The sequence below is a fragment of the Streptomyces sp. NBC_00390 genome (assembly GCF_036057275.1).
GTDB lineage: Bacteria > Actinomycetota > Actinomycetes > Streptomycetales > Streptomycetaceae > Streptomyces.
Genome location: NZ_CP107945.1, coordinates 285015 through 515700, shown reverse-complemented (window position 1 = coordinate 515700; position 230686 = coordinate 285015). Strand labels below are relative to the sequence as shown.

Annotated in this window: 169 protein-coding genes and 12 pseudogenes (1 of these 181 running past the window's edge); 94 read left to right on the top strand and 87 right to left on the bottom strand. The window is 70.6% G+C overall.

From position 1 onward, the window contains the following. The first annotated feature begins 259 nt into the window (after window positions 1-259). From OHS70_RS02100 to OHS70_RS02085, 4 genes are all read left to right on the top strand, one after another. Window positions 260-2911 (top strand): LuxR C-terminal-related transcriptional regulator, encoded by a 2652-nt coding sequence (locus OHS70_RS02100; protein ID WP_328392998.1) that lies wholly within the window; start codon window positions 260-262, stop codon window positions 2909-2911. Between the two features lie 83 nt (window positions 2912-2994). Continuing rightward, on the top strand, window positions 2995-3192 hold the full coding sequence (locus tag OHS70_RS02095; protein ID WP_328392996.1) for a hypothetical protein: 198 nt from the start codon (window positions 2995-2997) through the stop codon (window positions 3190-3192). Between the two features lie 103 nt (window positions 3193-3295). Then, window positions 3296-4627, top strand: coding sequence for a DUF2252 domain-containing protein (locus tag OHS70_RS02090; RefSeq protein ID WP_328405363.1), 1332 nt, complete (start codon window positions 3296-3298; stop codon window positions 4625-4627). 140 nt (window positions 4628-4767) lie between these two features. Next, window positions 4768-5175, top strand: a complete 408-nt coding sequence (locus OHS70_RS02085) for an SHOCT domain-containing protein (protein ID WP_328392994.1) — start codon at window positions 4768-4770, stop codon at window positions 5173-5175. A gap of 32 nt (window positions 5176-5207) precedes the next feature. On the opposite strand, the gene OHS70_RS02080 is transcribed toward OHS70_RS02085, so the two are convergent. Continuing rightward, entirely contained in the window at window positions 5208-5810 is a 603-nt protein-coding gene (locus tag OHS70_RS02080; protein WP_328392993.1) for a TetR/AcrR family transcriptional regulator, read from the bottom strand. A gap of 74 nt (window positions 5811-5884) precedes the next feature. Here OHS70_RS02080 and OHS70_RS02075 point away from each other — a divergent pair, with 74 nt between their 5' ends. Next, the gene (locus tag OHS70_RS02075; RefSeq protein ID WP_328392991.1) at window positions 5885-6319 is read left to right on the top strand and encodes a VOC family protein; all 435 of its coding nucleotides are present in this window, start codon (window positions 5885-5887) and stop codon (window positions 6317-6319) included. 103 nt (window positions 6320-6422) lie between these two features. On the opposite strand, the gene OHS70_RS02070 is transcribed toward OHS70_RS02075, so the two are convergent. Together OHS70_RS02070 and OHS70_RS02065 are read right to left on the bottom strand one after the other, a co-directional pair. After that, on the bottom strand, window positions 6423-7394 hold the full coding sequence (locus OHS70_RS02070) for an acetylxylan esterase (RefSeq protein ID WP_328392989.1): 972 nt from the start codon (window positions 7392-7394) through the stop codon (window positions 6423-6425). A 91-nt stretch (window positions 7395-7485) separates the two neighbouring features. Next, a complete protein-coding gene (locus OHS70_RS02065) occupies window positions 7486-7917 on the bottom strand; it encodes a protein-tyrosine phosphatase family protein (RefSeq protein WP_328392987.1) in 432 nt (143 codons plus the stop codon). 199 nt (window positions 7918-8116) lie between these two features. Between OHS70_RS02065 and OHS70_RS02060 the strand changes: the two genes are divergently transcribed. The 15 genes from OHS70_RS02060 (at window position 8117) to OHS70_RS01990 (ending at window position 27268) form a co-directional block, all read left to right on the top strand. Continuing rightward, a complete protein-coding gene (locus OHS70_RS02060) occupies window positions 8117-9595 on the top strand; it encodes a cellulase family glycosylhydrolase (protein ID WP_328392985.1) in 1479 nt (492 codons plus the stop codon). A gap of 94 nt (window positions 9596-9689) precedes the next feature. Next, complete coding sequence (locus OHS70_RS02055) at window positions 9690-10988, top strand: alpha/beta fold hydrolase (RefSeq protein WP_328392983.1); 1299 nt, start codon at window positions 9690-9692, stop codon at window positions 10986-10988. A 29-nt stretch (window positions 10989-11017) separates the two neighbouring features. Further along, on the top strand, window positions 11018-11776 hold the full coding sequence (locus OHS70_RS02050) for a PIG-L deacetylase family protein (protein ID WP_328392981.1): 759 nt from the start codon (window positions 11018-11020) through the stop codon (window positions 11774-11776). Between the two features lie 117 nt (window positions 11777-11893). Further along, window positions 11894-12784, top strand: a complete 891-nt coding sequence (locus OHS70_RS02045; RefSeq protein WP_328392979.1) for a DUF4231 domain-containing protein — start codon at window positions 11894-11896, stop codon at window positions 12782-12784. Between the two features lie 138 nt (window positions 12785-12922). Next, entirely contained in the window at window positions 12923-15655 is a 2733-nt protein-coding gene (locus tag OHS70_RS02040; RefSeq protein ID WP_328392977.1) for a TIR-like protein FxsC, read from the top strand. Between the two features lie 57 nt (window positions 15656-15712). Further along, window positions 15713-16612, top strand: a complete 900-nt coding sequence (locus OHS70_RS02035) for an AAA family ATPase (protein WP_328392975.1) — start codon at window positions 15713-15715, stop codon at window positions 16610-16612. Continuing rightward, entirely contained in the window at window positions 16609-17661 is a 1053-nt protein-coding gene (locus tag OHS70_RS02030; RefSeq protein WP_328392973.1) for a hypothetical protein, read from the top strand. Before OHS70_RS02035 ends, OHS70_RS02030 begins: the two co-directional genes overlap by 4 nt. Further along, window positions 17658-20585 (top strand): hypothetical protein, encoded by a 2928-nt coding sequence (locus tag OHS70_RS02025; protein ID WP_328392971.1) that lies wholly within the window; start codon window positions 17658-17660, stop codon window positions 20583-20585. The genes OHS70_RS02030 and OHS70_RS02025 overlap by 4 nt, the downstream gene beginning before the upstream one ends. Before the next feature lie 65 nt (window positions 20586-20650). Next, on the top strand, window positions 20651-21832 hold the full coding sequence (locus OHS70_RS02020) for a toll/interleukin-1 receptor domain-containing protein (protein ID WP_328392969.1): 1182 nt from the start codon (window positions 20651-20653) through the stop codon (window positions 21830-21832). 349 nt (window positions 21833-22181) lie between these two features. Then, window positions 22182-23150, top strand: coding sequence for an NADPH:quinone oxidoreductase family protein (locus tag OHS70_RS02015; protein ID WP_328392968.1), 969 nt, complete (start codon window positions 22182-22184; stop codon window positions 23148-23150). Then, window positions 23147-24328, top strand: coding sequence for an acyl-CoA dehydrogenase family protein (locus OHS70_RS02010; RefSeq protein ID WP_328392966.1), 1182 nt, complete (start codon window positions 23147-23149; stop codon window positions 24326-24328). The genes OHS70_RS02015 and OHS70_RS02010 overlap by 4 nt, the downstream gene beginning before the upstream one ends. After that, the gene (locus tag OHS70_RS02005; protein WP_328392964.1) at window positions 24325-25401 is read left to right on the top strand and encodes an acyl-CoA dehydrogenase family protein; all 1077 of its coding nucleotides are present in this window, start codon (window positions 24325-24327) and stop codon (window positions 25399-25401) included. The genes OHS70_RS02010 and OHS70_RS02005 overlap by 4 nt, the downstream gene beginning before the upstream one ends. 202 nt (window positions 25402-25603) lie before the next feature. After that, on the top strand, window positions 25604-26473 hold the full coding sequence (locus tag OHS70_RS02000) for a phosphatidylinositol-specific phospholipase C/glycerophosphodiester phosphodiesterase family protein (protein ID WP_328392962.1): 870 nt from the start codon (window positions 25604-25606) through the stop codon (window positions 26471-26473). A gap of 106 nt (window positions 26474-26579) precedes the next feature. After that, the gene (locus tag OHS70_RS01995) at window positions 26580-26774 is read left to right on the top strand and encodes a hypothetical protein (RefSeq protein ID WP_328392960.1); all 195 of its coding nucleotides are present in this window, start codon (window positions 26580-26582) and stop codon (window positions 26772-26774) included. Between the two features lie 47 nt (window positions 26775-26821). Then, window positions 26822-27268, top strand: coding sequence for a nitroreductase family deazaflavin-dependent oxidoreductase (locus OHS70_RS01990; RefSeq protein ID WP_328392958.1), 447 nt, complete (start codon window positions 26822-26824; stop codon window positions 27266-27268). Between the two features lie 271 nt (window positions 27269-27539). On the opposite strand, the gene OHS70_RS01985 is transcribed toward OHS70_RS01990, so the two are convergent. From OHS70_RS01985 to OHS70_RS01955, 7 genes are all read right to left on the bottom strand, one after another. After that, window positions 27540-28223 (bottom strand): formyltransferase family protein, encoded by a 684-nt coding sequence (locus OHS70_RS01985; protein ID WP_328392955.1) that lies wholly within the window; start codon window positions 28221-28223, stop codon window positions 27540-27542. Further along, window positions 28220-31408 carry a non-ribosomal peptide synthetase gene (locus tag OHS70_RS01980; RefSeq protein WP_328392953.1) on the bottom strand — a complete coding sequence of 1063 codons (3189 nt, stop codon included), beginning with the start codon at window positions 31406-31408 and terminating at the stop codon, window positions 28220-28222. The genes OHS70_RS01985 and OHS70_RS01980 overlap by 4 nt, the downstream gene beginning before the upstream one ends. A gap of 2 nt (window positions 31409-31410) precedes the next feature. Beyond that, the gene (locus OHS70_RS01975; RefSeq protein WP_328392951.1) at window positions 31411-32445 is read right to left on the bottom strand and encodes an NAD-dependent epimerase/dehydratase family protein; all 1035 of its coding nucleotides are present in this window, start codon (window positions 32443-32445) and stop codon (window positions 31411-31413) included. Beyond that, window positions 32442-34403, bottom strand: a complete 1962-nt coding sequence (locus tag OHS70_RS01970; RefSeq protein WP_328392949.1) for a fatty acid CoA ligase family protein — start codon at window positions 34401-34403, stop codon at window positions 32442-32444. The genes OHS70_RS01975 and OHS70_RS01970 overlap by 4 nt, the downstream gene beginning before the upstream one ends. Then, complete coding sequence (locus OHS70_RS01965; protein WP_328392947.1) at window positions 34403-35353, bottom strand: hypothetical protein; 951 nt, start codon at window positions 35351-35353, stop codon at window positions 34403-34405. The genes OHS70_RS01970 and OHS70_RS01965 overlap by 1 nt, the downstream gene beginning before the upstream one ends. Window position 35354: 1 nt before the next feature. Continuing rightward, window positions 35355-36353 carry a 3-oxoacyl-ACP synthase III family protein gene (locus OHS70_RS01960; protein WP_328392945.1) on the bottom strand — a complete coding sequence of 333 codons (999 nt, stop codon included), beginning with the start codon at window positions 36351-36353 and terminating at the stop codon, window positions 35355-35357. A gap of 370 nt (window positions 36354-36723) precedes the next feature. Next, window positions 36724-37116: a DUF2269 family protein gene (locus tag OHS70_RS01955; RefSeq protein WP_328392943.1), complete on the bottom strand. Its 393-nt coding sequence runs from the start codon at window positions 37114-37116 to the stop codon at window positions 36724-36726. A 28-nt stretch (window positions 37117-37144) separates the two neighbouring features. On the opposite strand from OHS70_RS01955, the pseudogene OHS70_RS01950 reads away from it, so the two are divergent. Further along, window positions 37145-37573, top strand: a pseudogene (locus tag OHS70_RS01950) (GlxA family transcriptional regulator); the annotation flags it as partial. A 141-nt stretch (window positions 37574-37714) separates the two neighbouring features. Here OHS70_RS01950 and OHS70_RS01945 read toward each other — a convergent pair. Together OHS70_RS01945 and OHS70_RS01940 are read right to left on the bottom strand one after the other, a co-directional pair. Further along, window positions 37715-38143 carry a TIGR03668 family PPOX class F420-dependent oxidoreductase gene (locus OHS70_RS01945; RefSeq protein ID WP_328392941.1) on the bottom strand — a complete coding sequence of 143 codons (429 nt, stop codon included), beginning with the start codon at window positions 38141-38143 and terminating at the stop codon, window positions 37715-37717. Between the two features lie 51 nt (window positions 38144-38194). Then, a complete protein-coding gene (locus tag OHS70_RS01940; protein ID WP_328392939.1) occupies window positions 38195-39019 on the bottom strand; it encodes an LLM class F420-dependent oxidoreductase in 825 nt (274 codons plus the stop codon). A 224-nt stretch (window positions 39020-39243) separates the two neighbouring features. On the opposite strand from OHS70_RS01940, the gene OHS70_RS01935 reads away from it, so the two are divergent. The 8 genes from OHS70_RS01935 to OHS70_RS01900 all read left to right on the top strand — a co-directional run bounded on the left by OHS70_RS01935 (window position 39244) and on the right by OHS70_RS01900 (window position 52811). Then, entirely contained in the window at window positions 39244-39477 is a 234-nt protein-coding gene (locus OHS70_RS01935; RefSeq protein ID WP_328392937.1) for a hypothetical protein, read from the top strand. Further along, window positions 39414-39995: an MmyB family transcriptional regulator gene (locus OHS70_RS01930; protein WP_328392935.1), complete on the top strand. Its 582-nt coding sequence runs from the start codon at window positions 39414-39416 to the stop codon at window positions 39993-39995. The genes OHS70_RS01935 and OHS70_RS01930 overlap by 64 nt, the downstream gene beginning before the upstream one ends. Window positions 39996-40080: 85 nt before the next feature. Beyond that, the gene (locus OHS70_RS01925) at window positions 40081-41388 is read left to right on the top strand and encodes an MFS transporter (protein WP_328392933.1); all 1308 of its coding nucleotides are present in this window, start codon (window positions 40081-40083) and stop codon (window positions 41386-41388) included. Between the two features lie 121 nt (window positions 41389-41509). Further along, complete coding sequence (locus tag OHS70_RS01920) at window positions 41510-42799, top strand: non-ribosomal peptide synthetase (protein WP_328392931.1); 1290 nt, start codon at window positions 41510-41512, stop codon at window positions 42797-42799. A 183-nt stretch (window positions 42800-42982) separates the two neighbouring features. After that, a complete protein-coding gene (locus tag OHS70_RS01915) occupies window positions 42983-46132 on the top strand; it encodes a non-ribosomal peptide synthetase (RefSeq protein WP_328392929.1) in 3150 nt (1049 codons plus the stop codon). After that, a complete protein-coding gene (locus OHS70_RS01910; RefSeq protein WP_328392927.1) occupies window positions 46132-48018 on the top strand; it encodes a non-ribosomal peptide synthetase in 1887 nt (628 codons plus the stop codon). Before OHS70_RS01915 ends, OHS70_RS01910 begins: the two co-directional genes overlap by 1 nt. A 1-nt stretch (window position 48019) precedes the next feature. After that, window positions 48020-49894, top strand: a complete 1875-nt coding sequence (locus OHS70_RS01905) for a non-ribosomal peptide synthetase (protein ID WP_328392925.1) — start codon at window positions 48020-48022, stop codon at window positions 49892-49894. Continuing rightward, window positions 49884-52811 (top strand): condensation domain-containing protein, encoded by a 2928-nt coding sequence (locus OHS70_RS01900; RefSeq protein ID WP_328392923.1) that lies wholly within the window; start codon window positions 49884-49886, stop codon window positions 52809-52811. The genes OHS70_RS01905 and OHS70_RS01900 overlap by 11 nt, the downstream gene beginning before the upstream one ends. Before the next feature lie 279 nt (window positions 52812-53090). Here the strand turns inward: OHS70_RS01900 and OHS70_RS01895 are convergent, their stop codons facing one another. Continuing rightward, entirely contained in the window at window positions 53091-54959 is a 1869-nt protein-coding gene (locus OHS70_RS01895; protein ID WP_328392921.1) for a protein kinase domain-containing protein, read from the bottom strand. A gap of 353 nt (window positions 54960-55312) precedes the next feature. On the opposite strand from OHS70_RS01895, the gene OHS70_RS01890 reads away from it, so the two are divergent. The 5 genes from OHS70_RS01890 (at window position 55313) to OHS70_RS01870 (ending at window position 60065) form a co-directional block, all read left to right on the top strand. Then, window positions 55313-56758 carry a glyceraldehyde-3-phosphate dehydrogenase gene (locus tag OHS70_RS01890; RefSeq protein WP_328392919.1) on the top strand — a complete coding sequence of 482 codons (1446 nt, stop codon included), beginning with the start codon at window positions 55313-55315 and terminating at the stop codon, window positions 56756-56758. Between the two features lie 456 nt (window positions 56759-57214). Further along, complete coding sequence (locus OHS70_RS01885; RefSeq protein ID WP_030224351.1) at window positions 57215-57418, top strand: cold-shock protein; 204 nt, start codon at window positions 57215-57217, stop codon at window positions 57416-57418. Window positions 57419-57784: 366 nt separating this feature from the next. Then, the gene (locus OHS70_RS01880) at window positions 57785-59281 is read left to right on the top strand and encodes a DEAD/DEAH box helicase (RefSeq protein ID WP_328392917.1); all 1497 of its coding nucleotides are present in this window, start codon (window positions 57785-57787) and stop codon (window positions 59279-59281) included. Between the two features lie 56 nt (window positions 59282-59337). Beyond that, window positions 59338-59733: a CBS domain-containing protein gene (locus OHS70_RS01875; protein WP_328392915.1), complete on the top strand. Its 396-nt coding sequence runs from the start codon at window positions 59338-59340 to the stop codon at window positions 59731-59733. A 50-nt stretch (window positions 59734-59783) separates the two neighbouring features. Continuing rightward, a complete protein-coding gene (locus OHS70_RS01870) occupies window positions 59784-60065 on the top strand; it encodes an SCO5918 family protein (protein ID WP_328392913.1) in 282 nt (93 codons plus the stop codon). A 176-nt stretch (window positions 60066-60241) separates the two neighbouring features. Here the strand turns inward: OHS70_RS01870 and OHS70_RS01865 are convergent, their stop codons facing one another. Further along, window positions 60242-60616 (bottom strand): hypothetical protein, encoded by a 375-nt coding sequence (locus tag OHS70_RS01865; RefSeq protein ID WP_328392911.1) that lies wholly within the window; start codon window positions 60614-60616, stop codon window positions 60242-60244. A gap of 565 nt (window positions 60617-61181) precedes the next feature. Between OHS70_RS01865 and OHS70_RS01860 the strand changes: the two genes are divergently transcribed. Together OHS70_RS01860 and OHS70_RS01855 are read left to right on the top strand one after the other, a co-directional pair. Continuing rightward, entirely contained in the window at window positions 61182-61520 is a 339-nt protein-coding gene (locus OHS70_RS01860; protein ID WP_328392909.1) for a MerR family transcriptional regulator, read from the top strand. Between the two features lie 294 nt (window positions 61521-61814). Further along, window positions 61815-62018: a cold-shock protein gene (locus OHS70_RS01855; RefSeq protein WP_328392907.1), complete on the top strand. Its 204-nt coding sequence runs from the start codon at window positions 61815-61817 to the stop codon at window positions 62016-62018. 288 nt (window positions 62019-62306) lie between these two features. On the opposite strand, the gene OHS70_RS01850 is transcribed toward OHS70_RS01855, so the two are convergent. From OHS70_RS01850 to aceA, 3 genes are all read right to left on the bottom strand, one after another. After that, window positions 62307-63176, bottom strand: a complete 870-nt coding sequence (locus tag OHS70_RS01850) for a 3-hydroxybutyryl-CoA dehydrogenase (protein ID WP_328392905.1) — start codon at window positions 63174-63176, stop codon at window positions 62307-62309. After that, window positions 63173-64765 carry a malate synthase A gene (gene aceB, locus OHS70_RS01845; RefSeq protein WP_328392903.1) on the bottom strand — a complete coding sequence of 531 codons (1593 nt, stop codon included), beginning with the start codon at window positions 64763-64765 and terminating at the stop codon, window positions 63173-63175. The genes OHS70_RS01850 and aceB overlap by 4 nt, the downstream gene beginning before the upstream one ends. Window positions 64766-64891: 126 nt before the next feature. Further along, complete coding sequence (gene aceA / locus OHS70_RS01840; protein ID WP_328392901.1) at window positions 64892-66181, bottom strand: isocitrate lyase; 1290 nt, start codon at window positions 66179-66181, stop codon at window positions 64892-64894. Window positions 66182-66621: 440 nt separating this feature from the next. Here aceA and OHS70_RS01835 point away from each other — a divergent pair, with 440 nt between their 5' ends. Beyond that, window positions 66622-68028, top strand: a complete 1407-nt coding sequence (locus tag OHS70_RS01835; protein ID WP_328392899.1) for a short-chain fatty acyl-CoA regulator family protein — start codon at window positions 66622-66624, stop codon at window positions 68026-68028. Between the two features lie 407 nt (window positions 68029-68435). Here the strand turns inward: OHS70_RS01835 and ddaH are convergent, their stop codons facing one another. Both ddaH and OHS70_RS01825 read right to left on the bottom strand, forming a co-directional pair. Next, entirely contained in the window at window positions 68436-69248 is an 813-nt protein-coding gene (gene ddaH / locus OHS70_RS01830; RefSeq protein ID WP_328392897.1) for a dimethylargininase, read from the bottom strand. 18 nt (window positions 69249-69266) lie between these two features. Next, window positions 69267-70214 carry a methionyl-tRNA formyltransferase gene (locus tag OHS70_RS01825; RefSeq protein ID WP_328392895.1) on the bottom strand — a complete coding sequence of 316 codons (948 nt, stop codon included), beginning with the start codon at window positions 70212-70214 and terminating at the stop codon, window positions 69267-69269. A gap of 248 nt (window positions 70215-70462) precedes the next feature. Here OHS70_RS01825 and OHS70_RS01820 point away from each other — a divergent pair, with 248 nt between their 5' ends. The 4 genes from OHS70_RS01820 to OHS70_RS01805 all read left to right on the top strand — a co-directional run bounded on the left by OHS70_RS01820 (window position 70463) and on the right by OHS70_RS01805 (window position 88915). After that, window positions 70463-71815 carry a lysine N(6)-hydroxylase/L-ornithine N(5)-oxygenase family protein gene (locus OHS70_RS01820; protein ID WP_328392893.1) on the top strand — a complete coding sequence of 451 codons (1353 nt, stop codon included), beginning with the start codon at window positions 70463-70465 and terminating at the stop codon, window positions 71813-71815. 122 nt (window positions 71816-71937) lie between these two features. Continuing rightward, window positions 71938-72978, top strand: coding sequence for an iron-siderophore ABC transporter substrate-binding protein (locus OHS70_RS01815; protein ID WP_328392891.1), 1041 nt, complete (start codon window positions 71938-71940; stop codon window positions 72976-72978). Window positions 72979-73157: 179 nt separating this feature from the next. Further along, window positions 73158-88709 (top strand): non-ribosomal peptide synthetase, encoded by a 15552-nt coding sequence (locus OHS70_RS01810; RefSeq protein ID WP_328392889.1) that lies wholly within the window; start codon window positions 73158-73160, stop codon window positions 88707-88709. Further along, the gene (locus OHS70_RS01805; RefSeq protein ID WP_328392887.1) at window positions 88706-88915 is read left to right on the top strand and encodes an MbtH family protein; all 210 of its coding nucleotides are present in this window, start codon (window positions 88706-88708) and stop codon (window positions 88913-88915) included. The genes OHS70_RS01810 and OHS70_RS01805 overlap by 4 nt, the downstream gene beginning before the upstream one ends. Here the strand turns inward: OHS70_RS01805 and OHS70_RS38955 are convergent. The 3 genes from OHS70_RS38955 to OHS70_RS01795 all read right to left on the bottom strand — a co-directional run bounded on the left by OHS70_RS38955 (window position 88855) and on the right by OHS70_RS01795 (window position 93431). Then, window positions 88855-89319 (bottom strand): sensor domain-containing protein, encoded by a 465-nt coding sequence (locus tag OHS70_RS38955; protein WP_443062719.1) that lies wholly within the window; start codon window positions 89317-89319, stop codon window positions 88855-88857. The two genes, OHS70_RS01805 and OHS70_RS38955, sit on opposite strands and share 61 nt — an antisense overlap. 495 nt (window positions 89320-89814) lie before the next feature. Further along, the gene (locus OHS70_RS01800) at window positions 89815-91587 is read right to left on the bottom strand and encodes an ABC transporter ATP-binding protein (protein ID WP_328392885.1); all 1773 of its coding nucleotides are present in this window, start codon (window positions 91585-91587) and stop codon (window positions 89815-89817) included. Window positions 91588-91733: 146 nt separating this feature from the next. Then, on the bottom strand, window positions 91734-93431 hold the full coding sequence (locus OHS70_RS01795) for an ABC transporter ATP-binding protein (protein ID WP_328392883.1): 1698 nt from the start codon (window positions 93429-93431) through the stop codon (window positions 91734-91736). A 235-nt stretch (window positions 93432-93666) separates the two neighbouring features. Between OHS70_RS01795 and OHS70_RS01790 the strand changes: the two genes are divergently transcribed. The 7 genes and pseudogenes from OHS70_RS01790 (at window position 93667) to OHS70_RS01760 (ending at window position 100028) form a co-directional block, all read left to right on the top strand. Beyond that, window positions 93667-94701: a FecCD family ABC transporter permease gene (locus OHS70_RS01790; protein WP_443062549.1), complete on the top strand. Its 1035-nt coding sequence runs from the start codon at window positions 93667-93669 to the stop codon at window positions 94699-94701. Continuing rightward, the gene (locus OHS70_RS01785) at window positions 94698-95804 is read left to right on the top strand and encodes a FecCD family ABC transporter permease (RefSeq protein WP_328392879.1); all 1107 of its coding nucleotides are present in this window, start codon (window positions 94698-94700) and stop codon (window positions 95802-95804) included. Before OHS70_RS01790 ends, OHS70_RS01785 begins: the two co-directional genes overlap by 4 nt. After that, the gene (locus tag OHS70_RS01780; RefSeq protein ID WP_328392877.1) at window positions 95801-96685 is read left to right on the top strand and encodes an ABC transporter ATP-binding protein; all 885 of its coding nucleotides are present in this window, start codon (window positions 95801-95803) and stop codon (window positions 96683-96685) included. The genes OHS70_RS01785 and OHS70_RS01780 overlap by 4 nt, the downstream gene beginning before the upstream one ends. Window positions 96686-96697: 12 nt before the next feature. Beyond that, window positions 96698-98278 (top strand): amidohydrolase, encoded by a 1581-nt coding sequence (locus OHS70_RS01775; protein WP_328392875.1) that lies wholly within the window; start codon window positions 96698-96700, stop codon window positions 98276-98278. Between the two features lie 95 nt (window positions 98279-98373). Beyond that, entirely contained in the window at window positions 98374-98502 is a 129-nt protein-coding gene (locus tag OHS70_RS01770) for a hypothetical protein (RefSeq protein ID WP_328392873.1), read from the top strand. A 638-nt stretch (window positions 98503-99140) separates the two neighbouring features. Continuing rightward, window positions 99141-99353 (top strand): annotated as a pseudogene (locus OHS70_RS01765) (ferritin-like domain-containing protein); the annotation flags it as partial. Window positions 99354-99518: 165 nt separating this feature from the next. After that, window positions 99519-100028, top strand: coding sequence for a GNAT family N-acetyltransferase (locus OHS70_RS01760; RefSeq protein ID WP_443062718.1), 510 nt, complete (start codon window positions 99519-99521; stop codon window positions 100026-100028). Window positions 100029-100112: 84 nt separating this feature from the next. Here OHS70_RS01760 and OHS70_RS01755 read toward each other — a convergent pair. From OHS70_RS01755 to OHS70_RS01735, 5 genes and pseudogenes are all read right to left on the bottom strand, one after another. Then, window positions 100113-101054: pseudogene (locus OHS70_RS01755) on the bottom strand (acetylornithine transaminase); the annotation flags it as partial. 194 nt (window positions 101055-101248) lie between these two features. After that, window positions 101249-102169: an acetylglutamate kinase gene (gene argB / locus OHS70_RS01750; RefSeq protein WP_328405361.1), complete on the bottom strand. Its 921-nt coding sequence runs from the start codon at window positions 102167-102169 to the stop codon at window positions 101249-101251. Between the two features lie 75 nt (window positions 102170-102244). Beyond that, window positions 102245-102421, bottom strand: a pseudogene (locus OHS70_RS01745) (bifunctional ornithine acetyltransferase/N-acetylglutamate synthase); the annotation flags it as partial. After that, the gene (argC, locus tag OHS70_RS01740) at window positions 102418-103458 is read right to left on the bottom strand and encodes an N-acetyl-gamma-glutamyl-phosphate reductase (RefSeq protein WP_328392869.1); all 1041 of its coding nucleotides are present in this window, start codon (window positions 103456-103458) and stop codon (window positions 102418-102420) included. The pseudogene OHS70_RS01745 and the gene argC, both read right to left, overlap by 4 nt. Window positions 103459-103503: 45 nt before the next feature. Next, complete coding sequence (locus tag OHS70_RS01735; RefSeq protein WP_328392867.1) at window positions 103504-104160, bottom strand: isochorismatase family protein; 657 nt, start codon at window positions 104158-104160, stop codon at window positions 103504-103506. 435 nt (window positions 104161-104595) lie between these two features. Here OHS70_RS01735 and OHS70_RS01730 point away from each other — a divergent pair, with 435 nt between their 5' ends. From OHS70_RS01730 to OHS70_RS01720, 3 genes are read left to right on the top strand one after another with little or no spacing between them, the layout of a single operon-like run. Further along, window positions 104596-105456 carry an ABC transporter ATP-binding protein gene (locus tag OHS70_RS01730; protein ID WP_328392865.1) on the top strand — a complete coding sequence of 287 codons (861 nt, stop codon included), beginning with the start codon at window positions 104596-104598 and terminating at the stop codon, window positions 105454-105456. Further along, a complete protein-coding gene (locus tag OHS70_RS01725; RefSeq protein WP_328392863.1) occupies window positions 105453-106430 on the top strand; it encodes an iron-siderophore ABC transporter substrate-binding protein in 978 nt (325 codons plus the stop codon). Before OHS70_RS01730 ends, OHS70_RS01725 begins: the two co-directional genes overlap by 4 nt. A 4-nt stretch (window positions 106431-106434) precedes the next feature. Next, entirely contained in the window at window positions 106435-108501 is a 2067-nt protein-coding gene (locus OHS70_RS01720) for an iron ABC transporter permease (protein ID WP_328392861.1), read from the top strand. A gap of 130 nt (window positions 108502-108631) precedes the next feature. On the opposite strand, the gene OHS70_RS01715 is transcribed toward OHS70_RS01720, so the two are convergent. Both OHS70_RS01715 and OHS70_RS01710 read right to left on the bottom strand, forming a co-directional pair. Further along, a complete protein-coding gene (locus OHS70_RS01715; RefSeq protein ID WP_328392859.1) occupies window positions 108632-109552 on the bottom strand; it encodes an LLM class flavin-dependent oxidoreductase in 921 nt (306 codons plus the stop codon). 303 nt (window positions 109553-109855) lie between these two features. Beyond that, on the bottom strand, window positions 109856-110476 hold the full coding sequence (locus tag OHS70_RS01710; protein WP_328392857.1) for an isochorismatase family protein: 621 nt from the start codon (window positions 110474-110476) through the stop codon (window positions 109856-109858). Between the two features lie 107 nt (window positions 110477-110583). Here OHS70_RS01710 and OHS70_RS01705 point away from each other — a divergent pair, with 107 nt between their 5' ends. Then, entirely contained in the window at window positions 110584-111576 is a 993-nt protein-coding gene (locus OHS70_RS01705; protein ID WP_328392855.1) for an ArsR/SmtB family transcription factor, read from the top strand. Window positions 111577-111669: 93 nt separating this feature from the next. Here OHS70_RS01705 and OHS70_RS01700 read toward each other — a convergent pair whose 3' ends face one another. The 5 genes from OHS70_RS01700 to tkt all read right to left on the bottom strand — a co-directional run bounded on the left by OHS70_RS01700 (window position 111670) and on the right by tkt (window position 119570). After that, the gene (locus tag OHS70_RS01700; protein WP_328392853.1) at window positions 111670-114060 is read right to left on the bottom strand and encodes a glycoside hydrolase family 65 protein; all 2391 of its coding nucleotides are present in this window, start codon (window positions 114058-114060) and stop codon (window positions 111670-111672) included. Continuing rightward, entirely contained in the window at window positions 114057-114800 is a 744-nt protein-coding gene (locus OHS70_RS01695; protein WP_328392851.1) for an HAD family hydrolase, read from the bottom strand. The genes OHS70_RS01700 and OHS70_RS01695 overlap by 4 nt, the downstream gene beginning before the upstream one ends. A gap of 156 nt (window positions 114801-114956) precedes the next feature. Next, complete coding sequence (gene zwf, locus OHS70_RS01690; RefSeq protein ID WP_328392849.1) at window positions 114957-116414, bottom strand: glucose-6-phosphate dehydrogenase; 1458 nt, start codon at window positions 116412-116414, stop codon at window positions 114957-114959. A 3-nt stretch (window positions 116415-116417) separates the two neighbouring features. Further along, complete coding sequence (gnd, locus tag OHS70_RS01685) at window positions 116418-117449, bottom strand: phosphogluconate dehydrogenase (NAD(+)-dependent, decarboxylating) (protein WP_443062548.1); 1032 nt, start codon at window positions 117447-117449, stop codon at window positions 116418-116420. Window positions 117450-117506: 57 nt separating this feature from the next. Next, window positions 117507-119570 (bottom strand): transketolase, encoded by a 2064-nt coding sequence (gene tkt, locus OHS70_RS01680; RefSeq protein ID WP_328392846.1) that lies wholly within the window; start codon window positions 119568-119570, stop codon window positions 117507-117509. A 1062-nt stretch (window positions 119571-120632) separates the two neighbouring features. Between tkt and OHS70_RS01675 the strand changes: the two genes are divergently transcribed. Next, window positions 120633-121646 (top strand): LPXTG cell wall anchor domain-containing protein, encoded by a 1014-nt coding sequence (locus tag OHS70_RS01675; RefSeq protein ID WP_328392845.1) that lies wholly within the window; start codon window positions 120633-120635, stop codon window positions 121644-121646. Between the two features lie 136 nt (window positions 121647-121782). On the opposite strand, the gene OHS70_RS01670 is transcribed toward OHS70_RS01675, so the two are convergent. Further along, complete coding sequence (locus OHS70_RS01670) at window positions 121783-122376, bottom strand: arsenate reductase/protein-tyrosine-phosphatase family protein (protein WP_328392843.1); 594 nt, start codon at window positions 122374-122376, stop codon at window positions 121783-121785. A gap of 268 nt (window positions 122377-122644) precedes the next feature. On the opposite strand from OHS70_RS01670, the gene OHS70_RS01665 reads away from it, so the two are divergent. Then, the gene (locus tag OHS70_RS01665) at window positions 122645-123481 is read left to right on the top strand and encodes a WecB/TagA/CpsF family glycosyltransferase (RefSeq protein ID WP_328392841.1); all 837 of its coding nucleotides are present in this window, start codon (window positions 122645-122647) and stop codon (window positions 123479-123481) included. Between the two features lie 94 nt (window positions 123482-123575). Next, the gene (wecC, locus tag OHS70_RS01660) at window positions 123576-124817 is read left to right on the top strand and encodes a UDP-N-acetyl-D-mannosamine dehydrogenase (RefSeq protein WP_328392839.1); all 1242 of its coding nucleotides are present in this window, start codon (window positions 123576-123578) and stop codon (window positions 124815-124817) included. Window positions 124818-124896: 79 nt separating this feature from the next. Here wecC and OHS70_RS01655 read toward each other — a convergent pair whose 3' ends face one another. The 3 genes from OHS70_RS01655 to wecB form a co-directional block, all read right to left on the bottom strand. Continuing rightward, on the bottom strand, window positions 124897-125508 hold the full coding sequence (locus OHS70_RS01655; protein ID WP_328392837.1) for a class I SAM-dependent methyltransferase: 612 nt from the start codon (window positions 125506-125508) through the stop codon (window positions 124897-124899). A gap of 12 nt (window positions 125509-125520) precedes the next feature. Next, on the bottom strand, window positions 125521-125658 hold the full coding sequence (locus OHS70_RS01650) for a hypothetical protein (RefSeq protein WP_328392835.1): 138 nt from the start codon (window positions 125656-125658) through the stop codon (window positions 125521-125523). 147 nt (window positions 125659-125805) lie between these two features. Further along, complete coding sequence (wecB, locus tag OHS70_RS01645; RefSeq protein WP_328392834.1) at window positions 125806-127041, bottom strand: non-hydrolyzing UDP-N-acetylglucosamine 2-epimerase; 1236 nt, start codon at window positions 127039-127041, stop codon at window positions 125806-125808. 288 nt (window positions 127042-127329) lie between these two features. Here wecB and OHS70_RS01640 point away from each other — a divergent pair, with 288 nt between their 5' ends. The 6 genes from OHS70_RS01640 (at window position 127330) to asnB (OHS70_RS01615) (ending at window position 138259) form a co-directional block, all read left to right on the top strand. After that, the gene (locus OHS70_RS01640) at window positions 127330-128928 is read left to right on the top strand and encodes a glycosyltransferase family 4 protein (protein ID WP_328392832.1); all 1599 of its coding nucleotides are present in this window, start codon (window positions 127330-127332) and stop codon (window positions 128926-128928) included. After that, a complete protein-coding gene (asnB, locus tag OHS70_RS01635; RefSeq protein ID WP_328392830.1) occupies window positions 128853-130850 on the top strand; it encodes an asparagine synthase (glutamine-hydrolyzing) in 1998 nt (665 codons plus the stop codon). Before OHS70_RS01640 ends, asnB (OHS70_RS01635) begins: the two co-directional genes overlap by 76 nt. Next, window positions 130837-132819, top strand: coding sequence for an alginate lyase family protein (locus OHS70_RS01630; RefSeq protein ID WP_328392828.1), 1983 nt, complete (start codon window positions 130837-130839; stop codon window positions 132817-132819). Before asnB (OHS70_RS01635) ends, OHS70_RS01630 begins: the two co-directional genes overlap by 14 nt. A gap of 8 nt (window positions 132820-132827) precedes the next feature. Continuing rightward, window positions 132828-134021, top strand: coding sequence for a glycosyltransferase family 4 protein (locus tag OHS70_RS01625; RefSeq protein WP_328392826.1), 1194 nt, complete (start codon window positions 132828-132830; stop codon window positions 134019-134021). Between the two features lies 1 nt (window position 134022). Beyond that, on the top strand, window positions 134023-136305 hold the full coding sequence (locus tag OHS70_RS01620) for a bi-domain-containing oxidoreductase (protein ID WP_328392824.1): 2283 nt from the start codon (window positions 134023-134025) through the stop codon (window positions 136303-136305). A 61-nt stretch (window positions 136306-136366) separates the two neighbouring features. After that, complete coding sequence (gene asnB, locus OHS70_RS01615) at window positions 136367-138259, top strand: asparagine synthase (glutamine-hydrolyzing) (RefSeq protein ID WP_328392822.1); 1893 nt, start codon at window positions 136367-136369, stop codon at window positions 138257-138259. Here asnB (OHS70_RS01615) and OHS70_RS01610 read toward each other — a convergent pair. Genes OHS70_RS01610 through OHS70_RS01600 form a run of 3 tightly spaced genes read right to left on the bottom strand, consistent with a single transcriptional unit; the run spans window position 138235 to window position 142209 of the window. Beyond that, entirely contained in the window at window positions 138235-139560 is a 1326-nt protein-coding gene (locus tag OHS70_RS01610) for a lipopolysaccharide biosynthesis protein (protein WP_328405357.1), read from the bottom strand. The two genes, asnB (OHS70_RS01615) and OHS70_RS01610, sit on opposite strands and share 25 nt — an antisense overlap. A 35-nt stretch (window positions 139561-139595) precedes the next feature. Then, window positions 139596-140993: an O-antigen ligase family protein gene (locus OHS70_RS01605; RefSeq protein ID WP_328392820.1), complete on the bottom strand. Its 1398-nt coding sequence runs from the start codon at window positions 140991-140993 to the stop codon at window positions 139596-139598. 13 nt (window positions 140994-141006) lie between these two features. Continuing rightward, complete coding sequence (locus tag OHS70_RS01600) at window positions 141007-142209, bottom strand: hypothetical protein (protein WP_328392818.1); 1203 nt, start codon at window positions 142207-142209, stop codon at window positions 141007-141009. A gap of 304 nt (window positions 142210-142513) precedes the next feature. Between OHS70_RS01600 and OHS70_RS01595 the strand changes: the two genes are divergently transcribed. Then, complete coding sequence (locus OHS70_RS01595; protein ID WP_328392816.1) at window positions 142514-143419, top strand: class I SAM-dependent methyltransferase; 906 nt, start codon at window positions 142514-142516, stop codon at window positions 143417-143419. Here the strand turns inward: OHS70_RS01595 and OHS70_RS01590 are convergent. Beyond that, window positions 143413-144879, bottom strand: coding sequence for a sugar transferase (locus OHS70_RS01590; protein WP_328392814.1), 1467 nt, complete (start codon window positions 144877-144879; stop codon window positions 143413-143415). The genes OHS70_RS01595 and OHS70_RS01590 overlap by 7 nt on opposite strands. A gap of 503 nt (window positions 144880-145382) precedes the next feature. Next, window positions 145383-147083 carry a DUF4012 domain-containing protein gene (locus tag OHS70_RS01585; RefSeq protein ID WP_328392812.1) on the bottom strand — a complete coding sequence of 567 codons (1701 nt, stop codon included), beginning with the start codon at window positions 147081-147083 and terminating at the stop codon, window positions 145383-145385. Window positions 147084-147486: 403 nt separating this feature from the next. Here OHS70_RS01585 and OHS70_RS01580 point away from each other — a divergent pair, with 403 nt between their 5' ends. The 5 genes and pseudogenes from OHS70_RS01580 (at window position 147487) to OHS70_RS01570 (ending at window position 151938) form a co-directional block, all read left to right on the top strand. Continuing rightward, entirely contained in the window at window positions 147487-149004 is a 1518-nt protein-coding gene (locus tag OHS70_RS01580; protein ID WP_328392810.1) for a polysaccharide biosynthesis tyrosine autokinase, read from the top strand. Window positions 149005-149160: 156 nt separating this feature from the next. Continuing rightward, window positions 149161-149994, top strand: coding sequence for a glutaminyl-peptide cyclotransferase (locus OHS70_RS01575; protein WP_328392808.1), 834 nt, complete (start codon window positions 149161-149163; stop codon window positions 149992-149994). 391 nt (window positions 149995-150385) lie between these two features. Next, a pseudogene (locus tag OHS70_RS38950) lies at window positions 150386-150505 on the top strand (hypothetical protein); the annotation flags it as partial. A 20-nt stretch (window positions 150506-150525) separates the two neighbouring features. Continuing rightward, a pseudogene (locus OHS70_RS38945) lies at window positions 150526-150666 on the top strand (hypothetical protein); the annotation flags it as partial. A gap of 624 nt (window positions 150667-151290) precedes the next feature. Then, a complete protein-coding gene (locus tag OHS70_RS01570) occupies window positions 151291-151938 on the top strand; it encodes a TetR/AcrR family transcriptional regulator (protein ID WP_328392806.1) in 648 nt (215 codons plus the stop codon). Between the two features lie 53 nt (window positions 151939-151991). Here OHS70_RS01570 and OHS70_RS01565 read toward each other — a convergent pair whose 3' ends face one another. The 7 genes from OHS70_RS01565 to OHS70_RS01535 form a co-directional block, all read right to left on the bottom strand. Then, the gene (locus OHS70_RS01565) at window positions 151992-153629 is read right to left on the bottom strand and encodes a carboxylesterase/lipase family protein (RefSeq protein WP_328392804.1); all 1638 of its coding nucleotides are present in this window, start codon (window positions 153627-153629) and stop codon (window positions 151992-151994) included. Window positions 153630-153905: 276 nt separating this feature from the next. After that, entirely contained in the window at window positions 153906-154304 is a 399-nt protein-coding gene (locus OHS70_RS01560) for a hypothetical protein (protein ID WP_328392802.1), read from the bottom strand. Window positions 154305-154585: 281 nt separating this feature from the next. Beyond that, window positions 154586-155992: a cytochrome P450 gene (locus OHS70_RS01555; protein WP_328392800.1), complete on the bottom strand. Its 1407-nt coding sequence runs from the start codon at window positions 155990-155992 to the stop codon at window positions 154586-154588. Further along, entirely contained in the window at window positions 155989-156588 is a 600-nt protein-coding gene (locus OHS70_RS01550) for a GTP-binding protein (RefSeq protein ID WP_328392798.1), read from the bottom strand. Before OHS70_RS01550 ends, OHS70_RS01555 begins: the two co-directional genes overlap by 4 nt. Beyond that, entirely contained in the window at window positions 156566-156928 is a 363-nt protein-coding gene (locus tag OHS70_RS01545; protein ID WP_328392796.1) for a DUF742 domain-containing protein, read from the bottom strand. Before OHS70_RS01545 ends, OHS70_RS01550 begins: the two co-directional genes overlap by 23 nt. After that, entirely contained in the window at window positions 156925-157359 is a 435-nt protein-coding gene (locus OHS70_RS01540; protein ID WP_328392794.1) for a roadblock/LC7 domain-containing protein, read from the bottom strand. Before OHS70_RS01540 ends, OHS70_RS01545 begins: the two co-directional genes overlap by 4 nt. Beyond that, entirely contained in the window at window positions 157356-158744 is a 1389-nt protein-coding gene (locus OHS70_RS01535) for an ATP-binding protein (protein ID WP_328392792.1), read from the bottom strand. The genes OHS70_RS01540 and OHS70_RS01535 overlap by 4 nt, the downstream gene beginning before the upstream one ends. 744 nt (window positions 158745-159488) lie before the next feature. Here OHS70_RS01535 and OHS70_RS01530 point away from each other — a divergent pair. The 6 genes from OHS70_RS01530 to OHS70_RS01505 all read left to right on the top strand — a co-directional run bounded on the left by OHS70_RS01530 (window position 159489) and on the right by OHS70_RS01505 (window position 167160). After that, the gene (locus OHS70_RS01530) at window positions 159489-160745 is read left to right on the top strand and encodes a cytochrome P450 family protein (protein WP_328392790.1); all 1257 of its coding nucleotides are present in this window, start codon (window positions 159489-159491) and stop codon (window positions 160743-160745) included. A gap of 116 nt (window positions 160746-160861) precedes the next feature. Then, window positions 160862-162103, top strand: a complete 1242-nt coding sequence (locus OHS70_RS01525; protein ID WP_328392788.1) for a choice-of-anchor Q domain-containing protein — start codon at window positions 160862-160864, stop codon at window positions 162101-162103. 464 nt (window positions 162104-162567) lie between these two features. Continuing rightward, on the top strand, window positions 162568-162693 hold the full coding sequence (locus OHS70_RS01520) for a hypothetical protein (protein ID WP_328392786.1): 126 nt from the start codon (window positions 162568-162570) through the stop codon (window positions 162691-162693). 720 nt (window positions 162694-163413) lie between these two features. After that, complete coding sequence (locus tag OHS70_RS01515) at window positions 163414-164826, top strand: family 2B encapsulin nanocompartment shell protein (protein ID WP_328392785.1); 1413 nt, start codon at window positions 163414-163416, stop codon at window positions 164824-164826. An 87-nt stretch (window positions 164827-164913) separates the two neighbouring features. Further along, window positions 164914-166260 carry a family 2 encapsulin nanocompartment cargo protein terpene cyclase gene (locus OHS70_RS01510; RefSeq protein WP_328392783.1) on the top strand — a complete coding sequence of 449 codons (1347 nt, stop codon included), beginning with the start codon at window positions 164914-164916 and terminating at the stop codon, window positions 166258-166260. A gap of 15 nt (window positions 166261-166275) precedes the next feature. Next, a complete protein-coding gene (locus OHS70_RS01505; RefSeq protein ID WP_328392781.1) occupies window positions 166276-167160 on the top strand; it encodes a geranyl diphosphate 2-C-methyltransferase in 885 nt (294 codons plus the stop codon). A gap of 141 nt (window positions 167161-167301) precedes the next feature. On the opposite strand, the gene OHS70_RS01500 is transcribed toward OHS70_RS01505, so the two are convergent. From OHS70_RS01500 to OHS70_RS01490, 3 genes and pseudogenes are all read right to left on the bottom strand, one after another. Beyond that, on the bottom strand, window positions 167302-169206 hold the full coding sequence (locus OHS70_RS01500; RefSeq protein ID WP_328405355.1) for a propionyl-CoA synthetase: 1905 nt from the start codon (window positions 169204-169206) through the stop codon (window positions 167302-167304). 500 nt (window positions 169207-169706) lie between these two features. Further along, window positions 169707-170357 carry a hypothetical protein gene (locus OHS70_RS01495; RefSeq protein ID WP_328392779.1) on the bottom strand — a complete coding sequence of 217 codons (651 nt, stop codon included), beginning with the start codon at window positions 170355-170357 and terminating at the stop codon, window positions 169707-169709. A gap of 344 nt (window positions 170358-170701) precedes the next feature. Continuing rightward, window positions 170702-170953: pseudogene (locus OHS70_RS01490) on the bottom strand (helix-turn-helix domain-containing protein); the annotation flags it as partial. A gap of 152 nt (window positions 170954-171105) precedes the next feature. Here OHS70_RS01490 and OHS70_RS01485 point away from each other — a divergent pair. Then, window positions 171106-174027 (top strand): ATP-binding protein, encoded by a 2922-nt coding sequence (locus OHS70_RS01485; RefSeq protein ID WP_328392777.1) that lies wholly within the window; start codon window positions 171106-171108, stop codon window positions 174025-174027. A gap of 45 nt (window positions 174028-174072) precedes the next feature. Here the strand turns inward: OHS70_RS01485 and OHS70_RS01480 are convergent, their stop codons facing one another. Genes OHS70_RS01480 through OHS70_RS01470 form a run of 3 tightly spaced genes read right to left on the bottom strand, consistent with a single transcriptional unit; the run spans window position 174073 to window position 179349 of the window. Continuing rightward, on the bottom strand, window positions 174073-176244 hold the full coding sequence (locus OHS70_RS01480) for a bifunctional serine/threonine-protein kinase/ABC transporter substrate-binding protein (RefSeq protein ID WP_328392775.1): 2172 nt from the start codon (window positions 176242-176244) through the stop codon (window positions 174073-174075). A 10-nt stretch (window positions 176245-176254) separates the two neighbouring features. Then, window positions 176255-178531 carry a bifunctional serine/threonine-protein kinase/ABC transporter substrate-binding protein gene (locus OHS70_RS01475; RefSeq protein ID WP_328392773.1) on the bottom strand — a complete coding sequence of 759 codons (2277 nt, stop codon included), beginning with the start codon at window positions 178529-178531 and terminating at the stop codon, window positions 176255-176257. Further along, window positions 178531-179349, bottom strand: coding sequence for a hypothetical protein (locus OHS70_RS01470; protein WP_328392771.1), 819 nt, complete (start codon window positions 179347-179349; stop codon window positions 178531-178533). The genes OHS70_RS01475 and OHS70_RS01470 overlap by 1 nt, the downstream gene beginning before the upstream one ends. A gap of 609 nt (window positions 179350-179958) precedes the next feature. On the opposite strand from OHS70_RS01470, the gene OHS70_RS01465 reads away from it, so the two are divergent. Both OHS70_RS01465 and OHS70_RS01460 read left to right on the top strand, forming a co-directional pair. Next, window positions 179959-180162, top strand: a complete 204-nt coding sequence (locus tag OHS70_RS01465; protein WP_328392769.1) for a hypothetical protein — start codon at window positions 179959-179961, stop codon at window positions 180160-180162. After that, window positions 180162-180809 (top strand): hypothetical protein, encoded by a 648-nt coding sequence (locus OHS70_RS01460; RefSeq protein ID WP_328392767.1) that lies wholly within the window; start codon window positions 180162-180164, stop codon window positions 180807-180809. Before OHS70_RS01465 ends, OHS70_RS01460 begins: the two co-directional genes overlap by 1 nt. Window positions 180810-181235: 426 nt before the next feature. On the opposite strand, the gene OHS70_RS01455 is transcribed toward OHS70_RS01460, so the two are convergent. The 7 genes and pseudogenes from OHS70_RS01455 to OHS70_RS01425 all read right to left on the bottom strand — a co-directional run bounded on the left by OHS70_RS01455 (window position 181236) and on the right by OHS70_RS01425 (window position 187212). Continuing rightward, a complete protein-coding gene (locus tag OHS70_RS01455; protein ID WP_328392765.1) occupies window positions 181236-181802 on the bottom strand; it encodes a hypothetical protein in 567 nt (188 codons plus the stop codon). 804 nt (window positions 181803-182606) lie between these two features. After that, complete coding sequence (locus OHS70_RS01450) at window positions 182607-183596, bottom strand: glycine betaine ABC transporter substrate-binding protein (protein ID WP_328392763.1); 990 nt, start codon at window positions 183594-183596, stop codon at window positions 182607-182609. Then, window positions 183596-184363, bottom strand: coding sequence for an ABC transporter permease (locus tag OHS70_RS01445; protein WP_328405353.1), 768 nt, complete (start codon window positions 184361-184363; stop codon window positions 183596-183598). Before OHS70_RS01445 ends, OHS70_RS01450 begins: the two co-directional genes overlap by 1 nt. A gap of 98 nt (window positions 184364-184461) precedes the next feature. Beyond that, a complete protein-coding gene (locus OHS70_RS01440; protein ID WP_443062547.1) occupies window positions 184462-185757 on the bottom strand; it encodes a betaine/proline/choline family ABC transporter ATP-binding protein in 1296 nt (431 codons plus the stop codon). Further along, window positions 185750-186397 (bottom strand): ABC transporter permease, encoded by a 648-nt coding sequence (locus tag OHS70_RS01435; RefSeq protein WP_328392761.1) that lies wholly within the window; start codon window positions 186395-186397, stop codon window positions 185750-185752. Before OHS70_RS01435 ends, OHS70_RS01440 begins: the two co-directional genes overlap by 8 nt. A gap of 58 nt (window positions 186398-186455) precedes the next feature. After that, window positions 186456-186617: pseudogene (locus tag OHS70_RS01430) on the bottom strand (Lrp/AsnC family transcriptional regulator); the annotation flags it as partial. A 154-nt stretch (window positions 186618-186771) separates the two neighbouring features. Then, window positions 186772-187212, bottom strand: a complete 441-nt coding sequence (locus OHS70_RS01425) for a DDE-type integrase/transposase/recombinase (RefSeq protein ID WP_328392759.1) — start codon at window positions 187210-187212, stop codon at window positions 186772-186774. Window positions 187213-187462: 250 nt separating this feature from the next. Between OHS70_RS01425 and OHS70_RS01420 the strand changes: the two genes are divergently transcribed. Then, a complete protein-coding gene (locus OHS70_RS01420; RefSeq protein WP_328392757.1) occupies window positions 187463-188296 on the top strand; it encodes an NAD(P)H-binding protein in 834 nt (277 codons plus the stop codon). A gap of 77 nt (window positions 188297-188373) precedes the next feature. Here OHS70_RS01420 and OHS70_RS01415 read toward each other — a convergent pair. The 3 genes and pseudogenes from OHS70_RS01415 to OHS70_RS01405 form a co-directional block, all read right to left on the bottom strand. Further along, a pseudogene (locus OHS70_RS01415) lies at window positions 188374-188547 on the bottom strand (ATP-binding protein); the annotation flags it as partial. A gap of 116 nt (window positions 188548-188663) precedes the next feature. After that, window positions 188664-189806 carry an NAD(P)/FAD-dependent oxidoreductase gene (locus OHS70_RS01410; RefSeq protein ID WP_328392755.1) on the bottom strand — a complete coding sequence of 381 codons (1143 nt, stop codon included), beginning with the start codon at window positions 189804-189806 and terminating at the stop codon, window positions 188664-188666. 67 nt (window positions 189807-189873) lie between these two features. Continuing rightward, window positions 189874-190245: a MauE/DoxX family redox-associated membrane protein gene (locus OHS70_RS01405; protein WP_328392753.1), complete on the bottom strand. Its 372-nt coding sequence runs from the start codon at window positions 190243-190245 to the stop codon at window positions 189874-189876. Here OHS70_RS01405 and OHS70_RS01400 point away from each other — a divergent pair. Continuing rightward, complete coding sequence (locus OHS70_RS01400; protein ID WP_328392751.1) at window positions 190186-191001, top strand: helix-turn-helix domain-containing protein; 816 nt, start codon at window positions 190186-190188, stop codon at window positions 190999-191001. The genes OHS70_RS01405 and OHS70_RS01400 overlap by 60 nt on opposite strands. A 138-nt stretch (window positions 191002-191139) precedes the next feature. Here the strand turns inward: OHS70_RS01400 and OHS70_RS01395 are convergent. Next, window positions 191140-191379: pseudogene (locus OHS70_RS01395) on the bottom strand (ATP-binding protein); the annotation flags it as partial. Window positions 191380-191432: 53 nt separating this feature from the next. On the opposite strand from OHS70_RS01395, the gene OHS70_RS01390 reads away from it, so the two are divergent. Both OHS70_RS01390 and OHS70_RS01385 read left to right on the top strand, forming a co-directional pair. Continuing rightward, window positions 191433-191729, top strand: coding sequence for a hypothetical protein (locus tag OHS70_RS01390; RefSeq protein WP_328392749.1), 297 nt, complete (start codon window positions 191433-191435; stop codon window positions 191727-191729). A 316-nt stretch (window positions 191730-192045) separates the two neighbouring features. Further along, window positions 192046-192987 (top strand): IS5 family transposase, encoded by a 942-nt coding sequence (locus OHS70_RS01385; RefSeq protein ID WP_328392747.1) that lies wholly within the window; start codon window positions 192046-192048, stop codon window positions 192985-192987. Here OHS70_RS01385 and ltrA read toward each other — a convergent pair. From ltrA to OHS70_RS01330, 11 genes and pseudogenes are all read right to left on the bottom strand, one after another. Next, entirely contained in the window at window positions 192977-194377 is a 1401-nt protein-coding gene (gene ltrA / locus OHS70_RS01380; RefSeq protein WP_328392745.1) for a group II intron reverse transcriptase/maturase, read from the bottom strand. The two genes, OHS70_RS01385 and ltrA, sit on opposite strands and share 11 nt — an antisense overlap. A 722-nt stretch (window positions 194378-195099) precedes the next feature. Next, the gene (locus tag OHS70_RS01375) at window positions 195100-195585 is read right to left on the bottom strand and encodes a DUF1877 family protein (RefSeq protein WP_328392742.1); all 486 of its coding nucleotides are present in this window, start codon (window positions 195583-195585) and stop codon (window positions 195100-195102) included. Window positions 195586-195875: 290 nt separating this feature from the next. Beyond that, window positions 195876-197399 carry an acetaldehyde dehydrogenase ExaC gene (gene exaC, locus OHS70_RS01370; RefSeq protein ID WP_328392740.1) on the bottom strand — a complete coding sequence of 508 codons (1524 nt, stop codon included), beginning with the start codon at window positions 197397-197399 and terminating at the stop codon, window positions 195876-195878. 112 nt (window positions 197400-197511) lie between these two features. Next, a complete protein-coding gene (locus tag OHS70_RS01365; protein WP_328392738.1) occupies window positions 197512-199074 on the bottom strand; it encodes a GMC family oxidoreductase in 1563 nt (520 codons plus the stop codon). Between the two features lie 41 nt (window positions 199075-199115). After that, a complete protein-coding gene (locus OHS70_RS01360) occupies window positions 199116-200678 on the bottom strand; it encodes an APC family permease (protein WP_328392736.1) in 1563 nt (520 codons plus the stop codon). Further along, window positions 200675-202144 carry an aldehyde dehydrogenase family protein gene (locus OHS70_RS01355; protein WP_328392734.1) on the bottom strand — a complete coding sequence of 490 codons (1470 nt, stop codon included), beginning with the start codon at window positions 202142-202144 and terminating at the stop codon, window positions 200675-200677. The genes OHS70_RS01360 and OHS70_RS01355 overlap by 4 nt, the downstream gene beginning before the upstream one ends. 160 nt (window positions 202145-202304) lie before the next feature. Further along, window positions 202305-203558 carry a GAF domain-containing protein gene (locus tag OHS70_RS01350; protein WP_328392732.1) on the bottom strand — a complete coding sequence of 418 codons (1254 nt, stop codon included), beginning with the start codon at window positions 203556-203558 and terminating at the stop codon, window positions 202305-202307. A 58-nt stretch (window positions 203559-203616) separates the two neighbouring features. After that, window positions 203617-204210 carry an N-acetylmuramoyl-L-alanine amidase gene (locus OHS70_RS01345; protein ID WP_328392730.1) on the bottom strand — a complete coding sequence of 198 codons (594 nt, stop codon included), beginning with the start codon at window positions 204208-204210 and terminating at the stop codon, window positions 203617-203619. A 204-nt stretch (window positions 204211-204414) separates the two neighbouring features. After that, a pseudogene (locus OHS70_RS01340) lies at window positions 204415-204615 on the bottom strand (esterase-like activity of phytase family protein); the annotation flags it as partial. A gap of 109 nt (window positions 204616-204724) precedes the next feature. Beyond that, window positions 204725-205993 carry an SWIM zinc finger family protein gene (locus tag OHS70_RS01335; protein ID WP_328392728.1) on the bottom strand — a complete coding sequence of 423 codons (1269 nt, stop codon included), beginning with the start codon at window positions 205991-205993 and terminating at the stop codon, window positions 204725-204727. Further along, complete coding sequence (locus OHS70_RS01330; RefSeq protein WP_328392726.1) at window positions 205990-208893, bottom strand: DEAD/DEAH box helicase; 2904 nt, start codon at window positions 208891-208893, stop codon at window positions 205990-205992. Before OHS70_RS01330 ends, OHS70_RS01335 begins: the two co-directional genes overlap by 4 nt. A gap of 301 nt (window positions 208894-209194) precedes the next feature. Here OHS70_RS01330 and OHS70_RS01325 point away from each other — a divergent pair, with 301 nt between their 5' ends. Both OHS70_RS01325 and OHS70_RS01320 read left to right on the top strand, forming a co-directional pair. Next, window positions 209195-209377, top strand: coding sequence for a hypothetical protein (locus tag OHS70_RS01325; RefSeq protein WP_328392724.1), 183 nt, complete (start codon window positions 209195-209197; stop codon window positions 209375-209377). Window positions 209378-209455: 78 nt separating this feature from the next. Then, complete coding sequence (locus tag OHS70_RS01320) at window positions 209456-209998, top strand: MOSC domain-containing protein (RefSeq protein WP_328392722.1); 543 nt, start codon at window positions 209456-209458, stop codon at window positions 209996-209998. 294 nt (window positions 209999-210292) lie between these two features. Here the strand turns inward: OHS70_RS01320 and OHS70_RS01315 are convergent, their stop codons facing one another. From OHS70_RS01315 to OHS70_RS01305, 3 genes are all read right to left on the bottom strand, one after another. After that, window positions 210293-211096, bottom strand: a complete 804-nt coding sequence (locus OHS70_RS01315) for a hypothetical protein (RefSeq protein ID WP_328392720.1) — start codon at window positions 211094-211096, stop codon at window positions 210293-210295. A 73-nt stretch (window positions 211097-211169) separates the two neighbouring features. Then, entirely contained in the window at window positions 211170-211439 is a 270-nt protein-coding gene (locus tag OHS70_RS01310; RefSeq protein ID WP_328405349.1) for a hypothetical protein, read from the bottom strand. 189 nt (window positions 211440-211628) lie between these two features. Continuing rightward, window positions 211629-212270: a class I SAM-dependent methyltransferase gene (locus OHS70_RS01305; protein ID WP_328405347.1), complete on the bottom strand. Its 642-nt coding sequence runs from the start codon at window positions 212268-212270 to the stop codon at window positions 211629-211631. 161 nt (window positions 212271-212431) lie between these two features. Between OHS70_RS01305 and OHS70_RS01300 the strand changes: the two genes are divergently transcribed. Genes OHS70_RS01300 through OHS70_RS01285 form a run of 4 tightly spaced genes read left to right on the top strand, consistent with a single transcriptional unit; the run spans window position 212432 to window position 216730 of the window. Further along, entirely contained in the window at window positions 212432-213256 is an 825-nt protein-coding gene (locus OHS70_RS01300; protein ID WP_328392718.1) for an MHYT domain-containing protein, read from the top strand. A gap of 56 nt (window positions 213257-213312) precedes the next feature. Continuing rightward, complete coding sequence (locus OHS70_RS01295) at window positions 213313-215916, top strand: sensor histidine kinase (RefSeq protein WP_328392716.1); 2604 nt, start codon at window positions 213313-213315, stop codon at window positions 215914-215916. Continuing rightward, the gene (locus tag OHS70_RS01290) at window positions 215913-216332 is read left to right on the top strand and encodes a roadblock/LC7 domain-containing protein (protein WP_328392714.1); all 420 of its coding nucleotides are present in this window, start codon (window positions 215913-215915) and stop codon (window positions 216330-216332) included. Before OHS70_RS01295 ends, OHS70_RS01290 begins: the two co-directional genes overlap by 4 nt. Next, entirely contained in the window at window positions 216329-216730 is a 402-nt protein-coding gene (locus OHS70_RS01285; RefSeq protein WP_328392712.1) for a DUF742 domain-containing protein, read from the top strand. The genes OHS70_RS01290 and OHS70_RS01285 overlap by 4 nt, the downstream gene beginning before the upstream one ends. Before the next feature lie 131 nt (window positions 216731-216861). Here OHS70_RS01285 and OHS70_RS01280 read toward each other — a convergent pair whose 3' ends face one another. Further along, window positions 216862-217434 carry a GNAT family N-acetyltransferase gene (locus OHS70_RS01280; protein WP_328392710.1) on the bottom strand — a complete coding sequence of 191 codons (573 nt, stop codon included), beginning with the start codon at window positions 217432-217434 and terminating at the stop codon, window positions 216862-216864. A gap of 243 nt (window positions 217435-217677) precedes the next feature. Here OHS70_RS01280 and OHS70_RS01275 point away from each other — a divergent pair, with 243 nt between their 5' ends. From OHS70_RS01275 to OHS70_RS01250, 6 genes are all read left to right on the top strand, one after another. After that, entirely contained in the window at window positions 217678-218283 is a 606-nt protein-coding gene (locus tag OHS70_RS01275) for a GTP-binding protein (RefSeq protein WP_328392708.1), read from the top strand. A 122-nt stretch (window positions 218284-218405) separates the two neighbouring features. Next, on the top strand, window positions 218406-218810 hold the full coding sequence (locus OHS70_RS01270) for a roadblock/LC7 domain-containing protein (protein ID WP_328392706.1): 405 nt from the start codon (window positions 218406-218408) through the stop codon (window positions 218808-218810). Window positions 218811-218947: 137 nt separating this feature from the next. Next, on the top strand, window positions 218948-219967 hold the full coding sequence (locus OHS70_RS01265) for a DUF6397 family protein (protein ID WP_328392704.1): 1020 nt from the start codon (window positions 218948-218950) through the stop codon (window positions 219965-219967). Window positions 219968-220148: 181 nt separating this feature from the next. Beyond that, window positions 220149-221177, top strand: a complete 1029-nt coding sequence (tdh, locus tag OHS70_RS01260; RefSeq protein WP_328392702.1) for an L-threonine 3-dehydrogenase — start codon at window positions 220149-220151, stop codon at window positions 221175-221177. A gap of 39 nt (window positions 221178-221216) precedes the next feature. Further along, entirely contained in the window at window positions 221217-222410 is a 1194-nt protein-coding gene (locus OHS70_RS01255; protein WP_328392700.1) for a glycine C-acetyltransferase, read from the top strand. Beyond that, window positions 222407-223321, top strand: coding sequence for a LysR family transcriptional regulator (locus OHS70_RS01250; RefSeq protein ID WP_328392698.1), 915 nt, complete (start codon window positions 222407-222409; stop codon window positions 223319-223321). The genes OHS70_RS01255 and OHS70_RS01250 overlap by 4 nt, the downstream gene beginning before the upstream one ends. A gap of 10 nt (window positions 223322-223331) precedes the next feature. Here OHS70_RS01250 and OHS70_RS01245 read toward each other — a convergent pair whose 3' ends face one another. The 3 genes and pseudogenes from OHS70_RS01245 to OHS70_RS01235 form a co-directional block, all read right to left on the bottom strand. After that, window positions 223332-223841 (bottom strand): SRPBCC family protein, encoded by a 510-nt coding sequence (locus OHS70_RS01245; protein WP_328392694.1) that lies wholly within the window; start codon window positions 223839-223841, stop codon window positions 223332-223334. Between the two features lie 274 nt (window positions 223842-224115). Next, window positions 224116-224241 (bottom strand): annotated as a pseudogene (locus OHS70_RS01240) (transposase); the annotation flags it as partial. Between the two features lie 19 nt (window positions 224242-224260). Further along, window positions 224261-225538: a ricin-type beta-trefoil lectin domain protein gene (locus tag OHS70_RS01235; RefSeq protein WP_328392692.1), complete on the bottom strand. Its 1278-nt coding sequence runs from the start codon at window positions 225536-225538 to the stop codon at window positions 224261-224263. 286 nt (window positions 225539-225824) lie between these two features. Here OHS70_RS01235 and OHS70_RS01230 point away from each other — a divergent pair, with 286 nt between their 5' ends. Further along, a complete protein-coding gene (locus OHS70_RS01230; RefSeq protein WP_328392690.1) occupies window positions 225825-227039 on the top strand; it encodes an MFS transporter in 1215 nt (404 codons plus the stop codon). A 99-nt stretch (window positions 227040-227138) separates the two neighbouring features. Here the strand turns inward: OHS70_RS01230 and secD are convergent, their stop codons facing one another. Next, window positions 227139-229436: a protein translocase subunit SecD gene (secD, locus tag OHS70_RS01225; RefSeq protein ID WP_328392688.1), complete on the bottom strand. Its 2298-nt coding sequence runs from the start codon at window positions 229434-229436 to the stop codon at window positions 227139-227141. A gap of 131 nt (window positions 229437-229567) precedes the next feature. Continuing rightward, entirely contained in the window at window positions 229568-229993 is a 426-nt protein-coding gene (locus tag OHS70_RS01220; protein ID WP_328392686.1) for a hypothetical protein, read from the bottom strand. 304 nt (window positions 229994-230297) lie between these two features. Here OHS70_RS01220 and OHS70_RS01215 point away from each other — a divergent pair, with 304 nt between their 5' ends. Then, window positions 230298-230686: the 5' portion of an ABC transporter substrate-binding protein gene (locus tag OHS70_RS01215; protein WP_328405345.1), read on the top strand. Its footprint extends 379 nt past the window's final position; the window shows 389 of its 768 coding nt (coding positions 1-389); the start codon lies at window positions 230298-230300; its stop codon lies off the right edge, out of view.

The following is a 230686-nucleotide window of genomic DNA, read 5'->3' as shown; positions in this document are numbered from 1 at the left end:
GGGTGAGCAGGCCGGGCGCGCCACCCGGTCCGGGCGTCGTGAGGCGCGGCTGCGCCCCGCGTGCGATCACCACGCCCCTCTGTGATCATTGGAGCGTTGGCACGTCCATGACCTGGCCAGATCCACCCGGGGTCGGCCGACCGGCAAGCGCTCGGCAGCAGCGAACCAGGCAAAGGACGGCCCGACGTGAGACGCCATGCCACACACGGTCGCCCCAGCAACAGGCGGTGGAGAGCCACCTCCCCATCGCCGGATTCGTGTGCGCGCAGGGAATCCGGCGCAGGCCCGATCCGGTGGTGTCGAGCGGCTGACGCCGACGGGAGACCCCCTGCTGGCGGCGAAGTTCGCGATCCCCGCCGTACCGCGCACGCATGTGGGCAGGAACCGGCTGCTCGACCGCCTGACCGAAGGGACGAAGGGGCCGCTGACCGTGGTCACCGGACCGGCGGGGGCCGGGAAGACCACCCTCGCTGCCGCCTGGGCGGCCACATGCCCGAGCCCCGGTCCGGTCGTCTGGCTCACCGCCGAGAACGACGACAGTGCGCCCGGAGTGTTCTGGACGTATGTCCTCGGCGCCTTCCACTGTCACCAGGTACCGCTGCCCGACTCGGTCGGCATCCCCTCGCACACCGGCGACGTCGACCACTCCCTCCTGGTTCGGCTCGCCGCCGAGCTGGCGCGCCTGCCCCAGCCGGTGGTCCTGGTGCTCGACGGGCTCGAGCGGGTTCCCGGCCGAGGAGTGGCCTCCGGTCTGGAGTTCGTCCTCGACCATGCGGGACCCCAGCTGAGACTGGTTCTGATCAGCCGGGTGGACCCGCCGCTGCGGCTGCATCGCTACCGCGCCGAGGACCAGATCTGCGAGATCCGCGGGGCCGAGCTGGCCTTCACCCGGCACGAGACCTCGCTCCTGCTGCGCAGGCACGGACTTTCCCCCTCACCGGAGAGCGTGGGCGCGCTCACCAGCCGCACCGAGGGCTGGGCCGCCGGACTGCGGCTGTGCGCCCTGGCGATGCAGCAGGCCGACGACGCGGAGCAGTTCGCGCGGTCCTTCGCCGCGTCCCAGAACGCCGTCGCCGACTACCTCATCGCCGAGGTGCTCGAGGCACAGCCCGCCGCGACCCGTGACCTGCTGGTGCGTACCAGCATCCTGGATCACATTCACCCGCAGCTCGCCAACGCCCTGACCGCACGCGAGGACGCGGAGTGGATCCTGGCACGGCTCGTCCACGCCAACGCCTTCGTCGAACCGATCGGCGACACACCCTGGCGCAGATGTCACCCGCTGTTCGCCGAGGTGCTCCGCGCCCACCTGCACAGCCGGCGCCCCGGTCTCGTACCGCAGTTGCACCACCAGGCCGCTCGCTGGTTCGCCGGCCACGACCGGCCGTCCGAGGCGCTGAAACATGCCGCTGCCGCCGGCGACTGGGGGTACGCGGCGGCCCTGCTGGTCGATCACCTCGCCGTCGGCAACTGCCTGACCGGACCCGACACGCACCGGCTGGAGCAGCTCTTCTCCGCCATGCCCGAGGACCTCCCGGGTGTCGCACCGGCACTTGTCCTGGCGGCATGCGCCCTCGCCCGTGGCGAGGCGACGTCCGGCGGTGCGTACCTCGACCGGGCCGAGCAACTGCTCGGCAGCACAGGGGCACCCGAGGAGCGCCTGACCTGCGCGCTGCTGCGCCTCCTCGTCCTGGGCGGAGGCGGAGGCGGCGGCGACACCGACGGCACGGCAGCCGAGGCTCTCGCCGCCCGGACCCGTGACCTCATGGAGCAGGTCGCGGCGCCGCAGCTCCAGCGGCATCCGGAAATCGAGGCCCTGCGCCGCTACGGGCGGGCCTGCGCGCTTCAGCTGGCCGGGCGCCTCGGCGACGCCCGCGCCGCCTTCACCGAGGCGCTGGACGTCTGCCCGGCCGAGTCGGCTCCCGAGGTCCGCTGCCACTGCCTGGGCCGTCTTGCCCTGGCCGAGGCTCTTGGCGGGTCCCTGCGGGCGGCCGGGAGACACGCGTCGGAAGGACTGGACACGGCGAAGGCGTACGGCGTCACCCCCTCCCGGTGCCCCGGCAGCTGCCATCTCGCCCTGGCCGTCGTCGCCGCCGACCAGGGAGACCTCCAGGGCGCACGACGCCATCTGGGCCTCGCCGTCGATGCCGGCGAGGCTCACGATCCGGTGGTCGCCGTCGAGACCGCGGTCCTGCACGCCCGGCTGGAGCTGGCGTACGGCCAGGCCGGATCCGCCCTCGACATCCTCGACGCCGTCCAGGGGATCCACGCCGGGGAGCCCGCGCAGCGGATGGCCGTTGCCCGCTCCGCCGTTCATCTCGCCCGCGGGGACGCCGCGGCCGCGATCGCCGCACTGCAGGCTTGCGGCCCCGGGGGGCCCGCCCACACTGTCGCCCTCTCGGCCGCCCACCTGGCCGCGGGGGAGTGCGACGAGGCGGTGCGGCTCCTCGCATCGATCGACGGGCAACAGGACATGAGCGTCGCCGACCAGGTACGCGTGCGGCTGCTCGAAGCCCAGGCGGCGACACTGGACAAGGACGCCTCCGCAGCGGTGGGGCTGCTGGGACGCGCCATCAACACGGCTCGGCCGGAACGGCTGAGAGCCCCCTTCACGGACGCCGGCCTGTGGCTGCGGCATCTGCTGACGTCGACTCCGGAGACGGCCGATCTCCAGTCATGGCTCACCGGCCGTCCAGGCGACGCGGAGCCGCTCGTCGTCGAACACATCAGCCCCCGCGAACACGATGTGCTCCTCTGTGCCGCACAGATGATGTCGACCCAGGAGATCGCCGAAGACCTGCATCTGTCCGTCAACACGGTCAAGACACATCTGAACAGCATCTACCGCAAGCTGTCGGTCTCCCGGCGCAGTCAGGCCGTCCGGCGTGCCAGGGAAGTGGGCATTCTTTGAGATCACCTCGTGCGGGTGATGCGACCCGGGCGGGGTCCGGCCCAGCATGGCAGCCAAGACCCTCACACACGGGGAGCGCTGGCATGCGATACGAATTCCGCATCACCGGCCGCCTTTCCGCGGTCGTCGGCGATGCCTTCCCCGAGTTGGAGAAGGAGTCCGTCCCCGAGCAGACACTGCTCTTCGGCAACGTCACCGACGACGCACATCTGTACGGGTTGCTCGTGCGCTTCCAGGACCTGGGCCTGCCCGTTCTCGAAATGCGCCGGCTGCCGGAGTGACGAGCCGCGCCCGACGAGGGGAGAGGCCTTGCCCGAGTCGACCCCGAGCGTCCGCCTGACGCCGCAGGAGCGGGCCGCCCGCGGCAAGGCGGCCCGCGCCCGCATGGCTCGCTCGGGGCACGCGGGATTCGATCCCTCGGCGCACCGGCCCGACCCGGTGGAGGTGCTCGAGCGCCAGTCCGCCATGCGCGTCCCGGAGCTCGTGCCGATCCGGTACGGCCGCATGCTGCAGTCGGAGTTCCACTTCTACCGCGGGGCGGCCGCCGTGATGGCGGCCGACCTCGGCGCCGAGCCGGACACCCGGCTCACGGCACAGCTCTGCGGGGACGCGCACCCGTTGAACTTCGGGCTGTTCGCCTCCCCTGAGCGGAATCTGCTGTTCGACATCAACGATTTCGACGAGACCCTGCCCGGGCCGTGGGAATGGGACGTCAAGCGGCTCGCGGCCGGCTTCGCGATCGCCGGGCGAGGCAACGGGTTCACGGTGAAGCAGCGCACAGCCGTCGTACGGGCCACCGCGCAGGGCTACCGGGAGGCGATGCGCCGTTTCGCCGGGATGCGCAACCTCGATGTCTGGTACGCCCGCACCGAGGTCGACCAGCTCGGTGAGCTGATGTCCGGCCGGATGGGCGAGCGCGCGCGCCGGCGACTGGACCGCACCACGGCCAAGGCACGCACCAGGGACAGCCTGCAGGCCTTCGAGAAGCTCACCGAGATCGTGAACGGGGTCCGCAGGATCACGCCTGACGCGCCGTTCGTCGTGCCGCTGGCCGATCTGCTTCCCGCCGTCGAGCGCGACGAGCTGAAGCACCGCCTCGGCGCACTGGTCGAGCGCTACGGCAGGACGCTCAGCTCGGACCGGCGCCACCTCCTCGGCCAGTTCGATCTGGTCGACGTCGCCCGCAAGGTGGTCGGCGTCGGGAGCGTCGGCACCCGCTGCTGGATCCTGCTGATGCTCGGCAGGGACGACCAGGATCCGCTGCTGCTGCAGGTCAAGGAGGCGGGCGAATCCGTACTGGCCCCGTACGCCGGGGCGAGCGCCTACGAGAACCAGGGACAACGGGTCGTCGCCGGGCAGCGGCTGATACAGGCGGCCGGCGACATCTTCCTGGGCTGGGAGCAGCTCGAGGGCATCGACGGCAGGCCGCGGGACTTCCATGTGCGCCAGCTGCGCGACTGGAAGGGCAGCCCCCGGCCGGACGTCATGACTCCGGGCGAGATGCGGCTCCTGGGCGAGCTGTGCGGCACCACTCTGGCCCGCGGCCACGCCCGCTCCGGCGACCGGATAGCCATCGCGTCCTACCTGGGCGGGGCCGACACCTTCGACCGCGCGATGGGGGAGTTCGCCGAGGCCTACGCCGACCAGAACGAGCGCGACCACCAGGCGCTCGCCGCGGCTGCGGGCACCGGACGGATCACTGTGCGGACCGGCTGAGGCGACGCGGCGGCATGCGGTGTCTGGGAGGCGCCTGCCCCCGCGCTCACCCCTGACGGGTGAGGAAGCCGACGACGGGAGCGGGGACGCTGATAAGGAGCCGACTTCTCGTGTCGGCCAGGCATGGCAGGAGGAATGCGATGGACGGCCACGTCTTGCTGGCGTACGACTATCCGGTTCTCGGCGCGTTCTGGACCGTGATGTGGATCTTTCTCTGGGTCCTGTGGCTCATGCTGCTGTTCCGGATCATCATCGACATCTTCCGTGACCACGACATGAGCGGATGGGTCAAGGCCGCGTGGCTGCTGTTCGTGGTGATCGTGCCCTTCCTGGGCGTGCTCGTGTACGTGATAGCCCGCGGCAAGGGCATGGGCCAGCGTGAGTTCAAGGCAGCGCAGGATCAGCGGCAAGCCATGGACACCTACATCCGTGAAACCGCCGGCGGTGGCGGCAATGCACAGGAGCTTGCCAAGCTGTCGGAGCTGAAGGCCAAGGGCGACCTGACGGAAGAAGAGTTCCAGCAGGCCAAGGCGAAACTCCTGCAGTGATCCGCGCGCAGGCAGGCGCGCCCGTCGCCGGTTCACCCCGGCGACGGGCCTGCCCGCAGTGCCTCCAGCATCCGTGACAGGGCGGCCCTGGTGTCGTCCAGGTCCGTCGGGCCTGCGGACGCGGCCAGCCACAGAGCCGCCTCGTTCATGGCGCCGGAGAGCAGATGGGTCAGCGGGGTGACCGGCTGGCGCGGGATGACACCCTGTTCGACCAGGGCGGCGAGCGCCTCGGCCAGGTGGCGGGCCGAGGCGGCCTCGTCCAGGGTGCGCCACTCGGTCCACCCGAGCACGGATGGACCGTCGACCAGCATGATCCTCTGGATGTCGGGATCGGTGGCGGCGGTGAGGAACTCCTGGCAGCCGGCGGTCAGCTGGGTCCAGGGGTCGGCCTGCGCCTCCGCAGCCGCGGCGACCCGCCGGCCCACCTCCTGCTGCACCTGCTCCAGCACGGCGCGGAACAGCGCGGCCTTGCTGTCGAAGTGGTGGTAGAGCGCGCCCTTGGTGACCCCGGCGGCGCCGACGATCTCCGGGAGACCGACCCCGCCGTAACCCACCGCCGCGAACAGACGCCTTGCCTCGCGCAGCAGGGAATGTCTGGTCTGCTCACGCTGCTGCGCCCTGGTGGTGCCCTGCATGCCGCTCTCCCTCCGTTGACATACCGGTGGTACGCCAATAGCCTTATTCGCATACCGATGGTACGCGAAAGGGAATGAGCTCCGTGCTGACCAGCTTCTATCCCGTCATCTGCACCTCCCGCCTCCAGGAGTCCCGCGCCTTCTACACCGGGCTCATGGGCTTCGAGACGACCTTCGAAGCCGACTGGTACGTCAGCCTGAAGCACCCGGGGCCCGTGCCGTACGAGCTCGCGCTGCTCGACCACACCCACCCGACCCTGCCCGAGGGCTACCGTGTCCCGGTGCGGGGCATGCTGCTCAACTTCGAAGTGGCGGACGTGGACGCGGAGTGGGAGCGCCTGGTCGTCCTCGCGGGGCTGAAGCCCGAGCTGGAGATTCGCAGCGAGGACTTCGGGCAGCGGCACTTCATCATCGCCGACCCCGACGGGGTGCTGATCGACGTCATCACGCCGATCGCACCTTCCGGGGAGTTCGCCGAGCAGTACGTCTCTTCTCGAGCCGGCCGGTAGCTCCCACCGGCCGTCCGTACACCGGCCGGCGATGCGGGGCCGTTCCGGGCCGTTCCTCCGGGCCGCCTTCGAGCGGGACGGCCGCGGCACGAGCGGGCAGCTGTCAGGCGGTCAGCCGGCCGGGCAGCCATCGCAGCTGGGCCGCTTCCTGGAACGGGCCTCCGCCCTCGTGGTCGTTGAAGTCGTAGACCTCGATGTGCTTGTCCTCATGGGCGTACGCGTTGAACGCGGCGAACACGGTCGACGGCGGGCAGGTCTGGTCCTCGAGCGCCGCCGAGAAGAGCGCGGGCGCCCGGCCGCGCGCCGCGAAGTGCACCCCGTCGAAGTACGCCAGCGTGCGCGCGGCCTGTTCGGTCCGGCCCCGGTGTGTCCTGAGGTATTCGCCCACCTCCCGGTACGGGTGACGGTCGGTGAGTGTCGTGGCGCGCGGAAAGTCGCACAGGAACGGCACGTCGGGCGCAATCGCCGCGAGATCGGGCACCAGCCCGCCGACCGCGAGCGTGATGCCGCCGCCCTGGCTGCTCCCCACGGCCGCGGTCCGCGAGGCGTCGGTCAGCGGATGCGCCCGGGCCGCCTCGACGGCGCGGACCGCGTCCGTGAACAGCCTGCGGTAGTAGAACTCGTGCGGGTCCTCGATGCCACGGGTCAGAAAGCCGGGGAGGGCGGGGGCGCTGCCCACCGGGTCGGGCGTGTCGCCCGTCGTCCAGCTGCTGCCCTGGCCGCGGGTGTCCATCACGAAGTGGCCGAACCCGGCCGACGCCCACAGCAGATGGGTGTGGGGGAGGCCACGGCCCCCTCCGTAGCTGAGGAACTCCACCACCACCGGCACCGGTTCGCGCGTGCCGGCGGGCAGCACGAGCCAGCCCTTGACGGGGTGGCCCCCGAACCCCGCGAAGGTCACGTCGTGCACGTCCACGGAGGAGAGCCGGCAGTCCACCTGCTCGAAGCGGGCGCCGAGGTCGTGCGCGCGGGCGGCGTCGAGTGTCTTCGTCCAGAACGCGTCGAAGTCCTGGGGCTCCGTGGAGCGGCTGCGGTAGGTGCGGAGCGCTTCGATGGGCAGGTCGAACAGGGCCATGGGTAACCGCCTTTGAGCATTGGATCGCACGGGACGGGTGAGCAGGTCAACACGGTCGGCCACCGCGGCGAGCTCGGCGCGCCGGTGGCGCTCAGCCGGGGAAGCGGCGTACGTACCGCCGCTGCCAGGGGGTTTCCACGGCCCGGCGGTCGTAGTGCCGGCGCACGTACGCCACGGCGTCCTCGGCGGGTACCCCGTCGAGGACGGCGAGACACGCGAGGGCGGTTCCTGTCCGTCCCCGGCCGCCGCCACAGGCGATCTCCACCCGCTCGGAGCCGGCGCGCTCCCACGCCTCGCCGAGAACCTCACGGGCCTCGGCGCGGTCGCCGGGCAGCCAGAAGTCCGGCCAGCGCAGCCAGCGTGAATCCCAGGAGACCGCCGGCGGCCGGCGCCCCAGCAGATGCACGGCGAATGCGGGCGCCGCCCCGGAGGGCAACGGCCGCCGCAACGCCCGCCCGCGCACCGCCCGTCCCGAGGGCAGCCGCAACACGCCGATGTCGTCAGGTCCCCATGACTCGCTCACACGCCCACGGTACGCGGCGTCCGGGGCGGCACGCGCGGGCCGCGAGGGCCCGTGCCGCGAGCGTGAGGGCTTTGTGCCCCGGCCCTTGCCGAGGGGCTCGGACGCTGCTATTCCATTCGGTTAGGAAACTTTACTTCCAATCGAAGGGCCGATCCCTCGGCACAGCCCGGCCCCGTCCGCCCAGCCAACGGAGACCCCCATGAGACCGGCACGGTTACGGCTACGCCCCCTCGGCAGCGTCGGCGCCCTCACCGCCGTCCTGCTCCTCGGCCTCACCGCCGCCCCCACGTCCCCCACGTCCGCCGCGCCCGCACCCGTGGCCGCCGTCACCTACGAGGCCGAGGACGCGACGGTCACCCAAGGACTCGTCGAGTCCGATCACGCCGGCTACACCGGCAGAGGGTTCGTCAACTACCACAACACCAGCGGCAGTCACGTCCAGTGGACGGTCAACGCCGCCCAGGCGGGCACCGCCACGCTGACCTTCCGCTACGCGAACGGCGCCACCGCCGACCGCCCGATGGACATCGCCGTCAACGGCGTACTCACCGCCGACGACAGGGCTTTCACCGCCACCGGCGCCTGGACGTCCTGGTCCACGGCGAAGGTCACCGCCACCCTCAAGGCCGGCTCCAACACCGTCCGGGCCACCGCCACCACTGCGAACGGCGGTCCGAACGTGGACAATCTCGCCGTGGACATCTCCCCTGCCCCCGGCGGCCGTACCCCCGTCGAGGCCAACGGACAGCTCAGGGTCTGCGGCACCAAGCTCTGCAACCAGCGAGGCAACCCCGTCCAGCTGCGCGGCATGAGCACCCACGGACTGCAGTGGTACAGCCAGTGCGTGACCAGCGGCTCGCTGGACGCACTGGCCACCGACTGGAACGCGGATGTGCTGCGCATCTCCATGTACATCCAGGAGGGCGGCTACGAGAGTGATCCGCGCAGATTCACGGACCTCGTGCACTCGATCATCGAACAGGCCACCGCGCGCGGTATGTACGCCCTCGTCGACTGGCACATGCTCACCCCGGGCGACCCGCACCACAACCTCGCCCGCGCCAAGACCTTCTTCACGGAGATCGCGCAGCGCCACGGCGGCAGGAACAACCTGTTGTACGAGATCGCCAATGAGCCCAGCGGCGTGAGCTGGTCGCGGATCAAGAGCTACGCCGAGCAGCTCATCCCGGTCATCCGGCAGAGCGACCCGGACACCCCGATCCTCGTCGGCACGCGCGCCTGGTCCTCACTCGGTGTTTCGGAGGGCGCGGACGAGACCGAGATCGTCAACAATCCCGTCAACGCGGCCAACATCATGTACACCTTCCACTTCTACGCCGCCTCGCACGGCTCCGAGTATCTGAACACCCTGTCCCGTGCCGCCGACAGACTCCCCGTGTTCGTCACGGAGTTCGGCACCCAGACCGCATCGGGGGACGGCGGCAACAACTTCACGCAGGCCCAGAAGTACCTCGATCTGATGGCGAGCAAGAAGATCAGCTGGGTCAACTGGAACTACTCCGACGACTCCCGCTCCGGAGCCGTCTTCAAGAGCGGCACCTGTGACGGCAACGGACCCTGGACCGGTACCGGACCGCTGAAGCCCGCCGGTGTGTGGGTGCGCGACCGGATCCGTACGCCGGACCGGTTCCTGACGGCTGACGCCCCGCTCGGCTGAGCGCCGATCCGCCCGCCGGCCCTGCTGCGCCCCCGCCCCCGACTGTGATCCACTGGGCGGGCGGGGGCGTACAGGAACAGCAGCAGGAGCAGCATTGACCAGCTACCGCCAGCCCGGAGTCGTTCTCACCGACCGCCGCTTCACCGTCCCGCTCGACCACCGGGACCCGGCCGGGGAACAGATCGAGCTGTACGGCCGCGAGGTCGTCGCCGCCACCCGCACGGGTGCCGACCTGCCGTGGCTGGTCTACCTGGAGGGCGGTCCCGGCCATGGCGCCCGGCGTTTCGTCGGCAAACAGGCCTGGCTCGGGAGGGCCGTACAGGACCACCGCGTACTGCTGCTGGACCAGCGGGGCACCGGCCGCTCCACCCCGCTCAACCGTCAGACGCTCCCTCAGCGGGGCGGGCCGCAGGCGCAGGCCGACCATCTCGCCCTCTTCCGCGCCGACAGCATCGTGCGCGACTGCGAGGCGGTCCGGCCCCGGCTCACGGGCGGAGCGCCCTGGACCGTACTGGGCCAGAGCTTCGGCGGTTTCTGTGCGACCCACTACCTGGGAGCCGCCCCCGAAGGGCTGCGCACCGTACTGATCACCGGCGGCCTGCCGTCCCTCGACGCCCACGCCGACGACATCTACCGGGCGGCCTACCCGCGCATCCAGCGCAAGGTCGAGGCCCACTACGACCGTTACCCGCAGGACGTGGAGCGTGTCCGGCGCGTCGCCGTCCATCTCGCCGAGCGCAAGACCGTACTGCCCGGCGGTTATGTGCTCACGCACGAGGCGTTCCAGTCCCTCGGGATCCTGCTCGGGAGCGAGGACGGCACCCACCGGCTGCACTATCTCCTCGAGGACGCCTTCGTGCGCACAGGTTCCGGCCATGAACTCTCCGACACCTTCCAGGAGGCCGTGCACGCCGTCCTCTCGTTCGCCGGGCATCCGCTGTACGCCGCGCTCCACGAGGCCATCTACGCCCAGGGCGGCACAGCGACCGCCTGGGCGGCCGAGCGCGTACGGGCCGAGTTCCCGCAGTTCGACGCGGGGGCGGCGCTGTCCGGCGACGGCCCGCTGCTGTTCACCGGCGAGTCGATCCACCCCTGGCACTTCGAGGTCGATCCCGCGCTGCGCCCGCTCCACGAGTGCGCCGAACTGCTGGCCGCCCGCACCGACTGGGAGCCGCTGTACGACCCTGCACGGCTCGCCGTGAACCAGGTGCCGGTCGCCGCGGCGGTCTACCACGACGACATGTACGTCGACACGGCCCACTCGCTGCAAACCGCACGCGCCGTGCGCGGACTGCGCACCTGGGTCACCGACGAGTACGAGCACGACGGGGTGCGCGCCGGCGGGCAGCGCGTACTCGACCGGCTGCTGTCCCTCGCCCGCGGCGAACTCTGACGGCCGGTCAGGGAACGTATCCTGCGCGCATGACCGAGCACACGAGCGATCGCGGAATCCCGCAGCTCGAAGAGATGCCCGCCGACTGGCAGCGTGCGCTGGCCGTCGTCGCGCACCCGGACGACCTCGAGTACGGCTGCTCCGCCGCGGTCGCGCAGTGGACCGACGGCGGGCGGGAGGTCGTGTACCTTCTGGCCACCCGGGGCGAGGCGGGCATCGACACCATGGACCCGGCCGCATGCGCGCCGCTGCGCGAGCGCGAGCAGCTGGCGAGCGCCGCGGTCGTGGGCGTATCCACCGTGGAGTTCCTGGACCACGAGGACGGCGTGATCGAGTACGGGGCCCGGCTGCGCCGGGACATCGCTGCTGCCGTCCGCCGGCACCGCCCGGAGCTGGTGATCACCCTCAATCACCGTGACACCTGGGGCGGTACGGCCTGGAACACGCCCGACCACCGGGCCGTCGGCCGGGCGGCCCTGGATGCGGCCTCCGACGCCGGAAACCGGTGGATCTTCCCCGAGCTCATCTCCGAACAGGGCCTCGAGCCGTGGAACGGAGTGCGGTGGGTGGCGGTCGCCGCATCGAGCACCCCCACACACGCCGTCGACGCGGGCCCGGGCCTCGACCGCGCCGTGCGCTCCCTGCTGGAGCACCGTACCTATCTCGAGGTGCTGACGGACCAGGACCCGGAGAAGTACTGCCGTACGTTCCTCGGCGGCGCCACCCGGGCCGCGGCGGCGCGCTTCGGCGGCAGGCCGGCCGTCACGTTCGAGCTGTTCGGGCGCTGAGCGCGAGCGGGTGGACCGGGCGAACACGGGCGGCTCGGCCAACTCACCTGTGACAGTTGTGAACTGACGGAGCGCCGACCCTTTGCGCGGCACTGCGTCACGGTCCAGAATCGCACCGTGACAGCGATCCAGGAGCACTCGGCGACAGCCAAGGTGTGGGACCAGCAGAGCGTCTGGTCGCGCAGCGCTGACCAGCTCAAGAAGTCGGTCGAGGGCGCTCGCACGGCATCCCTCGCTCTCGGCATCGCGGCGGCCGTGCTGGGCACGGCGGCGGCCCAGACCATGGGCTGGAGTCCCACCGTGGGCACGGTCCTTGCCTTCGCCGCCGCATGCGCCGCCGGCGCCGTGCCGGTCGTCGCCCAGCGGGGCGGCCCCGGCCGCCTCAACGACTGGACCCGGCTGCGAGCGGTCTCCGAGGCACTCAAGGCCGAGGTCTACACCTGCCTCGCGGGCGTCGGTCCCTACCGGGCGACGGCGGATACCGGTGCACTCCTCGCGGAACGGTCCCGCGCGTACCGGGGCGACGGCGGCGACCTGGTGCGCTATACGGCCGAGGTCACCGCCAAGGTCAGGCCGTTGCCGCCGGTGACGGACATCGACTCCTATGTCGAGCACCGGCTGCGCCGGCAGATCGACTCCTACTACCGGCCCAAGGCCCGGTGGATGACCCGAAGGCTGCGTGTGGTCGGGTGGATCGAAGCCGTCCTCGGCGGAGTCGGCGCGGTGCTGGCGGCCGCCGCCGGTGCCTTCTCCATCGGCTGGCTCGCCGGCTGGGTCGCGGTCGCCGCCTCGGTCTCCGTGGCCGTGATCGCCCATGCCGTCGCACAGCGATACGCCTACCAGCAGCTGGAGTTCATGCGCACCGCGGAGGAACTGGAGCGCCTGCTGGAACGCTGGGAGGCCGATGACGTCCGCACCCCCGAGCGCGCGGAGGCTCTGGTGGCGGAGTGCGAGCACGTCATCTCCATCCAGAACGAGGCATGGATGATCCGCTGGACCGTGGGCTGAGGCCCCGTCCAGGGAGCGCGCTCGTACGGCGCCGGCCGTGGTGGCGGCCGAAGATGTGGCTCCGGATGGTCCGTTTCCCGGTGTCTGGGGTCTGTCCGAGTGGGGTACGACCTAGGATGCGTCGGCACGGGGGGTGCCTTGGACTACCCATATTTCTTTCTCAGTTACGCCAGGTCGGACGACCGCACGGCCTACGTCCGGCGGTTCTACGAGGACCTTCTGGGCGTGCTGGAGCTGCCCGGCACCGGTTCGCGCCGGCAGCCCGCCTTCCGGGACTCGGAGCGTCTGCACGTGGGGGCGGACTGGCTGCGGGGGCTGAGCCGGGCCATCGGTTCCTGCAGGACGCTCGTCGCCCTGTACTCACCTGCCTACTTCCGCAGCGAATACTGCGGCAAGGAGTGGAGCGCCTTCGCCGGAAGGGTCGCCCGCTATCGGGAAGAGACCGATATGTGGCCGCATGCTCTCGTACCGGTGATCTGGGAGCCGGTGCCGGCACGGATGCTGCCGCAGGAGGTGCAGGCGATCCAGTACGCGGACCTGAGCATGGGCCGCACCTATCTCGAGCACGGTCTTCTCCACCTGATGCGGTCGGACCCGGAGAGCGCCGAGTACCGGCATGTGGTGCGGTCCATCGCCGAGCGCGTCCAGTCCGCGGCGGACCACTTCGCCCTCCCCTCGATGCCCGACAGTTTCGACATCTCGGCGGTCAAGGCATTCTTTCCGGTCGAGCTCGCCGACGACGACGGTTTCGAACGCAGCTACCTGGCCGCTGTCGCCGCCCGTCACGGCAGGGTCCACATCTTCGGCGCCGACGTGGGACAGGCCGCTGGGATGCCTCTGTCCTCGGTCTACACAGGACTGACAGCCATCGGTGCGGGGGAGGACGGAGCGCGGGTTCGCGCGGAACAGCTCTTCGAGTCAGGCCGCCGTCGTGTGATGCTGCGCGGCGTCCCGGGCTCAGGCAAGACGACCTTGCTGCAATGGTTGGCGGTCCACGCGCACGGGCCATACGTGCCCTTCCCGCTCCCTGTGCGGACGCTCGTGCGTGATGGCGGCCGACTTCCCGATCCCGCGCGGTTCCTCGACGCCGTCGGCTCGGGTGCCGCTGCCGAACCGCCCTCGGGATGGGCCGAACGGGTGCTGGCGGCAGGCCGGGGCATGCTGTTGGTCGACGGAGTCGACGAGGTGGACCGGGCGGAGCGGGACGGCGTCCGGCTATGGCTCGCGGACCTTCTCGCAGCGTATCCGGACACCCTGTGCGTCGTGACGTCCCGCCCGTCCGCGGTCCAGGAAGCGTGGCTGGCGGACATGGACTTCACCGAGTTCGCACTGGCTCCACTGCCCCTGGACGATGCCCGGCTGCTGATCAGCCGGTGGCACGATGCCACATCCGAGGGCGCGCAGCGAGCACCTCTGGAGCCTCTCCTCGACGCTGTCACGAGCAAGGCGGAACTGCGCAGCCTGGTCACGAGCCCCCTGATGTGCGCTCTGATCTGCGCACTCCACCACGAGCGCGCCGGCTTGCTGCCGCCGGACCGCGCGGATCTTTACGAGGCAGCCCTGTCGATGCTGCTCGAACGACGGGACCGGGAGCGGGAGGTCCTTCGCCCGGACGGACTGGAACTCGACAAGGAATCGCACCAGGTGCTGCTGCAGAGCCTCGCGATCTGGCTGCAGCGCAACGGCCGGAGCGAACTCGACCGGCGTCAGGCCGTCGATCTCGTCCAGCGAACCCTCCCCGCTCTCGCGCGCGTCGGCGCTCAGGGGGATGCCGAACAGGTCCTGCGGCATCTGCTGAACCGCAGCGGTGTCCTGCGTGAATCCGCCGCGGACGGGATCGGCTTCCTGCACCGCTCGTTCCAGGACTATCTGGCCGCGCGGGAAGCCGTCCACACCGGCGCGCTCTCGGAACTGGTGGCCCGTGCCGACGACGACCAGTGGCACAACGTCGTCCGCCTGGCGCTCGGCCACGCCACGCGGCGTGACCGCTCCTCGATGTTCCGGGCGATCCTGAACCGCGGCGACCAGGAACCGGAGAACAGAGCCCGTCTGTTCGTCCTGGCGGCAGTGTCACTGGCGGACATGGTGGAACTGGAACCGGCCGTACGCGGCGCGGTCGAGGAGCGGATCGGACAGCTCATTCCGCCCCGCACGGAGGACGAAGCGGCCGCGCTGGCCGAAGTGGGCCCCATGGTCCTGGAGTTGCTGCCGGGCCCCGAAGATCTCGAGTCGGATCATCCCGCGCTGCCTCGGCTCATCCGCACGGCCGAGCTGATCGGCGGCAACGAGGCACAGGTGTACATCAGCCGGCTCGCGTCGCTCATGCCCTCATCGGTCCCCGACGACGGGCAGATCGGTCCCCTTTCCGCTCGGCCGTTCGCCGCGTCCGTCCTGGTGGATTCGTGGTCGGTCGAGACGGACGCGCCGGCCCCCGCCGTGCGAACGCTGGAGCTGACCGGCACGCAGGAGCGGGGTGAGATCGCCCGCCTGGGGAGCAGCGTGCAACGTGTGGTGTGCCGGGGCGACTTCACCGACTTCTCCGCATTCCGGCTGATGCCGCTCGTGCACACGCTGGTGATCTCCGGCAACCCGGCCCTGTCCCATCTCGGCAGCCTCACCGGCCTGCCGAGGCTGCGCACGCTCAGCGTGTCCGACTGCCCCCTCGCAGACCTGACGGCGCTGGCCGGCTCAGGGGTGATGTTCCTCGAGATCTCCCCGGTCCCCGAAACGTCCGTTCTCGCCGGACTGGCGTCCGCACCCCGGCTGCGACTGCTCTGTCTCCCGTCGGCAGGCGGCCGCTTCGACCGGGCGGTATGGAGGGGCAGGCTGCCGGGCGTGACCGTTCTGACGGGTGTCCAAATCACCCGGTGAGGGCAGTTGGGGCAGGGCAGAATGAGGGACCGGGATCTCGCCGCCAGGGAGGGTCGTGTGCTGCAGTACGACAAGGAGTTCGACCCCGGCGCCGACGGCCGGGAGGCCGGGGGCGTGGAGGGTCCGGCCGACGGCGCCGCACGGTACGCGGCGGACGACGAGGTGTACGTCTTCGACGACGACGAGGTCGTACTGGCGGTGAACATCGCGCTCAAGACGGGCCGTCCGCTGCTCCTGTTCGGGCCCCCGGGCTCGGGCAAGTCGTCGCTGGCTCCCAACGTCGCGCGGATCCTCGGCTGGGACTACCACGCGCATGTCGTGACCGCGAGGACCGAGCCCGAGGACCTTCTGTGGCGATTCGACGCGCTCAAGCGCCTCAATGACGCCCAGGCCAAGATGCTGGCTCCGAGCATCGATCACTACTACACGCAGGGCCCTCTCTGGAGGGCGTTCGCCGCCGGTGAGACCAAGCGCTCCGTCGTGCTGATCGACGAGATCGACAAGGCCGACCCCGACCTGCCCAACAGCCTTCTGGGGCCGCTCGGTTCCCTCTCGTTCCCCCTCCCCTGGGACGAGGAGCGCGCCGTGTCGATCAGACCCGAGCGGGCCCCGCTCGTCGTCATCACCACCAACGACGAGCGCGAACTGCCCCGGCCCTTTCTGCGGCGCTGCATCGTCTTCGAGCTCGGTGCGCCGAGTACCGATCATCTGCTGAGGGTGGCCAGGTCGCATCTGGGAGAGCTGTACGAGGAGGAGCTCGCCGAGCAGGTCGCCGGTCACATCCTCTCGGTCCGTGCCCGGCTGGAGGACTCCGCGGCCGGTCCCAGCACCGCCGAGTTCCTCGACGCGCTCAAGGCCAGCCAGCAACTGGGCGTCGTACCGGGCACACCGGAGTGGGAGACGCTGGAAGCGGTCACCCTGCGCAAGCGACGCGAGGGGCTGGAGCCCGCCAAATGAGCGCACGGGGAGAGGTGTGCCTCGGCGACCTCGTCCGTGCTCTGGCCGAACTGCGGCCGCGTGACCCGGCCACTGCGCTGCGCATGGCCGAACTGCTCGGCCAGCGGAGCAGGGAAACGGTCAACCCGCCGCAGGGCCAGGGGAGTTCATCGGCCGATCACCCGGCCGTCCGGCCGACCGGCCCGTCGTCGGCCGGTGCGGACGACCCTGTGACGACGTTCCCCGAAGCGGTCGTACTTCCGTCCAGAGCTGTGCCCAAAGCGTTGCCCGGGGAGGCGGTCAGCCTCACCGAGCGGTCGGTCGGCTTCTCCGTCACGTCTCTCGGCGGGCTGCGGGGGGCGTCGGCTTCGCCGCCGGAGGGTCATCGACCCGGCGCGGGCGCGGACCTCCTGCGACGCACGCGGGTGGCCGCCGAGCCGGCGCATGAGCCGCCGTGGAAGCCGGACTGGGCGCGAGGCATCATGTTCGCCACGGTCTCCACGTCCGTCGAGAGCCGCGAGCTCGACCAGTCGGCCCTCCTGCGAAAGGTCGCGCGAAGGGAGGCGCTGCGTGCCGTACCGCGCCGGCAGCGGCTCAGTACGCGCCGCGGCGCCCAGCTTCTGCTGGACCATGGTGCGGGCATGGCCCCGTTCCAGGACGACCGCACGTGGGTGCACGACCTGGTGGGAAGCATCGCCGGCCGGGACCGCGTCGAGGTGCTGCGTTTCCGGGGGACGCCTGGCAGGGGCGTCGTACGACGCGGCCCACTGGTGCGGGAGCGCTACCGGCCCCCGTTGCCGGGCACCCCGGTGGTCCTGTTCTCGGACCTCGGCCGTATGCGTCCGCCGTTCGCGGGCGGCTCCACCGCCGGTCCCGAGGAATGGCGGGCATTCATCGACGTGGTGCTCCACTCGGGGTGCCCGGTCGTGTGTCTGACGCCGTACGATCCCGCCGACTACACCGCGGCGCTGCGCAGGAGAGTGGCGTTCATCCCGTTCGACCGGAGTATCTCGCTGCGACACGCCCGGCAGGCGACATCGGGCGTACGGCGATGGCTGGAGCGGCTGTGACCGCCGAGGGGGTCATGCCGAGCAGGGGCATGGAGGAGTACATCGCCGATCTCGGCAAGGTCCGGCCCGAACTCGTCGAACTCGCCGAGTGCCTCTCCCTGGCAGCCGGGGTGGAACGTGCCTTCCTGCGGCGGGCGAGGCTCCGCTTCCTGCCGCGCTCCACCGCGGGCCTCGAGGCGGAACTGTGGTTCTCGCCCCTGGTGGAGGCGGCCGGCGAGAAGACGCTGCTCCTGGACCCCGAAGCGGCGGCGGTGCTGCGGCGGATGCTTGCCCGCCGACCGTCCCGGCACGTCGAGGACGTCAGGGATTTCACGGCGGAAGCGCACCGGGACGCACCGCCGATGACCCGCTGGTTCGAGGAACTCCTGTGGGCGGATCTCTTCCCGTCGCCTGCCACGCGCCGAGAGGTGATGCGCCATCTCGAGCGGGCGCTGGACGCGGTGACATCGACCGGTGATGCCGCCGACGACCTCGGACGCTGGGCGCTGCACTACCTGCCGAGGCTGCCTGCCGGGGTGCAGCGGCACGACGCCGCCTGGCGGATCCAGGTGGCTTCCTCGGAACGGCTCGGCCTGGAGCCGCCTCATGACCCCTTCGGCCGGCCGGCGACGTCCACGGCGGAGGCCAGAGGACTGGTGCAGCGCGATGTGCCGGTCGGAGTGTCGGCCCGGTCCGACGGCCTCGTGCTCAGCTTTCCGCCCGCCGACGGGTCCCGGGCCGTTCGCGCGGTCGGTGTGCGCAAGGTGCGGCTCGCTGCGGCCAGCGCCCTCACACCGGTGCCGACGGCGCCGCCCGTACGGCTTGAGCTGCACCGGAACCAACAGATTCATCTGCCCTTCACGGTGGTGCAGAGCCTCGGTGACGACGGTGTGCCGACGCTGTCCATCTCGCACGCCGGGGCGGCCGTGGTGGCTGTCGCGGCCGGCGTACCCGCGGTGGCCGACGGCAGGCGGACGCGCTACGGGATGCTGCTGGAGGACGGGACGATCGTGCTGCATGCCGTGGACGGCACGGAGGTGCTGCGCATTCCCGCCGCGCCCGACGGCGCGGCGCGCAGCTCCCTGACGCTGTCGGCCGACGGTGCCCATGTCGCCTGGGTGGAGCAGGGCAAGGTGGGACAGTACCGGTTGACCCCCGGCGAGACGTCGGGAATCAGCCGTCCGGAAGGAACCGAGGCCTGCCGTGTGCACTTCCCCGTCGAGGCGGGAGCGGGACTGGTGCAGGCCTACGCCTCAGGCTCGGCCCTCCTGGTACGGCGGTCCGGCACGAGCCGCTCGGAGGGCGGGACCTTCACGAACGAGCAGGCCACGACGGCGCGTGCGCTGTGGTGGACACCCGGCGGACGCCACCTCGCGCTCCTCGACGGATCGGGGGACCTGTGGCTTCACGGCGGGGCTCCTCTCGAAGATCACGGGGAATCGGGACAGCTCCTTGCACGCGACGTCACCGCGGTGACCGGCTCGCCGGACGGCCGGCTGCTCGTCTGGGCGTTGGCCGACGGCAGTGTGCAGTACGCGTCGGCCACCGCGGCCGGCGTCGTGGCGCCGGTCGGCAGTGCTCCGTGGCAGGTGACCGGGCTGGCCGTGAGCGGGGACGGCCGGCAGGTCGCGGCGGCCGGAGGGGACGCGCGACTGCTGCTGTGGCCCATCGGCCCTGCCGCACATCCCCAGCGGGAGGTGCGGCTCGCGTTCCCCGCCTACGGGGTCTTCGCACTGGGCACCGGAGAGTGGGCGGTCTCCGGCACCGGCGGTCCGGTGGAGTTGAGCACCGAGGACGGCAGACGCTATGTCATCACCCCGGACGTCGAGGCGCCGGCCGCCACCGACGGTGCGCCCGAGTGGATCCGTGGATGTGTCATGGCGCTTGCTCCTCAGCCGACGACCGGGACGGGGCTGCGCGAGCTGGCGGCGGGGATGGAGGCCACGGCCCGGTCCGGGGTGCGATGCCTTGTCGTGGGGCCTTTCCGTCCGTCGGCCGACGGGGGGACGCTCGAGGCGGTCGTGCCTGATTCGGGTGAGGCCACCGCGGCGCTCGCCGACCTGATCGGCGTGGCGCACCGGTACGGCGTGCACATCGTCATGGAACTGAACATGGACCGGGACCCGGACGTGACGGCCGCCAGGGTGCTGGACTCCGTACGCCGGTGGCTCGACCGGGATCTCGACGGAGTGCGTGTCGCGGCACGCTCCGTGGAACAGGGAGTCCTCGACGACCTGCGCCACCTCCTGGACGGCTACGGTGACCGAGTCCTGGTGGGGAGATCTGCGGCGCTCGCACCGCTCGCCGCCACCCGGGCGTTCGGCGACCCGGACGAAGCCGAAGCGGCCTGCCACGTGGTCCTGACATCGCTGGACGAGACCCTCGGGCGCGGCATCCGCAACCGGAACCTGGGGGCGTACGACCCCACGTCGTTCGGTCCGGACCTGACCAGAGCCCTGTCCTCCCTGCGCACGGCGCGTCCCGGTTCCCAGTGGGGATACGCGCCGGCGGCGGGCCTCGAAGGGGCGCAGCGGCAGCTCGCCGCCGCTGTGCTGCTCAGTCTGCCGGGTTGCCCCGTGCTCCCGCTGTCCCTGGTCGAGGAGCCGGCCCTGGCCGTGCTGCTGCAACTGCGCCGCAACCACCTCGCGCTGTCCCGAGGCAGCGGACATGTCCTGCACTTCGTCGGACAGCCGATGGTTCTCGGTGTGCGGCGCACCCACGGCGACGAGACGATCGTGTGTCTCGTGAACGCGGGGTCGGAGACCGAGACGGTGACCATGAGCCTGAGCGATCTCGGCCGCAGAGGGGAGACCGGACGCTTGCTCGATCTGCTCGACGGCACCGCGATCGACTGTTCCACGGACATGTCGGTGACGATTCCCACCGCCGGTGTCCGCCTGCTCCGGCTGCTGCCCGCCGCTCGTGCCCTCGGCCGTGAGGAGTAGCGGCGATGGTACGTCCCAGGCTCTTCCTGAGTCACAGCTCCCCGTGCGCGCCCCGGCAGGGATGCATGTGCCGGGACTATCTCGACGCGCTGGAGGCGCATGTCACGGAACTGGGCTGCGATCCCGTGGTCGACAGGCGGGTGCTGAGCGGCGGGAACGACTGGAACAGCAAGCTCCTGAAGGAGATCAAGCACTGCCACGGGATGATCATCCTGCTGTCGCCGCACGCCCTGGCCTCCTACCACGTGATGGAGGAGGCGATCGTCGCCGCCGCGGAGCGCGCCGGCAGTGACGAAGCCTTCCTGATCCTGCCGGTCACACTGCCGGGCGTGCGACGCCGCGAACTTCCCGACAGCATGCTCGGCAAGCAGAACCTCGGCCGGTTCGACATGATCGACTGGAAGACCGGGCCGGGAGTCCCGTCGGCGAGGATCGCCCAGACTCTCCGCCCTCTCGTGGAACGACTCGGCGGGCTGCCGTATCCCCAGGTGACGGACTTCATCGCCGGCCGTATCTCCGAGGTCTCCGACGCCGCGCTGGAACGCACCGCCGAGATCCTGGGCGTTGCCACGCTGGCCTATGCGCGTGACCATTCACGCTACGTCGTCGCGCAGGGTCTGCTGACGGAGCGACCGGTGCACAGGCTCGGCGAGAGCTGCGTCATGAGGCTGGCGCTGAAGCACTTCCTGCCGCAGGTGAGGATCAAGGAGCACCGCGAGGAGATAGTCGATCTTGTCGTCCCCTTCGCCCGTGTCCCGAAGCAGGCGGCGGATCAACTGCGCCGTCTGGGATGTGCCCCGGGCGAGCGGGTGGCCCTTCTGCAGTCGGCGCTCAACGAAACCCCGGACATGTACGTACGCAGGGCGAGTGAGGTGCCCGAACCCTGGGTGCTGCGCAAGCCGGTGCCGCGGCAGGACGGGTCCGGGTTCATCGACGGACTGATCGCCGAGATCCGGGACGTCCTGGCGTCGGAGGTCGCGATGGGCTTCGGATACGACAAGGAGGAGATGCGCGGGCTGCTGTTGCAGCACGAGGAAGAATCCGGTCCCTTCACGATCGTGCTGCACCAGGCGCCGGACCCCGAGCTGATACACCGTCTGCTCAGCGAGTTCCCCCGGCTTCTGTTCCTCTTCGCGCACCCGCAGGCGGGGGACGGCCGGCGGTCCGGCCGGGCGATGTTCCTGGAGACGCTGACGCCGAGCCAGGAGAAGGACATGGTGATGACGCACCGGAAGTACCGGCGGTAGACGAAGTGTCCGCTGCCGGGGTGATCCGCAAGGCGCGCCGGTCGGATCGCATGCGGCGGCCCGCGGCCGTGCTCCCTTGCGTGGCAGCCGGGCACCCTGCGGGCACCCTGCGGGTGGCAGGGGTGGCAGGGGTGGCAGGGGTGGCAGGGGTGGCAGGGGTGGCAGGGGTGGCAGGGGTGGCAGGGGTGGCAGGGGTGGCAGGGGTGGCAGGGGTGGCAGGGGTGGCAGGGGTGGCAGGGACTGCTGTCGACCTCCGTGACGTGGGGCCGGGCCGGGGGTTCCGAATGGGCAAGCGACCGCTTAGTATGCGATCCAGTGAGTACCGCCTACGGTTTGTGGAGGCTCCGAAATGCAGGCATGGCGAGTGCACCGGAACGGCGAGCCGGGCGAGGTGATGGCGCTCGAAGAGGCGGACCGGCCCACGCCCGGCGAGGGGCAGACGCTGCTCAAGGTCCGGGCCGCGAACATCAACTTCCCCGACGCGCTGCTGTGCCGCGGGCACTACCAGATCCGGCCGCCGCTGCCCTTCACCCCCGGGGTGGAGATCTGTGGCGAGACCGAGGACGGCCGGCGCGTCATCGCCAACCCGGCCCTGCCGCACGGTGGACTCGCCGAGTACGTCGTCGCCGACCGGGCCGCGCTGCTGCCCGCACCCGAAGCCCTCGACGACGCCGAGGCGGCAGCGCTGCACATCGGCTACCAGACCGGATGGTTCGGACTGCACCGCCGCGCCGGCCTCAAGGAGGGCGAGACGCTTCTCGTCCACGCGGCCGCCGGCGGTGTCGGCAGCGCAGCCGTACAGCTCGGCAAGGCCGCCGGAGCCACCGTGATCGGAGTCGTCGGCGGAGCGGAGAAGGCGGCCGTGGCCCGCGAGCTCGGCTGCGACGTCGTCATCGACCGGCGCAGCGAGGACATCGTCGCCGCCGTGAAGGAGGCGACCGGAGGCCGCGGTGCCGACGTGGTCTACGACCCGGTGGGCGGCGACGCGTATGCAAAGTCGGCCAAGTGCGTGGCCTTCGAGGGCCGGATCGTGATCGTCGGCTTCGCCAGCGGTGACATCCCCGCGCCCGCGCTCAACCACGCCCTGGTCAAGAACTACTCGATCGTCGGACTGCACTGGGGCCTGTATGCGGTCAAGGACCCGGCCTCGATCGTGCACTGCCACGAGACGCTGACCGAGTACGCGGCCAAGGGCCTGATCAAGCCTTTCATCAGCGAGCGCGTCGCCTTCACGGACGCCGCGAACGCCGTCCAGCGAGTGGCCGACGGCACGACCACCGGCCGCCTCGTCGTACTTCCCCCGGAGGTGACCCGATGACGGACGCAGCGGAACTGCGCACCCGCGCCCAGGAGTTGCTTGCCGCCCACCCGCCCGCCGAGACGGACCGGAGCGATTTCCTCAGGGCCCGCTTCGACGCCGGACTGGCCTGGGTGCACTATCCGCAGGGCCTCGGCGGCCTCGGCGCACCGCGCGCCCTCCAGGCCGTCGTGGACGCCGAGCTGACCGCCGCGGGCGCGCCCGACAACGACCCGCGCCGGATCGGCATCGGGCTCGGCATGGCCGCCCCCACCATCCTCACGTACGGCTCCGAGGAGGTGAAGCAGCGCTTCCTGAGGCCCCTGTGGATCGGCGAGGAGGTCTGGTGCCAGCTGTTCAGCGAGCCCGGCGCCGGCTCCGACCTCGCGGCCCTCGGTACCCGGGCGGTACGCGACGGCGACGAGTGGGTCGTCAACGGGCAGAAGGTCTGGACCTCCAGCGCCCATGTCGCGCGCTGGGCGATCCTCATCGCCCGCACCGACCCCGACCTGCCCAAGCACCAGGGCATCACATACTTCATCTGCGACATGACCGACCCCGGTGTCGAGGTGCGCCCGCTGCGCCAGCTCACCGGCGAGGCGGAGTTCAACGAGGTCTTCCTCACTGATGTGCGCATTCCCGACGCGCACCGGCTCGGTGAGGTCGGCGAGGGCTGGAAGGTCGCCCAGACCACCCTGATGAACGAACGCGTCTCCATCGGCGGCATGCGCCTGCCGCGCGAGGGCGGCATGATCGGCCCGGTCGCGCAGACCTGGCGCGAGCGTCCCGAACTGCGCACCCATGACCTGCACCAGCGACTTCTGACGCTGTGGGTCGAGGCGGAGGTCTCCCGGCTCGCCGGTGAGCGGCTGCGCCAGCAGCTCGTCGCCGGCCAGCCGGGCCCCGAGGGCAGCGGAATGAAGCTCGCCTTCGCCCGTCTCAACCAGGAGATCAGCGGTCTGGAGGTCGAACTCCTCGGCGAGGAGGGGCTGTTGTACGACGACTGGACCATGCGCCGGCCCGAACTCGTCGACTTCACCGGGCGTGAGGCCGGCTACCGCTATCTGCGCTCCAAGGGCAATTCCATCGAGGGCGGCACCAGCGAGGTGCTGCTGAACATCGTCGCGGAGCGCGTCCTCGGCCTGCCCGCCGAGCCACGCAGCGACAAGGACATCGCCTGGAAGGACCTCGCGCGATGACTGATCTGCTCTACTCCGAGGCGGAGACCGATCTGCGGGCCGCCGTACGCTCCCTGCTCACCGCACGTGCCGACCCGGCCGCCCTGGTCGCGGGCCGGGCCGAGAGCGGCACGCCGTACGACACGGAGCTGTGGAAGGCCCTGGCCGCCGAGGTCGGCGCGGCCGGCCTCCTGGTGCCCGAGAAGCTGGGCGGCCAGGGAGCGAGCCACCGCGAGGTCGCCGTCGTGCTGGAGGAACTGGGCCGCAGCGTCGTCCCGGCGCCCTTTCTGACCAGCTCCGTGATCGCGACCGAGACGCTGCTCGCGCTCGACACCGAGACGGCCGAGGTCGCCGAGCTGCTCGGCGCGCTGGCCACGGGTCGCCGCACCGCCGTGCTGGCCGTGCCGCTCGCCGCCTCCTCGGAAGGCCCGCTGTCGTGGGACGCCGAGCGGACCAGCGGTGTCGCGGACGCGGTGAACGCCGATGTGTTCCTGGTGCTCAGGCCCGACGGCCTGTACGCGGTGGAGAGTTCACAGGTCACCGTGGAGCCGCAGATCGCGCTCGACCTGACCCGTCCGCTCGCGGCCGTCACCGCCGGCGCCGGCGGCAGCCGCCTTGCGGACGCGGCGACCGGCGAGACCGCAGTACGCCGCGGTCTGCTCGCCGGAGCCGGACTGCTCGCCTCCGAGCAACTGGGTGTCGCCGAATGGTGCCTGGAGAAGACCGTCCGCCACACCCGTGAACGCCACCAGTTCAACCGGCCCATCGGCTCCTTCCAGGCGCTCAAGCACCGGATGGCGCAGCTGTGGCTCGAGGTCGTCTCGGCGCGGGCAGCCGCCCGGGCCGCCGCCGACGCGCTCGCCACCGGCAGCGCGGAGGCCGCGCTGCTGGTGTCCGTGGCGCAGGCGTACTGCTCCCGGGTCGCGGTGCACGCGGCCGAGGAGTGCGTGCAACTGCACGCCGGTATCGGAATGACCTGGGAGCACCCCGCGCATCTGTACCTCAAGCGCGCCAAGTCCGCCGAGATCGCCCTGGGCACGCCCGGCCGGCACAAGGAGACACTGGCCGAACTCGTCGGTCTCCAGGCCCCGTAACGGCGCCGCACCGCGCCTTCATCACAGGGAAGGCCGCCGCACCGCCCGACGGTGCGGCGGCCTTCGTGCGTCTTTGGGCGCTGTGAGTTCACCGCCACATGACAGATGGCCGAACTCTGCACGCCCCCCCTGCCGGTTGACGGCCGTCCCGGCGGATACTCGCCGATGTCCCTCCCGACCCGCAGAGCCAGGAGGCATCACCGTGCTGACCAGCCGCCGCAGAGCCGTCACCACTCTCACCGCCGCACTCGCAGGCGCCGTCGCCCTGCGTGCCCAGGCCGGAGCCGCGGAGCGAAGCGACCCCACCCCCCGCCCCAAGCCGCTGCGCCGGGCCCACGCCCACAACGACTATCTGCACCAAAGGCCCCTGCACGACGCCCTGTCGCACGCCTTCACCAGTGTCGAGGCCGACATCTTCCTGGTGAACGGGGACCTGCTCGTCGCCCACGAGCCGGCCCAGCTCGACCCCACCCGCACTCTGCGCTCGCTGTACCTCGACCCGCTGCTCGCCCGCGTGCGCGCCAACCACGGTTGCGTGCACCGGGGTTACCGCCGTCCCGTCCAGCTGCTGATCGACATCAAGACCGACGGTGTCAACGCCTACCTGGAACTCGACCGCCAACTGCGCTCCTACCGGCAGATGCTGAGCCGGTACGCCCACGGGCACGTCCGCATGGGCGCCGTCACCCCCGTCGTCTCCGGCGACCGCGCGGCCAGGGTCCCCATGGAGGCCCAGTCCGTGCGGTACGCGTTCTACGACGGACGCCTCGATGATCTGGCCGCCGGAGAGCCGGCCCCCGCCTCCTTCATACCGCTGATCTCCAGCAACTGGACGCAGAGCTTCAGCTGGCTCGGCACCGGCCCCTTTCCGGCCGCGGAGCGGGACAGGCTGCACGAGCTGGTCCGCACCGCCCACCACGGTGGCCGACGCGTCCGCTTCTGGGCCACCCCCGATGTGCCGGGGCCCGCGCGTGACGCGCTGTGGCGGGAGCTGCTGGCCGCCGGCGTCGACCATCTGAACACGGACGACCTCGCCGGTCTGGAAAGCTTCCTGCGCGTCCACGACCGCTGAGCACAGTCACCCGTTCGGCGGACATGCCAGTCGGCCGTACGGGCCCTCGCCTACGCCACACTGGCCGCCGAATGCCGCATTCCCGGCGCGGCAAAGGAGGTTGGCGATGGCCATTTCGATCTCATTGGTGCTGTTCCTGCTGGTGCTCGCGGTGATCTTTCTGCGAAACGGCGGGCTGAAGATGACTCATGCGGTGGTCTGCGCCCTGCTCGGCTTCTTCCTCGCCGGCACCAGCATGGCGCCGAGCATCCAGGAAGGCATCGCCGCCACCGCCAGCGTCGTCGGCAGCCTCAAGCCCTGACCCGACGTACGCAGGATTTCCGATTCGATCGACGGCTGGAGCAGAACATGCCTCTCAAGGGTGAGTACGAGCCGAGTCCGGAGCAGTGGGTGCGTGACCAGGTCGAGCTGTACGAGAGCTCCGGCGGCACCGAGGGCACCACGATGCGGGGCATGCCCGTCATCGTGCTGACCACCCGCGGCGCCAAGAGCGGCAAGATCCGCAAGACCCCGCTCATGCGGGTGGAGCACGACGGGCGTTACGCGGTCGTCGCCTCGCTCGGTGGGGCGCCGAAGCACCCCGTCTGGTACCACAACGTCGTCGCTGACCCGCATGTCGAACTTCAGGACGGCCCGGTGCGCCGGGACATGACCGCCCGCGAGGTGAGCGGGGACGAGAAGGCGCTGTGGTGGGAGCGCGCGGTTGCCGCGTTCCCCGACTACGCCGCCTATCAGGAGAAGACGGACCGTGAGATCCCCGTGTTCGTCCTGGAGCAGGCGTCGTCGTCGGCCTAGCGACGGCCCGGTTGCGCCACGCGTTCGTTGCGGGTCCACCGAAGCGTCCCCGGCCCCGACAGGCCGGGGACGCCCGGACGCTGGGTGAGCCGGCTCTTTCGTGCCGCCGCCGGTGATCGGTGCGCCTCGGCTCAGCCCTCGCCCGGGCCTCGTCGCAGCCGCACCGTGACCGTCTCGGGCCGCTGGTACTCCTCCGGTGCCGGCGCGCTCAGGCCCGTGCCGTGCCCCGACGGTCCCCGCCCCGCCCGTGCGGGAGTCGGGACCGCCCGCATCATCGCAGTGCTGTGGAGAGCTCCGGGAGGTAGCCGGCCAGGAAGCCCAGGTCCGTGGCGCGGCTGAAGTGGGGGTTGTCGCGGTGCTGGTGAAGGCGCGCCAGTGCCTTGCGGCCGAAGTAGCCGCCGCGCTCGTCGCCGGTGGGCCGGGTGGGCTCGCCGGCCCAGGCCGGGTCGGCGGCCACGAGGGGAACACAGCGCTCGAAGAGCTGGTGACAGGTCTGCAGTCCGCGGCGCAGCACCACGTGGTACGGCTCGTCCGGGCCGATCGGATAGGAGTCGGCGGCCAGGGTGGGGCCGGTGTCGATGCCCTCGTCCACCTGGTGGAGTGTCGCGGCGAACTCCCGCTCGCCGTGCAGCATCGCGTACACCAGAGCCACTTCGGGCAGTCCCCGATAGCCGGGCAGCGGGCCGTGGTGGATGTTCAGGACGCGTAGCCCGGTGGACAGCACCGGCGCGCGGAAGATCATCCGGTTGTTGATCGACCACACCACTGCGTCCGTGCAGGCAGCGACCAGTTCGCCGGCGACGGAGTTGATGTCGGCAACGGCCCGAAAGCGGACGCCGGGCAGGGCCGCGGGTGCGCAGGAGGCGGGGCCGCAGACCAGGTCCACGGGGAGGTTGCTGTCGAGCGTGTGCTGCACGGCGCGCCAGAGCAGCGCGCCTTCTCCGACGAAGATCACGATGTGCTCCGCAGCGCCTCGACGGTCCCGACGACCCGGCCCAGCGTCAGATGCTCGCTCAGGGACCCGAGCCGGTCCACGAACTGCCGCTCGGCGGCCTGCCCCAGTAGCTCTTCGCCGAGTGCGGCCAGCATCTCCAGGACGGCGAGCGAGTCGCCGCCCAGCGCATGGAAGTCGGACGAGGCATCGAGGTCCGTGGCATCGCAGCGCAGGATGCGGGCCCAGATGTCCGCTGTCACCGCTGCGATGCCGGGTCCCGGACCGTCCCCGCGCGAAGGAGCATCCGGTCCCGCGGCGGAGGCTGCCGGGACGGTCGGCTGCTCCTGCTCCTGCTCCTGCCCCTGCTCCTGCTCCTGCTCTGCGACGGCGTCGCCGAACGGATTCGGCAGCGCGTTGCGGTCCGTCTTGCCGCTGGCCGTCTCCGGCAACCGGGGGACCGCACGCACCACCGAGGGCACGAGATGGGAGGGCAACGACTGCTCCAGGTCCGCCCGTACGGCCGCCTCGTCGAAGCGGGCACCCTCGGCGGGAACCACGAAGGCGCACAGCGCCTGCCCGCCGGTGTCGTGTCTGCTGCGGGCCACCACCGCGGCCTGCGCGACGGCCGGCAGAGCGGTGAGCGCCGCCTCGGCCTCGCCCGGCTCGACCCGGTGACCGCGGATCTTGACCTGGGAGTCGATCCGGCCCGCGTACTCCAACTGCCCGTCGGGCAGGCGGAGCACCAGGTCACCGGTGCGGTAGGCACGCCGGCCGTCCGGGAGACGGATGAACCGGTCGGCCGTCAGTTCGGGGCGGCCGAGGTAGCCGCGGGCCAGTTGGACGCCGGTCACATGGAGCTCGCCCAGCTCGCCGTCCGGGACCTCGTTCCCCCGCTCGTCCAGTACGTTCACGCAGGTGCGGTGCACCGGCACTCCGATCGGCGCGGACGGGCGGTCGGCGATGCCGCCGATGACGGCGACCGTGCAGGCCACCGTCGCTTCCGTCGGACCGTAGATGTTGACGAACAGGCAGTCGGGTCCGAAGGACTCGTACGCCCGGCGGGCGGCTGCCGCGGTGAGGTTCTCACCGCCGACCTGCAGGGCCCGGACACCCGAAGGCCGGATGCCAAGGCGTGCCGCCAGGTCGAGGTGGGTCGGGGTCATCCCGAGGGTGTTGGCCAGACCCCCGGAGAACATCTGACGCAGCTTGAGGTGGTCGAGTTCGCCGGGCACGGGTACGACCGCCCCACCGTGCACCAGCGGCGGGAAGATCTGCATGATCGAGAGGTCGAAGCCGGGGGAGAAGGAGTACGCGGCCCGGGTCTCTTCGTCGCACCGCATGAACGGGGATATCCAGCCGACGACATTGACCAGGCTTCGGTGCTCGATCTGCACGCCCTTGGGCTTCCCGGTGGAACCCGAGGTGTAGATGACGTACGCCAGATCGTCCGGCCCGGGAGCGGCAGCCGTCAGGGCCGCCCGGTGGCGCTCGTCGACGGCCGCGTCGTCGCCTGCGACGTCCGCCAGGAGCACTGCCGTGCAGTCGCTGCTCTGCGCCGCCGCGCGGAAGTCCGCGTCCGTGAGACAGAAGCGTGCCTGCGCGTCGTGCAGCAACTCCTGGACGCGCCGCGGGGGATTGCGTATGTCGACGGGCAGGAAGGCCGCGCCCGCTTTCAGGACGCCCCAGACTCCGGCAAGGCCCGTTGCCGAGCGGTCCGCGAGGACACCGACGATCTCGCCGCGCCCCACTCCGCGGGCGAGCAGTGCGGTCGCGACGGCGTCGGAGCGGCGGTCCAGGTCCGCGTACGACCATCGCAGCTGGTCGCAGAGCACAGCCGGTGCGTCCGGACGGCGGGCGGCCTGCGCCCGGAACAACTGCACCACGGTGGTGTGCAGGGAAGGCAGGCCGCCGGGGCCGGGTTCGAGCAGCAGGCCGGCCGCGCTCGGCTCCCGCGGCGGTGCCAGGGGCCGCGTGTACGGGGACGGGGCGGCCGGGCCCGGCGCGGACAGCGCGGACCCGACACGGTCCAGCAGCGCCTCGCAGCGCTCGCCGACGTCCGCCGGCCCGCGGGCGGAGACCACCAGTTCGGTGTGCTCGGGCAGTTCCAGCAGCGCGACGCTGACCGGAATCAGGGGCGCGTGCACCGGCAGGGCGTACGCGGTCGTCGCGGTGAACTCCGCTGTGCTGAAGTCCTCGAGCGCCAGCCGGCCCGAGTTCGACACGATGGCCGATGCCAGATAGCGGTGCCGTGCCGAGGTGGCGGCGCGCGAGGCACCGACCAGCGCCGCGGCTGCGGGCAGGGGCAGGCGGGCCAGTGCCGCCTCCGCCCCGGCGGCCAGCTCCTGCTGGGAGGCCAGTGCGTCGAGCAACCGCCGGTGGACCGCATCCGGTTCCTGGCCGCCCGGGATGTCGAGGAACACCGGCAGGGCCAGGTTGGCCGTCGACGACACGCCGGGAGCGTGCCGCCGCAGATCCACCGGGATCATGATCCGGGCCGCGGGGCCCTGGACCGCGCCGGCCATCGTGGCCGCCACCTTCGCCGCCAGTGCCGCGTGCCGGCCCGCGACCGTACGCCGCCGCCATACGGTGCCGTTTCCCGGGCGGCCGCCCAGCGGCGAGCGCTGGTCGAGCCCGAGGCGCGGCCGCCGCCCGGGCCGCCCCACCCTGTCCAGCAGCGCGTAGTCGGCCAGCACGTCGGCGGCGCCGTGCAGCGGTTCACCGCGCAGAGCGCGGAACACCTCGCCGGCCCACATGGCCGTGCCCTTGAGGTCCATCACGGCGTGCGAGGCGCGGAAGACGACCGTGCCCGGTTCGCCGGTGAGCAGCAGCACTTCGCAGCCCGGGCGGCCCTCCGACTCCGCCAGCGGCCCGGAGAGTTCCGGCAGGCCCGTGAGCGTCGTGCGGTCGAATCCGCTTCCGTCGGCGACCACGACGCGGGCCGCGCGCCCGCTGTCGACCCACATCCTGCCGCGGCGGACCAGCCGTGAGCCCGGGCAGGACACCGATGCCTCTGCCACAGCCCGGCTCAGGGCCAGGGCGTCGATCCGCCCCGAGCCCTCGACCACCAGCTGGAGCACCAGCAGCTCACCGAGCCGGGCGGCAGCCAGATAGGACCACTCGGTCGCCGAGACGGGACGGCGGAAGGCGGCCCGGCCGCGGGGAGCGCTCCTGGCACCGCTGCCCGTACCGACGTGCTGCGCGGTCATGACTACTTCACCTTCCTGATGAACTCGTTGACGCCGCCGATGCTGTCGATCCAGGTCTCCAGCCGGCCCATCCCCGTGTCGTGGTCCACCAGCGGCGCGGTCAGATCCCGCCGCGCCGCCGACGTGTCGTACGTCGCCGAACGGGTCAGCAGGGCCAGCGAGTACCGGGAGAGCGGCGGCGAGGAGTGCTTGGCCAGGGGCGGCAGTTTCCAGACCATGTCGGCCGTGAAGGCGAGCGCGCGCAGCACGCCGTGCGAGACCTGCCTGGTGGGGGGCTTGCCGCCGAACCGTTCCGCGAGGAGGGCGAGCATGCTCCAGATCTCCACCGGTTTCTCGTCGGCGATGAAGTACGCCCGGCCGCCGACGCCGCCGGCCCGCGCCGCCCGCACACAGGCATCGGCGGCGTTCTCGCAGTAGCACAGCGAGGCGTACACCTGCCTGCCACCGGAGAGATCGGGCAGGCTGCCCGTCATCATCTTCGCGATCAGGCGCGGCATGAAGCCGGAGTGGTCACGCGGGCCCCACACGGCGCGCGGGCGCAGCGCGACGGTGGTGAAGTCCGTATGGTCCGCGGCCAGGACAAGGCGCTCCGCGGCGGCCTTGGTCTCCGAGTAGAGATTCAAGTGGCGTGCGGGGAACGGCTCGCTCTCGTCGATGTCGAGCCGGTCACCCCCGCGGACACCCATCAGCGCACTGGGACTGCTGATGAACACGAAACGCCGTGCGCCGGCTGCCCGGGCCGCCGACACGAGGCGCTGTGTACCCGCGACATTCTCGTCCCAGAACTGTGCCCGGGTGCCCCGGTCCGTGACCCGGGCCGCGCTGTGGTGCACGACATCGACGCCCTCCATCGCGCGTCGCACCGAGGCGGCGTCGCGCAGATCCCCGTACGCGAACTCGACGCCGGGAACGGTGCGCAGATGGCTCAGATCGCTCTCTTGGCGCACCAGGACCCGCACGTCGTCGCCGGCGCGTACGCAGGCGTCGACAATGTGGCTGCCCAGGAACCCGGACGCACCCGTCACCAGTACCTTCACGCGGCGGCACCCTTCGTCCGGCGGCTGCGTCGGCGCCACCATGTCGCTCCGAACACCATCGTGAGTGCGGCCGTCGCCCATGGCCGTCGCCCGGTGGCCAGTTCCTGCTCCGCGCGCAGCGCGGACGGAATCTGGGCCGCATGGACGACGACGCTCAGGAAGGCGTCGACCCACCACAGGGCGGTCAGTGCCGCATGCTCCCAGGGCAGCAGCGGCCAGAGGGCCAGGTAGGCCCAGCCGAGCAGCGGCACGGTGCTCACCGCCCGGTCGACGGCGGTCGGTCGGCGGCTTCCGGTGAGCCGGTCCTCGGCCCAGCCGGCGAGCAGCTCCCGGCGGATCTTGGCGTTGTGACGGACGTCCACGGGAAACGCGGGGTGCGGCAGGAAGTCCGAGATCGACTTGGTCACCGGGTTGCTCGCACCCAGTGCGCGCAACTCGCTCTCGATCCTGGGCCAGTGTTGCCGCCCCGTGCCCGGCACGAGCTCCACACACAGCACCGGCCACTGCGCGCCGTGCGGGCCGAAGCCCACCAGCGCTGCCCGCCTGACCTGCGGATGGGCGGCAAACACGCCTTCGCAGCGCACCGTGTGCAGGTCGCCGCCCGCTGCGCGGACGCGGTGGCTCTTGCGTCCGCAGAACCAGATGCGCCCCTGGCCGTCGATCCATCCGACGTCACCGGTGCGGTGCCAACGACGCTCGCCCTCCTGGATCTTGTGCTCGGCGTCGGCCTGGGGCGACTGGAAGTAGCGCGGGCTGACCGCCTGGCCGCTGACGACGATCTCGCCTATCTCACCGTCCACCACTGGCAGTTCGGGCGTCCAGCCGGGGACCGGCCCGTCGCTGACCTCGATGGTGCGGACCGATGTGCCGGGCGCGGGCCTGCCCACACAGACACCCAGGCCGTCGGCCGGGCCGTCGGCCGGGCCGGACAGCGCCTCCCGGCTCTCGATCAGTGCCATCGGCAGCGCCTCGGTCGCCCCGTAGGTACTGAACACACGTGCCTCGTCCGGCAGTACGGCACGCAGGGCGCCCATCAGCTCGGGGCTCACCGGAGCACCGCCGGAGACGATCAGACGCAGCGACGGCACCCGGGTGCCCGCGGTGGCCAGATGGCCGGAGAGCGGGCCCAGCAGGGCGGGAGAGGCGAACATGGCGTTCACGTCGAAGCGTTGGATCGCGTCGGTCAGCAGTGCGGGGTCGGCGGCGCCGACGCGGCCCATGTTCATCTTCGGCACGACCACCGTGCGGCCCGCCGCGAGGTCGAACACACCCATCAGCGGCAGGGTGAGCAGGGTGGTGGTCATGTCGGCGGTGAAGTGGCCGCTCTCGACGCCGTATGCCATTCCCCGCAGCATGCCGACGGTGATCTCGACCGGCTTGGCCGGGCCGGTACTGCCGGTGGTGTAGCCGATCAGCGCGAGGTCCTCCGGCCCGGACTTCAGCGGAGGCAGCTGCGGCAGACCTGCACCGAGGGCGGTCAGCTCCTCGAGACCGCTGCCGCTCCCACCCACCTTGATCACGCTCTGCACGCCGGCGAAGGCACGCGGGCGCAGGCGCCGGAGGACGTGCGCCGACGGTACGCCGATGAACGCGTGGACACCCACCCGGTGGATGCAGTCCAGCATGCGGCCGAGCCCCATACCGGGATCGACCACCACCGGAACCGCGCCGATGTGCATCAAGGCGAACACCAGGGTGAGCAGGTCGGCGCCAGGAGTCACCAGCAAGGCGGTACGGGTCCCGCGCCCGATGCCGTGTTCCTTGAGACCGGCGGCGCTCGCGGTGACCCCGGCGGCGAACTCGGCATAGCCGACCGTGGTGTAGGCGGGCCGGCCCGCTGACTCCCGCCGCTCGTCCGGATGGATGACGGCCGGCTGGTCCGGAGTCCGGAAGGCGTGCCGGGCAAGCAGTTCGGGCAGGAACGCGCTGTGGCGCAGGCCGGTTGTGGTGCCGGGCATCAGAGCGCGGCTCCCCCGGTGTCGCGGGTCAGGTGGTAGAGCGAGGCTGCCGAACTCAGCCCCGCGCCGACGGCGAGGAAGAGGAGCCGGTCATGGCCCGCGAATCTGCCCGCGTCCTGAGCCTGCCGGAAGGCGTAGGTGAGTGCCGAGCTGTGCGGGTCGCCCTGGAGGCCTTCGACTGTGACGGCCGCATCGGACGCCAGCCCCAGGCGTTTGGCGAGGCCGGCGGCGAAGCCGGGCGACGGCTGGGAGGTGATCAGCAGGGTGCGGTCCAGGGCCGCCGCCGGAGCCTCGGCGGCGTCCGCTCCGTACTCGGCCGCCAGAGTGCCCCGTACCGAGTCGACCGCAAGATCGAGCATGCGCTCCACTACGTCGGTGTCGCGGTCGACAGTGACGTTACTGCGGCCCCCGGAGCCGACCTCGTACAGGGGCAGATACCCGTTCACGCCGTGCGCGCCCGGCAGCGACCGGTGGTGCACCCGGCCGAAGCCGCGGGCGTCGTCACTGCGTTCCAGCAGCAGTGCCGCACCTGAGGCGGCGTACGGGAACTCGGGTGTGCCTGCCCTTGCCGGGTCCGTCGAGGGGTGGGTGTCGGCCGAGACGACCAGCACCCGGCGGGCGCTGCCGGCTGCCAGCAGCGCACCGCCGGCCTGGACGGCGTTCAGGACACCGCAGGCCCCGTTCATCAGGTCGAACGAGAACGCGGCCCGCCTGTCGGTGGCGTGCAGGTAGTCCAGGTTGATGCCGATGCGCTTCTGGATGAGCGCGGCGACGGACGGCTCGCAGATGTTGGAGTCGCGGTAGACGCCGACGTTGATCAGCACATCGACGTCCGCGGGCGTGAGCCCCGCCTCTTGGAGGCAGGCACTGCCGGCGGCCGCCGCGTATCCGATCGCGCTGCCGGCGTCACCGGCCGGGCTGACTGCGGCGGAAGTGATGACGGTGGCCATGTCATACCTCCAGCGAGGAGACGGTCGCGGACAGGAAACCGGTCACCACGCCCGAGGCGGCGGGCACGAGGAGGATCTTGGACCCCTTGGGTATCCGGCGTTCGGCGAGTGCCTGGTGCAGCACCAGGTAATGGGAGGTGGTCGCGGTGTTGGCGAACTTCTCGAGGATCGACAGCGACTGCGGCATCGGCGATTCGAAGATGTTCTCGCCCACATGGTTCATGAAATCGACGAACCGGCTGCCGACCTGGTGCTGGACGACGAAGTCGTACCCCTCGTCGGCGAATCGGCGGCCGTCTTCGGCCAGCTTGTCGCGGTGAAAGGCCGGCCACAACGAGAGGCGGTCCTCCGCGTGCATCATCTTGTTGTTGGTGTACATGGCCAGATCGCCGGTGTCGTCGCTGGGCATGCCCAGGCACAGGTGCGAGTACTCCGAGCAGGTCATCAATTCAATGTCGTGGATGACGTCGGCGTCGTCGCCGGCGCGGTCGACGACCACGGCGACGGCCGAATCTCCGACGGACAGAGACGCGAACTGAGGGTCCCTGCTGTCCTCCATCTCGCGCGCGGCGGTGAAGGCGATCGGGGTGATGTGCTCGCCACTGAGCACCAGACCGCTGCGAACCTCACCGGACCGGATCATCCGGTCCAGCAGATAGACCCCCGTCATCATGCCCGCGCAGGCATTGGAGACGTCGAAGTGAATGGCACGGCTCGCGCCGAGCTCCTGGGCGATGCGATGGGCGAACGACGGCTCGAACTGCTGGCGCCGGCCGTCCGTCGTGCGGCTGATGGAGCAGGAGATCACGATGTCGATCTCGTCGGCCGTGTAGCGCGAGCGGTCCAGGCAGTCGCGAGCTGCCGAGACTGCCATCGTCAGGCAGTCCTCCGGGAGTTCGGCGGTGTCGTCCGCGACGCGGCGCTCTGCCATTCCCGTGATTTTGAAGAGGTCGACTTCCGGAACCTTCTCCATGCGTGCGAGGAGTTCCGGAGTACTCATGACCACCGAGGGGAGATACGCCCCGATGGACTCTAAGCGACTGCTGTGCACAAACCTCTCCCGAATATTCCTTGTTCACGCGGCGCGCCGACCCCGGTGAAGGTGAACAGGTGTCAGGCAACTTCTATCTGCGCCGTGTTCTTGGGCGGTGAAGGCCTCAATACATTCTGGTTTCACCGCTTCGCGCCGGCCTGGTCCCGCTTCGGGGAAACCCGGATTTCGGGTGGGCGCTGCTGCTCGATGACGTTAGCGCACCCGCCAGTTGGGTCTCGCACTGCGAGGCTGTGATGATCACCACTCGTCGCTCACCAAGGGTCGCTGTGTGTGAGGAAAGGACCCTGGCATGCGCGGCTGCCGGGGCCTTTCACGGTCAGGCTCCCGTCGTCGAGCCGGGGCGGATGATCATCAGGACGGTCACCACCGCCCACAACAGGTTGAACATGCCCGTGAACATGGCCAGCCGTACCGTGTGGCTTCGCTCAGCCGGGACGGCTGCCTCGTCGAGCTGTTCCAGCAGGGCTTTCTGACGGGGCAGGACCAGCAGGCCCAGCACACCCGCCGCGCCTGCGGTCAGCACGATGGAGACGATCAGCCACGCGTCGCCGAGGACACCAAGGCCGGCGGCGGTGGCGAACCCGGACACCGGCACGGCCAGACCGATGCCGGCGTAGACGCGGCAGATGCGGTGCAGAAGCCGGACCGTTCCCAGCGACGCGGCATCGTGCCCGGCAGTCTGGGCCCGGCGGGCGGCCGGCGGAAACATGCTGGCGGCAACCGTCACCGGCCCGACGGCGATGCCCTTGCAACGCGAAGGCGGACAGGCGCAGTTCTTCGTCCACGAACAGCCGCCCGTGCCGCAGGGCTCGGGCCTGCAGCCCGTGCTGGACTGGATCGAGGACAACCTCGCCACGGACCTCACGCTGGACGTCATGGCCGAGCGTTCCGGAATGAGCGGGCGCACGTTCAGCCGCCCCTTCCGTGAACAGCTGGGCACCACACCCCTGCAATGGCTGCTGCGGACCCGCGTGCGGCGGGCCCAGTATCTGCTGGAGAACACCGACCACCCCGTCGAACGCATCGCCCAGCAGGCGGGATTCGGATCACCGACAGCCTTCAGGGAACGCTTCCGGCGGGTCGTGGGCACCACCCCGCAGGCGTACCGCTCCGCCTTCCACGGACGCCGGTCCACGCAGTCGCTCGGTGCCGTGTCGAGCGCGTGATCGCACCGGACCCCCGTTCCGGACCCTGCACCGCCACGCCGTCACCGCGAAGTGGCAGTCCATGTCCGGGCCCGCAATCGACACCATGCCGCCGCCCTGGCCGCCGGCGGGGTCGTCGACCGTGAACGAGGGACGGGCGAGTCACGATGCGCGCCAGCCGCTCCAGCGCAGGACCGAGACCTCGACCACCGGTCCTTCGGGTGGCCGCCCGGCGTACTGCCGGTACTTCGCCGTGAGCAGGTCGATGCAGCGGGCTGCTTCGGGGGAGTGGTCCGGTGACGGAAGCACTCGGGCTGCGCCGTCGGCCCGGGCCCACCACAGGCGGTCCCAGTCCTCCTCGTAGTGGTCGGCGAGCAGGCAGACCGACGGGTTGGCGGCGATGTTGGCCAGGCGTTTCAGCCGTGTGGTCCGCTTCGGTTTGTGGTCCACGGCCAGCATCACCGTGTCGCCGTCCACGGCGAACACCACCGGTACCAGGTGCGGGTGGGCTGCCGTGCCGGCCGTTGCGAGGTGGGCGATGCGTGCCGCTGCGAACCGCTTCCGTGCCTCAGCGCTTGTCAGAGCGGGCATCGCACCCCTTCCCGGCAGTCGCGCCGGTCACGGCGGTCAGGGCTCCTGGGCTCACCGGTACCGGGCAGCGAGTTCGGCCAGCCGGTCGAGGTGCTCCAGGGTCTCCCGTTCGGGCAGGGTCGGTACGTAGAACAGCAGCCGCTCGACGCCGAGACGGCCGTACCCCTCGACCTGCTCGGGATCGTCGGGAACCGCGTACACCGTCACCGGCACCTCTCGGTCGGCAAGGGCGCGCAGCCGCTCGATCTGCGGTCCGAGCTCCTGCGGCGGCGCGCTGCCGGCCAGCCATGCGTCCCCGAACTCCGCCACCCGCCGGAACGCGCCCTCGCCGCCGCCCACGTAGATCGGCGGATGAGGGCGCTGCACGGGCTTGGGCCAGGAGAAGACCGGATCGAAGTTCACGAACTCGCCGTGGAACTCGGCCCTCTCCGAGGTCCACAGCTCCCGCATGGCGCGCAGCCGTTCGTCGGTGAGCCGGCCGCGGGTGGAGGGGTCGGTGCCGTGGTTCCTCATCTCCTCGCGGTTCCAGCCCACGCCGACGCCGAAGATCACGCGGCCGCCGGAGACCAGGTCGAGCGAGGCCACCTCCTTCGCCGTGGTGATCGGGTCGCGCTGCGGGACCAGCGCGATGCCGGTGCCCAGAAGCAGCCGTTCGGTCACCACACCGATCGCGGTCAGCGCGACGAAGGGGTCGAGGGTGCGGTAGTAGATCTCCGGCAGCTCACCACCCATCGGGTAGGGCGTCCGGCGGTCCGCCGGGATATGGGTGTGCTCAGCGATGAACAACGAGTCGAACGCACGCTCTTCGAGTGCGGGGCCGAGCGCGGTCGGGCTGATGCCCTGGTCGGTGATGAAGGTCGAGACTCCGAATTTCACGACGGCTCCGTCGAGGGTCGGGTGCGGGAAGGCAAAGGAGGCACAGATCTGCTGACTACCCGCCCCGGGCGGTGCCGCTTCCATGACCACCCGGGTGAACCAGCGCGCAGCGGGTCCCGGGAGAACGGGGACTGAGCGCTTCGGCAAGCAGGACCTCCCGCGGGGCGCACATCCCACCGGGGGTCCGGCGGCTGCTCGACCAGCTGGACCGTGCACCGCTGAGCGTGCACGACGCCGCGTGGAACCTGATCCTGTGGAGCCCGTGGTGGGCCGCCCTGTTCGGAGACGCGTCCGCGCTGCGCGGACGCGAACGCAACATCGCTGGCGGCACTTCGCCGGCCTGCCCGTCCGGGTCGGCCACACTCCCGGGCAGACGGCCCGTTTCGAGGCGGCCGTGGTCGCCGACCTCAGAGCGGCGACCGCCCGGTACCCGGCCGACACCGACCTGCGCTCCCTGATCAAGGACTTGCGGGGCGTCAGTGCCGGCTTCGCACACCTGTGGGACTCCGGAATCGTCGGCGTCCATGAGTCCGACACCAAGACCGTCCACCACCCCGGCGTCGGAACGCTCACCCTCGACTGCGACGTGCTCATGGCTCCGGGCAGTGATCTGCGCGTCGTCGCCTACACGGCCGTCCCCGGCAGCGACGCCGCGGACAAGCTCGGACTCCTGCGCGTCATCGGCACCCAAGCCATGACCGGGGACAGCTCCCCGGCATGGCAGCCGGCGGTGCCCGCCCGACGGTCCAGGTCCGCCGTTCTCGTCGTGGACCGTCTTCACATAGCGGCTGGAACGAGCGATTCCGACAACAAGCGAACAGGGCTGGCATTTTTCGGCCATTACGGGACCAGTGATGTCGTGTGCGTAATCAGTAGCTGTCGCTGCGTGTCCGCGGCGGGAGATTGCTGTCCCGAGATGGGTCGCGCATGCGTCATTCATCCGGACGTAGCCCCCATCTGGCGAAATATTTCCTGACCTGACGCCAAAACGGTGAAGGAAATGACCGAAAGTGATCATCCGCTTTTGACTGCCGATCGGCCGTACGGTGAGTGTCGTTCACATGCCCGTAACACCCCGAGCCGCCGACGGCGGCCCGCTGCGTATGCGTGACTTCCGTCTGCTGCTCGCCGGAGCGGCCGCCGGACAGCTCGGAGCCCACGTCACCCTCGTGGCCCTGCCCCTCGTGGCCGTGCTCGAACTCGAGGCGTCCGCCTTCCAGGTGGGTCTGCTGACGGCCGCCGAGACCGCAGCGTTCCTGCTCATCGGCCTGCCCGCCGGCGCCTGGACCGACCGTATGCGCAAGCGGCCGCTGATGATCCGGGCCGACGCGGTACGCGCCGCGGCGATGGCCAGCATCCCCGTCGCCGCGCTCGCCGACGTCCTGACGATGGCCCAGCTGTATGCCGTCGCCCTGATCACCGGCGTGGCGACCGTCTTCTTCGACGTGGCTCACCAGAGCTTCCTGCCCCAGCTGCTGCCCAGGGAACAGCTCGTCACGGGCAACGGGGCACTGGAGACGGTCCGTTCATCGGCGCAGGTGACGGGCCCAGGGCTCGGCGGCGGACTCGTCCAGTTGCTCGGAGCCCACCTGGCCATCGTGGCCGACGCCGTCGGCTATGCCCTGTCCGCTCTGTTCCTCCTCGGCATCAAGCAGCCGGAGAGCCGTCCCGAGCCGGTACCGGGCGCCTCCCTGCGCAAGGACATCGGCGAGGGCGTGCGCTTCGTCACCGGCCACCCGCTGCTGCGCGTCATCGCCCTCACGACCGGCCTCGCCAACTTCTTCACCGCGGTCCTCATGGCCACCCAGACCGTCTTCCTGGTCCGGGTGCTCGGGCTGGAGCCGGGTGCGGTCGGCCTCGTGCTGTCCGCCTCGGCGGTCGGCGGGCTCGCCGGTGCGTTCTGCGCGGGCACGCTCGCCTCCCGGCTCGGCCAGGCCCGGATCATCTGGCTGTCCGCGCTCGCCACCGGCCCGTTCGCACTTCTGTGGCCGCTGTCGGGGAACGGGGCGAGCGGCGCGGTCCTGTTCGCCGCCGGCTCCGGTGTCGTCTCCTTCGGAGCCGTCGTCTACAACGTCGCCCAGGTGAGCTTCCGCCAGGCCCTGTGCCCGCCCCGGCTGCTGGGCCGGATGAACGCCACGCTGCGGTTCCTCATGTGGGGCACCCTCCCGCTCGGTGCCCTGCTGGGCGGGGCCCTGGCCGACAGCTTCGGCCCGCGCACCGCGCTGGCCTGGTGCGCGGCGGGATTCCTCGCCGTACCCCTGCCGCTGCTCCTGTCCCCGCTCGGCCGGATGCGCGACCTGCCGGTGGCCGAGGACGCGCAGGACGCGACCGCTCACGACGCCGAGGACCGGACCGCGTCCGTCAACTGACCCGCCCTTGCCCTGTCCAGAACCCGCCTTCGCCTTTCGGACGGCGCCCGGGACCTGCCCTTGCCTCACACATGGCCGCCGCGCCCTGCCCGGTCGGCCCGGCCACGACAGAGAGGATCACGTGCTCAGCATCACCGGCCAGTACCTCGCCCGCTACCGGCAACTCGGTACCGGCAGCGGGGCCGAAGCCCTGCTTCCCGTCACCGGAGCCCAGCGCCGCTTCGTACTGGTGCGTTCCCTCGACCCCGCCGGGCGACCGGACCTGGTGCCGATGTTCTTCGCATTCCCGCACGGCACCGTCGACGTCGAGCGTCTCACTGCGGCCGGGAACCGCCTGGCGGCCCGGCACGCGGTCCTGCGCGCCCGGCCGGTCGTCGTCCGCGGTACGCCCGTGCTCCGACCGGAGCAGCCGGACGTTCCCGTGACCCGGGTGCCTTGCGGCCCGGGGGAGACCGCGGCAGCGGCGCTGCGCCGTGCCCTCGGTGACTGGACCCCGCAGGGCTCGCCGCTGCGGATGTTCCTGACGCAGGACGACGCACACACCGGCGACGAGACGCTCGCCGTCGTCCTGGACCACAGCGCCTGCGACGGCCGGTCGCCGGCCCGCATCGTGGAGGAACTCGGCGCCGCCTACGCCGAGGGCACCGACGCCGAAGGACCGTCCCCCGCCGAGACCGCCGCCGAACTGGCCGCCTACCGGGAAGCGGTCCTGCTCCAGCTGGACGCCGAGGACCGTGCCACATCGGCCTCCGCGATGGCCTACTGGGGCGAGCGGCTCCGCGCCGTATGCGATCAGGCCCCCGCGCGGCCGGAGCGCCCGGCCGCCGGGACCCTGCCGAGCGGCTCGGCCGAACTGCAACTTCCGTCCTCCGCCGGCTCGGTGCCGTTCCCCGATCTGCTCGACGCCTGCCGGGCGGCCGCGCGGGTGCTGTACGGACCGGGCCATGCGGTGCCGCTCGGCTACCCGTGGGGCGGTCGCCCGTCCGGCGCCGCTCCGGTGCTCGGCTGCTTCCTCAACACCGTCGTCTTCCCGGCCGCGACTGGGCACAGCCCCGCCGCGGAGGTGACGGCCGACGCCTGGTGGGACGATCTGGACCGGGCCGACACCCCCTTCGACGCGGTGGTGCACGCCGCCCGGGCCGCCGGCTCCGCCTGGACCGGCCGGCTCGACGGCCTGCTGACCGTGGACGACGCCCGCCGGCGCCCGCCGCTCCGCCTGGGGGGTGTGGCAGGCCGCGAGATCCAGGTCGACGGCAGAGCGGTACGCGGCCCCTTCGCCGTGTCCGTCACCCAGGGCTCCGCACTGCGGCTGCGCATGGTGTGGGACCGCGCGGTCCTCGACGACCACACCGCCGAGCACGCCTTCGCCGCGCTGGCCGACTCGGTCAGGGCGTCATGCGCGGCAACCTGACGCGCCGGCCCCGGTGACCGGGCCCGGCAGCCCGCGGCCCGTGCACCTCTCGACCGCTCCGTCCGCTTCAGAGCCGAACAACCGGGCCATGCCACGCGATCCGCGGACGGCCCGTGCGAACACCGCCGGACACGACCGTGCCCGGCCGACAGAAGACCGACCCGACAACCTCAGGGATCGCCCATGCTTCCCCTCTCCTCCTCGCAGGAGATCGTCTGGCTGCACGAACAGGTGCAACCGGGCAGCCGCGCCTACAACTTCACCGCAGCGCTCGACCTGTGGGGCACCCTCGACACCGATGCCCTGCGTCACGGGCTCACCGCTGCTCTCGGCCGGCACGCCGGGCTGCGGCTCGAACTGGTCGCCGTCGAAGGGGCGATGCCCGGGCAGCAGGTCGCCCAGACCTGCGCGCCGCGGCTCCGCACGGTCGACTTCCGCGATGAGGAAGACCCGGAAACGGCGTTCCGGGAACTGCTGCGCACCGAGGCGGAGACGCCGCTCGACACCTTCCAGGCGCCGCTGCTGCGCTGGACCCTGGTCCGGCTCGCGGACGACCTGCACCGGCTCATCCATGTCGAGCACCATCTCATCCACGACGGCCACTCGTTCGCGATCCTGCTCAGGGACGTCTTCAGCGTCTACCGGGGCCATGTTCTGGGCGAGCCGGTCGCGCTGCCGCCCGCTTCCTCGTACGCCGACCACGTCCGTGCGCAGGCAGAGTCCCCGTTCCCGCCGGAGAGCCTGGACCACTGGACGGCCGAACTGCGCGATGTCGCCCATGACATGCCGCTGCCGGGGCTGACCCGGCCCGGCGCGCGGCGACGGCACCACGGCGGACAGCTGCGCCAGTCGATCGGCGCGGACCTGGCCGAGCGGCTGCGCGAGCACGCCCGCTCGCGCGGACTGACCCCGTTCGCCACCCTCCTCGGACTCTTCGCCGAGCTCCTGCGCCGGTACAGCGGCCGCTCGCAGATGGTCGTCGGCACCGCCGTCGGCAACCGCCCGCGCGGCTTCGAGGACGCCGTCGGCATGTTCGTCAACACCATCCCGCTCCCACTCCGACTGGATCCCGCAGCCCCGGCCGAGGACACCATGGACGAGGTGACCGACACCCTCATACGGGCCCTTCCGCATCAGGAGGTGCCGGTCCAGGAGCTGACCCGCGCGCTCGGCATGCACACCTCGGGCGCCGACAACCCCCTCTTCAGCGTCATGTTCAGCGCGCACGACGCCGAGCTCCCGGAGATCGAGGTGCCCGGCCTGGACATCACGCTCTTCGAGGGGTTCAACACCGGCACCACCCGATTCGACCTCGACGTGGTGCTGCTGCCGGACGACCGGCGCGGGGTCACTCCCCGTCACGGCGCCGCAGGCATGACGCTCGTCTGGGACTACGACGCCGACCTGTTCGGTGAGGACGTCGCGAAGCTGCTCGCCGGACGGTTCCTGGACCTGCTGCGGTCCTACCTCGACGCCCCCGGCACGGCCTTGGCCGACCTGGCGCCCCTGCGCCCCGAGGCCCCCGAGGACACCCCGCCGCCCGCCACAGCGCAGGCTCGGCAGGAAGGCGACCCGCTCGACCCGGCCGCCGCCCACGACCCGGCCCTGCCCGCCCTGCTGATCGGTGCCCGCCGCATCACCTACGGCGACCTGGACATCCAGGTCGACTCGCTCGCCCGGCGGCTGCGCGACGCCGGAGTGACGGCCGGTCAGCCCGTGGCAGCCGTACTGCCGCGAGGCGCCGACTCGGTCGTCACCCTGCTGGCCTGCCTGAGGACCGGCGCCGTGTACTGCCCGCTCTCGCCGTCCGATCCGCAGGCCCGCCTCGAACTGCTGCTGAACAGGCTGGCTCCGGCGCTGGTCCTGACCTCCTCCGACAGCTCCGTGACGATCCCGGACGGCCTGCCCGCGGCCACGGTCGGCACTCCGGTGCTGCCCCGGGCGCGCGCGGCCGAAGTGGTGCCCGGCACCTCGTACATCATCCACACCTCCGGCTCCACGGGCCTTCCCAAGCCTGTCGCCGTCGGCCGAGCGGCACTGGAGCACCATCTGACCGCGGCCGCCGACCGCTTCGGCCTTGGCCCCGGCGACCGGGTCCTGCTGTTCGCCCAGCCGTCGTTCGACGTGGCGCTCGAAGAGGTGCTGCCGTCGCTGCACGCCGGGGCCTGCCTCGTCGTCCCCGAGCACGAGGTGCCCACCGGAGCCGAGCTCACCGGCCTGCTGGCCGCCTCCCGCGTCAGTGTCGCCAACCTGCCCACGAGCTACTTCCTCGCCACCCGCGAGGAGATGCGGCCCGCGTTGCGCGACGGCAGCTGGACGCCGCGACTGCTCGTGCTCGGCGGCGAACGCCTTCCCGCCGATGCGATGCGGGACTTCCTGGCCGACACCGACGCCACTGTGCTCAACGTGTACGGCGTCACGGAGGCGGCCATCAGCTCCACCGTCCACGAGATCACCCGCGACGCCCTCACCGACGGCGCGGAGATACCCCTGGGCACCGAACTGCCCGGCGAGCGGGTGCACGTCCTGGACGCCCACCACCGGCCGCTGCCGTCCGGGGCGGTCGGCGAACTGGCCGTGGCGGGACCGGGACTCGCAGAGGGATACGTCGGTAACCAGCAGGCCACGGCCGCCCGTTTCGTCTCCGTCGACGCGCTCGGCGGAGAGCGGGTCTACCTCACCGGAGACCTCGGCTACCGGGGCCTCGACGGGCTGCTGTACTTCCTGGGGCGCCGCGACAACCAGATCAAGCTGCGCGGCCACCGCATCGAGCTGGAAGAGGTGGAGGCCTCGGCGTCCGCGGCGCTCGGCGGCCGGTCCTGCGCCGTCGTGCTCGACCGGGAAGCTCCCGGCGGACCCCGGCTCGTCGGCTTCCTGGAGAGCGCCGACGCGCACGAGTCGTGGGACGAGCAGGCGCTCCACGCCGAGCTGAGCCGGCGGCTGCCCGGCGCCCTCGTGCCGGCCCGCTGGGCAAAGCTGGACACCATGCCGACCCTGGCCGGAGGCAAGCCCGACCGGGTGGCGCTGTCCCGCCTGGCCGCCGCGCTCGAGGCCGCGCCCGGGGAACCGGCCTTCCGTGAGCCGGCCGAGCCTGCCGACCCGATGACCGCGCTGCTCGCCGAGGGCTGGCGCGAAGTGCTGGGCCACAGCCGCTTCGACGAGTCCTCCCACTTCTTCCGGACCGGCGGCCACTCCCTGCTCGCCGCCCAGCTCGCCGCCTGGCTGGAACCGCGGCTCGGGCAGCGCCCGCCGCTGCGGCTGCTCTTCCGGAACCCCGTGCTCGCCGACCAGGCCGGTGCCCTCGCCGCCGCCACCACCTCGACGGAGTCGTGATGACCCAGTCCCTGACCGCCCCGACCACCACCGTCACCGCCGCGCCGCTCAGCATCGCCCACGGCGCCGCCGCTGCGGGCACCGGAGTGCTCACCCGCTTCGAGGAGTGGGTGAGCCGAACCCCGCAGGCGCCCGCGGTGATCGAGGGCACCCACACCTGGACCTACCAGGATCTCGACACCGCGGCCACTCGGGTCGCCGCCGCACTGGGCGACCGCGTACGCCCCGGGGACCTGGTGGGCGTCTGCCTCGACCGCTCCGCCGCTCTCGTGGTGACCGCCGTCGCCCTCGCCCGGATCGGCGCCGTCTACCTGCCGCTGGGCCCCCGGCCCGGGCAGCGCCGCACGGACGCCGTCACCGAGGACCTGAACGTCGTCTGCCTCATCGGTGCCCCGGAGGTCCTGCCGCCCCGGCACCGGGCCGCCGACCAGGTGCCCCTGGCGCTGCCCGGCGAGGGCATCAACGCAGCCGCCACGGCCGTCGCCGCTTTCGCCGCGCCCGGCCCCGACGCCCGCCGCGCGCCCGCCGGAACGTTCTACGCCGTACTGACGTCCGGCTCCACCGGCCGCCCCAAGGCGGTCGCCGTCGCCGAACCCTCACTCGGCGCGCTGCTCGACTGGTACCGCGCCGAGACCGGCCTCGCCCCCGGAGACCGGCAGTCCCTGCTCATCGGTGTCGCGTTCGACCCGCACCTGCTGGAGCTGTGGGCCGGGCTCACCTCCGGCGCCGCGCTCGTCCCCGCCCCCGACGACGTCCGCTGGGACCCCGCCGTGCTCGCCGACTGGTGGCGCGACGCCGCCGTGACGGTCTCCGTCGGGGCCACCCCGATGATCGAGCCGCTGCTGGACCGTCCCTGGCCCCAGGACCTGACACTGCGTCATCTGATCGTCGGCGGCGACCGGATGCGGCGCCGTCCGGGCAGCGACGTCACGGCCACCGTCCACAACGCGTACGGACCGGCCGAAGCCACCGTCGTCACCACCACGTACGCGATGCGCGGCACCGAGCCGCTCGCCGGTGAGCAGTCGCCGCCGCCCATCGGACGTCCCGTACCGGGCGTGACCGTTGTCGTCACCTCGGACGACGGCCGGCCCGTCGCACGCGGCGAGGACGGCGAACTCCGCATCGGGGGAACCTGCCTGGCGATCGGCTACCTCGACCCCGAACTCACCGCCCGCCGCTTCACCGCCCCGCCCGAGGGACTGGACCTGCCCGGTGCCGGCCGGCTCTACCGCACCGGTGACCGCGTACGGATGACGGCCGAGGGACAGCTGGAATTCCTCGGTCGCCTCGACGACCAGGTGAAGATCAGCGGCGTCCGTGTCGAACCGGCCGAAGTGGAAGCCGCGTTCGAACAGGACCCGGCAGTGCACAGCGCCGTCGTCACCGCGCCCCGCACCCCCGAGGGCCACACCCGCCTCGTCGCGTACGTGCGCCCTGCCACCGGCGCCGCTCCGGACACCGACACCCTTGTGGCGGCGGTAAGGGCCTGGCTCCCCGAGCAGGCCGTGCCCTCCGCCGTCCGGATCGTTGACGCCTACCCACTGGACGCCAACGGCAAGGTGGACCGGGCCGAGCTGACCCGCCGGGCAGCCGCCCACGACGACACGCCCGGCGCCGACGACCTGCCCGGCGGCGCTACGCCCACCGAGCTGCTCGTGCTGCGTGCCGTACGCGACCTCCTCGGCCGCCCCGGGACCGCTCTCACCGACAACTTCACCGACGCCGGAGGCACGTCGCTCGTCGCCGCCCGGCTGCTGACGGCCATCGAGCAGGAGACCGGCGTGCGGCTGCGCGCCCCCGAACTGCTGCGTCAGCCGGACCTGCGAGCCGTGGCCGTCCTCGTCGACAAGCGCCGCGCCGGTGCGCGGCAGACGGGAGCCTGACATGACCCTCCTCGACCTGCCCACCCACGACATCCGGAAGGACGGCTCCATGCCTGCCGGCCGCATCCAGAGCGCCCCGGCGGGGGCGCCGCCCGCGCCCCGTGCAGCGCTGCCCGCCCTCGTGGCCCGGCATGCCGAACGCACCCCGGACGCGCTCGCCGTCGCCGACGGCGACACCACGCTCACCTACGCACAGCTCGTCGCCCGTGCCCGCGCGCTCGCCGCCCATCTGCGCGACAACGGGGTGCGTCGCGGCGACCGGGTGGCGCTGCTGATGCCCCGCTCGGCCGGCACGGTCGTCGCCCAGCTCGCACTGTGGTCGGCGGGCGCCGTATGTGTGCCCCTCGACCCGGCACACCCGCGCCCGCGCACCGAGGCCATGACCGCCGACGCGGGCGTCACCCTGACCGTCGGCGAGCGCAAGCTGCTCGAATCGGCTGCGCTCACCGGCCCCACGCTGCCGCTGCCCGGCGAGGCGCTGCTCACCGGTGCCACCGTGGCGGAACCGGACCCGGACGCCACGGCGTTCATCATGTTCACCTCGGGATCCACCGGCCGCCCCAAGGGCGTCGCCGTCCCGCACGACGCCATCGCCGAACTGGTCCGTGACCCGTCCTATGTGACCATCACGCCCCGGGACCGCGTCCTCTTCCACTCACCGATGACGTTCGACGCGTCGACGTTCGAAGTGTGGGGAGCGCTCGCCGCCGGCGCCGCCGTGGTCGTGTGCACCGTGGAACGGCCTTCGTTCGAGGACCTGGCCCGGCACGTGGAACGCCACGGTGCCACCGTCGCCTTCTTCACCACCGCGCTCTTCCATCAGCTGGCCGCCCGCCGCTCCCGCGTGTTCTCCCTCCTGCGCACCGTCGTCGTGGGCGGCGAAGCCCTTGCCGCCACCCATGCCCGCCAGGTCCTGCGCGCCTTCCCCTGGCTGGAACTCGTCAACGGCTACGGCCCGACCGAGACGACCACGTTCGCCACGGCCCACCGCGTCACCGACGCCGACTGCGACGGACAGATCCCGATCGGCCGGCCGATCGCCGGCGCGAGCGCACACATCCTGGACGACCACGGCCGCCCGGCGGGAGAGGGGCAGCGCGGCGAGCTGTGGATCGGCGGCAGCCGGCTGGCCCACGGCTACGCGGGACAGCCGGAGCTCACCGCCGAACGCTTCACCCACCACCCCGGACTGGGCCGCCTCTACCGCACCGGCGACGTGGTCTCCCGCCGGCCGGACGGGGTACTGGACTTCCACGGCCGCACCGACGACCAGGTGAAGGTCCGCGGCTTCCGCATCGAACCGGGCGAGGTCGAGCACGCCCTGCGGGACCAGCCCGACGTCGACGACGCGGCCGTCACCGTCCACCGGCCCACCGAGGACGACGCCCGGCTGGTCGCCTTCGTGGTGGCCGCACCCGGGCCCGTGCCCCGTGGGGAGGCCCTGCGCGACCGGCTCACCGCCGTACTGCCCGCCCACCTGGTCCCGGACAGCATCACCGCCGTCGAGCGGCTGCCGCTCACCGCCACCGGCAAGGTCGACCGCCGCGCGCTCGCGAGTCTCGCCGGCTCGGCTGGAACCGGCGCGCCCGCCGAGCCGATGACACCGCTGGAGCAGGCCGTGGCCGACATCTGGAGCCGGGCGCTGGGCACCGACGTCACCCGGCCGGACGCCGACTTCATCGCCCTCGGCGGACACTCCCTGCTCGCCCTCGTCGTCACCGACGACCTCCGCGAGGAACTGGGCGTGGAACTGGCACTCGCCGACTTCTTCGGCGCCCCCACGGTGGCCGGACAGGCCGCCCTCGTCGAACGCGAACTGCTCGCCGCGCACAGCGACCTGCACCCCGAAGCCCTGGAGTACGCCGATGCCCACTGACGTACCCGCGGCTGTCGCCCGCCAGGAGGAACTGCTGCGCCGGGCACGTGCCCGCGCATCCGGACGCGGCGCGTCCGCTTCTGGCGCGCCTCAGGCCGCCTCCGAATCGGCCCGCCGGGGACCCGCCCCGCTCTCGCACGCCCAGCGCCGCATGTGGCTGATGGACCGGCTCGGCCACGGCAGCGCCTCCTACAGCGTGCCCTTCGCCACCCGGCTGCGCGGCCCGCTCGACTTGGCCGCGCTCACCACCGCGGTGACCTCGCTCGTGCAGCGTCACGAGATCCTGCGCACCCGGTACGGACAGCGGGACGGCGAGCCGTACCAGGAGACGCTGTCGGCACCCGAAGCCGTGCCCGTGCCCGTCGTGGACACGGACGAGGACGGCGCCCACGCCGTGCTGGCCGAGGAGGCGCGCCGCCCCTTCGACCTGTCCACCGGCCCCGTGATGCGCGCCCTGGTGCTGCGTCACGGGGAGCAGGACCACACGGTGCTGCTGACCTTCCATCACATCGCCATCGACGGCGGATCCCTGGAGACGGTCGCCCGGGAACTGGCGGAGCTGTACGGGTCCGCCGTTGACGGAACCGGGCCGCGGCCGCAGGCAGCGCCACCGCAGTACGCCGACTTCGCACGGAACGAACTCGTTGCGGCCGGCCGTCTCGACGAGGGGCTGCGCCACTGGACCGGCCGTCTCGCGGATGCCACGCCCCCTCGCCTGCCGCGCCCCGCGCAGGCGCCGTCCGACGCCGTCACCCGGCCGGCCGCCACCAGTACCGTCCCGCTCGCAGAACAGGTGCCGCAGGCGCTGCGCGCCCTGGGCAGCGAACACCGCGCCACCCTGTTCACGGTGGCCCTCGCAGCGGCGTTCGCCGCCCTGCAGCGCCTCACCGGCAAGGACGACCTGGTCATCGGGGTCGCGAGCACCCACCGCCAGGGCGCTGCCCTGCGCGAGCTCGTCGGTCTGTGCGTCAACACCCTTCCGGTACGCGTGGACACCTCCGGCGACCCGGCCTTCACGGCGCTCGTCGAGCGGGTACGGGACGCGCTGCTGGAAGCCCAGCAGTACCGGCATGTTCCGTTCGACCTCGTCCTGGAGCGGCTCGGCGCCGCCGCGCGCGACACGGACGGCACGGCACTGGTCCGGGTGACCGCCGATGTCCTCGGCGAGCCGACGGCGCTCCATCTGCCGGGCACGGCAGGGGAGTACGTGGAAGTGGGCGTCGACGAGGCCAAGTTCGACCTCTCCTTCGGCCTGGTCGACACCGAGGCGCCCGCGGCTCTGGTGCAGTACCGCAGGACCGCGCTGGACGGCGACGAGGCGACCGGCCTCGGCACGCACTACGCGGCCCTGCTCGAAGCGGTGGCGGCCGATCCGCACCTGCGGCTGTCCCAGCTCGGGGGAACGGCGCCCGCGCACCAGGAGAGCGAGGGCAGCCGCGACCCGCAGGGCACAGGGGACACCCCGGGCGGGCATCCGGCCGAGGCGGCGCTGCGGGCCCACCCCCGGATCGCCGAGGCCACCGTGGCCCGGCCGGACGGCGGGCCGCTGCTGGCGTACGCCGTTCTGCGCGAGAGTGTCGGCCCGACACCCCATGAGCTGCGCTCCCACCTGCGGGCGGCTCTGGCACCGGAGTCGGTACCGGCGGCTGTCACCCTGCTGGACTCCCTGCCGCGTACCGCCGACGGCGGGGTCGACCAGGCGCGCCTGCCCGGGATGCCCGCACCCGCCGTGCCGACGGGCCCTCGTGCCGACGCCGTCACCGAGGGCTTCACCGCGCTGCTGGGACGAGTGCCGGGGCCGGACGACGACTTCTTCGCCCTCGGCGGGCACTCTCTGGTCGCCGTCCGGCTCGCCGAGCGGTTGCGGGAGGCGCTGAAACTGCCGCTGACCGGGCTCGACATCCTCCAGGCGCGTACCCCCCGGGCGGTCACCGCCCTGCTGGACGCCCGCGAGATCGAACGGGCCGCCGCCAAGGCCGCCCCGGTGTCCGTCCGTCCGCGGCGCACCCGCCCGGGCACGGTCCTGGTCACCGGGGCAACCGGAGGGGTCGGCGCGTTCATCGTGCGTGAACTGGCCGCCCAGGGACGCCCGGTGCTGGCCCTGGCCCGCCCCGAGTCCGCTCACCTGGTCGTCGCGGAAGGCGTCGATGTCGTCGAGGGCGACCTCGCCGACCTCGCCGGACTGCGCCAGGCCGTCGACGGCGCGGACGCGGTCGTCCACGCCGCCTGTACCTTCACCCGGCCCGAGGTCGACGTGGCGGCCATGGAGGCCATGACCGCTGCTTGGCGGCGCGGCCCGTTCGTCTTCGTCAGCAGCGTCGACGCCTACGGGCACCCCGCCGAGGACCGGGTCGCCGAGGAGTCGGCCTCCCGGGATCCGCTCAGTCCCTATGGACGGGCCAAGCTCGACTGTGAGGCCCTGCTGCTGCGCGCGGCCGGAACCGAAGGCCGGGGCGGAGCCAGCGCCGTGCGCTCACCGATCGTGTGGGGCCCGCACGACCGGCTGCGCGACCAGCTGCGCTGGGGAGCGACGGGCCTGCTCTACCAGGCCGCTCAGGAGGGCCGGCCCATCGCCCTGCCACGGCCGGGCACCGGCGGACACGCCTGGTACGGCGCGGCCTGGGTGCACGCGGCCGCCTTGGCCCGGTCCGTGACCGCCTGTCTGGACACGCCGGTGCACGGAGTCGCCAACGCACTCAGCGGTCATGTCTCGTGGCGGGATCTCGCCACCGACCTGACCGAACTGCTCGGCAGCACCAGTCCGATCCACGAGACGGACCAGGTCCACCAGGACCTCGACCACCGCTGGCACTACGACTGCGCCCGCCTGGCCGCGCCGCTGCGTCCCCGGCCGGGAGAGGACCGTCGCCCGGTCCTGGCCGCAATGGTCAACGGCGGTTCCGGGCACGCCCTTTGACGTGAACCCGAGCGGATACGGGGGAGAGTGAGCGCGTGCGTCTCCCCACCGCGTGGGTGAGCGCACCGAACGGCGCCTGCCGGGCTTCGGCCCAGGGCAGGCGCCTTTCGCATGGACGACTGCGGCCTTTTTCAGGAGCCCGGATCATGATCACGGGGCCCGTCATGAGGACAGTGGCCCGGCCGACTCACGCCGGGCTGCGACGAGGTCAAGGGCGACGGCGCGTCCGACACCAAGGCGGCTGCCCCACCCACGTCGTCAGGGTGAACGGGATGCTCGTCAAGGGCTCGGACTGGATTCCCCCGACGAGATCCAGACCTTGACCGTGCTGCCCGGGAGCACGTACTCCGACGACCCCGGCTCCTGTTTCGCCACCTCTCCGGCGGGCGTGAGGGGGTCCGGTACGGTGCCGGCCTTCACCACCTTCAGACCGGCGATGTCCGCGCACACGCGGGCGTCGGCCTCGCTCATGCCTGTGAGCCAGGGGTTGGAGAGCCTGCCATGGCTCTCCTCGATGTCGCAGGAGGCCAGATTGCCCGTGGCCCGGGGGTCACCACCGGTCGACACCCAGATGGTGACCGTGCTGCCCGACGTGACCTTCTGGGAGTCGGTCGGCGACTGCCGGATCACCGTGTGCACGTCGGACGACGTCCCACGCTCCGACTTCTGCACCAGCTTCAGCCCGGCGATGTCGGCACAGGTCTTCGCCTCCTCGGGGGACATCCCCGTGAGGTCGGGTGGCTCGCTTTCGCTCCCCAGGCCGGACGTGTAGTCGCACAGGACCAGTACGCCGGTGGCGCGGGGGTCCGGGGTGTAGGAGTCGTCCGAGGCGTCCGAGAGGCCTGACAGGCCCGAGATCAGCATCTGTCCGAAGAAGATGACGGTGAACACGATGACCGCGACGACAACAGCCGCGACCGAGGTGGCGGTTTTCACGCGGCGCTGAGTGATGGAGGCGCTGTTTCCGCGGATGTCGACTCGGAATGCCTGGTTGTGCTGGTTCGCCGTACCGAAGGGGAAGGTTCCGGCGGGGAACGGGTTGGCCCCGGCGGGACCCGCCGTGCCGGGTCCAGGTGTGCCGGGGACCGTCGTTCCGGCACGGGCCCTGGCGGGACGCGTCGTTCCGGTACCTGCCATGCCTGGACCTGGCGCGGTGGAGCCTCCCGCCGCCGTGCCGGCCGTGACGGTGCGCGGGTCCTGCGGCGGCACCTGCCAGGTCGGCGGAGCCTGCGGGTCCTGCGGCGGCAACTGCCGTGACGGTGCGCCGCCTTGGGCGATCCGGCGTATGTCGTCCGCCATGTCCCGCGCACTCGGATGCCGCTGCTCCGGGTCCTTGCTCAGCGCCCGCGCGACCACCGCGTCCACCGCCGCGGACACCGCAGGGTTGACGGTGGACGGCGCGGGCGCGGGCTCCTGGACATGCTGGTAGAGCACGCTCATCACGGACCCGCCGTCGAACGGCAGGGTGCCCGTCAGCATCTGGAAGAGCATGCAGCCGACCGCGTACAGGTCGGACCGCACATCGGCGCTGCTGCCCAGCACCTGTTCCGGCGAGAGGTACTGCGGCGTCCCGATCACCGCGCCCGTCCGCGTCATCGCCGTGGCGTCCGACTCCAGGGCCCGCGCGATGCCGAAGTCCATCACCTTGACCGTGCCGTCGTCCGTGACCATCACGTTCGCAGGCTTGATGTCCCGGTGGACGAGGCCCTGTCGATGGCTGCACTCGAGCGCGTCCAGCACGGCCGCGGTCAGGGCCAGCGTCCGGTCCAGCGGAATCGTTTCGCCCGCCTGGGCGGCCTCCTGGATCAGCCGGCTCAGCGGGCGGCCCCGCACGTACTCCATGACGATGTACTGCACGACCCCGGCGTCATCGCTGTCCTCACCGCTGTCGTGGACCGCCACGATGTTGGTGTGACTGAGCGCGGCGACTGCCCGGGCCTCACGGCGGAACCGCTCACGGAACGACGGGTCACGGGCCAGATCGGCATGCAGGGTCTTGACCGCGACCGTGCGGCCCAGTACTGAATCCCGCGCCCGATGGACGGAGGCCATGCCGCCCTCGCCCAGCGGCGCCTCCAGCACATACCGGCCGCCCCCGACCGCCCGTGCCGGCGCGCCGGTGTATCCCTGCTGGTCGTCCCCCACCATTGCCCCTGGTTCATCGCCCGGCGCGCACCCCCTGCGCTGCCTGAGCGGCCTGTCAACGACGGACAGGGCGCGATGATCGTACTGCACGCGGACCGAACAGTGCTGGCTCTTGTCGCGCCGAAGCCGTCGTCCGCCGAGCTCTGAGCCGAGGGCATCCAGGTGGTGACCGCCTTCAGCGACAGGCTGGTCGCCCGACGGTCCCGTTGAGGGCCGTTGAGGGCCGTCGAGGAGGTCTGCCGAGCCGGTCGGCGGCCCTCGTCGACGCCGGGCATCCCGCTCAGGTGGCACCGCTTGAATGATCGAAGTGGGGGCGGGTTAGCATATGAGCACCGCCTAGCTCGAAAGATAAGCCTGTGACTGTCAATGACGACTCGTTCACCAACTGGAAGAACCGCGAGGAGATCGCGGAGTCGATGATCCCCATCATCGGGAAGCTGCACCGGGAGCGGGACGTCACAGTCCTTCTCCACAGCCGCTCCTTGGTGAACAAGTCGGTGGTCAGCATCCTGAAGACCCACCGGTTCGCCCGGCAGATCGCCGGTGAGGAACTCACGGTCACCGAGACGCTGCCGTTCCTGCAGGCTCTCACCACGCTTGATCTCGGCCCTTCCCAGATCGACATCGGCATGCTCGCCGCGACGTACAGGAGCGACGACCGCGGTCTCTCGGTGGAGGAGTTCACCGCCGGGGCCGTTGCCGGCGCCGCGGGTCCGAACAAGATCGAGCGCCGCGAGCCGCGCGACGTCGTCCTCTACGGGTTCGGCCGCATCGGCCGCCTCGTCGCCCGCCTGCTCATCGAGAAGGCCGGCTCCGGCAACGGACTGCGGCTGCGTGCCATCGTCGTCCGCCAGGGTGGTGACCAGGACATCGTCAAGCGTGCCTCGCTGCTGCGCCGCGACTCCATCCACGGTCAGTTCCAGGGCACGATCACCGTGGACGAGGCGAACAGCACGATCATCGCCAACGGCAACGAGATCAAGGTGATCTACGCCGGCGACCCGTCGGAGGTCGACTACACGGCGTACGGCATCAAGGACGCCATCCTCATCGACAACACCGGCAAGTGGCGCGACCGCGAGGGACTGTCGAAGCACCTGCGCCCCGGCATCGACAAGGTCGTCCTGACCGCGCCGGGCAAGGGTGACGTCCCCAACATCGTGCACGGTGTCAACCACGACATGATCAAGCCGGACGAGCAGATCCTGTCCTGCGCGTCCTGCACCACCAATGCGATCGTCCCGCCGCTGAAGGCGATGGCGGACGAGTACGGCGTCCTTCGCGGCCACGTGGAGACCGTCCACTCGTTCACCAACGACCAGAACCTGCTGGACAACTACCACAGCTCCGACCGCCGCGGCCGCTCGGCGCCGCTCAACATGGTCATCACCGAGACCGGTGCCGCCTCCGCCGTCGCCAAGGCGCTGCCCGATCTCAAGGCCCCGATCACCGGCAGCTCGATCCGCGTCCCGGTGCCGGACGTCTCGATCGCGATCCTCAGCCTGCGTCTCGGCCGCGAGACCAACCGCGAGGAAGTCCTCGACTACCTCCGCAACGTCTCACTGACCTCCCCGCTGAAGCGCCAGATCGACTTCATCAGTGCCCCCGATGCGGTCTCCAGCGACTTCATCGGCTCGCGCCACGCCTCGATCGTCGACGCGGGTGCCACCAAGGTCGACGGCGACAACGCGATCCTCTACCTCTGGTACGACAACGAGTTCGGCTACTCCTGCCAGGTCATCCGCGTCGTCCAGCACGTCTCCGGGGTGGAGTACCCGACCTTCCCGGCCCCGGTGGTCTGATCTCGGCGGACTGTCCCGTCCGGTGTCGCGGCATGCGGGGCGGCGGTGGGGCGGCAACCGATCCCGATTCGGCATCCGGTTGCTCTTCCACCGCCCCCGCCGACCGTCGCCGACAGCCGGTTCGCACGGTTCAGGACGGGGCCGCGCCCGGAGAAACGCCCGTCCCGGTGCACATCAATACCTGTGCTCGCCAATAGAGAAATGGGCGCACCGCGCGGTAAGAGTTTCTCGCCCGACAGGTGGAGCGAAATTACTTCCCGTGTCCGGCCGGTCGTGCCGTGCTACTGTTGATTTCAGTTGCAGTTGTGGTTCCCAAAACTTCAAGCGCCCTCACCGGGTTCTCCCCGTGTGAGAGTGCTTTTGTACTTCCGGTGTTTTCCGGGCGGGGCAATCATCGCGGCGACTCGAGGTTCGCACAGTGCGGACCTCTGGGCACTGCCCCGAAGGAGATATGACATGGCTACTGGCACCGTGAAGTGGTTCAACGCCGAAAAGGGATTCGGCTTCATCGAGCAGGACGGTGGCGGCGCTGACGTGTTCGCCCACTACTCGAACATCGCCGCCCAGGGCTTCCGTGAGCTGCAGGAAGGCCAGAAGGTGAGCTTCGACATCGCGCAGGGCCAGAAGGGCCCGACCGCCGAGAACATCGTTCCGGCCTGAAGCTGACGCGTATGTCGTAGCCGGGGCCCGCACCTTGGGGTGCGGGCCCCGGCTACGTGCTTTCTCAGGGCGCAGCCCTCGCCCGCATCCTGCCGTGACCCTTTCGCCGGTGGGGCGATCCGTGGGCCTCGTTTCACCGTACGGCCGGCTGCGCTGCCCAGGGCTCCGTGTCCAAGTCCGTCGGAGCTCTCCCGCTCGGCGCGCCGGATTTCTGCCCGGTCCGGGCCACCCATTTCTTCTGCTCGGCCACGGTGCTTCCCGCCGGCCGGCTTCGCATTCGTATGTACTCGGCTCGTTCTTGCAATTCCGCACGCTGCTCAATGCTGCGAGAATTCCTTGATGCGTGCCGTATCGAGGAAGGTTTGTATGAACCGAACGACACGCACAAATAACCGCTACTCCCGCACCGGCGGCTCCGGCTCCGGTGGGGGCCGCCGCTCAGGCGCGCCGGCCCGGTCCGCAGGCTACGGCCGCCGTCCGGCCGCGCCTCAAGGTGAGTTCGCCCTGCCGGTGACCATGACCCCCGCTCTTCCCGCGGCCGCGACCTTCGAGGAGCTGAACCTGCCGGTCGAGGTCCTGAGGGTGCTCACCCGTCTCGGTGTGAAGGAGCCGTTCCCGATTCAGGGAGCCACGCTGCCGAACACCCTGGCCGGAAGGGACGTCCTGGGCCGAGGCCGTACCGGATCGGGCAAGACCCTCGCATTCGGGCTGGCGCTCCTGGCCCGGACCGCCGGACAGCGCGCCGAGCCCCGTCGGCCGCTGGCTCTGGTCCTCGTTCCCACGCGTGAGCTGGCCCAGCAGGTCACCGACGCCCTCACCCCCTACGCCCAGTCGCTCGGACTGCGGCTGACGACTGTGGTCGGCGGCATGTCGATCGGCCGCCAGGCCGGCGCCCTGCGCGCCGGCGCCGAGGTCGTCGTCGCGACCCCGGGGCGTCTGCAGGACCTCATCGAGCGCGGCGACTGCCACCTGGACCGGGTGAGCGTCACGGTCCTGGACGAGGCCGACCAGATGGCCGACATGGGCTTCATGCCCCAGGTCACCCAGCTCCTCGACCAGGTACGCCCCGGCGGCCAGCGGATGCTGTTCTCCGCCACCCTGGACCGCAACGTCGATCTGCTGGTGCGTCGCTACCTGCACGATCCGGTGGTCCACTCGGTCGATCCCTCCGCCGGTGCGGTCACCACGATGGAGCACCACGTCCTCCACGTCCACGGCACCGACAAGCACGCGACCACGACGGAGATCGCGGCCCGCGACGGCCGCGTGATCATGTTCCTGGACACCAAGCACGCCGTCGATCAGCTCACCAAGCACCTGCTGAACAGCGGTGTACGGGCAGCGGCGCTGCACGGCGGCAAGTCCCAGCCGCAGCGCACCCGTACGCTGGCGCATTTCAAGACCGGCCATGTCACCGTGCTGGTCGCCACCAACGTCGCGGCGCGCGGCATCCACGTCGACAACCTCGACCTGGTCGTCAACGTGGATCCGCCGACTGACCACAAGGACTACCTGCACCGAGGTGGACGTACCGCCCGCGCCGGTGAATCCGGCAGCGTCGTCACCCTGGTCACGCCCAACCAGCGCCGGGGGATGAGCCGCCTGATGAGAGATGCCGGCATCACGCCGCAGATCGCCCAGGTCCGCTCGGGGGAGGCCGAGTTGAGCCGGATCACCGGCGCCCAGGCCCCCTCCGGAGTACCCGTCGTCATCACTGCGCCGGTGGCCGAGCGCCCCAGGCGCAGCGACTCCGGCCCGCGCGGCCGGCGCAGCCGCCCCGCCCAGGGGCGACGCACGACCAGCAGGACGGGCACGGTACCGGGCGGGTCCCGGCGGCAGTCCGCCCGTGCCGGGGCTGCCTAGTCCACCGTGGCACGGCTCTGGCTCGACCCGGCAGCCCACCCATCCAGGAGGTACCTGTGACGCTGGTTCGGACGCACCCCCGCGAGGCGGAAGTCCTTGTCACGGCGGCCGATGCCATGAGGCCGTTCGGACCGCAGGTCCACGACGACATGACGGTCGAGGTCGCCCTGTCCGTCCTTGTCAGTTCCCGCGCCGGGCACCTGCTCCTGTGCGACGAGGACGGCCGGTGCGCCGGAATGGTGACCAAGGACCAGCTCATGGCTGCGCGGAGCCGCTCCTCGTACACCGATCGCACCCGCCTGCGGGCGATCGCCTACGACCACGGACCGTTCACCTCGTCCGTGACGCCCGTGCGTGTTGCCGAGCGTGCGATGCGGGACCGGCAGCTCGGAGCTTCCCCGGTCGTGGACACCGACGGCTACGCCCTGGGCGTCCTCGCCCTCTTGCCTTGATCCCGCCCCGTCAGGACCGCGGAATCGTTCCCTTCTGCCTGTGAGGCTCTATGCGCTGCATCATCGCCCGCTTCCCGTTCGAGCTGACCAAGAGCGGGGTGATGGCCTCGATGAAGGGCATCACGCCCGAACCCGTCACGGGCGACTCCGTGATCATCGGCCGTCGCCACTACCCCGTCAAACAAGTAGGCGCCGTCATCACCCGTCAGGACCGGCGTGACTTCTCCGCCGGCGAGGTGACCAGGGCGCTGAGCGCGCTGGGCTTCACCTGTCGTGCGGCCCCCAAGGCCGAGCCGGCCGCCTGGGCCCTCGCTCCGTTCGAGATCGCATGAACACGGTCCGGCACCTGGCAGCCGCGTAACCGGGCGGCGCATCGGGAAGCCGGGAGCAGACAGCGTTGAGGGCCCGCCGACACGAGTCGGCGGGCCCTCAACGCTTTTCACGTCCGGCCGGCGATACGAGAGCCGTACGGTCGGCCGGAGCAGGACAACCGGTGCGGATGAGCTGCTCAGTGATCGGAGTAGCTGAAGTCCCCTACGGTCCAGGCGCTCACGTCCTTGATCGCGACGCGATACATGCCGCCGGTTTCGGGAATCCCGGTGCTGCCCTGAAGAATCCTGGCGACGTGGAAGTGCAGATGCGTGGGAGGCTCGTGCTCATCGGGCCGGCGTCCGGGCTCGGTGGCCCTGAAGATGCCGGAGAAGGGGCCGAGACGGGCCGAGTCCGTCAGGACCTCGGCCACGCGCTGCCTCCACACCGCCTCAGGGGCCAGCCGCCCAGTGATGACAGCGCCACCGGCAACCACGGTCAGGGACATCTGATTTGACTGCTCGGACTCCACTTTGGTGGCAACGGCAACGAGCAGTGCATCAGGGTTCGACATGAATACGCATTCTACCCAAGCGGTCGTGCCCGACCTGTGGCGGGGCGGAGGATACGCACCTTGTGGCCGCGTGCAGCCGGCGGACGGGGCGGCACACTCTCCCTCACCGCGGCGGTGCTGCCAGGGAGGATCACCTGCTGTTGCGGACACAGATCCTCCGCCTCGACATCATGAAACCTGCGTTCGCCAGAGTAGACTTTGCCCTGCTTCGTGGTTAAGGTTTCTCCTGTCGGCAAGGTCGAACCGTACCCGGCAGACACGAACTGGCGGGTTGCAGTACAAGAGGTTGGGCAAGTAGTTCGTTCGGAGGAAGAACGGAGGAGGCAACCGCCATCAGGATCGCCCGGGCGAGAAGGACACGGCCCCGGGTACCGCACGACCCCGGAACGGCAGGTGGTCCACGGTCACGCATCCGCGATCCCCGCATTCCCCGTCCTCTCCCGGGCGGGCGTGCGGAACAGAAGGCCGGTGCAGCAGCAAGCCCCGGCAGATGGTGTTGAATCTCCTTCGGGGCCCTGGTGCCGTACGGCACCAGGGCCTCTCCATGCGTTCCTGAAGAGGTGAAATGACAGCAGAGAACCCGCTCGGTCGTCTCGACGACGATGACTACCCCGCCTACACCATGGGGCGGGCCGCCGAAATGCTCGGCACCACACCCGGCTTCCTTCGCTCCCTGGGCGAAGCCCGCCTGATCACCCCGCTGCGTTCGGAGGGCGGACACCGCCGCTACTCCCGCTACCAGCTGCGCCTCGCCGCCCGAGCCCGCGAACTCGTCGACCAGGGCACTCCTGTCGAGGCCGCCTGCCGCATCATCATCCTCGAGGACCAGCTCGAGGAAGCGCAGCGCATCAACGCCGAGTACCGCCGGGCCGCAGCCGAACCGCGCACCGAGACCGACGCCTGATCCAGTGAGTGTGGTGGTCGTCGGGGCCGGCCGGAGACCTGGGTCCACGGGCTGTCGCCCCGTACCGCAGTACGGCATGCCGCCCCCGCCGCCTGTTTTCCTCCGTGCTGTGTGATCGTTTCTTATGGTCACGGAGGGTGGCGCCGTGTAGCGTCTGCGGTAGCTGTCGTGGTTCGAAGTGCCCCTGCCCGCACCCGTGGTGCGGGCGGTTTGCTGTGCCGTGCCGAAGGACCAGGGCGATCACCTCCGCTCCCGCGTGGCGCGGGAAGCGACCATCGACTGGAAGGCATGACCATGGCTACCGGAACTGTGAAGTGGTTCAACGCCGAGAAGGGCTTCGGCTTCATCGCCCAGGACGGCGGAGGCCCCGACGTCTTCGCCCACTACTCAGCGATCAACGCCTCGGGCTACCGCGAGCTCCAGGAGGGCCAGGCCGTGACGTTCGACATCGTCCAGGGGCAGAAGGGCCCGCAGGCGGAGAACATCACCCCTGCCTGATCCTCGAGTTCAGACCCGACCGCGAGAATCAGCAGCTGACGCGCCGGGCTTGTACATGAGCGGGTCCTGCTCGCCCGGCGGGAGCCTGCCGCCCGGTGCCAGGGCCGTGTCCGGTCCGGCACGGGCAGGGCGCGCACGGCGCCGGCGGGTACGGCACCGCGCGGTGAGCTTGGCGCGACCGGTGTTCACGCTCGCGAGCAGGGCGCGGGACGGCTCACTCCTACCGTCCCGCGCCCCGCTTCCACAGCAGCCGTGGGTACCACGCCCACGACCGCCGACCCAGGCCCCTCAGCCCTGGTCGTAGGTATGGAACCCGCGGCCGCTCTTGCGGCCCAGCAGTCCCGCCTCCACCATGCGTTGCAGCAGTGGCGGCGGGGCGTAGAGGGGTTCCTTGAACTCTTCGTACAGCGACTCCGAGATGGCGGCCACGGTGTCGAGTCCGATCAGGTCCGCCAGCCTCAGCGGTCCCATGGGATGCGCGCAGCCCAGCTCCATGCCCGCGTCGATGTCGGCGGCCGTGGCGAATCCCGATTCGGCCATCCGGACCGCCGACAGCAGATAGGGCACGAGCAGGGCGTTGACGACGAATCCTGCCCGGTCCTGGGAGCGGACCACCGTCTTGCCCAGGGTCGTGCGGGCGAACTCCTCCACGGTGGCGATCGCCGCGGGTGCCGTGTGCAGGGACGCGACGACCTCGACGAGGGGCAGCACCGGCACAGGGTTGAAGAAGTGCAGGCCGAGGACGCGGTCGGCGCGGCGGGTGGCCATGCCCAGACGCATGACCGGAATGGACGAGGTGTTGGTCGCGAGAACCGCCTCGGGATCCTCGACGATCTTGTCCAGGGCCGTGAAGATGTCGGTCTTGGCGTCGGTGTTCTCGATGACCGCTTCGACGACCAGCTGCCGGTCGGCCAGATCGTCCAGGCTGCCGGTGAAGACCAGGCGGGCCAGAGCGTCCTCGGCGGTCAGCCGGTCCAGCTTGCCCCGCTGGACGGCGCGTTCGAGCGACATGGCGACTCTTTCCCGGGCCCGCCGGGCGGCTGTGGCGTCTGCCTCGCAGACCACGGTGTCCAGGCCGGCGCGTGCGCAGACCTCCGCGATCCCGGCGCCCATCTGTCCGCCGCCGACCACGCCGACCCTGGGGACCAGTGCGCTCATGACTGTGCCTCCTGGCGGTCGACGAGGTGACGGGCGTAGGCGTCGGCGGTGAAGAACGGGGGCAGTGTCCTGGCGAGTGCGGTGCGCTCGAAGATCTCCCGGACGTCCTCGATCCGGGCCCACGGGTACTGCGCGCCCAGGGCGGCCAGTTCCTCGTCGAGGACGGTGAGTACGGTCTCCCGGCTGACGGCCCCGTGGCGTATCCACTGCCAGACCTGGCTGCGGGCGATCTCCGCGGCCGCGGCGTCCTCCACGTGGCCGTCCTTGTGGACGGCGCCCTCGCCGCGCAGCCAGGCGTCGAAGTAGCGCAGGGCGAGGGCGATGCTGGAACGGACGCCGTCGGTGGTCGGCGGGCCCGCCGTGCGTCGGACCGCAAGCAGGTCGTCGGCGGTGACATGGACGTCTTCGCGCATGCGGTCCAGTTGGTGAGGGCGGTCGCCGAGGACGCCGGTCAAGACGTCTCGGCACAGCGGGACGAGTGCCGGATGGGCGACCCAGGTTCCGTCGAAGCCGTCCTCGGCCTCGCGTTCCTTGTCGAGCCGGACCCTGGCGCGTGCGGCTTCGTTCGCCGCGGCGTCCTGGAGGGGGACATGTGCGGCCATGCCGCCGACGGCGTGGGCTCCGCGTTTGTGACAGGTGCGTACGAGCAGTTCGGTGTACGCCCGGAGGAAGGGCGCCGTCATCGTGACCCTGTCGCGGTCGGGGAGTGTGAAGTCCGGGCGGTGGGCGAAGTTCTTGATCAGGCTGAAGAGGTAGTCCCAGCGCCCCGCGTTGAGGCCGGCGCTGTGCTCGCGCAGCTTGTAGAGGATCTCCTCCATCTCCAGAGCAGCGGTGACCGTCTCGATGTGCACGGTCGCCCGGATGGTGCCGCGCGGGATGCCGAGCAGCTCCTGGGCGAGGACGAACACGTCGTTCCACAGGCGCGCCTCGTCGCGGTGTTCCAGTTTCGGGAGATAGAAGTACGGGCCGCTGCCCGCGTCGATCTGCCGCTGTGCGCAATGGAAGAAGTACAGGCCGAAGTCGACCAGGGATGCGGACAGCGGGCGGTCGCCGATCACCAGGTGCTTCTCGGTGAGGTGCCAGCCGCGTGGACGGACCATGATGGTGGCGAGCTCAGTGCCGGACGGGTACTCCGTTCCTGCCGCCGGGGCGAGGTCGAGCCGCCGTTCGACCGCGTCGAGCAGGGTGAGCTGGCCGCCGATGATGTTGTCCCAGGTGGGCGACGTGCCGTCCTCGAAGTCCGCCATCCACACCTGGGCCCCCGAGGTGAGCGCGGCCGCGGCGGTCCGACGGTCCGGAGGCCCGGTGATTTCCACCCGGCGGTCGGTCAGCCCAGGTGCGGGCGGGGCGACACGCCAGTCGGGGTCGTTCCGGACACCCGCGGTGGCGCTGGAGAAGTCGAGGGGGAAGCCGGAGGCGAGCCGGCCTGCCAGGCGGCGCCGTTCGGCGAAGAGCTCGAACCGGCGGTTGGCGAAGGCGGCGTCGAGGCGGGCGACGAAGTCCAGGGCCTCGGGTGTGAGGATCTCGTCGAAGCGGTCGCCGGGTGCACCGAGGACCTGGATACGACCGGTCAGTGCGATGGTGGACATGGAGGACTCCTCAGCGGGAGCGCTGGGGGGCCGGACGGGGACGGTCGTCCGGGCCCCCAGCTGGACACGGGTGCGCTCGATGTGCGGGTGCGGGGTGGCCGGCCCGGTGGCCGGCCCGGGCCGCTTCTAGTGGAACTGCTCTTCCTCGGTGGAGCCGGTCAGCGCCGTGGTGGAGGAGGCGGGGTTGACGGCGGTGGAGACGAGGTCGAAGTAGCCGGTGCCGACCTCGCGCTGGTGCCTGACGGCGGTGAAGCCGTACTCCTGGGCGGCGAACTCGCGCTCCTGGAGGTCGACGTAGGCGGTCATGCCGTGTTCGGCGTAGCCGCGGGCCAGGTCGAACATGCCGTGGTTGAGGGAGTGGAAGCCGGCCAGGGTGATGAACTGGAACTTGTAGCCCATGGCGCCGAGTTCGCGCTGGAACTTGGCGATCTGGTCGTCGTCCAGGGCGGCCTTCCAGTTGAAGGAGGGCGAGCAGTTGTACGCCAGCATCTGGTCGGGGTGCTCGGCGTGGATGGCCTCGGCGAACTCGCGGGCCTGCGCCAGGTCCGGGGTGCCGGTCTCGACCCAGATGAGGTCGGCGTAGGGGGCGTAGGCGAGGCCGCGGGCGATGACGGGAGCCATGCCGTTCTGCACGCGGTAGAAGCCCTCGGCGGTGCGTTCGCCGGTGACGAACTGTGCGTCGCGCTCGTCGACGTCGCTGGTGAGCAGGTTCGCGGCGAGCGCGTCGGTGCGGGCGACGATCAGGGTCGGGACGTCGGCGATGTCGGCGGCGAGGCGGGCCGCGTTGAGCGTGCGGATGTGCTGGGAGGTGGGGACGAGGACCTTGCCGCCGAGGTGGCCGCACTTCTTCTCGGAGGCGAGCTGGTCCTCGTAGTGGATGCCCGCGGCGCCGGCGGCGATCATCGCCTTGGTCAGTTCGAAGGCGTTGAGCGGGCCGCCGAAGCCGGCCTCGGCGTCGGCGACGATCGGCGCGAGCCAGTCGGTGGTGTCCGTGCCGCCCTCGGCGGTGGCGATCTGGTCGGCGCGCAGCAGGGCGTTGTTGATCCGGCGCACCACCTGCGGGACGGAGTTGACCGGGTAGAGACTCTGGTCGGGGTAGGTGTGGCCCGCCTGGTTGGCGTCGGCGGCCACCTGCCAGCCCGAGAGATAGATGGCCTGGAGTCCGGCCTTCACCTGCTGCACGGCCTGGCCGCCGGTCAGGGCGCCCAGCGCGTGGACGTAGTCGAGGCCGTGCAGCTGCCGCCACAGCCGCTCGGCCCCCCGCCGGGCCAGCGTGTGCTCCTCGCGGACGCTGCCGGACAGCCTCACGACCTCGTCGGCACTGTAGGTGCGCTCGATCCCCTTCCAGCGGGAGTCGGTGGCCCACCGCCGCGTCAGCTCTTCGGCCGTCTCCGTTGCTGTCCCTGTCTGTGCCATGACCGTCTCTCCCGGATTCCTCGGTGGTGCCGTGTTCGTCAACTGTTGCGAAGACATGACACTGGGTGTCGTTCCTCGTGGTGCGGCCCGCCTGCCCGTGCCCGAGTGAAGCTGAGCAATGCCGCCGGGCTGCTGGGGCGAAATCGCCGAGATCTCCGCCGTCAGGGCGTGAATCGTGCCCGATGATCCGCTCCGGTTGCCGGGTCCGGCGGGCCGCAACACGACTCTGGCAGTGGCACCGAGTGCCATCAATGGTGGCCGTGTGCCAAGTTGTGCGCATCTTTCGCACCCGGATTGCCAACTTTGCCAACATCGGTTTCGGCGACAGTGTGCGTAGGCTGACCCCACACCGGGGAGGGGCACACCGGACGGTTGCGGTGTGCGTCCGTGCGCGCAGCCACAGCGGCGCCACAGCCGGCAGGCCGACGACGGGGAGCGCAGTGAGCAAGACCTATGCCGGAGCGCGGCTGCGAAGGCTGAGGGAGGAGCGGCGGCTCAGCCAGGCCGAGCTGGCCCGGATACTGGCCATCTCGCCGAGCTATCTGAACCAGATGGAGCACGACGCGCGCCCGCTGACCGTGCCCGTGCTGCTGCGGCTGACCGAGGCATTCGGTGTGGACCCGGGCTTCTTCTCCGAGAGGGACACCAGCAGACTGCTCGCCGACCTGCGGGAGGCACTGGCCAACGAGGTCGCCGAAGCCCGTGTCTCCGCATCCGACCTCGCGGAACTGGCGGCCCGTACGCCGGCCGTCGCCGAAGTCCTGGTCGACCTGGGCCGCCGCAACCAGGCGCTGGCCGAGCGGCTGGCCCAGGCGGGCGACGGCCGTGGCCTCGACGACAGCACCTTGCCGCGCTCGCCGCCCGAGGAGATCCGCGAGTTCTTCTACCGCCGGCAGAACTACCTGCACGACACCGACCTCGCCGCCGAGGAACTGGCCCGCGCCATCGGGATCCGCCCCGGTGAGGTCCTGCGCGCGCTTGCCGCCCACCTCGCCGACAAGCACGGTGTGTGCCTGGCGTCCGACTCCGACCGGCTGCACCACTACGACCCGGCGGGCCGCGTCCTGCACCTGTCCAGCAGGTTGCGCCCTGGGCAGCAGGCGTTCCGGATGGCCACCCAGCTCGCCCTGCTCGAATACGACGAGGAGCTGTCCCGCCTCGCCTGCGAGGACTACGAGCAGGACTCGGCCACCTGGTCGCTCGCCAGGATCGGTGTCGCCAACTACTTCGCCGCCGCGCTGGTCCTGCCCTACCGGGCCTTCCATACGGCCGCCGAGGAGTACCGCTACGACATCGAGCGCCTCACCGACCGGTTCGGCCTCGGATACGAGACGGTCTGCCACCGGCTCAGCACGCTCCAGCGGCCCCGGCTGCGCGGGGTTCCGTTCTCCTTCGTACGCGTGGACCGCGCCGGCAACATGTCCAAACGCCAGTCCGCGACCGGGTTCCACTTCTCCCGGGCCGGCGGCACCTGCCCGCTCTGGAACGTCTACGAGGCATTCGCCGCACCCGGCCGCATCCACGTCCAGATCGCCTCGATGCCGGACGGACAGCGCTACCTCTGGACCGCCCGTGCCATTACCCGCCAACGCGGCGGCTGGGGCGAGCCCGGCAAGACCTTCGCCATCGGCCTCGGCTGCGAGATCCGCCACGCCGGGCGCCTCGTCTACTCCGACGGCCTCGACCTGGACAACGCCTCGGCCGCCACACGGATCGGCATGGGGTGCCGGATCTGCGAGCGCCTCGACTGTCCGCAGCGGGCCGTTCCCCCGCTCGGCCGCCCTCTCGCGATCGACGAGAAGAGCACCACCTTCGTGCCCTACCCCGTGATCGGCGGCCCGGACTGACGCCACAGGTCGCAAATCCGGTGACTCAGAGGGACACCGGCGCCGGCTTTCGACGAACGCGACGCTCGTCCGACGCGAGCCCGACCCACTCCTTGACGTGGCGTCAGCAGCAAGAAGCCGCCTCCTGCCAGGCTGTGTACCCGGTCGAGGAGGCGGCTCCTGTGCGTGGCGGACGGCCCGGCAACGGCGTCGTCGGCTCGCCGGCCGAGTGCACCCCTGTTGTGCGCCACCGGATCTCGTGAGCCACTCAGGCCCGGGCGATTCGGTGAGGACGCGTTCGGGGTGACGGGGCGCCGCTGCCGCCTGATGCCCCCGCTCGTGCACCGGATGTGCAAGTGGTCTGCACGGGCGTCGCGCCCCCGCGGTACCACTGCCGGGGGCCCAGGACCGTCTGGGCTCCCCGGTGCTCAGACGGCGCTGCGCAGCTCGAGCGTGCAGCACTTCACGCTGCCGCCCGCCTTGAGCAGTTCCGACAGGTCGACGCCGATCGGGTTGAAGCCGCGGTTGCGGAGCTGCTCGGCGAGGCCGGTCGCGTTGTGCGGCAGCACCACGTTGCAGCCGTCGGACGTGGCGTTGAGCGCGAAGACCGCCGCGTCGGCTTCGGTGGCAGTGATGGCGTCCGGGAAGAGCCGTTGCAGGACCGCGCGGCTGCCCGGGGAGAAGGCCGCCGGGTAGTAGGCGATGGTCCTCTCGTCGAGGACGGCGAGCGCGGTGTCCAGGTGGTAGTAACGCGGATCGACGAGGCGCAGGCTGATCACCGGACGCTCGAAGTACTCCTGGGCCTCGGCGTGCGAGCGCGGGTCACTCCGGAAGCCGGTGCCCGCGAGCAGCCAGTCACCGGTGAACAGGTAGTCGCCCTCACCCTCGTTGACGAAACCGGCGGTGTGCAGGGAGGTGAAGCCGTGGTCGTGAAGCCAGTCGCGGTACGCCGGAGCCTCGTCCATCCGTTCGGCGTCGCGGAACCGCGCCACCAGGGCGCGGCCGTCGATGACCGTGGCGCCGTTGGCGGCGAAGACCATGTCGGGCAGGCCGGGCAGTGGATCGATCAGATCGACGGTGTGGCCGAGGTCGAGGTAGACCTGGCGCAGCTGTTCCCACTGTGTGATGGCCAGTTGGGTGTCGACGGGCTTCTTCGGGTCCATCCACGGGTTGATGGAGTAGACCACGTCGAAGTGGGTGGGCCGGCACATGAGGTAGTGCCGCGGCCATGCGGTACGCATAGGTGTGGGTTCCGATGGTCAGGGACGGCTGGTGAGGTAGCCGCCCATGGAGGTGAAGTACTCGAGGGCCGGCATCACGTGGCCGTCCTCGGTCCGTACGCGGGTGATGGCCAGGCCGTGGTTGCGGCCCGTGCGGGCGTCGGCCCCGGCGACGATGACCACGCCGTCGCCCTCGCGGTAGAAGATGCGGCCCGGGGTGCCGCCGTAGCGGCCTTGGGACACGACGGCGGAGACCACTTCGAGGCGCTTGCCCTTGTGGAAGGCGAAGGCGCTGGGGTACGGGGCGGACTGGGCGCGGACAAGGCGCTCGAGGTCCTGGGCCGGCCAGTTCCAGTCGATGCGGATGTCCTCCTCGGACCGCTTGTGGAAGAAGCTGGCCTGGGAGCGGTCCTGCTTGGTGAACTCGGCCTGTCCGGAGGCGATCAGGTCGAGAGCGCCGATCGTGACCGGGGCGATGAGGTCGACCGTCTTGTGGAACAGATCCGTGGCCGTGTCGGTCGGCTCGACGGTGACTGCACGCTGCTGGATGATGTCGCCCGCGTCGAGCTCGTCGTCCATCATGTGGGCCGTGACGCCGACCTCGGGCTCGCCGTTGATGAGGGCCCAGATCAGCGGTGAGAAGCCGGCGTACTTGGGCAGCAGCGAGTCGTGGACGTTCAGCGTGCCGTGCCGGGGAAGGTTGAAGATGCGCGGCGGGATCCATGTGCGCCAGTTGTTGGCCACGATGATGTCCGGGTCGGCCTCCTTGAGTCGCTGGAACAGCTCCTCGTCGTCCGGCCTGTTGCGGATGACGACAGGGACGCCGTGCTCCTCGGCCAGGTCGGCGACCGAATCGCTCCAGATCTTCTCGTAGGCGTGCTCGCTCCTGGGGTGCGTCACGACCATCACCACGTCGTGCTCGGAGTCCAGGAGCGCTTGCAGGGTGCGGTGCCCCCAGGTCTGATAACCGAACATGACGACCCGCATGGGGGTTCCTCCTAGAAAGAGCGATAGACCGGCGCTCAGTAAAGCAAGGCTTACCTAAGGGTGCAACACGCCATGAATCTCATGGTGTTTGACGTCGTGATCGACACCTTGCCCGATTTGTCCACGTGACAGGTTGGCTAGATCAGGTTAGCTTTACCTAAGTTCCGCTCGGCCGCCGCTTCCGGTGTGCCTGACGCCTCGTTCTCACCCACGCCTCACAGGCGGCTGTCCCGCACGATGGGAGTGACATGTCTCAGGTTCTTCCTGGCGACGCACCTTTGGTCCACGACCTCATTGGTATCGGCTTCGGGCCGTCCAATGTGGCCATGGCGATAGCGCTCAGCGAGCACAATGCACGCGTCGGCAGGCAGGAGGCGGTCACCGCTCACTTCTTCGAGCAGCAGCCGAGCTTCGGCTGGCACCGCGGCATGCTGATCGACGACGCGACCATGCAGGTGTCCTTCCTCAAGGACCTGGTGACGCTGCGGAATCCGGCCAGCGAGTACAGCTTCCTCTGCTACCTGCAGAGCAAGGACCGCCTCGTCGACTTCGTCAACCACAAGAACCTGTTCCCGCTCCGCGTGGAGTTCCACGACTATTTCGAGTGGGCCGCGGCGAAGGTCGACGACATGGTCTCCTACGGCCACGAGGTCATCGCCGTCGAGCCCGTCGTGCGCGACGGCGTGGTGGACTACCTCGACGTGACGGCCCGTTCGGGGTCCGAGGTCGTGGTCCACCGGGCCCGCAACCTCGTCATCGGAACCGGACTGCGTCCCCTCATGCCGGAAGGCGTCGACCGGACGGACCGCGTCTGGCACAACTCCGAGCTGCTGAAGAAGGTCGACGGCCTGGAGGGCACCAACCCCTCCCGCTTCGTCGTCGTCGGCGCCGGCCAGAGCGCCGCCGAGAATGTGGCCTACCTGCACCGCCGCTTCCCCGAAGCCGAGATCTGCGCCGTCTTCTCCCGCTACGGCTACAGCCCTGCCGACGACAGCAGCTTCGCCAACCGCATCTTCGACCCGGCCGCGGTCGACGAGTACTACACGGCCCCCGACGACATCAAGCGCAAGCTGATGGACTACCACGGGAACACCAACTACTCCGTGGTGGACATCGACCTGATCGACGACCTGTACCGGCAGGCGTATCAGGAGCGGGTCCTCGGTACCGAGCGGCTGCGCTTCATCAACGTCTCCCGGCTCACCGGCGTCGAGGAGACGCACGACAGCGTCCGGGCCAGGGTCACGTCGCTCGTCACCGGCGAGGAGACGATCCTCGACGCCGACGTCGTCGTCTACGCCACCGGCTACAGCCAGGCGGACCCCGTCGGCCTCCTCGGAGAGGTCGGGGACCGCTGCCACCGCGACGCCCAGGGCCGCGTCCGGGTCGAGCGCGACTACCGTGTCGCCACCCACCCCGAAATGCGCTGCGGTATCTACCTCCAGGGCGGCACCGAGCACACCCACGGCATCACGTCGTCCCTGCTGTCCAACACGGCGATCAGGGTCGGCGAGATTCTGGGCTCGATCATCGACCGCGGCCTGAAGGCCGTTCCGGCCGTCGCCCGGCCCGTCGCCGACGGCATCGGTACGGCCCGCTAGAGGCTCCGCTCCCTCCCCAGGGACCACCTGCCAAGCCCCCCACACGCCCCCGCCCCGCCGGTAGCGCCGTCGTACACGGCGGGTGTGGCATGCACTGAGAAACCACCGTGAAAGGAACATTCGTGTCCATTGGTACACGTCCCGCGCTGACGCGGCTCGTCAGAAACATCCCCCGAGCGGCCGTCGCCGCCGTCGCCGCGTTCGCCCTGACCGCCTGTGGGGGCGGCACCGAGAAGACCGAGTCCAAGCCCTCGGGGGGGTCCGGCGCCGCCAAGTCCGCCGGCTTCCCGGTGACAGTCGAGCACAAGTACGGCAGCACGACGATCGACAAGGAGCCGAAGAAGGTCGTCACCCTGGGTCTTTCGGACCAGGACGGGGTGCTGGCCCTCGGTGTCAAGCCGGTCGGTTCGGTGGACTGGTTCAAGGAGCAGCCGTACGGCAAGTGGCCGTGGGCGAAGGACAAGTGGGGCTCCACGCCGCCGCAGATCGTCGGTGAGCGCGACGAGTACAACATCGAGAAGATCGCGGCGCTGAAGCCGGACCTCGTGATCGCCCAGTACTCGGGGATGAAGAAGGAGCAGTACGACACGCTCTCCAAGTTCACCAAGGTCGTCGCCCAGCCCAAGGGCCACGAGGACTACCAGGCGCCCTGGCAGGTCATGACCCGCCAGATCGGCAAGGCGCTGGGCAAGGACAGCGAGACCGAGAAACTGATCTCGGACATCGACGCCCGCTTCAAGGCCGTCCGTGACAAGCACCCCGAGTGGAAGGGCAAGACCGTCGCCGTCGGCGAGCCCTATGAGCCGGGCAAGTTCTCCGCGTTCTCGCCCAAGGACCCGAAGGTCATCTTCCTGACGGAGATGGGCTTCACCACCTCCGAGACCTACCGCAAGGCTCTGGGCAAGGAGAACATCGCCGACCTCAGCGTCGAGCGCCTGGACGCCATGGAGGCGGACCGTACCGTCTGGCTCGGCACCCCTGACACGGAGAAGGCCATGAAGGCCGACCCGCTGTACAAGAAGACCAAGGTCCACCAGGAGAAGCGGGACCTGTTCCTGCCGTACGACAGCCCGGACATCGGCGCCGCGCTCTCCTTCAACACGGTGCTCTCCATCCCGTACGCCATCGACCAGGTCGTGCCGATGCTGGAGGCCATCAAGTAAGGCCCATGGCAGGGCGCCTCGGCAGCCGGCCACCACTCACAACCGCGCCCGTCCGGTGGCCGTCCGGGCGGGCGCGGCTTGCGGTACCCGTACGCCATGGACGAGACAGCGCGCCGCACGGCCGGCGCCGAGCAACGACCCCTTCAATGACGCACCACCCAGGAAAGGCCACGCGAACGATGTTTGATGCCGAGTCGGACCGGACACCCGCTGCCGGGACACCCGTTACCGGCGGGCAATCCGGCATCTGGCTTGCCCAGCAGATCGAGCCCGACAGCTCGGCCTTCAACGTCTCCTTCACCTTGGAACTGCGCGGGGACGTCGACCTCGACCGCCTGGCCGCGGCCTTGCGCCAGGTGAGCGAGGAGGCCGACTGCCTGCATGTGCGCATCGGCGACGAGGACGGGAGTCCGCGCCAGTGGCCGGAGCGGTACCCCGTCGAGGTCCCCGTCGTCGACCTGCGCGACGCACCCGATCCCGAGAACGCCGCCTGGGACTGGATGGAGGCCGACCGGAACACTGCGGCCGGACTCGTGGCGCACGGCCCGCTGTTCGCCCACACGTTGATCCGTCTCGCGGACGACCGGGTCCTGTGGTGCCAGCGCTATCACCACATCGTCATCGACGGAGTGGGCGTGGCACTGATCTCCCGCAGGGTCGGCGAGCTCTACACCAACGGCGAACCGGCCGGGGCCGTCGACTGGTCCGTCACCCGGCTGCTGGACTCCGAGCTGGCCTACCGGGCATCCGAGCAGTACCGCACCGACCGGGCGTACTGGCTCGAACGGCTCGCCGACCGGCCCGAGCCGGTCCGTCTTGTGGAGCGCTCCTCGACCCTGATATCCCGCCGCTACCGGCGCACCACGGAGCTGTCGCAGCAGGACACCGCCCGGCTGTACGCATCCGCGGCGGACGCCGGCGTACGGATGTCCCGGCTGCTGGTGGCTGCTGTGGCCGCCTACGTGCACCGTGTCACGGGTGCGCAGGACCTCGTCCTCGGGCTGCCCGTCACCACCCGCCAGGACACCGAGGCGATGGACGTCCCCGGCATGGTGTCCAACATCCTGCCGCTACGGCTGCGCGTCCACGGGGGCATGACCCCGGCCGAGCTCATGACCCAGGTGCGGGCCCGGATCGCCGAAACGGTCGCGCACGCGCGCTACCGGGGTGAGGACCTGGCCAGGGACCTGGGCCTGGCCGAGGGAGTCGCGGAGCTCGTCGGTCCCACGGTCAACATCCTGCCCGGCACCGACTGGCTGCGCTTCGGCGACCACACCTCCGACCTCCGTCCCCAGTGGCTGGGCCCGGTGAGCGACCTGGCCATCACCGTCGGCGAGTCGCTGCGCGGCGCGGTGCGGATCCTGTTCGACGCCGACGCGGAGGTGTGCGACGAGGAGACGCTGGTGGACCACCAGCGCCGCTTCGGTATCCTCCTCGACGCCTTCGCCGAGGAGACCGGCCGCCCCATCGGTCGTATCGAACTGGCCTCTGCCGAGGAACGCGCCCAGCTGCTCGGTGAGTTCGGCGTGGCGCCCCGCGAGGTCCCCGAGCTGTCCTGGCCCGCCGCCTTCGAACGGCAGGTGCTCAGCACCCCGGACGCCGTCGCCCTCGTCTGCGAGGACCGGGAGATGACGTACACGGAGCTCAACGCCGCGGCGAACCGTCTTGCCCGGCTTCTCGCCGCCCGGGGCGTAGGCGGTGAGCACGTCGTGGGCGTCGCGCTGCCGCGCTCTCCCGAACTCGTCGTCTCCCTGCTGGCCGTGATGAAGGCAGGGGCGGCCTATCTTCCGCTGGACGCGGACCACCCGCAGGACCGGATCTCCTACATGCTGGACGACGCGGGCGCGCACCTCGTCCTGACGACGCGCGCGCTGTCCGCCGAACTGCCGGACGCGCCGGGCGTCGAGCACCTGCTGCTGGACGAGCCGTCCGTCACTGCCGAGATCGCCGCGCTCGACGCCTCGAACCCGGACGTCCCCGTCGTCCTGGACCAGGCCGCCTACCTCATCTACACCTCGGGTTCCACCGGCCGGCCCAAGGGCGTCGTCGTCTCGCACGACGGAGTCGGCAGCCTCATCGCCACCGCCACCGACCGCATCGGCATCACCGCCGACAGCCGTGTCGTGCAGTTCGCGTCCGTCGGCTTCGACGTGACGGTCTGGGACCTGATCATGGCGCTCTGCGTCGGCGGCCGGATCATCGTCGTCCCCACCGAGCGCCGTGTCGCAGGGCCCGCCCTCACCGACTACATCGCACGCCACCGCGCCACCCACATGATCCTGCCGCCGTCGCTCGTGTCGGCGCTGCCGCAGGAGTGCGAGCTTCCCGAAGGCGCCGTGCTGATCGTCGGCACCGAGGCGGTGCCCGGCGAACTCATCGCCCGCTGGTCCGGACGCCTCCAGGTCGTTGTCGCGTACGGACTCACCGAGGCGACCGTCAACTCCACGCTGTGGATCGCCGACCCCCACCGGCCCGGACCCGCGCCCATCGGCGAACCCGACCCCAACACCCGTACCTACGTGCTCGATTCGGCCCTCCGCCCGGTCCCGGTGGGCACCGAGGGCGAACTGTACGTCGCCGGTCGCGGCCTCGCCCGCGGATACCTCGGCAGGCCGGGACTCACCTCGGAACGCTTCGTCGCCGACCCGTACGGCGCGCCCGGCGCCCGGATGTACCGCACCGGCGACCGGGTTCGCTGGACCGGCGACGGCAACCTGGAATTCCTCGGTCGCACGGACGGCCAGATCAAGATCCGCGGCCACCGCATCGAACCCGGCGAGATCGAGAGCGCCTTCATGGCCTGCCCCGGCATCGCCCAGGCCGCCGTCCTCGTCCGCGAGGACCACCGGAACGTCAAGCGGCTCGTCGCCTACGTCGTGGCAGAGGCCGGTACGGACGCCGGCACCGTGGTCGCGCAGGCACGCACCCGGATCGCCGAGGCCCTGCCGGACCACATGGTCCCGTCCGCCCTCGTGCGTCTCGACGGGCCCCTGCCGCTGACCCCGAACGGCAAGCTCGACACCCGCGCCCTCCCCGCGCCGCGGTGGACGGCGATGGGCGGCGACGACGCGCCCTCCACGCCCGCGGAGTCCGCGCTCGCCGGGCTGTTCGCCGACCTGCTGGGCCTGTCCTCGGCAGGCGTCCACGACAGCTTCTTCGAGCTGGGCGGTGACAGCATCGTCGCGATCCAGCTGGTCAACCGCGCCCGCGAGGCCGGTCTCGCGATCACGCCCCGCGATGTGTTCCGCCACCGCACCGTCGCGGCGCTCGCCCGGCTCGTCGGTGACGTGCCCGTTGCGCCGGAAGGGACGGGCACCGCGCAGGACGCGGCCGGCGGCCTGCCCGTACCGTTCTCGCTCGTCGCTCTGAGCGACGACGAGCGGGCCGAGTGCGCCGCCGCCGTCCCGGACCTTGTGGACGTCCTGCCGGCCACGCCGCTCCAGGAGGGCTTCTACTTCCACGCCTCGACGGACGACACCGGCGCCGACGGCTATGCCGTCCAGGACACGGTCGAACTCGCCGGCGACGTCGACCCCGAGGCCCTGCGGGCGGCCGTCCAGGGCCTCCTCGACCGCCATCCGCTGCTGCGGGCCGCCTTCCACCAGCTCCCCGACGGCCGGATCGTGCAGCTCATCGGTGAGCGCGTCACCGTGCCCTGGAGCTACACCGACGTGTCCGGACACGACACCGACGGGGCTGCCGACGGCATCGCGGCCCAGGAGCGGGCCGAGGGCTTCGACCTCGCCGCCGCCCCCCTGCTGCGGGCGGCGCTGATCCGCTACGGCACCGAGCGCTCGCAACTCGTACTGACGCTGCACCACATCGTCGTCGACGGCTGGTCCGTCTCGCTGCTCATGCGGGAGCTGCTGGCCGGCTACCGGCGCGGCACACAGGCCGGCACTTCCACGCCGGACCAGACGTACCGGGGGTACGCCGGCTGGCTCGCCGCCCGCGACCGGGACGGCGCACTGGAGGCGTGGCGGCACACCCTCGCCGGTTTCGACGGCCCCGCCCGGCTCCCGGTGCGTGGCACCGACGGCGAGGAGGGGCGGACCGGCACGGTCACCGTGGAGCTGTCCGCGGAGGAGACCGCCGCCGTCGCGGAGCGTTGCCGCCGGCAGGGGCTGACGCTCGGCAGCGTCGTACAGGGAGCCTTCGGCCTCCTGCTCGGTGATGTCACCGGCTCCCGCGACGTGGTCTTCGGCACCACCGTCTCGGGTCGCCAGGCTGCCGTCGAAGGCGTCGAGACCCTGGTGGGCCTCCTCATCAACACCCTTCCGGCACGGCTGCGCTGGCAGCCCGAGCAGTCACTCACCGATGTCCTCGCGCGCTTCCAGGACGAACAGGCCGAGCTGTTGGACCACCAGCACGTGGGGCTCGCCGAGATCCAGCGCGCCGTGGGACGGGGAGACCTGTTCGAGGCGCTGGTCGTGGTCGAGAACCTGCCCGAGGCGGGCGAGCCGACCGATCCGGCGGGTCTGGTCCGGATCACCGGTTCGCATGTCCAAGACGCCGTCCACTACCCGCTGGCCCTCACCGTCCTGCCCGGCGAGCGGCTCCGGCTGCGCCTCGACCACGACCCGGCCCGGCTCGACGCCGCGGCGGCCCGCCGGTTCGCCGGCCGGCTCGCGGGCGTTCTGGACCAGCTCGTCACCGACCCGCTCCGGCCGGTGGCACAGCTCGCCATGGTCACGGCCGAGGAGGAGCGCACCACCCGTGCCGCGCTGACCGGCTCCGGCCGTGCCCTCCCCGGCGACACCCTGCACCAAGCCTTCACCCGGCAGGCCCGCCGCACCCCGGACGCGATCGCGCTGGTCCACGACGCCGGGCGGACCACGTACGCCGAACTGGACGCGAGGGCCGAGATCCTGGCCCACCGGCTGGTGGCCCAGGGTGTGACCCCGCAGTCCGTCGTCGCCGTCGCCGTGCCGCGCTCCGCCGACACACTGGTCGCCCTGCTCGGCGTGCTCAAGGCCGGCGCCGCCTACGTGCCGGTCGACGTCGGCTACCCGGCCGACCGGGTTCGGTACATGCTCGCCGACTCCGGTGCGCGGACGGTCGTCGCCACCGAGGAGTCCCTGACCGGGCTGCCCGAACTCGACGGAGTGACCCCCGTCGTCCTCACGCGGGACACCACCGCCGCTCCGGTCGCACCCGTCGCCGTGCCGGTGCACCCGGACAGCGCTGCGTACCTCATCTACACCTCGGGCTCCACGGGCCGGCCGAAGGGCGTCGTGGTCACCCACCGCGCGGTCACCGGTCAGATCTCCTGGACCGCCGAGCGGTTCGGGTACGGGCCGGGGGAGCGGGTCCTGCACCAGTACTCGACCAGCTTCGACCCGTCGGTACTGGAGATCTTCACCCCCCTGCTCACCGGCGGCACCGTCGTGATCGCGCGTCCCGACGGACACCGCGACCCCGCGTACCTCGTCGAGCTGGTCCGCCGTGAGCGGGTCACCACCGTCGACCTCGTGCCGTCCCTGTACGGGGCGCTCCTGGCGGAGGACGACGCGGGCGAGTGGTGGACGACGCTGCGCCGTGCCTTCAGCGGCGGCGAGGCACTGCCCGTGCCGCTGGCCCGGCGTTGGCGGAAGCGCACCGGCGTACCGCTCTTCAACGTGTACGGCCCCACAGAGGCCGTCATCCAGGTCACGAGCTGGGAGGCCGGCTCCGCCCCCGAGGAGGGCGGCACCGTCCCCATCGGGCGACCCGTGTGGAACACCCGCCTCTACGTCCTCGACCGCCACCTCCGCCCCGTCGCGGAGGGCGAGCCGGGTGAGCTCTACATCGCGGGGGATCAGCTCGCCCGCGGCTATCACGGACGCGCCGCGCTGACCGCGGAGCGCTTCGTCGCCGATCCGTTCGGCGTACCGGGTGGGCGGATGTACCGCACCGGAGACATGGTTCAGTTCAGTGGAGACGGCGTGCTCACCTACTTCGGGCGCACCGACCACCAGGTCAAGATCAGGGGTAACCGGGTGGAGCTCGGTGAAATCGAAGCCCGACTGCGCGAGGTTGCGGCGGTCGGCGGTGTCGCGGTCGTGGCCCGCGACGATGAGCGGGGAGTCAAGCAGCTGGTGGCCTATCTGGTACCGGCCGCCGGCGCGGACCTGGACACCGAGGCCGTACGGGACGCGCTGAGCGGCGTCCTGCCCGCGCCCATGGTGCCCAGTCACTTCGTCCGCCTGGACACCCTGCCCCTCACGCCCGCCGGCAAGGTTGACCACAAGGCCCTGCCCGCGCCGGAGGCCCGCAGGCGACAGGGCCGTACCGCACCCGGGGGCCACGAGAGTCAGCTGTGCGCCATCTTCGCCGACGTCCTCGGTATCGACGCCGTCGACGCCGACGAGGACTTCTTCGTCCTGGGCGGTGACAGCATCCTGTCCATGGCCGTCTCCAGCCGCGCCCGCAAGGCCGGTCTGCAGATCAGCCCCCGCGACGTCTTCGAGCACCGGACCCCAGCGGCCCTCGCGGCCACTGTCACCGGCGCGCAGGACACGCCCGCGGCCGCCGACTCCGACGGCGTCGGGGACATCACGCTGCTGCCGATCGTGCACCAGCTCCGTGAGGACGGCGGCACCATCAGCCGCTTCAACCTCTCGATGCTGCTGCAGGCGCCCGCCGCCGCCGACACCAAGAAGCTGACGCACGTCCTCCAGAGCGTCCTCGACCACCACGACGGCCTGCGGCTCGTCCTCACCCGCATGGACCTCGGCCCGGTCGTCCCCGCCCTGTGGTCCGCGCGGACGACGGCCGCCGGCTCGGTGGACGCCGCCGCGCTGCTGCGCCGCGTCGACGTACGGGACCTCGACGACGCCGCTCTCCGGGCGGCCATCGGCGAGGAGTCCGACGCCGCCGCCGACCGCCTCGACCCCGACAGCGGCGTCATGGTCCAGGCGGTGTGGTTCGACGCCGGTGCGGACCGGCCCGGCCGCCTGCTGCTGGTCGTCCACCACCTGGTGGTCGACGGCGTGTCCTGGCGCGTCCTCCTCGGCGACCTCGCCTCCGCATGGGACGCCGTCGCACGGGGAGACAAGCCCGCGCTGGAGCCGGTACCCACGTCCCTGCGCCGGTTCGCCCGCGAGGCCGCCGAGCAGGCCACCTCCCCGCAGCGACAGGCGGAACTCCCGTACTGGGCCGCGACGTTGGCCCCCGGCGCCGAGCTGCTGCCCGGAGCCACCCGTACCGGAACGGCCGGCGCGGCACGGGAACACACCGTCACCCTGCCCGCGGACGAGACCCGTGCCCTGCTCACCGCCGTGCCCGCCGCGGCAGGTGCCGACGTCACGGAGGTCCTGCTTGCCGCGCTCCGCCTCGCCGTCACCCGCTGGCGCGCCGAACGTGACGGCGGCCCGGCCCTCGACGGCGACGTGCTGGTCGACCTGGAGCGGCACGGCCGCGACGGCACCGACGCCGACCTGTCCCGCACCGTGGGCTGGTTCACCGGCCTCCACCCCGTACGCCTGCCCGCCGCCGGCGACCCGCTCGACGCGCTGAAGCAGGTCAAGGAGTCCGTGCGGTCCGCCCATGATTCCGGCGCCGGATACGGCATGCTGCGCTACCTCAACCCGCAGCTCGCCGCAGTGTTCGCCCAGCTGTCCACCGCACAGGTGCTGTTCAACTACTTCGGACGCCTGCCCGCCGAGCAGACCCGCGACTGGGCGCCCGCCGTCGAGTCCGACGCGCTGCGCGTCGGGCCCGACGCCGACCTCGCCATGCCGTACCCGCTCCAGGTCAACGCCGTCTGTGCGGAGACCCCGCAGGGCCCCGAGCTGCGCGCCACCTGGACGTGGCCGGACGGCAACGCGCTGACCGCCGAGGACGTCCACACCCTCGGCCGCGCCTGGGCCGACACTCTGCGCGAGCTGATCGCCCGGACCGGCACGCCCGGCGCCCGGCCGTCCCTCACCCCGTCGGACCTGCCCCTGGTCGCCCTCACCCAGGCCGACATCGACCTGGTCGAGCGGGTCAGCCCCGCGCCGGTGGCCGACATCTGGCCGCTGTCGCCGCTGCAGGACGGCATCTACTTCCACGCCAGCTACGACACCTCGGCCCTCGACGTCTACACCGCGCAGGACACCTTCGACTTCGACCACCGGCTCGACGCCGACCGGCTCCGCGCGGCCTGTGCAACCCTGCTGCGCCGCCACCCGAGCCTCTGCGCCGGCATTACGAGCGACGGCCTGCCCGAGCCCGTGCAGTTCGTCTGCCCGGCCGATGAACTGCCCGTGCCGCTCACCGAGATCGACCTCACCGCCCTGACCGGGCAGCAACGGCAGGCGCGGCTCGCCGAGATCTCCGACACCGACCGGCACACGCGGTTCGACCTGGCCGCGCCGCCGCTGTTCCGGCTCACCCTGATCCGGCTCACCGACACCACCGACCGGCTGATGCTCAGCCACCACCTCGTCGCATGGGACGGCTGGTCCCAGTCCCTCTTCCTCGACGAACTGCTGGAGCTGTACGCGGCGGCCGGCGACGACAGCGCCCTGCCCGCCCCCGGCAGCTACCGGGACTACCTGAGCTGGCTCGCCGGCCAGGACTTCGACGCCGCCCGGGAGACCTGGCGGCGAGCCCTCGCCGGACTGGACGAGCCCACCCTCGTCGCCCGCGAGCGAGGTGACGAGCCGACCATCCCGCGCCGCCGCACGCTCAGCCTCGGCCGCGCGCTCAGTGACCGGCTCCGCAGCTCCGCCCGCGAGCACGGGCTGACCATCAACGCGGTGCTGTCCGCCGCGTGGGCGCTCGTCCTGTCCTCCACGGTCGGCCGTGACGACGTGGTGTTCGGCGCCACTGTCGCCGGGCGCCCCGCGGACGTGCCGGGCGTCGACACGACGATCGGCATGTTCCTCAACACCGTGCCCCAGCGGATCACCCTCGATCCCGCCGAGCCGGTCGGCGACCTGCTGCGCCGCATCCAGACCGAGCGGGTCACCCTGATGGACCACGAGTACCTGGGGCTCGCCGAACTCCAGCGCGCAGGGGGGCACTCCACCCTCTTCGACACGCTGTACGTGCTCCAGAACTTCGCCGACGAGGGCGGCTTCCGCCGGCTGACGGAGCGGCACGGCATCAGCGGTGTGGGCAGCGTGGACGCCACCCACTACCCGATGACGCTGATCGTCAACCCGGCGCAGAGCGTCCAGGTCAAGCTGGAGTACCGCCCCGACCTCGTCGACGACGAGCGGGCCACGGCCACGCTGGACCGCTTCGGCGCCCTCGTGGAGCGCCTCATCGGCGACCTCACGACGCGGGTCGGCGCCCTCGACCTGCTGCTGCCCGGCGAGCGGGAGTCCCTCACCGGCACCTGGGCGGGCAGCCGCGAGCCCGTCCCGAACGAGACCGTCGCCGACATGCTCGCGGCCCAGGTCGCCCGCACCCCCGACGCGGTGGCGCTGGTCTTCGGAGAGCGCGCCCTGACGTACGTGGAACTGGACGCGCACATCAACCGGATCGCCCGGCTGCTGCTCGCCCGCGGCGCGGGCCCGGAGAAGGTCGTCGCGCTCGCGCTGCCCCGGTCCATCGACATGGTCGCCGCCCTGTTCGCCGTCCTGCGCACCGGCGCCGCGTACCTGCCGCTCGACCTCGACCACCCCGCCGACCGGCTGCGGCTGATGGTGGAGGACACCGGTCCGCTGTGTCTGGTGTCCACCGAAGCCGTCGCCCCGACCCTGCGCGGGGACGCCGTTCCCGTCGCCCCTGAACTCCTGCTGGACGATGAGGCCGTGGCCGCCGAGCTGGCCGCACTGCCCGGCGGCGAGATCACGGACGCCGAGCGGCCCGCGTTCGCCCACGACGTGCCGGACCGCCTCGAGCACCCGGCGTACGTCATCTACACCTCCGGCTCGACAGGTCGGCCCAAGGGCGTCGTCACCCCGTACCGTGGCCTGACGAACATGCAGCTCAACCACCAGAAGGAGATCTTCGACCCGGCCATCGCCTCCGCGGGCGGGCGACGGCTTCGCATCGCGCACACCGTGTCCTTCGCCTTCGACATGTCCTGGGAGGAACTGCTCTGGCTCGTCGAGGGCCACGAGGTCCACGTCTGCGACGAGGAGCTGCGCCGTGACGCCGAGGCACTGGTCGCCTACTGCGACCGGCACCGCGTCGACGTGGTCAACGTGACACCCACGTACGCCCAGCTGCTCATCGAAGAGGGTCTGCTCGAGCGGGACGAGACGGCAGGGAAGCACCGCCCGGCGCTGGTCCTGCTCGGCGGTGAGGCCGTGTCCGACACGGTGTGGAGCCGGCTGCGCCGCACCGAGGGCACCTACGGCTACAACCTTTACGGCCCCACCGAGTACACGATCAACACGCTCGGCGGGTCCACCGCAGACAGCGCGACCTCCACGGTCGGCATACCGATCCGCAACACCCGCGCCTATGTACTGGACATGATGCTGCGGCCCGTCCCGCCGGGCTGCCCCGGCGAGCTGTACATCGGCGGCACCGGCCTGGCCCGTGGCTACCACGACCGGCCCGGCCTGACGGCCGACCGGTTCGTCGCCGACCCGTTCGGCGAGCCCGGCGAGCGCATGTACCGCACCGGCGACCTCGTGGTCCAGCGCCCCGACGGCCTTCTGGACTTCCTCGGCCGCACCGACGACCAGGTCAAGATCCGCGGGTACCGCATCGAGCTGGGTGAGATCGCCACGGCTCTGTCCTCGCACCCCGACGTCGCTCACGCCGCCGTGGTCGTGAACGAGACCGCCGGCACCAAGCGACTGGTCGGCCATGTCGTGCCCGAGGCGGGCACCGAGTGGGGCGAAGCACTGGAGCGGCGGCTGCGCGACCACCTGAAGGCCGGCCTGCCCGACTACATGGTCCCGTCCGCGCTCGTCGCCGTGGACACGCTGCCGCTGACTGTCAACGGCAAGCTCGACATCAAGGCTCTGCCCGCCCCGGACTTCGGCGGCTCGGGCCCGAGCCGTGCACCCCGGACCCCGCGGGAGGAGACGCTCTGCGCTCTCTTCGCGGAGGTCCTGGGACTGCCGGAAGGCAGCGTCGGCATCGACAGCGACTTCTTCGAGCTCGGCGGCCACTCGCTGCTCGCCACCCGCCTCGTGAGCCGCGCCCGCACCGCCCTCGACGCCGAACTCGCGATCCGCGACCTGTTCGAGGCGCCCACCGTCGCCGACCTGGTGGAGCGTGCGGCCGCCTCGCACGGCGCCGCCCGCCCGGCCCTGACGGCCGGGGAGCGGCCCGACGAGCTGCCGCTGTCCCACGCCCAGCAGCGGCTGTGGGTCATCCAGCAGATCGAGTGCACCTCGGCCGCGTACAACTTCCCGCTGGTCATGCGGCTGCGCGGGGTCCTCGACCGGGAGGCGTGGGCAACCGCCCTCGCCGATGTGACGGCACGCCACGAGGCGCTGCGCACCGTCTTCGCCGAAGGCGACGGCCAGGCTTTCCAGCGGGTGCTGCCCGCCCAGGAAGCGCGGCCAGTGGTGGAGTATCTGACCGCCACCGAGGACGAGGTGCCCGGTATCGTCGACGCGGCCGTCAGCCGGCCGTTCGACCTTGCCGCCGAACTGCCACTGCGCGCCACGGTCGTGGAGGTGGCGCCGGACGACCACGTCGTCGTGATGCTGCTGCACCACATCACCACCGACGAGTGGTCGGACCGCCCGTTCCTGGGGGACCTGGCCACCGCCTACGCGGCCCGACTCGACACGGGCGAAGCCCCCGACTGGGAGCCGCTGCCCGTCCAGTACGCCGACTACGCGCTCTGGCAGCAGCGGCTGCTGGGGGACCCCGCCGACCCCGACAGCCTGGCCGCCAGGCAGCTGGAGTACTGGCGTACGACGCTTCAGGGTGCCCCGGAGGAGCTGGAGCTGCCCACCGACCGGCCACGGCCCGCGCGCCCGGCGTTCTCCGGCGCGGAGCTCGACATCGAGTTCGACGCCCGCGTCCACGAGGGGCTGCGGCGGCTGGCCCGCGAGAGCGGCGCCAGCATGTTCATGGTGGTGCACGCCGCCGTCGCGGCGCTGCTGCACCGCATGGGCGCCGGAACGGACATCCCCCTCGGCTCGCCCATCGCCGGGCGGAGCGACGAGGCGCTGGACGAACTGGTCGGCTTCTTCGTCAACACGCTCGTGGTCCGTACGGACCTGAGCGGCGACCCCAGCTTCACCGAGCTGCTCGCCCGGGTCCGTGAGACGGACCTGGCCGCGTTCTCCCACGCCGACGTACCGTTCGAGTCCGTCGTCGAGAAGCTCAACCCGACCCGGTCCCTGTCCCGGAACCCGTTGTTCCAGGTGATGGTCGGCTACCACGCCCGCACCGGCGACGAGCTGGAGCTGCCCGGACTCGGCGTGGAGTACGTGCCGTTCCGGATCAGCTCCGCCAAGTTCGACCTCGTCTTCAGCTTCACCGAGCACACCTCCGCCGACGGCGACGCCGACTCCCTCGGCTGCCGACTGGAGTTCGCCACCGAGCTGTTCGACCAGGACACGGCCGAGCGGATGGGCGATCGCCTCCGCAGGCTGGTGGAGGCCCTCGTCACGGACCCCGGGCAGCCGCTGTCGCAGGCGGAGATCCTCTCCGCCGAGGAGCGGCGGCTCGTCCTGGAGGGCTTCAACGGCACGGCTCGCAAGGTCGACGAGGCGTCTTTGCCCGCGCTGTTCGCCCGGCAGGTCGCCGAGCGGCCCGACGCGGTCGCCGTCGTCGAGCGCTCCCGCTCGGTGACGTACGCCCAGCTCGACGCGCGCGCCAACCGCATCGCGCGGCTGCTCGCCGCCCGTGGCGTCGGCGCCGAGAGTGTGGTCGGTGTGGCGGTGCCCCGCTCGGTCGACATGGTCGCCACGGTGGTCGCCGCGCAGAAGCTCGGCGCCGCGTTCCTCCCGCTCGACCTGGTCCACCCCGGAGACCGCCTCACGTACATGATCGAGGACTCGGCCGCGGCCCTCGTGGTCGGCACCGAGCCGGTCGCCGGGAAGATCCCGGACGCGCCGGGTGTGTCCGTGGTACTGCTCGACGCGCCGGACATCGCGGCGGAGCTGGACGCGCTGTCCGACGCGGCCGTGGACGGCGGGCCGGCCGGTCCTGACCAGGCCGCGTACGTGATCTACACGTCCGGTTCGACCGGCCGCCCCAAGGGCGCGGTCGTCCCGCACGAGGGCATCTCCAGCCTGGTCGCCACCGCTGTTGACCGGATGGGACTGGAGCGTGACAGCCGTGTGCTGCAGTTCGCGTCGATCGGCTTCGACGTCTTCGTCTTCGAACTGGCGATGGCGCTGTGCCACGGCGGTCGGCTGGTCCTGATCACCGACGAGGCCAGAGTCGCCGGACCGGCGCTCACGGACTTCCTGGAGGACCAGCGGATCACCCACATGATCCTGCCGCCCTCCCTGGTGTCCGCGCTGCCGCCGGGCTGCGAACTGCCTGAGGGATCGACCGTCCTGGTCGGCACCGAGACGGTGCCGCCGGACCTGTTCGAGCGGTTCGGCGCCACAGCCCACCTGATCTGCGCCTACGGGCTCACCGAGGCAACGGTCAACTCCACACTGTGGCCGGCCCGCGAGCACGGCGGCCGCCCGGGCGGCCGGGTGCCCATCGGCCGTCCCGACCCCAACACCCGCTGCTACGTGCTCGACGAGCACCTGCGCCCCGTCCCGCCGGGCGTGGTGGGCGAGCTGTACGTCTCCGGGCGCGGCCTCGCCCGCGGCTACCTCGGCAAGGCCGCACTCACCTCCGAGCGGTTCGTCGCCGACCCGTTCGGCGCGCCGGGCAGCCGGATGTACCGCACCGGTGACCGGGCCCGCTGGCGCGTGGACGGCAACCTCGACTTCCTCGGCCGGGTCGACACCCAGGTGAAGATCCGCGGCTTCCGCATCGAGCTGGGCGAGATCGAGGCGGCCCTCGCCTCGCACCCGTCGGTCGCCCAGGCCACCGTGGTGCCCGACCGCGAAGGCGACATCGTTCGGCTGGTCGGCTACGCCGTGCCGGAGACAGGGGAATCCGTGTCGCAGGCGCTGGACCCGCAGGAGCTGCGCGCCCATGTGGCCGGGCTGCTGCCCGAGTACATGGTCCCCGCCCTCGTCGTGCCCTTGGACGGCCCGCTGCCACTGACGCCCAACGGCAAGCTGGACAGCAAGGCGCTGCCCGCGCCTGACTGGACCGCGATGACCGGCGACGCCCGCCCGGCCACCGAGACGCAGGCCCGCCTCGCCGAGCTGTTCTGCGAGATCCTCAAGCTGGACAGCGTCGGCGTGCACGACAACTTCTTCGCACTCGGAGGCCACTCCATGGCGTCGATGCGGCTGCTGGGCCGCATCCGCGCCGAGTTCGGGGTCGAGCTGAGCATCCGTGACGTCTTCGACGCGCTGACCGTCGCCGGTATCGCCGGCAAGCTGGAGGGCGCGGCCGCCGCCCGTCCCGCGCTGCGCGCGGCCGAGGGCGGTCCGGCCAAGGACGGAACGCCCCTGCCGGTGGCGCCCGTCCAGCGCCGGCAGTGGGAGTCGTACCGCCGGAGCCCCGGATTCGACCACGCGCTGGTGCTGCGCTCCCCGGGCGGTCTGGACGCGGACACGGTCGCGGCGGCACTCGCCGACGTGGTGGGTCGCCACGAGCCCCTGCGCACGGCGTTCACCGAGCGGGAGGGCACGGTCGTCCAGGAGCCGGCGCAGAGCCCGGCGCTCACCGCGGAGCGGTGTGCGGACCTGGACGCCCGGCTGGCGGAACTCGCTGCCCAGGCGCCCCGCCTGGAGCGGGACGCCCCTCTGCGGGCCCACCTGCTCACGGACCGGGACGGCAGCCAGGCCCTGCTGCTGACCATGCACTACCTCGCGGTGGACGAGTGGTCCGTGGTGCCGCTGTTCCGCGACCTCACCACGGCCTACGCCGCCCGCGCCGAGGGCCGGGCACCGGACTGGGAGCCGTTGCCGGTGACGTACGCGGACTACACCCGGTGGGCCCATGAGGTACTGGGCGACCTCACCGCTCCGGACAGCCGGGGCGGCCGGCAGCTCGCGTACTGGCGGCAGACGCTGAAGGACGTACCGCAGCGGCTGGCCCTCCCGGGGGACGGCCCGCGCGGCACCGCGGCGCCGGCCGCGTCCGGCGGACGCCCGGGCGACCATGTGGGCTTCGTTCTCGACGAGGAGCTCCACGCGGCCGTGGACCGGCTCGCAGGGGCCACCGGCACCAGCATGTTCATGGTGCTGCACTCGGCCCTGGCGGCCCTGCTCACCGCCCACGGAGCAGGCACCGACCTGCCCATCGGTACGATGGTCGCCGGCCGCACCGACGACCAGCTCGCCGACCTGGTCGGCTGCTTCCTCAACACGGTCGTCCTGCGTACCGACACCGCCGGCGACCCGACGTTCGCGGAGCTGCTGACCAGGGTGCGGGAGACCACGCTGAGCGCGCTGGACCGGCAGGACGTCCCGTTCGACGAGGTCGTGCGGACCACCGGACTGCCGCAGGAGGGACCGCAGGTCATGGTGATCCACCACGAGCAGGCGGACCTCGGGCAGTTGGAGGGCGGCATCGGCTCGTTCCATGCCGTCCCGACCGGCACCGCGCGGGCCGAGCTGATCCTCAGCTTCTACGAGCCGCGCGGCGAGGGCCCGGTGCACTGCGAACTGATCCACTCGACCGACCTGCTCGGCAGCGCCAAGGCACGACGGCTCGCCGACGAACTCCAGACCCTGCTGCGCACCGTGGCAGCCGACCCCGAACAGCCGCTCTCGGAGCTGTTCACCGTTAAGTCCCTGAGGAGTGACAACGCATGACCACCAACCCGTTCGAGGACCCGCAGGGCCGCTTCCTGGTACTCGTGAACGACGAGAACCAGCACTCGCTGTGGCCGTCGTTCGCCGAGGTGCCCGCTGGGTGGCGCACGGTCTTCGGCGAGGACACGCGCGAGGCGTGTGTCGCCTACGTCGAGTCCCACTGGAGCGACCTGCGCCCGGCGAGCCTGGTGGCCCAGCAGGGCTGACACAGGGCAGACCGCCGAGAAGTCCGCCGCCCGCGGGGAGTTGCCTCCCCGCGGGCGGCGACGTGCGTCGGGCGACGCCGCCGGTGCCTGCACCCGGTCGGGCACGACGAGCGGGTGTCGGGCATGCTCTGCGGCGCGGACTCGTTGCCGGACCGTAGGGCCGGGCCCCCAGCGGTGCTCGGACCGTGTTCCACATCGACGGCGGCCGGGTGAGCCGGAGCTTGAAGCCGCCGAGGGAGTCGTCGGGTACGCCGACCGCGGCCGCACCGCTCTGTCCTGCCGATCGCCCGGGCACCGACCAGCGCGCCGGCGAGCACGGGCAGACCGACCACGGTGACCGACAGAACGACGGCCGTGCAGATCACGACGGTCGCGTAGGCGAAGCCGACCAGCGGCGCCGGCAGGTCGGCCGGCAGATGCGCGGTGGGCTGCGGTGTCCACGGCTCGGGACGGAGCCGGCCGACGCCGTGGCCGACGCGAGTGGCGAACCGCGCCGACTCCGCCGGCGGTCGGGACGGTCCGGGTGGCGCACTCCGTCGTGGACGGTGAAGTCGGATCGGTGTTCGTCAGGTTGCCCATGGACGTGCCGCGGGGCCGGTGCTCGCTGACCTCGGCCTGTCCCGGGACCTGTGTAGCTTCGTCACCACCGCGTTGGGTGTCCGAGAGGCGCGGCTGAACAGCCTTTCGGAGGCGGCGTCGGTGTCGGGACATGGGGCCTGGTGCCAGAGTCGCCGTGGAACGCAGGAACGCAGGAGCCGTGCCGGCCGGCAAGGCCTCTGGAGACGGCCTCTTCCCACCCGTCCGGCATCCGACGCCACACGGCAGTCAGCGTCTGCCTATGACGGGGCGCCGCAGTCACGGGCTTCCCACGTGACTGCGGCGCCGGACGGGTCCCAGGGCTACTGCCGGCTGTCGGACCACGCCGTCCACAGCGCGGCGTAACGGCCGCCCGCCGCGATCAGTTCGTCATGTGTGCCGGTCTCCACCACACGGCCCTGGTCCAGGACGACCACACGGTCCGCGGTCGCCGCCTGCGGGAGCCGGTGGGCCACCATCAGCCCCGTACGGCCCTCAAGCGCCTGTAGAGCAGCGGTCTCCAGGACATGGGCGCCCGCGCTGCCGGCGTCGGCGGTGGCCTCGTCCAGGATGGCGATCGGCTGATCGGCGAGCATGAGGCGGGCCAGGGCCAGATGCTGGGCCTGGGTCACGGTGAGCGTGTGCCCACCCTCCCCGACGACCGTGGCGAGGCCGTCGGGGAGCGCCTCGGCCCACTCCAGGGCCCCCACCCCGGCCAGTGCCGTGCGCAGTTCCTCGTCCGTGGCGTCCGGCCGGGCCAGCCGCAGGTCCTCGGCCAGCGGGCCGGCGAACACATGCACCTCCTGGCTGATCAGCGTCACCGCGCGCCGTACGCCGGCCGGGCCCAGCTCCCGGGCGTCGACTCCGCCCAGGGAGATCGACCCGCCGCTCGGCTCGTGGACGCCTGCGATGAGCTTGGCCAGAGTGGTCTTCCCCGCCCCGCTCGCGCCCACCAGGGCGACCCGCTCTCCGCTCCGTATCTCCAGGTCGACGTCGTGGAGCACCGGGTGGCCGGTGACGTACGCGTGGCTGAGGGCGGTGACCTTGACCGCGCCGTCCACCGGCGCGGCCCCGCTGTTGCCGGACTCGGGCTCGACGGGCAGGTTCGAGACGCCCACCAGGCGGGCGAGGCTCGCGCCCGCCGACTGCGCGTCGTCGATCAGGAAGAGCGCGGCGTTGATCGGGTTGAAGAGACCGTGGAAGTAGAGGGCGGCGGCGGTCGCCGTGCCGATGCTCACCGACCCGTGGTCGACCAGGAGGAAGCCGGTGACCAGCACCGCCGTCAGGCCGATGAACTCAGCGGCGTTGAGCCGGGAGAAAAAGCCGGAAACCAGCCGGATGCCACGCAGCGCGAGGTCGACGGCATCCCCGGACCGCTGCTCCAGCAGCCGTGCGTGCCGGTCGCCCAGGCGGAAGGCGCGTACGGTGCGCACGCCCCCGACGCTGTCGAGGAGTTGGTGCTGCAGCGCACCGCTCGCCACCCGGTGCGCGCAGTACACCTTCGCGGCACGCGGGATGTACCAGCGGACCGTGAGGACGTGGACGGGAACCGCCAGCAGCACGGCGAGCAGGAACCGCCAGTCCAGTACGGCGAGTCCGACGAGCGTCAAGGCGATGGTCAGGAGTGCCCCGGCGAGCTCGGGCAGGGCCTGTCGTACGGCCTTGGCGATGACGGTGACGTCGCCGGTCACCCGCGACGTCAGGTCGCCCGACCCGGCCCGCTCGACGCGCTCGAGCGGCAGCCGCAGCGCGCGTGCGATGAACTGCTCGCGCAGGCTCGCGAGGACCGTCTCGCCGAGGCGGGCCACCAGGGAGGCGCCGACAGCGGTGGCGACCCCCCTGGCCAGGGCCACGGCGAGGAGCAGCACCAGTGGCACGGTCAGCGCGCCCGCGCCACGCCGCGCCACGACCAGGTCGACGATGCGGCCGAGCAGAGGAGCCGTCAGGAGCCCGACGCCCGTGCCGACGACCAGCACGGCCGCCGAGGCCAGCGCCAGCAGCCGGTGACGGCGCAGCAGCGCCGCTACGACGGCGAGGGTCTGGGCGCCGGTGGCGGTGGGGAGCAGCTCACGATCGTCCGTGGCAGGTCCGCTCATCTCACGTCCTTCTTCGCCCCGGCCGGGGCTGTTTCGGCCGGGGCCGGTCGCGCCGGGCCGGTTCGCGTTCGGGGCGCTCGTACCGGGTCCGTTCGGGAGCCGGCCGTCGCGGGGCTCGATCACGGAGGGGCGGTTCACCTGGTCCGTCATGCCAGCACCGCCGCACGGTACGCCTCGTCGGCGGCGACCAGTTCCAGGTGGCGGCCTTCCGCCGTCACCGCGCCGCCCTCGAGCACCAGGACCCGGTCGGTCGCGGCGAGCAGGGCCGGGCTGGTGGTGACGAGAACGGTCGTGCGGCCACTCCGGAGCTCCCTGAGGCGTGCTGCGATACGTGACTCGGTGACCGTGTCGACGGCGGTCGTCGGATCGTGGACGACGAGGACGGGGGGATCGGCGGCGAGTGCCCGTGCGAGCGCGACCCGTTGGCGCTGACCGCCTGACAGTGACCGCCCGCGTTCGGCGAGCAGGGTGTCCACGCCTTGGGGAAGCGCCCGTGCGACGTCGTCCGCCGCCGAGGCGGCCAGAGCCCGTTCGACGTCCTTCTCGGTGGGGTCCGTGGCGGCCCGTACGTTGTCCAGGAGGCTGCTCTCGAAGAGGGCGGCGTCGTGGTGGGCGACCAGGACCGCCCGGCGGACGGTGTCGGGGTGCAGCTCTGTCAGCGGCACTCCGTCGAGTTCGACCGTGCCTTCGTCGGGATCGAGCTCGCGGCCCAGGCACAGCAGGAGGTCGTTCGCCACGGCCGAGTCCTTGGCGACGATTCCGACGAGGCTGCCGGGGGCGATGTCGGCATCCATCCGGCGCAGCGCACCAAGGGCGACACCTCGCAGGCGGAGGCGACCGGTCACCGGCTGCGGGAGGGTCTTCTGCCCGGCTGCCACAGCCGGTGGTGAGGCGAGGATCTCGGCGACGCGGTCCGCAGAGGCCCGCCCCAGCGCGAACTCGCCGTTGACGTAGGTGAGCAACTGGAACGGGCCGAGCAGGTACTGGGCGAGGCCGACCGCCGCCACGAGGTCACCCACGCTGATCGAGCCGCGCATGGCCAGATGCGCGCCCACAAGGCCGATGACCGCGATGAAGACGCCGGTCAGCGCGAGGATCGCGCCGTCGTGCCAGGCCCTGCTGCGGGCGGCGCGCAGGGCGGCGGCCAGCGACTCCTGGCTGGTCCGCCGGTAGCGGGACACGGCGGCGGGCTCGGCCCCGATGCCCTTCAGGACGCGCAGGCCGGTGACGAGGTCGGCGGCGACGCCCGAGGCGTGGGCGGCACGTTCCTGTTCGGCCTCGCTGCGCCGTTCCAGCGGCCGGCTGATCACATGGCCCAGCCACAGGAGGGGCGGGACCCCGAGCAGGACGAGGAGCCCCAGGGGCACCGATATGCGCAGCAGGGCAACGGCGCTGACGGCCAGTCCGGCGAGCGCCGAGACCGCGTACGGCAGGGCTGCCGCGACGGCGCCCACCCGGGCGGCGTCGCCGGTGGCGACGGCGGTCAGCGCGCCGGGCAGCCGGCCCCTGTCGGCTCCGCCCCGAGGGTCGAGCACCTTGGCGCCGAGATCGAGCCGGATGCGGTGGGCCGCGTGCTCGCCGGAGCCGTCCGTGATCCTCGCGGCGGTCCGGTAACACGTGGACAGGACGAGGAAGAGCACAGCGAGAGCCAGCAGCCAGCGCCAGAGCGCGGACGTGGATCCTGTCGCCACGGCTTCGTCGATGACCATGCCGATGACGACCGGCACCAGTGCCTCGCAGCATTGGTGGGCCATGCCGAGCGACGACGCCGCGACGATTCGGCGGCGCTGGCCCCTGATCGCTCTCCGGAGAACGTGGCCCCCCGTCAGTTCTCCATCGAGCATGCGGTACCTCCACAAAGGTGGTTGGCTAGTTAGGTAAGGCTACTCTAATCGTGGGTCCGTTCCTGCTGGTCGGCCGTGACCCTGTCCGCACGTTGACCTCCCCGCTTTGTTCGGTTAGCCTCACCTAAGTCGTGAGTTGCCGTCCGTATCTCACATCTTCTGCATCTCGCGTGAACTGCCGCTAGGGGCCGGGGGGTTGTCTTTGTCGGTGGAAACCCAGGCGCCGCCCGGAAGGATGGAGCCGGCCCCGGTCGCACCCGAAGTGCGCCGGTCCGTGTCCGCGCTCCGGGGGCTCGGCCTGCTTCTGGCTCTCGCCGCTCTGGTCCTGGTCGGACTGCTCAGCGTCTGGCTCGGCACCAGAGGCATCCCTTTCACGTCGACGTGGAGCGTGCTGTGGAGCCCTGACGGGTCCGAGACCTCGGTCATCGTCCACGAGTACCGGATCCCGCGGACACTCCTCGGACTGCTCGTCGGTATCGCCCTCGGCCTGTCCGGCGCCCTGATGCAGTCGCTGACGCGCAATCCGCTCGCCGACCCCGGCCTGCTCGGGGTGAGCCTGGGCGCCTCCTCCGGCGTCGTGGTGGCCATCGCATTCTTCGGGATCGGCACCGCCCTCGGCTACGTCTGGTTCGCCTTCGTCGGCGCGGCCGTCGCGTCCGTGGTCGTGTACGTGCTGGGCTCGTCCGGACGGAAAGTGGCCACACCCGACCGGCTCGTGGTCGCGGGAGCGGCGGTGACGGCCGTTCTGTACGCCTTCAACTCGGCGGTCCTGCTGCTCAACCCGCGGGCCTTCGACCAGTTCCGCTTCTGGACGGTCGGCTCCCTGGCCGGCCGCAGGATGGACGTCGTCCTCATCATCCTGCCGTTCGTGGCCGTGGGGCTGCTCCTTGCCCTCGTGCTGGCGCCCGCGCTCAACGCGCTCGCCATGGGCGACCAGATGGGGCGGGCCCTGGGAGTCAACGTCAACAGGACCCGCATCCTGGGGGCCGTCGGAGTGGTGCTGCTGTGCGGCGCGGCCACCGCCGCCGCCGGACCGATCGGGTTCGTCGGCCTGGTGGTGCCGCACGTGGCACGGTTCGTCGTCGGACCCGACCAGCGGTGGGTGCTCGCCTACTCGATGCTGCTCGCACCGGTCCTGCTCATCGGGGCCGACGTCCTGGGCCGAGTACTCGGCGCCCCGGGCGAGGTCCAGGTCGGCATCGTCACGGCGTTCGTCGGTGCGCCCCTGTTCATCGCGCTGTGCCGCCGTCGAAAGCTGGTCATGCTGTGAGAGCCGTACGGGGGTCAGAGCCCTCCGTCTCCGACGCCGGCCCGGCCGCCGCGACGCCCCGCGTCGTCACGGGCATCGCTGTGCGCACCCGTTCGGGAAGGTTCTCCGTACGGGTCCAGGGCCGGGCCGTGGTCGCGTCCGTGGTCCTGTTCGCCGCGCTCGTGGCCGTCATGGCCGTCACACTGACGACGGGGGACTTCGAACTGTCCCTCGGCGAGGTGGCCGACGCTCTGATCGGCCGCGGCTCCGGAGCGGCCGACTTCATCGTCAACACCCTGCGGATGCCCCGGCTGGTGACCGCCCTGTGCGTCGGTGCCGCCCTGGCCGTGAGCGGCGCCATCCTGCAGAGTCTGACCGGCAACTCGCTGGGCAGCCCCGACATCATCGGCTTCACGAACGGATCCGCCACCGGAGCGCTGCTGGTCATCGTGGTCCTGCACGGCAGCATGACCCAGATCGCGCTCGGCGCCCTGATCGGCGGCCTCGCCACCGCCGCGGCCGTGCATCTGCTCATGGTGGGCCGGGCACTGCAGGGGTTCCGGCTCGTGGTCGTCGGCATCGGCGTCAGTGCCCTGCTCCTCGCCGTCAATTCGTACCTGATCACCCGGGCGACCTGGCAGGAGGCGCTCGAGGCTCAGGCGTGGCTGCTCGGAAGCCTGGGGAACCGGCTGTGGGTCCACGCGAACGCCATCGGGCTCGCCGTCGCGGTCCTGCTCCCGCTCGCCCTCCTCCTGTCCCGCAGGCTGTCCATGGTGGAGATGGGGGACGACACGGCGATCGCGCTCGGCGTCGACGTGGCCCGCACCCGGGCGGCACTGCTCGTGATCAGCGTCGCCCTTGCCGCGTTCGCCACGGCGGTGACCGGCCCGATCTGGTTCGTCGCGCTGGCCGCGCCGCAGCTGGCGCGCAGGCTCGCCCGGACGTCCGGTCCCGCACTGCTGCCGTCCGCCCTCTTGGGGGCCGTGCTGCTCGCCCTCAGCGATCTCCTCGTGCAGCGCCTCTTCGCACCCGCACTCCTCCCGGTGGGCACGGCGACCGGCACGATCGGCGGGCTGTACCTCATCTGGCTGTTGGTCACCGAGTCCCGAAAGAGCCGCGCATGACTGGAACGACGGAGACGACCGGGAGGGCCGGGACGGCCCCCGCGGGGCACCGGGCCCCCCGGCTGCGGGCCGAGGACCTGACGCTGTCCTACGACCAGCGCACCGTGGCCACCGGCCTCGGAGTCGACGTCCCGGACCACTCCTTCACCGTGATCATCGGGCCGAACGCGTGTGGCAAGTCCACTCTGCTCAAGGCGCTCGCGAGGATGCTCAAACCCCGGTCCGGACAGGTCTGCCTCGACGGCGCCGCCATCGCGTCGTACCGCTCCCGCGAGGTCGCCCGGCGCCTCGGGCTGCTCCCGCAGTCGTCGACCGCGCCCGGCGGGATCACGGTCGGCGACCTCGTGGCCCGCGGCCGCTATCCCCACCAGCGGCTGCTGAAGCAGTGGTCCGCAGAGGACGAGACAGCCGTGACCGAGGCGATGCGCCAGACCGGCGTGCTCGAACTCGCCGAGCGGCCCGTCGACGACCTCTCGGGTGGTCAGCGGCAACGCGTATGGCTGTCCATGGTGCTGGCACAGCAGACACCCATCCTTCTGCTGGACGAACCGACCACGTACCTCGACATCGCCCACCAGGTCGAGGTCCTCGAGCTGTGTGCGTCTTTGCACGCACGGAAGGGACACACGATCGTCGCGGTTCTCCACGACCTCAACCAGGCGTGCCGCTACGCCACCCATCTCGTGGTGATGAGGGCGGGCGGCGAGGTCGCCGCCGAAGGCGATCCCGCGACGATCATGACCGCTGAGCTCGTCGAGGACGTGTTCGGCCTGCCCTGCCGGATCATCGACGACCCGGAGACCGGCACTCCTTTGATGGTGCCCGCCGCCCGAAAACGCCCCTTCATCGCCGCCGACACCGCCGTGGCCGACAGACTCTAGGGACGGAAGCCCATGCTCTGTACGAGGCTGACGAACGCGTACGTCCTCACCATGGACCCGGACCATCCGGTCGCCCATGACCTGGGCATCTGGCGCGGCCGGATCGTGGGCCTGGACGACGCGGTGACCTCGCTGCCCGCGCGAGAGGTGATCGACCTTCAGGGAGCCACCGTCCTGCCGGGCTTCATCGACAGCCATGTCCACCTGGCGTGGACCGGGCTGAAGGCGAGCACCCCGAGCGTCGCCCCCTGCAGACGGGTCGAGGATGTCCTCGCGGTCGTGCGGGAGGCTGTCGCCCGAAGGGGCACGCCCGGTGCCTGGGTGGATGTCGCCGGATACGACCAGCGGGCCCTCGGCCGGCACCTGACCGCGGCCGAACTGGACCGGGTCAGCGACGGCCGCAAGGTGTTCCTGATGCACGACTCCGGGCACGCCTGCGTGGTGAACAGCGCCGTCCTGGAGCTGTTGCCCGCCGATGTCCCGCACCAGGACGGCTTCCTGGCGGAGAGCGCCATGACGGCCGCACGGCGGCTGCGCCTGCCGTACTCGCAGGCCGAGCTCGCCGACGCCATCGAGCATGCCGCCCGGATGTGCCTGGCCGAGGGGGTGACCGCCTGCGCCGAAGCGGGCATCGGCGGCGGCCTCCTGGGGCACAGCCCGGTCGAGCTCGGCGCCTACCAACTGCTCCGGGACCAGGGCCGGCTGTCCCTGCGGGTCCAGCTCATGGCGGCCGGTGACACCCTGCGGCCGCTGCCCGCACACCGGGACGACGGCATCCCGCGGTCCCTGGACCTCGGCCTGCGCACCGGGTTCGGCGACGACTGGCTCTCCGTGGGAGCACTCAAGATCTACACCGACGGCGGGATGATGGCCCGCACGGCGGCGCTCACCTCCCCGTACGAGGGCATGACCCACACCGGCCAGCTCCAGCAGGACCCCGAGGCCCTGGCCGACCTCATCGTGGACGGGCACCTCGCCGGGTGGCAGCTCGCCGTCCACGCCATCGGGGACCGTGCCGCCGACATCGCGCTGGACGCCCTGGAGCGGGCCCAGCGGCTGCGCCGCCGGCCGGACGCGCGCCACCGCATCGAGCATGCCGGACTGATACGACCCGACCAGCTCCCGCGCTTTGCCCGCCTGGGTCTCAGTGCCGTGATCCAGCCCAACTTCCTGCGCTACTTCGGTGACGACTACGCGGCGATCATGGGCGAGGAGCGGGCCGCGTGGATGTACCGCGGCCGGGCCTTCCTCGACCACGGCGTCACGCTCGTCGGCAGCTCGGACCGGCCCGTCACCGACGGCTCGCCGCTGCGCGCGATCCAGTTCATGGTGGAACGTGCCTCCACGTCCGGGCAGATCATCGGCCCCGAGGAGGGCATCACCGTCGACGAGGCCCTGCGCGCCTACACCGTCGCAGGGGCGTACGCCTCCCGGTGGGACGACAGCGCGGGCACCCTCACCCCCGGCAAGCGCGCCGACCTCGTGGTGCTGGCGGACGACCCGCGCCGCGTCGATCCGTCCAGGATCGGGGACATCGAGGTCCTGGCGACGTTCGTGGACGGGCGGGACGCGAAGGAGGCGAGCAAGCTGTGAGCACTCCGGCTGACAACCTCCGGCGACACGCGCCTCTTTGGGAACCGCCGAGGACACCGGCGCGGTGGGTCATCTGGCACACGGGCGAGGACAGCATGGTCTTCGACACGAAGCTCAACATCCCCGCCCCCGTGGACGACGAGGTCCTCGGCGAGGTCGTGCGCCGGATGCGTGCAGCAGGGGCACCGGAGAGCAGCGAGTACCCGGGCCGCCCCTGCGGATAGGCCCTGTCCGGGCGACCTTCGAGGATCAGCCTGCGGCGTCGGATGCATGGGCCCCAGGCCCGCCAGGGCCGAGGCGTGGGGCTTCCCCAGGCCCGCCAGGGCCGAGGCGTGGGGCTTCCCCAGGCCCGCCAGGGCCGAGGGGACGTATCGCAAGCCGGTAGGGGTACCGCCCGGCCCGAGGCTGGGGAAGATCGCCCTCGTACTGGACGCACTCGGGCGACTCCGACAACACAGCGAGGTGCCGTAGCTGGGGGTACCTCCTGGGGGTCCCCCCGGACGGAGTCCTGGGGGAGAAGCTCTGGGGGAGCCCCGCGGGCCCGACAAGATCGCCCGGACAGGGCCTGGCGACGACCCCGGCGGACGCGGGGACGGTCCCGCTGCCGGAGCCGGGGGAGTCGTTCTCCGAAGTACGGGTACGGGCCGGGCGCGTGAGCGAGTTCGCATCTCGCGGGCCATGGGCCGGCGTCGGCACCGAGGTGGAGCCCACGCCCGAAGAGGGGGCGACGCTGCAACCGGCCGAGCGCGCCGAACTCGCGGCCCTTGCGCCGCAGGCCCGCCCTGCGCGTGGAGAACGCCAGTCCGTACTGAGGCTCAACTCACTGGATCCGGCCCGTAGTTCGGCGCGAGGATGCGCGCCTGACCGGCGGATCGAGGTGGAAGCGATCGACCGGCTCCGGCAGGGCGTCGAGCAGATGCACAGCAAGGGCGACATCACCTCGGCGAACACCTTCGAGTCGATCCCGGCGGACGAGGAGCACCACATCGACCACCTCGACACGCAGTTGGACCTGATCGGCACGCTCGGAGAGGCCCTCTGCATCGCTCAGCAGGTCGAACAGCCAGGTGGCTGATGGCTGATCGAGGGACCTCGGTGGGGCCCGACTTGGTCAACAGCTTAGGTGAGGCTAACCTTGGTCTGACTGTTTCACCGAGGTGACGCGGCGATTGATCGCTTCCTCGCCCGGTGGAACCGAGGAAGGAACGCCTTGATCACGGCCATGCCGCGCCCCGGAACGCTGTTGTCCCGCGCGCCCCACCCGCCTTACCTGCCCCACATCCCCACGTTCTCCGTGCGCTCGGCCCGCCCACGGGACGCCGCCGCTCTCGCCGCTCTCTCACGTCCGTTCATCCGCTCGGGCGCACTGCGCGAGCGGCCGTTCCACGTCTACGCGTGGCAGGCGACCGACTTCCTGGTGGCCGAGGCGCCTGACGGCACCCTGGACGGCTGCCTGGCGCTGCGTGTCGACCCGGAGCCGACGCGCGACGGCCGGGCCCTCGGGGTCCTGTACAACTTCTGCGTCGCGCAGCACATGCAGGGCAGCGGTGTGGGGGCGCGGCTTCTGGGCGCCGCCCTGGCCCGTGGGCGGGCGCAGTCTCTGGACGCGCTGTTCACGGCAACGACCGGCAGCGGCCGTCTCTTCCTGCGGTACGCCTTTGCTCCGGCCTGCCCGAGCCTCGCCCCTGCGGCCTGGGCACGGTCCCTGGACCCCGCGCGGGGCGCCCGCGTTCTCGGCCGCGTCCTGTGATCGCCACCTTGTGAGCAGCCACGACGAAAGGGCGGGGCCCGAGCAGGAACGGCTGGGCCCCGCCTTTTTCGCACCGCGTGGACGTCAGGTGCCGAGGATGGCCGGCAACGCCCCCACAAACTGAGCGATCTCCGTCTCCGTGACCGTCAGAGCGGGAGCCAGCCGCACGGTCCAGGCGCCGGCGGCGTTCACCAGGAACCCGGCCTCCTGTGCTGCCCGCTGAATCCGGGCCGCGACCGGCTCGGTGAGCGCGACTCCCAGCAGCAGCCCCATGTCCCGCACCTCGCGCACCAAAGGATGCTTCAGCTCCTCGATCCCGCGCCGCAGCAGTTCCTCCGCCCGCACGACATGGAGGAGCAGGCCCTCGGTCTCGACCGTCTCCAGTACGGCGAGCCCGGCCGCGCACGCCACGGGGTTGCCGCCGAAGGTCGAGCCGTGGTGCCCGGGGCTCAGCAGTTCCGCCGCCGCGCCGAACGCCACCGTGGCGCCGATCGGCAGCCCGCCGCCCAGGCCCTTGGCCAGGGTCACCACGTCGGGGTCCACGCCGGATACCGCCTGGTGCGCAAACCAGTGGCCGGTACGGCCGATCCCCGTCTGCACCTCGTCCAGCACGAGCATGCTTCCCGTGGAGCGGGTGATGTCCCGGGCTGCCCGCAGATAACCGTCGGGAGCCGGAATCACGCCCGCCTCGCCCTGGACGGGCTCCATGAAGACGGCCGCGGTGTCCGCCGTGACCGCGGCGCGCAGGGCCCCGGTGTCCCCGTACGGCGCATGCGTCGCGTCGCCGGGCAGCGGGAAGAAGGGATCACGCTTCGCGGGCTGCCCGGTCAGGGCCAGGGCGCCCACGGTCCGCCCGTGGAAACCGGCCTCCGTCGCGACCAGATGGGTCCGTCCCGTTCTGCGGGCGATCTTGAAGGCTGCCTCGACGGCCTTCGTACCCGAGTTGGCGAAGAAGACCCTGCCCGGTCTGCCCAGCAGCTGCAGCAGCCGTTCCGCCAGAGCGACGGCCGGTTCCGAGACGAAGACGGCTCAGCGGAGAACCGGCCCACACAGGAAGGGTTCCACTGCACCGCCTGCGGCCACTCGGCGCATGCGGACACGGTGGGAGCCCTGAACGTTCCACGGGCCGGGCTGGCCCGTCGCAAAGCCCAACCGGCATAGCGAGAAACCCCTTCGTTTACGAAGGGGAGGAGTCACCATCACCGCTCGCCAGCGGTCGGTCAGCGGCGCGGCGTCGGCAGCGGTCCGCCCGTCTCCTCGCTGTCGGGTACGACCGTGGTGCCGGGGCTCCTCTCGGTGAAGACGCCGCGCAACACCGCGTGCGGAACCCGTCCGTCGAGCACGTGCGCCCGGCCGACTCCGGAGCGGACCGCCCGCAGACAGCCCTCCATCTTCGGGAGCATCCCGCTCGCGAGGCCCGGCAGCAGCCCGTCCAGCTCACCGGCGGTCAGACGCTCGATCACCTCGGTGCTGTGGGGCCAGTCTGCGTACAGGCCCTCCACGTCCGTCAGCATCACCAGACGCTCCGCGCCGAGCGCGACGGCCAGCGCGGACGCCGCGAGATCCGCGTTGACGTTGTAGACCTGCCCGTCCGTGCCGCGCGCGACCGGTGAGATCACCGGGATGCGGCCCTGCTCCAGCAGCGCCCGTACGGTATCGGGGTTCACGGCCACGATGTCGCCGACCAGGCCGATGTCCACCGGCCGGCCGTCCACCAGGGCGGCGCGCCGTACCGCGGTCATCGTATGCGCGTCCTCGCCCGACATACCCACGGCGAACGGCCCGTGGGCGTTGACGGCACCGACGAGCTCACGCTGGACCTGACCCGTCAGCACCATCCGGACCACGTCCATGGTCTCCGGAGTCGTCACCCTCAGACCCGCCTCGAAGCGGACCTCCAGGTCGAGCCGGGCAAGCATCGCGCTGATCTGCGGTCCGCCGCCATGCACGACGACGGGATGCAGCCCGGCGTGCCACAGCTCCACCACGTCCTGGGCGAACGTCCGGTGGAGCGCGGGATCCACCATGGCGTTGCCGCCGAACTTGATGACGACCGTCCGGCCCTGGAGTTCCTCCTGCCAGGGAAGGTCCCCTGCCGGCAGGTCCGCCGCCGCCACGCTCTGTTCGACGGGAGCCTTCATCCCTGTACCCGTCCCATTCATGAGCTGTAGGCGCTGTTCTCGTGGACGTACTCGGCGGTGAGGTCGTTGGTCCGCCAGCATCCGGCGTGACCAGCGCACCGGCGCCGCCTGTACCCGGTTCGAGGTGAAGACCCCGGCGGCGGCACGGGACGGCCCCTGGTTCACGACCAGGGCCAGGTCGGGATCGCCGGATTCCTTGATGCCGGCTGCCACACCGCTCGCAAGGAACCCTCTGGCAGCGGTCACGGTCACGGAGCCACTCCATTCGTGGGCAGGCCCAGCCACTCCGGCAGGCCGAGGGCGACATTCATGCTCTGCACCGCGCCACCCGCGGTGCCTTTCACCAGGTTGTCGATCGCGCTCACGCAGACCAGACGGCCGGCGGCCGGATCCACGGCCACCTGCACCTGCGCGGTGTTGGAGCCGAGGACGGAGCCGGTGGAGGGCCACCGGCCGGGCGGCAGCAGCCGGACGAACGGCTCGTCGGCGTACGCCGCTTCGAAGAGGGTGCGCACCTCGTCCGTACCGCAGTCGACGGCCACGCCGGGGCGCAGACGCGCCGAGCAGGTGGCCAGAATGCCGCGTGGCATGGGCGCCAGAGTCGGGGTGAAGGACACGGTGACCAGCTCGCCCGCCACCTGCGACAGATTCTGCGTCAGCTCCGGGGTGTGGCGATGGACGCCCCCGACGCCGTACGGGGTCATCGAGCCCATCACCTCGGAGCCCAGCAGGTGCGCTTTGGCCGCCCGGCCCGCGCCCGAGGTTCCGCTGGCCGCCACGATCACGGCTTCGGGCTCGACCAGCCCGGCCGCGTAGGCCGGGAACAAAGCGAGGGTGGCCGCCGTCGGGAAGCACCCCGGTACCGCGATCCGGTTGGTGCCGCTCAGCTCGTCCCGGGCGCCGGGTAGTTCGGGCAGTCCGTACGGCCAGGTCCCGGCGTGCTCGCAGCCGTAGAAGCGTTCCCAGTCGACGGGGTCGCGCAGACGGAAGTCCGCGCCGCAGTCTACGACCAGGGTGTCCCTCCCCAACCGGCGGGTCAGCCGCGCCGATTCACCGTGCGGGAGAGCGAGGAACACCACGTCGTGCCCGCGCAAGGTGCCCGCCGATGTCTCCTCGAGTGTCCGGTCTGCGAGAGCGGACAACTGCGGCTGCGCCTCGCCGAGCGCCTGGCCGGCGCGGCTGTGTGCCGTCACAGAACCGATCTTCACGCCGGGATGTGAGTCCAGCAGGCGCAGAATCTCGCCGCCGGCATAGCCACTTGCTCCGGCTACCGCGACCCGTACGGTCATGTTCTTCCGTCTTTCCTGTCAGATGGGGACATGCGAAGGGGAGCGTCACGCGTCCCGAGGGGCTCTGTGGAGCAGCAGGTCGCGCAGCAGGGCGTTGGTGGTGCAGACCTTGCCGCTGTGCGCGGCCCACCGCAGGGCCATGGCGTGCTCCTCGGCGGAGAAGTCGGCCACGGCGTCCGCGACGACGAACGGCTGAATGTCGTTCATGAAGGCGTCCGCGGCCGTCAGAAGGACGCCGAGGTGCGCGTACACCCCACAAATGATCAGTTGGTCACGCCCTTCCGAGCGCAGCAGCCTGCCGAGATGACTGCGCAGGAAAGCGTTGTGACGCACATTGGCGAGCAGATGTTCACCGGGGCGCGGGGCCAGCGGCTCGATGATGGCTGCGGCCTCGGGGTCGTCCCCGATGCCGGGGCCCCAGACATCCGCCACGAGCCCACGCTTGTCGGGCTGTTGGGCAGCTGGCTCAGCACTGAAGACCACCGGCATACCGAGCGTTCCGGCGACTTCGCGCAGGGCGGCTATGTTCTCGACGAGCTCCACGACAGGGGAGCGTTCCGGCGGGAACGCCCCTACGAAATGGTTCTGCATGTCGTGGACGAGCAGCGCGGCGCGTTCGGGATCGACGTCCCAGAGTGCGCAGGAGCGGGGAAGTGCCGAACGGTCGGGCATCTGGTAGGCGTCGATGACCGGCAACCCCATGGCTGTTCCTCCCCTTGATGAAACTGCCGTGCACACCTACTCTGGCAAGGTTTAGCTTAGCCTAACCTAACTTCGATCTCGTGTCGCTGCCCATGCTGCCGCCGGTGGCCGAGGCCGTGCCACCGCTCCTCCGGTGTGTCGAGCGGCTGCCATGTGAACGACACGGCCACGAGCGGTACGCCGAAGGGTGACGCGCGCCACGCGCGGCCCGTACCTGTTGTGCGCGACGTGTTCGGTGTGTCCTGGGCGTCTGTATGTTCAAGTGCCTGGATGCGCCGGGTGGTTGGAAGGTGCCGGGGTGCCGCGGATGCGCGGTGTGGGTATGGCCGAGGCGGGCGGGGTGGGGAGCGGGTCCGAGTGGCCGGGGCGCCGATGTCGGCCCGTGGTTCCGGCCCCGGTCCGAACCCTGTTTTAGGTTAGGCTAACCTTCGCGGCGTGAATGTTGGTGGAGAGAACTCCGAGGCCACGCGTCCACGCGGTCATGAACTGTCGGCCACGGGCGTCACCGTGGCGTATGACGGTGTCGATGTCGTGCACGACGCGTCGCTGTCGCTGCGGCCGGGCGAAGTGACCGTCCTGGTGGGTCCGAACGGCAGCGGGAAGTCGACGCTCCTGCGTACGATCGCGCGTCTGCAGCGGCCCAGGAGCGCCACGCTCACCCTCGACGCCGACACGGACGGCCTCGCCCTGACCTCCCGTGAGTTCTCGCGGCATGTGGCTCTCCTGACGCAGGGACGCCCCACGCCCAGCGGGCTGACCGTACGGGACGTCGTCGAGTTCGGCCGCTACCCGTACCGGGGCCGCTGGGGCAGGTCAGACCCGGGCGGACGGGCCGCTGTGGAGCGCGCGCTCGCCATGACGGGCGTCGAGGAACTCGCCGAACGCGGCGCCGAGCACCTCTCCGGAGGACAGCTGCAGCGTGTATGGCTCGCCGGCTGCCTCGCCCAGGAGACCGGCGTGCTGCTCCTCGACGAGCCGACGACCTATCTCGACCTGCGGTATCAGGTCGAACTCCTCGACCTCGTCCGCGACCTGGCGGACGACCACGGGATCGCCGTGGGCGCCGTCCTGCACGACCTCGACCAGGCCGCGGCCGTCGCCGACCGGATCGTGCTCCTCCACACGGGACGGATCATCGCCGACGGCCTCCCAGAGGACGTACTGACGGCGCAGCAACTCACCGACACGTACGGCATCCGCATCGAAGTCGACACCGACCCCCTCACGGGCCGGCTGCGCACCCGCGCGATCGGCCGGCACCACACGCGAAGCGAAAGGCTCAGCACCACCTCATGAGACGCCTCCTCCTCACCGCCGCAGCCGCCACCGCCGCGGCGCTCACCCTGACCGCCTGCGGGACGACCGAACCCGCCGCCGATGACGCGAAGAAGACTGCCGAACGCATCACCCTCACCGACGCGTCCGGCGCGAAGGTGCAGCTCGACGGGCCCGCCAAGAAGGTCGTCGGAACCGAGTGGAACGTCGTCGAGAGCCTCATATCGCTGGGCGTCGACCCCGTCGGAGTCGCCGACGTCAAGGGCTACAAGACGTGGGACACCGCGGTCCCGCTGAAGAACGAGCCCAAGGACATCGGCACGCGCGGGGAGCCGAGCATGGACACCATCGCCGCCCTGTCGCCGGACCTCATCGTCGCCACTTCCGACCTGCCGCCGGCCGCCGTGAAGCAGCTGCGCAAGGTCGCCCCGGTCCTGGAGGTGCGCCCTGCGGACGCCGCCGACCCGATCGGGCAGATGACGAAGAACCTCGACCTCATCGCGCAGGCCACGGGCACCACGCAGCAGGCCGACAAGCTCAAGAAGGACTTCGAGGCGAAGCTCGCCGAGGGCAAGAAAACCCTCGCCGATGCCGGTCTCGCCGGTACGAAGTACGCCTTCGCCGACGGATACGTCGTCTCCAACCAGGTCTCGATCAGGCCGTACACCGGCGGCTCGCTCATCGGAGCCGTCAACGAGAAGATCGGCCTGAAGAACGCCTGGACGGTCAAGGGCGACGAGAGCTACGGGCTCGCCGCCACCGACGTCGAAGGACTCACCAAGCTCGGCGATGTGCAGTTCGCGTACATCGGCAGCAACGGGGACAAGAACAGCACGCCGTTCACCGGCGCCCTGGCGAAGAACTCCGTGTGGACGTCGCTGCCGTTCGTGAAGAAGGGCAACGTTCACCGGCTGCCCGACGGCATCTGGATGTTCGGCGGTCCCGAGTCGATGGAGGCGTACATCGACGCCACCGTCGACGCGCTGACGAAGTAACACCATGGCCGTCACCGCCACCACCACCGCCACCCGTCCGCCGGCGGCCACGTCCCGGACGGGCGCGGCCGCGGTGACGGCCGCGCTCGTCCTCCTCGTCGCGGGCCTCGCGATCGTCGACATCACCCAGGGCACGGCCGCTGTCGGCGCCCCCGAGGTCTGGAAGGCGCTCACCGGACGTGCCGACCCGGCCGACGCGTCCGTCGTCATCGCCTCCCGGCTGCCGAGGATGACCGCGGGGCTGCTCGTCGGAGCCGTGCTCGGAACGGCGGGCGCCGCACTGCAGGCGGTCAGCCGCAACGTGCTCGCCTCGCCCGACACCCTCGCGGTGAACGCGGGCTCCTACCTGGCCCTCGGACTGGTCGCCGTCACCGGCGTCTCGCTCCCGCTGCTCGCCTCCTCCGGCGTCGCGTTCGTCGGCGCCCTCGCGGCGGCGGCCGTCGTGCTCGGGCTGTCGGGTCTGGGCGCCGGCACGGTCCGGCTCGTTCTCGCCGGCAGCGCCCTCGCTCTCGGCCTCACCGCCGTCACCGAGGGGCTGCTCCTGCTGTTCCCCAGGCAGACCGAGGGCCTCTACCAGTGGAACCAGGGCAGCATCTCGCAGAACGGGTTCGACGGCGTGCTGCAGTTGGCGCCGATCGGCTTCGCCGGCCTCGTCGGACTGCTGCTCGTCGCCCGCCGGGTCGACGCCCTGGCCCTCGGCGACGACGCGGCGCGCGGCCTCGGCGTCCCCGTTCGCGCCACCCGCGTCACGGCGGTCGTGCTGGCCTCCCTGCTCTCCGCGGCAGCCGTCACGCTCGCCGGACCGATCGGGTTCATCGGCCTGTGCGCCCCCGCCCTCGTCCGCCCCCTCGCCCGCAGATTCGGGGCCTTCTCCCGGACGCGGTCGAGCGTTCCGGTCGCGGGCCTCGCCGGCGCGGTGCTGGTGCTCGGCTCGGACGTGCTCCTGCGCGCCGTCGTGCCGGCCGACGTGGCCGTCGCCGTGCCGACCGGCGTTGCCACCAGCCTCGTCGGTGCCGTGTTCCTGATCGCGATGGCCACCCGGGTCCGGGACACCGCCGGAGCTGCCGCAGCCGACCGGCTGCGTATCAGGAGCCGGGCCGTCTTCCTGACCACCGCGGCGGTACTGGCGGCGGTGCTCATCGGAGTGACGATCGCCGCCGTGCTGCTGGGCGACAGCAAACTGCTGCTCGGCGACGTGGTGAACTGGGCACAAGGCAGGGCGGGCCGGACCGTCACCTTCGTCCTCGACACCCGGGTGCCCCGGGTCCTCGCGGCGCTCCTCGCGGGCGCGGCACTGGCCCTGGCCGGGGCGCTCGTCCAGGCCGTGACCCGCAATCCGCTCGCGGAGCCCGGTGTTCTGGGCGTCTCCGGCGGGGCCGCGCTCGGCGCCGTGTTCCTCGTGACGACGGTGCCCCTCGCCGGGTCATGGAGCCTGGCCGGTGCGGCGTTCGCGGGCGCCGCCGTCAGCTCTGCCATCGTCTTCGGGCTCGCCGCGCGGGGCGGGTTCCAGCAGAACCGGCTCGTCCTCGTCGGGTTCGGCGTCGCCACCGGGACCGCCGCGCTGATCAGCCTGCTCATCGTCCTCACCGATCCGTTCAACGCGACGAAGGCCCTCACCTGGCTGTCGGGCTCCACCTACGGACGGACCCTGCCCGACGTGGCGCCACTTGCGGTCGTGCTCGCCGTTGGGCTGGTCGTCGCGGTCCTGCGGCGCACGGAACTCGACCTCGTGTCGCTCGATGAGGACACCCCGAGGCTTCTGGGGCTCGATCTGGCACGGGCGCGCCTGGGCTTCCTCGTGCTGAGCGTCCTGCTCAGCGCCACCGCCGTCGCCGCCGCGGGCACGATCGGCTTCGTGGGACTCGTGGCACCCCACGCGGCCCGGGCCCTCGTGGGCCGGCAGCACGTCCGCGTGCTGCCGGTCGCGGTGCTGCTCGGCGCCGTTCTCGTCTGCACCGCGGACCTGCTGGGCCGTACCGTGATCGCGCCGGCCCAGTTGGGCGCCGGCCTGTTGACCGCCGTGATCGGCACGCCGTACTTCCTGTGGCTGCTCGTGCGCAGCCGCCGGTAGGGCCACTGGTGCCACCCGCCGTCAGTACGGGCCCGGGGGCCCCTGCCCGGTTCCACGGCGCCTGCCCGCTCATCGGCTGCGTGTGTCGCGCCGGGCCATGGCCGTTCCTGCGCCGACGCAGGAGTGCTCGTCAGCGGGCCTCTTGGCCCATCGTCCATGGCTTGGCGAGGAGAGCGCGTGCCACGGGCACAACGTCGTGGGCGAAGCGGTGGATCTGTTCGGTTGTGGAGCGTTCGGGCCAGAACACGAAGGTGCGGAAGGGCTGCTCGGTGGCGAGGCGGGCGATGAGGCGGGCCCACTGGTCGGGGGTGCCCCGGACCGGTGCGGCGCCGGTGCGGGCCTCGGCGTCGGCGGGTCGGTCGGTGATGGTGCCTACGATCTGCGCCATGCGCATGATGTCGTCGGGCTTGCGACCCGCTTCCCGGGCGGCGGTGTCGATGCGGGCGTTGGCCTCGGCCCACTTCTCGTACTGCAAGTAGCTGGGAATGGGCGCGGCCCAGCCGTCGGCGATCCGCCCGGTCTGGGCCAGTGCTCGCGGCCCCTGCGCGCCGAGCCAGATCCCGATGGGGTGCGCGGGTGCGGGGCCGGCCTGGACCCCGTCCAGCCGGTAGTACCGGCCCTCGAACCGGACGGGCCGGCCGGGGCTCCACAGCGCGCGCAGGATGTGGACGGCCTCCTCCACGGCTTCGATGCCCTGGCGGGGGGTGCGTCGCGCGACGCCCATCTCCTCGATGCTTTCCCAGTAGCCCCCGGCGCCCAGGGCGAGTTCGAAGCGGCCGCCGGAGACCAGGTCCAGCGCGGCCGACGTCTTGGCCAGCATCGCCGGTGGCCGCAGCGGCAGGCTGGCCACGTCCGGGAAATATGTGAGGTGCTCGGTGTGGGCGATCAAGTGGCCGATGAGGGTGAACGTGTCGGTCAAGGCCGGCATGTAGGGGTGGTCCTGGATGCCGACGAGGTCGAGGCCCCCGTCCTCGGCTGTGGCGACCAGCTCCAGATGGTGGGCGATATCGGTGGTCGGCATGAGAGAGAACCCGAAGTTCAGATCGCTCATGATCGGGTTCCTCTCTGTCGGTCGCCCGCCAGGAGCGCGGCACTCTCGCGAGGGCAGGCGGGGTGGCGTGGGTCATCGTTGCGCTGAAGGCCAGGGCGGACAGTCGCCTTCAAGTGGGGCAGGTGTGCTTCGGGCATGGTCCCTCAAGGGCCGGTGGTCGTTGAGCGTCGTGGGTGCGGGCCTCACCATGGCCGGGCGGAAGTGACAGACGGACCGCCGGCCATGGCGCGACTCGGTGACAGGTGGTGCGGCCGCCTCTGTGTCCCGCCCGGGGTGGCGCGGCGGGGAGGGCGGCGTGCGGTCTCAGCGGGAGCGGGCCGCCACGAACTGCCCGACGAGCGTGGCGAACGGCATGTCGAGGTCTTCGTAGACATGCGGCGCGATCGGGTGGGCGTTGTCCGCGAGCATCTCGACGACCAGGCTCGCGTAGTCGCTCACGATCACCCCTGCTTGGTTCAGGCGCGCCAGGCCGGTCTCACGCTTGGTCGCGGAGAAGGTGCCGGATGCGTCCACGGCGACGTAGGCGGTGTATCCGGCGGCGGTCGCCGAGATCGCGGGGAGGGCGGCACAGACCTCGAGGGAGGTGCCCGCCACGATGATCCGGTCCCGTCCGAAGGATTCCAGTGCGCCGCGGACCCGCTCGTCGTGCCAGGCGTTGACCGTCGAGCGGTCCATCACCTCCAGGTCCTTGGGCAGTACGGCCTGAAGTTCGGGAATGAGCGGGCCCCACAGTTCGTCGGCCGACGTTGTGGTGGCGATGACGGGGATGCCGAGCCGCACGGCCGCGCGGGTCAGAGCGGTGACGTTGTGCTTCAGTTCGTCGGTGCCCATGTCCCTGACGCCGGTGAGCAGTCCGATCTGGTGGTCGACGAGGAGGAGTGCGGCGTTCTCGGTGGTGAGCGGCTCGTGGAACGGGTTCGACATGGTCAAGTCCTTTACATCCATGGTGGGTCCGACGCCCACCGAGGTTCGGCGCGGGGCGTTGCACCGATGGTTGACCACACGGGCCGCTCTGAGTGAATGTTTCAGTTGTGGCTGAATCCTCATCCTCGTCCGCCCCGTGCGCAGAGTTCGACTTCGCGCCGGGCGACCTCGCCCGTCTGCGCTTTGCCTTCTCTCCCGTCTCCGAGGCGGTGGCCAGCCTGCGCATGCTGCAAGACCCGGGTCGGCATGCCCTGCATCTGCCGTGGATTCGGGCTGTGCGCCCCCTGCTCGGCGAACTGGACCTGGAGTTGCTGTTCGCGCTCGCCCCACCAGGCCCGTACATCGCCGACTTCCTGACTCCACCGCCGACCAGTCCGCTGCCGGACATCGGCGCCGAACTCCACCTCGTGGCCAGTGCGGATCCCGACAAGGCGGCAGCGGAGGCGGCACGGGTTCCGGCCGCACATTCGCCGACGGTGCAGCAGTTCCTCGCCGATCCGGCCGCCGGGACCGTGCGCGTGGCGGACCTCCTTCGGCGCTACTGGGACCCGGCGCTCTCCCCGTACTGGCCTCAGATCCAAGGGTTGTTCGACTCGGAAGTGCTGCGTCGTTCCCGTCAGCTCGCCCGGCAGGGTGCGGCGGCGATGTTCAACGACCTGCACGGCAACATCAGTTGGAACGGCGGACGGCTGCGCGTGACCACGCAGGCGTGGCGTCGTACAGGCCCGCTCCTGGGCGACGGAATGATCCTGGTGCCGAGCGTCTTCCACTGGCCCGACACGACCGTGATGGCGGAGCCCTACCAGCCGATGCTCATCTACCCCGCCCCCGGCGTCGCCACGGTGTGGCAGCAGGGGATCGTGCCCACCGGCGAGGCGCTCACCGCCCTCATCGGCCGTACCCGTGCGCGGATCCTCGTCGCCTTGGCGGAACCGGCCACCACCGCCGTGATCGCTCGCCGACTGTCCATGCGGCCGGGCGCGGTGAGCCAGCACCTGAAGGTGTTGCACGCCGGCGGACTGCTCAGCCGCAACCGCACCGGCCGCGAAGTCTTCTACGCGTCCACTCCGCTGGGCCGCGCCCTTTGTGCGGCGTCGTAGCCGGTCGCCGTCGACCGACCGGACGCGGAACCCGTACCCCCGTCGAGCCCGGCACCGGGACCCGCACCGCCACCGAGCCGGCCGGCGCACAGGTCAGTCGGCCGCCTCCCCGGCCGCCGGCTCCTCGGCGCCCGCACGGTCGGCCGGGCGACGCCCCTTGGGCTGCTGCGGTTCGGGCCGCACGGGCATCGGGGGGAGGGGACGCTGAACCGTCTCTGCCGCCGAGACCGTGAGCGGCTCGCCGTGGTGCAGGATCTGCAGCGGGTCCCCCTCCACCAGGGTGTAGCGGGCCGCGGTGCGGCTGATGTCCACCCGCAGCCTGCGCCCTCGCAGCAGCACGGTGAACTTCAGGCCGGAAAGACGCTCCGGCAGCCGGGGGGCGAAAGCCGGCCGACCGGCCGCACCGTCGTGCTGGCGCATTCCGCCGAGCCCGGTCACCAAGGCGATCCAGGTGCCGGCGAGGGACGCGATGTGCAGCCCGTCGCGGGTGTTGTGCTCCAGGTTCTCCAGGTCCATCAGTGCCGCCTCGCCCAGATAGGCGTACGCCAGCCGGAGGTGCCCGGTCTCCGCGGCCAACACGGCCTGGCAGCACGCCGAGAGCGAGGAGTCCCGCACGGTCAGCGGCTCGTAGTAGGCGAAGTTGCGGGCCTTCTCCTCGGCCGTGAAGGACTCCGAGCAGGTCAGCATGGCGAGGACCAGGTCGGCCTGCTTCACGACCTGCTTGCGGTAGAGATCGAAGTAGGGGAAGTGCAGCAGCAGCGGGTACTGGTCCGGCGAGGTGGAGTCGAAGTCCCAGTGCTGGAAGCCGGTGAACCCGGCGGACTGCTCGTGCACGCCCAGCGTCTCGTTGTACGGCACGGCCATCCGGGCGGCTGCGTCGCGCCACGCGGCGGTCTCCTCGTCGTCGACCCCCATTTCCTCGGCCCGGTCGGCGTGGCGCCCCGCCGTCTCCGCGGCGGCCATCAGATTCCGACGCGCCATCAGGTTGGTGTACAGGTTGTCGCGGGCGATGGCGCTGTACTCGTCGGGGCCCGTGACGCCGTCGATGTGGAAGGTACCCTCCGGGTCGTGGTGGCCCAGCGAGTGCCACAGCCGTGCGGTGTGCACCAGCAGTTCCAGCCCGGGCCCCCGCTCGAACGTCTCGTCGCCGGTGGCGCTCACATAGCGCACCACGGCGTCGGCGATGTCGGCATTGACGTGAAAGGCCGCCGTGCCGGCCGGCCAGTAGGCCGAGCACTCCGCGCCGGTGATGGTCCGCCACGGGAACGCCGCTCCGGCCAGCCCGAGCTGGTGGGCCCGGTCGCGCGCAGCGGGCAGGGTGGCGTGCCGCCAGCGCAGGACCGGCCCGACGGCTCGGGGGGCCGTGTAGGTGAGCACGGGGAGGACGAAGGACTCCACGTCCCAGAACGAGTGCCCGTCGTAGCCCGTGCCCGTCAGGCCCTTGGCGGGGATCGCCCGCTCCTCGCCCCGGGCCGCTGCCTGGAGCACATGGAAGAGGGCGAAGCGCACGGCCTGCTGGATCTCCGCGTCACCGTCCACCTCGACGTCGGCGCCGGACCAGAAGTGGTCCAGGAACGCCCGCTGCTCGGCGAGCAGCCCCTCCCATCCTGTGCTGCGTGCCGCGGCCACCGCCGCCTCGACCTGGTCGTGGACGGCAGGCAGCGACCGCTCGGCGGACCACCCGTAGCCCACGAACTTCACCAGCCGCAGCTTCTCCCCGGGCGCCAGCGTTGCCGTGACCGTGAGCCTGCTGACGTCCGGTTCGCTCTCTGCCGACCATCTCGTCCCGTCGGGTCCTTCGACGATGTGGTCGGCGGTGACGGCCACCCGCTGGCCGCTCATCCTGGTGCGGTGCACCAGCCGAAGACGGGTGTCCTGGGCGAAGTCCTCCTCCGGCTGCAAGGGGGAGTCGATCGCGGCCGCGACCCGCGGGTCGCCGGCGTCGTGGGGCATCTGCTCGTTCGCGAGCAGCTCGGACTGGACGGCGACCGTGGCGCCGGCGTCCAGAGGCTCCACCTCGTACGCGATCGCGGCGACGGCCCGTTGCGTGAACGACACCAGCCGGTGCGAGGTGATGCGCACGGCGCGGCCGGCCGGTGAAGTCCACTCCGCGGTGCGGTGCAGCACTCCGGTCCGGAAATCCAGTACCCGCTCGTGTGCCGTCAGTTCGCCGTACCGCAGGTCGTAGGGGTGGTCGTCCACGAGAAGCCTGATGATCTTTCCGTCCGTGACGTTGATCATCGTCTGGCCGGACTCCGGATAGCCGTAACCGGCCTCGGCGTACGGCAATGGATGCAGTTCGTGGACACCGTTGAGATAGGAGCCGGGCAGTCCGCACGGTTCGCCCTCGTCGAGATTGCCGCGCCATCCGATATGGCCGTTGGCCAGGGCGAACACGGACTCGCTCTGGGCCAGGACGTCGAGGTTCAGCTCGGTCTCGCGCAGGCACCACGGCTCCACCGCATAGCTGGGATGGGTGATCATGGTGACTCCAGCAGCTCGGCGAGGTCCTTCACGACGACATCGGCGCCGTGAAGGCGCAGTTGAGCGGCCTGTCCGGTCCGGTCGATGCCCACGACGATGCCGAACGCCCCGTCCCGGCCTGCCTCCACCCCGGCCAGGGCGTCCTCGAACACCGCAGCCGTACCGGGCTCGGCCCCGAGGGCACGGGCGGCGGCCAGATAGGTGTCCGGTGCCGGTTTGCCCCGCAGCCGCTGCTCCCGGGCGACGATCCCGTCGATGCGCTCCTCGAAGAGATCCTCGATGCCGGCGGCGGCCAGTACGTCACGGCAGTTGGCACTCGACGAGACGACGGCGCGCCGCAGACCGGCGTCCCTGGCGGCGCGCACATAGGCCACGGAGCCCTCGTACGCCTCCACGCCCTGCTCGCGGATCTTGCGGAGTACGAGGTCGTTCTTGCGCGAGCCCAGACCGATCACCGTCTCCTCGTCCGGCCCGTCACCCGGAGCGCCGTCGGGCAGGACGATGCCGCGCGAGGAGAGAAAGGTGCGGACCCCGTCCTCGCGGGGGCGGCCGTCAACGTACTCGTCGTAGTCATGGACGGCGTCGAACGGCACGAACGACGTGCCCTCTTGCTCGGCGCGCCGCCGCAGGTAGCCGTCGAACATCTCCTTCCACGCCGCCGCATGCACTTTCGCGGTACGGGTGAGGACGCCGTCGAGATCGAACAGGCACGTGCGTACGTGATCCGGAAGCCCCAGCATGCCGTCGAGGCTAGAAGGGCGCGGCAGCCCCCGGGGGCGGCAGGCGCAGCCCGCCGCGCCAGGCGTAGCCCGTGGGGATGACGCCCGGGTGTCATCCGGAGCAGCCGGGACGCGACGGGCCCCGGCTGCCCGTGCCGCGGTGGCGCTCCTGGAATGTCAGCGGCGGTCCGGCAGGCTCCAGCGGTACGGCGCGATGAGCCGGTCGATCGACTCCGGGCCCCAGGAACCGGGCGCGTAGGGCTCGACCGGCGGCGGGTCCTCCAGCAGCGGGGTGGACGCCTCCCAGAGGCGCTCGATCCCGTCGGAGCGGGTGAACAGGGACTGGTCGCCCAGCATCGCGTCCAGAATGAGGCGCTCGTACCCCTCGAGCGCGTACATCGCGTTGAACGAGCTCGCGTAGTCGAAGACCATCTCGGCCTCGCTCAGGCGCATGGCGGGACCGGGGTCCTTCACCAGGAAACGGGCGGCGATCCGGCCGGGGTCGTCGAAATCGATGACCAGCTCGTTGCTCCGTGCCTCGGGGACGTCCCTTGCAGCCAGCGGGAACATGCGCAGGGCCGGTTCCCGGAAGCCGAGCGTGACGACATGCCGTCCCTGCCCCAGCGACTTGCCCGAGCGCAGGAAGAAGGGCACTCCGGCCCAGCGCCAGTTCTCGAGTTCCACCCGCAGCGCGACAAACGTCTCGGTGTCCGACCGGGGGTCGACGCCCTGCTCGTCGCGATAGCCCTCGTACTGCCCGCGGACCACGTGTGCCGGATCCAGGGGCCGCATGCTCTCGAAGACCTTCGCCTTCTCGTCCCTCAGGGGCTTCGCCGCGAGGGTGGTCGGAGGTTCCATCGCCACGAATCCCATGAGCTGGAAGAGATGAGTGACGATCATGTCCCGGAAGGTGCCGGTCCCTTCGAAGAACTGGGCGCGGCCCTCGATCCCGATCTTCTCCGGCACGTCGATCTGCACATGGCTGATGTGGTCGCGGTTCCAGATGGGCTCGAAGAAGCCGTTGGCGAACCGGAGGGCCAGGATGTTGTCGACGGACTCCTTGCCGAGGAAGTGGTCGATGCGGAAGACCCGGGACTCGTCGAAGACGGCGTGGATCGTCGCATTGAGGGCCCGCGCCGAGGGAAGGTCCGTGCCGAAGGGCTTCTCCACGATGAGGCGGGCGTTGTCGGCGAGGCCGGTGGCCCCGAGCATCTCGACCACGGAGGCGAACGCCTTCGGCGGCACGGCGAGGTGGAACAGGCGCCGCGGGCTCCCGCCGACGGCCCGCTCGGCCTCTTGCACGGCCGCGAGAAGCGGCCCGGGATCGTCGGGATCGGCCGCGCCGAAGGACAGCGCGTCCTCGAACTCCTGCCACGCCGCCCCTTCCGGCTTCGACCTGCCGAACTCCGCGACCGCCTCCCGCGCCCGCTTGCGGAAGTCGTCGTCACTGAGCGCGGCCTGTGACGGTGCCGAGCCTACGATGCGGTAGCGGGCCGGCAGCAGACCGGCCTTGGCGAGGTGGAAGAGTCCCGGCAGGAGCTTGCGCCGGGCGAGGTCGCCGGTGGCACCGAACAGCACGATGACGTGGTCCTCGGGGACCGGCGTGCCGTTTTCGGGCTGGGAGGGGCCGGCCACGGTTCACCCCGCCTTCTCGGCGTGACCGCCGAACTCACCGCGCATCGCGGACAGCACTTTGTCGGTGAACTCGCCCAGCCCGCGCGATTCGTACCGCTCGATCAGCGCCGCGCTGATGACGGGCGCGGGCACGCTCTCCTCGACCGCCGCCACGACCGTCCACCGGCCCTCCCCGGAGTCGGAGACCCGGCCGGTGAAACTGTCGAGTTCCGGCGAGCGGGCCAGTGCGTCCGCGACGAGGTCGACCAGCCAGGAGCCGACCACCGAACCGCGGCGCCACACCTCGGCGACCTCGGCCACGTCGATCTCGTACTGGTAGACCTCGGGCTCGCGCAGCGGGGCGGTCTCGGCATCGACGGACTGCGAACGCAGCCCGGCGTCCGCGTGCTTGATGATGCTGAGCCCCTCGGCGATGGCGGCCATCATCCCGTACTCGACACCGTTGTGAACCATCTTCACGAAGTGGCCGGCACCACTCGGTCCGCAGTGCAGATAGCCCTCGGGCGCGGTCCCGTCGGTCCGGGTCCTGCCAGGGGTGGGTTCGGCGTTCCCGGTACCGGGTGCGATGGTGCGGAAGACCGGGTCCAGCCGTGTCACCGCTCCGTCCTCGCCGCCGATCATCAGGCAGTAGCCGCGCTCGAGACCCCAGACGCCGCCCGAGGTGCCGCAGTCGACATAGTGGATGCCGCTGGGGGCGAGCTGCCCGGCGCGGGTGATGTCGTCCCGGTAGTACGAGTTGCCGCCGTCGATGACGGTGTCGTCCGCGTCCAGCAGGGCCGCAAGCTGGTCAAGAGTGGGCTGTACCACGCCGGCCGGAAGCATCAGCCAGACATTTCTCGGCTGCTCCAGCTTGTCGACCAGGTCGCTGAGCGAGGATGCCGCTGTCGCTCCCTCCTTCTCCAGCTCCTTCACGGCTTCGGTGTCCAGGTCGAAGACGACGCAGCGGTGGCCGTCGCGCATCAGCCGGCGCACCAGGTTGGCGCCCATCCGGCCGAGCCCGATCATGCCGAGCTGCATAGGTGTGTCAGTGGTCATGGCCGACCTCCACGTTCTGAGGAGCGCGGTAGTGACGGAGCAGGGTCCTGGCCGCCCTCACGTCCTCGCCTCCTGCCGGGCCGCCAGCAGTTCGCGCGCGACCTGGGCCACTCGTTGCGGGGTGAATCCGAACTTCGTGAGCAAGTGCTTCAGGGGCGCCGACGCGCCGTAGGTGTGCATGCCGATGAGGGCGCCGCCGTCGCCCACATACCGGTCCCAGCCGAACGTCGACGCCTGCTCGATGCCGACCCGTGCGGTCACCCACGGTGGCAGCACCTCGTCGCGGTACTCGCGCGGCTGACGGTCGAACAGCTCCCAGCAGGGCATGCTCACCACCCTGGCCCCGATGCCCTCGGCGGCGAGTTCGTCCCGGGCGGACAGCGCCAGGGACACCTCGGAACCGGTGGCGAGCAGGATCACCTGCGGCTCGCCGGAGGGCGCGTCGGCCAGTACGTAGGCGCCGCGGGCGACTCCCGATGCGGAGGCGAGCCGCGAGCGGTCGAGCGTGGGAAGCGCCTGGCGGGAGAGGACGAGCGCGGCCGGCTCGTGGCGCAGGGCGGCGACCAGCCGCCAGGTCTCGACGACTTCGCCCGCGTCGCAGGGCCGGAACACCAGCAGTCCCGGCATCGCGCGCAGCCCGGCGAGCTGTTCGACGGGCTGGTGAGTGGGGCCGTCCTCGCCGACTCCGATGGAGTCGTGGGTGAAGATGTGCAGAACCGGGATCTCCATCAGCGCGGACAGCCGGATGGCCGCCTTGGCGTAGTCGGAGAAGATGAGGAACCCCGACCAGTACGGCCGCAGCTTGGTCAGGGCCATTCCGTTGGCGATGGCCGCCGACGTGTGCTCCCGCACGCCCAGGTGGAGGTTGCGCCCGGACGGGTCGTCGGGTTCGAAGTCCCCCGCGCCGGGGAACGTGAGGCGGGTCTTGGTCGACGGCGCAAGGTCCGCGGAGCCACCCAGGAGCCAGGGGATGCTCTGCGCGAGAGCGTTCAGCACCTGACCCGAGGAATCCCTGGTGGCCAGACCCTTCGGGTCGGCGGGAAAGTCGGGGAGTGCGCCGTCCCACCCGTCGGGAACTTCCCTGCGCTGCATCCGTTCCAGCTCGTCGGCCAGATCTGGCCAGGTGGCGCGGTAGGCCTCGAACCGCTTGACCCAGGCGGTGTTCAGGTCGCCGCCACGGGCACCGATGCCCTCGTCGAACCGTTCACGGACACTGTCGGGCACCCAGAACTGTTCGTCCTCAGGCAGGCCGAGGAAGCGTTTGGCCGCCCGCACACCCTCGGCCCCGAGCGGCGATCCATGGGCCTTCGGCGAGTCCTCCACGGGTGAGCCGTAGCCGATGTGGCTGTGCACCAGGATCAGGGTGGGCCGCTCGCTCTCGGCCCGGAAGGTGTGGAACGCGCGCTCGACGGCGTCGAGGTCGTTGGCGTCGGCGACCGTGGTCACGTTCCAGCCGTATGCGAGGAAGCGGGCGGCGACGTCCTCGGTGAAGGCGATGTCGGTGTGGCCCTCGATGGTGACCCGGTTGGAGTCGTAGATCCAGCACAGGCTGGACAGCCGCAGGTGTCCGGCGAGCGAGGCGGCCTCCGAGGAGATGCCCTCCATCATGCAGCCGTCCCCGGCAAGCGCGTACACGTCGAAGTCGAAGAGCGGGAACTCGTCCCGGTTGTACCGCGCGGCGAGCCACCTGCCGGCGATCGCCATCCCGACGGAGGTGGCGACCCCCTGGCCGAGCGGTCCGGTCGTGGTCTCGACACCGCTCGTCCAACGGTATTCGGGGTGGCCGGGGCAGCGGGAGTCGAGCTGCCGGAACGACTTCAGGTCGTCGAGGGTCACCGCCGGGCGTCCCAGCACCTCGTAGTCGGGGTCGACCGCGCGGACCCCGGACAGATGCAGCAGGGACCACAGCAGCGCCGAGGCATGCCCCTCGGAGAGGACGAAGCGGTCGCGGTTTGGCCAGATCGGGTTCTGTGGGTCGTACCGCAGGAACCGTTGCCAGAGCGTGTAGGCGACGGGCGCGATTCCCATGGGCGTGCCCGGGTGCCCCGACTGGGCCTTCTCGACGGCATCCATGCACAGACCGCGGATGGTGTTCACCGACAGCGTGTCCAGGTCGGTCATGAGGCAACCCCGATCTCGACGGGCTCAGGTCGTCCGGCGGGCGACACACGACGAACGCCTGCTCCGCAGCTCCGGTGAGGGCTGGGCAGCACGGCGATCCGGCTGCCAGCGTGCCCGGAGCGCGGGCCGCCCGGCCTCACCCGCCACGGGTGAAAGACGGCCGCCCCACCTCTGGTCCTGCGCGTTGTGGCGCTCGTCGGGCATGAGGCACGACGGCCACCGGGCAGCGGGGTGGATCACGGCGGGGGTGAGGGCCTGATGCGGCTGCCCGCCGAAGACCCACGAGCCCCGCGCCCGGGGCCGCCGCCATGAGGTGTCTGCCCGCCCGGCCGGGGACTGTTCCCCGGACACCTCCACCGGGGGTAACGCGTCCAGATACGGGCGCACCGCGCCCGACAGTGCCGCCTCCCTGTCCCCTCCCCGCCCCGGGCAGGCGTCAGCGCCCGCCGGCCGCCGCGCCGTGGTGCAGGGCCGGCAGACACTGCCTACGGGACGAGGAGGACGCTCTCCCGGATCGGCCGGGACCACCGGGTGGAGACCGCGCCGAACGTGGCGCCGGGAGCGCCCCACCCATCGGTGTCGAGCGTGTCGAGCGACGAATCCGAGTGCCTCGCACCACCTACCGCGTCGCAGACCTCGCGGCTGGGTCAGCATGTCCGCCGGGGACTCCGCGGACGTGACCACCGGCGCCACGGCCTCCAGTGGCCAGTCGGCTTTTGGTGCAGTCACCCGGAACGCGACCCGCGACGAGACGCACCACAGCAGATCCGGGCCACGGTCGCGAGCCATGAGGGCCACACGAGTGCACCTGGTAGACCGTCCTGCCGAGCACGGTCGTGTGCCTGTTTGCACGAGGCTGCCCACGTCTATGGATGCGGATGTTTGGACGGCAGACGCAACTGTGTGCCTTCAAATGCGAACACAGACCGGGTCGGTGTTCGGACCACACGGCCACGGAGCGAAGCGGACACGGCGAACACCGCTGTTCTGCAACGCGATTTGACCCTCTATCGACCACGACGTTCACTTCTGATCAAGCGTCTTCCGAAGGAGCCCGAAGCCATGCCCAGACGCTCCGGATGGCGAGTCGCCCTGGCCGCCTCCACCGTAAGCCTCATCCTCGCAGCGCCCCTCGTGGCCGCCGAGCCGGCATTCGCACAGTACCCACCAGGCTCGATCCTGACGGTCGACGACATCACCCTGGATCCCGGACAAGAAGTCGGCTTCACCGCCACCGGTCACCAGCCCGGCGAGCAGGCTCTCGCACGTCTCGTGCCCGTGGGTGGGCCGGGTGGTGCCGGCGGCCCGTTGGGCACAGCCGCACTGAGGGGGGCAGCGGCGTTCCCGGAGCCCCTGGCAGACCGCCCCACGTTCAAACCCTCGCCCACGACCACAGCCTCGCCCTCGCCCTCGCCCTCGCCCTCACCCACATCCACACGCAAGGGCGATCACCGTGGTGATGACGATCGCAGGATCGTGGAACTCGGCACCTTCACCGTGGACGAGAACGGCCGGGTGATCGACACGATCTCCATCCCCGAGGGGATCCGGGCGGGTGTCTACGACGTCCAGCTCACCGGCCAGGTCTCGGGGATCGTGCTGTCGGCCCGCGTGACCATCTCCGGTGACGGCGACGACGGTGACGGCGACGACGGTGACGGCGACGACGGTGATCACGACGACGGTGACGGCGACGACGGTGACGGCGACGACGGTGACCACGACGACGGTGACCACGACGACCACGGTGACGGCGGCGATCACGGTGACGGCGACCACGGCCGTCCTGGGAACGACCACGACGACCATGGCCGGCCCGGACACGGAGACGACGACGATCACGGGTCGTCCGGTCACGACGACGATGGCCACAAGGATTCCCACGGCGACGACGGGGATCACGGCCGCTCGGGGAGCGGCGGCAACTCGTCCGACGACGACTCTTCGAAGCTCGCCGACACCGGCTCGGACGCGAATGCCGCACTGCTCGCAGCGGCCGGCGGCCTCGTGCTGCTGGGCGGCGGATCGCTGGTCCTCGTGAAGCGCCGGCGCACGGCCACTCAGCAACGCGACTGAGACCCGATGGCACCAAGCAGTACCGGCAGTCTCCCGTCAGCACCGCGCTGACGGGAGACTGCCTGCTTGTCGGCATGACGGTCCGTGCCCTCCCGGGCCGACCGCCCTGCTACCGCTTCCTCCCCGGCCTCGCGCGTCAGCCGGCCCGCACGGCGGCCACGATGCGCTCGACCGACTCCTCAATGCGTACTACGCACCTGCGGACCTCCTCCGGTCTCGCCCCGAGTGGATCGATCACATCGTCGTCGGTGCCGGACCCGGATGTACCGCGCCGGGCCGCCGCGCCCTTGACGAGGGCGGCGAACCGCGCGGCCGGATCAGCCATGCCCGCCCCGTCCTCGGCCCTGACCAGCCGGGCGAACTCCCGCAGGCTGAAGGCCCGGCGCAGTGCATGCACGGGGGAGAGGCGTACCGCGGCCTCGCGATGCTCCGTCGCCGCACCGAGCACAAGATCCGAGCCGTCGACGAGCGCGGCGGTCAGGCGCCGTGTGACCATGCCGGACGTGTCAACCGCCCACCCCGCGACGGACTCGGCCGTGCCCGCCGCCGGAGTCATGGGCACGGCCGCTGTCCCCGCGCTGCTGACGTGGATCGTCTGCTGATCCTCGTCAAGTCCTTCTCTCAGCAGACGTTCCGCGAGGGGCGATCGATAGAGGTTGCCGGTGCACACGGTCAGCACCCGGAATCGCGGCAGGCGCACACCGCTCGACGGGCAATCGGAATCAAGCATGGTGCAAGTATTGCCGCATTGGACAAGGCCTCTGCGTGACGCGGCCCCAGGTCATGCGGACGGGCTCCGGGCGGACGGTCGCGCAAGGTGATACAGAATCCGAATATTCAGTAATTCAATGAATCCGGCACCCGGCACGAACACTCCGCGACGGGCCTCCATCAGAGATTGAGCATCAGATGGATGTGTGATCCATCCGAGTTGCATCGGGGCAGGACCCGCGCCGCAGTGCCCCTGGTCCATGCCGGTGTCCACTATCGTGAGAAAAATGCTTCCTGTCCAGGCGGAGCGTATGGAGCCAAGTAGTGATCCGGTACCCGCTGTCCAGCCCGACTGTTTGATTGATCCGGTCCGGGCTTTGATCTGTGGTGTACCGGTGGACGCGCTCACAATGTCCCAGAGTGTCGCGGCCGCTGAACTCCTGATTGCGGATGAGTGCGCTCATCAACATGTCGCCGTGAATGCGGCCAAGCTCGTCATGGCGAAACGCGATGGGGAACTCTCACGCATTATTCGTTCATGCTCGCTGGTCAATGCTGATGGGCAGGCAGTTGTGTGGGCGAGTCGGATTCTTGGCTGCCCGTTACCGGAGAGAGTGGCCGGGATCGACCTCATGTTGGAACTCTGGAAGCGTGCGGCCGGTAATCATTACCGCGTCTATCTGCTCGGCGCCGAACCGGCGGTCGTACGCAAGGCTGCGGCCATCGCTTCACGTCAGGGCGTGAATGTGGTGGGCTGTCGTGACGGCTTCTGGGCCGAGGACGAGGAGCCGGATGTCGTGGCAGCGGTCCGGGAGGCGCGTCCCGATATTCTGTTTCTCGCGGTGCCCACACCCCTGAAGGAGCGCTTTCTGGCCCGTCACCTCACGGATCTGAACTGTGGATTGGCGGTGGGTGTCGGGGGTTCCTTCGACGTAGTGGCCGGAGTGCGGCGTCGAGCACCGGTGTGGATGCGAAAGACCGGCCTGGAATGGTCGTTTCGTTTGCTCCAGGAGCCTCGTCGCCTGCTCGCACGGTATCTCCTCGGCAACTCCAGGTTCATCGCACTCATCGTGAGTCAGGCCGTACGGCAGCGCATAGGACGCCGTGGACCGTGGCTTGCCTGACGTGTGGAGCCGTCATCGCCGACGCTGGAATCCCGTACCTCCGTGCTCCTGCAGAACAACCTTTCCGAAGGCCGCGGGCATGAAAGGATCAGCAGTGTTCAGCACCGTTTCCGTCGTCGGGCTCGGATATATCGGGCTACCGACCGCCGCTGCTCTTGCCACCAAGGGAGTAGATGTCGTAGGAGTAGATGTCGACCGGGCCATCGTGGACATGATCAACGCTGGTCGGGCGCCGTTCGTGGAGCCCGACCTCGCCGTTGCCGTCAGTGGTGCGGTCGCGATGGGCCGCTTGCGTGCGACCCTGAAACCAGAGACCGCTGAGGCGTTCATCATCGCCGTCCCCACCCCCATCGGTGCGAACCGAGAGCCGGACCTCTCGTGTGTCCAGGCAGCCGCGGAGGCGGTGGCCGAGGTTCTTGATGCCGGTGCCTTGGTGGTGCTGGAGTCCACGTCGCCACCGGGAACGACGGTTCAGCTGTCCCGTTGGCTGGCCGAGCGACGGCCCGATCTGACCTTCCCGCACAGCGCCGGCAATGCTGCCGACGTGCGAGTGGCCCACTGCCCCGAGCGTGTGCTGCCGGGCAGGATCATGATCGAGATGGTTACCAACGACCGCTTGATCGGTGGGGTGAGTGAGCGTTGCGGGGCGCGGGCAAAGGCTCTGTACGAGCTCTTCACACAGGGGCAGTGCCACATCACGGACGCAACCACGGCCGAGATCGCGAAACTGAGCGAGAACGCCTTTCGCGATGTCAACATCGCCTTCGCGAACGAGCTGTCGATGATCTGCGACCAGTTGGACCTCGACACCGCGGATGTGATCGCGCTGGCCAACCGGCACCCGCGGGTGAACATCCTGCAACCCGGACCTGGAGTGGGTGGGCACTGCATTGCGGTCGATCCGTGGTTCATCGTCTCCGCGGCTCCCGAGCAGGCCCGGCTGATCAGAACGGCCAGGCAGGTGAACGACGCCAAACCCGCACATGTGATCGCGGAGGTGTCCCGGACGGCGTCCCGGTTCAAGGACCCGGTGATCGCGTGCCTGGGACTGTCGTTCAAGGCGAATGTGGACGACCTGCGTGAGAGCCCCGCCCTGCATATCGTGACAGAGCTGGCCAGGCAGGATATCGGCCGCCTGCTCGTGGTGGAACCACACATCGGTGAACTCCCTGCGCGACTCGTCGGCACGGGTCAGGCGAAGCTCGTCGACCTCGAGGCGGCCCTCCACGAAGCGGATGTCATCGTCCTGCTCGTTGACCATGACGCCTTCCGTCCGGTCAAGCGGACCACGCTGCGGGGCAAGGTCGTGTTCGACACCCGCGGCCTGTGGCACTGAAGTTCCGGCCTGAGGCGACGAGCCTGCGGGAGTGCATGAGCTCCAGGTGCTTTGACCGGTCGCCGGCACCCCGAGCGGGTCACCGGCGACCGGTCACGATGACATACCAGCCGAAGGGCCGGAACCATCTCGGCAGGAGGCTGCCGCGGAACGCCGGATGGTCGACAGCCACCTGCACCTGGTGAAACTGTGAGAACAGTTCCTTGGCGGACCGGCGGCTGTAGAGACGCACGAGCGGGGGGTGTGTCAACTCCGCAGCGCCGAATTCGAGTTCAGACAGGAAATCCCGCCAGGTCTGCGAGCGCCAGCGCAGCCTGACGGCGTATTCAATGGCTTTGTGTGCCGCGAACAGGCTGTGCTTGTGGTAGAGCGCAACCATGAACTTCCCGCCGGGCCGCATCACCCGCCACATCTCCGCCACCGCCCGCTCCGGATGATCGGTGTGATGCAGAACGCCGAAGGAATATACGGCGTCAAAGGTGTGTGCCGGGAATGGCATGTTCTCGGCGTCGGCCACCTGCGCAAGTCCCGGTCGCCCTTCCAGATCCAGGCGTTTCTGGGTGAGCCACGCGCCACGAGGTGCCAAGTCGATGGCGGCTGTTTCGTCGGCCATGCTCGCGATCACTGAGTGGTCGGTCCCCGCGCCGCAACCAATCTCAAGGACGCGCCCGGAAGGCGCCCATGACCGCAAACGCGCCGGGAGTCACGGTTGCAGGGCATACCGGCTGCGAGTCATCTGCTCGTAGAAATCCGGCGTGCCTTCGGCGGCTGATGCATGATTCGTGCCCGCGGGGTTTTCCTGCCACTGCGTTCCTGCCGCGACGCGTGCGTGATTCTCCATGAGTTCGATCCTAGCGACCGGAAGTCGACCGGCTCTTATTTCCCGGGCCCGGTGATTCGGGAAAGGGAGTATCCGTTGGAGCAGTCTTCTTCCGCACATGGCGTCAGATCCCGTCGAGGAGGTCCGACTTCCGCCGTGGCCAACACGTCACTCGCCGACGCGGGTCAGCCGACGTGCCCCTTCTGGCACGTCGACCGGGCCACTCTGCGGGGCGACGCCACCGTCGGCGGACGCGGCCTCCTGTACCGGCTCCCAGCAGAACTCGCTGGGTGCGTCGCACAGTCCGAACCAGGCCCCGAGTGCCTGCACGGTCCGTTCCGCCGCACGTCCGTCTCCGTACGGGTTGACCGCATTCACCATCGCGGCGTAGGCGCCCGGATCATGCAGGAGCCGGGTCACCTCCGCCACGATGCGCGCCCTGTCCGTGCCGACCAACGCCGCGGTTCCAGCGGCGACGCCCTCGGGACGCTCGGTCGTATGACGCATCACCAGCACGGGCTTTCCCAGACTCGGACCCTCTTCCTGCACCCCTCCGCTGTCGGTGAGGATGAGGTGCGCGCGGCTCATCAAGTGGGCGAAGCCCGTGTAGTCCACCGGCTCGAGAATTCTGACGTTCGGCAACTGCTGGAGCCTGGGAACAACGGCGGCGCGAACCGCGGGGTTGCGATGGACGGGAAACACCACCAGAACGTCCGGGTGAAGTGTTGCCACCGTCGCGACCGCGTCGGCGATGGCTTCCATTCCGCTGCCCCATGACTCACGCCGATGTGCGGTGACCAGGACAATCCGCCGGGATTCCCCATCGAGACAGGCCAGTTCCGGGAACTGCCCGTGACCGGCCACGCGACTCACCGTGGACAGGAGCGCGTCGATCACGGTGTTTCCCGTGACCACCACGGAGTCTCCATCGATGCCCTCTCGCAGCAGATTGGCACGGGCGTTCCACGTCGGCGCCAGGTGCAGATCCGAAAGTTGCGTGGTGAGCCGGCGGTTCACCTCCTCCGGATACGGCGAATACCGGGAGCTCGTCCGCAGCCCGGCCTCCAGATGTGCCACGGGAATCCTGTGGTAAAAGGCGGCCAGCGCGCCGGCGAGCGTTGTGGTGGTGTCACCCTGCACCAGGACGATGTCCGGGCGCTCCCGGGTGATGACGGGCTGAATGCGCTGCAGCGTGCGGGTGGTGATGTCGGCGAGGGTCTGCCGCTCTGTGAGGATGTCCAGGTCGTGATCGGGCTCGATACCGAAGACCCGGTTGACCTGGTCGAGCATCGATCGGTGCTGTCCCGTCACCACGACCAGGGGATCGAAGGCCGAGGCTCCACGCAGTGCTTCGATGACGGGGGCCATTTTGATCGCTTCGGGGCGGGTGCCGTAAACGGCCATGACTCTTTTCACGCTGCGCCTCCCGGCTATGCGGTCCCCCAAGCCCGAGACCGTAACTCGCGGAATGGTGATCGCAGAGGCAGGCAATACCCTCAGTCACCCGAGCGGATCATCGCCGCACCGCCTTTGACAGCGAATCATCCGGCCAACGGTGTTGCGTGGTTGGACAAAGCCTTTCAGCACATACCTTGACGTACGCCGGATTACACAAGAGGTCGCCCTCTGGAGGTTCCGCTGACTGCACATTTCGACCGTCGAGCCGACCCGAGCGGGCGACAGCGTTGGGCGGTGCTGACCGAGTCGCCGTACCAGTTGTCCGGAGCCAGGAACACTGCGGCATCGGTGCTCGGGCAGGAACCCGTCATCGTCATGGCCGCGTCCGACGCAGTCCGGAACATCCCCGCATACCGTGCACGACTCCGTCAGCAGGGAGTGTCCGGCGTCGCGTTGCTCAGCAGCGATGCGGCACGGCGGCACTATGCGACGCCCTACGAACTGATGGTCGCGCTGGCACCCGCGCGCCGGCGAACCCTCATCGACACGAGCGGCGCCGGGTCGCAGGAGCGCGTCGGCGGTCTGGCATCGCTGACGTTCCGGTGCGCCGTGGACGCCGTGACCGCCGGCGGTTACGTCCTGCGCGAATTGATGGCCAGCCGGAACTACCAGCGGACCGTCCCTCTCCCGCGCCCGGCGTCCGGATCCCGGTGCCTGCTTGCGCTGTGGCGGGACGCGGGCGCGAGCGGGGTAGGGGGAGCGGTCAGCCATGTGTCGGGGATCCTCTCCGGCTTCCGGCGGCTCGGCTGGCAGGTGGTCCTGGTGACCAGCAGTGAACCGCCTCAGCAGCTCCGATCCGCGGTGAACGTGGTCGAGGTCGCAGTGCCGTTGCCCCGCGGGGCCCGGTTCACCAGAGAGTCCGCCCGGATCGCGGCCAACGAATCCATGCGCCGTGCGGCCCTGTCCGCCGCGCGTCGCATGCCGCCCGCCTTCGTGTACGAACGCAACGCCTTCCTGAGCCGTGCCGGCGCCGATGTGAGCCGCGAACTGGGCGTCCCCATGGTGCTCGAGTGGAATGCCTCCGACGTCTGGGTGAACCGGAACTGGTATCGGCACGCTCCGCTGAGCGGGCTGTTCCAGACGATCGGCGCCCGCGTGGAGCGGTATTCCGTCCGCAGCGCCACCGTCGTGGCCGCGGTGTCCCAGGGGGCGGCACAGATCGCCACGGACATGGGAGCGGATTCCGCCACCGTGGCCGTGATGCCCAACGCGGTGGACCCGGATTCCGTCCCCGCACCTTCACCGATGCCGCCCCGCGAGCGGGCTGTGGTGGGGTGGATCGGCAGCTTCGGTCCGTGGCACGGCGTCGAGGTGGCCGTCGAGAGCCTGCAGCATCTGCCGGCGAACGTCGAGTTCGTTCTGATCGGCGACGGGGAGCAGCGGGCCGAATGCGAACGACTCGCCCGCCGGCTGGGCGTCCACGACCGCATCACCTGGTCCGGCACCTTGCCCCGCCCGGAGGCGCTTCGCATGCTCTCCGATTGTGACGTCCTGCTCTCTCCCCACCACTGGACGGGAAGCGGCCCGTTCTTCGGCTCGCCGACGAAGCTGTTCGAGTACATGGCGCTGGGAAGGCCGATCGTGGCCAGCAGGCTGGACCAGATCGGCGAGATCCTTCAGGACGGCGTCACCGCGGTGCTCACCGAGCCGGGCGATCCGGCGGACCTCGCCCGTGGTGTCACGCAGGTGCTGGCCATGCCGGACCGTGGGGCTGAACTGGGCGTCAGGGCCCGAAGGGACGCCCTGGAGAACCACACATGGGACAGGCGCGCCGAGCAGATCCTCGCCCGGCTGCCGCTGTCTGCCGCCTGTACGGCGGCGGAAGGGAACTGACTGTGTGTGGCATCACCGGGGTATTCGAGTACGGGCGCGCGGTGGGGAACGTGATGCCCGAGACGGTCACGCGGATGCGTGACGTGCTGGCTCATCGCGGCCCGGACGGCGCAGGGGTTCACGTGACGCAGGACGGCAGGGTCGGCCTGGGGCACCGGCGCCTGGCGATCATCGATCTTGCCCAAGGCGCGCAGCCGATGTTCGGCGAGCGCGGTGAGTGCCTGGTCTTCAACGGAGAGATCTACAACTACACGGTCCTGCGCCGGGGTCTCGAGAGCCGCGGAGCACGCTTTCGCACCAACTGCGACACCGAGGTGATCATCCACGCGTACCGGCACTACGGCGATGAGTGTGTGAAGCATCTGACCGGCATGTTCGCCTTTGCTCTCTGGGATCCGGAACGGGAGCGTCTGCTCTTCGCCCGGGACCCGCTCGGCGAGAAGCCCTTCTACTGGACCGTCAAGGACGGCACTTTTCTGTTCGCCTCCGAGACGAAGGCGATCCTGGCGCATCCGCGGGTCACGGCGGAGGTCAATACCGGCGTCCTGGACAGTTACCTCGCCCATCTTGTCGTGCCGTCGCCGAGCACTCTCTACCGTGACATCAGCAAGCTGCCCCCCGGGACGGCCGGGTCGTGCGACGCGACCGGGGTCCGCACCTGGCGGTTCCGGGACGTCACCGAGCCCCGTACGTTCCTCGACGTATCGCTGCAGGAGGCCGCCTCGCGCGTGCGGGACCTGCTGGCACAGTCGGTTCAGGCACGCCTGATGAGTGACGTGCCCGTGGGTGTTCTGCTGAGCGGGGGGTTCGACTCCACCGCGCTCGTCGCCCTGATGCGGGACCAGGTCGCCCGCCCGTCCACGTTCTCGGTCGGCTTCGACGGCGCGCACGCGCTCGACGAGAGACGTGAGGCACGCTGGGTGGCCCGGCACTTCGGCACGGACCACCACGAGGTGACGGTGTCGGCCGAGGACGCGCTGCAGGCGCTCGCGGCCATGGTCCACCACCAGGACGAACCGCTCGCGGACCCTGTCTGCATGCCGCTGGGCTTCGTCTGCGAACTGGCACGGCAGCGCGATGTCCCCGTCGTCCTGGCAGGTGAGGGTGCCGACGAGCTGTTCTGGGGATACCCCTCATACGTTCGTTCCCTGCGGCGGCAGCGCGAGCTGCGCGCATTCCAGGCGTTGCCCGCTCCGGCGCGCCGGATGCTTCCCCGACTGGTACCCGCGTCCCGTCGCGGACGGAGCTTCGACGTCCTCGTAGGAGCCGCGCGCGGCAGACAGCTTCCGATGCACTACCCGCTGGGTCTGCCGGCCTCGCTGCGCTCGTCATTGCTCGTACCTGGCCCGTACGACTCCCCGTGGACACCGGCAGAGCCGACGGACGGCGAGACGCGGACGCAGACCCTGGCGTTCGACACCCAGCACTACGAGTTCTCCGTGCGTCTGCCCGAACTGCTGCTCATGCGGATCGACCGCTTCTCGATGGCGCACTCCGTGGAAGCCCGTGTGCCGTTCCTCGCCCCGGAGCTCGTGGAGTTCGCCTACCGGCTGCCCGTTGAGCACAAACTGGATGAGGGCAGGACCAAGGTGGTGCTGCGCCGGGCACTCGCCGACGTCGTACCCGAGCGCGTGGCGAACCGCGCCAAGCAGGGCTTCGGAGCGCCGATCGGGAACTGGCTGCGAGGGCCCATGGGCCAGGTGCTTCTCGAGCTCCTCTCCGCCCCGGCGATGCGGCGCTACTTCCGGGCCGAGACTCTCGTCGGCATGGTCGCCGACCACCAGACGGGGCGTGCGCGGAACGAGTGGGCTCTGTGGACGATCCTCAACTTCGCCCTGTGGCACCGCGTCTGGATCGAAGGAGTCCCACCGGACGAGCTGACCGACCGGATGCTGCGCAGGTGCACCGTTGAAGCAGGATGACCACGCCGACCGCCTCGAACTCCGGTCTCCGCGCCTGGCACGGCTACGGCGGCGAACCGCCGTCGCGGCAGGACTTCCCGCCGGTGTACTGGCCGCCGAAGCGGGCTGGCGGCTCCTTCGCACGGGATGCCGGGCACTCGCCGACGGACGGGAGCGGATGACCGGACCGCGTCCGGCACCTTCCGAGCGGTGGCGGCCGTTCGTACTCGGACCGGACAGGGCCACCCGGCCCAAGCCGGCGCCGACGGGCCTGGAACTCGAGGCGTGTCTGCGCGAGGCGGACGCCGCGCTCGACGGCAGGTTCACCGTACTCGGGTACGGAACCGTGACGGTGGATACGGACGGCCCGGGCTGGCATCAGGACCCGGTGCACGACTTCACCTGGCCGGCTTGTCACCACCGGTCCCTCGGCCCTGTTCCAGGACGTGCGGACATCAAGGTCCCGTGGGAGGTGAGCCGCCTCCAGTGGCTGGTGGCCCTGGCGCGCGCGTACACCTACACCGACGACTCCCGGTACCGGAAGGGGGCGACGAGGCTGCTGCGCTCCTGGGCCGATGCCAATCCGGTCGGCTCGGGACCGAACTGGACCAACGCGATGGAGGCCGGGATCCGCGCCACCAATCTGGTCTGGGCGGCCGAGATCCTCGACGACCCGGAATTCACGACGCTGGTCGGCGGCACGCTCCGTGATCACGGTTGGTTCATCCTCGCGAACCTGGAATACACCCCGCGGCTGACCAGCAACCATTACCTCGCCGACCTCGTCGGGCTGGTCCACATCGGCGGGGCGCTGCGCCACAGCTCCGCAGGCCGGCTCTGGCTTCGCCTCGGCAGCCGGCAACTGCAGCGGGAGATCCTCAAGCAGTTCCACGAGGACGGCTCCAACTTCGAGGCGTCCACCGGCTACCACCGGCTCTCGACCGAGTTGGCCCTCGTCGGCCTGCTCGCGCTGCGACGCCTCCACATCCCCGTCCGGCCCGAGACGGAAGCCCGCTTTCTCTCTGCGGTCGAGGCCTTGGCCGTACTCACCAAACCGGACGGGTTGCTCCCCGCCGTGGGGGACGACGACGGCGGTCTCGTGGTCGGCCTGCAGTCCGCGCGGGACGCGCGGGATGCGTCGCCGGTCATCGCCGCCGCCTCGGCCGTGAGCGACCCGAGGACACCCGAGGAGACGGCCGCGCCCGAGATGGCGCAGTGGTGCGGGGCGGCCGGGCGCCGGCCCCCCGCCCGGCCGGCCGCCGCATCCTTCCCGGCGGGCGGCTGGTACGTCCTTACGTGCGGCCCCTACTGGTGCCTCGCGGAGTGCGGAGGGGTGGGACAGCTGGGCAACGGAGGCCACGGACACAACGACACGTTGTCGTTCGTGCTCTGCGTGGACGGCCGGGAAATCGTCACAGATCCGGGTACCGGGGTGTACACGCCGGATCCCGGTCTGCGGAACCGGCTGCGGGCCACCCGCTCGCACGCCACGGTGGAGGTGGACGGTGAGGAGCAGAACCGCTTCGACCACGGACTTCTCTTCACCATGCAGGACGAGGACCGTGCCCGGGTGGTGGCTCGCTCCGAAGACGCCTCGGGCCGTCAGGTCGTCGAAGCGGTCCACGAGGGTTACCGCAGGCTCGCCGATCCGGTCCTGCACCGGCGCCGGTTCGCCCTGGACCGGGACGGGCTGGTCATCTCCGACGACATCGGCTGCCGTGCTCCGCACACGCTCGTGGTCAGTTTTCCCCTTGCGCCCGGCGTGCGGGCAAAGCCGTGCGACGGCGGCACCCGGCTGTATGCCGACGACGCAACGGCGGTGAGTCTGGTCCAGACCGCGGGCCCCGAGCTGTCCTTCCGTGTAGAGGAGATGCCATGGTCACCCGCGTACGGCCGCGTTCTCAGCACGCACGTCCTGCGCGCCACCATGTTCGTTGAGGGTCCGTGCCGGTGGGAGTTGCGGTTCCGGCGGTTGGAGGACGCGGAGTGAGGGTCCTCATGGCCGTGGTGTCGGACATCCGCAGCGATGCGCGCGTGCAACGGGAGGCCGCCGCGCTTGCGGCGGACGGGCACAGGGTGCTCGTTGTCGGCTTCGACTCCGGGATCCGCCGCCGGGACAGAAGGGTGGAGGAAGGCGTCCACTACGACGTACTGCCGTTCCCCGCCCGGAATCTTCCCAGGCTGCTGCGGTTGGCTCACGCCGTTCTCGGCCTTGTTCGCGCCTCGCTGCTCATGGCCCAGGAGCGGCCGGACGTCGTGCACTGCCACAACCTCCATCTCAGTCTGCCCGCACTGCTCGTCGCCGCCCGCCACCGTGCCGCGCTGGTGTATGACGCGCACGAACTGGAGGCGTGCATGCACCGGGGTGCGGTGCGGCGGTTGGTGGAAACGTGGGAGCGGTTGGTCTGGCGACGCGCGCAGGCCAGGATCACCACCAACCCCTCGCGTGCGGAGTACCTCGACGAACTGCACGGCGGCCGCCCCGTCGTCATCGGGAACTACCCCCGGACACCGGACTCGAGCACTGAACGGAAGGATCTGCGAGCACGCCTGGACATTCCACGGGACCGGCTTGTCCTGATCTTCCAGGGGGGTTTCTACCTGGATTCCCGCTGCTTCGACACGGTCGCGGCCGCATTGCGCGGTCTGCCGGACTGGCACTGGGTGATCATCGGTTTCGGCAGCGAGACGACGGTCAGGAAACTCCGGGACCTGGTTCACGCCTGCGGGATCGGGAATCGGACCCACATTCTTCCCCCGGTTCCGGTCGACGACCTCCTCTCCTACACCGCAGGCGCCGATGTGGGCGTCGTGGCCCTCACCAACGCTCATCTGAACTGCTATCTCGGGGACACCAACAAACTCTTCGAGTACCTGATGGCGGGCCTCGCCGTGGTGGGAAGCGACTTTCCCGAGGTCCGACGGGTCGTCCTCGACAACGCCGTCGGTCCGGTCGGGGCGTTGTTCGACCCGGCGAGTCCTGCGTCGGTCGCCATCGCCCTGCGAGGAGTCGCCGATGACCTGGCGACGTTCCGACGGAACGCAGAGAAGGTACGCGGCGAGTACTCCTGGGAGGCCGAGAGCCGGACGCTGACGGACCTGTACCAGGCACTTGCCGCGGCGGGAGCCGCACCGGACGACACCGAAGACGGGCGGGCTGGTACGCCGTCCCCTCCACCGAAAGGCGCTTGAAGTGAAGGCAGTACTGCTATCGGCCCGGGACGGTTCGATCAGCGTGGCGCAGATTCCGCCTCCCGTGCTGCAGCCGGGGGCGGTACTCATCCGTAACAGGTACTCGCTGATCAGTGCAGGCACTGAACGGGCGACACTCCAGACGGGCGCCAGCGGCATCGTGGGAAAGGCACGCCAGCGGCCCGACCAGGTGAAACAGGTGCTCGACACGGCGCGGAAGCTGGGTGTCGCCGAGACCTACCGGATGGTCCAGGACCGGCTCGACCGGCCGATGACACTGGGCTATTCCTGTGCGGGCGAGGTCATCGCTGTCGGGGAAGGGGCGGACGACATCGCCCCTGGAATGCGCGTCGCCGCAGGCGGTGCCGGTTACGCCTCCCACGCGGAGATCGTCGCCGTGCCGCGGAACCTCGTCGTCCCCGTACCGGACGGCGTGGAGGACCGCTGGGCGGCGTTCGCGACCGTGGGGGCGATCGCGCTCCAGGGCATCCACCAGGCAGAAGCGGTTCCGGGCTCCCGGATCGTGGTGATCGGCCTGGGACTTGTGGGCCAGCTCACCGTCCGGCTCCTGCGTGCCTACGGTTACGACACGGTCGGTGTCGACCGGGATCAAGCAGCAGTCGAAGCCACCCGCAGCATCGGGATCGTCGCCTACCCGCGGGACACGGAAGATCTTGCCGGTACCGTCGCGCGTCACTGGGGCGGTGTCAAGGCGGACGCGGTTCTCGTGACCGCGGCGACGACCAGCACCGATCCGGTGGAACTGGCCGGGAGCCTGGCGCGTGACAGGGCCACCGTCGTCGTCGTCGGGGACGTCAAGGTCGCCCCACCGCGATCGACTTACTACCACAAGGAACTGACGGTCCGTTACTCCCGCTCGTACGGCCCGGGGCGGTACGACCCTCGCTTCGAGGAGGCCGGCCAGCCGTACCCGGAGGGCTATGTACCGTGGACGGAACGTCGCAATCTCGCAGAGGTGCTGAGGCTCGCGCCCTCGCTGGACCTGGAGAGTCTTCAGCCGCACGTCTTCGCCGTCGACGACGCCGCCGAAGCGTACCGCGCACTTCACACCGAGCGGCCGGAGCGCCGCGTCGCCCTGCTGCTGCGCTATCCGGGGACCGCGGAGGTGACCGGCCCGCCACCGGCGCCACGTGAGCCCGCACAGTGGTCGCGCCCTTCCGGAACGGCGAGGATCGCCGCGATCGGCGCGGGCAACTTCGCCACCAAGATGCTCTTTCCCCACCTGCACCGGCAGCCCGGCGTCGCCTTCTCATGGTTGGCGAGCGCCCGCGGACTGACCGCCGTCCAGCAGGGCCGGCGGTGGGGCTTCCACACTGTCGCGGAGAGTGCCGAGCACGGACTCGGGTCGCATGACGCCGATTGCGTCATGGTGCTGTCCCGCCACGACAGCCATGGCCGCTACGCGGCGGAGGTGCTGCGCCGCGGGATCGCGCTGTACTGCGAGAAGCCCTTGGGCCTGACGGAGGACGAGCTGGACAGCGTGGCGGATGCCTGGTCACGGTCCGGTGCGCCCGCACTCGCCGGTTTCAACCGCCGGTTCGCCCCGGCCGTGCAGGAACTGCGCGCCGCGCTTCCGCAAGGGGCGCCACTGCAGATCGTGTACCGCGTATTCGCCGGCCGGCTGCCCGACGACCACTGGTACTTCGACCCCCGGCAGGGCGGTCGGCTGCTCGGCGAGGTCTGCCACTTCATCGACACAGCGAGCTTCCTCGTCCCCGGCCTGCCGGTGAGCGTGTCGGCGGTCGGAGCCGACACCCGTGACCCGGCGCGCGCCCAGAACATCACCCTGCATCTCGTCTACTCGGACTCGTCGACCGCGTCGATCGTGTACGGGGGCTCCACACCGCCCGGCGCTCCCAAGGAGCTGATCGAAGTGGCCTGCGACGGTCTGGCCGCGAGGATCGACGACTTCGCCTCCCTGACGCTGTGGAAGCGCGGAAAGGAGTCCAAGTCCGTGTTCCGCGGCGCCCCCAAGGGGCACGCCGCCGAAATGGGGGCTCTGGCCCGGCTGCTCCGCGGCGAGAACGTACCCGATGCCGACTTCCGGCTCGCCCTGTGGAGCTCCCTCGCCGCCTGCCGGGCCGCGGAGGCCATGGCCCGGGACGGGCGGGCCGAAATCGCTCCCGCGACCGGCGCGCTTGCCGCGGCCCTCGGGTGTGCGCTGCCGGCCGGCAGACAACCCGAGCCGGGGGAGTCGAACGCGGACGGAGAAGCCGCCACGCGTCAGGAGCCCGTCGGTACTGCCGGGCCGCACCACGCATGAGTGAACACAGCACGGTCGCCTTGCCGGCACTTCCGGCGACCAGCCCGAAGGAGGACGCGCGATGTGCGGGTTCGTGGTCGTTCTGAACCGTGGCGCCGCGGGCTGCGACCCGTGCGAGGCGATCGAGCACCGAGGCCCGGACTCGTGCGGACACCTGGATCTCTCCGGCGCGGACTGGCACGCGTCGCTGCACTTTCGCCGACTGGCGATCGTCGATGTCGGCCCGCGCAGCGACCAGCCGTTCGGCACCGCCGATCGAGGCGTCCTCGTGTACAACGGGGAGCTCTACAACGCTCCTGAACTGCGTGAGATCCTCCGCTCCCGCGGCGTCCGGTTCACGACCGATGGAGACACCGAGATCCTCCACGAGCTGCTGCTCCAGCCGGACGCCTTCGAACTGCTCGACCACGTCGACGGGATGTTCGCATTCACCCAGATCCTGCCCGACGGACACGTGCGGTACGGACGCGACCGGCTGGGCATCAAGCCCTTGTACATCGCGTCGGACACCTCGTCCCGCATCGTCGCCCTGTCCAGCGAGATCGCGCCGCTCCGCAGCATCGGTCTGCTGGACGAGGTCGATCCGGTGGCGGTCGCCCAAGGCGCGATGTTCTTGTGGACTCCTCCACCGAGGACGGGCTGGCGGGGCGTGCGGGCGGCACCGGCAGGCACCGTTCACAGCCTCCGGGCACCCACGTACGGGCAGCCCCGTCCGCTGTGGATCGCTGGACCGCCCAAGCCCGCTGCCGACATCGCCTCGGCTGTGCGCGAGTCGGTGGAACGGCAGGTCAGGGCGGATGTTCCCGTCGGGTTGCTCCTCAGCGGGGGACTTGACAGCACCTGGCTGGGCGTTGAGCTGTCCCGGATCGGTTTCAGCGGTCCCGTCCTCACCGCGCGCGATTGCGCACCGCACCGCGGCTCGGCGGAGCCGTTCGAGCACGATGCCCCGTACGCCGAGCGGGTTGCCCGGCACCTCGGTATGACGCTGCACTGGGTCGATCTCGACGTCGACGTGCTGCAGCAGATTCCGGAGCTGGTGCAGGCCATGGAGCTGCCGTTCGGGGATCCGGCCGCCATCGCGCTCATGCGCCTCGCTCGAGCCGCCGGACGCGAAGCGACGGTGCTGCTCTCCGGGCTCGGCGTGGAGGAGTTGTTCCTCGGATACGAGCGGTACCAGGCGGTGCGACTGCTGCAGCGGATTCCGGAGTCCGGCCGGCGTCGTCTCGGACGGGCCTCACTCCGCCCGGTTTCCCCCAGGTTCCGCGAACGGGCGGACAAGTTCCGCCGGATGTGCGCCTTGAGCCCCCGGGACTGGACGTGGGCCGGCCAGGCCTACTTCACCGCTGCCGAATGGAGGGATCTGGCACCCAAGGTGGAGCTCGACGAGGTCACGGCCGCTCATCACGCCGTCGGGGACCCCTTGCTCGCGGCGGGAGCCAGTCCTCTCAGAGCCGTCGCGGAATGCGATCGAAAGCTCTTCCTGCCCGGGCTGAACCTGCTGTACGGCGACCGCGCGTCCATGCGGGCCAGTGTGGAACTGCGTGTGCCCTTCCTCGGTGAACCGGTCGTCGCCACGGCGCTCGCCACGAGACCGGAGGATCAACTGCGGCTCGGAAACGGCAAGGCCCGATTCAGATCAGCGGCGCGGGCGGCCGGAGTTCCCGACTTCGTGGCACGACGCTCGAAGACCGGATTCGGTGCGCCGGTGCGTTCCCTCCTCCGGGAGCACGGAGCACGGCTGTGGCCGCACGTCCGGCGTTCCGGACTGTTCGACGAGCTCTTCGACCGGTCGGTGGCCGACCGATTCGTGTCGGAACATCTTCAGGGCGAACGCGAGCGCGGCCTGGCGGTCTTCGGGCTGTTCTGCGCGGCCGTGTGGTGGGAGCAGAATGCCGGCGGTGACGGACAGGTCGGTGCGGCACTGCGTGACTACCGGCCGGTGGGCTCGTCCTGACGCCGGCCGGTGGTGCCCGCGACAGCGGCGGCCTCGCCGACCAGGACCGTACCCGCACTCCCCGCAACAGCGCGCCGATACCGCACGACGTGGACGAAGAGGTTGACGGCCAGTGCGACGACGCTCGCCCATGCCGCGCCTGCGGCTCCGAACCACGGGATGAGGATCACGTTGAGGACGAGGTTCGACACCGTGAGCGCGATCGCTGCGGCGCGCAGGTCCTTCCCGAGAGCGTGCGCCGCGAGGAACGTGTTGAACAGGCGGGTGACGGCGTTGATCAGCTGTGCGGCGGCGACAACGGGCATGAGGCGCGCCGCCGGCAGGAACTCGCTCGAGAAGACCAGCCGCACCAGCGGCTCGGCCGCCACGCTCAAGACCAATGCCGGTACGGCACTCACCGCCAGGACCGCAACGATCCAGCGTGCCTCCAGGCGCGGCTGACAGGCCAGCCGCGCGAACAGCGCGGTGGCCAGGCCCGAGCCGGGGAGCCCGACGGTGTACGCGAGCGACAGCGCGATCATGTAGCAGGCGAAGGAGCGAGGATCGCTGAGCGCGCCGAGCATGAGCGTGTCCATGTGGTACGTACCCATGCTCAGTACCCGGCCCACGTACACGGAGAACGCGTACTCGCGAGCGTCGCGGACCAAGCACGTCAGGGCCTCGCGGAGTCCGCGGAACAGCGGCCTCAGGTACGCCAGCAGCGTCACCCATCCGGCCAGCAGGAAAAGAGCCTCCGCCAGAAGGACACCTGACGAGGTGAGATGTACCCCCGACGCCACCATGGTCGCCAGCACAACGAGACAGCACACCTTCGAGGACACCGCGGCCACCGAGTAGCTGTGCAGCCGTCCGAGCCCCTGGGCCAGTTGCAGACAGACGAAGTCCAACGGGTAACCCATGGAAGCGAGCGCCACCAGCCTCAGGCTCGGCCCCGCCTGAACGCCGAAGAACGCGTCGACTCCCCAGGACAGCACATGGACGGTGAGCGCGAAGGCGATCGACACCGGTACGAACAGCACGGCAGCCGCGCCGGTGACTCTGCGGCGTTCCGCCACATCCGCACCTGCCGCCGCGGCTCGGCGTGCCGCGGGCAGGAAGAGCCCGAACTCGAAGAACATCGCCGTGAACAGCAGCAATTGCTTGCTGAACGAGTAGCTCGCGTAGTCGTCGACGGTGAGCGCTCTGGCCAGCACAGCGGATGTGGCCATGCCCAGACCGCCGATAACCATGCTCGACAGGGCGAAGCTCGCGGCCTGCCGGACCGTCGACGACGAGCAGGCCGACCGAACCTTCGACCTCAACCCCGGTGCGAGGACGACGGGGGCGGGATCGGTGGTCAATGCACGGCCTCGGCGGGCATGCCTCCGACTGCTCCGTGCTCAGCGGCCACCGTGCGCTTTTCCGGGCCGGTGCGTGCCCGGCCGTTCTCGATCGCTGCGGCTGCCAGCCCGAGCAGCACCGCGAGAACAGCATTGCTCGGCCCCAGCGGCAGCATGGTCAGCTCGACGGAGAAGAGCAGGTACGCGGATGCACCGGCGAGGACAGCGGCGCGCAGCGCCTCGAGCACCGGATCACCGCGAGACATCTCGCCGAGTCGCCGCAGCATCCGGACAGCGCACGCACACATGGCGATCAGAGCCGTGAAACCGACGATTCCCTGTTCCGCCAGGGTCCCGAGGAACGAGCTGTGCGGCGACTCCACCGACCTGACACCCCACACCTGCTGCTGGCCCGACTGACGCTGGGCAACGATGAACTGGTGGATTCCCACGCCCGTGACCGGGGCGGATCGCCAGATCTCGATGCCCACCTTGTGGGTGGCCAACCGTCCGGCGACGTTGTCCGTGTTGCCCACCCGTTCACGGAACACGTCACTGCTCTGCAGAGGCATCAGCAGGATCACCGCCCCGAAGGCGACGACGACACCGGCGACCGCAAGCCTGATCCGGCGTCTGCTCCGCAGGCCGAGTCCGACCACCAGGATCAGCAGGGCACAGGCCCAGGCCACGCGGAAGAGCGAGATGGCCATGCCCGTGATCTGTACGGCGGCGAGCACGGGACCCACGAGATCGACAAGGCCCCTTCGCTGGTTGCCGCGAACCCGTCCGCTCATCCACCAGAACAGAGTCGCGGCGAGTGTCAGCGCCAGGACGAGAGCGTAGACCTCCGGGACCGAGTAGGGGCCGGAGACCCTGACGATTCCACCGATCTCGTGGTCCACCCGCGCGGAGCCTCCGCTGCGCGACGCGAGCTCGTACGCGAAGAGCCGCTCGGTGATGCCCAGCAGGGCGACGATCGTTCCGCACACCATCAGCCCTGCTGCCCATGCGCGCAGCCTTCTGTGGGTGCCCGCCGTACTGCGGCAGACGGCGAAGACGACGCACGGCAGCAGCACCGCGTCGATGAAAGTCTGAAGCGCGCTCAGCGCACCTGGGCTGGTCGTCAGGCAGCGGGCCAGGAAGAGCCCCGCGAAGACCACGCCTGCGATGGCGAAGGCGCGCACACTCGGCGCGCGGGGCGGCCGGCGGACCTTGCTCATCAGGAGCGCCAGCGCGAGGGCTCCCACACACACCCGGTCGAAGGTGAGCAGCGCGCCCGACTGCGGGTACCGGGCGAACGGATACAGGAGGGGCGACAGCACCAGCCACGCCATGCCGGCGAAGTGCAGGTTGGGTGCGGCCAGGAGGCCGATCGCCGTCAGCAGCGCCGCCGCGAAGATCAGGGTTGTCGTCATCGATGCGCTCCGCTCACCCGTTGCGTCGGGCCATGCGCAATGCGGTCAGTGCATCCAGGAAGGGCGTGAGACTCCACCGGGGCGACAAGCGGGCCGGGTGCCGCATCATGGCGGAAGGCTGTCGCTGCGCAATGCGCCCACAGCCGGGAATCCCGTCGACAACGGCGGCCAGTACATCGTCGGCGAAGCCACGGGGAACGTAGCCGCGTTCTGCCGCCCATACCGCTGTACGAACGGCCGTTGCGTCGTTGTTCGGGTCGCGACGGCCGGGCGAGACCAGGCGGGGCCGCTCGTCGGCGTAGTAACGGGGCAGCGAGCCATCGAACAAGTGGTCGAAATAGTATCGGGCTCCGGTGCTGACCGCGACGTCCAGATCGAGGTCCAGGCCTCTCGCGGCCGCCTCGAGCCGCATCAGCACGTAGCCGGTGTGGAACCCGTCCACCCAGCCGAGGTTCGGAGAAGTCCCGTAGGGCCAGGAGCCGTCGGGCCGCTGGGCCGCAACCGTGGCGGAGACCGACGACCGTGCGGCGTCCAACAGGCGCGACGCGAGCGGCCGGGAGACGCCGTCCAGGTGGGCGACACGTGTCGCGAGCGCTGCGCCCATGAGGCTGGCGTTGTGGATCAGCACCGTCGTCGTCGGTGTGTAGACGAAGTGCCGGCCGTTGAACAGGTGCTCCAGCAGTGCGGCGGCGAGCGTCTCCACGGCATGGCCGTCGAGCGTCCCGGCATCGAGGCAGCCGTCGGCGCAGAACGTCGTGGCGATGACATTCGGCACCGACGCGGGGTAGTAGCCCCAGCGCGTCTGGACATCGAACTCGTAGCGCCACAGCCCAGCGTAGCGGCCTGACAGTTGACGGTCGGCCGTCCACCGTCCGAGCCGCTGGGCGCGGCCGTGCCACAGAGGTGAACCGCCCAGACGACTGCAGGCCGTTGCCCCCAGCCCGCAGGCCGTGGCGGTACGCAGCGGACGGATCCCCAGCCAGGGGCGGAGATCGACCGGGCTGCGCTTCACCGTCTGGAGGAGGGCCTGGCGCAGGAGCGGGTGAACGGCGAGGGCCGAGAGCGGACTTGTCATCCCGTCATAGGGATCCGGGCCCGCCCAGCCGCAGTTGTCCAGTCGGCGGAAGAGATGATCGGCATACCCCTCGAGCTCTTCGTCCTTCATCGGGGCAGGGCCGGATCCGGGTTCCGCGACCACGCTGCTCTTCCAGACCACGCGCCCTCCGAAAATTCCTTGCCGGGGCGCTTTTCGCGCCTCGCTTCACGAAATCCCAGGCTAGTGGGGAAGTCCGTGTGCTGTGCCAGGCGACGCACTCGGCAGGCTCCGGAATGTCTTGTCGGAATGGGCCGCCCGTGTAAAGAATCCTCCGTTCGGGCGCGCCTACTGGTTTCCTTCACTCCGAAGCTGTCCGCTGTAACTCCGCTTGTCCGACGCGCCCCGCAGCGAAGCTTTGGCGGCAAGGGCCGACGCGCCTGAGGCGCGGCCCTTCTTCTGTCGTGACACCACCACAGGAGGGTAAATGCGCGAGACGGATATCGCTGCGTTCTGGTCCTCACATCCCTGCGGAGAGCAGTTGGCAGGCGGCCGGGCCAGAGAGGAACAGGGTGACTACGCGTCATTTTTCACCCGCTACGACGCGTTCAAGTACGAGTTGGAGTCGCACATCCCTCGATGCCTTGACGGCCTCGATGTAGCGGGCCGACGCGTACTCGAAATCGGGCTCGGGCAAGGAACCGAGTCCGAACAACTCATCAGACGCGGTGCGAGATGGACGGGTGTCGATCTGACCGAGGCATCCCTGGAGCGTGTGAGAACCCGCCTGGCGCAGCGCAATCTGCCCTTCGACGGTCTGCACCGTGCCAGCGTGCTCGACCTGCCGTTCGAGGCGGAATCCTTTGACATGGTGTTCAGCCACGGCGTATTGCATCACGTGCCGGACATCATTGCCGCGCAGCGGGAAATCCACCGTGTTCTGGTGCCGGGAGGTGAGTTGGTGGCGATGCTTTATGCTCGCTGGTCGCTGAACTACCTCATTGCCATCGGCCTCGTCCGGCGGATGGCCCTGGCAGTCGCCGTTCCGCTGGCCCGGACCGGTCTGCTGCAGCCCACCGGGATCGTCGGCGCTCATGTGAGAAATGCTCGCACAACCGGGCTGTTCGAGTATCTGCGCATGCGGGAGTTCATTCACCACAACACCGACGGCCCCGACAACCCCTACGCCCGCGTGTATGACTCACGCACGGTACGTCAGAGCTTTCCCGACTTCTCCCTCACTCGTGCGTACAAGCGCTTCATGCATGCGCCGCCCCTGCCGGTGCACAAGCTCCCGGGTGCGGCACTGGCCGGTTGGCATCTGTGGGTTCACCTGCGTCCGCGAGTACGCACGACAAGCCCCGCTGGCCCACGGTCCATCGGCGCTCAGTAGGCTCCATTGCCCTCGACGACGGCGCGAAGGGTCCGGCAGAGGACGCCGTAGTCCACGGACGGAGACCAGTTGTCGACATAGCGCAGGTCAAGGGCGAGAGTCTCGTCCCACGACAGATCGGAGCGCCCGCTGATCTGCCACAAGCCGGTGAGTCCTGGTTTGACGGTCAGTCTGCGCAGCTCCACATCGTTGTATTCGGCCACCTCTTCCGGCAGAGGTGGTCTTGGCCCGACCAGCGACATGTGTCCTTGCAGTACGTTGAAGAGCTGGGGGAGCTCGTCCAGGGAGTAGCGCCGCAGCACCCGGCCCACGCGGGTGACCCGCGGGTCGCGGCGGATTTTGAACATGCGGCCATCCTGCTCATTGGTGCCGGCGAGCTCTTTCGCCAACTGCTCCGCATTGGCGACCATTGTGCGGAACTTCCACATGGTGAAAGGGCGACCGCCCTGCCCCATGCGGATCTGCCGGTAGAGGACGGCTCCTGGTGAACCCAGCCGTACCGTGATCGCAACCGCGGCGAACACCGGGGCGAGCAGCACGATCAGCAGTATCGCGCCCAACCGGTCACTCGCCGCCTTCAGCAGCAGAGCGCCGGCGTGCCGGACGGGCGGGGCGACATGCAGCATGGTGAGCCCCGCCACTGACGACACATCAACCCGGCGCCGTGCCACCTCCGACAGTCCTGGCAACACGATGAGAGGACGTCCCTCCCCGTGCACGGCCCAGGACAGTCTGCGTAGCCGTTCGCCTGCCATGCAGGGCCCCGCGGCGACGAAGACCAAGTCCACATCGAGCCCTCGGACAGCCTCCAGCACCGGTGAGGAGTCCCCCGACAAGTGGGGTGGGGGCTGTCTGTCCAGCCGGGAGTGGACCGGAATGAGCGAGTCGGGATCCTCGTCCCCGACCGGACACAGCCCGACGACGACGAACTCGTGATCGGTGCGCCGGGCGAGGTGGTTCACCAGGCCTTCGATCGCGCTCACCTCACCGATCACCAGAGCCCGGCGGACTGCCCGTCCGTCGCGACGCTGGGCCCGCAGGTGACGGTGGATCAGCGATTGAAAGACTGCGGCCATCGGGCCGCAGGGGGCGAGGCCGGCGACAGCAAGCAGGACGGGGGTTCTCTCACCAGAGGCCACGCACAGCACCGCTAGCAGCCCCACCAACACCAGCCAGTCGCGTAGTGCAGCACTGATGGTGCCGCTCTCGCCCAGACTCCGCTGCACATAGCGCCCGCGCGAAGTCCGTACGAACAACCAGGCTGCAGCTGCCACCACCGCGTACCGCATGGCTTGGGTGTCCCCGGCTGACCGCAGGGCCAGGTGCACCGGGGCGGCTGCCCATGACGCGTCGAACGCGAGTGAGACCGGCAGGTACCAGAAGGGCTTACCAGGGTGTCTTCGGCTGACTCGAGGCCGCTCCTGGATGCGCTGAACCTGCATCTGGTCAGTCGTCGGCATATTGGAGCCGCTAGCCCCGAACAGCCACATTCGCCCTCCAACTGGCTCCAAGAACCGCATGGGTCTGTGCACCTCGCACCCCCCGATGACGGGCACCAGTGCTGGAGGGAGGGCGACGCATCATGCCGCGTGCATATGCTTGGCGTGAGGGAAAGCGGCCTCCGGTAGGTGGCAGATGCATTTGTGATTGTCCGATGCGTCGACCATGCGGTCGGTGGCGACGCTCGGCGGCGGAAGAATGTCACCCGATTCGCAGCATGAGGTTGCAGTCTGCAGCGCGACCGGGTCCGTGACGGCGGAAGCGCAGAGCGGTCACTGCCGGTGCAGCCCGCTCGTCAGCGGCTGTCGAGGTACTCGGCCCAGGGCTGCGGCATCTGGCGGCTCTGCCGCGGTGGGGACAGCAGTTCATCCACGGTGACCGCGTGTGCGTTCCTGCGGTCCGTCCTGCGCTCCGTCCGCGACGTCCCGGTGATCACCTGGATGGCGACCGCCGCCGGGTGACCTCATTCGGCACAGGACGGGTAGGGCCGCACGTCGACATTCAGAGGGCTGACCAGCGGCTGTCGCAACACGATGGGGGCGCGGTCACTGACCGGTTCCACCAGCTGGAGCGTCACGGTGCGGGTCTCTTGTGCGGGCAGTTCCATGTCCAAGGTGTACACGGGATGCCCACGTTCGACGCCGCTTGCCGTCATGGCGCGTCGACCGTCCACCGTCGCGCGGGTCAACTGTGCGCCCGGGCTGGCGTAGTAGGAGATGAGCAGCCGATTGTCGCCGGGGCGAGTGGCGTACGACCGTTTGTCGACACGCAGGGTCACGTAGTCGGGAAGCCCCGATGCCGGCGCGCGGTTGCTGAGCCGGATCCGTACGGTGACCGGCCTGCCCTCGCGTGTGCAGTGCCGCGGAATCCACTGCAACTGCCGCTCGAGATAGAAATCCAGCTTTCCGCCCGCCGCATTGTTGACGACGAACCCCGCGAACGGCCCCGAGTCATGCGGCAGTGCCCCGCTCAGGGGATGTGTTTCCAGGATGCGTTGTTCGTCGCTCTGGGCGCTCCACACCTTCAGCCGCTCCTGCTTCACCACCTCGTGGACGGATGTCAGCAGGGCGGAGAGCCGATGAGGATCGCTGATGGCATCCGTGAGCCTGGCCGCAGCCGCTCGCGCCACATCGAGAAAGAACGCTTTGCGTTCGGCGACGTCCTGGTAGCGCGCATACCCGGTGCGCTCGGTCAGGTCCAGCACGTTGTCGGCGGTGACTGCCGTACCGTCGGGCAGCTGTGCCGGGCCTGTGGCGCGGAGCAGCAGAGCCAGCGCGCTGGGATCGAGCGCGGCCACACCGTCCACCTGCTCACCGCTGTACTTCTCCCAGGTCGCCGTCCAGATACGCGCCGCGTAAGGGAAGTGCGGGCTGAGATTCGTGTTTGCCCAGGTGCCGGTCGGATCACTGGCTCCATACTGCGCCCTGAACTCGGCTCCCAGATCGACCGAGGGCCTGACGTGCTCCAGGACGGTGTTGTTGCCGAAAGTCTCGAAGCGCAGTCGGCCCTTGTTGACGGTGAGGACGGCGAAAGCCCCGGGCAGTCCCCCCGTGCCGCGCGCCTCGGCGGTGTTCTGGAAGACGACGAAGTATCGCCGGGGCTCGTGCCCACCCAGCATCGGAGGCAGGACGCGACTGGCGACAGCCATGTCCGCCATGGCTGTGGTGACGGTGCCGAGTTGGTGTACCAGGTGGTCCCGGGCGCGGTCGGCAGCCGGCAGCCAGGTGTCGCGGGGCAGCGCAGCGGCCTGGGCACGAGTCTCGGCGGCGGCTCTGGACGCCCTGTCAAGCTCCGGAGCCTTGCCGTGGAGCGCGGACAGGAGAGTCTGCAGACCACCTGCACGCGTGTCGGAGCCGATGCCCACCACGGGCGGCAGTACCTCGTGCGTCAGTCTGTCAGCCGCATGCGCTGCGCCACGCGCAGTGCTGACGGGCGCACCGAGGAACGGGACATGCGCCGCCAGCCACCAGGCGGGCCCCGTCGTGAGGCGATGGGCCTTGGCTGCATGGGCCGCCGCAGAATCCATCGCGGCTCGTGGGCCGGCCCCGTCCGCTCCTGCCTTCGGGTCTGTACCGGAGAAGGACTGCCGCAGCCTCTCCAGCCCGCCCTGTGCGGCCATCAGTTCGGCGCGGGCGAGCAGTCCGGTGACAGCGATCCATGCCATTCCCGCAAGGAGCAGCATGCCGGCGGCTGCCAGCAGAAGCCTGGTTTGCGGCAAGCGCGGGCGCGGGCAGCGCCGCAGCCACACCGTGGGACCAGTACCCCTCACCGCAGCCCCCACGGTGGTGCGGAGGCCGTCGTGGTCACCTGCGCAGAGCACCGCTGGGATGGCGAGATCATGTCTTCACGAACCTCCCGGTGAAACCGGCACAGCGGATAAAGCGCAGTCGAAGATGAATCTAAGCTGAAATTGCATCCCAACCCTGCGTGCCACGCGGAGACGTCGAACCTCTTAAGGGTGCGCTTGCACTCCGTTGGGGTACGAAAAGGCGAGCGACATGCAATGTGCCTCAAATTCCTCGGCCCGGTCCTAGAGTGACTATTCCATTCACTCGCTCCGATCGGGGATGACCTTGGATTTGCGCGACTACCTACGAGTCCTTTCCCGCCGCTGGCGTGTCATCGCCCTCGTCACGCTGTTGGGAACCGGGGCGGGCATCCTGGCAAGTACTCTCGCAACTCCCGAGTACCGGGCAACCACCACACTGTTCGCATCACTTCAGGGAGATGCCGACACCTCACAGCTGAATCAGGGGAATTCGTTCACCCAGGCCCGGGTCCAGTCCTACGCCGAAGTGGCGACCAGCCCGGAGGTGACCGGGCCGGTCATCGAGTACCTCCGGCTCCGTGTGACGCCGGGCCAGCTTGCCGAGCGGATCTCGGCCGAGGCACCGCTCAACACCGTGCTTGTCCGGCTGACCGTCACCGACACCCAAGCGGTACGGGCTGCGCGTACCAGCAATGCCCTTGCCGGTCGCTTCGCCGAGGTGATCAGGGAGTTGGAGAGCCCCGACACGGACACGTCCGAGTCTCCGGTGAGACTCACCGTTATCCAGCCTGCGGCCGTGCCGTCCGCCCCGTCGTCCCCGCAGACCACTCTCAATGTCGCCCTCGGCCTGGTCGTGGGCCTCGCACTCGGCCTCGGGTTGGGCGTCGCACTGGAGACCGTGGACACGTCGATGCGGGACTCCAAGGCACTGGCCGAATGCCTGGCGGCCGCTGCCGGGCCTCCGGTGCTGTCGAGCATCGTGCACGATCCGAGTGCCTCGCGGCGCCCGGTCTCCCTGCGCGACGACACGCACGGCACGCGGGCGGAGGGCTTCCGCAAGCTCCGGGTCAATCTCCAGTTCGCCGAAGTCGGCAAGCGGCCCAAGGTCATCGCCGTCACCAGTCCGCTGCCGCGGGAAGGCAAGAGCAGCGTCTCGGTCAACTTGGCCGCCACACTGGCCGAGGAAGGCGCCCGGGTGTGTCTGATCGACTGCGATCTGCGCCGTCCGTCCGTCGCCTCGGCTCTCGGTCTGGTCAGGGACGCGGGACTGACCACGGCCCTGCTGGGCAAGGTCGCGGTGTGCGACGTGCTGCAGTCGGCAGGGTCCTTCTCCGTGCTCACCAGTGGGATGATTCCCCCCAATCCGACCCAGCTCCTCGGCAGCCCTCAATTCGAGTCCCTGCTGCAGGAGCTCGCCGAGGAGTTCGACCACGTGGTGGTGGACACCGCTCCTGTCCTGCCGTTCGCCGACACTCCGGCGATGGCCCATGCCGTAGACGGCTACCTGCTCGTGGCGCGTGCCGGACGGACGAGCAGAAGCCAGGTCCTCGACGCCCTGCGCATCCTCGACCGCGTCAAGGTACCCGTGCTGGGAGCCGTGCTGAACGCGGCACCGGCACGAGGCGACGGCGAGGCGCACGGCTACGCGTACCGGTATCAGCCGAAGCCGGAGACGGCGGGCGGGCTCACGGCGCTGGTGTCGACCCGTCTGGCATCGGTGGTTCCGCGACGGAGATCGTCCGCGAACGGGCGTGCGGCGTCGGCGTCCGCGTCCGCGTCGGCGTCGGCGTCGGCGTCGGCCGAGACACGGACGTAGCCCCGGCCGGGGGACGGCCCGCTTCATCGCAACTCCTCCTGTCGGTCCTGGACCTCACGCAGGGGCGCCGGGACCACTGCGCCACGGGGGCGATCCCCGTGAGCCGGTGCGGCGTGCGAATCCGCTCCGGCCGTGGCCGTGTGCCAGTGTGAGGTCATGCGGCTTGCGTTCGTGATCCCGGTGGGGGTCGTCGCTCTGGCCACCGGGATGCTCGTTCACGGGTGCGAAGGGGGTGGCGGTGCCACGGACCACGGACGAGGCATGCCCGGGCAGGCGGCAGCACGGATCGAGCGGCTGAGTGTCGATGTCATCGAGACCCTGCCGCACGATCCGAAGGCCTTCACACAGGGCCTGGAGATGGCGCGTGGCATGCTCTACGAGAGCACGGGAGTGAGTGGCCGTTCGACGATCACGGTCGGCCGGCCCGGTGCCCCGCCTGCACGCGGCGCGGAGCTTCCCTCGCCGCTGTTCGGCGAGGGAATCACCGTCGTGGGGCCGACGCTCTGGCAGCTCACCTGGCGGAACGGCGTCGCCATTGAACGGGACGCACGAACTCTGGCGGAGCTGCGCAGGGTCCCTTACCCGGAGGAAGGCTGGGGCGTCTGTCACCAGCCGCACCGCGGCCGGCTGGTGACGACCGACGGCACCTCACGGCTCGTCTTCCGGGACCCCGGAACTCTTCAGAAGAAGGGCGAGGTCCCCGTCACCATCCGTGGGCAGCGCGTGGGGCGGTTGAACGAGCTGGAATGCGTCGGCGACGTCGTCTATGCCAATGTCTGGCCCACCGACCGGATCGTACGCATCGATGTCGACACCGGTGAGGTGACCGGGGACATCGCCGTGCCTCCGTTGCTCAGCGCGACGGAGAGGCGGGGCGCGGACGTCCTGAACGGCATCGCGGCCGTTCCGGGTACGAACCAGTTCCTGCTGACGGGGAAGTGGTGGCCCAGGATGTTCCGAGTGGCGTTCGTACCGGAGCAGGGCGCCTGACGGGCATCACCGAGCCGCTCGGTCGGTCAGATCGCCAAGGGCTTCGATCTGACCAGGACCACGGTGCGCGCCCGAGTGAAGCAGGCCGAGGCCGACGCGGCGAGCACGACGGGCTGACCAGCGGTGAACCTGAGGAACTGGCCGCGCTGCGGCGAGAGAACCGCCGTCTGCGCGAGGACTTCGGCTATCTCAAGCAGGCTACGGCGACCTTGGCGTCCGCCGCCGCCCCGTTCTTCGCCGCGGCCAGCTTCACCTTCTCCGCCACCAGCCGCGACAGCCCCCACCGCTCGGCCAGCCGCAGCACCGGCAGCAGCCGGCCTGCGCGATCAGATGCGTGTCATCGAACGCGGCGGACACCGCCGAAGCGGCATGGGAAGACTGCATCTCGCGGATGTTCTCCTGCTATCTGGGCGGGAACGACGTGGTCAATGGCGCCGGCGGGAACGACCTGGTGTGCGGAGGTACGGGCAACGACGTACTACGGGGTGGTACAGGCGATGACCGTATGGAAGGAGGGGACGGACCGACGTCCTCCTGGGTGGCGACGGTGACGACACGCTCGCGGGTGAGGCCGGGAACGACATCCTCAACGGCCAGGCCGGCACCAACACCAACGACGGTGGTACGGGGAACAACATCTGCGCCAACCCCGTTACCGGCCCCGGCTGCTGAACCGCTCGAGGTCTGACCACGACCTCCACGATGGAGGTCTCGGTCAGCGATCCCACGCCAGGGCCTCCCACCTGCGAAGCCGGGACTGCCCACGATCCCACAACGGCTGGTGGCGTTCTGCCCCGGCCGCCGGGGCAGAACGCCTCGCGCGTCATCGAGCCTGCCGGGGTCTGCGGACTGGATTCGGTGCAGCAGTGCGAGCACCGCAGGTTGCAGGTGTCGGTGATCTCCAGCTCGACCAACCCGATCCGCGCGGCCTTCGTCCAGGTCGGCGGCCGGAACGGGCCACTTTGCACCCCCACTTCTCGGGTGAAGATCGATTACCGCCCGAAGGGCCGGTTGACTGGGGAGGCGTAGACCACCCTTCTTGGCCATCGGTGGATTCAGGCTCAGCGACCAGGAGTTCACATCGACGGCGGCCCGATCCTCACGCGGTGATCGGACCGGTCGGCGAAGACCGCGTGTCGCCGGCTGTACAGCAGGTACCACCTGGACCTTGCCCGGGCCGCCAGGATCCGGCCCGACCGGATATGGCGGACCCTGCGACCGGGCCAGGCGTTCTGACCTGGGATGATTCCTCTGAACCGCTGTGCTCGGCCGGTCGGCTGATCTAGAGTCGGGCGCATGACAGAGGCATCGGCCCGTGACCGCGGCACGCGGTCCCACGACGCGATTCTCGACACCGCAACTGAGCTGATGTCCCAGCACGGTTACGCCGCCACGTCCATATCGATGATCTCCGCCGCCTGCGGACTCCCCGCCAGTTCCCTTTACTGGCACTTCGGAAGCAAGGACGGCATCTACGTCGCGGTGCTCGAACGCGCAAGAATCGCCTTGCTGGCCGCCCTGCCTCCGGTCGACGTGCCCGGTGCGGATGTACGGCACAGGCTGGACACCTTCCTCGGATCGGTCGGGGAGAGCTTCCAGCGCCACCCGCACAGCTTGAAGCTGCTGCTCGCGGTCGGCATGCTGCGGCAGGACGCCAGTACGGCGGCCCTCGCCGAGCTGCGCCACTACCGCGACGCGCTGTTGGCGTGGGCCCAGGACTCCCTGAGCGTCGTCTTCGACCTGGGCGGTCGCCCCGAAGTGTCGGACCAACTCGCCCGCTTCACCCTCAGAACGGCGAGCGGAACCGCCGTGGCCCGTTGGTTCGAGCCCGCCACTTCCTTGGAGATCGAGCCGCTGCGCGTCGCGTTGCTTGCCCTGGCGGCCCACCACGGCGTTCCCGTGGGCAGTTCCCGCTCGGCGGGACGCGCCCCGGATGTGTCCTGAAGAGCTGCCATGCGACGGTGGTGGGCCTGCTCCGCGGAGCGCCGGGGCAGTCGTCAGGAAGTGTCGGCGGGCTGCCAGAACGCGCAGCGGTGGTCGGCCGCGAAACCGTTGGTAGGAGCGGTCCGGTCCGGAGCCAGAACCTGGATGCGGTCACGGTCGGCGCTGTATCGCGGCCAGACGGGGGTGCCGGGCCCGTTGGGGTTGCCGGTGGCGGCGAATCTGGCCCAGTAGCCGGTCATCGTGGCGGACAGCCGGCGCTGTGCCGGGGTGGTGAGAGGCAGGGCTTTCATCGGGAACAGATAGGCCAGCTCCGCGGCGTGGAACGCGCCCTGCGGTGTGTACGGCGCCGGGATGAACGCAGGCGCCTGGGGATCGTTGAACTCATAGGCGTAGACGGGCACCCTGCCGCTGTACAGGCGGCCGTCGGCACGCGCCGGGCAGGCGAAGCGCTGGTCGGTGCCGACAGCGGAGTAGGCCAGGTTCGGCGAGGCGTAGGCGGACGCAGGGTAGGTGCCGAGAACGGCGGCTGCCCGAGCAGGGTGCTGCAGCTTGATCAGGGCGGCATAGGTCTGCGGTGTGAGGGGCCCACCGCCGAGCAGGTCCACGTTGAGCGCCGTGAAGTACCGGTACTCGTCATGGGTGCTGCCGCTCAGCGTCGGGACCGCGTTCACCCGCCCCTCGGCCCATGCCCTGCGCGGTGGGACCGGAAGGACGGCCGGTCCGGTGTTCGGTGTCCACAGGGACACCGCCGCAGGGGCGCCGCGGATGAGCTCCGCGGCGGGTACGGCGCGCAGGCAGGCCGGGACGTTCGACGGGTCGGTGCAGCCGACCGAGGCCGCGAAGCTCTGCCCCCTCCTCTCGGCCGCGGCCAGGGTGAGCGGGTCGAGCGCGCCTTCGGAGAGGCAGCTGCCGCTCTGCTGGACGGCCCGGTGGAACAGGCCTTGGGCGGTCGGCGAGGCGATGTGGAGGCAGGTGTCGACGGACCCGGCGGACTGACCGCCGAGTGTGACCCTGGTGCGGTCGCCGCCGAAGGCACCGATGTTGCGCCGTACCCAGCGCAGCGCGGCCTGCTGGTCCATCAGGCCGTAGTCGCCCGATGCATGGTCGGTGCTCTCGGTGGACAGGGCGGGGTGGGCGAGGAACCCCAGTGCCCCGAGACGGTAGTTGACGGTGACGACGACCACGCCCCGGCCGGCCAGCGCCGCACCGTTGTAGTCGCTGCCGGCGCCGTAGACGTTGCCGCCGCCGTGCAGCCACACCAGCACCGGCAGCTTTCTGCCGTCGGCGCCGGGCGGGGTCCACACATTGAGGTACAGGCAGTCCTCCGAGGTGCTGCCGGTGCGGTTGGAGTCACCCGGCAGGACCGGCCCGCCGTCCGGGAGCAGCGTCAGGGGCAGTTGGGGGCAGGGACTGGCCGGTGCGGTGGCCCGCACGCCGGACCATGATGCGGACGGCCGGGGCGGGCGCCAGCGTAACTCCCCCGTCGGTGCGGCGGCGAAGGGGATGCCCTGGAACACCCGGCCGCCGTCGGGACCGTTCTTGCCCCGGACCGTGCCGTGCGCGGTGCGGACGACAAGCGCGTCTCCCCCGGAGTCGGGGGAGGCCGCTTGGGGCGCACTGAACGACAGCAGCAGTACGGCGCCGACGGTCGCGGCGCGGGCAACCGTACGGCGTACGTCACGGAATCTCATCGGTCTCCTTCAGTTGGTCCGTCTGCTTCGGCGAAGGAAGGCACGGCGGGGCCACGTCCGGCTGCCGCACGTCGCGGGCGGCTCCGGGGTGCCAACCGCGTCTGGTTCGTACGCGCCGATGTGACAGACGCCGCCATCTGGACGGTGGCACCGGGCTGCCCGGCGCGCGGGGCAGCGGCGCCAACTACGTTGTTCTGTAGCGAGCGTTCCATTCAGGGGCGGTGCTGTCTACACAACTGACGAGGGAACGGCGGCGCGACGGCTTGAAAGGCGTCGTCACCGGCCCGGGGTGCCGAGCGGCTGCCTCGCGGGGCTCACATCTGCCGGTGACCGACAGCGTGGGGGGTCGGCGAGGCCGAGGATTGCCGGGCAGCGCCCTGCGGTTGCCGGGAAGGCAGGGATCGTCCGTTCGCCGACCTGCCTGCGACGGCCCGAGTCTTGTCCGGGCTCACCGCCCTTGAGGCGGCACGGACGCCGATGTCGCCCCCGCAGCCATCTGCGCAGCTCAGGGATTCCGTAAGCCTTGTCCGCATGGCGGGCGGTCTCGCGGCGGGACGTCTTGGCCCCGCTCGCCTTGTCGGTGTCGGTGTCGGTGTCGGTGTCGGTGTTGTCGCGGTCGACGCCGACCCGCAGCAGGTGGCCGGCGGTCGAGAGCCGGGCACGGCCGATGAGCATGTGTCGCAACCCATCGGCCGTACCGTCCACCGGCGTTGACGTCCGACGTGGGTTGCCGCCCGTGCCCGCCTGCGGGTTTGTCAACGGGCCGGCGTGTCGAGCCGGTCCTTCGTCCTCACTCGTCGCCCCGTCGGGTCATGGCCGAACCCGCAGGCGGGTCCGGCCATGACCCGACGCCGAGTCGTTGACGTCACTGGCGTGCCGGCCGCGGTGTCCGGTCCGCACTCGGGCGTATGCCGCGGACGGCGACGTCGTGGCTGTGTGCGACGTGCTCACATGGCTCATCGCCGCTGCCACCACCTCGCCAGGGAGCTCCACCAGCTCTGCCGGGCCACGTTCGCGGATCCGGGTTCCCTCGCTGTGGACGTCGGTGCCGGAGCGATCGATGCCGACAGGACCGGATCCGTGATCCAATCGCTTTCCGCAGCAGTCCGGTCGGCGGGGCCGATCGGCGGGAAGCGGACGGGCAGGGCGGCCAGAGCCCGGTGGAAGGGTCCCTGCCGCCACTCCAACTCCTCGACAGGCACCTCCAGTTCAATGTCGGGGAGCCGGTCGAGGAGCTTCTCCAGGGCGACCGCGGCGATTGACCGGGCGGGGCCTTTCGCGGGACAGGTGTGGGGGCCCGCGCTCCACGCGAGGTGCGCGCGGTTGCCCGCCCGGCGGTCGCCGGCGAGTCCGGGATCGGTGTTCGCGGCGGCCAGGCTGATCACAATCGGCTCGCCCTCGCGCACGAGGGTTCCGTCGAGCTCCAGGTCGTGGCGCGGATAGTGGACGGCGTAGTTCGCTATCGGCGGGTCGCTCCAGAGCACCTCGTCGATGGCGTCCTCGACGGGCATGCTGCCGCCGGCGAGATCACCCGCGAACCGGTCGTCGGACAGCAGCAGCCGTAGCCCGTTGCAGATCAGGTTCTGCTGGGGCTCGGTGCCTGCGCCCATGAGGAGGACCAGCTGATGCATCATCTCCTCGTCGGTGAGCCCGGCCGGGTGGGCCATCATCCAGGACGTCACGTCCTGCCCCGGTTGGTCCCTCTTGAGTGCGACCAGCTCGGCGACGCCCTCGGTCAGCACCGCGTTCGCCTTCTCGGAGTCGGTGTCGGCGTCGAAGATCCCGGACATCCCCTCGACCAGCTTGTCCCCGATGCCGGGCGGGCAGCCGAAGAGCTGGTTGAAGACCAGCAGGGGCAGGACGGCACCGTACTCGCCCAGCAGATCCGCTCGTCCCTTGGGCCCGATCCGGTCGATGAGGGTGTCCGCGCTGTGCTCCACATAACCCTTGAGCGCGTTGGGATCCAGGCGGCCGAGGCTATCGGTGATGGCGCCTCGCAGCCGTCGGTGCTCGTCCCCGTCGGCCCACAGGGCGTTCGGCCGGTACATCATCATCGGCACGACCGGGCTGTCCGCCGGCACCGTCCCGTCGGCGAGGGCCCGCCAGCGGCGCGGGTCCTTGGAGAAGCGCTCCGGACTGCGCAGCACCTCCAGAGCGGGCCCGTAGCCGGTGACCAGAGCGGCGTGTACGCCGGGTGCCATTTCCACGGGTGCGACGGAGCCATGGGCGCGCAGGCGGGTGTACGACGCCAATGGGTCGGCGGCGAACTCCGGGCCGTACAGGCGCTCGACCGCACCGTTGCCGGCATGCGCAGGGCAGCCGGGAGGAGGTACCGCGTCACCCACGGGCAGGGGTGTTGTCATTGTTGCTCCTGAGGCGTGCGGGTCTGGAGATACTCGATGAGGGAGATCAGCGCTTTGGCGGAGGACGTGGGTTCCCGCGCGTCGCAGGTGACCAGAGGGGTTTCCGGGAGCAGGTCGAGAGCCTCGCGGATCTCTGCCTCGGGGAAGGGCGGCGCGCCGTCGAACTGGTTGACGGCGACCGCGTACGGCATACCGTGCTCTTCCAGCAGACCCATGATGTCGAAGGACTGGTCGAGCCTTCGGGTGTCCGTCAGCACCAGTGCGCCGAGCGCTCCGCACAGCATGTCCTGCCACAGTTGGGTGAAGCGCTTCTGACCGGGGGCGCCGAAGAGGTACAGCACCAGGGACTCACTGAGGGTGAGGCGTCCGAAGTCCATGGCCACGGTCGTCGTGGTCTTGTCGGGGGTCCCCTCAAGGTCGTCGACGAGTTCGCTTGCCTGCGTCATCGTCTCTTCGGTGCGCAGCGGCCGGATCTCGGAGAGTGTTCCGACAAAGGTGGTCTTGCCGACGGCGAAGTGGCCGACGACGAGGATCTTGACCGCGGTGGTGACCGTGTCCGCGACGTAGACCGGTTCAGAAACGGGAGCGGAGCCCATCCAGGACCTCCTGCAGGAGTCGGGCGTCGGGCAGTTGCGCTTTGGGGACGGGAGGCCGGGCGACGACATGACCGCTGTCGATGAGGTCGCTGAGCAGGACTTTGGTGACGCTCATCGGCAGAGTGAGGTGGCCGGCCACTTCGGCGACCGACAGCGCTCCTCCTCGGCACAGTTCCATGACACCGCGTTTCTCCGGACTCAGCCCGTGCAGGGGACGGTTGTACACAGCCGTCACCAGCGTCACGATGTCCAGGGTGTTGCGCGTCGGATGAGCGCGGCCCTGTGTGACGACGTAGGGCCGCACGAGTCCTCTGTCACGCCGGGGGCGTGGCGGGGTCATGCCGTACCTGAGTCGTCAGCCATGCCGGGGGCGGAGTTCTGCCGCGGCGGACTGGTCAGCTCCTTGCCCAGCCGGTCGACCAGCTTGTGCATGCTGTAGGTGACGGCTTCCATGTCGACGTCCTGGCCGGCGGAGACCGCCAGATAGGCGCCCGCGCCGGCGGCCACCAGGAAGACGTACCCGTCGACGAATTCGACCAGTGTCTGCTGCCAGGGCGAGGTCTCCTGCGAGCAGAACTCGGCGGTACTGCGACTGATCGACTGCAGTCCGGACAACGCCGCCGCCTGCCGTTCGGCCTCGTCACGCTTGATGCCCTGGGAGTGGGCGCGGAGCATGCCGTCCGCGGAGAGCAGGATCGCGTGGCGGGCTTCCGGGACCTTCAGGACCTCGTCGAGCATCCATCCGAGTTCATTGGTCATGTGGCCGGTCATTCCTGGGAGGTCCCTTCGCTGTCGGGGTGGGCATCGCGGCCGGAGCGGGTGCCTCGGGCGAACGCGCTCATGCGGGAGGCGGTCTCGGCCGCGGGGCGGACCAGCGAGGGAGCGGAGGGGGTCGGGGTCGCGGGGTCGACGGCTGCTTCGTGCTGCGCCGTGCGTCGGCGGCGCTTGGGCAGGCCTCCCACGGTGGACGACCGCGCTGCCTCCGCTTCGGGGACGGCTGACGACTCGACAGCCGGACGGGGGAGGACGGGGGACGTGACGGAACCCGGTTGGGCTGCTGTGTCCCTGACGGCAGGGGCCTCGGGTGCGCCAAGGGAGACCGGCTGCGGGGCGCCCGGCGTGCTCGCCCCCTGCAGGGGGATCGGCGGGCCTGTGAAACGCACGCGGTTGATGAGCGCGTTCGGGAGGAAGAGCACGGCCCGCACACCGCCGTACGGGGACTGCGAGTCGACCGAGACGGTGAATCCGTACCGGGCGGCGAGTACGCCGATGAGGGCGAATCCGAACTGCGGCGGGTCGCTGAGCCGGTTGATGTCGATGTGTTCCTGGCCGGACAACCGCCGCGCGGCCTCCTCGGTCTCGAGCGCCTCCATGCCCACGCCGGCGTCGTCGACGACGATGCTGACGCCGTTGTGGGCAGGCTGGATGCCGACCTCGACAGAGGTGTTGGGCTGAGAGTGCCGCGCCGCGTTGTCCAGCAGCTCGGCAACCGCGAGGACGACCGGCTCGACGGCTCGGCTCACCACGTCCATGTCGACCCGGGAGTGCACGTTGACGCGCCGGTAGTCCCGGATCCTCGACGTCGCCCCTCGTACGACGTCGACAAGTGGTGACGCGGCCCGCTGCCGTCCGGGCCATGATCCGCAGAGCACGGCGATGGCCTGTGCCCTGCGGCCGAACTGCGCGTTGGCGTGGTCGATCTCCAGGAGGTCGTGGAGCACGTCCGGGTTGTCGTGCCGTTCCTGCATGTCCGAGATCGAGAGCTGCTGCTCGTTCGCCAGGGCCTGCAGGGCGCGCATCGCCGCCCTCAGCGTTGCCTTCGCCGACGTGTCCGCCCGGGACTGTGCGGCCTCGGCAGCATCGGTGAACTGCTCGACGATCTTCTGCAGGTCCTTCCCGTACGCCGTGCCCGCGAGATCCGTGTCGAGCGGTCCGGGCACCGGCGCGGGCCGGCGGGATGCCTCGGCCAGGCCAGGGAGCCGGACTTCGGTGAGGTGTCGAACCTCCTCCTCACGGGCAAGCAGGCCGGCTTCGTGGATCGTCAGTCGACGGCGCAGGGTGACGGTGATCCGGTACTGGCGTACCAGCAGCAACAGTCCGGCTAGCGAGACCGCGACAAGGCACCAGAACACCCCCTCCGGTATGTGTTGTGTCATCAGGTCCTCATGAAAGGGGAGTGCGGCAGGCCCGGAGGAAGCGAGGCAGGCAGAAGCCGGCTCTGAGGCCATCGGATTGCGATTGGCCGGGCCGGACGCAGCACCGTGGTTCGGTGATGCCAGGGATCACTCGCGTCCTTCCAGGGGCGCTGGAGTGCCTGATCCTCCTGGGTCGGAGGGGAGGCTTCAAGCGCCGTACGGGAACAAATGGAGTTCAACAAGGTGCTACCACCTGGTAACTGTCCGTTACGTCCGGTATGACGGAGGCTTGGGGGCGCTCCGGCGGCGAGGTCAAGTGCCGCACCGAGGAAAGTGCCGGTCCGCGGAGTACTTCCCGAACCGCATTGCCCGTACGCCGCGACCCCTCCGGCCGAGTCCCGGGAGCCGCCGTCTTCGCGTTGCGGACATCCGTACCGCGGGATCGCTGTGTCCTGGTGTGTACCCCGACTCTCCCTCCGCCTCCCGCCCACCGAACGACACGGATCGGCGGTGCGGGCGCTCCCGGCCGTCCCGGCAGGGATGCCGACAGTCCCTGCAGCACGTGCCCGGACCGTGGATCAGGGACCTGGCCGCCACGACGCAGCGATTCCACCGGGGTCGGCGCGTGGACCTGGCGGGCGGCGAATCCCAACCACCCTGCTCCGTACGCTCCATGGACATCCGTATCTCCGTATGGAACGCTCGCTACAGAGTTGAGAGTCCGATCCCCTCCGCAGTGTTCACCCGCCCTACGGGAGGAGCGCCGTGAGCGATCTCATCATCCATCAGCTCCCTGCCGACATCGAACAACGGCGGGATGCCTACCCCTGGTTGGACCGGCTGCGCCGAGCTGGACCGGTGCAGCGTGTCGAACTGCGAGGTGGCGGGCACGCCTGGATGGTCACACGCTACGACGACGTGATGGCCGCCGTTGCACACCCCTCACTGAGCAGCGACCCACGCACTCCCGGCAGTGCCGCGTCGCTGTCCGCCCGACCAGGCGGAGACGGGCGGCGGCCGCCGAGCATGCTCACCACGGACCCGCCCGACCATACGCGGCTCCGCCAACTGCTCTCGCGCGCCTTCACCCCTCGGCGAGTGGCGGCGTTACGGCCGCGGGTGCAGCAGATCGCCGACGCTCTCATCGACGAAGTGGCCCCACTCGGCCGGGCCGACCTGGTCGCCGACTTCGCCCTCCCGCTCCCGGTCGCGGTCATATGTGAACTGCTCGGCGTACCCTTCGAGGACCGCGGGCAGTTCGGGCGATGGTCGACCGACATGCTCACCCCGCCGGTGGCCCCGGCAGCGGCCGCCGCAGCCGAGCAGGCCCGGGCCGACCTCGGCGGGTACCTCGCCGGTCTCGTGGCGCGCAAACGCGCCGAACCCGCCGACGACCTGCTCACCGCACTCGCCGCCGCCGGTGAGGAGAACCGGCTGTCGGACGCGGAACTGGTCGGCACCGCGGTCCTGCTGCTCGTCGCAGGCCACGAGACCACCGTCAGCCTCATCGGCACCGGCACCCTGCTGCTCCTCCTCCATCCCGGCCAACTGGACCGACTTCGCCGGGAACCGGCCCTGCTGCCGTCCGCGGTCGAGGAGTTCCTCCGCTACGACGGGCCGGTCATGCTCGGCGTCGTACGCTACGCCCGCGAGGATCTGAACCTGGCGGGCACCGCCGTCGCCGCAGGTGAGACGGTGGTGCTCTCCACCGGCGCGGCCAACCGGGACCCGGGGCGGTTCGACCGGCCGGACGTCCTGGACATCGCCCGCGCACACAACCCGCACCTCGCCCTCGGGCACGGCCTCCACTATTGCCTGGGCGCGGCGCTTGCCCGCCTCGAGGGCCAGATCGCGATCGGTACGCTTCTGCGCCGCCTGCCCGCTCTGGCCCTCGCCGTGGACGAGGAGGCCGTGCGCCGGCGTCCCAGCGTCATCCGAGGATTGGCCACTCTGCCCGTCACCTTCACACCGACGGCGCTCCCGCCCGATCGTGACGACCGCCCCCACGTCGCCGGGCGGTGAGGCACGGAGGACCACGCGGCGTTCCCGCACACGGCACTTCCGCGTACCACCGCAGTCAAGACGCCAAGACCTCATCAGTCGCACCGGCCCCGGCCGGCCGAACCCTGGAGAGTCACTTGAGAATTCGGACCGCCTTTCCCGCACTCACCGCCTTGTCGCTGGCCTCAGCAGTGGCCGTCGTCGCCCCGTCCCCTGCCCAGGCACTGCCGGCGGCCGCGCATCTCACGGTCGACTCCACGGCCGACGCAGTGGACGCAGACCCGTCGGACGGCCTCTGTCGCACCGCCACAGGAGCCTGCACCCTGCGCGCGGCGGTCATGGCCGCAAACGCCCGGCCCGGCAGCACGATCGCGTTACCCGCCGGCCACTACCGGCTGACCATTCCCCCCAACCCCGACCTGCTGAACGGGCGCACCGCCGACCCGACCACAGGTGATCTGAACATCCTCGAGCCGACCACCATCCAGGGGGACGGGGCGCGGGGGACCGTCATCGACGCAGGCGGCATCGACCGGGTCTTCCGCATGGGCGCCGACACGTCGCTGTCCGACCTCACCATCACGGGCGGAGACGCCAAGCAGCGGGAAGTGCCCTTCACCGACCCCGGCGGAGGCGGCATTGCCAACGGCAAGAACATGACGCTGCGCCGGGTGACGGTAACGGGGAACTCCGCCGGATACGGAGGAGGGATCTTCAACATCCCCGACTCCCACCTGACGCTGATCGACAGCACCGTCAGCCGCAACACGGCGGGTGAGGCCGGAGGTATCCGGTTCGACGACACCGGCACCGTGGTCAATTCGACGATTGCGGACAACCGGGTGACCGACGACTGGGATCGCCCGGGCAGCCTCGCGGGCTACGGCGGCGGCATCGACATACGCGGAACCGGGCTGGTCCAGATCCGCAACTCCACGATCACCGGGAACAGCGCGACCGACGGCGGCGGCGGGATCAACATCGCCCCCGCCTACCTGGACAGCCTGCCTCAGCCGGTCACCGACATCGTCAACCTGCCGCTGGGCCACCTCTCTCTGCAGAACACCATCATTGCCGGCAACACCGTCGGCACCACCACCAGCGACTGCAAGAACGTCTTCGCCACCGTCGACTCGCTGGGCAACAACCTCGACAGCGGCAACAGTTGCCACCTCGACGCCGAGGGTGACCTTCCACGCCGGTCTCCCGGCCTCGCTCCCCTCGGTGACCACGGCGGGCCCACGGACACCGTGGCACTGCTGCCGGGCAGCCCGGCCGTCGACGCGGCCGACGACGGCTGCCCCGCCACTGACCAGCGAGGCATCACGCGTCCGCAGGGCCTGGCCTGTGACATGGGCGCCTTCGAGCACGCACCGTGACGCGATGACGGGACGCCGGCGACTCGGCGCGTCAGCTGTGTGCCCGGTGAGGCCTGGTGGACGCCTCCATCTGACGTAGGCGCCGCCGTAGCCGGGACCCCGCTGTCGGCGGGCCGAGTTGGAGGCGCCTGAACCGGGCAGAAGTCCGGTTCAGGCGCCGCTACCCGTGTGCCCGGAAGAAGCCGCGACTCTTCGGTGAGCAAGAGATGAGCAGGTTCTCTCTGCCGGCGGTACACGGGAGGCACGCCCGTTGACCTGCCGGGACGACGCACGGAGGTGCTTCGTAGCAAGGTGGCCCGTGACTGGTCCGTGCTGTGGCTCGCACGGTGATCCAGGCGAGCCGCCGGCGATGGCAGGGCCCAGGCAGGCGAGGAAGCTCATGAGATTGACCGGGACGGTCACCGCCGGGGCCCATCGGCGCGGCGTCCGGCGGCAGCAGCCGGGGCGTCGTCGATCAGTGGTTGATGCGCTTGCACGAAGGCGGACTCGACCGGGAGCCAAGGGCTGTGCCGCAGGTCATGCCGCACCTCCAGACCTGCGGCGAACTCGTACGCCACGTCACGCTGTGGATCGCGATCAGAGTCTGCTGATCCGCCGGCTCCTCGATCGCCAATGCCGGACCGTCGAGGCATACCTGACCTGCCTCGTACTCATCGAGCCGGGTCAGAATCTGCGCCCAGCAACGGCGCCTCTGCTCATCCGAGTGACCAGCGGGCGACCCGAACCCACTCCGGCCCAAGATCGACCCGACGCCCCTGGCGGCTCGAGCTCTGCCTCGTCCGAGATGTCGGTGGGCCGGTAGGCGGTGTGGCGGCCACAGGGGCCGATATCGGCGGCGAACCTGGCCGGATTCATTTCTGCCTGGGAGCCGTGGGCGGCGTTTCTGTCGTCGCGGACCATGCCGGGCGACCGCCTGATGCCCGGGCCGGCGTCGGCCCCGGAGTTGAGGGTCATCTTCCCCCGCAGTGGCCTGCGCGTTGGCCTCCCCGTGCCCTTGATCGCCCCTTGATGGATCGTCAGATCTGGCTGTGGGTGCCGAAAGGGGGACGGACGGCCCGCCGCTCCGCGCACCGGGCGGCTCTCGGTCGGGTGGCTCAGATGTTGTCGGTCGTCCGGATAAACCCCGTGCGGAGCAAGGTCACTTCATCGAGGTAATGCCCACGGTCTCATGGGGTGACCTGGTCATTTCGGCCGTTACTGTTCACCGGGATCCGGACGGATTCCCAGAGATTGACCTTCTTTTTCCTCTTTCACCGGTTGGCGTGCGCGTACGACGCCGATCACCAGCCTTGCGAAGGAGAGCTCGCCCGATGACCGTTGAGACCGGCCCGGAAGCACAGTTGGAGCCACCCCGGCAGTCCAGCCTGAGCACTGCGGCTGCCCGCAACCTTGCCACCACGACCAAGTCCGCACCCCAGATGCAGGAGATCACCTCTCGCTGGCTGCTGCGGATGCTCCCCTGGGTGGAGACCAAGGGCGGCGCCTACCGGGTGAACCGCCGGCTGAGCTACACCGTCGGCGACGGGCGAATCGAATTCGTCCAGGACGGTGCCGACGTCCGGGTGATCCCTCGCGAGCTGGGCGAACTGGCCGTGCTCCGCGGCTTCGAAGACGTGGAGGTGTTGACCGCGATCGCCGACAGGTGTGTCCAGCGCGACTTTCGCGCCGGCGAGGTGTTGGCGGAGCGCGGTACCCCTGCCGAACAGATCCATCTGATCGCCCATGGCCGGATCAACCAGACCTCCGTCGGCAAGTACGGCGACGAGGCCGCCGTCGCCGTACTCGCCGACGGTGACCGGTTCGGTGAGAACGCCCTTCTGGACGCCGACGCCAGATGGGACTGCACCGCCACCGCCGAGACCTCCGGCACCCTGCTCACCTTGTCCCGCGGTGACTTCGCCGCCGTGCTGTCCTCGGCGCCGAGCCTCCAGGCCCACATCCGCCGGTTCAGCTCGCTTTCCCTGCAGCGGCAGAACCGTCACGGCGAGGCCGAGATCGCGATGTCGGCCGGCCATACCGGCGAAGTCGCGCTGCCGGGCGCCTTCGTCGACTACGAGCTCAAGCCGCGCGAGTACGAGCTCTCCGTCGCGCAGACCGTTCTGCGGGTCCACACGAGGGTCGCCGACCTTTACAACGGGCCGATGAACCAGACCGAGGAGCAGCTCAGGCTCACGATCGAGGCGCTGCGCGAGCGCCAGGAGCACGAGCTGATCAACAACCGGGAGTTCGGCCTGCTCCACAACGCCGACTTCAAGCAGCGGATCCAGCCCCACTCCGGCCCGCCCACCCCGGACGACCTCGACGAGCTGCTCTGCCGCCGCCGCGGCACCAAGCTCTTCCTCGCTCACCCCAGGACGATCGCTGCGATCGGGCGTGAGCTGAACGCCCGGGGCATCTACCCGGGCAACGTCGACCTCGGCGGGCAGCGGGTCCCCGCCTGGCGCGGGGTCCCGATCCTGCCCTGCAACAAGATCCCCATCAGCAAGGAGGGCACCAGCTCGATCCTCGCCATGCGAACCGGCGAGAACAACCAGGGCGTCATCGGTCTGCGTCAGACCGGCCTGCCGGAGGAGTACGAGCCGGGCCTGTCGGTGCGCTGCACGGGCGTCAGCGAGCAGGCGATCATCTCGTACCTGGTCACCACCTACTACTCCGCCGCCATCCTGGTCTCCAACGCACTCGGCGTGCTGGAGAACGTGCAGATCGGCCGCAGGCTCAACTAGGCCCACCACGACAGCCCGCACCTTCCCGGGCCGGGCGAGCACGTCCGGGATCCGGGACAGCCCACCCACCTCACCAAGGAGCTACGGATGCCCGATTCTGGGCTTTCCCCTCTGCAGTCGAGCCTGCCTGCCGCTGCGGCCCGCTTCGGGCCGCATGCCCTCACCCACGCCACTGGCGTCGAAGCCGCTGCCGCCACCCTGCCTGCCTTGCCCGCCCTGCCTTCCGTTCCCCTACCTGCCGCAGGGGCCGTGCCCGTAGCCGTGTCCGTACCCGACAACGCCCCGGGTGGCGACCTGATCGCTCCGCACGTGCGGGAGGGCGCTGCCGCGGCGAGGCAACCGAGCCCGGCCCTGGACCGGATCCTTCGCGGCCCCACCGGTCTCGGCACGTCGGGTCTGTATCCGGGCCCGCGCGAGGAGTCGCCGGCGCCTCCGGCGCCAGAGGCACCGGTGGAGGGCAAACCGATCCCGGGCCTCTATTACCACCCGGTGCCGGAACCTGATCCGGCGCGGGTGGAGGAGGTCGGTCGCAGGATCAAGGACTGGGCGGTGGACGAGGTCGAGCTGTATCCCGAGGATTGGGAGGGCCAGTTCGACGGCTTCTCCGTCGGGCGCTACATGGTTGCCTGCCATCCGGACGCTCCGACCGTCGACCACCTGATGATCGCTACGCGGCTGATGGTCGCCGAGAACGCGGTCGACGACTACTACTGCGAGGACCACGGAGGTTCGCCCATCGGCCTCGGCGGACGCCTTCTTCTGGCGCACACCGCCCTCGACCCCCTTCACACCACGAAGGAATACCAGCCGCAGTGGGCACAGTCGCTCCACGCCGACGCCCCGCGGCGCGCCTACCACTCCGCCATGCAGTACTTCGTCCAACAGGCCACCCCCTCCCAGGCCGACCGGTTCCGGCACGACATGGCCCGTCTGCACCTGGGGTACCTCGCCGAGGGTGCCTGGGCCCAGACGGACCACACGCCCGAGGTGTGGGAGTACCTGGTGATGCGGCAGTTCAACAACTTCCGGCCCTGCCCCACCATCACCGACACGGTCGGCGGCTACGAACTGCCGGCGGACCTGCATGCCCAGCCCGCCATGCAGCGCGTTCTCGCGCTCGCCGGGAACGTCAGCACCATCGTCAACGACCTGTACTCGTACACCAAGGAACTCGCCGCCCCCGGTCGGCACCTGAACCTGCCAGTGGTGATCGCCGAACGTGAGGGCATTGCCGACCGGGATGCCTACCTGAAGGCGGTCGAGGTCCACAACGACCTCATGCACGACTTCGAAGCCGAAGCCGCTGCTCTGGCCGCCGCCTGTCCCGTCCCGAGCGTGCTGCGCTTCCTCCGGGGAGTGGCCGTATGGGTCGACGGCAACCACTACTGGCACCAGACCAACACCTATCGATACAGCCTGCCCGATTTCTGGTAAGAAATGGAGTTCTCTGTGACCAGCACCGAGCTCACCACCATCAACGGCACCTCCGCGTTCGTTCCCGCTCCGGCGTCGCCCTACCAGGGGGACATCGCCCGTTACTGGGATCACGAGGCCAGGCCCGTGAACCTGCGTCTCGGCGATGTCGACGGGCTCTACCACCATCACTACGGCATCGGTGACGTCGACCATGCCGTCCTCGGGGACGCAAGCGACCGCGAGTACGAGAAAAAACTGATCGCCGAACTCCACCGCCTGGAGTCGGCGCAGGCCGAAGTCCTCCTGGACCACCTCGGCTCCATCGGGCACGACGACATGCTCGTGGACGCCGGCTGCGGCCGGGGTGGTTCGATGGTGATGGCCCACCAGCGGTTCGGATGCAAGGTCGAGGGTGTCACCCTCTCGGCCAAGCAGGCCGATTTCGCGAACCGGCGCGCCCATGAACTCGGCGTGGAGGACCATGTTCACGCCCGCGTGTGCAACATGCTCGACACGCCCTTCGAGACAGGGCAGGCCGCGGCCTCGTGGAACAACGAGTCGAGTATGTACGTCGACCTCCACGACCTCTTTGCCGAGCACTCCCGCATCCTCGCGGTCGGCGGCCGCTACGTGACCATCACCGGCTGCTGGAACCCGCGTTACGGACAGCCCTCGAAGTGGGTTTCCCAGATCAACGCGCACTTCGAGTGCAACATCCACTCCCGCCGGGAATACCTGCGCGCCATGGCCGACAACCGTCTCGTACCGCAGACCGTCATCGACCTGACTGCTGCGACCCTCCCCTACTGGGAGCTGCGGGCCACGTCGTCCCTGGTCACCGGCATCGAAGAGGCGTTCATCAACTCCTATAAGGACGGCTCCTTCCAGTACCTCCTGATTGCGGCTGACCGCATCTGACCGGCCGCCGGCCGAAGGGGCTGGGCCCGTCAGCCGACGGGCCCAGCCCCTACCGGGCAGCGGCTCGCGGTGAGGTGCGCACCGACGTACGCACCTCGCGTTTGACACCGGACCTCGGATCTTTCTGCCCGCCGCGTGGTCTCAAGGGCGGTTGCGCAGGAGGGGGATCAGTGCGTCGAGCACGGAGGCGTCCTCGATCGTCGCGGGGACCGGCTCGTCCCGGCCGTCGGCGATGCCGCGCATCGTCTTGCGGAGGACCTTGCCGGAGCGGGTCTTCGGCAGTGCGAGGACGATTGCGACGTCGCGGAAGGCCGCGACGGGGCCGACGTCGCGCCGGACGGCCGCAACGAGTTCGGTGCGCAGCTGCTCCGGGGCCGGGTCCGCGCCGGACTTGAGGACGACGAGACCGTAGGGCACATGTCCCTTGAGACTGTCGGGGATGCCGATCACTGCGCATTCGGCGACCGCGGGGTGGGTGGCCAGGGCGGCCTCGATGGCACCGGTCGACAGGCGGTGTCCGGCGACATTGATCACGTCGTCGGTACGGCCCATGACGAAGAGGTACCCGTCGTCGTCGAAGTAGCCCGAGTCGCCGGTGTGGTAGTAGCCGGGGAACCGGCTCAGGTAGGACTCCACGAACCGGTCGTCGTCGTCCCACAACGTCTGGAGCGCCCCCGGGGGCAGCGGCAGCCGGATCGCGATCTCGCCCTCCCGGCCGGGCGGCAGTGGTCGTCCGTCCTCGTCCAGGATCTGCACGTCCCAGCCGGGGACAGGCACCGTGGCCGAGCCCGGCTTGACGGGCAACGCCTCCAGACCACGCGGGTTGGCCGCGATCGCCCAGCCGGTCTCGGTCTGCCACCAGTGATCGGTGACCGGGACGCCGAGAGCTTGCGAGGCCCAGTGGTAGGTCTCCGGGTCGAGACGTTCGCCGGCGAGGAACAGAGAGGCCAGGGAGGTGATGTCGTACTTGGCGAGCTCCGCGGCGTCCGGATCGGCCTTCTTGATCGCCCGGATCGCGGTCGGCGCGGTGAAAATCGCCTGCACGCCGTACTCCTGGACCACCCGCCAGAAGGCGCCCGCGTCAGGAGTACCGACGGGCTTGCCCTCGTAGACCACGGTCGTGGCGCCGACCAGCAACGGGCCATAGACGATGTAGCTGTGGCCGACGACCCAGCCGACATCCGAGACGGTCCAGAAGACGTCGCCGGCGTGGATGTCGTAGACAGCACCCATGGACCAGGCGAGCGCGACCGCGTGCCCGCCCGCGCTGCGCAGCACACCCTTGGGGCGGCCGGTCGTGCCGGAGGTGTAGAGGATGTAGAGCGGATCGGTGGCCGCGACCGGGACCGGCTCCACGGGCTGCGCACCGGGCACGACGTCGGCCCAGTCCACATAGCCGGCGCCCAGATCGGCTTTGAGTGTCTCGCGTTGGAGCATCAGGGTGTGCTCGGGCCGGTGGGAGCTGAGCGCAAGTGCCTCGTCCAGGATCGGCTGGTAGGCCACCACGCGGTTGGGCTCCAGCCCGCAGGAGGCGGCGACGACCAACTTGGGACGGGCGTCCTCGATCCGGGTGGCGAGCTCCTTGGGCGCGAACCCGCCGAACACCACCGAGTGCACTGCGCCGATCCGGGCGCAGGCCAGCATTGTCATCACGGCCTCGGGAACCATCGGCATGTAGATGACGACCCGGTCGCCCCTGCCGACCCCCAGTCCGGTCAGCGCACCGGCGAGACGTGCCACCTCGTCACGCAGCTCGCGGTAGGTGAACGACCGCTTCCCCGGGACCATCGCCGAGTCCCAGATCAGTGCCGTGCGCTCGCCGGCTCCGTCGGCAACATGCCGGTCCAGTGCGTTGGCGCAGGTGTTCAACTCGCCGTCCGGAAACCAGCGGTAGAACGGCGCGCCACTGCTGTCGAGGGCACGCGACGGCGCCGCCGTCCAGTCGACCAGCCGCGCCGCCTCCAACCAGAAGCCTTCTGGATCGGTGAGGCTCCGGTGACGGCTCTCGGTGTAGGTTCCCACTGTTGTTCTCTCTTCTGATCTCAGCCCCGCCGCTGCACGGGGACCGCGGACGCAGTTCGCGTTCCATGATCCCGCCGGTGCCGGAGATCGATGCCGGTTTCGGTCCTTGAAGCCGGTTCCAGCTGCCCGACGCCGTGACCGCACGGCCTTCGGCCCCCGTGGTGAGTCCTGTGCTGCCGCGCGCGACCGGTGGCCGTCCGCCGGGTGGCCGCGGGGCTCCGTCGCCACCGGCAACCCCGGACGGAGTTCCGGGCAGCCGGTCACAGGGCCGCCGCGCGCCGTCGCTGATGTCACCGCACCAGCGGGTATCGAGGGCGGCCGGGTCCGGGGCGAAGTCCCGCCCGATCAGATCCGGCCGGTCAGCGGCCCGTGGCCCGCTTGAGGATCTCGACGTCTTCGCGCAACCGGCGGACGAGGACTCGTGACGCGACGCGATCGGCGCTGGGGGTGTTTTGTGGATCTTGCCGGGTCGCGGGGTCCGGCACGCCCCCCTGGCCCCCCAGGTCTGTCGTGGGGCCGACCGGTCATGTGCTGTCCGTCTCGTCCTCCCGGGCGGCGTCCCGGGCGAGCACGGCGAGGTCCGGAAGCAGCCCGGCCAGTTCCTCCAGCAGCTTGTCCATGTCCACGACCTTGGGCAGCGGGTACACGAAGCACGCCCCGTCCTTCCTGAACGAGACCGCGGGTCCGGCGAACCTCACCAGGCGCTTCGGCAGATCCGAGGCGTAGAACCGCTCGGCCGTCCCCGCGGAGTCGTCGCTCATCGTCAGGTACGGCAGATCCTTGGAGAAGGTGAGATCGAGCTCCGCCGCACTCCAGTGGCGCTCCAGACGTAGGTTCGGTCCGCTGCCCCGGAGGTCGAAGCACACGATCAGCCAGTGCTGGTCGTCCCTGCGCGAAATCTGCTCGTAACGCCTGGCGACGGTGACCCGGTGGTCGCCGAATTGGCCGGCAACTGTGATTCCGTGCCACGTTCGCAACAGCCAGGGGAAGTGGCCCGCGTACCCGGCCCACTCCTCACCGTCCTTGCCGCGCTCGATTCGCTGCCAGCCGGGACGGTCGGCGAGGACGCGCATCGCCCGCTCCGCCGTGCCGACCCGGCGAGCGGTACGGACCGCGAAGGTGAGTCCGATCAGGGACGGGGCCAAGATGACGGCGAAACCAATGATCCAGCCCACCACGTACGTCCTTTCGCTCCACCCCGGGAAGTCCGTTCGCCCCCATGTTCACGCTCCGGGTCGCCGCAAGACATCGGTGAAACCACGTAAGGGCTACGGAGACCGCATGTTCACACCCCCTGCCGCCGAACAGGACCTGAACCTCCCGAATGAGACCGTCCCGGACGGTGATCGCCTCGACGCTGTCGTGCCGGGCGCGCGTCGTGAGCTTTGTACTCACAGTGCACGAACACGAGTTCGTCGTCGGCCGGGACGACGGGCAGCAGCCGGTTGCTCCGTCATCCGGTCGGGAAGCACCGGTCGAAGAACGCCGCCTTGTCAATGTGGTCGTCCCTGCGGGCTGGTGAAGGTGACGTCTCGGCGTGACGTCGACGTGGATCAACTCGCCGGGCCGGTCGCGTTCGTAGCGGCGGACGATCCGGTCGGTCGGCCAGGCCCGCATCTCCCTCGGCCCGCCAGCGGGGGGCCCATTTGTGGGCCGTGGCGCGGGAGATGCCCATCTCGGCTGCGACATGTGCGATGGGGCGGCCGGCGCAGACACGTTCGACCAGCAGCCGCCCGCCGCGAACCGTCAGCCGGGCATTACGGTGGGACAGGGAGGCCAGACCGGAAATCGACCTGGTCGAATGACGCCCCCTGGGCCTGTGCAGTCGGCTCCCGCCGGGGATGATGACCTTTCCATGAAGATATCGGCAGGTTGTGCAGGCAGGGTTGCGCAGGAGCGACCACTCGGAATGGACACGGGGACGTGGTGGGGAATGGAGACGCGCTGGAACCGGCGTGGGACGAGACAGCGACGATGCTGATCGGCAGAGCTGACGAACTGAAGCGGCTCATCTCGGTGATCGGCGGCCTGGGGCAGGACGGCGTTCCCGCTGTCGTGGACATCGCCGGAGACGCCGGCATGGGGAAGAGCCGGCTGCTGAGCGAGCTCTGTGCGCGGGCGCGGCAGGATGGGCTGAGCGTGCTGCGCGGCAGGGCCACGGAGTACGAGCAGCACACTCCGTTCCAGACGTTCACGGACGCGTTCGCCGACGTCGATCGTGCCTTTCTCGACTCGGATGCCGTGCCCGAGGTGGCGGCATCGGTGCTGCGCGGAGCCGACAGTGCGCAGGGCTCGGATTCGGGTTCGGGCAACCGTGACCGGTTCGGCCTCTATCGCGCCGTCGCGGAAGTGCTGACCAAGCTCGGGGAGCGCAGCGGGTTGGTGATGGCCCTGGACGACCTGCACTGGGCGGATCCCGCGTCTTTGGAATTGTTGGACCATGTGATCCGGCACCCGGTGGGCGGCCGCGTGCTTCTGGTCGTGGCCCGACGAGAACGGCAGACGCCGCACTCCCTTGCCGCTGCTCTGACACGCGGCGTCGACAGTGGGGCCGTACTGCGTATGGCGCTGCGACCGCTGCCCGAGCAGGCGTCGATCGAGGCGCTCGCCTCCGACCTGCCACCGGGCGACGCGAAGCAGATCTACGAATCCAGCGAGGGCAACCCGCTGTACCTCCACTGCCTTCTGCACGCCTACCGGCATGGCGCGTCGTCGCGCGGCTCCACCGTCCGGGCCCACGACGACACCGCGTCCGCAGTGCCGAGCGGACTGGGATCCCTGCTCCTGGACGAACTGACCGCGCTGACCGCGACGCAGCGCCGTACCGCCGAAGCAGTGGCAGTCCTCGGAGACCATGCCACGCCCGCAATGCTGAGCCTGACGACCGGACACACCACCCCGGAGGAACTCGGCGACTGCATCGGTGCGCTGGCGCGGCGCGATCTGCTGCGCATGGGGTCCGACGGCCGCTGGACACTGCGCCACCCGCTGCTGCGGGCACTCGTCTACGAGAACACCGCCGCTCCACGCCGTGCCGAGATCCACCGCGACGCGGCGGACGAACTGGCCCGGGCAGGTGCCTCCGCCGCCGAGCGTGCTCATCACGTCGAACGGTCGCTGGTCGGCTGGGATCCCGTGTCGGCGGCCGTGTTGAGTGAGGCGGCCGCCCAGTTCGCCCACACGGCGCCGGCGACGGCCGCTCATCTTCTGGACGTCGTCCTCCGGATCATGCCGGACACGCCCGCCTGCGCACAGCAGCGTGGAGAGTTGATGCTGGCGCGCGCCAGAGCACTCGGTGTGGGCGGCAGCCTGCGGGAAAGCCGTGACCTGCTCCACACGCTGATCAGTAGGTCCGGGCAGGACGACGCATCGCTGCGCAGGGATGCGATAGCGCTGTGCGCCATGATGGAACGGCATCTCGGACACTCCCCGGAAGCGACAGCCCTGCTGCAGCGGGAACTGACCCGCAGTCCGGGCCCCGAGCCCCGCCAGGCGGTCTCCATGGGACTCGCGCTGGGCATGGCCGCCCTGAACACCGTCTCCTACCCCGACGTCCGTGACGAGATCGAGCGGACGCTCGCGGTGGCCCGCTCCAACGGCGACCTCATGGGTGAGATGGGGGCTTTGGCGCTGGGGGCGCTGGGAGAGGCCTACGAAGGGGAGACGGCGGCGGCCCGCCGGTTCGCCGATGTCGCCGCCGGGCTCGCAGACGGTCTCACCGACCCCAACCTCACGGAACTGTGCGAGTCGCTGGTGTGGCTGGCCTGGGCGGAAGGCCTGCTCGAGCGCTACGCCGACGCGGAACGCCACGCCGACCGGGGTCTGGACATCGCCCGCCGCAGCGGTCAGGTCCACGTCCTGCCACACCTGCTGAGCAGCAAGGCATTCGTGCACCTCAACACCTGTCGGCTGCCGTCCGCCCTGGAGTCGGCCGAGGAGGCGGAAGCCGTCGCACGAGCCATCGGCAGCAGCGATCTCCTGGCCTTCACCCTGTGCTTCAAGGCGCTGATCCTTCTCGTGCGGTCCCCCCTGGGTGACACCAGGGCCTTGACGACCGCCGAGGAGGCCGTGGCTGCGGCCGGTGGCAGCAGACACTGGTGGGCGTCGTTGGCCAGGTGCATGCTCGGTCACACGGCGCTCGTGAGCGGAGACCCGCACCGTGCGCAGGAGTCCATCCTGAACGCCGGCGGTCCCGAACTCCTGGGGCTGCAGCCCTCCATACGCCCCGGCCAGCTGGACACCCTCGTCAGCACCGCCATCGCCATCGGTGACGCCGAGCAGGCCGCGCGCTGGGCCGCACGAGCCGTCGAGGAAGCCGACCGGATGGGTCTTCACGGTCAGCGCGGGGCGGCACTGCGCGCCGAGGCGGCGCTCGCCCAGCACCACGGTGACAGCCGCGCGGCCGCACACCTCTTCGAGCGCGCCGCGCAGGAGTACGCGCCGTCCGGTGCGACGCTCTGGGAGGCGTACTCCCTGCTTCTGGCGACCGTCCAGGCGCAGGCCGCCGGCGACGGTTCGCGCGCCGTCGCGATGTGGGAGCGGGCCCGCCGTCTCGCCGACGACGGCGGCGCGCGCCTGCTGTCCGACCTGGCCTCGATGGTGCGCCCCCAGGCCGAGAAACCCGTGCGCGCACCCACGGAGCTCGACCAACTGACCACACGTGAACGGGAGATCGCCGAACTCGTCGCCGAAGGGCTGAGCAACCAAGCCATCGCGACGAAGCTGTACCTCAGCCGCCGCACGGTCGAGACCCACCTGTCGGCCATCTACCGGAAGACCTCCGTGCCGTCCCGCTCGGCACTGGCAGGCCTCATGACGCGTGCGGCCCTGGACCGTCGCGCGTGAACAACCCACCACACGGCACACCACAGTCGAGGCACGAGGCATGGCTCAGGCCGTGGCGTCCCGGTAGTCGCCGAGGCAGCGGAAGGCGCCCTCGGTCGCCCGGAACAGGTACATCGCGTCCGTGTAGCTGTGGGTGGACGAGTCGTAGCGCAGCCGTTTGGTGATCCCTCGGTAGTCGGTCTCGCGCAACCGGCCCACGATCGCGCCCCGTTCCTCACGGGACGCGCCCAGGGCCGTCATGGCTCGGGCCACGAAGAGCGTCGCGTCGTAGGCCTCGGCGGAGTACCAGGGCGGGGCGGTGCCGAATCGTGCGCGGTAGGCGGTGACGAACGACTTCGCGGCCGGTACCCGGGTCGGATCGAGGAAGGCCGTGGCGAACACCCAGCCCTCGGCGGCGTCGCCCGCCGAGGCGAGGAAGCGGGAGTCGAGGGCGCGCTGGGTGGCCAGCCGCGCACCGGAGTAGCCGGCGGAGCGCAGCGCGCGGGCCAGTCGCGCGGCCCGCGTGTATCCGCCGGCGAACACCACCGCGTCCGTGCCCGCGTCCGTCACCGACTCCGCGAGGGCGCGGAAGACGCCGTCCGAATCGTCCGCGGCGGCGAGGGCGCGCCGGACCGTGGTGCGCTGCCCGGATGGCACGGCGTCATCGATGCCCGCGCAGATCTTCCAGCTGAAGTCGCCCTCGGTCGCATCGTCGATCAGCACCGTCCTGCGGGCGTCGGCGGTGCGAACGAGGTACGCGGTGATCGCCGCCGCCAGGGTCGCGTCGCCGGGGCGGGTGGCCGCGTACACCCGGTACTTCGTGGAGGACAGGCCGTCGAGTCCGACCGACACGGAGACCATCGGGAGCCGTGCCTGCTGGTAGAGGTCGAGGGTGGCCTTCGCGCTGGCGTCGGTGGTCGGCCCGATCACGGCGCGGACCCGGTCGTCGGCCGCCAGCCGCCGGGCGACCTGTCGTGCCCGGGCCGTGCTGCCTTCGTCGTCGTGCACCTGGAGCGTCAGGTCGAAGCCGCGGCCGGCGCGGGAGTTGAGGCGGTCGACGGCGACCCGGACGCCGTTCGCCTGGGCGCGGCCCGTCGTACGGCCGCTGCCGCTCAGGTCGGCGTGCAGGGCGACCACCAGACGCGGCAGCCGCGCCTCGGCGCCGTCCGTTGCCGAGGCGCGGACGGGGCGGTTCGCCGTCCACCAGGCTGCCGTTCCGCCGGCCGCCAGGACCCCGGCGGCCGAGCCCAGTCCCAGGAAGCGACGGCGTGTGGCGCCTCCCGGGCCGACGGCCGTCTCGTCGCCGGTCGGTGCGTCGGCCGCCGTCGCCCCGGACACCTCGGTTGCCTCGACGGCGGGCAGGGCGAGCACGGCGGTCGAACGGCGCGCGATCAGCTGGACCAGGGACTCCGGCAACCAGCCCCCGCCCTCGCCCGCACCGTCCAGGGCCCGCCGTACCTCGGCCAGGGCCGGCCGGGAGCCGGGCTCCTTCAGCAGGCACGCCCGCAGCAGCGGCAGCAACGGCTCCGGTACGCCGTCCAGGTCCGGCTCGTCGTGGACCGTGCGCACCAACATCTCGGCCGCGGAGCTCCGCCCGAAGGGGCGCTCGCCCGTCACGACGTACGCCAGCAGACAGCCGAGTGAGAAGACGTCACTGGCCGGCCCGATCTCCCGGCCCCTGCCCTGGGCCTGTTCGGGGGAGAGGAATCCGGGGGAGCCGACCACCATCCCGCTGGCGGTGAGCGCGGTGTCCTCCGGCATCCGGGCGATACCGAAGTCGATCAGCCGTGGTCCGTCGACCGCGAGCAGCGCATTGCCGGGCTTGACGTCCCGGTGCACAAGACCCGCCCCGTGCACCGCGTCCAGCGCCTCGGCCAGCCGCGCCCCCAGGACGCGGACGGTCCCGTACGGCAACGGGCCGTACTCCTCCACCGCCTCCGCCAGTGAGGGCCCTGGCACGAACGCCGTGGCGAGCCACGGAGACTCGGCGTCCGGGTCCGCGTCGAGCAGCGGCACCACCCAGGGGTTGATGACCCTGCCTGCCGTCTCCACCTCCCGGCGGAAACGCGCCCGGAATCCCGCGTCGTACGCGTGCGCCGCGCGGATCACCTTCACCGCGGCGAGCGCACCTCCGGGGGAGCGGGCCAGGTACACCACGCCCATGCCGCCCGCGCCCAGCCGACGAAGCAACCTGTATCCCGCGATCCTGGCCGGGTCGGCGCCGCGCAACGACTCCATCAGCGTCCCATCAGCTGGACACCTGGAAGGACGCCGCGCCCTGGTAGACGAACCGGCCGCCGACGACCTTCCACAGATGGACCCCGCTGCCGTCGACGACCAGGGCCCCGGTCGCCTTGTTGAACGCGAGGTTCCTGGAGATCCCCTTGTACGTGGCCGAGCGCAGGGCCGTCGTCAGGTTCTGCCGGGTGCGGCGCCGGGCGCTCAGTGAGCCCAGACTCTTCACGGCAAGCTGCGCCACGTCGTACGTTTCCACGGCGTACCGCTCCGGCTCCGCGTCGAAGCGTTTGCGGTAAGCGGCCGTGAACGCCTTCGCCTCGGGCGCCACGGTGGCGTCCATGACCGGGGCGACGATCACCCAGCCGTCGGCCGCGTCCCCCGCGGCGGACAGGAACCGGGCGTCGAGCACCCCCTGCGCGGCGGCCCTGGCCCCCGGAAAGTCACGGCTGCTCAGCTCCCGGGCCAGCAGCGCGGCGCGGTCGTGATGGCCGGCGAAGACCACCGAGTCGGCGCCCCCGTCCATCAGGGCGTCGAGGGTCGGCCCGAAATCGGTGCGCAACGCGCTGACCACCTTCGGCACGGCCGGCTGCCGTTCGTCCCGACGGATCTTGGCGAGGGTGCTGCTGATCTCCCAGGCGTAGGCGTCCGCCGCCCGGTCGTCGACGATCCCGACCGTGCGCGACTTTGCGGTGCCGCGCAGATACGCGTTGAGGTAGAACGGCAGGATCGTGTCCGTCACCCGGGCGTGCAGGAAGGACCGGCTATCCGTCACCCCCAGCACGGTGGCGCCGGGCGACACCGCGATCAGGGGCAGCGAGGCGGCGTCGTACGTCGCCAGCGAGGTCAGGGCGGTGGCGTCCGTGGTGGGACCGATCACGGCGAGCACGGAACGGTCGGCGACGAGCTTCTTGGCCGCTTCGGATGCCCGGGCCGGATCACCGCCGTCGTCCACCGTCTTCACGGCGAGTGTGAAGGGCCTGTCCGCACGGGAGTTGAACGCGTCGACCGCGAGCCGCAGCCCCCGCTCCTGCGCCCGGCCGACCGCTTTCTGATCGCCGGTCAGGTCAGCGTGCAGACCGAGGGTGTGCACGGGACCGGTGGCCGTCGGGGCGGGGCCGTCGTCCTTGCCGTCACGGGAGTGCGCCCACCACGCGGCCAGAGGGCCCCCGGCCGTGACAGCCACCGCGCCCCCGGTCAGGAGCAGGAAACGGCGCCTGCCGACGGCACGGGCCGGAAGCTGAGGGGCTGTGGTGTCCGTCGGCGCGGCGCCGGCGGACGCGGGGTCGACCTCGGTGTCGTCGACGGCGGGCAGCGCGAGCCCGGCGGCCGACCGTTCCGCGATCAGCCGGACCAACGGCTCCGGGAGCCAGGCCTCTTCGCCGGGGGCCCGCTCCTCTTCGCCGGGAGTTTCATCCTCGGGCGCTTGAGGACGTACCGCCCGCAGGGCCTCCCGCGGGTCGGGAGGCAAGGCGGGCGACGAGGGCGTGGCGTCCGTGAGGGCCTCGTACAGCGCCTCGGCCGTGGGCCGCAGCTCAGGGTCCTTGTCCAGACAGCCGTCCACCACCTCGGCGAGCTGCGCCGGAACACCCTCCACATCCGGCGCGTCGTGCACGGTGCGGTACAGCAGAGCGTCGAGCGGGCCGGTACCGAACGGAGGGCGGCCGGTCGCCGCGAAGGCCAGCACGCAGCCCAACGAGAAGACGTCTCCGGCCGGTCCCGGATCCCGCCCACCCCGCGCCTGTTCCGGTGGCAGGAACCCCGGCGTGCCGACCACGACACCGGTCGAGGTGAGCGCGGTGTTCTCGGGATCACGGGCCACACCGAAGTCGATCAGCCGTGGTCCGTCGAGTGCCAGGAGCACATTGCCGGGCTTGACGTCCCGGTGCACGAGTCCTGCCGCGTGGAGCTCCCGCAGCGCCTCGGCGAGCCGCGCCCCCAGCACCCGCAGGCTCCGCACCGGCAGCGGCCCGTGCGCGGCGACGGCCTCGCCGAGCGAGGGGCCGGGGATGAACGCGGTCGCCAGCCAGGGCTGCGCCGCCTCGGGGTCCGCGTCCACGAGGGACGCCACCCACGGGCTGGTCATCCGGCGGGCGGTGTCCGCCTCGCGCCGGAACCGCTCCCGGAAATCGGACTCCTCGGCGTACTCGGCCTGGATCACCTTCAGGGCGACCAGGGTTCCGCCGGCCGAGCGGGCCAGGTACACCACACCCATGCCACCCGCGCCGAGCCGTCCGAGCAGCCGGTGGCCCGCCAGCTTGGCGGGGTCGGAAGTACGCAGCGGCTCCATCAGTTCCCTTTCAACCGCTGCTCGATGCGCGTCAGCATCTGAGCCAGGGCCTTGCTGCCCAATTGTTCGAGTTCCTGTGCGGTGTTCCCCTTCGCGCCCGTCACGGAGACGGCCACGACGACCGTGCCCAGCCGCGCGACCATCCACCGGTACGGCTGTGCGGCACCGCCGTTTCCGACGTACTCGCCGGCCTCGAGGACGGAGTCGTCGGCGTACTCCTGCTCGCGGGCGCCGAAGGGGGTGCCGAGCGACATCAGACCCGTGATCCGCTCGTCGGACCGGGGCCGCTGTTCCGGGCAGCGCAACACCTCTTCGAGTGTGGTGCTCAGCTGTTCGTCGGCGCCGAGGGCGGAGGTGTGCACGGTGGCCACAGCCGTCACCTCGACCGAGCGCTTGCCTCCGCCGGCAGGCAGCCTGCTGTAGCGGGACGCGCTCGCCAGCACCCCGTGCGGGAGCTTCTCACGCTGCCAGCGACAGCTCTCGTTCAGCACCGCCCAGGTGCCCGGGGCGCTCTCGCCCGGATCCTGGGCGACGAAACCCTGGCCCCAGTCGCGCGGGGCGAGCACGACGGACTCGGCCAGGCGGCGACCGTCCTTCGAGGTCCGGGGGACGAGGGAGGCATCGGGCGTGAAGACGGAATCGGCGGCGGACGAGCCGTCCGACGGGGTTGCCTCGGCGCTCGGCGACGTCCTGGCCGAGGGCGAACCGCTCTGCCGGGAAGCCCCGTCGTCCGATTGGGCCGAACACCCGGCCAGCAGACTCCCCGCCACCAAAAGGGTCACCCAACTGCCCCGCATTCCGTGGGCGTTGTCTCTCACTCAGTCCCCTCAACACCGTTCGCGCCGTCCGACTCGTCGAACGTAGACGGCTGGGAGAGACGGGACCTCAGTAGAACCACGTATCCGGCTACGTATTCCGCAGGTGTGTCGCCCCGGGCAGGCCCGGCGGCGCCCAGCCCAACGCGGGTCACCAGGCCGGGTGGAGGTGGTCGGGGTTTGGTGTCCGGTGTTTGACCAGCCGCCGGCCTTCTCACTGCCGACCGGGCCCAGCAGCCCGCAGACGTGGTCACTCATCCGGCACTCCAGCAGCGTTTCGCCATTCCTGCTGGTCAGGTACCAGCGGTTCGATGCTGGGCTGCAACGGCAAGGTATGGGACCGCACGTACACGCGCTGCCGTGAGGCTCCGGTCCGGGCGCTGAACCTACGTACCCGATTACGTGGTTCCCCTGAAGCCTCCAGGAGGTGCCGCGGAGGAGACTCATGCGACGGACGACGACGGGGGCTCAAATGACGGGCGGGTTTTCGGACGACCGGTGGGCGCTGCTGCTCTTCCCGGTGGCGCTGTGGGTGCCGTTCGGGCCCTTCATCATGGGAACCTGGGGGTGTGGTGCGCCCGTAGACCCGGCCGGCGGCCCCGGTTGTGGTCGGTGCTGGTGCCGCTGGAGCCGGTGGGGTTTCCGGTCACCCACACGGTGCTGCCCCTGGACGACTTGGACGATCCGATCCAAAGGGACGACTTTCTGGGCGTGCTCTACGTATTGGTCCTGGGCACAACGGCGCTGCCCTGGCTGCTCGGCCACGGCATCACGCGCGTGACGCGCACCCTGCGCGCCCGCCGGGGTCGGGTCTGATGGCGACGCGGGACGGGGAGTCCGCCACCACGACCGACCGAACCTCGCCGGCGTTTCGCGCCATCTCCGCCTACTTCGCCCTGTCGCTGGCCATCGCCGGGCTGTACGTGGCGTGGCTGTCCGGCGCGAAGGTCCTCGCCGGTGCCGGGTGGGTCGGCACCCCGGGCCGCCTCGTGGTCGAGCGGTGCGTGGACGACGAGTCGACCTCGTCCGACGGCGACGTCGTCCGGACGTACTGGTGCTCCGGCACCTTCCGCCCGGACGACGGCGGACCGGAGATCGAGCACGTCACGCTCAAGGGCGGCCGCGGCGACGCGTACGTGCCGCCGCGGCCGGGAAGCTGGTGCTACGGCAACTCGCCGGACCGTCCCTGGTGGTGCAAAGGTGACCGGCCGACCTCGCTTGCGGTGCGCCATCTCGGCGGCGAGGCGTGGATGTTCGGCAACGGCCTGCTCGTGCCAGGTCCCGTGTCGCTCCTCGGCCTGTGCGGCTTCGGGCTGGGGCTGCTGCTGGCCCTCCAGCAGATGTGGCCCGACCCCGACCGGCGCCCGCGGTGGCTCCGGCGCCGCATCTACGACATCTGCGTGGTCGGAATGCTCAGTTGGGTGGTACTACTGACCGCGCTGGCGTTCGACGTCAATGGCTGACGACGGGTCCGCGCCCAGCCGTGCCCAAGCACCCGATCGACGACCTACCGTACGCGGTGGTCACGTGTGGAGGGACATTCCCGAACTCGCCCGTGCACGTCCCTGAAGGACCTCGTCAGCCCACGCGGGACGGACAGCCTCCGGGCCAGGAAGGCCGTCCAAGGGGCGGAGCGGCTCCAGTCTCCGAGGCCACGGCACCGTGCCACGTTGCGTAGAACCGGTCTTGAGAGCCGTCGTGGCGCGAGCCACCGGGGTTCACATCCCACACCCACCGCGTGGCTTCCAGTAAGCACGTCAAGCCGGCTCGGACATTCTCAGAGGAAATGCCTGGCTCATTGAGCGTGCGGGAGCTGCCTCACACACCAAGCAGACCGATGGCGACATCGCTGTTTCCCTTCGTCGCGTTGCGTGATGCCGTGGCGGCGCTCAGAGGGTCGGGAAGAGCACTGCGAAGAAGAGCCACAGCAGTACGGACCAGAAGACCGCCGCCGCCAGCGACACGAGCAGGGAGCTGCGCCACCTCAGGACCAGGAACGGGAAGAGCACCAGCGCCGCCCAAAGTCCGGCCAAGTCGATCGACATGCGGGCGGCCTGTCCAAGGGTTCCCGCGCGCCCCGCGGCGATACGGCGCAGGAGCCGCTGGGAGACGAAACCGTAGAGGCCGAAGACGATCGGGAAGAGCCACAGCGGGGTGATCGTGACCAGCTCGGACTCGGAGAACTCGTTGAACATGACCAGGTAGACGAGGGCGGCGCCCAGCACACCGGCCATCAGCGCGGTCACGTAAAGGGCGGTCAGGACGGTCGGCTCCGCCGCACCGGCCGGTGCGGGATCGGGCGGGAGCACGGGCGAGGCGTATGGAACATCGGCCGACGGGGCCCGGACCACCTGGTGGCAGTGGGGGCAACGGACGTCCTGCTCGCCGCGGCAGGCCGGAGCCGAGATCAGGTGCCCGCACGAGGCGTGGAATTCGACTTGCTGACGCTGGTTCATGCGTTGCCTTCCCTGTACCGCTCCCATATTGCTTGACGCCGGTGACGCGTCGGTCGACCGAAACAGTTCCGACCCAAGGGGAAGAACGCCCAAGAGCATCCAGCCTGCCCCGACGCGCGGCTCGTGGAGCGATCTTCACAGCGGCTGGCCTCCCCGGCATCCGGGAAACTGCGTACTCGCACACGTAGTCGCGCGGACCCGTGGCGGTGCGGCTGGGCGAAGAGCCCGCGGTTGCCGTTCCGAGACGGCTCTGTCCGACGGTACTTGGGTGCGACGCAGAGCGCCCGGGGCGGTGTCGAGGAGGCGTGCGCAACGTGGGACCAGTGTCCTGGACGCGATGGAGGACGGGATCTACTCCGGCCGGGCCCGGCCAGGTCCTCTTCCGCTACTACGCCAAGTCCCTGGCTGAAGCGCGGAACCATGCGAACCGGCTGATCGAGGAGTCCATGCAGCGCTGGGAGGCACCGATGGGCGACGCGGAGGGCGACTTAGCGGGACCTTGGCCCGGAAGTGCCCCGGAACTGCTGGTCGGAGCTGGGATACCAGTGGGAGATATCGGGAGTAAGGGCGTATCTCGCCTGACCGCTCAGCCGTGCGCTGCGGAGGGCGCCTGACGGCATCTTCCTTGGTCAGGCGCCCTTTTCCTGTCGGCCGAGACGGTATCCCGGGACTGGGCAGATGCTCACCGGCATCGTCACCAAGTGGCTGCCGGACGACCGGGCCGACGTGCACCGTCGTGCCGTGATCTCTTCGGGGGCGGTGAGCCGGTTGTGATGGAGCTCAAGCCTGGGGCGAAGCCGTCTGTCAGCCCTCCTGGATGAAGCCCTCCCGCACCAGCCAGTCCTTCGCCACCTCGTGCGGGTCCTCCCCGTCCACGTCCACCCGCGCGTTCAGCCGCTGGGCCTCCGCCCCCGTCAGCCGCTTGGTGATCGGGGCGAGGACGTCGGCGATGGCGGGGTACTTCCTCATCGTGGCGCTGTTCATCTCGGGTGCTGCGTTGTAGTTGGGGAAGAAGTGCCGGTCGTCCTCCAGCACCTTCAGCTCGAGTTCCGGAATGCGGCCGTCGGTGGTGGCCGCCACGCCGAGGGTGCAGGCCGCGCCCTTGGCGACCTGGGTGTAGACGATGCCGTCGTCCATCTTTTTGAAGTTCCCGCGCCGGAGGGCGAATCCGTACGTCTTCGCCACGCCGGGCAGGCCGTCCTCGCGTACCGAGAACTCGCTTCCGCCGCAGATCGTCGCCGCGCCCGGGTCCTTCTTCGTCAGACGTGCCACGTCGGAGAGGGTGCGCAGCCGGTACTTCTGCGCATTCGCCCGGTTCGCGACCAGCGCGTAGGTGTTGTTGAGCGGGGCGGCGGGCAGCCAGGTGATGCCGTTGCGGCGGTCCTCGTCGCGTACGGCCTCCCACTGCTCGTACGGGTCGACGACCGGCTTGGTGTGACCGAGGTAGGTGATCCAGGCCGTGCCCGTGTACTCGTACATCCCGTCCGCCGCACCGGACTTGACCGCCTCGCGGGCACCGATCGAGCCCTGGATGTTCGTCCGGTCCAGGACTTCCGCGCCGGCCGCTTTGAAGACCAGCCCCATGATCTGGCCCAGGATGATCTGCTCGGTGAACTCCTTGGAGGTCACGGTCAGTTGGGCGCCCTCCAGCGGTCGCCCCTTCCCGATGGAGCCGGGCTGCACCGAGTCGGCCAGCGGGCTGCCGCTGGTCAGTCCGCAGCCGCTCAGCCCTGCGGCGGCGAGCAGCAGGGCGCCCGCGCCCGCGACGACCGTCCGTACCCGGGTCAGGCGCATCAGTCCACCTCCAGGCCGCGTGGGCGCAGCAGCAACTCGACGAGCATCCCCAGCCAGTCCACGATCAGCGCCATGGCGACCGTCAGTACGGAGCCGAGCACCAGCACCGGCATGCGCTGGTTGGTGATGCCGGAAGAGATCAGGTCCCCGAGTCCTCCTCCGCCGCCGAAGGTGGCCAGCGTCGCGGTGCCGACGTTCAGCACGAGCGCGGTCCGTACGCCCGCCAGGATGAGCGGTACGGCCAGGGGCAGTTCGACCCGGAACAGCACCAGCAGCGGCGACATCCCGATGCCGCGCGCCGCCTCCACGAGTGCCGGGTCGGTGGCCCTCAGGCCGGCCACGGTGTTGCTCAGCACCGGCAGCACCGCGAATGCCACGATGCCGACCAGGGCGGCTCGTTGGCCGATGCCGAGCCAGATCACCAGCAGCGCCAGCAGGCCCAGGGCCGGGGTCGCCTGGCCGATGTTGGCCGCCGCGACGAACGGCGGTGCGGCCCGGCGCAGGACCCCGCGCGTCAGCGCGATGCCCAGCGGGATCGCGATGATGAGCACGAAGAAGGTGGAGATCGCGACGAGTTCGGTCTGCTGGAGGAGTGCGGTGCGCACGGCTCCGTCTGCGAGGGCGTTCCTGGCGATCGCGTCCAGCTCGGTGGTGCGGAGATACAGCGCGGTGGCACCGAGGACGACCGCGACGAAGGCCGGCAGCGTCACCAGCTTCTGCCAGGTGATACGGGGCGGGACCCGGTCCAGTGCGGCGAGCCGGGTCACGGGCTCGTCATGCCCTGGCCCTGGAGCCGGCCCCGGGAACCCGTAGCCGGCCTCGGGAGCGGCTCCACCACCGGCCCCGACACCGGCCTCGCTCCGGCTCACGCGGGCTCACCCCGGCCGGTCGGCCGAGCCTCCTCGGCTCCCCGCTCGCCCGGCGCCCCGTGCATCGCGTTCAGCAGTGTCGACATGTCCACCACGCCGGCGTACGCGCCGTCCTGTCCCGTGACCGCGACGCGGCCCGCACGGTCGGCCAGCAGCGCCTCCAACGCGTCCCGCAGCGTCATGTCCACCCCGATCCGGCTCCGTACGGGGGTGCCCGCCGGCAATGGCAGCGGCTCTCCGGCGGGTTGCGCACTCTGGGCGTGCGTCAGGTCCTCGCGTCGCAGCCAGGAGTGCGGGCGCCGCTCACGGTCCAGTAGCAGCAGGTGGTCGGCGGAGGCGGAGCCCGCGTCCAGCAGGTGCAGGGCGGTGTCGAGCGGGTCGTCGACGGTGGCGGTCGGGACGTCGGCGAGCTCCACCTCCCGTACACGCTTGAGGTGCAGCCGCTTCACCCCGGCTCCCGCGCCCACGAAACCGGCGACGAAGTCGTCCGCAGGTCTGGCCAGGATCGCTTCCGGAGTGTCGAACTGGGCGATCTGCGACCGGTCGCGCAGCACCGCGATCCGGTCGCCGACCTTGATGGCCTCGTCGAAGTCGTGCGTGACGAAGACGATCGTCTTGCCCAACTCGCGCTGCAAACGGATGAGTTGGTCCTGCAGGCGTTCGCGTGTGATGGGGTCGACGGCCCCGAAAGGCTCGTCCATCAACAGCACGGGCGGGTCGGCGGCCAGCGCCCGCGCCACCCCGACCCGCTGCTGCTGGCCGCCGGAGAGCCGGCGCGGATAGCGGCCGCGGAACTCCCCGGGATCCAGCCCGACCAGTTCGAGCATCTCCTCGACCCGGTCCCGCACCTTCGCGCGCGGCCAGCCGGCCATCTTCGGAACGAGCGCGATGTTCTCGGCGACGGTCATGTGCGGGAAGAGGCCCGTGGCCTGGATGGCGTAGCCGATGGTGCGGCGGAGCGCCACGGGGTTGATGCCGGTGACGTCCTCGCCGCCGATGGTGATCCGCCCCGAGGTCGGCTCGATCAGCCGGTTGATCATCTTGAGGGTGGTGCTCTTGCCGCAGCCCGAGGGCCCCACAAGGATCACGGTTTCGCCGGCCGCGACGTCCAGGGTCACGTCCTCCACGGCCGGGGCTTGGCTGTCCCGATAGCGCTTGGTGAGGTTGTCCAGCCGGATACCCGCGCCGGCGGCGGCCGGCCGGTCGGGCCCGGCGGATCGGGCGGATCCGCTGGGGCCTTTGGCGCCGGACGTCGGGGAGGTCGGGTCGACGATTTCGGCAGAGTCAGCCACGGATCCCCCGTGAGATGGTGAGCCGTCCGATCAGCACGTAGCCGGCGTCGAACAGCAGGGCCAGGACGACGATTCCGAGCGTCCCCGACAGTACTTCGTTGAGCGCGTTCGCACTGCCCAGGCTGGAGATCCCGCGGAAGATCTGGTTGCCGAGCCCGGGCCCCGAGGCGAAGGCCGCGATCGCCGCGATGCCCATCAGCATCTGGGTCGACACCCGGACACCGGTGAGGATCGGCGGCCAGGCGAGGGGCAGTTCGACCCTGAGCAGCTGGGCGAACCGTGACATCCCCATGCCCTTGGCGGCCTCGACGAGGGCCGGGTCGATCCCGCGCAACCCGACGACGGCGTTACGGACCACGGGCAGCAGTCCGTACAGCGTCAGCGCGATGACGGTCGGCGCGACGCCGAGGCCGACGACCGGGACGAGCAGGCCGAGGAGAGCCAGGGAGGGGACGGTGAGGATGCTTGCGGTCGTGGTGATCGCGAGGTTTCCCGCCCACTCGGTGCGGTAGGTGAGGACGCCGATCAAGACCCCGAGCACCGTGGCGACGACCATGCACTGGAAGACGGCGCTGGCGTGCTGATAGGCGTCCACCAGCAGCTGCTGGTAGCGGGTGCCCAGGTACTCCCAGAAGCTCACTTCTCGGTCCCTCCCTCAAGGCCGGTCCTCCAGCGGTCAGCGGTCCATACGGCGCCTGCCGCGGCGCCTGGCGCACCAGTGGGAGTGATCCGGAGCGCCCCGGATTCTCCAACCTGATCGCCGTCGAGGCCCGCACGATGCCATCGAATCCCACCATCCGGTCGATCACGCGCTGCAAGTCGGCATTCGAGCGTGCCACCAAACGGCACAGCATGTCACCACCCCGCCAGCGGCGAGGAGTACTTGGGCCGCGCCCGACGGGTGCCGCATCACCGGCTCAGCAAACTCGCACTGCTCGCCAACCGCTGACCCACCCGGGCATCCGACACGACTCTCCCCGGGTGGCGGGGGAGTAAGAGCAGCTGTGGGGATTTTCAGGGCTCTGTCCGCAGTTCAGTGAATTCAAAGGGGGCGGCGACGCCGAAGGTGGGGGACGGTTCGGAGCGGTCCAGGGCGTTGGTGGTCAGCGCCGCCGTGGGCGAGGCGTCGATCGACCAGCCCACCACGCGTCGCGAGAACGTGTTCAGGACGACCGCGCAGTACACCTTGCCCTCAAAGGTGGGGTGCTCGGTGATGTCGGTGACCCATAACTGGTCCCGGGCGTGGCGGGTGAAGTTCCGCTCCACCAGGTCGGTGACGGATGGGGTCACGTGCTTGGCGCGGGAGCGCCGGTTGCCGGGCAGGCCGTGCAGGCCCGCGCGCTGCATCAGCAGCTCCACGGTGCCGTGGCTGACATGGATGCGCAGGCCCAGACCGAGCTCGGCGTGCACCCGGCGGGACCCGTAGGTGGCGCGGGAGGCGGTGTGGATGCCCACGATGGCCTCTGTGCGTCGAGGTCGCCGGCCTGGACGTCGGGCTTGCCGTCTTGAGGCTCGTAAATGTTGAGACGAAATGACGGCGCTTTTGTCGCAAAAACAGGTGTTCGTTGTCGGCTGCGTACCCGGAGAAGCACGCGGATGAACGTGCCCAGCTCGCGACACCTGCCAATCCTTCTTGACCTGAACCTTGGTTGAGGTCTTAACGTCACGGCATGTTGATCACCGCCTGATGACAGGAGAAGACCTCATGATCCTCGTGACCGGGGCCACCGGAAATATAGGAAGTGCCCTCTTGGAAGAGCTCCAGGCGTTCGGCGCCGGACCGTTGAGGGGGCTCACCCGTGACATTGCACGGGCCGCTTTCCCGGAAGGGGTCGAAGCCGTTGCTGGTGACTTCGCTGAGACAGCCTCACTGGAGCCCGCATTGGAGGGGGTCCGAGCGCTGCTTCTTGTGTCACGCATGGGTCCGGACGCCGAGATCATCGAGGCGGCCCAGCGGGCAGGCGTGGAACACGTAGTGCTGGTCTCGTCCATTACCGTCCAGACCCATCCGCACCTGGGCCCCGCCGGCGAGAACCTGACTGTCGAGCAACTGCTCAAGGAGAGCGGCATGACGTGGACGATCCTGCGGCCGACACAGTTCGCCTCGAATGCCCTGTGGTGGGCGGGAACGATCCGCGAGCACGAAACGGTCCGCGTGCCCTATGCAGACACCGGTCTCCCTACGATCCACCCTGCGGACATCGCATCGGTGGCTCGGGTGGCACTGACCGAGTCCGGCCACCAAGAGCGGACGTATGCGCTGACTGGTCCGGAGAGGGTCACGGCCCGGCAACAGGTCGGGGCCATCGCGACCGTACTGGGGCGGAAGGTGCCGTTCGCCGAGATCAGCCGACAGGAAGCCCATCGTCAGATGACCGTCTTCCTGGGCGACGAAGCCGCTGACGCGGTGCTTGACCTGACGGGTGGCGACGTCAACGACGAGCTGCTCATGGTGCGTGACACAGTTCCCCAGATCACCAGTGCCCCAGCCAGGACGTTTCAGCAATGGGCCTCAGAGAATGCCACCGCCTTCCGCTGAGCCGCCCGATTCTGAGCACGTTCATCGTGCCCCGACAGCAGGACGGCTAGCCGTCGGGGCAGGCAGTGGGGCAGAGATCAGCCGGCCTTGGCGGGCTCCTCAGCTCGTGCCCGGGTGCTGGCCAGGCGGCAGGAATCGGTGCCGGTTTCGAGGATGGTGCCGTTGAAGGTGAGGCGGTCGACGATGGCCGCGCAGAGGCGGGGGTCGGTGAAGGCCTTGGTCCAGCCTCCAAAGGACTCGTTGGAGGCGATGTCGGCGTACGGCCTCGGCTCCCCAGCCGCGTACAGGTGAACGTCCCCAGGTGCTGGTACGCGTTCGTGAGCGGACCTCGTGAGGTCGCAAGATCGTCTGCGGTAGTCGGGTTGGCTCAGGAATCCGACTCATCACTGCCCGACTCGCCGCGCCGCCCGGAACGTACCGTGCTTCGCACGACAGCCTCCTTGAAAGCCGCCGCAGCGCGTCCTGTCAGGACGAACCTGCGCGGGCGGTCGTCGGCATGGGTGAACTGGACGACACCGTCACGCCTGCCAAGGCTGATGTTGGTGAAGGCGTAACCGATCCGAACGGGCCCGGGTTCCCTGCCCGCCAGCCGAGCCGCGACGACATCGGCCACACCTCGGCCCATGTGCAGCGCTGTCTGGCAGGACATCCGGCTCGGTGCCCCGCTCACCGACACCCCGGCCGCCGCGTCGCCGACGGCGTACACCTCGGGGTGCGAGACCGAGCGCAGGGTGGCGTCGACGAGCATCCGGCCGCTCTCATCCGTGGCGAACCCTGCCATGCGAGCCAGCTCCGGCGCACGGAACCCGGTGGTCCATACAACGGCGTCAGCGGCGAATGGCGCGCCATCGCGGATGTCCAAGCCGTCCTTCCGCACTGCCGCGACGACGGTCTTCGGATGAAGCGAGACCTCCAGTCGCTCGAGAGCACGCCGCAGGTGGGTCCGGGCTCGCGGCGTGAGCCCGGACCCAACGTCATCGGCACCGGTGAACAGTCGGACTCGCAGCTCGGGATAGCTCTCGGCCAGCTCGGAGGCGGTTTCCAGGCCGGTCAGCCCTCCGCCGACCACCGCAACAGTGCCGCCTGGTGCAATCTCGGCAACCCTGTGCCGCAACCGCGTCGCCTGCTCAGGGGCGGCGACGGCGTACGCATGCTCGACTGCCCCCGGGGCATCGTCGAGCCGCGCCCGGCTGCCCACCGCATACACCAGGGTGTCGTAGCCGATCGCTCCGGGCGCGAGGTCCAGACACACGGTCCGGTCAGTGGTGTCGATCGAGGTCACGCGTGCGACGACCAGTTGGACCGATGTACCGGTGAGCTGCTGACGCAACGACGGCGCCGCCCATCTCTGCCCGGCGGCCAGCTGATGGAGCCGGACCCGTTCCACGAACCGGTCTGAGGCATTGACCAGCGTGATGGTGACATCGCTGCGGCGCAGCTTGCGGGCGAGGCGCTTGGCCGCCAGCAGACCGGCGTAACCGGCGCCCACGACGACGAGGCGATGGCTCATGGCATGACTTCCTCTGGGAGTATGGGCGGCTTCGGTGCCACCCTGGACAATCGGCCGCACATCGGTGTCAGACTGCGGATCTGGACACGGCGACTGCCCAGGCGATGTACAGGACGTTCACCACCAGCCGAGCCACCGCGCCGACCGGCCGATCCAGAAGCCGGGGCCGGTCCGGCCGCGCGCGTCGCAGCGCGTCCACGTGGGACACCAGGTAACAGGCGATCAGGACGGCGGCGGCCCAGCCTCCGGCCGGCCGGCTGCACGGAACCAGCACCAGCGCACCCACCACGACCTCTGCCGCCCCCGTGACGGCCACGAGGAACCTCTCCCGGCGGAGCCAGGCGGGCACCAACATGCGGAAGTAGCTAGGGACCAGGAAATGCATGACCCCCGTGACGATCAGGAACACCGCCAACGCGACGGCAGCGATAGCGTGCATGGCACAATGATCCGTTCACCGCGTGCCTGGGCACTTGAACAAAACGATCGCCGCGTCGTCTTCGCCTCCGGCGCCGAGGCGACGATGTTCGCCGAATCCCGCCCGTTCCGCGTCGCCCCACACCAGCTGCCCGCGTGGAAAGCCGTGCTGCCGATGGGCGGCCATGCCGAACTCCTCCAGCCGGGACGGCCCATGGTGGCGGCGCCCGGGCTGATCGTTCCGCCCCAGCTGGCCCACAGCTGCGCGTCGACCTCGCCCTACATCGCCCTGTTCATCGACTCCTGGCTGCTGCCCTCATGCCCGGGACCGATACGGCTCGATGCCGGCGAGGTCCGCCGCCTGCTCGCCGCGCTCGGCACCCCCGATTCCGACGGTCCCGGCACCGGTGTGGACCTGGCCGCCGGATACACCGAGCTGCGGGCACTCGCTGGGTGCCCGAACCCGCTCGATCCGAGAGTCGCTCACGCCGTCCACCTGTGCACGTTGCGCGATCCGGACATGCCCATCACCTCCATCGCCAACGAGGTCGGCCTGTCGGCCCCACGGCTGCGCGCTCTGGTCCGGCAGGACGTGGGCATTGCGCTTAGCCGCTTGCGCCGATGGGGTCGGCTCCGCAGCGCGATCACCGATCTGCCGGATTCGACTGCCGCCCTGGCCGCAGCCACCGCAGGCTTTGCCGACCAGGCCCACCTCACCCGTACTGCGCGGGACTTCATAGGGCGTACGCCTGCCTCTCTGCGACACACTGAAGCGTAGGGCGGCCCTTGCCGGCCCGACATGCCCCGTCCCCTGAGAGATCTGGCGGCCCGGGCCTTCCCTCAGGTACTCAACCGGCTTCAGGGCGGGGGACGTATTGCTGTACCTGACCGGGCCGCGTTCAGGCGTACGCCGACAGGCGATAGCGACGCTGTTCTTCTCCTCGCGTTCGGTCAGGACCTGGAAGAGGAGTTCGGCGCCGTGGCGGTCGAGTTCCATGTATCCCAGCTCATCGATGCAGAGAAGATCGACGCGGCCGTAGCGGGCGATGGTCTTGTTCAGCTGTTTCTCGTCGGCGGCCTCGACCAGCTCGTTGACCAGCTTCGTCGCGAGCGTGTAGCCCACCCGATAGCCCTTCATCGCGGCTTCGGTGCCCAGAGGTGGCGGCGGCCTCTTCTTTCTCCGAGTGGCAGGTCACCAGGGTTGCGTCGATGTCCAGGGCGGCACAGGCCAAGCCCAACACGATGGGCAAGGAGCGCTGGGGACTTCTGAACGTGAAGGGTGGTGTGGTGACTGCAGGTAAGGAATGGACGGATGACGGCGCTGTCCATGAGATCCACTCCCTGAAACGGCGAGCAGCCAAGGCCACGCGGCCGGTTCCTATCCCACCAGTGCTCGTCCGCATGTTGCGCGAGCACATACGAACCTTTGGAGTGGCACCCGACGGACCTCTCTTCCGCAACGCAGCGGGGAACTACATCGATGCCTCGGCGTACGGCATTACCTGAGGGCAAGCGCGTGAGGCCACTCTCGCCCTTGACGAGCACGCCCCTGAGCTGGCGAAACGCCCCTACGACCTGCGCCACGCCGGCATCTCGTTCTGGTTGGCCTCCGGAGTCGACCCCGCCGAGTGCGCGCGCCGAGCCGGACAAAGCATCCAGGTCCTCTTCCGCTACTACGCCAAGTCCCTGGCTGAAGCGCGGAACCATGCGAACCGGTTGATCGAGGAGTCCATGCAGCGCTGGGAGGCACCGATGGGCGACGCGGAGGGCGACTTAGGCCGTGTATCGAAAGTGGATCTTGGGCTGTGAATGATCACGGTTCATGGGTCGGGGAGATCTCACGGACGAGCAGTGGGCAGTGCTGGAGCCGCTGTTGCCGAAGGGTGCCAGGGCGGGGCGGCCGCCCGTCTGGCCTCGGCGGCAGCTGATCGACGGCATACGGTTCCGTGTCCGGACCGGCGTTCCGTGGCGGGACGTGCCCGCCGAGTACGGCCCGTGGAACCGGGTCTACGACCTGTTCCGCCGATGGCAGAGGAACGGCACCTGGCACCGGATCCTCACCCGCCTCCAGTCCCTGGCCGACGCGAAGGGCGCGATCGTCTGGGACCTGAACGTCGACTCCACGGTCTGCCGCGCCCACCAGCACGCGGCCGGCGCCCGTAAGCAGGGCGACCTGCAGAAGGAACCACCGGGCGGTGTCTTCACCGAGCCCCGTGATCATGGGCTGGGACGGTCGCGCGGCGGGTTCACCACCAAGCTCCACCTGGCTGTCGAGCAGGGCCAGAAACCCATGGCCATCGTGGTCACGGCCGGGCAGCGCGGGGACTCGCCGCAGTTCGAACCGGTGCTGGAGAGGGTTCGCGTGCCCCGCGTCGGTCCGGGCCGGCCACGGGTCCGTCCCGATCGCGTGCGGGCGGACAAGGCGTACGCCTCCCGCAGGAACCGTGCCTACCTGCGCCGCCGCGGGATCCGCTGCACCATCCCCGACAAGGCCGACCAGGCCCGCAACCGCCGGAAGCGCGGTTCCCGCGGTGGCCGGCCGCCTCGCTTCGACCCGGTCGACTACCGCGAACGCCACGCGGTCGAGTGCGGGATCAACCGCCTCAAGAGACACCGCGCTGTCGGTGAGGTCGACTCGGGGCGCCCTGCCGGTGTCTCCATCGGTGGGTTTCCCCGAGCCGCCTCCCGAACCCGGCGTGCCCGTCTCCGGGCACCGGGCTCTCCGCAAATCCAGTTTCGGCGTGTTCAGTTCTTCATGCCGTAATGGGCCACGGGGTCGGGATGAGTGTCCCCCGGTATCGGTATCTGGTCGTGCTTACCTTTGCCGGGTTGAACAGTTCCGCTTCCTCCGTGACAGGCCACCAGCCATCGCCGTAATAACGTCGGCGGAGCTGCTTCCAAGTGATCCCGGGATGCTTGCGCCGGATCCACCGTGTCACCCTCATCCACGTGTAGTGGCTGAGGTAGCAGAAAGCGACGTTCGACACTCCGGGACGGAAGTACGCGCACCATCCCCGCAACACCGGGTTCAGCCGGTGGAGCAAGGACTCCAACGACAAGCCGACGTTCTGCCGTCCGGTCAGTTCCTTCACCTTGGCCGTTGCGGAACGCACTGATTTCCGTGCCGGATAGGTGTAGATGTACTGCCGGTCAGTGCCCCGCTTCCGGTGACGCTGGATGCGCCATCCGAGAAAATCAAGGCCCTCGTCGATGTGCGTGATCTTTGTCTTCTCCACCGACAGGCGAAGGCCCATCGGCTTCAACGCCTCCGCGACCTCGTCGCGTAATTCCTCGGCGTGCTCACGGCGCCCGAAGACAAGCACGAGGAAGTCATCCGCATACCGGACCAGCCGGTAGTTGGGCAACCCCCGGCGCCGTCTCCTGCGCCGATCCTCGGAGGCGCTGTCTGCTCCTCCGGGGGCCTGGGCGATGTGCTCGTCCAGGACCGAGAGCGCGATGTTGGCCAGCAGCGGCGACAGGATCCCGCCCTGCGGGGTCCCAGTGCGTGTGTCCGTGAAGGCTCCGTCCCGGGACAGGATCCCGGACTTCAAGAACGCCTTCACCAGGGACAACACCCGCTTGTCCCCGATCCGATTCCTCACCCGTTCCATGAGGGCCGGGTGCGAGATCTCGTCGAAGCACGCCGTGATGTCGCCCTCCACCGCCCATTCATATCCGTGGCTGGCGAGATAGCGAGTCTCGGCGATCGCGTCATGAGCCCGGCGGTTCGGGCGGAACCCATAGGAACACGGGAGGAACTCCGCTTCGAACACCGGCTCCAGCACCAGTTTCAAGGACGCCTGGACCACCCGGTCCGCCACGGTCGGAATCCCAAGACGACGAAGCTTGCCGTTCGCCTTGGGAATCATCCGCTCACGGACGGGAACCGGTCGGAAGCTGCGGTCTCTGATCCGAGTCCGCAGCCTGCCGAGAAACATCTCGACCCCCTGCCCGGCCTCGATGGAGCGTGCGGTCTTCCCGTCCACTCCGGCCGTGCGGGCACCCTTGTTTCCCCGGACACGATCCCACGCCACCAACAGGAAGGCAGGATCGGCCACGAGGTTGAACAGATCGTCGAACCTGCGATGAGAATCATCAGCAGCCCAACGGTGCAGCTTGGTCTGGATCTCCAGTACCCGGCGCTCGGCCTTCATCAAGGCCCACTCCAGCTCGTCGGTATTCACCGGCGACAACCTCCTGGCATTCCAGTGTCCTTACTGCCGACTTGCTGGCCCCCTTCCCCATGTGGCCGGCTCTCCCGGCCTCCGAGTACTACGGAGCCTCCGTCCTGCCCGACGACCATCAGCCGGCGATGGGCCTGCCCTCCACCGGACTGGAGGTCCGGCTTGGGGCGACCGCGGGCAGTTCCCACGTTCACCACGGAATCGATCGACGGGTGAGGTGCCCAGCTCTACCCCGGCAGCATCGCCACGCTTACGCCGCAGGCTTTCGGCGTGGCCTCCCCGCCGATACGTGGAGTCGGCTTCGGAGTCGATCACCGGCCAGCGGTGGTCGTGCACTGCGTCCGGCCCAGATCCGCCAGGTTCGAGCCGGTGTCGTAATTACGGGGCGTCAGACACTGATTCCTCGCGTGCACCTTCCCGTCTCGCTAGCCGGACCCGGGCTGTCTGGCAGTGCCAGCCCGTCCCGACGTTGTCGGGGCTGCTTACCGCCCACCTCGGCATCCCCCGAGGCGAACTGCCCCCTGCTTCAACCAGGTTGCTGCGACAACCCGGCGGTGAAGGTCTCTCACCTCACTCGACTCCATGGCGCCTCGTGGCGCACCAACCCGGTACGACAAACTCGCCGTCCGCTACGAGGCGACCGTGCTGGTCGCGGCCATCAACGAATGGCTGTGATCAGCACGAGCCACGACTCAAGCCCATACCGCTTTGACCACCGCGTGGCCTGCCGAAGCCGCCTGTCCGTAGAACTCTTGGAGGTTCCTGTGATGTTCGAGGTGCTCCTGCTTGGTCCGGCCGAGGGCGCTGAACCTTGCGTCGACGACGTTCCACAGCTCGTCGAAAGAGACAGTCGTAAGGAAACGCGCGGCCTGTGACACCCCAGACGGCTCCAGAAGCATCAGCGGGGGATCGGAGGGATCGGCGTCAGCGCTGTGGGGTACCGGGCGGCCGCCGTAGATCGGCAAATTCCAGGGCTCGTCGGCGTCTGTATAGAGGGCATCGGCGGCTGCGTAGAAGTCGTTTACAGCGTCCCAGCCCTTGTTGATCGAGTGGGCGATGCCTGCGGCGTACTCGGCGTCGTCGTTTTCCCAAGCCTCTGACATGAACGCGGCGAGCCAGGTGTGGTCATCCCGGATCTCGGACTCAGCCACGGCACGAAAGTGCAGGTAGATGCTCACTACGACGAATCCCTCAGCTCCACGACCCACCTGTCAGGCCGAACGGACAGAACCTACTTGAGGGCACTGACAGCCACGTGCCGTCGAAATCGGCTCGCGGTGCTCAGCAGGACTCTTTCGATACACGGCCTAGCGGGACCTTGGCCCGGAAGTGCCCCGGAACTGCTGGTCGGAGCTGGGATACCAGTGGGAGATATCGGGAGTAAGAGCGCATCTCGCCTGACCGCTCAGCCGTGCGCTGCGGAGGGCGCCTGACAAGCAACTTCCGTGGTCAGGCGCCCTTTTCCTGTCTAGAAGAAGCCCAGCTTCTTGGGTGAGTACGACACCAGCAGGTTCTTCGTCTGCTGGTAGTGGTCCAGCATCATCCGGTGCGTCTCGCGGCCGATACCCGACTGCTTGTAGCCCCCGAAGGCAGCGTGCGCCGGGTACGCGTGGTAGCAGTTCGTCCACACGCGGCCCGCCTGGATGGCCCGGCCCGCGCGGTAGGCGGTGTTGATGTCGCGGGTCCAGACACCCGCGCCGAGCCCGTACAGCGTGTCGTTCGCCGCGGAGATCGCGTCCTCGAAGTCGGAGAAGGACGTGACGGCGACGACCGGGCCGAAGATCTCCTCCTGGAAGACCCGCATACGGTTGTCGCCCTCGAAGATCGTCGGCTGCACGTAGTAGCCGCCCGCCAACTCGCCGCCGTGCTCGATGCGCTGACCCCCGCTCAGTACCTTCGCACCCTCCTGCTGGCCGATGTCCAGATACGAAAGGATCTTCTGGAGCTGCTCGTTGGACGCCTGCGCGCCGATCATCGTCTCGGTGTCCAGCGGATTGCCGGGCACGATCAGCTCCGTGCGAGCGATGCCGGCCTCGAGGAACTCGCCGTAGTGCCCGCTCCCGATCAGCGCCCGCGACGGACAGGTGCACACCTCACCCTGGTTGAGGGCGAACATCGTGAAGCCCTCCAGTGCTTTGTCGCGCAGGTCGTCATCGACCGCCCAGATGTCGTCGAAGAAGATGTTCGGCGACTTTCCGCCGAGCTCCAGCGTGACAGGCTTGAGGTTCTCGGAGGCGTACTGCATGATCAGCCGCCCTGTCGCGGTCTCTCCCGTGAACGCGATCTTCGCGACCCGGCTGCTGGACGCGAGCGGCTTGCCCGCCTCCTCGCCGAAGCCGTTGACGATGTTCACCACGCCCGGCGGCAGCAGATCGGCGACCATGCTCATCCAGAGGTGGATGGACACAGGGGTCTGCTCGGCCGGCTTGAGCACCACCGCATTGCCCGCCGCCAGCGCCGGAGCCAGCTTCCAGGTCGCCATCAGGATGGGGAAGTTCCACGGAATGATCTGCGCGACCACACCCAGCGGCTCATGGAAGTGGTAGGCGATCGTGTCGTCGTCGAGTTCGCTGAGCGAACCCTCCTGGGTGCGCACGGCGCTGGCGAAGTAGCGGAAGTGGTCGATGGCGAGCGGAATGTCGGCGGCCAGAGTCTCACGCACCGGCTTGCCGTTCTCCCAGCTCTCGGCCACCGCGAGCCGTTCGAGGTTCGCCTCCATCCGGTCCGCGATCCTGAGCAGGACGGTGGCGCGTTCGACGGGGGAGGTCCGTCCCCACGCCGGTGCGGCGGCATGTGCCGCATCCAGCGCCCGCTCCACGTCCTCGGAGGTGCCACGGGCCACCTCGGTGAAGGGCCTGCCGTTGACCGGACTCGGGTTCTCGAAGTACTGCCCGCGGGCGGGCGGGACGTAGGCGCCGCCGATCCAGTGGTCGTAGCGGGACTCGTACGAGACGATCGCGCCGTCCGTACCGGGCGCTGCGTAACGGGTCATGTCCAACCTCCCGGGAGTGTGCCGTCCGACGTTGGACGGCACGCGCCGCGAGGCTAGGAGCCACAACGTTGCAACCAGGTTGCGGTCGGGTGCGCTCGGCCACCCGTCGCCGTCAGCCCGCCTTGATCAGATCCGCGCACTTCTCGCCGATCATCATCGTGGTGATGCACGGATTGACCGTGGGCAGGAACGGCATCACTGACGCGTCCGCGACCCGCAGCCCGCTGACGCCCTTCACCCGCAGCTGCGGGTCGAGCGGGGAGGAACGGTCATGGGCCGCACCCATCCTGACCGTGCAAGCCGGGTGGTACACGGTGTTGTGGGTGTCGCGGATGTACGAGAACAGCTCCTCGTCGGTCGTGGTGTCCGGGCCGGGCGCGAGTTCGGCGCCGGCCCACGGCGCGAGCGGGGCCTGGGACGCGATCTCGCGCGCCAGGCGCAGCCCGTAGATCATCACCCGGATGTCGTGCTCGTGCGTGAAGTACCGCGGGTCGACCTTCGGCTTGTCCCGGAAGTCCCGGCTGCGCAGCCGCACGGTGCCCTCCGAGCGTGCCCGGGTGACGTTCGGGGTGAGGCAGAACGCGTTGTCCGTGGTCGGGTAGCCGCGCCGGTAGGTGTTCATGTCGAAGGGCACCGAGCCGTAGTGCAGCATCAGATCCGGCCGGTCCAGGCCCGGTTCGGTGTCGGCGAAGACACCGATCTCCCACCACTGGGTGGAGGTGGTGACCATGGGCTGCTTCGCCTCCCACATGATCACTGCCTCGGGATGGTCCTGGAGATGGGATCCGACCCCGGGGGAGTCGACCCGGACGTCCACCCCGCTCTCCCGCAGATGCCGGGCGGGCCCGATGCCCGAGAGCATCAGAAGTTTCGGCGAGTCGATGGCCCCGCAGCACACGATCACCTCGCGCCGGGCCCGTACCACTGCTGAATGGACCGTGTCGGGCTGCAGATACTCCACACCCGAGCAGCGCGCGCCCTCGTCGAACAGCAGCCGCTTGGCCTGCAGCCCCGTCCGCACATCGAGGTTCGGCCGCTTGCCGAGAACGGGATGCAGATAGGAGACCGAGGCGGAGGAGCGGGTGCCGTCCGAACGGGCGTTGATCTGGAACCAGTTCGCGCCGCGCACGACCGTACGTCCCGTGTTGAACGGTCTGGTCGGGATGCCCGTCGCCGCGCAGGCGGCCAGCAGCGCCGTGCCGCAGGGGTCGTCGGGCGGCACGGTGCGAATCGTCACCGGCCCGGAGCGGCCATGGTGGTCACCGGGCGCGTCGTTGGTCTCCAGCCGCTGGTACAGCGGGAAGCAGTCCGCTGCGCTCCAGCCGGTGCAGCCCATCGCCGCCCATTCGTCCAGGTCCTCGGCCGGCGCCCAGAAGGCGATGCAGGAGTTGTGCGAGGAGCAGCCGCCGAGCACCTTGGCCCGGGCGTGCCGCAAGAAGCTGTTGCCGTTCTCCTGCGGCTCCACCGGGTAGTCCCAGTCGTAGCCGGATTCCAGCAGCTCCATCCACCGGTTCAGCCGCAGAATTCTCTCGTCGCCGACGTCGGAGGGGCCTGCCTCCAGCACACAGACACTGACCTCGGGGTCCTCCGACAGCCGTGCGGCGACGACCGCACCGGCGGTGCCGCCGCCGACCACGACATAGTCGAATTCGGGCGGCAGGGCTTGAGCGGCCATGGCGTCTCCAGGATCGGGGACCAGGGGGTGGAGGGAGGTCATCAGGAGGGTGACGTGGGTTCGGCGGCCGTCTGCGTCGCATGCTCGGCCAGCACCCCTGTCCTGTGACGCTGCACGAACCAGTAGTAGGCGAAGCCGCCGACCGCGACGATGCCGATGAACAGGAACGCGCCCCAGCGCAGATACCAGTGCTGGTCCCCGGTGGCGTTGTAGACCTCGGCGCGCGGCCAGGCGAGGTTGAGGGACATCGCCGCACCCCACAGCACGGCGAGGATGTTGATCGGAAGTCCCAGCCGGCCGAGCGAGAACCGGCCCTCCTTCGGATGCCAGCGGCCGCGCAGGCGCTGGATCAGCATCGGCAGCGTGACCAGCAGATACGCCAGATAGATCATGATGATGGCGATGCTGGTGATCACCGAGAAGATCTGCGGCTGGTTGATGTTGATGACCAGGATGACCACCCCCACGACGCCGATGACGACCGCGGGAACCACCGGCGTCCGGAAGCGGGGGCTGACCCGGGCGAGCACCGACCCCACCGGGAGGTTGTTGTCCCTGGCCATCGCGAACATGAGCCGGATGCCGGCGGCATGCACCGCGAGGACGCAGACGGTGATCGCGACGACCACGCACCACAGGAAGATTTCGCCGATGGTCGCTCCGAGGGTCACCAGCACCACGTACTGCAGGCCTTCCGTGGCCAGCTCGTCCGCCTGCAGGTCCGGTACGGCCAGCAGAGCGAACAGCAGGATGAAACCGCCGATGACGAACGAGGCGATCAGCGCCCGCAGGATCGCGCGGGGCGCGTTGCGGGCGGGGTTGTGCGACTCCTCCCCGAGTGACGAGGCCGTGTCGAAGCCGTACATCACATAGGCGGAGGCGAGCGAGGCGGTGAGGAAGGCGCCCAGGTAGCCGAGGGGTTCGCCGGCTCCCTTGCCGGCGGTGTCGAAGAGCACGCTGCTGGGCCCGCGGGTGATGTGGGCGGCCAGGAAGATGACCAGGGCGACGGCGGCGATCAGCTCGATGAACACTCCGGCGGAGTTGATCCGGGCCATGAGCTTGACCCCGAATGCGTTGACCAGCGTCGAGAACAGGATGAGCGCCGAGCCCAGCAGGACGGCGTTGGCCGCCGCGTCGTTCTCACCGCTCCCGTCGCCCACGAACTGGAACCCGGCGTCGATCCGCGGCAGCGTGATCTGGTATGCGAGCGCCACGGCCGAGAGCGTGACCATGGTGGCCGTCATCATCATCCAGCCGCCGAGCCAGCCCACATGCGGACCGCCCATCTTCTTCGACCAGTTGTAGACCGATCCGGCGACCGGGTAGCGGGCCGCCAGCTCGCAGAAGCACAGCGCCACCATCAGCTGGCCGGCGAACACCATCGGCCAGGACCACCAGTAGGCGGGGCCGCCGAAGGCCACGCCGAAGTAGAACAGCTGGAAGGTGCCTGTCAGGATCGAGATGTAGCTGATCCCGGCGGCGAAGGTGTGGAAGTTGCCGAGGGTGCGTTTCAGTTCGGGGCGGTAGCCCAGTTCGGTGAGCGAATCGTCGTCGTGTCCGCCTCCGCCGGCCCCCGGCGCCGCGTCGGCCCGGTCCGTCGTCATTCGAACCACCTCTGCGGCCGCGGGTCCAGATTCCGCCAGATGTGCTTGGTCTCCTGGTACTCGGCCAGGCCTGCCGGGCCGAGCTCGCGACCGAAGCCGGACTGTTTCATCCCGCCCCACTCCGCCTGTGGCACATACGGATGGAAGTCGTTGATCCACACCGTGCCGGCCCGCAGCCGGGACGCGACCCGCTGCGCCCGGCCGACGTCCTGCGACCAGACCGCGCCGGCCAGCCCGTACATCGTGTCGTTGGCGACCGCGACCGCCTCCTCCTCGTCACGGAAGCGTTCGACGGTGAGCACGGGGCCGAACGACTCGTCGCGCACCACCGACATGCCCGGTGTGCACTCGTCCAGCACGGTCGGCAGATAGTAGTAACCGTCGGCCAGCGACGGATCCGCCGGCGGTGTGCCGCCGCAGCGCAGCACCGCACCCTCGGCCAGCCCCGCCGCCACGTACGCCGCGACCTTGTCCCGGTGCGCGGCCGAGATCAGCGGACCCGTGCGGGCCTCCGGATCGAACGGGCCGCCCACCCGAATCGCCCGGGCCCGCCGGATCAGCTCGTCGACGAACCGGTCGTGCAGGCTGTGCTGCACCAGCAGCCGCGCCCCGGCGGAACAGACCTGGCCCGAGTGGAGGAACACCGCCATCAGGGCGTGGTCGACGGCGGCCTCGAAGTCCGCGTCGGCGAACACGACGTTCGGGTTCTTGCCGCCGAGCTCCAGGGCGACCTTCTTCACCGTGGGCGCGGCGGCGGCCATGATGCGCCTCCCGGTCACCAGACCGCCCGTGAAGGACACCAGATCGACCCTGGGGTCCTCGGTCAGCGGCCCGCCGACGGCCGGCCCCGCTCCGAGGACGAGATTGGCCACCCCGGCGGGCAGTCCAGCCTCGGTCAGCAGCCGCATCAGCATGACGGCGGTGTGCGGCGTCAGTTCGCTCGGCTTGAGGACGAAGGTGTTGCCCGCGCCGAGCGCGGGGGCGACCTTCCACGCGGTCTGCAGCAGCGGATAGTTCCACGGGGTGATCAGGACGCACACCCCGACCGGCTCGTGCACCACCCGGCTGTCCGTCCGCGGGTTGCCGGTGTCCACGATCCTGTCGGTGCCGCCTGCCGCCGTCAGGTGTCCGAAGTAGCGGAAGCAGGCGGCGATGTCGTCCATGTCGTACTCGCTCTCCACGAGCCGCTTCCCGGTGTCCAGGGATTCGGCGCGGGCGAGTGCGTCCTTGTCGCGCTCCAGCAGATCGGCGACGCGGAGCAGCAGCCGGCCGCGTTCGGCGGCCGGTGTGTGCGGCCACGGACCGCTGTCGAAGGCGTCGCGCGCGGCGGCGGCCGCCGCAGCCGCGTCCTTCGGGCCCGCCTCGTCGACCACGGCCACGAGCGTGCCGTCGGCGGGGCAGCGGATCTCGCGCACCTGCCCGTCGACGGCGGTGGTCCACTCGCCACCGATGAACAGCTCCGGCATCGCGCACCTCCGGGGTCGGACGGCCGGGCACCGCCTGGGTGCTCCACCCAATGACCCTACGGAGAGCGGACCGGGTCCGCAGTGCGGGAGCGGGCAATCGGTACCAGGAGTGGTCGCACCATTGTTCGGGTATGGGTGTGCGGGCCATTCCGGTGGGCCGTCAGCAGCCCTGCAGCCGGTCCAGCTCCTGCGCGCGGGCCAGTGCCACGGGACGCTGCGCCGCGGGCAGCGCGCAGGCCAGCGCCTGCCACACGGCGAGATCGTCCTCGCCCCACGGGCTGTACGCCCAGTCCGCGAGCAGCCCCGGGTCGCCGCGCGCGATCAGCGCCGTACGCAGCTGGTTCGCCAGCCGCTCGCGGGTACGCGCGACCGCGGGCGCCTGCGAAGCGGGCAGCAGCGGGCCCGGATACGCGCCGAGCGCGCCGGTCACCGCGCCCGACGCCAGCTGCCGGGCCACCGTCCGGAAGTCCGCCTCGACGGGCACGGCGAGACGGTACGGGCGTGAGAGCAGCAGCTCCGGGCCGAGCAGATGCCGCAGCCGCGACAGCTCCGCCCGCAGGGTGACCGAGCTGACCGACTCGTCCTCGTACAGTGCCACCAGCAGTTCGTCGCCGCCTATGCCCTCGGGACGCGCCGCCAGGACCGCGAGGATCTCGCTGTGGCGCCGGCTCAGCCGCAGTGTCCGTCCCCCGGCCGTCAGCAGCGCCTCGTCCCTGCCCAGCGCGCTCAGCCGGACAGAGCCGGCCGTGACAGGCGGTGCGAGCAGCGCCAGCTGCGACTCGGCGGCCCGGGCCACCGCCCCGACGAACGCCAGGCTGTGCGGATGGGCCAGCCGGTCCCCGCCGGTGATGTCGACCGCGCCGAGCACCCGCCCCGTTCCCGGGTCGTGGATCGGAGCCGCGGCGCATGTCCATGACTGCACGGGGCGGCGGAAGTGCTCGGCGGCGAACACCTGGACCGGCCGGTCCACGGTGATCGCCGTCCCCGGCGCGTTCGTCCCGGCGACCGCCTCGGCCCAGCGCGCACCGGGCACGAAGTTCATCCGGCCCGCCTTGCGGCGGGTCGCCGGCGGACCCTCGACCCACAGCAGCCGGCCGTGCGCGTCGCACACCGCGACCAGATGCTCCCCGTCCATGGCGTAGGCGCCCGTCAGCTCCCTCACCAGCGGCATCACCCGCGCCAGCGGATGGCTCTCGCGGTAGGCGCCGAGATCCTCACCGGCCAGCTCGACACCCGCCACACCCTCCGGACTGACCCGCGCCCGGGCCGAGCGCCGCCAGGAGTCGGCGACCACGGGACGCACGGGCTGCTCGACCCGTCCCGCCGTCAGATACGCGCTGTGTGCCCGGCGCAGGGCGGCGATGCGCTCCGCCGGATCCGTGCCGGGCTCAAGGGCCACCCATGTATCGCTCAACTCGGCCTCCCGCGGCCCATCGTGAACCAGGCTGCGGGGACCGACAAGCGCCCGTGCGTCAGGCGAAATTGACGAGACGGATGTAGCGCGACCAGTCCCAGTAGGGGCCCGGGTCGCGGTGGGTGGCACCGGGCACCTCGTTGTGGCCGATGATGTGGGCCCGGTCCTTCGGGATGCCGTAGCGGTCGCAGACTGTCGCGGTCAGCGCCGCCGACCGCTCGTACAGGGCATGGGTGAAGGACGCCTGCCTGTTCACCCAGCCCTCGTGCTCGATGCCGATGCTCTGGGTGTTGTACGTCCAGTTGCCCGCGTGCCAGGCGATGTGGCGCTCCCGTACGCACTGGGCGACCTGACCGTCCGACGAGCGCACCACGTAGTGCGCGGACACCTTCTTCGCCGGGTTCCGGAAGACCGCCAGGGTGTCGGCGTAGGTCTGCTGGGTCACATGAATGACGACGTACCGCACCGGATGGGCGGAAGGCCTGTTGGAGGCGGTGTAGTTGGACGCGGCGGCGGGGCGCCATTGGGCGGACGGATGGTCGGTACCGGCCCGGACGGCGGCCGGCGCGGCGGCTCGGGCACCACCGGCGGGCAGCAGTACACCGCCCGCGGCTGTCGCAGCGGCGCGCCGGAGCAGACTTCGACGGTCCATGGGGAATCTCCTGGTGGGGGGCAGGTCGTGCGGTCCAGGACGAGGATGCCGCGCCGAGGACCCTTTCCGGTGGAACCCGGCACCGCACGTGTCCCCACGGCACCGCCTCCCGGCCGGCGCGTGTGGAACGCCGCGATCCGCCGACTACCGCTGCTCCCCGCCGGATTGAGGCCCCGCCACCTGCCGCCCGTCACCGGAAGCGGGTCAACCGAGCAGCGGCCTGGACAGCCGAACGAAGGTCACCGACGTCTCCACACCGCTGTCCACCAGACGTCCCTGGGCGTCGAACGCCTGGGGGCCGTCCGTCATCCCGAAGTCGTTGTCGTTGACGACCGCGAGGGTGCGGCGCCCCACCAGCGCGACCCCCTCGACCTTGCCCGGCACACCCGCCACCGTGCCGAGGTCCGGTCCTGTCGGCGGACTCCCGGCGGCCGGAGTCGCGCTCGTCCCCGGGGCCGAGCGCGACGGCCTGGAGGCCTCCGTGCGGTGGGCCCCGGGGTCCTGGAGGACCGGCTCAGCCTGCGTCGCCCGTCGCGCCCGCCAGGGCCGTCGCCGGGTCGGCGGCAGGCGGGCCCGCCGGCGCCCATACGCCGCGCTCCTCGCGGTACGGCCACCAGCGGCCGTCCGCGCTCAGCCGCAGTTGCGCCTGGGCACCGGCCACCGTCCAGCAGGCCGGACCCGCCGAACGCAGCTGCGGCCGGTCGGCGGCGTCCCATGCCTCGTCGAGCGCCGTCGTCGCCCGCGCGAGCACCTCGGCATCGGGCGTCCACCCCTCCTCGAACACCGCGAGCCCTGCTACCGCGCCGTACCCCCATGCCCGTACCGCAAGGGCCAGTTGCGCCGGCTGCCGTGCGGTGGCCGCTGCCAGCCGGGACGTGATCACCGGGCCCGGCAGCTGCGCCGCCATCCGTACCGCATCCTGATCCTGCGTCAGTTCCGCTTCCGCCGACGGCTCCTGATGGCCGGGCGTCAGCGCCTGTGCCAGCATCCGGTGGGCACGCGACGCCGTGTCCGAGGCCAGGAACTCCAGCGCCGCGGGGTCGAGAGGCGGCTCCGGCGGTGTCCCGGTGTCCAGGGCCGGTCCCGGTCCCGGCTCGGGCGGCAGCGGTGGGGGAGCGGGCAGCGGAGGCAGGATGCCACCGGCGGCGAACGCCTCGTCCGCCCGTACGCCCGCCGTTCCGGGCTTCTCGACGTCGTCCTGTCCGGGCACATGCGCCCGCGTCACGCTGGGCACCTGCAGCTCGTCGAGGAGGCGGCGCTCTCCACGCCCCCGCATCAGCAGCAGCACGAACGGATCCTCGTCCAGCAGCCGTGCCATCTGGTAGCACAGCGCGGCCGTGTGCGGGCAGTGGTCCCATGCCTCACAGCTGCACTCCGGCTCCAGATCACCGATGCCCGGGAGCAGTTCGACCCCGGCGGCTGCCGCGTCCTCCACCAGATGGGGTGGCATCTCGCGGTCGAGGAGCGCCGCGATGTGGCCTGCGCGGTCCACCGCCATGCCGAGGAAGCGGTCCCATTGCTCCTCGGTCAGTTCCTGCAGCAGCACATCGCTGCGGTGCGCGGTGCCGTCCCGGTCCCGTACGACCGCGGTGATCCGCCCGGGACGCACCGACACCGCGCCGACCGCACCCTCACGCGCACGCCTGCGGCCCTGCTTCAGCTGCTCGCTGTCCAGGGCCGTGTCCTCCAGCGCCTGCAGCCAGCTGCGCCCCCACCACGTCCGTGCGAAGCCCCTCCCGCTCGCGGGAGGCAGTGCGGCGAACGTCCGTTCCAGCTCGCTCATCGATCAGTCCCCCGCAGTTCCACCAGCTCGGCCAGCTCGGCATCCGTCAGTTCCGTCAGCGCGGCCTCACCGGTGCCGAGGACCGCGTCCGCCAGCTCCTTCTTGCGCGCCAGCATCTGAGCGATCCTGTCCTCGATCGTTCCCTCGGTGATCAGCCTGTGCACCTGCACCGGCCGGTCCTGGCCGATGCGATGGGCCCGGTCGGTCGCCTGCGCCTCGACGGCCGGGTTCCACCAGCGGTCGTAGTGCACGACATGCTCGGCCCTGGTGAGATTCAGCCCGGTGCCCGCCGCCTTCAACGACAGGAGGAACACCGGCACTTCACCGTTCTGGAAGCGCGCCACCATCGCCTCCCGTTCGGCGACAGAGGTCCCGCCGTGCAGGAACTGCGTACGGATCCCACGCGCCGCGAGATGCTGCTCGAGAAGCCGGGCCATCTGCACGTACTGGGTGAACACGAGAACGCCGGCGTCCTCGGCGAGAATCGTGTCCAGCAGCTCGTCGAGCAGCTCCAGCTTGCCCGAACGGCCCGCGATCCGCGGCCCTTCCGCCCCGGGGCTGTGCTCCTTCACGTACTGCGCCGGATGGTTGCAGATCTGCTTCAGCGCGGTGAGCAGCTTGACCACGAGGCCGCGCCGCTCCATGCCGCCCGCCTCGCTGATGGCGGCGAGGGTCTCGCGCACGACCGCCTCGTACAGCACGGTCTGCTCGCGCGTCAGCGACACCGCCCGGTCGGTCTCGGTCTTGGGCGGCAGTTCGGGTGCGATGCCCGGGTCGGACTTGCGCCTGCGCAGCAGGAACGGCCGTACCAGCGCCGCCAGTCGCTGTGCGGCCGCCGGGTCACCGCCCTCCACCGCCCGGGCATAGCGGGTGCGGAAGGGACCGAGCCGGCCGAGCAGCCCCGGGGTGGTCCAGTCGAGAATGGCCCACAGTTCGGAGAGATTGTTCTCCACGGGGGTGCCGCTGAGTGCGACACGGGCCTTCGTCCCGATCGAGCGCAGCTGCCTGGCCGTCTCGGAGTAGGGGTTCTTGACATGCTGGGCCTCGTCGGCGACCACCATGCCCCAGGCGACCTCGCCGAGCCGGGCCGCGTCCAGTCTCATCGTTCCGTAGGTGGTGAGCACGAACTCGCCTTGACCGAGCACGTCGAGACTGCGTGCGCCGCCGTGGAAGCGGCGTACGGGGGTGCCGGGCGCGAACCGCTCGATCTCGCGCTGCCAGTTGCCCATCAGCGACGTCGGGCACACCACCAGGGTGGGGCCCGCGGCCGACTCGACCGTCTGCCGGTGCAGATGCAGCGCGATCAGGGTGATCGTCTTCCCGAGGCCCATGTCGTCGGCGAGGCATGCGCCGAGACCCAGCGACGTCATGCGGTTCAGCCAGCCCAGGCCGCGCAGCTGGTAGTCCCGCAGCGTTGCGGCGAGCGCCGCGGGCTGACCGATCTCCGGGGCGCCGCCCTCCGGGTCGGCGAGCCGTGTTCGCAGCCCCTCCAGCGGACCGGAAGCCGCCACCTCGACGCGGCGCCCCTGGACTTCCGTGGAGCCGGTCAGCACCGCACCGAGCGCATCGATGGGGGAGACCCTGCGGTCCTGGCTGTCGCGGGCGCGCCGTGCCTCGTCCGGGGAGATGAGCACCCATTCGTCGCGCAGGCGCACCAGAGGCCGGCCAGCCTCGGCGAGCCGGTCCAGTTCCGCCCGGGTCAGCTCCGTGCCGCCCAGCGCGAACCGCCAGTTGAAGGCGAGCAGCGCGTCGGCAGACAGGAACGACGGCAGCCCGGACGAGCCGTCGTCCGACGGCTGCGCTTTCTCCTCCGGCGGACCGATGACGGCACGCGCGGTGAGCTTGCGGGCCAGTTGCCTCGGCCAGTGCACCTGGACGCCGGCGGCCGCGAGCGCGCGGGTCGCGTCGCCCAGCAGCTCGGTGATCTCCTCGTCGGCAAGTTCGATCGCATCGGGTACCGCGGCGTGCAGCAGGGGCGCGAGCGGCTGCCAGGCGCGCGCCGCGCGGCGCAGTGCGAGCAGCGCGTCCAGGCGGTCACGCGGCCCGAACGCCGCGGCCGAGGGACCGCTCGCCGCCCAGACGTCCGCGGCGTCGGCGACGAGCGACGCATCGGCGACGCTGTGCATCTGCAGCACCGCACGGAATGTGGGCCCGGCGCCGGTCACGTCCGTTGTCCGCTCGAGGCCCGGCACCTCGATGCGCAGCGACAGCCGTACGCCCGCGTCATGACCGGCGGCCACGTCCGCCGCCCAGGCACGCCTGCCGGGCAGCCGCTGCGGCTCGTGCGCCGCGAAGGCAGGGCCGCCCGCAGCCAGTGGGGCCGCCGGAGTGCGCGGCAGGGTGTCCGCGACCGCGTCGAGGAACTGCCGCAGCAAACGCTCGGGTTCGGGCAGCAGGAGCGGGCCGGCCGTCGCATCCAGCGGGGTGCAGTGCGCGGCGGGCGGCATCGACGCCGCGAGCGTACGCACCCGCTCCAGGTCCTCGGGCGTGAGCGGGCCGGCGCGCCAGACGTCCGTGTCCGAGGCGCTCAGCCCCGGCAACAGAAGCCCGCGCGCGGTGAGGTGGAGGGCGAGCAGGGCGACCGCGCCCCAGAAGGCCGTGGACGTCGAGGCGTCGTGTGCCGTGCGTGCCCTGGTCAGGACGGGCAGAGCGTGACGTACGGACAGGTGGATCGCCGGTACGGCTGCGGTCCGCAGGTCGCTCGTGACCACGGTGAGCGGCTCGACGGAGCCGGGGCCGGACGGGAGTTCGCCGCCGTCGGGGTGCCAGAAGGCGATGCGGCCGGTGCGGGCGGGGTCGCCCGGCACGAAGACGGCGGAGCAGTGGATCAGTTCGGCGAGGGTGGACCCGGAGAGCGGGCAGGGTGTTGCCGTGGAGAGCCGGTGCACAGCGATGCGCATTCCTCAAATTTGACTACTGTGGTCCGAGCCGCCGAGGGTACCCCACCGAAAGCTCGTCGCGACGGAAACGGTCCGGTGATGTGGATCACGCGGGAGCCGTTGCCGATGGACTGTGGTGATGCCGCCCCCGGCCACCGGCTTGCCCCCGGTCTGTTCCGGGTGGTGGCGCCATGGCCGTCGAGTGCCGCCGGTACTTACGCTTGATCCGCTCCGAGCGGCGGTATGCCGCTACTGGAACCGTCGGGCGGGCGTGCGCGTTCTCACAGCAGGAGCGGCCACGGCCGCGAAGGAGGCGTCGGAAATGTCGACACGTACAAAGATCGTGATCGGGGGAGTGGCCGTCGGTCTGCTCCTGTGGCCGCTGATCGGTTTCTGGTGGTCGCTGCTGGTGGTTCTCGGCGTGCCGACAGCCGCGTACTTCATGCTGGACCCGAGCCAGCGCCGCAGGCTGCGCCGGGTCTCCCGCAAGGAGATAGGGCGCTGATCCAATCCTCTCGAACCGTGCCGGGGCAGCCGGGGTAGGGTCGCCGGTGATCACCGGCACGGAGGGGAGCCCGGCGCGATGGGTGCAGCGGTCACGGCGGTCAGCAGCAACGGGGAGTACGCGTTCACCAAGCCGACGCGCGAGAGCATCACTTTGCTCGCGGGACTCGGCGTGGAGGGCGACGTCCATGCCGGGGTGACGGTCAGACACCGCTCGCGTGTCGCACAGGACCCCACGCAGCCCAATCTCCGGCAGGTTCATCTCATCCACCAGGAGCTGTTCGACGAGGTGGGCGCGGCCGGGCACGAGGTCTCGCCCGGCAGCCTGGGGGAGAACGTCACCACCGTCGGAATCGACCTGCTCGCCCTGCCCACCGGGACCCTGCTGCGGCTGGGATCCGAAGCCGTCGTCGAGGTCACCGGTCTGCGCAACCCCTGTGCGCAGATCGACGCCTTCCGCAAAGGCCTGCTCAAGCGGGTCGTCGGACGCGACGAGAACGGCGCCGTCGTGTACAAGGCCGGAATCATGGGCGTCGTCAGGACCGGAGGCGTGGTCAGGCCTGGTGACCCGATCACGGTCGAGCTGCCCGAAAGGCCGCACCACCCGCTCGAGCGTGTCTAAAGCGGATGTGCAGCGGACTTCCGGTGCCGCACGAGACAGTGACCAGGACCCCGCCCGCGGACCTGGCGACCGCATACGGTCCGCGGGCGGTGCGCCAACGCCCGTCGCGCGGTGCGCGTGGACTGCGAGCGGTGCGCCGGTGGTCCCGGAGCGATCCGCACGGCCTCTCCGCGCGGTTCACGCGGCGACGCGGGCGTGTCGGTGAGGCCGTTGCCGCGACCGGGTCCGCGTCGGCGCCGCAGCACCATGCCGGCCTGTGCGCAGCGCCGCCCGCTTCACCGCAGAGCCACGGGCTCAGGACGGGCGCACGGCCATCTTGTCCAGCGCCTCCAGCAGCCCCGGCAGCTCGGGCCCTCGCCCCACCGGCAGTACCTCGCAGGGCTCCTCGTCGAGGAGCACGAACGCGATGTCGTCGGTCCTGGCCACCATCGACCAGCCCGGTCCGTCGGCGCGCAGCGTCCGTGCCCCGCCCGGGGCGAAGGAGGAGCGGACACGACCGGGCGGCGGGGCCGCCTCCACATACGCGCGCGCCTGCTCCAGCGCGCGGAGCACGCCGGCGTTGGGCTGCTTGATCTCCGCCTCCGGCGTGTCCGGCGAGGGCAGCACCTGGGCGTCATCGATCTGGTCCCGCCACGTGGCCCACTGGAGGGCGACTTCGTCCGCCCCGAGCCGGCGCTGGGCCGGCCCCCAGGAGTCCGTGTCCGGCGGGGCGAGGGGCGTCCGGTCACCCTCCTCGGGCTCCGGGTCGTGCGGATCGGGGACACCGGGAGCCGCGACCGCGACCGCGAGCGGCCAGCCCGGCAGCGCGCACACGACCGAGCGCTCGTCGGGCGACAGGTCGTACTCCATGCCGCAGTCCCAGGAGGCGATGGCGACCGCGACGAGCGACACGTCGTCGATCACCACCGTCCAGCGGGCGCCCGCGGAGTCCTGGCCGAGGACCAGTCCGTATCCCTCGGCGTACGGCTCGAGCTCCAGGGCCTCGCACGCGGCCGGGTAGTCGTCGCCGAGCACACTCGGGAACTGCGCGGGTGTCAGCAGCACCGCGGTCAGCACAAACAGCGCGTCGTCGTCGACGGCTTCCTCCGCCCCGGCCACGGCACCTCCCCGTCCGATCGTTCGTCGGCGCACCATAACCACTGGCCGAGGCGCACGTCGAGGGGCGGTGAAGCTAATGTGATGAGCCCGCATCCTGGCTCGGCAGCCCGAGGAGGCTGTGAGCCACCGTGTGCACCGGCTCGTCCCGCTCGCGGGCGAGGGCGATCACGGCCCGGCAGGCCAGTTCGTTGACTCCGAACATGAGCGCCTCGGGGGACACCCAGCGCGTCGCTTCGTCGATCCGGTCCTGGTCGTCCTCGGCGCACGCCGTCACATAGACCGCGGCGGCCTCGAAGATGTTGTGCTGCGGCGGGCGGGGGCGCGGGACCGCGGGCGGCGCCAGCCGGGCGGCCCGGCCGGCAGCGCGGGCAGCGAAGAACGAGCGGATTCGGCCGAACACACGGACCACCTTCCCAGGGAGCGGCGGACGCCGCTTCGATTGAAGTCTTCCATCCTCACGCGGAGTCGGGTCGGCCGCGAGAGCACAACTCGCCCGGCAACGGCGAGAACCGATGGCGGCATCTGTCCGGCATCAGCGCGTCGGCGCCACGGCGGCCGCGCCGGGCTGCGTCTCCTCGCCCTGCCGGACCGCCAGCGCCAGGAAGCGGGCGTCCTCGTCCGTGTACGACGTCATCCGCCAGCCCGAACCGGCGAGCAGCGCACGGAGATTGGGCTCGGCGCGCAGGTCGTCCGGGGTGATCTGCCGCCCCTGCCGGGCGGCGAGCGCCGCCCGGCCGATGGGATGGAACAGCGCCAGCTGTCCGCCGGGCCGAACCACGCGCGCCAACTCCCGCAGATTCTCCTGCGGCTGAGGCAGGTGGGCGATGAGCCCTGCCGCGAACACCGCGTCCAGGGCACGGCCCCGCAGGGGCAGCACGGCCACATCGGCGAGCAGGAGGCTGCCGCTCGTGTGCCGTCCGGCACGCCGGGCCGCATCCAGCATCCCGGGCGTGAGATCGATGCCGAGGACCGTGCCGTCCGGCCCGACCGCCGACCTCAGGAACGGCAGGGCGCGCCCCGTGCCGCAGCCCGCGTCGAGCACGGCGTCCCCGGGGCCGAGTCCGAGCTCCGCGACGCCCGCCGCGTAAGCCGGGCCGTCGTCGGGGAAGCGCTTGTCCCAGTCGGCGGCCCGGGCGCCGAAGAACTCCTGGACGTGTGTGTGGTCGTCGGCCATGTGCACATGATCCGCCATGACTCGTCGGTACGTCACATGACTGTTCGGTGCGCACGTTCGAACTTGGCGCGATCGTTCATACACACCTCTCTGTCATATTCCGTCGGCTTTCGATCCGCGCCCCGGGCGTGCGCCCCCCTCGGGTCTAGCGTCCCTGAGCCATGGGACACCTGGACCACGCCGCTTTCGGCTTGCTGACACCCGCGCTGTCATACGTGATGGCCGTCATCGGCGCTGCCCTCGGGCTGCGCTGCACCGTGCGCGCCCTCGGCACCACCGGCCGCTCCCGTCGCAACTGGCTGATCACCGCGGCCTCCGCCATCGGGACCGGTATCTGGACGATGCACTTCGTCGCCATGCTCGGCTTCGCCGTCCGCGGCACGGACATCCGCTACAACGTGCCGCTGACCATCCTCAGCCTGCTGGTCGCCATGCTCGTCGTCGGCGCCGGCGTCTTCTGGGTCGGGTTCGGCCGTGACCGGGGCAGGGCCCTGTTGATCGGCGGGCTGGCCACGGGGCTCGGCGTCGCCAGCATGCATTACATGGGCATGGCGGCTCTGAGACTGCACGGCTCCGTGCACTACGACCCGCTGCTCGTCACCCTGTCCGTCGTCATCGCGGTGGTGGCGGCGACCGCGGCCCTGTGGGCGGCGCTCAACATCAAGGCACCCGTGGCCGTCGCCGTGGCGTCGCTCGTCATGGGAGCGGCGGTCAGCAGCATGCACTACACGGGAATGCTCGCGGTCGGCGTCGAGGTCACGCCGGCCGGCGGCCCGTTGCCCGGGGCCTCGGCAATGCAGTTCATCTTCCCCCTCGCCGTCGGTCTCGGGTCCTACCTCTTCGTGACCTCGGCGTTCGTCGCGCTCTCGCCGACCGTGAGCGAACGCGCCGCCTACACCTCGGCGGGCCTGCCGGCCGACCCCGAGGCCGCCGCTGCCGAGGCCCACGGCCCCGCCACCACGTCCCCCACCACCACGCCCGCCTAGGGCGTGCCGCAGCCGGCGACGCCGCCGTCACAGACCTGTACCGGAACGAGGAGGCCATGCGCACACCCCGCAGGACCCAGGGTGCCAAGACCCCGCCCGCGTCCCCACCGCTCCAGGGGACGTCGGCCCGCGGACGACGCGCGCACGCCGGACCGCCCGCGGTCGAGCACACCGGACAGGCACCGCGGGCCGAGAGCGTGCAGGTGCCGACACGCATCCGCGGGCGGTTCCTGCCCCGCCCCCGGACCGTACGCGCGAAGATCATCTCGCTGCTGATGGTGCCCGTCCTGTCCCTGCTGGCGCTGTGGGGCTTCGCCACCGTCACCACCGCCCAGGACGTGGCCCGGCTGCGGCAGCTGCAGCGCATCGAGGAGCAGGTGCGCGAACCGGTCGGGGCTGCCGTATCGGCACTGCAGGCCGAACGGCGTGCGGCCATGAGGCAGATCGCCGCGCCCTCCGGCGAACGCGCCGCCGCGCTCGAGTCGGAGGCGCGCCGCACCGAGGACGCCGTACGCCGGCTGCGGCTCGACGACAGCCACACCGTGGCGGCGGGCGGCGAGGTGCCCGGTGAAGTGGCCGAGCGCCTCGGGGAGTTCGTCTCCCGGGCGGAGGAACTGGGAGCGCTGCGCACGGCCGTGCTCGACCGCAAGAGCACCTGGCTGACGGCGTACGAGGGATACAACACCGTGATCGCCGCGGCGTTCGACGTCCACGGATCGCTCAGCGGCATGCAGGACGCGGGACCCGGCTCCGACGCGCGCGTCCTGCTCGAGTTCGTGAGGGCCGGCGAGATGCTCGCCCGCGAGGACGCCCTGCTCGGCTCGGCCCACCTTGTGGGCTCGCTCGACGCGGAGCGGCAGCGGCTGTTCACGGGCGCCGCCGCCACCCGCAGCGCGCTCGCCGAGGCCGCGGCGACCGATCTGCGCGGGCCCGAGCGCGCCGCCTGGCGCGAACTCACCGAACGCGACGGCTACCAGCGGCTGGGCACGGCGGAACGGACGGTCGCAGCGGCACCCGCGGGCGGCAAAGCGGCCTCCGCCGTCCCGGCCGCCAGGTGGGACAAGGCCCATACCGCCGTACGCGACGGCATGCGCACGATCGAGACCGACGCCCGGGCGCGCGCCGCCGACCGGGTCGACCCGGTGACCGGTGGCATGCTGACCGGGGCCGGCGCGGCGGTCGCCCTCGGACTGGCCGGCGTCGCGATCTCCCTGGTCATCTCGGTACGCATCGGCCGTGTTCTCGTCATCGAACTCATCAGCCTGCGCAACAGCGCACTGGAGATCGCCCGGCGCAAGCTGCCGAACGCCATGCGCCGGCTGCGTACCGGGGAGCAGATCGACATCCACGCGGAAGCCCCCGAGGGCGCCGCGGCCGAGGACGAGATCGGCCAGGTCGGCGAGGCGCTCGGCACGGTGCACCGCGCCGCGCTGAGCGCCGCCGTCGAACGAGCCGAACTGGCGGACGGAATCTCGGGCGTCTTCGTCAACCTGGCCCGCCGCAGCCAGATCCTCGTCCACCGCCAGCTCACCCTGCTCGACGCCATGGAACGCCGGGCCGACGACCCGAACGAGCTCGGCGACCTCTTCCGGCTCGACCACCTCACCACGCGTATGCGCCGGCATGCGGAGAGCCTGATCATCCTGTCCGGCGCGGCCCCCGGGCGCGGCTGGCGCATGCCCGTCCCCCTCACCAGCGTCGTACGGGCCGCCGTCTCGGAGATCGAGGACTACGCGCGGGTGGAGGTGCGCCAGCTGCCCGAGACGGCCATCGTGGGCGCGGCCGTCGCCGACGTCACGCATCTGCTGGCCGAACTGGTCGAGAACGCCGCCCAGTTCTCCCCGCCCCACACCAAGGTGCGGGTCAGCGGGGAACCGGTCGGCAACGGCTACGTCCTGGAGATCGAGGACCGCGGACTCGGCATGGGCAAGGACGCCCTGGCCGAGGCCAACCGACGGCTGGAGGAGTCCGAGGCCCTCGACCTCTTCGACAGCGACCGTCTCGGACTGTTCGTCGTCAGCAGGCTCTCCTTGCGCCATGGCATCAAGGTCCAGCTGCGCCCGTCCCCCTACGGCGGCAGCACGGCTGTGGTCCTGCTGCCGACCACGCTGCTGCAGAGCGCACTGCCCGCGGCGGACGGCTCCCGCCGACGACCCGCCCCGCCCGAGGAGGAAAGGCCCCGGTCCGCTCCCGCCCCCGAGGGCCACGAGAGCACCCCCGTCGCGGCAGTGGCGCCCCGCCGGGTGCTCGAGGCCCGGACCGGCCGGGAGACCGACCACCGCGGCGACCGGCACGACGAAGCGCAGCCGGAACCCCGCACGCAGCCGGGACCATCCACGCAACCGCAACCGCAACCGCAACCGCAACCGCAACCCCGCAGACCCGCCGGGGTCACCACCCTGCGCCGACGCGACCCGGTACCGCAGTCCGCCGACGGCGAGCTTCCGCGACGGGTCCGCCAGGCCAGTCTCGTACCGCAGCTGCGGGAGGCCATGAAGCCCGCACAGCCGGACGACGAGCCCCACACGGGCGATGAGCCCGTGCACCGCACCCCCGAACAGGCACGCGACCGGATGACCGCGTTCCGCAACGGCTGGACCCGTGGCGGCGGTGCCGCGCCGGGCTCGCCCGCCCCAGGCAGTGAAGGAGACCAGGGATGACCGAGCAGTTGCACCCAGCGCCGCACCACCGGGGGGACCTCGACTGGCTCCTGGACGACCTCGTCATGCGCGTCGGACAGGTCCGGCACGTCGTCGTCCTGTCCAACGACGGTCTGCCGGTGGGCGCGTCGAACGCGCTGACGCGTGAGGACGCCGAGCATCTGGCGGCGGTCGCCTCGGGCTTCCACAGCCTGGCCAAGGGCGCCGGCCGTCACTTCCGCGCCGGCGCCGTACGCCAGACGATGGTCGAGATGGACGACGGGTTCCTCTTCGTGGCGGCCGCGGGCGACGGTTCCTGTCTCGCCGTGCTCACCGCCGTCAGCGCCGACATCGGGCTGATCGCCTACGAGATGGCCCGCCTCGTCAGACGCGTCGGCGAGCACCTGCGCACGCCGCCGCGCGTCAGCGCGCCATGACGGGCCCGGCCGACCCGGTCGGCAGCCAGTGGTACGACTCGGACGCGGGGCCGCTGGTCCGCCCGTACGCGATGACCGGCGGGCGGACCAAGCCCGGTCCCAGCAACGTACGGTTCGACCTCATCGCCCTCGTGGTCGTCGACGCGGACGCGCCCGAGTCGGCCGAGGAGTCGCTCCTCGGCCCCGAGCACCGCGCGCTGCTCGCCCTGTGTCGCAGCGAGACCCAGTCCGTCGCCGAGCTCGCCGCCGACGCCGACCTGCCTGTCGGCGTCGTGCGGGTGCTCCTCGGCGATCTGCTCGAAGCGGGCCACGTCAAGGTGAGCCGTCCGGTGCCCCCTGCCCAGCTGCCGAGCGAAAGGATTCTGCGTGAGGTGATCGAGGGCCTCAGGGCGCTATGAGGATCTGCCGCCCCTCGAGACGGGGGTCCTCGGTGACACCAGCCGTCACCGTTCCCGCCCGACCCGCCTGCCCTGTCGGGCGGAGCCCGGTGAAGTCCGACGGAGTCCCGGGTCCGGTGGAGCGTGGCCGCTCAGGCCGTCGGCCCGTTCTGCCGCTCCCACTCGCTCCGCGTCAGCTCGTAGGCGACGTCCCCCTCCTCGGAGCCGTCGATCGCGTCCGGCCACTCCTCGAAGAACGTCCGGACATGACGCAGACCTGCCTTCTCCATCACCCGCCTGGAAGGGGCGTTGACCGTCATCGTGTCGGCGATCACCCGCTCCACGCCGAGTTCGGTGAAACCCTTGCGGATCAGTGCCCGCGCCCCTTCCGACGCCAGGCCCCGCCCCCATGCCTTCCGGCACAGCCGGTAGCCCAGCTCCACCGTCGCGCAGCTGTCGTCGGCCGTCGGCCGGAATTCGAACCAGCCCAGGAACATCTCCGTGTCCCGCTCCTGCGCGATGAAGAACGCGCGGTCGCCGGTGCAGGGAAAGGTGCGCAGAAAGCGCGGGAGCGTCTCCCGTACGAACGTCTCGCGCGAAATCGGCTGCCCGCCGTTGATGTAACGCATCACCTCGGGATCGTTGTGGAGCTCGAGAACGTGATCCACATCGGCGTCGTCGGCGGCGCGCAGCGTCAGACGGTCGGTCTGCAGGAATACGGACATGCCCCGATCCTGGTCACGCCGCGCGAACGCCGCCACCGAATATCGGAACCGCCGCTCATGCCTGCCGAACACGGCCGATCGCCGACGACGGAATGCGCTCCGAATCGAAAAGCGAGCGAACCGGAACAGTCACAACGCTCTAATAGCGATCGCTTCCCACGCGGCCGGGCCGTGCTTGCCATGCTGTCCGGAACCGTGCACGAACCTCCGTCGAACATCTGTCGACCCCGAGAGAAGTGGCCGATGTCCTCCGAGAGTCTTGACAGCAGCGGTGGGGATTCCACCGCTCTCGCGCTGAAGATACTGGTCGCCGGCGGCTTCGGTGTCGGCAAGACCACGCTGGTCGGCGCCGTCAGCGAGATACGCCCGCTGCGCACCGAGGAACAGCTCAGCGCGGCGGGCAGCACGGTTGACGACACCGAAGGAGTCGACCGCAAGACGACCACGACCGTGGCGATGGACTTCGGCCGCATCACCATCCGCTCGGGGCTGTCCCTCTATCTCTTCGGCACCCCGGGACAGGACCGCTTCTGGTTCCTGTGGGACGAACTCTCCCAGGGCGCGCTCGGCGCCGTCGTCCTCGCCGACACCCGCAGGCTCAGCGACTGCTTTCCCGCCGTCGACTACTTCGAGCACCGCCGCATCCCTTTCGTCGTCGCCGTGAACTGCTTCGCCGGCGCCCGTACCTTCGGCGCGCACGAGGTCTCCCGCGCCCTCGATCTGGACCGCGGCACCCCTGTCGTCCTGTGCGACGCCCGCGACCGCGACTCCGGGAAAGAGGTGCTCGTCCGCCTCGTCGAGTACGCGGGGCGCATGCACACCGCCCGCATGCTCGATTCGGTGGGCTAGACACACCTTGCCCTGCGCCCCCTCGTACGAAAGGCTTACGGGCGAACGAACGGCCTGCGGCCGGTACGCGGCCGACGGCCACCACGGGGACACGGGGATCGCACGAGCGGGGAGGACCGACCATGGCGATGGACAAGGCACTCGACTGGCTGCTGGACGACCTGACCAAGCGGATCGAGCACATAAGACATGCCTTGGTGCTGTCGAACGACGGTCTGGTGACCGGGGCGAGCACGGGGCTCGCGCGTGAGGACGCGGAGCACCTGGCGGCGGTCTCCTCGGGTCTGCACTCGCTTGCCCGGGGATCCGGGCGCCACTTCCGTGCGGGCCGGGCCCGCCAGACCATGGTCGAGTTCGACGAGGCGCTGCTCTTCGTCACCGCCGCGGGCGACGGCAGTTGTCTGTGCGTGCTCAGCTCCGCCGAGGCTGACGTCGGCCAGGTGGCCTACGAGATGACTCTGATGGTCAATCGCGTCGGCGAGCACCTCGGTGTCTCGGCCAGGCAGTCCGGCGACAGCGCGTTCTGATGATCGGATTGGCCCTGATCTGCTGATCTTTGGCACGGTCGGCCGGATTCGAGGAGTTTTCCACAGCGCGGGCAGGGGGGTCCGCCGCGGAGCTACGGTCGTCACCGAGAGTATTCACACCTCACGGGGAGACCGCCATGACGACGCACGAAGCAGGGCTGCCTGGCCACGAAGCAGCGGTAGCGGACCACGAAGCAACGGTCCGGGACCACGAAGCAGCGGCGGTGCGGGGCGTCGCTCCCGCTCGGGCAGCTCGCGAACTGGAGCTCAGGCGCGGCGAGTTCGATCTCGCCGTCCAATTGGGGCACATCCGCACCACCCGGGACGCGGACGGCGGCCCGCCACGGGTCGGTCAGGCGGAGATCGACCGGCTGCGCGGCGCAAAAGGGTTCCCGGACACGCTGCGGGACCGCGTGCGGGCCGTTGGCACCGTCGAGGGCGCGGCACTGGTGACCATCAGCCCGGCCCGCTTCACCCGACTCGCCAGGACCGGGCACTTCACACCGGTCCGGTTCTATCTCAACCGCTACCGGGCGGTCGTCTGGCTCTATCTCGCCGACGAACTGCGCGGGTTCGCCCGGGACCACGCAGAGCTGCTGACCGGCCGCACCCCGCCCGCGGTTCTGGCCGCGCTCGCGGCCGGCGAGGACAGGCGGGCGCGCAACTGGCGGGGCCGCCGGCTGGGGCTGCTGCTGCGCTCGACCGCGGACCCGTGGGAACGCGCGGCCGCGATCGCGGCCGTGCTCGACCCGGTGACGACGGCCGAAGTGGTTCCCGATCCGTACGAGCGCTCGCATCTGCGGGTCCTGCGCCCCTCGCTCGCCCCGCCCCTGGCCCAGTCCCCGGCGGCGCAGGAGGTCGTGGCCGGGCTGCTGCTGGCCGACCATCCCGACGAGATTCTGTGGCACCGGGTGAGTCTGGCGGACGCGCTGCGCGAGGCACGCCGGCAGGGACCGGCCCCCAGGCCCGAGCCGGCCAGAACTTTGCAGGGCCTTCCGGACCCGGCACATCGCCGGTCCGCCCGTCCAGGGACAGTTCGTTCCAGGCCCGCCCGCACGGAGCCGGCGCCTGCGCGCCCTGCCAGGCCGACGCGCCGCACACCGCTGGAGCTGCTGGCGAGACTGCGCCGTCGAAAGAGCCCCGCCGCCTGCACCTGACCCGGCGATCCGAGCGGCTGGTGACCCGGTGATCCCCGGGCATGAAGCTGTGCTGTGGGCCCGCTTAAGAAAACCTCGATGGACGCGACGCTCCGAGCTGGGCAGATTGGTGCGCGTCCACTGACCGGAGCCGTATTTTCGGTATCCGGTCAGTCCCGCAACCTCCTCTGGAGCCGCACCGATGAAGGCACTTGTCAAGCAGCATGCCGAGCCCGGCCTGTGGCTCATGGATGTGCCCGAGCCCGAGACCGGCCCCGGCGACGTGCTCATCAAGGTGCTGCGCACCGGCATCTGCGGCACCGACCTGCACATCAGGTCCTGGGACGGCTGGGCGCAGCAGGCGGTCAGCACTCCGCGGGTGCTCGGCCACGAGTTCGTCGGCGAGGTTGCCGCCATCGGCGCGGACGTCCGCGACATCGCGGTCGGTGATGTGGTCAGCGGCGAGGGGCACCTGGTGTGCGGCAAGTGCCGCAACTGCCTCGCCGGGCGTCGGCATCTGTGCCGCAGCACCGTCGGACTCGGCGTCGGCCGGGACGGCGCGTTCGCCGAGTACGTCGCACTGCCCGCGTCCAACGTGTGGGTACACCGCACCGAGGTGAATCTCGACGTCGCCGCGATCTTCGACCCGTTCGGCAACGCGGTTCACACCGCCCTGTCCTTCCCCCTTGTCGGCGAGGACGTGCTGATCACCGGCGCCGGCCCGATCGGGATAATGGCCGCCGCCGTCGCCAGGCACGCCGGTGCACGCAATGTCGTGATCACGGACGTCAGCGAGTCGCGCCTGGAGCTCGCCCGCAAGGTGGGCGCCACCCTCGCGGTGAACGTCGCCGAGACCGGCATTGCCGAGGCCCAGCGCAAGCTCGGCCTCAAGGAGGGCTTCGACATCGGTCTCGAGATGTCCGGCCGCCCCGAGGCCGTGCGCGACATGGTGGACAACATGACGCACGGCGGCCGCATCGCCATGCTGGGACTGCCCGCCGAGGAGTTCGCGGTCGACTGGTCGAAGATCGTGACGTCCATGATCACTATCAAGGGCATCTACGGCCGCGAGATGTTCGAGACCTGGTACGCGATGACGGTGCTGCTCGAGGGCGGCCTCGACCTCAGCCCCGTGATCACCGGCAGCTACGGCTACCAGGACTTCGACGCCGCCTTCGACGAGGCCGCCACGGCCCGCAGCGGCAAGATCATCCTCGACTGGACCGTCTGAGCCACCTGTCCCTGAGTCCCAGCACCTAGGAGAACCCTCATGTACGCGTCCGTCCGCGACGAACTCCGTGCCACGCTCGACGAGATCCGTGACGCCGGCCTCTACAAGCCCGAGCGCGTCATCGGTACCCCGCAGAGCGCCTCCGTCGCCGTCACCGCGGGCGGAGCTCCCGGCGATGTGCTCAACTTCTGCGCCAACAACTATCTCGGCCTCGCCGACCACCCCGAGGTCGTCGCCGCGGCCAAGGACGCGCTGGACCGCTGGGGCTACGGCATGGCCTCCGTCCGCTTCATCTGCGGCACCCAGGACGTCCACAAGGAGCTCGAGCGGCGGCTGTCGGCGTTCCTCGGCCAGGAGGACACGATCCTGTACTCCTCCTGCTTCGACGCCAACGGCGGAGTCTTCGAGACCATCCTCGGCCCCGAGGACGCCGTCATCTCCGACGCGCTCAACCACGCCAGCATCATCGACGGCATCCGTCTGTCCAAGGCCCGCCGCCACCGCTACGCCAACCGCGACCTCGCAGACCTCGAGCAGCAGCTCAAGGAGACCCAGGACGCCCGCCGCCGCCTGATCGTCACCGACGGTGTGTTCTCCATGGACGGGTACATCGCCCCGCTGCGCGAGATCTGCGACCTCGCCGACCGCTACGACGCCATGGTCATGGTCGACGACTCGCACGCCGTCGGATTCGTCGGCCCCGGCGGCCGTGGCACCCCCGAGCTGCACGGCGTGATGGACCGGGTCGACATCATCACCGGCACCCTGGGCAAGGCGCTCGGCGGCGCGTCCGGCGGATATGTCGCGGCCCGCGCCGAGATCGTGGAGCTGCTGCGCCAGCGTTCCCGCCCGTACCTCTTCTCCAACTCGCTTGCCCCCGTCATCGCCGCCGCCTCCCTCAAGGTCCTGGACCTGCTGGAGTCGGCCGGTGATCTGCGGGACAAGCTCGCCGCCAACACGGCGCTGTTCCGCACCAGGATGACCGAGGCCGGGTTCGCTGTCCTGCCCGGCGACCACGCCATCGCGCCCGTCATGATCGGTGACGCCGCCGAGGCGGGCCGCATGGCCGAGCTGCTCCTCGAGCGTGGTGTCTACGTGATCGGCTTCTCGTACCCGGTGGTCCCGATGGGCCAGGCCCGCATCCGTGTCCAGCTCTCCGCCGCGCACTCCACGGCGGACGTGGAGCGGGCGGTGGCCGCATTCATCGACGCACGCGCGACAATGGCCGGGTGATCGACCCCCGCCGGCTGCGTATCCTGCGGGCCGTGGCGGACCACCGTACGGTGACCGCCGCGGCCTCCGCGCTCTACCTCACCCCGTCCGCCGTCTCCCAGCAGCTCACCGCACTCGAGCAGGAGACCGGGCACGCCCTGCTGATCCGCAGCGGCAAAGGGGTGCGGCTGACGGCGGCGGGCGAGATCCTGCTGACCCACACACATACGGTCCTGGCCCAGCTGGAGCGGGCCGAGGCGGAACTCGCCGCCTACGCGGGCGGTGCGACAGGCGAGGTGACGGTCGCGGCTTTCGCGACCGGTATCGCCGAAGTCGTCGCGCCGGCCGTGGTCAGGCTCGCCGCCGACCGGCCGGGCATTCGCGTGCGGGTGCGGGACGCCGAGGGCGACGAGAGCCTGCCGCTGGTGCTCGACGGCGAGGCGGACCTCGCGGTCGCCGTGGAGTACCGGGGCGCACCGGGTGCGGACGACCGCCGTCTGGCCCGGGTGTCGCTGTACGCCGAGCCGTTCGACGCGGTACTGCGCTCCGACCACCCGCTTGCCGGCAGCGAGCGGGTGGAGCTGGCCGCGCTCCACGACAGCGACTGGATCGGCCCCTACCCGGGCAACCCGTGCCACGACATGGTGCTCCTCGCCTGTGAGCTGGCCGGTTTCCAGCCGCGGCTCGTGCACTCCTCCGACGACTTCCGGGCCGTGGTCGCCCTTGCCGGGGCGGGCGCGGGAGTCGCCCTGGTGCCGCGGTCGGCCCTGCGAGGGATGGAGCTGCGGGACACCGTGGTCCGCCCGGTGTCGGGACCGGCCGCCACCCGCAGGGTGTTCGCCGCCGTACGCCGCGGTGCGGAGTCGCACCCGCTGATCCGGCCCGTGCTCGACGCCCTCGCGCTCACCGCCGCCGGGCTGTCCACGGACTGATCCGACCGCCCTACGCGGTCCCGCTCTCCATCGCCCGCTTCAGGTTGTCGAGCGTGGTGCGGATGTTGCGCCGCTGGAATTCTGCGAACGTGTGCCCGCGCGTCGCGATCCGGTCGAAGGCATGGGCCAGGAAGTCGGGCCAGGCACGGCGGTCGTCGGTCCAGGTCTCCGTCACCAGCGTCCCGCCGCCGGGCGCCGCCTCGAAGCGGTACTCCCAAGTCGCGATACGGCCGGGCAGCACCGGGCGCCGCATGCCGATCGCCCGTACCCGGAAGGCGAACCTCTGGTCCGGATCGGCGGCCGTCACGGTGCACCGTGTGGTCCAGCTGAACGGGCCACGCGTGTTGCGGCCGTCGAACACCATCCCGACGTACGCCCGCTCACTCCCGCCCCGCACGGTCGCGCCACGGTTCTCGGGGCTCCACCGGCCCATCAGCGCGGGATCGCTCACCTGCTCATAGATCACCGAGGCGGCCGCGTCGATCACGACGCTGTCCGAGACGCTGAATATCCGTGCCATGGGGTACGACTCCGATCCTGGGGGCCGCCCGACGCTATCGCGCCGCCGTTCGGCCGCAGGGCCGGGGGTGGTGCGGGGTGCGCCCTGGCCGACGGGCCGCGGCGCGACGGCCCGTCGGCCGGCTCCTGGAAGCCCGAAGACGGTCGGTCCAAGGGGCGGTCGTTCAGCATGCTCTAGCGGGGAACCCCGGGTGTTCACGCCCGGGAGGAAGCGCTGCTCTGGACTGCTCTGGCCCGCAGGTTCCCACGGGTCCGCACGGGTGACCTGGGTCCACTCAGTCCGGGCGCCTCTGGTTCTCGATGTACTCCTTGATGATGTTGAGTGGTGCGCCGCCGCAGGAAGCGGCGAAGTACGACGGCGACCAGAAGTGATCGCCCCATAGGTACTTGCGGATGTGGGCGGGGAACTCCTGGGCTGGGTCAAGTTGACCCGGGCACCGACCACTTCTGGTTGGCGGCCCCGGTGCAGGTCCAGATCTGCAGACGGGTTCCGTTGGCAGAGCTGTTGCCGGTGGCGTCGAGGCACTTGTCGGCCTGGGGGTTGACGATGTCACGGGCGGAGTTGGCGACCCAGCGCTGTGCCGCTGTGCCGTTGCAGTCCCAGAGCTGGACGACGGTCCCGTCGGAGGTTCCGCCGGAGGCGACGTCGAGGCACTTCCCGAGCGCCTTGATCGTGCCGTCGCTTCCGACGGTCCACTGCTGTGCCCCGGTGCCGTTGCAGTCGTAGAGCTGTACGGGGGTGCCGTTGGCGGTGCCCGCCCCGGCCACGTCCACGCACTTGCCGCCGATGCCCGTGATCTGCCCGCCGCCGGACGGGCTGTCGCCGGTGCTGACCCGGACGTGGTCGACGACCAGTTGCTGGGGGAAGACCGTGCTGCCGTCCGGATCTCCGGGCCAGTATCCGCCGACGGCGAGGTTGAGGATCAGGAAGAACGGCTTGTTGAACACCCAGGTGCGGCCACCGAGATCGGCCGGTGTGCGGCGCTGGTAGACCGTGCCGTCCACGGACCAGGTCACCGAGTTCGGGGACCAGTCGACGGCGAAGGTGTGGAACGCGTCGGCGAAGACCTGCCCGCCCGGCAGCGTGTACGCGGCGCCGATGCCGCCGGAGCCGGAGTATCCGGGGCCGTGGAGCGTGCCGTGCACGGTGGAGGGCTCGAAGCCGACGTTCTCCATGACGTCGATCTCGCCCGAGGCGGGCCAGCCGACCTGGCCGATGTCGTTGCCCAGCATCCAGAACGCGGGCCACATGCCCTGTCCGCGCGGCACCTTCATCCGCGCTTCGACGTGTCCGTATGTCGTCGTGAACCGGCCCGCGGTGTTGAGCCGGGCGGACGTGTACTCACAACGGCCGTACCAGCACTGATGGTTGTCGGGGTTCTCGCGGCGGGCCGTGATGACCAGATGGCCCTGGCCGTCGAGGGCGGCATTGCGGTTGCCGGCCATGTAGTACTGCCGTTCATGGTTGTTGACGTTGTCGCCCGTCTCGATATGCCACTTGGCGGCGTCGACGGCCGAGCCCGCGGGGCCGTCGAAGTCGTCGGAGAACGTCACGGCGGCTGCCGCCGCCGCAGGCTCGGCGGCGCCGGCGGTCTGTGCAGCGGGCTGGGGGTGCGTCGGAGCGGAGCCGATCGAGGCAAGGGCGAGCACCGAGCCGACGGATACGAGAAGACGCCGTAAGAAGCGTGGGGAGTCCATGACTCTCCCTTCCGGAGCAGTGGGGGAGGAAGGGCGCAGGAGCACTTAGTTCAATACGTGATTTAAGAAGTGAACTATGTGCGTGTCAAGGCCTTGGTATGGACCGCAGCTGCCGTCGATTCCTGACGGTTCACCCTCACGTCCGGCGTCGCCTGCCTTCCGAGCCGGAGCGGGCCCCTTCGAAAGTCGGCGCCTGCAAGTAATGCCGCTTGCAAGTAATGCGCGTCTGCAAGTATTGTTGACGCTTGTAAGGCGCACTAGCAATGGACAAGGAAGGCTGCCTCCCATGCCTCTCGCGCTTCTGGCCCTGGCTGTCGGGGCCTTCGGTATCGGCACCACGGAGTTTGTGATCATGGGTTTGCTTCCCCAGGTCGCGGGAGACTTCGGGGTCTCGATCCCCACGGCCGGACTCCTGGTCACCGGCTACGCCCTCGGCGTCGTGCTCGGCGCCCCGTTGATGACCGCGCTGGGAACCCGGGTCACGCGCAAGCGGATGCTGATGGTCCTGATGGGCCTGTTCGTGATCGGGAACCTGCTGTCCGCGATCGCCCCCACCTTCGGCCTGATGCTCACCGGACGGGTGGTGGCCTCCCTCGCCCACGGCGCGTTCTTCGGTATCGGCTCGGTCGTCGCCGCAGATCTCGTCGCCCCCGGCAAGAAGGCCGGCGCGATCGCCATGATGTTCACCGGCCTGACCGTCGCCAACGTCGTGGGCGTCCCGCTGGGTACGTTCATCGGCCAGAGTGCCGGCTGGCGCGCCACCTTCTTCATCGTCGCCGCGCTCGGCGTACTGGGCCTGGCCGGTGTGGCCAAGCTGGTCCCGGACATGCCCAAGCCCGAGGGCGTGCGGCTGCGCCATGAGCTGGCCGCGTTCCGCAACGCCCAGGTTTTGCTCGCGATGGCGATGACCGTGCTCGGCTTCGGCGGAGTGTTCGCCGCGATCACCTACATCACCCCGATGATGACCGAGGTCGCGGGCTTCGCGGACTCCTCAGTGACCTGGCTGCTGGTGCTGTTCGGCCTCGGCATGGTCGGCGGCAACCTGGTAGGCGGCAGGTTCGCCGACAAGCACCTCATGCCCCTGCTCTACGTGACCCTGTCGGCGCTGTCGGTGGTTCTGGGCCTGTTCACCGTCACCGCGCACCACAAGCTCCTTGCAGCCGTCTCGATCACGCTCATCGGCGCGCTCGGGTTCGCGACCGTGCCCCCGCTGCAAAAGCGCGTCCTCGACCACGCCCACGGCGCTCCCACCCTTGCCTCCGCGGTCAACATCGGAGCCTTCAACCTCGGCAACGCTCTCAGCGCCTGGCTGGGAGGGATCGTGATCGCCGCAGGACTCGGCCTGACCGCCCCCAACTGGGTCGGTGCCGTCCTCGCCGCCGGCGCCCTCGTCCTGGCAGTCCTCTCCGCCGCCGTCGAGCGCCGCGGCCACCGCACGACCGCCGTCCTCGCCGCCACTCCGGCCGCCCCCGCCCCGGCCCGGGTGCCGGCCGCCCGCTGACCGCCCCACCCCACCGGGCACGGACGCGCGTGAGGGGGCCGCACCCGCCAGGTGACCGGGCAGCACAAGCCGCCGCCCGGTCACCTGCGCGGCGGCGTCTCAGACCACCGCGCCCGAACGGTCCGCGGCCCGGGCCCGTGCCACGCGGGCGGCAGCCGGGTCCTCCGGGTAGCGCGACTGAAGAATCACGGTCAGTGGCATCGCGGTGAATACCGTGGATGCCATTCCCACCACGACACCCGCCAGCAGCGCGACCGAGAAGTCGGTGAGCGAGTCCCCGCCGAGCACCGCGAGCGCAACCAGCACGAACAGCGCCCCCATACCGGTGTTGACCGTACGCGGCAGGGTCTGCGCGACCGCCCGGTCGGCGAGGCCGGCCAGAGCGACCGGCCCCTGTACGCGCCTCAGTTCGCGCAGCCGGTCCAGTACCACCACGGTGTCGTTGACGGAGTAGCCGACGACGGTGAGCAGCGCGGCCAGGAACACACTGTCCACCGGCTTCCCCAGCCAGGCGAACAGGCCCACCACCAGAGCGACGTCCTGAACCATTGCCACGACCGCGGCGCATGCGAACGTCCAGCGGAACCGCACCGTGAGATACAGCAGTTGCGCCGCTACGGCCACACCCAGCGCGATCAGCGCATGCGCGCGCAGTTCGCTGCCCAGGCTCGGCCCGACGAGCTCGTCCTGCTCGACGGTGACCTTCCCCACCGACTCCTCGAGCGCGCCCTGGATGCGCACCTGTTCGTCGTTGCTCAGCTCCCCGGTGCGTACGGTGATCGCTCCTGCGCCGGTGGTCTGCACGACAGCGTGCGGGAAACCGGCGTCGGCGACGGCCTCGCGCGCCGTGTCCGCGTCCGCCGGCTCCTCGGCCGCGTACTGCACCACCCGCCCGCCCGTGAACTCGACGCCGAACTCCACGCCCCGGACTCCGATTCCGGCGATGGCGAGTACCACCAGCCCCGCGCAGATCCCGAGCCACCGGCGCCGGTGCCGCATCAACCGCGGTGGGCGCCGGGTGAGCCGGGCCCGCAGCCGGCCGGTCGTGGCGAGCCCCGTCAGCGCGGGGCGCCGTCGCACGGCGGGACGGCGCACCGCCCACTCGGCGAGCAGCCTGGTGATCACCATGGCGGAGACCATCGACGCCAGCACACCGATGGCGAGCGTCACCCCGAAGCCCTTGACCGGCCCGGTGGCGAAGACGAACAGCAGGCCCGCCGCCAGCAGCGTCGTCACATTCGAGTCGGCGACCGCACTCCAGGCCTTGGTGAAGCCGGCCAGCAGCGGCCGGCGCAGGTCCGCCGAACGACGCGCGGAGCGCGCGTACTCCTCCCGTGCCCGCTCGAACACCAGCACATTCGCGTCGACGGCGATACCGATGGCGAGGACGAACCCGGCCAGCCCCGGGAGGGTGAGCGTCGCACCGAGAGCGACGACGCCGGCGTAGGAGATCAGCCCGTACAGCGCGAGCGCCACGGTGGCGAGCAGGCCCATCAGGCGGTAGACGGCGATGACGAAGACGCCGGTGCAGACCAGCCCGGTCACCGCGGCCAGAGCACTCGCCCGGATCGCCTCGGCGCCGAGCGTCGGCCCCACCGTGCTCTGCTCGACAGCGGTCACCGGCACGGGCAGCGCCCCGCCCTTGACCAGCGCGGCGAGATCGCGTGCGGCCGCCGCGTCGAATCCACCGGTGATCTGGGCCGAACCGCCCGTGATGCCCGTCTCGCAGGGCACGCTGCTCTGCATGCCGGGCGCCGACAGCGTCCGGTCGTCCAGCACGATCGCCACCCGGCGCCCGGGGTCGCCGGGCGCGGCACAGGCGGCCGCGCCCGTGACACGGGCCCACGCCTTGCCCGCGTCACCGCGGAAGGCGAGGTCGACGCCCCAGCCGCCTCCCGTCCGGGTGTCCAGCACCGCCGCCGCGTCCTTGACCCCGTCGCCGGTCAGCGCGGGCGGACCGAGCCGCAGGAAGCCCCCGGACGTATCCGGGTCGGGCAGCACCCGCGATCCGTCGGCCGCGGGAGGGCCCGCCGGCCCCTGCGACGCGCCGAGCACGGGGTGGAAGGTCAGCTGAGCGGTACGGCCGATCACCGCGGCGGCCTTGCGCGGGTCCTGAACACCAGGCAGTTCGACGACGATGCGGCGCTCGCCGGAGCGGGAGAGGGACGGTTCTGTGACCCCGAGCCCGTCGATGCGCCGGCGCAGCACCTCGAGGGCGCGGTCGGTGGCGTCGGCGTCGGCGCGGACGGTGAGGGAGTCCCGGGTCTCGAGGACGATCCGGGTGCCGCCGCGGAGATCGAGTCCGAGGCGGGCGGGAGTGGTCAGGGCGACATACAGGGACACGGCAACGACGGCGAGCGCGATCAGCGCACGCCAGACCGTGGCGGAACGGGACATCAAGGCTCCACGGGCAGCACACAGACGCCCGGCGTCTGCGGACGATGGACATGAGGGAGAGCAACGCCAGGGCCTGGTCACCGTGCGGGTGCGGGCATGCCGCGACACGGGACGGCGGGCGTCACACGACGTCAGCCGTGCCGGGTGGAGGGTGGAGCGCGGGTGTCCCGGGGGTCGTACGGATCATGTGGTGGCGCCCGCTCCTGCCGCGGCTGCACCGTGCCGTCGCTGTGCAGGCCGCGCGGCGGGCCGGCGGCTGCCGGGCCGGGCAGTACCGGGGGCGGGCCGGGCGGGCGGACCGTGGCGTCGGCGGCCACGAGCTGCCGGAGGGCAGCCGCATGTGGTGCCTCCGACCGCGGCTGCGTGACCGGCCTCGTGTGCTCGGGCCGTACGGCGACGGCCTGTGCGGCGCCGGCGTGCGTGACCACCGAGGCGGCCGGGGCGGACCGGGCGACGGCCCCATCGGCCGTACCTGTCAGCGTCAGGAGGACGGACCAGACCCCGAAGAGGACGGACGGCAGGACGGCCGTGACGTAACGCCGTGCTCGTCCGCTCATCCCGCCCCCTCCACCGCTTGTTGAACACCGCCCGGGTGCCTGGCCGTGCCCAGCGTAGGTGAGGTGTCCGGAAATGGGGCGGGCGGCCATGACAACTGCCCTGTCCAAGGTATGGAACACCTGATGGACGGGTACGTCGACCCACGCCCTCGGTGGCTTACGATCTCGGCGGGTGGCCGTGATCCGGGCCGCCCGCCCTCCCCCCACGACCATGGAGGTCACCGTGTTCCGGACGGCCAGCGGTCACCGCTCCCCGCGCCTCAGCGTCCGATTCCGCGCCACCGCCGGCGCCCTGGCGGCCGGTATGTTCCTCGCAGTCGGCTGTTCCTCCGGCGAAGAAGGACCGGGCGAAGCGGCGGGCGGTGTTCCCGTGGTCGAAAAGGGCAGACTGACCGTCTGCACGCATCTGCCCTATCCGCCCTTCCAGTTCGAGCAGGGCGGCAAGGTCGTCGGTTTCGACGTCGCCCTGATCGACCTGGTGGCGAAGGACCTCGGCGTCGAGCAGAAGGTCCTCGACACCCCCTTCGAGAACTTCAAGACGGGTGCGTTCCTCAACTCCGGCAAATGCGATCTGGCCGCGGCGGGCATGACCATCACCGACGAACGCAAGAAGAACGTCGACTTCTCCGTTCCCTACTTCGACGCCACCCAGGCGCTGCTCGCCACCAAGAAGAGCGGTGTGAAGTCGCTGGC

What these genes read in the sequence shown, in the direction of transcription:
- OHS70_RS01230 (WP_328392690.1), top strand. Translation starts at nt 225,825, where the DNA reads ATGCCTCTCGCGCTTCTGGCCCTGGCTGTCGGGGCCTTCGGTATCGGC.
- OHS70_RS01850 (WP_328392905.1), bottom strand. Translation starts at nt 63,176, where the DNA reads ATGAGCGCACTGGTCCCCAGGGTCGGCGTGGTCGGCGGCGGACAGATG.
- OHS70_RS01805 (WP_328392887.1), top strand. Translation starts at nt 88,706, where the DNA reads ATGACCACCAACCCGTTCGAGGACCCGCAGGGCCGCTTCCTGGTACTC.
- OHS70_RS01405 (WP_328392753.1), bottom strand. Translation starts at nt 190,245, where the DNA reads ATGCACGCTATCGCTGCCGTCGCGTTGGCGGTGTTCCTGATCGTCACG.
- OHS70_RS02005 (WP_328392964.1), top strand. Translation starts at nt 24,325, where the DNA reads ATGACTGATCTGCTCTACTCCGAGGCGGAGACCGATCTGCGGGCCGCC.
- OHS70_RS02030 (WP_328392973.1), top strand. Translation starts at nt 16,609, where the DNA reads ATGAGCGCACGGGGAGAGGTGTGCCTCGGCGACCTCGTCCGTGCTCTG.
- OHS70_RS01860 (WP_328392909.1), top strand. Translation starts at nt 61,182, where the DNA reads ATGACAGCAGAGAACCCGCTCGGTCGTCTCGACGACGATGACTACCCC.
- OHS70_RS01870 (WP_328392913.1), top strand. Translation starts at nt 59,784, where the DNA reads ATGCGCTGCATCATCGCCCGCTTCCCGTTCGAGCTGACCAAGAGCGGG.
- OHS70_RS01995 (WP_328392960.1), top strand. Translation starts at nt 26,580, where the DNA reads ATGGCCATTTCGATCTCATTGGTGCTGTTCCTGCTGGTGCTCGCGGTG.
- OHS70_RS01275 (WP_328392708.1), top strand. Translation starts at nt 217,678, where the DNA reads ATGTCCTCCGAGAGTCTTGACAGCAGCGGTGGGGATTCCACCGCTCTC.
- OHS70_RS01710 (WP_328392857.1), bottom strand. Translation starts at nt 110,476, where the DNA reads ATGTCGAACCCGTTCCACGAGCCGCTCACCACCGAGAACGCCGCACTC.
- OHS70_RS01300 (WP_328392718.1), top strand. Translation starts at nt 212,432, where the DNA reads ATGGGACACCTGGACCACGCCGCTTTCGGCTTGCTGACACCCGCGCTG.
- OHS70_RS01520 (WP_328392786.1), top strand. Translation starts at nt 162,568, where the DNA reads ATGCGCTTGCACGAAGGCGGACTCGACCGGGAGCCAAGGGCTGTGCCG.
- OHS70_RS01865 (WP_328392911.1), bottom strand. Translation starts at nt 60,616, where the DNA reads ATGTCGAACCCTGATGCACTGCTCGTTGCCGTTGCCACCAAAGTGGAG.
- OHS70_RS01515 (WP_328392785.1), top strand. Translation starts at nt 163,414, where the DNA reads ATGACCGTTGAGACCGGCCCGGAAGCACAGTTGGAGCCACCCCGGCAG.
- OHS70_RS01510 (WP_328392783.1), top strand. Translation starts at nt 164,914, where the DNA reads ATGCCCGATTCTGGGCTTTCCCCTCTGCAGTCGAGCCTGCCTGCCGCT.
- OHS70_RS02095 (WP_328392996.1), top strand. Translation starts at nt 2,995, where the DNA reads ATGCGATACGAATTCCGCATCACCGGCCGCCTTTCCGCGGTCGTCGGC.
- OHS70_RS01285 (WP_328392712.1), top strand. Translation starts at nt 216,329, where the DNA reads ATGACGGGCCCGGCCGACCCGGTCGGCAGCCAGTGGTACGACTCGGAC.
- OHS70_RS01800 (WP_328392885.1), bottom strand. Translation starts at nt 91,587, where the DNA reads ATGAGCGGACCTGCCACGGACGATCGTGAGCTGCTCCCCACCGCCACC.
- OHS70_RS01695 (WP_328392851.1), bottom strand. Translation starts at nt 114,800, where the DNA reads ATGCTGGGGCTTCCGGATCACGTACGCACGTGCCTGTTCGATCTCGAC.
- OHS70_RS02060 (WP_328392985.1), top strand. Translation starts at nt 8,117, where the DNA reads ATGAGACCGGCACGGTTACGGCTACGCCCCCTCGGCAGCGTCGGCGCC.
- ddaH (WP_328392897.1), bottom strand. Translation starts at nt 69,248, where the DNA reads ATGCGTACCGCATGGCCGCGGCACTACCTCATGTGCCGGCCCACCCAC.
- asnB (WP_328392822.1), top strand. Translation starts at nt 136,367, where the DNA reads ATGTGCGGGTTCGTGGTCGTTCTGAACCGTGGCGCCGCGGGCTGCGAC.
- OHS70_RS01855 (WP_328392907.1), top strand. Translation starts at nt 61,815, where the DNA reads ATGGCTACCGGAACTGTGAAGTGGTTCAACGCCGAGAAGGGCTTCGGC.
- argB (WP_328405361.1), bottom strand. Translation starts at nt 102,169, where the DNA reads ATGAAGGCTCCCGTCGAACAGAGCGTGGCGGCGGCGGACCTGCCGGCA.
- OHS70_RS01965 (WP_328392947.1), bottom strand. Translation starts at nt 35,353, where the DNA reads ATGGCCACCGTCATCACTTCCGCCGCAGTCAGCCCGGCCGGTGACGCC.
- OHS70_RS01960 (WP_328392945.1), bottom strand. Translation starts at nt 36,353, where the DNA reads ATGAGTACTCCGGAACTCCTCGCACGCATGGAGAAGGTTCCGGAAGTC.
- OHS70_RS01580 (WP_328392810.1), top strand. Translation starts at nt 147,487, where the DNA reads ATGACCTTGGATTTGCGCGACTACCTACGAGTCCTTTCCCGCCGCTGG.
- aceA (WP_328392901.1), bottom strand. Translation starts at nt 66,181, where the DNA reads ATGGCACAGACAGGGACAGCAACGGAGACGGCCGAAGAGCTGACGCGG.
- OHS70_RS01700 (WP_328392853.1), bottom strand. Translation starts at nt 114,060, where the DNA reads ATGATCACCCATCCCAGCTATGCGGTGGAGCCGTGGTGCCTGCGCGAG.
- OHS70_RS01720 (WP_328392861.1), top strand. Translation starts at nt 106,435, where the DNA reads ATGGCCGTCACCGCCACCACCACCGCCACCCGTCCGCCGGCGGCCACG.
- OHS70_RS01880 (WP_328392917.1), top strand. Translation starts at nt 57,785, where the DNA reads ATGAACCGAACGACACGCACAAATAACCGCTACTCCCGCACCGGCGGC.
- OHS70_RS01295 (WP_328392716.1), top strand. Translation starts at nt 213,313, where the DNA reads ATGCGCACACCCCGCAGGACCCAGGGTGCCAAGACCCCGCCCGCGTCC.
- OHS70_RS02010 (WP_328392966.1), top strand. Translation starts at nt 23,147, where the DNA reads ATGACGGACGCAGCGGAACTGCGCACCCGCGCCCAGGAGTTGCTTGCC.
- OHS70_RS01365 (WP_328392738.1), bottom strand. Translation starts at nt 199,074, where the DNA reads ATGGCCGCTCAAGCCCTGCCGCCCGAATTCGACTATGTCGTGGTCGGC.
- OHS70_RS01955 (WP_328392943.1), bottom strand. Translation starts at nt 37,116, where the DNA reads ATGTTTCCGCCGGCCGCCCGCCGGGCCCAGACTGCCGGGCACGATGCC.
- OHS70_RS01280 (WP_328392710.1), bottom strand. Translation starts at nt 217,434, where the DNA reads ATGTCCGTATTCCTGCAGACCGACCGTCTGACGCTGCGCGCCGCCGAC.
- OHS70_RS01900 (WP_328392923.1), top strand. Translation starts at nt 49,884, where the DNA reads ATGCCCACTGACGTACCCGCGGCTGTCGCCCGCCAGGAGGAACTGCTG.
- OHS70_RS01265 (WP_328392704.1), top strand. Translation starts at nt 218,948, where the DNA reads ATGACGACGCACGAAGCAGGGCTGCCTGGCCACGAAGCAGCGGTAGCG.
- OHS70_RS01535 (WP_328392792.1), bottom strand. Translation starts at nt 158,744, where the DNA reads ATGACACAACACATACCGGAGGGGGTGTTCTGGTGCCTTGTCGCGGTC.
- OHS70_RS01325 (WP_328392724.1), top strand. Translation starts at nt 209,195, where the DNA reads ATGTCGACACGTACAAAGATCGTGATCGGGGGAGTGGCCGTCGGTCTG.
- OHS70_RS01775 (WP_328392875.1), top strand. Translation starts at nt 96,698, where the DNA reads ATGCTCTGTACGAGGCTGACGAACGCGTACGTCCTCACCATGGACCCG.
- OHS70_RS01945 (WP_328392941.1), bottom strand. Translation starts at nt 38,143, where the DNA reads ATGCCCGCTCTGACAAGCGCTGAGGCACGGAAGCGGTTCGCAGCGGCA.
- OHS70_RS01780 (WP_328392877.1), top strand. Translation starts at nt 95,801, where the DNA reads ATGACTGGAACGACGGAGACGACCGGGAGGGCCGGGACGGCCCCCGCG.
- OHS70_RS01770 (WP_328392873.1), top strand. Translation starts at nt 98,374, where the DNA reads ATGGTCTTCGACACGAAGCTCAACATCCCCGCCCCCGTGGACGACGAG.
- OHS70_RS01320 (WP_328392722.1), top strand. Translation starts at nt 209,456, where the DNA reads ATGGGTGCAGCGGTCACGGCGGTCAGCAGCAACGGGGAGTACGCGTTC.
- OHS70_RS01540 (WP_328392794.1), bottom strand. Translation starts at nt 157,359, where the DNA reads ATGACCGGCCACATGACCAATGAACTCGGATGGATGCTCGACGAGGTC.
- aceB (WP_328392903.1), bottom strand. Translation starts at nt 64,765, where the DNA reads ATGTCCACCATCGCACTGACCGGTCGTATCCAGGTCCTCGGTGCACCC.
- OHS70_RS01480 (WP_328392775.1), bottom strand. Translation starts at nt 176,244, where the DNA reads ATGGAGTCGTTGCGCGGCGCCGACCCGGCCAGGATCGCGGGATACAGG.
- OHS70_RS02050 (WP_328392981.1), top strand. Translation starts at nt 11,018, where the DNA reads ATGACCGAGCACACGAGCGATCGCGGAATCCCGCAGCTCGAAGAGATG.
- OHS70_RS01575 (WP_328392808.1), top strand. Translation starts at nt 149,161, where the DNA reads ATGCGGCTTGCGTTCGTGATCCCGGTGGGGGTCGTCGCTCTGGCCACC.
- OHS70_RS01420 (WP_328392757.1), top strand. Translation starts at nt 187,463, where the DNA reads ATGATCCTCGTGACCGGGGCCACCGGAAATATAGGAAGTGCCCTCTTG.
- OHS70_RS01605 (WP_328392820.1), bottom strand. Translation starts at nt 140,993, where the DNA reads ATGACGACAACCCTGATCTTCGCGGCGGCGCTGCTGACGGCGATCGGC.
- OHS70_RS01885 (WP_030224351.1), top strand. Translation starts at nt 57,215, where the DNA reads ATGGCTACTGGCACCGTGAAGTGGTTCAACGCCGAAAAGGGATTCGGC.
- OHS70_RS01570 (WP_328392806.1), top strand. Translation starts at nt 151,291, where the DNA reads ATGACAGAGGCATCGGCCCGTGACCGCGGCACGCGGTCCCACGACGCG.
- OHS70_RS01980 (WP_328392953.1), bottom strand. Translation starts at nt 31,408, where the DNA reads ATGACCGCGCAGCACGTCGGTACGGGCAGCGGTGCCAGGAGCGCTCCC.
- OHS70_RS01345 (WP_328392730.1), bottom strand. Translation starts at nt 204,210, where the DNA reads ATGGACCGTCGAAGTCTGCTCCGGCGCGCCGCTGCGACAGCCGCGGGC.
- OHS70_RS01810 (WP_328392889.1), top strand. Translation starts at nt 73,158, where the DNA reads ATGTTTGATGCCGAGTCGGACCGGACACCCGCTGCCGGGACACCCGTT.
- OHS70_RS01820 (WP_328392893.1), top strand. Translation starts at nt 70,463, where the DNA reads ATGTCTCAGGTTCTTCCTGGCGACGCACCTTTGGTCCACGACCTCATT.
- OHS70_RS02070 (WP_328392989.1), bottom strand. Translation starts at nt 7,394, where the DNA reads ATGGCCCTGTTCGACCTGCCCATCGAAGCGCTCCGCACCTACCGCAGC.
- OHS70_RS01825 (WP_328392895.1), bottom strand. Translation starts at nt 70,214, where the DNA reads ATGCGGGTCGTCATGTTCGGTTATCAGACCTGGGGGCACCGCACCCTG.
- OHS70_RS01670 (WP_328392843.1), bottom strand. Translation starts at nt 122,376, where the DNA reads ATGCTTGATTCCGATTGCCCGTCGAGCGGTGTGCGCCTGCCGCGATTC.
- OHS70_RS01460 (WP_328392767.1), top strand. Translation starts at nt 180,162, where the DNA reads ATGGCGACGCGGGACGGGGAGTCCGCCACCACGACCGACCGAACCTCG.
- OHS70_RS01675 (WP_328392845.1), top strand. Translation starts at nt 120,633, where the DNA reads ATGCCCAGACGCTCCGGATGGCGAGTCGCCCTGGCCGCCTCCACCGTA.
- OHS70_RS01910 (WP_328392927.1), top strand. Translation starts at nt 46,132, where the DNA reads ATGACCCAGTCCCTGACCGCCCCGACCACCACCGTCACCGCCGCGCCG.
- tdh (WP_328392702.1), top strand. Translation starts at nt 220,149, where the DNA reads ATGAAGGCACTTGTCAAGCAGCATGCCGAGCCCGGCCTGTGGCTCATG.
- OHS70_RS01235 (WP_328392692.1), bottom strand. Translation starts at nt 225,538, where the DNA reads ATGGACTCCCCACGCTTCTTACGGCGTCTTCTCGTATCCGTCGGCTCG.
- OHS70_RS01905 (WP_328392925.1), top strand. Translation starts at nt 48,020, where the DNA reads ATGACCCTCCTCGACCTGCCCACCCACGACATCCGGAAGGACGGCTCC.
- OHS70_RS01255 (WP_328392700.1), top strand. Translation starts at nt 221,217, where the DNA reads ATGTACGCGTCCGTCCGCGACGAACTCCGTGCCACGCTCGACGAGATC.
- OHS70_RS02085 (WP_328392994.1), top strand. Translation starts at nt 4,768, where the DNA reads ATGGACGGCCACGTCTTGCTGGCGTACGACTATCCGGTTCTCGGCGCG.
- OHS70_RS01990 (WP_328392958.1), top strand. Translation starts at nt 26,822, where the DNA reads ATGCCTCTCAAGGGTGAGTACGAGCCGAGTCCGGAGCAGTGGGTGCGT.
- OHS70_RS01725 (WP_328392863.1), top strand. Translation starts at nt 105,453, where the DNA reads ATGAGACGCCTCCTCCTCACCGCCGCAGCCGCCACCGCCGCGGCGCTC.
- OHS70_RS01360 (WP_328392736.1), bottom strand. Translation starts at nt 200,678, where the DNA reads ATGACGACGGACCGGGCCGACGCGGCGCCGGGGGCCGGCGGAGGCGGA.
- OHS70_RS02020 (WP_328392969.1), top strand. Translation starts at nt 20,651, where the DNA reads ATGTGCCGGGACTATCTCGACGCGCTGGAGGCGCATGTCACGGAACTG.
- OHS70_RS01590 (WP_328392814.1), bottom strand. Translation starts at nt 144,879, where the DNA reads ATGCCGACGACTGACCAGATGCAGGTTCAGCGCATCCAGGAGCGGCCT.
- OHS70_RS01545 (WP_328392796.1), bottom strand. Translation starts at nt 156,928, where the DNA reads ATGACCCCGCCACGCCCCCGGCGTGACAGAGGACTCGTGCGGCCCTAC.
- wecB (WP_328392834.1), bottom strand. Translation starts at nt 127,041, where the DNA reads ATGGCCGTTTACGGCACCCGCCCCGAAGCGATCAAAATGGCCCCCGTC.
- OHS70_RS01410 (WP_328392755.1), bottom strand. Translation starts at nt 189,806, where the DNA reads ATGAGCCATCGCCTCGTCGTCGTGGGCGCCGGTTACGCCGGTCTGCTG.
- OHS70_RS01330 (WP_328392726.1), bottom strand. Translation starts at nt 208,893, where the DNA reads ATGCGCATCGCTGTGCACCGGCTCTCCACGGCAACACCCTGCCCGCTC.
- OHS70_RS01925 (WP_328392933.1), top strand. Translation starts at nt 40,081, where the DNA reads ATGCCCGTAACACCCCGAGCCGCCGACGGCGGCCCGCTGCGTATGCGT.
- OHS70_RS02075 (WP_328392991.1), top strand. Translation starts at nt 5,885, where the DNA reads ATGAGCTCCGTGCTGACCAGCTTCTATCCCGTCATCTGCACCTCCCGC.
- OHS70_RS01795 (WP_328392883.1), bottom strand. Translation starts at nt 93,431, where the DNA reads ATGCTCGATGGAGAACTGACGGGGGGCCACGTTCTCCGGAGAGCGATC.
- argC (WP_328392869.1), bottom strand. Translation starts at nt 103,458, where the DNA reads ATGACCGTACGGGTCGCGGTAGCCGGAGCAAGTGGCTATGCCGGCGGC.
- OHS70_RS02015 (WP_328392968.1), top strand. Translation starts at nt 22,182, where the DNA reads ATGCAGGCATGGCGAGTGCACCGGAACGGCGAGCCGGGCGAGGTGATG.
- OHS70_RS02090 (WP_328405363.1), top strand. Translation starts at nt 3,296, where the DNA reads ATGGCTCGCTCGGGGCACGCGGGATTCGATCCCTCGGCGCACCGGCCC.
- OHS70_RS01555 (WP_328392800.1), bottom strand. Translation starts at nt 155,992, where the DNA reads ATGACAACACCCCTGCCCGTGGGTGACGCGGTACCTCCTCCCGGCTGC.
- OHS70_RS01790 (WP_443062549.1), top strand. Translation starts at nt 93,667, where the DNA reads ATGGAGCCGGCCCCGGTCGCACCCGAAGTGCGCCGGTCCGTGTCCGCG.
- OHS70_RS01715 (WP_328392859.1), bottom strand. Translation starts at nt 109,552, where the DNA reads ATGAGCGATCTGAACTTCGGGTTCTCTCTCATGCCGACCACCGATATC.
- OHS70_RS01270 (WP_328392706.1), top strand. Translation starts at nt 218,406, where the DNA reads ATGGCGATGGACAAGGCACTCGACTGGCTGCTGGACGACCTGACCAAG.
- OHS70_RS01385 (WP_328392747.1), top strand. Translation starts at nt 192,046, where the DNA reads ATGGGTCGGGGAGATCTCACGGACGAGCAGTGGGCAGTGCTGGAGCCG.
- secD (WP_328392688.1), bottom strand. Translation starts at nt 229,436, where the DNA reads ATGTCCCGTTCCGCCACGGTCTGGCGTGCGCTGATCGCGCTCGCCGTC.
- OHS70_RS01450 (WP_328392763.1), bottom strand. Translation starts at nt 183,596, where the DNA reads ATGCGCCTGACCCGGGTACGGACGGTCGTCGCGGGCGCGGGCGCCCTG.
- OHS70_RS01220 (WP_328392686.1), bottom strand. Translation starts at nt 229,993, where the DNA reads ATGAGCGGACGAGCACGGCGTTACGTCACGGCCGTCCTGCCGTCCGTC.
- OHS70_RS01650 (WP_328392835.1), bottom strand. Translation starts at nt 125,658, where the DNA reads ATGGAGAATCACGCACGCGTCGCGGCAGGAACGCAGTGGCAGGAAAAC.
- OHS70_RS01915 (WP_328392929.1), top strand. Translation starts at nt 42,983, where the DNA reads ATGCTTCCCCTCTCCTCCTCGCAGGAGATCGTCTGGCTGCACGAACAG.
- ltrA (WP_328392745.1), bottom strand. Translation starts at nt 194,377, where the DNA reads ATGAAGGCCGAGCGCCGGGTACTGGAGATCCAGACCAAGCTGCACCGT.
- OHS70_RS01560 (WP_328392802.1), bottom strand. Translation starts at nt 154,304, where the DNA reads ATGCTCATCGGCCGTGCCCGGCTCTCGACCGCCGGCCACCTGCTGCGG.
- OHS70_RS01335 (WP_328392728.1), bottom strand. Translation starts at nt 205,993, where the DNA reads ATGAGCGAGCTGGAACGGACGTTCGCCGCACTGCCTCCCGCGAGCGGG.
- OHS70_RS01595 (WP_328392816.1), top strand. Translation starts at nt 142,514, where the DNA reads ATGCGCGAGACGGATATCGCTGCGTTCTGGTCCTCACATCCCTGCGGA.
- exaC (WP_328392740.1), bottom strand. Translation starts at nt 197,399, where the DNA reads ATGACCCGTTACGCAGCGCCCGGTACGGACGGCGCGATCGTCTCGTAC.
- OHS70_RS01455 (WP_328392765.1), bottom strand. Translation starts at nt 181,802, where the DNA reads ATGAACCAGCGTCAGCAAGTCGAATTCCACGCCTCGTGCGGGCACCTG.
- OHS70_RS01735 (WP_328392867.1), bottom strand. Translation starts at nt 104,160, where the DNA reads ATGGGGTTGCCGGTCATCGACGCCTACCAGATGCCCGACCGTTCGGCA.
- OHS70_RS01585 (WP_328392812.1), bottom strand. Translation starts at nt 147,083, where the DNA reads ATGGCATGGATCGCTGTCACCGGACTGCTCGCCCGCGCCGAACTGATG.
- gnd (WP_443062548.1), bottom strand. Translation starts at nt 117,449, where the DNA reads ATGACCACTGACACACCTATGCAGCTCGGCATGATCGGGCTCGGCCGG.
- OHS70_RS02080 (WP_328392993.1), bottom strand. Translation starts at nt 5,810, where the DNA reads ATGCAGGGCACCACCAGGGCGCAGCAGCGTGAGCAGACCAGACATTCC.
- OHS70_RS01390 (WP_328392749.1), top strand. Translation starts at nt 191,433, where the DNA reads ATGTCCAGGGCGGCACAGGCCAAGCCCAACACGATGGGCAAGGAGCGC.
- OHS70_RS01665 (WP_328392841.1), top strand. Translation starts at nt 122,645, where the DNA reads ATGCTTCCTGTCCAGGCGGAGCGTATGGAGCCAAGTAGTGATCCGGTA.
- OHS70_RS01400 (WP_328392751.1), top strand. Translation starts at nt 190,186, where the DNA reads ATGCATGACCCCCGTGACGATCAGGAACACCGCCAACGCGACGGCAGC.
- OHS70_RS01895 (WP_328392921.1), bottom strand. Translation starts at nt 54,959, where the DNA reads ATGGTGGGGGACGACCAGCAGGGATACACCGGCGCGCCGGCACGGGCG.
- tkt (WP_328392846.1), bottom strand. Translation starts at nt 119,570, where the DNA reads ATGACCGACCTGGACACGCTGTCGGTGAACACCATCCGCGGTCTGTGC.
- OHS70_RS01970 (WP_328392949.1), bottom strand. Translation starts at nt 34,403, where the DNA reads ATGCCCGGCACCACAACCGGCCTGCGCCACAGCGCGTTCCTGCCCGAA.
- OHS70_RS01565 (WP_328392804.1), bottom strand. Translation starts at nt 153,629, where the DNA reads ATGAGATTCCGTGACGTACGCCGTACGGTTGCCCGCGCCGCGACCGTC.
- asnB (WP_328392830.1), top strand. Translation starts at nt 128,853, where the DNA reads ATGGGACAGGCGCGCCGAGCAGATCCTCGCCCGGCTGCCGCTGTCTGC.
- OHS70_RS01625 (WP_328392826.1), top strand. Translation starts at nt 132,828, where the DNA reads ATGGCCGTGGTGTCGGACATCCGCAGCGATGCGCGCGTGCAACGGGAG.
- OHS70_RS01245 (WP_328392694.1), bottom strand. Translation starts at nt 223,841, where the DNA reads ATGGCACGGATATTCAGCGTCTCGGACAGCGTCGTGATCGACGCGGCC.
- OHS70_RS01550 (WP_328392798.1), bottom strand. Translation starts at nt 156,588, where the DNA reads ATGGGCTCCGCTCCCGTTTCTGAACCGGTCTACGTCGCGGACACGGTC.
- OHS70_RS01475 (WP_328392773.1), bottom strand. Translation starts at nt 178,531, where the DNA reads ATGGAGCCGCTGCGTACTTCCGACCCCGCCAAGCTGGCGGGCCACCGG.
- OHS70_RS01355 (WP_328392734.1), bottom strand. Translation starts at nt 202,144, where the DNA reads ATGCCGGAGCTGTTCATCGGTGGCGAGTGGACCACCGCCGTCGACGGG.
- OHS70_RS01305 (WP_328405347.1), bottom strand. Translation starts at nt 212,270, where the DNA reads ATGGCCGACGACCACACACACGTCCAGGAGTTCTTCGGCGCCCGGGCC.
- OHS70_RS01290 (WP_328392714.1), top strand. Translation starts at nt 215,913, where the DNA reads ATGACCGAGCAGTTGCACCCAGCGCCGCACCACCGGGGGGACCTCGAC.